Source organism: Shewanella sp. MTB7, assembly GCF_027571385.1.
Lineage (GTDB): Bacteria > Pseudomonadota > Gammaproteobacteria > Enterobacterales > Shewanellaceae > Shewanella.
On the sequence record NZ_CP085636.1, the window covers coordinates 3,946,028 to 4,176,713 of the forward strand.

The 230,686-nt window shown below is 43.3% G+C and carries 180 protein-coding genes, 3 tRNA genes, 1 other RNA gene and 1 pseudogene (2 of these 185 cut by a window edge); 87 read left to right on the top strand and 98 right to left on the bottom strand.

What is annotated here, in order from left to right; genetic code table 11:
* From HWQ47_RS17130 to phaZ7, 12 genes are all read right to left on the bottom strand, one after another.
* On the bottom strand, positions 1-2,095 hold the 5' portion of the coding sequence (locus HWQ47_RS17130) for a TonB-dependent receptor domain-containing protein (protein WP_269967276.1). It extends 746 nt beyond the left edge of the window; 2,095 of the gene's 2,841 nt are visible here — the first part of the coding sequence; the start codon lies at positions 2,093-2,095; its stop codon lies beyond the left edge, outside the window.
* 1,376 nt (positions 2,096-3,471) lie between these two features.
* Complete coding sequence (locus HWQ47_RS17135) at positions 3,472-6,252, bottom strand: TonB-dependent receptor (protein ID WP_269967277.1); 2,781 nt, start codon at positions 6,250-6,252, stop codon at positions 3,472-3,474.
* Between the two features lie 689 nt (positions 6,253-6,941).
* Positions 6,942-9,746, bottom strand: a complete 2,805-nt coding sequence (locus HWQ47_RS17140; protein ID WP_269967278.1) for a TonB-dependent receptor plug domain-containing protein — start codon at positions 9,744-9,746, stop codon at positions 6,942-6,944.
* A gap of 544 nt (positions 9,747-10,290) precedes the next feature.
* Positions 10,291-11,496 carry a porin gene (locus HWQ47_RS17145; RefSeq protein ID WP_269967279.1) on the bottom strand — a complete coding sequence of 402 codons (1,206 nt, stop codon included), beginning with the start codon at positions 11,494-11,496 and terminating at the stop codon, positions 10,291-10,293.
* A gap of 232 nt (positions 11,497-11,728) precedes the next feature.
* The gene (locus tag HWQ47_RS17150; protein ID WP_269967280.1) at positions 11,729-14,125 is read right to left on the bottom strand and encodes a DNA polymerase II; all 2,397 of its coding nucleotides are present in this window, start codon (positions 14,123-14,125) and stop codon (positions 11,729-11,731) included.
* 260 nt (positions 14,126-14,385) lie between these two features.
* The gene (locus HWQ47_RS17155) at positions 14,386-15,321 is read right to left on the bottom strand and encodes an alpha/beta hydrolase (RefSeq protein WP_269967281.1); all 936 of its coding nucleotides are present in this window, start codon (positions 15,319-15,321) and stop codon (positions 14,386-14,388) included.
* Positions 15,322-15,331: 10 nt separating this feature from the next.
* The gene (locus HWQ47_RS17160; RefSeq protein WP_269967282.1) at positions 15,332-16,537 is read right to left on the bottom strand and encodes an MFS transporter; all 1,206 of its coding nucleotides are present in this window, start codon (positions 16,535-16,537) and stop codon (positions 15,332-15,334) included.
* A 264-nt stretch (positions 16,538-16,801) separates the two neighbouring features.
* On the bottom strand, positions 16,802-18,001 hold the full coding sequence (gene fabV / locus HWQ47_RS17165; RefSeq protein WP_269967283.1) for an enoyl-ACP reductase FabV: 1,200 nt from the start codon (positions 17,999-18,001) through the stop codon (positions 16,802-16,804).
* Between the two features lie 22 nt (positions 18,002-18,023).
* A complete protein-coding gene (locus HWQ47_RS17170; protein WP_269967284.1) occupies positions 18,024-18,443 on the bottom strand; it encodes a MaoC family dehydratase in 420 nt (139 codons plus the stop codon).
* A gap of 27 nt (positions 18,444-18,470) precedes the next feature.
* Entirely contained in the window at positions 18,471-20,063 is a 1,593-nt protein-coding gene (locus HWQ47_RS17175; RefSeq protein WP_269967285.1) for an acyl CoA:acetate/3-ketoacid CoA transferase, read from the bottom strand.
* Between the two features lie 349 nt (positions 20,064-20,412).
* Complete coding sequence (locus HWQ47_RS17180) at positions 20,413-21,729, bottom strand: hypothetical protein (RefSeq protein ID WP_269967286.1); 1,317 nt, start codon at positions 21,727-21,729, stop codon at positions 20,413-20,415.
* Between the two features lie 59 nt (positions 21,730-21,788).
* Positions 21,789-22,895, bottom strand: a complete 1,107-nt coding sequence (phaZ7, locus tag HWQ47_RS17185; RefSeq protein ID WP_269967287.1) for an extracellular native short-chain-length polyhydroxyalkanoate depolymerase PhaZ7 — start codon at positions 22,893-22,895, stop codon at positions 21,789-21,791.
* Positions 22,896-23,071: 176 nt separating this feature from the next.
* Between phaZ7 and phaZ the strand changes: the two genes are divergently transcribed.
* On the top strand, positions 23,072-23,956 hold the full coding sequence (gene phaZ / locus HWQ47_RS17190) for an intracellular short-chain-length polyhydroxyalkanoate depolymerase (protein ID WP_269967288.1): 885 nt from the start codon (positions 23,072-23,074) through the stop codon (positions 23,954-23,956).
* A 17-nt stretch (positions 23,957-23,973) separates the two neighbouring features.
* Complete coding sequence (locus HWQ47_RS17195) at positions 23,974-25,530, top strand: alpha/beta hydrolase (protein WP_269967289.1); 1,557 nt, start codon at positions 23,974-23,976, stop codon at positions 25,528-25,530.
* Positions 25,531-25,630: 100 nt separating this feature from the next.
* Here the strand turns inward: HWQ47_RS17195 and HWQ47_RS17200 are convergent, their stop codons facing one another.
* Positions 25,631-26,548 (bottom strand): LysR family transcriptional regulator, encoded by a 918-nt coding sequence (locus HWQ47_RS17200; protein ID WP_269967290.1) that lies wholly within the window; start codon positions 26,546-26,548, stop codon positions 25,631-25,633.
* A 304-nt stretch (positions 26,549-26,852) separates the two neighbouring features.
* On the opposite strand from HWQ47_RS17200, the gene HWQ47_RS17205 reads away from it, so the two are divergent.
* The 7 genes from HWQ47_RS17205 (at position 26,853) to HWQ47_RS17235 (ending at position 33,832) form a co-directional block, all read left to right on the top strand.
* A complete protein-coding gene (locus HWQ47_RS17205) occupies positions 26,853-27,587 on the top strand; it encodes a beta-ketoacyl-ACP reductase (RefSeq protein WP_269967291.1) in 735 nt (244 codons plus the stop codon).
* Between the two features lie 85 nt (positions 27,588-27,672).
* A complete protein-coding gene (locus HWQ47_RS17210) occupies positions 27,673-28,899 on the top strand; it encodes an acetyl-CoA C-acetyltransferase (protein WP_269967292.1) in 1,227 nt (408 codons plus the stop codon).
* 158 nt (positions 28,900-29,057) lie between these two features.
* Positions 29,058-31,130 carry an ATP-dependent DNA helicase DinG gene (gene dinG / locus HWQ47_RS17215; RefSeq protein ID WP_269967293.1) on the top strand — a complete coding sequence of 691 codons (2,073 nt, stop codon included), beginning with the start codon at positions 29,058-29,060 and terminating at the stop codon, positions 31,128-31,130.
* A gap of 8 nt (positions 31,131-31,138) precedes the next feature.
* Positions 31,139-31,909 carry a sulfite exporter TauE/SafE family protein gene (locus HWQ47_RS17220; RefSeq protein ID WP_269967294.1) on the top strand — a complete coding sequence of 257 codons (771 nt, stop codon included), beginning with the start codon at positions 31,139-31,141 and terminating at the stop codon, positions 31,907-31,909.
* Positions 31,906-32,580, top strand: coding sequence for a primosomal replication protein (locus HWQ47_RS17225; protein WP_269967295.1), 675 nt, complete (start codon positions 31,906-31,908; stop codon positions 32,578-32,580). Before HWQ47_RS17220 ends, HWQ47_RS17225 begins: the two co-directional genes overlap by 4 nt.
* 9 nt (positions 32,581-32,589) lie before the next feature.
* Positions 32,590-33,273, top strand: a complete 684-nt coding sequence (locus HWQ47_RS17230) for a DUF2057 domain-containing protein (RefSeq protein ID WP_269967296.1) — start codon at positions 32,590-32,592, stop codon at positions 33,271-33,273.
* A 289-nt stretch (positions 33,274-33,562) separates the two neighbouring features.
* Positions 33,563-33,832, top strand: a complete 270-nt coding sequence (locus HWQ47_RS17235) for a late competence development ComFB family protein (protein WP_269967297.1) — start codon at positions 33,563-33,565, stop codon at positions 33,830-33,832.
* A 739-nt stretch (positions 33,833-34,571) separates the two neighbouring features.
* Here HWQ47_RS17235 and HWQ47_RS17240 read toward each other — a convergent pair.
* Positions 34,572-35,642, bottom strand: a pseudogene (locus HWQ47_RS17240) (transposase).
* Between the two features lie 555 nt (positions 35,643-36,197).
* Between HWQ47_RS17240 and HWQ47_RS17245 the strand changes: the two are divergent.
* On the top strand, positions 36,198-36,740 hold the full coding sequence (locus HWQ47_RS17245) for a hypothetical protein (protein WP_269967298.1): 543 nt from the start codon (positions 36,198-36,200) through the stop codon (positions 36,738-36,740).
* 952 nt (positions 36,741-37,692) lie between these two features.
* Here the strand turns inward: HWQ47_RS17245 and ffs are convergent.
* Together ffs and HWQ47_RS17255 are read right to left on the bottom strand one after the other, a co-directional pair.
* Positions 37,693-37,789: signal recognition particle sRNA small type (gene ffs / locus HWQ47_RS17250), an RNA gene on the bottom strand.
* Positions 37,790-37,955: 166 nt separating this feature from the next.
* A complete protein-coding gene (locus tag HWQ47_RS17255) occupies positions 37,956-38,276 on the bottom strand; it encodes a ComEA family DNA-binding protein (protein ID WP_269967299.1) in 321 nt (106 codons plus the stop codon).
* Between the two features lie 394 nt (positions 38,277-38,670).
* On the opposite strand from HWQ47_RS17255, the gene HWQ47_RS17260 reads away from it, so the two are divergent.
* Positions 38,671-40,065 (top strand): SLC13 family permease, encoded by a 1,395-nt coding sequence (locus tag HWQ47_RS17260; RefSeq protein ID WP_269967300.1) that lies wholly within the window; start codon positions 38,671-38,673, stop codon positions 40,063-40,065.
* Positions 40,066-40,121: 56 nt separating this feature from the next.
* Here HWQ47_RS17260 and HWQ47_RS17265 read toward each other — a convergent pair whose 3' ends face one another.
* From HWQ47_RS17265 to pspA, 6 genes are all read right to left on the bottom strand, one after another.
* Entirely contained in the window at positions 40,122-41,300 is a 1,179-nt protein-coding gene (locus tag HWQ47_RS17265; protein ID WP_269967301.1) for a trans-sulfuration enzyme family protein, read from the bottom strand.
* A gap of 107 nt (positions 41,301-41,407) precedes the next feature.
* Positions 41,408-42,505 carry a TIGR01620 family protein gene (locus HWQ47_RS17270; protein ID WP_269967302.1) on the bottom strand — a complete coding sequence of 366 codons (1,098 nt, stop codon included), beginning with the start codon at positions 42,503-42,505 and terminating at the stop codon, positions 41,408-41,410.
* A gap of 66 nt (positions 42,506-42,571) precedes the next feature.
* On the bottom strand, positions 42,572-44,026 hold the full coding sequence (locus tag HWQ47_RS17275) for a YcjX family protein (protein ID WP_269967303.1): 1,455 nt from the start codon (positions 44,024-44,026) through the stop codon (positions 42,572-42,574).
* 49 nt (positions 44,027-44,075) lie between these two features.
* Positions 44,076-44,474: an envelope stress response membrane protein PspC gene (pspC, locus tag HWQ47_RS17280; protein ID WP_269967304.1), complete on the bottom strand. Its 399-nt coding sequence runs from the start codon at positions 44,472-44,474 to the stop codon at positions 44,076-44,078.
* A 69-nt stretch (positions 44,475-44,543) separates the two neighbouring features.
* The gene (pspB, locus tag HWQ47_RS17285; protein ID WP_269967305.1) at positions 44,544-44,771 is read right to left on the bottom strand and encodes an envelope stress response membrane protein PspB; all 228 of its coding nucleotides are present in this window, start codon (positions 44,769-44,771) and stop codon (positions 44,544-44,546) included.
* A gap of 26 nt (positions 44,772-44,797) precedes the next feature.
* On the bottom strand, positions 44,798-45,493 hold the full coding sequence (pspA, locus tag HWQ47_RS17290; RefSeq protein WP_269967306.1) for a phage shock protein PspA: 696 nt from the start codon (positions 45,491-45,493) through the stop codon (positions 44,798-44,800).
* 178 nt (positions 45,494-45,671) lie between these two features.
* Between pspA and pspF the strand changes: the two genes are divergently transcribed.
* From pspF to HWQ47_RS17330, 8 genes are all read left to right on the top strand, one after another.
* Complete coding sequence (pspF, locus tag HWQ47_RS17295) at positions 45,672-46,748, top strand: phage shock protein operon transcriptional activator (protein ID WP_269967307.1); 1,077 nt, start codon at positions 45,672-45,674, stop codon at positions 46,746-46,748.
* 85 nt (positions 46,749-46,833) lie between these two features.
* Positions 46,834-48,477 carry an ABC transporter substrate-binding protein gene (locus HWQ47_RS17300; RefSeq protein ID WP_269967308.1) on the top strand — a complete coding sequence of 548 codons (1,644 nt, stop codon included), beginning with the start codon at positions 46,834-46,836 and terminating at the stop codon, positions 48,475-48,477.
* Complete coding sequence (locus tag HWQ47_RS17305; protein ID WP_269967309.1) at positions 48,477-49,508, top strand: ABC transporter permease; 1,032 nt, start codon at positions 48,477-48,479, stop codon at positions 49,506-49,508. The genes HWQ47_RS17300 and HWQ47_RS17305 overlap by 1 nt, the downstream gene beginning before the upstream one ends.
* On the top strand, positions 49,495-50,385 hold the full coding sequence (locus HWQ47_RS17310; RefSeq protein WP_269967310.1) for an ABC transporter permease subunit: 891 nt from the start codon (positions 49,495-49,497) through the stop codon (positions 50,383-50,385). The genes HWQ47_RS17305 and HWQ47_RS17310 overlap by 14 nt, the downstream gene beginning before the upstream one ends.
* 16 nt (positions 50,386-50,401) lie before the next feature.
* The gene (locus HWQ47_RS17315) at positions 50,402-51,415 is read left to right on the top strand and encodes a peptide ABC transporter ATP-binding protein (RefSeq protein ID WP_269967311.1); all 1,014 of its coding nucleotides are present in this window, start codon (positions 50,402-50,404) and stop codon (positions 51,413-51,415) included.
* Positions 51,390-52,178, top strand: coding sequence for a peptide ABC transporter ATP-binding protein (locus HWQ47_RS17320; RefSeq protein ID WP_269967312.1), 789 nt, complete (start codon positions 51,390-51,392; stop codon positions 52,176-52,178). The genes HWQ47_RS17315 and HWQ47_RS17320 overlap by 26 nt, the downstream gene beginning before the upstream one ends.
* Positions 52,179-52,280: 102 nt before the next feature.
* A complete protein-coding gene (gene fabV / locus HWQ47_RS17325; protein ID WP_269967313.1) occupies positions 52,281-53,483 on the top strand; it encodes an enoyl-ACP reductase FabV in 1,203 nt (400 codons plus the stop codon).
* 143 nt (positions 53,484-53,626) lie between these two features.
* Positions 53,627-53,836, top strand: a complete 210-nt coding sequence (locus tag HWQ47_RS17330) for a TOBE domain-containing protein (RefSeq protein WP_269967314.1) — start codon at positions 53,627-53,629, stop codon at positions 53,834-53,836.
* A 609-nt stretch (positions 53,837-54,445) separates the two neighbouring features.
* Here the strand turns inward: HWQ47_RS17330 and HWQ47_RS17335 are convergent.
* From HWQ47_RS17335 to HWQ47_RS17375, 9 genes are all read right to left on the bottom strand, one after another.
* Complete coding sequence (locus HWQ47_RS17335) at positions 54,446-56,305, bottom strand: SurA N-terminal domain-containing protein (RefSeq protein WP_269967315.1); 1,860 nt, start codon at positions 56,303-56,305, stop codon at positions 54,446-54,448.
* A 215-nt stretch (positions 56,306-56,520) separates the two neighbouring features.
* A complete protein-coding gene (locus HWQ47_RS17340) occupies positions 56,521-56,829 on the bottom strand; it encodes an HU family DNA-binding protein (protein WP_269967316.1) in 309 nt (102 codons plus the stop codon).
* A 221-nt stretch (positions 56,830-57,050) separates the two neighbouring features.
* The gene (gene lon, locus HWQ47_RS17345; protein ID WP_269967317.1) at positions 57,051-59,408 is read right to left on the bottom strand and encodes an endopeptidase La; all 2,358 of its coding nucleotides are present in this window, start codon (positions 59,406-59,408) and stop codon (positions 57,051-57,053) included.
* Positions 59,409-59,554: 146 nt separating this feature from the next.
* Complete coding sequence (clpX, locus tag HWQ47_RS17350) at positions 59,555-60,835, bottom strand: ATP-dependent protease ATP-binding subunit ClpX (protein WP_269967318.1); 1,281 nt, start codon at positions 60,833-60,835, stop codon at positions 59,555-59,557.
* Between the two features lie 81 nt (positions 60,836-60,916).
* Positions 60,917-61,528, bottom strand: coding sequence for an ATP-dependent Clp endopeptidase proteolytic subunit ClpP (clpP, locus tag HWQ47_RS17355; RefSeq protein WP_269967319.1), 612 nt, complete (start codon positions 61,526-61,528; stop codon positions 60,917-60,919).
* A gap of 90 nt (positions 61,529-61,618) precedes the next feature.
* Entirely contained in the window at positions 61,619-62,923 is a 1,305-nt protein-coding gene (gene tig / locus HWQ47_RS17360) for a trigger factor (protein WP_269967320.1), read from the bottom strand.
* 253 nt (positions 62,924-63,176) lie between these two features.
* Positions 63,177-63,252: transfer RNA gene (locus HWQ47_RS17365), tRNA-His, on the bottom strand.
* Positions 63,253-63,262: 10 nt separating this feature from the next.
* A tRNA-Arg gene (locus HWQ47_RS17370) sits at positions 63,263-63,339 on the bottom strand.
* A 93-nt stretch (positions 63,340-63,432) separates the two neighbouring features.
* Positions 63,433-63,509: transfer RNA gene (locus HWQ47_RS17375), tRNA-Pro, on the bottom strand.
* 451 nt (positions 63,510-63,960) lie between these two features.
* Here HWQ47_RS17375 and folD point away from each other — a divergent pair.
* Positions 63,961-64,815 (top strand): bifunctional methylenetetrahydrofolate dehydrogenase/methenyltetrahydrofolate cyclohydrolase FolD, encoded by an 855-nt coding sequence (gene folD, locus HWQ47_RS17380; protein ID WP_269967321.1) that lies wholly within the window; start codon positions 63,961-63,963, stop codon positions 64,813-64,815.
* Between the two features lie 90 nt (positions 64,816-64,905).
* Here folD and cysS read toward each other — a convergent pair whose 3' ends face one another.
* Positions 64,906-66,285 carry a cysteine--tRNA ligase gene (cysS, locus tag HWQ47_RS17385; RefSeq protein WP_269967322.1) on the bottom strand — a complete coding sequence of 460 codons (1,380 nt, stop codon included), beginning with the start codon at positions 66,283-66,285 and terminating at the stop codon, positions 64,906-64,908.
* Between the two features lie 254 nt (positions 66,286-66,539).
* On the opposite strand from cysS, the gene HWQ47_RS17390 reads away from it, so the two are divergent.
* Both HWQ47_RS17390 and HWQ47_RS17395 read left to right on the top strand, forming a co-directional pair.
* Positions 66,540-67,040, top strand: a complete 501-nt coding sequence (locus HWQ47_RS17390; protein WP_269967323.1) for a peptidylprolyl isomerase — start codon at positions 66,540-66,542, stop codon at positions 67,038-67,040.
* Between the two features lie 9 nt (positions 67,041-67,049).
* Positions 67,050-67,790: a UDP-2,3-diacylglucosamine diphosphatase gene (locus HWQ47_RS17395; protein ID WP_269967324.1), complete on the top strand. Its 741-nt coding sequence runs from the start codon at positions 67,050-67,052 to the stop codon at positions 67,788-67,790.
* Between the two features lie 53 nt (positions 67,791-67,843).
* On the opposite strand, the gene miaE is transcribed toward HWQ47_RS17395, so the two are convergent.
* Complete coding sequence (gene miaE / locus HWQ47_RS17400; RefSeq protein WP_269971777.1) at positions 67,844-68,608, bottom strand: tRNA isopentenyl-2-thiomethyl-A-37 hydroxylase MiaE; 765 nt, start codon at positions 68,606-68,608, stop codon at positions 67,844-67,846.
* A gap of 402 nt (positions 68,609-69,010) precedes the next feature.
* On the opposite strand from miaE, the gene HWQ47_RS17405 reads away from it, so the two are divergent.
* The gene (locus HWQ47_RS17405; RefSeq protein WP_269967325.1) at positions 69,011-69,607 is read left to right on the top strand and encodes a Yip1 family protein; all 597 of its coding nucleotides are present in this window, start codon (positions 69,011-69,013) and stop codon (positions 69,605-69,607) included.
* An 80-nt stretch (positions 69,608-69,687) separates the two neighbouring features.
* Here the strand turns inward: HWQ47_RS17405 and glnS are convergent, their stop codons facing one another.
* The 3 genes from glnS to HWQ47_RS17420 form a co-directional block, all read right to left on the bottom strand.
* Complete coding sequence (glnS, locus tag HWQ47_RS17410) at positions 69,688-71,358, bottom strand: glutamine--tRNA ligase (protein ID WP_269967326.1); 1,671 nt, start codon at positions 71,356-71,358, stop codon at positions 69,688-69,690.
* 212 nt (positions 71,359-71,570) lie between these two features.
* A complete protein-coding gene (gene feoB, locus HWQ47_RS17415) occupies positions 71,571-73,865 on the bottom strand; it encodes a Fe(2+) transporter permease subunit FeoB (RefSeq protein WP_269967327.1) in 2,295 nt (764 codons plus the stop codon).
* Positions 73,858-74,127, bottom strand: coding sequence for a FeoA family protein (locus tag HWQ47_RS17420; RefSeq protein WP_269967328.1), 270 nt, complete (start codon positions 74,125-74,127; stop codon positions 73,858-73,860). The genes feoB and HWQ47_RS17420 overlap by 8 nt, the downstream gene beginning before the upstream one ends.
* A 684-nt stretch (positions 74,128-74,811) precedes the next feature.
* Between HWQ47_RS17420 and HWQ47_RS17425 the strand changes: the two genes are divergently transcribed.
* The 8 genes from HWQ47_RS17425 (at position 74,812) to HWQ47_RS28120 (ending at position 85,867) form a co-directional block, all read left to right on the top strand.
* Entirely contained in the window at positions 74,812-77,037 is a 2,226-nt protein-coding gene (locus HWQ47_RS17425) for an OmcA/MtrC family decaheme c-type cytochrome (RefSeq protein WP_269967329.1), read from the top strand.
* A 391-nt stretch (positions 77,038-77,428) separates the two neighbouring features.
* Positions 77,429-79,462 (top strand): OmcA/MtrC family decaheme c-type cytochrome, encoded by a 2,034-nt coding sequence (locus tag HWQ47_RS17430; protein ID WP_269967330.1) that lies wholly within the window; start codon positions 77,429-77,431, stop codon positions 79,460-79,462.
* A gap of 93 nt (positions 79,463-79,555) precedes the next feature.
* Positions 79,556-80,545, top strand: coding sequence for a DmsE family decaheme c-type cytochrome (locus HWQ47_RS17435; RefSeq protein ID WP_269967331.1), 990 nt, complete (start codon positions 79,556-79,558; stop codon positions 80,543-80,545).
* A 14-nt stretch (positions 80,546-80,559) separates the two neighbouring features.
* Positions 80,560-82,656, top strand: coding sequence for an MtrB/PioB family decaheme-associated outer membrane protein (locus HWQ47_RS17440; protein WP_269967332.1), 2,097 nt, complete (start codon positions 80,560-80,562; stop codon positions 82,654-82,656).
* A 164-nt stretch (positions 82,657-82,820) separates the two neighbouring features.
* Positions 82,821-83,423 carry a hypothetical protein gene (locus HWQ47_RS17445; RefSeq protein ID WP_269967333.1) on the top strand — a complete coding sequence of 201 codons (603 nt, stop codon included), beginning with the start codon at positions 82,821-82,823 and terminating at the stop codon, positions 83,421-83,423.
* On the top strand, positions 83,423-84,040 hold the full coding sequence (locus HWQ47_RS17450) for a uracil-DNA glycosylase family protein (RefSeq protein ID WP_269967334.1): 618 nt from the start codon (positions 83,423-83,425) through the stop codon (positions 84,038-84,040). Before HWQ47_RS17445 ends, HWQ47_RS17450 begins: the two co-directional genes overlap by 1 nt.
* Before the next feature lie 134 nt (positions 84,041-84,174).
* Complete coding sequence (locus HWQ47_RS17455; RefSeq protein ID WP_269967335.1) at positions 84,175-85,332, top strand: sugar diacid recognition domain-containing protein; 1,158 nt, start codon at positions 84,175-84,177, stop codon at positions 85,330-85,332.
* A 166-nt stretch (positions 85,333-85,498) separates the two neighbouring features.
* Positions 85,499-85,867 (top strand): GAF domain-containing protein, encoded by a 369-nt coding sequence (locus HWQ47_RS28120; protein ID WP_442802100.1) that lies wholly within the window; start codon positions 85,499-85,501, stop codon positions 85,865-85,867.
* 86 nt (positions 85,868-85,953) lie between these two features.
* Here the strand turns inward: HWQ47_RS28120 and HWQ47_RS17465 are convergent.
* Positions 85,954-87,110, bottom strand: a protein-coding gene (locus HWQ47_RS17465; RefSeq protein ID WP_269967337.1) for an IS3 family transposase whose coding sequence is annotated in 2 segments (ribosomal slippage) — positions 85,954-86,864 and positions 86,864-87,110 — 1,158 coding nt in all. Because the reading frame shifts where the segments join, the coding sequence is not laid out codon by codon here.
* Between the two features lie 11 nt (positions 87,111-87,121).
* On the opposite strand from HWQ47_RS17465, the gene HWQ47_RS17470 reads away from it, so the two are divergent.
* The 5 genes from HWQ47_RS17470 to panP all read left to right on the top strand — a co-directional run bounded on the left by HWQ47_RS17470 (position 87,122) and on the right by panP (position 93,857).
* Complete coding sequence (locus HWQ47_RS17470; RefSeq protein ID WP_269967338.1) at positions 87,122-87,613, top strand: GGDEF domain-containing protein; 492 nt, start codon at positions 87,122-87,124, stop codon at positions 87,611-87,613.
* Between the two features lie 119 nt (positions 87,614-87,732).
* Positions 87,733-88,797 carry a murein transglycosylase domain-containing protein gene (locus HWQ47_RS17475; RefSeq protein WP_269967339.1) on the top strand — a complete coding sequence of 355 codons (1,065 nt, stop codon included), beginning with the start codon at positions 87,733-87,735 and terminating at the stop codon, positions 88,795-88,797.
* 554 nt (positions 88,798-89,351) lie between these two features.
* Positions 89,352-90,710 (top strand): GntP family permease, encoded by a 1,359-nt coding sequence (locus HWQ47_RS17480; protein ID WP_269967340.1) that lies wholly within the window; start codon positions 89,352-89,354, stop codon positions 90,708-90,710.
* 106 nt (positions 90,711-90,816) lie between these two features.
* Entirely contained in the window at positions 90,817-92,007 is a 1,191-nt protein-coding gene (locus HWQ47_RS17485; RefSeq protein ID WP_269967341.1) for a glycerate kinase, read from the top strand.
* Positions 92,008-92,210: 203 nt separating this feature from the next.
* Positions 92,211-93,857 carry a pyridoxal-dependent aspartate 1-decarboxylase PanP gene (panP, locus tag HWQ47_RS17490; RefSeq protein WP_269967342.1) on the top strand — a complete coding sequence of 549 codons (1,647 nt, stop codon included), beginning with the start codon at positions 92,211-92,213 and terminating at the stop codon, positions 93,855-93,857.
* A 79-nt stretch (positions 93,858-93,936) separates the two neighbouring features.
* Here the strand turns inward: panP and HWQ47_RS17495 are convergent, their stop codons facing one another.
* Positions 93,937-94,539, bottom strand: a complete 603-nt coding sequence (locus HWQ47_RS17495; protein ID WP_269967343.1) for a GNAT family N-acetyltransferase — start codon at positions 94,537-94,539, stop codon at positions 93,937-93,939.
* Between the two features lie 43 nt (positions 94,540-94,582).
* Complete coding sequence (locus HWQ47_RS17500) at positions 94,583-94,984, bottom strand: thiol-disulfide oxidoreductase DCC family protein (protein WP_269967344.1); 402 nt, start codon at positions 94,982-94,984, stop codon at positions 94,583-94,585.
* A gap of 227 nt (positions 94,985-95,211) precedes the next feature.
* Here HWQ47_RS17500 and HWQ47_RS17505 point away from each other — a divergent pair, with 227 nt between their 5' ends.
* From HWQ47_RS17505 to HWQ47_RS17515, 3 genes are read left to right on the top strand one after another with little or no spacing between them, the layout of a single operon-like run.
* On the top strand, positions 95,212-96,060 hold the full coding sequence (locus HWQ47_RS17505) for an AraC family transcriptional regulator (protein WP_442802116.1): 849 nt from the start codon (positions 95,212-95,214) through the stop codon (positions 96,058-96,060).
* Between the two features lie 47 nt (positions 96,061-96,107).
* The gene (locus HWQ47_RS17510) at positions 96,108-96,824 is read left to right on the top strand and encodes an AzlC family ABC transporter permease (protein WP_269967346.1); all 717 of its coding nucleotides are present in this window, start codon (positions 96,108-96,110) and stop codon (positions 96,822-96,824) included.
* Positions 96,821-97,123: an AzlD domain-containing protein gene (locus HWQ47_RS17515; protein ID WP_269967347.1), complete on the top strand. Its 303-nt coding sequence runs from the start codon at positions 96,821-96,823 to the stop codon at positions 97,121-97,123. Before HWQ47_RS17510 ends, HWQ47_RS17515 begins: the two co-directional genes overlap by 4 nt.
* 26 nt (positions 97,124-97,149) lie before the next feature.
* On the opposite strand, the gene HWQ47_RS17520 is transcribed toward HWQ47_RS17515, so the two are convergent.
* From HWQ47_RS17520 to HWQ47_RS17560, 9 genes are all read right to left on the bottom strand, one after another.
* The gene (locus HWQ47_RS17520; RefSeq protein ID WP_269967348.1) at positions 97,150-97,836 is read right to left on the bottom strand and encodes a helix-turn-helix transcriptional regulator; all 687 of its coding nucleotides are present in this window, start codon (positions 97,834-97,836) and stop codon (positions 97,150-97,152) included.
* A 102-nt stretch (positions 97,837-97,938) separates the two neighbouring features.
* On the bottom strand, positions 97,939-98,409 hold the full coding sequence (locus tag HWQ47_RS17525) for a GyrI-like domain-containing protein (RefSeq protein ID WP_269967349.1): 471 nt from the start codon (positions 98,407-98,409) through the stop codon (positions 97,939-97,941).
* A 27-nt stretch (positions 98,410-98,436) separates the two neighbouring features.
* Positions 98,437-98,820, bottom strand: coding sequence for a VOC family protein (locus HWQ47_RS17530; RefSeq protein WP_269967350.1), 384 nt, complete (start codon positions 98,818-98,820; stop codon positions 98,437-98,439).
* A gap of 261 nt (positions 98,821-99,081) precedes the next feature.
* Positions 99,082-99,357 (bottom strand): hypothetical protein, encoded by a 276-nt coding sequence (locus HWQ47_RS17535; RefSeq protein ID WP_269967351.1) that lies wholly within the window; start codon positions 99,355-99,357, stop codon positions 99,082-99,084.
* 277 nt (positions 99,358-99,634) lie between these two features.
* Positions 99,635-100,423: a DUF2927 domain-containing protein gene (locus HWQ47_RS17540; RefSeq protein WP_269967352.1), complete on the bottom strand. Its 789-nt coding sequence runs from the start codon at positions 100,421-100,423 to the stop codon at positions 99,635-99,637.
* Positions 100,424-100,435: 12 nt separating this feature from the next.
* Positions 100,436-107,749 (bottom strand): BspA family leucine-rich repeat surface protein, encoded by a 7,314-nt coding sequence (locus HWQ47_RS17545; RefSeq protein WP_269967353.1) that lies wholly within the window; start codon positions 107,747-107,749, stop codon positions 100,436-100,438.
* Positions 107,750-107,938: 189 nt separating this feature from the next.
* Positions 107,939-109,693, bottom strand: coding sequence for a phospho-sugar mutase (locus HWQ47_RS17550; protein WP_269967354.1), 1,755 nt, complete (start codon positions 109,691-109,693; stop codon positions 107,939-107,941).
* Positions 109,694-109,795: 102 nt separating this feature from the next.
* Positions 109,796-111,130, bottom strand: coding sequence for a GTPase HflX (gene hflX / locus HWQ47_RS17555; RefSeq protein WP_269967355.1), 1,335 nt, complete (start codon positions 111,128-111,130; stop codon positions 109,796-109,798).
* 139 nt (positions 111,131-111,269) lie between these two features.
* Complete coding sequence (locus tag HWQ47_RS17560) at positions 111,270-112,145, bottom strand: hypothetical protein (RefSeq protein ID WP_269967356.1); 876 nt, start codon at positions 112,143-112,145, stop codon at positions 111,270-111,272.
* Positions 112,146-112,373: 228 nt separating this feature from the next.
* Between HWQ47_RS17560 and HWQ47_RS17565 the strand changes: the two genes are divergently transcribed.
* Positions 112,374-112,811, top strand: a complete 438-nt coding sequence (locus tag HWQ47_RS17565; RefSeq protein WP_269967357.1) for a hypothetical protein — start codon at positions 112,374-112,376, stop codon at positions 112,809-112,811.
* A 108-nt stretch (positions 112,812-112,919) separates the two neighbouring features.
* Here the strand turns inward: HWQ47_RS17565 and gdhA are convergent, their stop codons facing one another.
* Positions 112,920-114,263: an NADP-specific glutamate dehydrogenase gene (gene gdhA, locus HWQ47_RS17570; protein WP_326515454.1), complete on the bottom strand. Its 1,344-nt coding sequence runs from the start codon at positions 114,261-114,263 to the stop codon at positions 112,920-112,922.
* 325 nt (positions 114,264-114,588) lie between these two features.
* Positions 114,589-114,942, bottom strand: coding sequence for a winged helix-turn-helix transcriptional regulator (locus HWQ47_RS17575; protein ID WP_269967358.1), 354 nt, complete (start codon positions 114,940-114,942; stop codon positions 114,589-114,591).
* Positions 114,943-115,078: 136 nt separating this feature from the next.
* Between HWQ47_RS17575 and HWQ47_RS17580 the strand changes: the two genes are divergently transcribed.
* Complete coding sequence (locus HWQ47_RS17580) at positions 115,079-115,852, top strand: SDR family NAD(P)-dependent oxidoreductase (RefSeq protein ID WP_269967359.1); 774 nt, start codon at positions 115,079-115,081, stop codon at positions 115,850-115,852.
* Positions 115,853-116,098: 246 nt separating this feature from the next.
* Positions 116,099-116,971, top strand: coding sequence for an RluA family pseudouridine synthase (locus HWQ47_RS17585; RefSeq protein WP_269967360.1), 873 nt, complete (start codon positions 116,099-116,101; stop codon positions 116,969-116,971).
* A gap of 83 nt (positions 116,972-117,054) precedes the next feature.
* Here HWQ47_RS17585 and HWQ47_RS17590 read toward each other — a convergent pair whose 3' ends face one another.
* Positions 117,055-117,864 carry an IclR family transcriptional regulator gene (locus tag HWQ47_RS17590; RefSeq protein ID WP_269967361.1) on the bottom strand — a complete coding sequence of 270 codons (810 nt, stop codon included), beginning with the start codon at positions 117,862-117,864 and terminating at the stop codon, positions 117,055-117,057.
* Between the two features lie 242 nt (positions 117,865-118,106).
* Here HWQ47_RS17590 and pta point away from each other — a divergent pair, with 242 nt between their 5' ends.
* Together pta and HWQ47_RS17600 are read left to right on the top strand one after the other, a co-directional pair.
* Positions 118,107-119,168 (top strand): phosphate acetyltransferase, encoded by a 1,062-nt coding sequence (gene pta / locus HWQ47_RS17595; RefSeq protein ID WP_269967362.1) that lies wholly within the window; start codon positions 118,107-118,109, stop codon positions 119,166-119,168.
* A gap of 15 nt (positions 119,169-119,183) precedes the next feature.
* Positions 119,184-119,945: a sulfite exporter TauE/SafE family protein gene (locus HWQ47_RS17600; protein WP_269967363.1), complete on the top strand. Its 762-nt coding sequence runs from the start codon at positions 119,184-119,186 to the stop codon at positions 119,943-119,945.
* A gap of 15 nt (positions 119,946-119,960) precedes the next feature.
* On the opposite strand, the gene HWQ47_RS17605 is transcribed toward HWQ47_RS17600, so the two are convergent.
* Positions 119,961-121,715 (bottom strand): cobaltochelatase CobT-related protein, encoded by a 1,755-nt coding sequence (locus tag HWQ47_RS17605; RefSeq protein ID WP_269967364.1) that lies wholly within the window; start codon positions 121,713-121,715, stop codon positions 119,961-119,963.
* Positions 121,716-121,747: 32 nt separating this feature from the next.
* Complete coding sequence (locus tag HWQ47_RS17610; protein WP_269967365.1) at positions 121,748-122,719, bottom strand: AAA family ATPase; 972 nt, start codon at positions 122,717-122,719, stop codon at positions 121,748-121,750.
* Between the two features lie 266 nt (positions 122,720-122,985).
* Here HWQ47_RS17610 and xsc point away from each other — a divergent pair, with 266 nt between their 5' ends.
* The 9 genes from xsc (at position 122,986) to HWQ47_RS17655 (ending at position 133,299) form a co-directional block, all read left to right on the top strand.
* A complete protein-coding gene (gene xsc, locus HWQ47_RS17615) occupies positions 122,986-124,797 on the top strand; it encodes a sulfoacetaldehyde acetyltransferase (RefSeq protein WP_269967366.1) in 1,812 nt (603 codons plus the stop codon).
* A 66-nt stretch (positions 124,798-124,863) separates the two neighbouring features.
* A complete protein-coding gene (locus tag HWQ47_RS17620) occupies positions 124,864-125,904 on the top strand; it encodes a YeiH family protein (RefSeq protein ID WP_269967367.1) in 1,041 nt (346 codons plus the stop codon).
* 221 nt (positions 125,905-126,125) lie between these two features.
* Positions 126,126-126,518: a nuclear transport factor 2 family protein gene (locus tag HWQ47_RS17625; RefSeq protein ID WP_269967368.1), complete on the top strand. Its 393-nt coding sequence runs from the start codon at positions 126,126-126,128 to the stop codon at positions 126,516-126,518.
* A gap of 39 nt (positions 126,519-126,557) precedes the next feature.
* Positions 126,558-127,997, top strand: coding sequence for an NAD(P)/FAD-dependent oxidoreductase (locus HWQ47_RS17630; protein WP_269967369.1), 1,440 nt, complete (start codon positions 126,558-126,560; stop codon positions 127,995-127,997).
* Positions 127,998-128,056: 59 nt separating this feature from the next.
* The gene (locus HWQ47_RS17635; protein WP_269967370.1) at positions 128,057-129,064 is read left to right on the top strand and encodes a TRAP transporter substrate-binding protein; all 1,008 of its coding nucleotides are present in this window, start codon (positions 128,057-128,059) and stop codon (positions 129,062-129,064) included.
* Between the two features lie 129 nt (positions 129,065-129,193).
* Positions 129,194-129,739 carry a TRAP transporter small permease gene (locus tag HWQ47_RS17640; protein WP_269967371.1) on the top strand — a complete coding sequence of 182 codons (546 nt, stop codon included), beginning with the start codon at positions 129,194-129,196 and terminating at the stop codon, positions 129,737-129,739.
* Positions 129,740-129,741: 2 nt separating this feature from the next.
* On the top strand, positions 129,742-131,082 hold the full coding sequence (locus HWQ47_RS17645; protein WP_269967372.1) for a TRAP transporter large permease: 1,341 nt from the start codon (positions 129,742-129,744) through the stop codon (positions 131,080-131,082).
* 55 nt (positions 131,083-131,137) lie between these two features.
* On the top strand, positions 131,138-132,019 hold the full coding sequence (locus HWQ47_RS17650) for a cache domain-containing protein (protein ID WP_269967373.1): 882 nt from the start codon (positions 131,138-131,140) through the stop codon (positions 132,017-132,019).
* A 194-nt stretch (positions 132,020-132,213) separates the two neighbouring features.
* On the top strand, positions 132,214-133,299 hold the full coding sequence (locus HWQ47_RS17655; RefSeq protein ID WP_326515453.1) for a porin: 1,086 nt from the start codon (positions 132,214-132,216) through the stop codon (positions 133,297-133,299).
* Between the two features lie 106 nt (positions 133,300-133,405).
* Here the strand turns inward: HWQ47_RS17655 and HWQ47_RS17660 are convergent, their stop codons facing one another.
* From HWQ47_RS17660 to HWQ47_RS17695, 8 genes are all read right to left on the bottom strand, one after another.
* A complete protein-coding gene (locus HWQ47_RS17660) occupies positions 133,406-133,768 on the bottom strand; it encodes a nuclear transport factor 2 family protein (RefSeq protein WP_269967374.1) in 363 nt (120 codons plus the stop codon).
* 79 nt (positions 133,769-133,847) lie between these two features.
* Entirely contained in the window at positions 133,848-134,423 is a 576-nt protein-coding gene (locus HWQ47_RS17665) for a hypothetical protein (RefSeq protein ID WP_269967375.1), read from the bottom strand.
* A 37-nt stretch (positions 134,424-134,460) separates the two neighbouring features.
* Positions 134,461-135,546 (bottom strand): 2-alkyl-3-oxoalkanoate reductase, encoded by a 1,086-nt coding sequence (gene oleD, locus HWQ47_RS17670; protein WP_269967376.1) that lies wholly within the window; start codon positions 135,544-135,546, stop codon positions 134,461-134,463.
* 6 nt (positions 135,547-135,552) lie between these two features.
* On the bottom strand, positions 135,553-137,313 hold the full coding sequence (gene oleC, locus HWQ47_RS17675; RefSeq protein WP_269967377.1) for an olefin beta-lactone synthetase: 1,761 nt from the start codon (positions 137,311-137,313) through the stop codon (positions 135,553-135,555).
* 77 nt (positions 137,314-137,390) lie between these two features.
* Positions 137,391-138,281, bottom strand: a complete 891-nt coding sequence (locus HWQ47_RS17680; RefSeq protein ID WP_269967378.1) for an alpha/beta fold hydrolase — start codon at positions 138,279-138,281, stop codon at positions 137,391-137,393.
* 261 nt (positions 138,282-138,542) lie between these two features.
* A complete protein-coding gene (locus tag HWQ47_RS17685) occupies positions 138,543-139,592 on the bottom strand; it encodes a 3-oxoacyl-ACP synthase III (RefSeq protein ID WP_269967379.1) in 1,050 nt (349 codons plus the stop codon).
* 257 nt (positions 139,593-139,849) lie between these two features.
* Positions 139,850-141,073, bottom strand: coding sequence for a methyltransferase (locus tag HWQ47_RS17690; protein WP_269967380.1), 1,224 nt, complete (start codon positions 141,071-141,073; stop codon positions 139,850-139,852).
* A complete protein-coding gene (locus HWQ47_RS17695) occupies positions 141,074-142,255 on the bottom strand; it encodes a chemotaxis protein (RefSeq protein WP_269967381.1) in 1,182 nt (393 codons plus the stop codon).
* A 255-nt stretch (positions 142,256-142,510) separates the two neighbouring features.
* Here HWQ47_RS17695 and HWQ47_RS17700 point away from each other — a divergent pair, with 255 nt between their 5' ends.
* Positions 142,511-142,777, top strand: coding sequence for a DUF1289 domain-containing protein (locus HWQ47_RS17700; RefSeq protein ID WP_269967382.1), 267 nt, complete (start codon positions 142,511-142,513; stop codon positions 142,775-142,777).
* A gap of 52 nt (positions 142,778-142,829) precedes the next feature.
* On the opposite strand, the gene HWQ47_RS17705 is transcribed toward HWQ47_RS17700, so the two are convergent.
* The 6 genes from HWQ47_RS17705 to HWQ47_RS17730 all read right to left on the bottom strand — a co-directional run bounded on the left by HWQ47_RS17705 (position 142,830) and on the right by HWQ47_RS17730 (position 151,656).
* Positions 142,830-143,192 carry a YajD family HNH nuclease gene (locus HWQ47_RS17705; protein ID WP_269967383.1) on the bottom strand — a complete coding sequence of 121 codons (363 nt, stop codon included), beginning with the start codon at positions 143,190-143,192 and terminating at the stop codon, positions 142,830-142,832.
* Between the two features lie 140 nt (positions 143,193-143,332).
* Positions 143,333-145,309, bottom strand: coding sequence for a BCCT family transporter (locus tag HWQ47_RS17710; RefSeq protein WP_269971780.1), 1,977 nt, complete (start codon positions 145,307-145,309; stop codon positions 143,333-143,335).
* A 497-nt stretch (positions 145,310-145,806) separates the two neighbouring features.
* Complete coding sequence (gene phoU, locus HWQ47_RS17715) at positions 145,807-146,517, bottom strand: phosphate signaling complex protein PhoU (protein WP_269967384.1); 711 nt, start codon at positions 146,515-146,517, stop codon at positions 145,807-145,809.
* Positions 146,518-146,576: 59 nt separating this feature from the next.
* Positions 146,577-147,395, bottom strand: coding sequence for a phosphate ABC transporter ATP-binding protein PstB (gene pstB, locus HWQ47_RS17720; protein ID WP_269967385.1), 819 nt, complete (start codon positions 147,393-147,395; stop codon positions 146,577-146,579).
* Between the two features lie 128 nt (positions 147,396-147,523).
* On the bottom strand, positions 147,524-149,176 hold the full coding sequence (gene pstA, locus HWQ47_RS17725) for a phosphate ABC transporter permease PstA (RefSeq protein WP_269967386.1): 1,653 nt from the start codon (positions 149,174-149,176) through the stop codon (positions 147,524-147,526).
* A gap of 221 nt (positions 149,177-149,397) precedes the next feature.
* Positions 149,398-151,656 (bottom strand): ABC transporter permease subunit, encoded by a 2,259-nt coding sequence (locus HWQ47_RS17730; protein WP_269967387.1) that lies wholly within the window; start codon positions 151,654-151,656, stop codon positions 149,398-149,400.
* A 175-nt stretch (positions 151,657-151,831) separates the two neighbouring features.
* Between HWQ47_RS17730 and HWQ47_RS17735 the strand changes: the two genes are divergently transcribed.
* The 3 genes from HWQ47_RS17735 to HWQ47_RS17745 all read left to right on the top strand — a co-directional run bounded on the left by HWQ47_RS17735 (position 151,832) and on the right by HWQ47_RS17745 (position 153,912).
* Complete coding sequence (locus HWQ47_RS17735) at positions 151,832-152,326, top strand: glycine cleavage system protein R (protein ID WP_269967388.1); 495 nt, start codon at positions 151,832-151,834, stop codon at positions 152,324-152,326.
* A gap of 249 nt (positions 152,327-152,575) precedes the next feature.
* Complete coding sequence (locus HWQ47_RS17740; RefSeq protein WP_269967389.1) at positions 152,576-153,391, top strand: DUF2797 domain-containing protein; 816 nt, start codon at positions 152,576-152,578, stop codon at positions 153,389-153,391.
* Between the two features lie 209 nt (positions 153,392-153,600).
* Positions 153,601-153,912 (top strand): DUF6916 family protein, encoded by a 312-nt coding sequence (locus HWQ47_RS17745; RefSeq protein WP_269967390.1) that lies wholly within the window; start codon positions 153,601-153,603, stop codon positions 153,910-153,912.
* Here HWQ47_RS17745 and HWQ47_RS17750 read toward each other — a convergent pair.
* Positions 153,902-154,426 carry a GNAT family N-acetyltransferase gene (locus HWQ47_RS17750; protein WP_269967391.1) on the bottom strand — a complete coding sequence of 175 codons (525 nt, stop codon included), beginning with the start codon at positions 154,424-154,426 and terminating at the stop codon, positions 153,902-153,904. The genes HWQ47_RS17745 and HWQ47_RS17750 overlap by 11 nt on opposite strands.
* Positions 154,427-154,506: 80 nt before the next feature.
* Between HWQ47_RS17750 and HWQ47_RS17755 the strand changes: the two genes are divergently transcribed.
* From HWQ47_RS17755 to HWQ47_RS17770, 4 genes are all read left to right on the top strand, one after another.
* Positions 154,507-155,115 carry a phage tail protein gene (locus HWQ47_RS17755; protein ID WP_269967392.1) on the top strand — a complete coding sequence of 203 codons (609 nt, stop codon included), beginning with the start codon at positions 154,507-154,509 and terminating at the stop codon, positions 155,113-155,115.
* Between the two features lie 70 nt (positions 155,116-155,185).
* Positions 155,186-163,924, top strand: coding sequence for a tandem-95 repeat protein (locus HWQ47_RS17760; RefSeq protein WP_269967393.1), 8,739 nt, complete (start codon positions 155,186-155,188; stop codon positions 163,922-163,924).
* 512 nt (positions 163,925-164,436) lie between these two features.
* On the top strand, positions 164,437-165,354 hold the full coding sequence (locus tag HWQ47_RS17765; protein WP_269967394.1) for an esterase/lipase family protein: 918 nt from the start codon (positions 164,437-164,439) through the stop codon (positions 165,352-165,354).
* Positions 165,354-166,316, top strand: a complete 963-nt coding sequence (locus HWQ47_RS17770; protein ID WP_269967395.1) for a lipase chaperone family protein — start codon at positions 165,354-165,356, stop codon at positions 166,314-166,316. Before HWQ47_RS17765 ends, HWQ47_RS17770 begins: the two co-directional genes overlap by 1 nt.
* 60 nt (positions 166,317-166,376) lie before the next feature.
* Here HWQ47_RS17770 and HWQ47_RS17775 read toward each other — a convergent pair whose 3' ends face one another.
* A complete protein-coding gene (locus tag HWQ47_RS17775) occupies positions 166,377-166,940 on the bottom strand; it encodes a DUF4136 domain-containing protein (RefSeq protein WP_269967396.1) in 564 nt (187 codons plus the stop codon).
* 188 nt (positions 166,941-167,128) lie between these two features.
* On the opposite strand from HWQ47_RS17775, the gene HWQ47_RS17780 reads away from it, so the two are divergent.
* Positions 167,129-167,704 carry a DUF1415 domain-containing protein gene (locus HWQ47_RS17780; RefSeq protein ID WP_269967397.1) on the top strand — a complete coding sequence of 192 codons (576 nt, stop codon included), beginning with the start codon at positions 167,129-167,131 and terminating at the stop codon, positions 167,702-167,704.
* A 50-nt stretch (positions 167,705-167,754) separates the two neighbouring features.
* Here HWQ47_RS17780 and HWQ47_RS17785 read toward each other — a convergent pair whose 3' ends face one another.
* Genes HWQ47_RS17785 through HWQ47_RS17795 form a run of 3 tightly spaced genes read right to left on the bottom strand, consistent with a single transcriptional unit; the run spans position 167,755 to position 171,687 of the window.
* On the bottom strand, positions 167,755-168,804 hold the full coding sequence (locus HWQ47_RS17785; RefSeq protein ID WP_269967398.1) for a 3-oxoacyl-ACP synthase III family protein: 1,050 nt from the start codon (positions 168,802-168,804) through the stop codon (positions 167,755-167,757).
* Positions 168,795-169,535: a hypothetical protein gene (locus HWQ47_RS17790; RefSeq protein ID WP_269967399.1), complete on the bottom strand. Its 741-nt coding sequence runs from the start codon at positions 169,533-169,535 to the stop codon at positions 168,795-168,797. The genes HWQ47_RS17785 and HWQ47_RS17790 overlap by 10 nt, the downstream gene beginning before the upstream one ends.
* Positions 169,528-171,687 carry an efflux RND transporter permease subunit gene (locus HWQ47_RS17795; protein WP_269967400.1) on the bottom strand — a complete coding sequence of 720 codons (2,160 nt, stop codon included), beginning with the start codon at positions 171,685-171,687 and terminating at the stop codon, positions 169,528-169,530. The genes HWQ47_RS17790 and HWQ47_RS17795 overlap by 8 nt, the downstream gene beginning before the upstream one ends.
* Before the next feature lie 314 nt (positions 171,688-172,001).
* Here HWQ47_RS17795 and HWQ47_RS17800 point away from each other — a divergent pair, with 314 nt between their 5' ends.
* The 5 genes from HWQ47_RS17800 (at position 172,002) to HWQ47_RS17820 (ending at position 177,565) form a co-directional block, all read left to right on the top strand.
* Positions 172,002-173,135, top strand: a complete 1,134-nt coding sequence (locus HWQ47_RS17800) for an FIST signal transduction protein (protein WP_269967401.1) — start codon at positions 172,002-172,004, stop codon at positions 173,133-173,135.
* A 3-nt stretch (positions 173,136-173,138) separates the two neighbouring features.
* Complete coding sequence (locus HWQ47_RS17805; protein WP_269967402.1) at positions 173,139-174,605, top strand: sensor domain-containing diguanylate cyclase; 1,467 nt, start codon at positions 173,139-173,141, stop codon at positions 174,603-174,605.
* Between the two features lie 129 nt (positions 174,606-174,734).
* Entirely contained in the window at positions 174,735-175,496 is a 762-nt protein-coding gene (locus HWQ47_RS17810; protein WP_269967403.1) for a ribonuclease H family protein, read from the top strand.
* A gap of 189 nt (positions 175,497-175,685) precedes the next feature.
* A complete protein-coding gene (locus HWQ47_RS17815; RefSeq protein ID WP_269967404.1) occupies positions 175,686-176,081 on the top strand; it encodes a hypothetical protein in 396 nt (131 codons plus the stop codon).
* 122 nt (positions 176,082-176,203) lie between these two features.
* Positions 176,204-177,565 (top strand): leucyl aminopeptidase family protein, encoded by a 1,362-nt coding sequence (locus tag HWQ47_RS17820; protein ID WP_269967405.1) that lies wholly within the window; start codon positions 176,204-176,206, stop codon positions 177,563-177,565.
* A gap of 93 nt (positions 177,566-177,658) precedes the next feature.
* Here the strand turns inward: HWQ47_RS17820 and HWQ47_RS17825 are convergent, their stop codons facing one another.
* Positions 177,659-179,254: an ABC-F family ATPase gene (locus tag HWQ47_RS17825; protein ID WP_269967406.1), complete on the bottom strand. Its 1,596-nt coding sequence runs from the start codon at positions 179,252-179,254 to the stop codon at positions 177,659-177,661.
* Positions 179,255-179,508: 254 nt separating this feature from the next.
* Complete coding sequence (locus tag HWQ47_RS17830) at positions 179,509-181,779, bottom strand: heavy metal translocating P-type ATPase (RefSeq protein WP_269967407.1); 2,271 nt, start codon at positions 181,777-181,779, stop codon at positions 179,509-179,511.
* A gap of 127 nt (positions 181,780-181,906) precedes the next feature.
* Between HWQ47_RS17830 and HWQ47_RS17835 the strand changes: the two genes are divergently transcribed.
* Positions 181,907-182,287, top strand: coding sequence for a MerR family DNA-binding protein (locus HWQ47_RS17835; protein ID WP_269967408.1), 381 nt, complete (start codon positions 181,907-181,909; stop codon positions 182,285-182,287).
* A gap of 19 nt (positions 182,288-182,306) precedes the next feature.
* Here the strand turns inward: HWQ47_RS17835 and HWQ47_RS17840 are convergent, their stop codons facing one another.
* The 10 genes from HWQ47_RS17840 to HWQ47_RS17885 all read right to left on the bottom strand — a co-directional run bounded on the left by HWQ47_RS17840 (position 182,307) and on the right by HWQ47_RS17885 (position 195,202).
* On the bottom strand, positions 182,307-184,346 hold the full coding sequence (locus HWQ47_RS17840; RefSeq protein ID WP_269967409.1) for a S9 family peptidase: 2,040 nt from the start codon (positions 184,344-184,346) through the stop codon (positions 182,307-182,309).
* A 48-nt stretch (positions 184,347-184,394) separates the two neighbouring features.
* Positions 184,395-184,625: a hypothetical protein gene (locus HWQ47_RS17845; protein ID WP_269967410.1), complete on the bottom strand. Its 231-nt coding sequence runs from the start codon at positions 184,623-184,625 to the stop codon at positions 184,395-184,397.
* Positions 184,626-184,778: 153 nt separating this feature from the next.
* Complete coding sequence (locus HWQ47_RS17850) at positions 184,779-185,537, bottom strand: SDR family oxidoreductase (RefSeq protein ID WP_269967411.1); 759 nt, start codon at positions 185,535-185,537, stop codon at positions 184,779-184,781.
* Positions 185,538-185,541: 4 nt separating this feature from the next.
* Positions 185,542-186,459, bottom strand: coding sequence for a 3-hydroxyisobutyrate dehydrogenase (mmsB, locus tag HWQ47_RS17855; RefSeq protein WP_269967412.1), 918 nt, complete (start codon positions 186,457-186,459; stop codon positions 185,542-185,544).
* A 56-nt stretch (positions 186,460-186,515) separates the two neighbouring features.
* Complete coding sequence (locus HWQ47_RS17860) at positions 186,516-187,661, bottom strand: enoyl-CoA hydratase/isomerase family protein (RefSeq protein WP_269967413.1); 1,146 nt, start codon at positions 187,659-187,661, stop codon at positions 186,516-186,518.
* 30 nt (positions 187,662-187,691) lie between these two features.
* Positions 187,692-188,465 carry an enoyl-CoA hydratase gene (locus tag HWQ47_RS17865; RefSeq protein ID WP_269967414.1) on the bottom strand — a complete coding sequence of 258 codons (774 nt, stop codon included), beginning with the start codon at positions 188,463-188,465 and terminating at the stop codon, positions 187,692-187,694.
* A 129-nt stretch (positions 188,466-188,594) separates the two neighbouring features.
* Entirely contained in the window at positions 188,595-189,752 is a 1,158-nt protein-coding gene (locus tag HWQ47_RS17870) for an acyl-CoA dehydrogenase family protein (protein ID WP_269967415.1), read from the bottom strand.
* 10 nt (positions 189,753-189,762) lie between these two features.
* Positions 189,763-191,268 carry a CoA-acylating methylmalonate-semialdehyde dehydrogenase gene (locus tag HWQ47_RS17875; protein ID WP_269967416.1) on the bottom strand — a complete coding sequence of 502 codons (1,506 nt, stop codon included), beginning with the start codon at positions 191,266-191,268 and terminating at the stop codon, positions 189,763-189,765.
* A 117-nt stretch (positions 191,269-191,385) separates the two neighbouring features.
* Positions 191,386-192,576, bottom strand: coding sequence for a thiolase family protein (locus HWQ47_RS17880; protein ID WP_269967417.1), 1,191 nt, complete (start codon positions 192,574-192,576; stop codon positions 191,386-191,388).
* Between the two features lie 295 nt (positions 192,577-192,871).
* Complete coding sequence (locus HWQ47_RS17885) at positions 192,872-195,202, bottom strand: immune inhibitor A domain-containing protein (RefSeq protein WP_269967418.1); 2,331 nt, start codon at positions 195,200-195,202, stop codon at positions 192,872-192,874.
* A 521-nt stretch (positions 195,203-195,723) separates the two neighbouring features.
* On the opposite strand from HWQ47_RS17885, the gene HWQ47_RS17890 reads away from it, so the two are divergent.
* Positions 195,724-196,041 (top strand): EF-hand domain-containing protein, encoded by a 318-nt coding sequence (locus tag HWQ47_RS17890; RefSeq protein ID WP_269967419.1) that lies wholly within the window; start codon positions 195,724-195,726, stop codon positions 196,039-196,041.
* Between the two features lie 221 nt (positions 196,042-196,262).
* Here the strand turns inward: HWQ47_RS17890 and metA are convergent, their stop codons facing one another.
* Both metA and HWQ47_RS17900 read right to left on the bottom strand, forming a co-directional pair.
* Positions 196,263-197,207 (bottom strand): homoserine O-acetyltransferase MetA, encoded by a 945-nt coding sequence (metA, locus tag HWQ47_RS17895; protein WP_269967420.1) that lies wholly within the window; start codon positions 197,205-197,207, stop codon positions 196,263-196,265.
* An 82-nt stretch (positions 197,208-197,289) separates the two neighbouring features.
* Entirely contained in the window at positions 197,290-197,706 is a 417-nt protein-coding gene (locus HWQ47_RS17900; protein WP_269967421.1) for a YbaY family lipoprotein, read from the bottom strand.
* Between the two features lie 187 nt (positions 197,707-197,893).
* Here HWQ47_RS17900 and HWQ47_RS17905 point away from each other — a divergent pair, with 187 nt between their 5' ends.
* The gene (locus tag HWQ47_RS17905; protein WP_269967422.1) at positions 197,894-198,661 is read left to right on the top strand and encodes an SDR family NAD(P)-dependent oxidoreductase; all 768 of its coding nucleotides are present in this window, start codon (positions 197,894-197,896) and stop codon (positions 198,659-198,661) included.
* A gap of 102 nt (positions 198,662-198,763) precedes the next feature.
* Here HWQ47_RS17905 and ompW read toward each other — a convergent pair whose 3' ends face one another.
* The 5 genes from ompW to HWQ47_RS17930 form a co-directional block, all read right to left on the bottom strand.
* On the bottom strand, positions 198,764-199,414 hold the full coding sequence (ompW, locus tag HWQ47_RS17910) for an outer membrane protein OmpW (protein WP_269967423.1): 651 nt from the start codon (positions 199,412-199,414) through the stop codon (positions 198,764-198,766).
* Positions 199,415-199,718: 304 nt separating this feature from the next.
* Entirely contained in the window at positions 199,719-200,321 is a 603-nt protein-coding gene (locus HWQ47_RS17915) for a nucleotidyltransferase family protein (protein WP_269967424.1), read from the bottom strand.
* A gap of 59 nt (positions 200,322-200,380) precedes the next feature.
* Positions 200,381-200,776, bottom strand: a complete 396-nt coding sequence (locus tag HWQ47_RS17920; protein WP_269967425.1) for a YbaY family lipoprotein — start codon at positions 200,774-200,776, stop codon at positions 200,381-200,383.
* A gap of 22 nt (positions 200,777-200,798) precedes the next feature.
* Positions 200,799-201,677, bottom strand: a complete 879-nt coding sequence (tesB, locus tag HWQ47_RS17925; protein WP_269967426.1) for an acyl-CoA thioesterase II — start codon at positions 201,675-201,677, stop codon at positions 200,799-200,801.
* A gap of 114 nt (positions 201,678-201,791) precedes the next feature.
* Positions 201,792-202,718, bottom strand: coding sequence for an SDR family NAD(P)-dependent oxidoreductase (locus HWQ47_RS17930; protein WP_269967427.1), 927 nt, complete (start codon positions 202,716-202,718; stop codon positions 201,792-201,794).
* A 323-nt stretch (positions 202,719-203,041) separates the two neighbouring features.
* On the opposite strand from HWQ47_RS17930, the gene HWQ47_RS17935 reads away from it, so the two are divergent.
* Both HWQ47_RS17935 and HWQ47_RS17940 read left to right on the top strand, forming a co-directional pair.
* Positions 203,042-203,914, top strand: a complete 873-nt coding sequence (locus HWQ47_RS17935; RefSeq protein ID WP_269967428.1) for a 1,4-dihydroxy-2-naphthoate polyprenyltransferase — start codon at positions 203,042-203,044, stop codon at positions 203,912-203,914.
* 78 nt (positions 203,915-203,992) lie between these two features.
* Positions 203,993-204,247 carry a DUF3624 domain-containing protein gene (locus HWQ47_RS17940; protein WP_269967429.1) on the top strand — a complete coding sequence of 85 codons (255 nt, stop codon included), beginning with the start codon at positions 203,993-203,995 and terminating at the stop codon, positions 204,245-204,247.
* 22 nt (positions 204,248-204,269) lie between these two features.
* On the opposite strand, the gene HWQ47_RS17945 is transcribed toward HWQ47_RS17940, so the two are convergent.
* The 3 genes from HWQ47_RS17945 to HWQ47_RS17955 form a co-directional block, all read right to left on the bottom strand.
* On the bottom strand, positions 204,270-204,674 hold the full coding sequence (locus HWQ47_RS17945) for a VOC family protein (RefSeq protein ID WP_269967430.1): 405 nt from the start codon (positions 204,672-204,674) through the stop codon (positions 204,270-204,272).
* 59 nt (positions 204,675-204,733) lie between these two features.
* Positions 204,734-205,564, bottom strand: a complete 831-nt coding sequence (locus tag HWQ47_RS17950) for a class I SAM-dependent methyltransferase (RefSeq protein ID WP_269967431.1) — start codon at positions 205,562-205,564, stop codon at positions 204,734-204,736.
* A gap of 81 nt (positions 205,565-205,645) precedes the next feature.
* On the bottom strand, positions 205,646-206,200 hold the full coding sequence (locus HWQ47_RS17955; RefSeq protein WP_269967432.1) for a type II secretion system protein: 555 nt from the start codon (positions 206,198-206,200) through the stop codon (positions 205,646-205,648).
* Between the two features lie 195 nt (positions 206,201-206,395).
* Here HWQ47_RS17955 and HWQ47_RS17960 point away from each other — a divergent pair, with 195 nt between their 5' ends.
* The gene (locus HWQ47_RS17960) at positions 206,396-208,672 is read left to right on the top strand and encodes a peptidase U32 family protein (protein ID WP_269967433.1); all 2,277 of its coding nucleotides are present in this window, start codon (positions 206,396-206,398) and stop codon (positions 208,670-208,672) included.
* A 75-nt stretch (positions 208,673-208,747) separates the two neighbouring features.
* Entirely contained in the window at positions 208,748-209,410 is a 663-nt protein-coding gene (locus HWQ47_RS17965; protein WP_269967434.1) for a glutathione S-transferase, read from the top strand.
* A 505-nt stretch (positions 209,411-209,915) separates the two neighbouring features.
* Here the strand turns inward: HWQ47_RS17965 and gndA are convergent.
* Entirely contained in the window at positions 209,916-211,469 is a 1,554-nt protein-coding gene (gene gndA, locus HWQ47_RS17970) for an NADP-dependent phosphogluconate dehydrogenase (protein ID WP_269967435.1), read from the bottom strand.
* 291 nt (positions 211,470-211,760) lie between these two features.
* Complete coding sequence (locus HWQ47_RS17975) at positions 211,761-213,689, bottom strand: propionyl-CoA synthetase (protein WP_269967436.1); 1,929 nt, start codon at positions 213,687-213,689, stop codon at positions 211,761-211,763.
* A 276-nt stretch (positions 213,690-213,965) separates the two neighbouring features.
* Here HWQ47_RS17975 and HWQ47_RS17980 point away from each other — a divergent pair, with 276 nt between their 5' ends.
* The 10 genes from HWQ47_RS17980 to HWQ47_RS18025 all read left to right on the top strand — a co-directional run bounded on the left by HWQ47_RS17980 (position 213,966) and on the right by HWQ47_RS18025 (position 223,425).
* Positions 213,966-214,364: a MerR family transcriptional regulator gene (locus HWQ47_RS17980; RefSeq protein WP_269967437.1), complete on the top strand. Its 399-nt coding sequence runs from the start codon at positions 213,966-213,968 to the stop codon at positions 214,362-214,364.
* A gap of 84 nt (positions 214,365-214,448) precedes the next feature.
* Positions 214,449-215,618 carry an isovaleryl-CoA dehydrogenase gene (locus HWQ47_RS17985; RefSeq protein ID WP_269967438.1) on the top strand — a complete coding sequence of 390 codons (1,170 nt, stop codon included), beginning with the start codon at positions 214,449-214,451 and terminating at the stop codon, positions 215,616-215,618.
* A 95-nt stretch (positions 215,619-215,713) separates the two neighbouring features.
* Positions 215,714-217,321, top strand: coding sequence for a carboxyl transferase domain-containing protein (locus HWQ47_RS17990; RefSeq protein ID WP_269967439.1), 1,608 nt, complete (start codon positions 215,714-215,716; stop codon positions 217,319-217,321).
* Between the two features lie 58 nt (positions 217,322-217,379).
* Positions 217,380-218,213, top strand: a complete 834-nt coding sequence (locus HWQ47_RS17995; protein ID WP_269967440.1) for an enoyl-CoA hydratase-related protein — start codon at positions 217,380-217,382, stop codon at positions 218,211-218,213.
* A gap of 1 nt (position 218,214) precedes the next feature.
* The gene (locus tag HWQ47_RS18000) at positions 218,215-220,344 is read left to right on the top strand and encodes an acetyl/propionyl/methylcrotonyl-CoA carboxylase subunit alpha (protein WP_269971781.1); all 2,130 of its coding nucleotides are present in this window, start codon (positions 218,215-218,217) and stop codon (positions 220,342-220,344) included.
* Complete coding sequence (locus tag HWQ47_RS18005) at positions 220,341-220,481, top strand: 3-methylcrotonyl-CoA carboxylase (protein WP_269967441.1); 141 nt, start codon at positions 220,341-220,343, stop codon at positions 220,479-220,481. Before HWQ47_RS18000 ends, HWQ47_RS18005 begins: the two co-directional genes overlap by 4 nt.
* A gap of 2 nt (positions 220,482-220,483) precedes the next feature.
* Positions 220,484-221,374 (top strand): hydroxymethylglutaryl-CoA lyase, encoded by an 891-nt coding sequence (locus HWQ47_RS18010; protein WP_269967442.1) that lies wholly within the window; start codon positions 220,484-220,486, stop codon positions 221,372-221,374.
* 49 nt (positions 221,375-221,423) lie between these two features.
* Positions 221,424-222,128 (top strand): CoA transferase subunit A, encoded by a 705-nt coding sequence (locus tag HWQ47_RS18015; RefSeq protein ID WP_269967443.1) that lies wholly within the window; start codon positions 221,424-221,426, stop codon positions 222,126-222,128.
* A gap of 14 nt (positions 222,129-222,142) precedes the next feature.
* Positions 222,143-222,799, top strand: a complete 657-nt coding sequence (locus tag HWQ47_RS18020; protein WP_269967444.1) for a CoA transferase subunit B — start codon at positions 222,143-222,145, stop codon at positions 222,797-222,799.
* A gap of 167 nt (positions 222,800-222,966) precedes the next feature.
* Positions 222,967-223,425 (top strand): hypothetical protein, encoded by a 459-nt coding sequence (locus HWQ47_RS18025; RefSeq protein WP_269967445.1) that lies wholly within the window; start codon positions 222,967-222,969, stop codon positions 223,423-223,425.
* On the opposite strand, the gene HWQ47_RS18030 is transcribed toward HWQ47_RS18025, so the two are convergent.
* Positions 223,422-226,523: a multidrug efflux RND transporter permease subunit gene (locus HWQ47_RS18030; RefSeq protein WP_269967446.1), complete on the bottom strand. Its 3,102-nt coding sequence runs from the start codon at positions 226,521-226,523 to the stop codon at positions 223,422-223,424. The genes HWQ47_RS18025 and HWQ47_RS18030 overlap by 4 nt on opposite strands.
* Positions 226,524-226,548: 25 nt before the next feature.
* On the bottom strand, positions 226,549-227,694 hold the full coding sequence (locus HWQ47_RS18035) for an efflux RND transporter periplasmic adaptor subunit (protein WP_269967447.1): 1,146 nt from the start codon (positions 227,692-227,694) through the stop codon (positions 226,549-226,551).
* Between the two features lie 259 nt (positions 227,695-227,953).
* Between HWQ47_RS18035 and HWQ47_RS18040 the strand changes: the two genes are divergently transcribed.
* The 3 genes from HWQ47_RS18040 to HWQ47_RS18050 all read left to right on the top strand — a co-directional run.
* Entirely contained in the window at positions 227,954-228,628 is a 675-nt protein-coding gene (locus HWQ47_RS18040; RefSeq protein WP_269967448.1) for a response regulator transcription factor, read from the top strand.
* On the top strand, positions 228,625-229,911 hold the full coding sequence (locus HWQ47_RS18045) for a sensor histidine kinase (RefSeq protein ID WP_269967449.1): 1,287 nt from the start codon (positions 228,625-228,627) through the stop codon (positions 229,909-229,911). Before HWQ47_RS18040 ends, HWQ47_RS18045 begins: the two co-directional genes overlap by 4 nt.
* 259 nt (positions 229,912-230,170) lie before the next feature.
* Positions 230,171-230,686 carry the 5' portion of a type II secretion system protein gene (locus HWQ47_RS18050; protein ID WP_269967450.1) on the top strand. The gene runs 57 nt beyond the window's last position, so only the first 516 of its 573 coding nucleotides appear in the window; the start codon lies at positions 230,171-230,173; the stop codon falls past the right edge of the window.

Sequence of the window (230,686 nt, forward strand, 5' to 3'; positions counted from 1 at the left end):
TCAACGTATCAGCTTCTTCAGGTGTTAAATTGGCATTACCACCTTTAGTCGATGATAACTGGTCTCCGATAGGCTCAAAACCACCAGCTGGCACGCCATCAGCAATACAGAATGGAGTCGGATTTGTGGCACATTTATCTACAACGGTAGGACTATTGTCAGAACTTCCAGCATACAACTCACTTGTAGAAGGTGCACGGAATGCTGTTGAAAGAGTACTTCTGATCATTACTTCTTCAATTGGTCTCCACTTTAATCCAATCTTATAGTTGGTCGTGTCACCAAAAGTATCATAATCAGAATAACGAACAGCGCCATCAAGTTCTAAACTTTCAGCACCAACAACACCACTTAGTAACGGAACGTTGATTTCAGTGAATAGTTCGTTGACAGAGTAATCACCCTCAGTTTTCGTTCTACTTGAACCAGATGTAATACCAAGCGCAATCAATGCATCGGGTAAATCACTACCTGATTCTGTTCGATGCTCAGCACCAAATACCATTCCTACAGTACCAGCAGGTAACTCAAAAACATCACCGAAGACACTAGCACTTAACACTGTTTGTTCATTTGAACCAAAATCATGAGCTTCAAAAGTGATGTAATCAAGCATCTCTTGAGTCACTTGAGTGTCTGTTCCTGGAATACCAAACGTATTTAATGACACACAGCCCTCAATGGGGTTCGCAGCAGTACCACAAACTACATTTCCTTGAGCATCCATGAAAGATGGACCTACAGCATTATTGACTTTTTCGAAATTAACGCCACCTTGAGCTGCTGTACCAGCCTCATTGGAGCCAAATACATAGGAAACTTCATATCCCCAGCTGTTATCAAACTCACCACTAAGACCAAAAACAGCTCTTACAGTATCAACTCTGAATGTCGTGTCTCGACCACCAGTTTCGACCATACGACGACGCCAATCAGCTATCTCAACAGTATTACCATCTTTATCTTTTGGACCAAACTGCTGGTTATAATAGTTATCTGCTGAATAGGGAGCATCACCCCAACCAAAGAAAGCTAAAGGTGCCAAAGGCAGTGGAGCCAACTTTGTTTTTGATGTACGTCTATTAAAAGACAGCTCTGAGAAGAAACGTAAAGAATCGGCTATTTCATACTCACCTGAAGCATAGAAGCCGTATCTTTCTTGTGGCGTTAAATGGTAGTTTGCAGGCGCATAGTTATAGGTATCTTTACCCCAATCCCAACATTCATAGCCCGTTGGATTAGTAAAATCAGAAGGATCTGATTGTCCAGGTCCATTAGCAGCACCATGAGTAAAAGAGCTACAACCTCCAGCTCCGTCGATACCATTGTAACGACCCCAAGGTGGCGCAGAAGATCCCCCTTTATTTAATTCACCAGTTTCAGGATCCAACGCATATTCAAATGCTGACCAATCTCTATCACCTGACATCTGTTCAGTTTGCTGAGTGTAATAAGCACTAACAACAGCATTACCTTTATCGTTGTTAAAGCCCATCGTTACATCGACAGTTTTAGTTTCTCCATCCCAATTCTCAGTAGAACCATCATATGAAACATTCGCTTCAAAACCTTCGAAATCATCTCGAGTGATAACGTTAATTACACCAGCTACCGCGTCTGAACCATAGACAGCAGACGCACCATCTTTAAGCACTTCTATCCGCTTAATAATTGCTACTGGAATAGTACTTAAATCAGCAGAAGAGTTAGCACCTGAACCTGAGTGAACCAATCTACGACCATTAATCAATACGAGTGTTCTTTGACTGCCTAAACCACGAAGTGAAACACGTACCGCTCCACCTCCGCCATTGTTAATAGCAGTATTAGTTGCTGCACCAGCTACTGCTGGGATTTCTTGTAGGATATCACCTATATTAGATATACCCGATTGAACAAGATCTTCGCGAGTAATAATTTGGACAGGGTTTGCACCTTCCATATCAACTCGCTTAATACGTGAGCCAGTGACTTCGATACGCTCAACTTTTTCTTCATCTGCTGCATATACGGCTGGAGCAGTAAATGCTGTAGCAGCCGCACCACCAATTAGTGCGAAACGCACTGAATTAGCTAGAAAACTATTTTTATACATAATGTTTCTCCCTGGACTTATATTTTTTATTTATATTATTTCAAGATGAGCGATAATATAGGCACAATACACCCACATGAGGCCATCTTGAAGCAGATAAAACCACAGTTGAAACATTTAATCAACAACACCAGTAAAAGCGCAACAGGGGGCGCACAGTCAAATCCCGAGAATTTTATTCAGTATTTTTTTAAACCTATGTTTAATCAACAACATAACGAATGTAAAAAAATATCTATTGTAAAGAGGACTATACAGTTACACCTCTGTGTTCACCAACCAGGCTATTTTTAATCTAAAAAGTTTATAGTAAGTAGTGTATTATGCTGAAATGAGTAACCTGACTTTGGTAAGCGAATCAAAGAGAGGTTTAAATTGATGAAGTTCAACTTCTGTAATTTCTGTATTCATGGATTTGTTCTTTAAAAAAAACTGTTAGCTGAACAACAAATGCCCAGCACCTAGAACAGACTTAGTGATAACAGTTCTTATTAAAGTGTTTTCAGCAGGGAAATACTGAGGAAATTTGACATCGAAGTGAATACATCCGCTCTCATTAGCGTAGCCGCCTTAAAAAATAAACCTTAGAGTCAGTATGAGTGGACATCGTTGTTTTGTTTCATAAAGCTGAACTAGAGATAATCAATTGAATTAAGCAGCCTTGGTTGTGATCAAAACTTTCAACCAAGGTTAATCAATCACCAGATGGCGTATGGATGTATTTTATTCTTCAAGGGAAAGCACAATATAAATCCAAGTAGAGGCCACCAATGACCAGTTAAAAACATCCCACAAAAAGAACACACAAGATATCTGAAAATATCAGTGAGTAATCGTCATTATCAAAACCATGCCGGTCACCACACAAATAAAGGTTAAGAATATTGATCAGCGTCTACCGGTCACCAATAGAGTAGAGTGGTATCAGAGCATCAATGACAGATGGATATGAATGTTACCAAATAGCACTGACAAACGCGTCAATGGAATTTTGAAGCATATCGAGTAGGGTGAGGCGACCCCAGTTATTACACCGACTCCCTGTAAGACTAACTTCTCAATTGTATCAGCCACCTCACTAAATAGGTCTGACTAACTTTCGTATCAAATAGAGTGGGCTTCGCGCTATTTCGGACACTTACCCACCTATACCGTAGAAACAGGTTACAGTTAGTTGTGTACACCTTACTTCCTATGGCTTCCTTCAGATCTCATCGTTAGCCAGCAACGCCCTTGCGATTGGATTATCTTCCCCTCTGTCAGGGTGATTCAGGTTTCTTGAAACTGACAGCTTCGCTGGGCAAACGACAAAAGGCCACGCGTTTGTACGCATGGCCTTATCAGTTGCTAAAATGTACTAACTAGCAGGGTTCCCCTTAGAAGGAGTAACCTGCCTGCAAGTAGAAGGTACGACCGTATGAATCAACGTAACGTGGATCGTAACCTACCTGGTGACCAGCACCACCACTACGCAATGACAAATCAGGCTTGGTGTCAGTGAAGTTAGTAATACCGAAGCTTACAGTCAATTCATCAGTCGCCATTAACGTTGTTTGGTAATCAAACGTTGTGTATGAAGAGATATTTAACTGAATACTCACTGGATCACCAAAGGCATCATTTTCGGTTACTGTCTGTAACTGATCTTTGTAGCCAGACTTGTAGTTTGCACGAACAGTATGCGCAAACTCACCAATTGGTGAAGAGTGGTCTAGAGTGGCTTGCAATTGAGAGATCACACGGAAGGTAACCGATTCGTTATCACCGAAGCGCCCCATGCTACTGATGTATTCGTCAGTGCCTGGCTTGGTGTACTCACTGTCAATCATGTAAGTACCCGTAAAGCCAGTAGTCAATGTACCAAATGACAATTCATTAACTACTTGTGCATTCCAGTCAATACCTGAATATTTCGCATTACCAACATTCACTGACCCCTGAATGATTGCCAGTTCCTCTTCGCCTGTACCACTGTTCAACTTCGTTGTGAACAACTCACGGTAAAGTTCAGCATCTTCGAAGATCTGAGACTGGGTCAGGCTTGCCACCTGATCCTTCATCTCTACATTCCAATAGTCCAAGGTCAAACTGAATTCTTGAGATGGCGCATATACAAGGCCGAACGAGTACTGTTCTGACTTTTCTGGCTCAAGCTCTTCGTTGCCTTTCAAGAAAACACTGTACTGTGACTTACCCGACAAACAATACTGTGCCAAGGGATCACCGCTTGGGAACGGACAATCGTAGCTGCCACCAGTTACGCCAAACTCACTTTGTGGACGGGCAATGCCTAGCATGCTTGGTGCTTTAAAACCTGTGCCGTAAGAACCACGCAGTAATAAGTCTTCAGTTACTTGGTAACGGGTGCTCAACTTGTAAGTAATGTCGTCCATTGAGTTACCTACGGTACCACCATTGAGTTTGTCATCGATCGCATCGATTTTATCATAACGAACAGATGCTGTGACATTCAGATCTTCAATTACTGGGATCTGGACTTCAGAGAATACTCCGTAGTTTTGACGCTCAAGTTCGTAAGCGGTATCGGTACCCAAGAACAGGATCACTGCATCTTGGTTTGCTTGAGAGATAGATACATCATAGCTTGTACTGCGCCAGTCAAAACCGGCTGCCATGTATACGTCACCGGCAGGTAGGCTAAACAAGCTAGTTGATGCCTTACCATCAAAACCATACATTTTAGTCTTGGTGTTAGACCAGTTGCCGCTGTAAATAGTTTTATCTAGTGCCGCCTGACTTGCGTCATCAAATCCGTCAGCAGGTGCAAATATATCGATTTGACCTGAGCTGACCGCAGCCTTGAATGGGTCTTCTAACAACCAGCCAGTTGGGTAGTTTTGGTCAGAATCATTGCTTGAATAGAAACCCGCAACTGAGTAATCCACATCACCAACTAAACCTTCTACACCAAATACGGTGTGGATAGTTCTAGTGTCGTATTCGGTAGTACGATTACCTGCAGGCAGAGCTCTCCAACGAGCCTGAGTGGTCAGATCACCTGCATCGTAAGCCGCTTTTTCTGCGTCGTTCAGGTAAGGAACGATGTACTCGTCAACTAATCCAGCATCAACTGGCAAGTTAAACCAACCAGTAGGATACGGAGCAATACGAGAAACCATTTTGGTATTAGCAAAGTTTGCTTCCAAAAAGAGGGTCGTATCGTCATTTATCGCTAACTGACCGTTAGCAAAAATAGTATCACGCTCTATTTCAGGCACAATTTCGATGGTAGAGGTGTAGTCAAACCAACACTCTTCTAAAATAGCAGACGTGTTTTCTGCACAACCACCGTTCTTTTGTGAGAATGGGTTAAATGCGCGGCGGACAGTGTCACCATTAGCATCTTTGTAACTTACACGTGCGTTCCCAGGGATCGCGTTACCAGAACCGTTAAAGAAGTACAGGTCGCGGCCTTCATTTTGGAAGGAGATAATACCAGTTTTAGCAAAATCTCGATCCTTAGAAGCCAATTGCTCTTGCGTATCGTGAGAGTATGACAGCAGGACATTAAAGCCATCGTTATCGATATCACCGAAACCACCGGTGATGCTGCCATTCCAGCTCTCACCACCTGTTTCCTGAGGTTTATCGTAACGACCAGTAACATTGAAGCCTTGGTAATTATCCTTCAAGATAAAGTTCAATACACCAGCGATAGCGTCAGAGCCATAAAGTGCTGATGCACCATCTGTCAGTATTTCGACACGCTCAATTGCCGCAAAAGGGATTGAGTTCAGATCGATGGTACTGCCAGACGTCGATGGCGCAAGGCGACGACCATTAAGCAACACCAGCGTGTAGGAAGCACCCAAATCGTGAATAGAAGCAGTTTGCAAACCACCGCCACCGCCACCAACTGAGTCTGGTGCAGTGGTAAAGCCCTGCATGGCTGGCAGTTGTTGAATCAATTCAGGAACGTTAGTTACGCCAGATCTGGCGATTTGTTCCGCGGTAATTACCTGAACAGGTAATGCCCCTTCCATGTCAGTCTGCTTAATAGCAGAACCTGTTACCGTTATACGTTCTACCTTTTCTTCATCTGCTGCATAAATGGCTGGTGCCGCGAAAGCTGCCGCTGCAGCACCGCTAATGAGTGCGAAACGCACTGAATTAGCTAAAAAACTATTCTTATACATGTTGTTTCTCCCTGGACTTATATTTTTATTTTTTCAGTACATCGACCCTGACACACGAGCCGTTACATATGCGCACTGATACAGCCAAATAAAACATAAGAGCAACACTTTAGCAACAGTTAGCGGTGATTTTTCACCTTTGCAATCAATATGACAACAAAAAAATAAAAACATAAAATGCGGTACAGGTGAAAAGTAACAACACACACACCCATCACAGGTGAAGTCTACAATCAAAAAAACCACGCAAGACCACACTGACAGAGCAAGCAACTAGCTTGCGCCGAAGGTATTTCGACCGAATCGAAACAGCGATAGCTCAAATAGCAATCAGGCGTTCCATCTAGAACTTTATATTCTCCTAGTTCAGATAAAAAATAGAAAGGAGCATACAACCAAGGTTTTACAGTTTAAAAACAGTACGTTAATAATTTTAAAGGGAATATTTTAGTTAAATATTGGATATGTAATTCGAGGTAAAGCATTGTGAAAAATTACAACTAGAGCCCTCAACTAAACATTATGTAAAGAAATCAAGACAGTATATGAACTAAATATGGAACCGAAGTGTGGTTAAGCCCGTAGTTTTTCTCCAATACAACCCTATCCGTAAAGAAATAGTAAGGAAAAACGCAGGTTGATTACTCAACCTGCGTTTTTCCTGTGAACGTCTTTCTTGTATTACTATGTTAGAACTTTACTTTAATCCCCCCGTAGTAATAACGACCGAATACGTCATACACATCCGATGCCGTATTCGTACCAGTAGCATCACCAGGTACGCCTTGACCTAAGAAAGGTGGCTTTTTATCGAACACGTTATTTGCACCAGCATAAAGCTCTAGATTATCGTTAAAATGATATCGAGCTTGCATATTATGATAGACATAAGTTGGTAGAGTGCCAAACGCCTCAACTGAGTCATTTTCTACGTTTACTCCCTCAATATACCTAACCGTCCACGCAAGCTTCAGATCTTCTAAAGAGTATATAATATTAAAGTTGGCCTTAAGATCGGGCGCTCCAATCTCACCTTGACTATCTACAACTTCACCACCTGTAAACGGCACAAAATCATTTGATAATGAATACGTACCTATCAGACCTAAATCTAAGTCACCAACAGGAAGTTCAAAACGATAATCAGCTGTAAAATCAATACCAGAAACTTCAAAATCGGCAACGTTAATGGCTAAAGCATTAATCCGATCTACCAGACCAGTGGTTGGATCACGTTTAATTAAGTCACAGAAAGGATTATTAGGGTAATCAGGTTGACGTACACACTGATCTACCGTGGTTTGTGCGCCAAAATCATTAATGGCATCTTCGATGTTAATTTTGAAATAATCAACGGTAAAACTTAACCCTTCAACTTGAGATGGGGAATATACAAACCCAACAGTTTTCGCTTTTGAAGTCTCCTCTTTTAAGTCAGGGTTACCTGCTGACAAACCACCAGCACTACGAATATTCAAAGCAAATGGATCTAATGTTGCTGAACCAGGGATTTGAGCACAATTAGCCTGCACTGCTGCTGATTGAACCTGATAAACTTCACCCGTTGCGCTCGTTCCTCCCTTACCGCCTAAAGCACACGGATCAACAAAGGAGCGGAATGTCTCACTGCCGGGATCAAAGAGCTCACCAATGTTTGGTGCCCTAACAGCTGTAGATACTCCACCTCGTATCTTCAAGTCATCAAACGGAGACCAATCTAAAGCAACTTTATAGGTTGATGCTCCCCCAATAGTGCTATAATCAGAATATCGATATGCCAGTTCTAAACCTACATATTGGGCTAAAGGTAAGTCTGACAGTATTGGAATATTTACTTCCATAAAGTATTCAGAAACATCATAGTCACCTTTCGTATTAGGCGTAGTGTTTCCTGATGTTAAACCAGACTGTGCCAACGCATCTGAATTAAATTTACTTTCTTCTGAACGCCATTCATAACCAAAAGCAACACCTAAATCACCCGCTGGTAGTTCAAATGCAACGCCAGTAATGCTAGCTCCGAAAACTTGTTGCTTCATTGTTGACGTTAACTGACTATCAACAGATACCCAATCAAGGGCATCACCACTTATCGCCCCAGCACCAAATACATCAACTGGCACACAACCTAAGTCTCGAGCAAAGGAATCAGCACATTGTACTTTGCCGTCTGCATCTAGCTCTGTTTGTAATGAATTATAAAAATTAAGTGTATTAAAAACGCCACCGTTAGTTTGGGATTGCGAAAAGCTACCGTATTGATAATAAGCATTGTAATCCCAATTATCATTTATAGCGCCTTCTACTCCAAATGCAGTTCTAAACACTTTTCTATCTACATCACTGCTACGAGGACCAAGCTCAACAAAACGGCGATACATATCAAAATCGGTCGCATCAGGATCACCTGCAAGTACTGCGTTTCTTAATTCAGTTGGAACAAAATAGTTATTAATAGGAATAGTTATATTAGGAATACTATTGCCCACACTGATAAATCTACCTACTATTGTAGGTTCCAACTGTGAGCTGGATGTGAGCTGACTATATGCACTTTCACTAAAGAAGTTAACATGTTCATTTAAGTCGTATTTAATGTTCGCGTTGAGTTGAACTCGCTCAGTAGGTACTCGAATTAAGCGAACTGCGTTTCGGTCAAACCCATCTTCTGCCGCAACAAAAGGTTTATCCCATAAACCTGTAGTGTCATCTTGAGTAATAATACCTTGGCCAGGAACAAAAAAGTTACCTTTTGGACCGAATGTACTATTAACTGCATCATGCGCTGAAATATCTCTATCACTTGATCTTAAAACGCTCTTGTCACTATAACCAACATGTACAACTGCATTACCTTTATCTTCAGCAAAATTACCACCAAGTGTAACGGTAAAATCTTTCTCTTCACCGCCTCCATCAGATGAATCACCGAAACGAGAATTGAACTCTATCCCTTCAAACTCATCTTTCATAATGAAGTTAATAACACCTGCAATTGCTTCCGACCCATAAACGGCAGAGGCGCCACCAGTAACAACCTCGACTCGCTTAACCAGATCAATTGGTATCATAGAAACATCAACCGTTGGACTTCCTGCAGAGCCGCCAATATGGCGACGACCATTAACTAAGATCAATGTCCTGTTACTGCCTAAATTACGCAAATCGACAGTACTTATCCCTGTTGTTGAAGTTCTGAAGTTAGAAGCGGTATCCGTTGTTCCCGGAATACCAGCAGACGGCAACTCGTTAATAAAGGTTGCGACGTTATTTGCCCCTGTTATCTCTATCTGAGCCTCACTGATCGTGATAATGGGGGACGTTGCTTCAATCTCAGTTCTCTTAATTCGAGAACCAGTAACTTCAATTCGTTCTACTTTGTCTGTCGCTTCTTCGTCAACAGCAAAAGCTGTGGACGAAGTAAAAGTTGCCGCCGTTATACCACCAATGATCGCAAGACGCACTGATTTGGCTATTAGATTATTATTAAACATATTTGAATCTCCCTGGATTTTAATTCCATCACTTTTGGGGTTGAAGTAATCAACTAAAAACTCACCCCTTCGCAACACAATAAACCACGAGGCGAACAAAAGATCAACGTAAATAACCACTAAGCCACAACTTAGACAAGCTAAATACTTTTTGCGGAGAAAATACAATATAAACTTACATATGTTTTGTAATAAAATTTAATTGAAATACAAAAGAGAGGCGATATGGAACATATAAAACTCTAGAGTTAATCCTTTGAACTAACTTAAAATAATAAACATCACTTGCTTTCAACAAACACAAAAACTTATTCTTCGACATGGTAAGAAACAAACCCTTACATATGGAAATTTTTTGTAGCATTGTTCAAAAGTGTATATTTAAGAGATTTATTAAGTGTAACTGTAGGTATGAGCTGAAGTTTAACTAAAAGAAATTGAATTAATTTCAAATTTGCTGTTTTAGTTTGTTTTACTAACACTAGAAAGAGACATAAAAAACGCCCATAAATGGGCGTTGGTCAACTTATGGTTTTAGCAGGTATTACATGTAATACCTGATTCCGATAGCAACACCGTCATCTTCATCTGCAGCTTGGTTACCTATACTAAACTCACTAAAGTCTTTACGGACTTCAATGTAAAGCATGGTCTGTAAATCCCATACATAATGTAGGCCTGCTACAATAAACTGACGTTTAAATTCACCACTATCAGCACTATTGCTATACAAGGCTTCATATTCATCGCCCGCTTTTAGGTAGTTATAGGCAAAGATAGGCTTAAGACCATTATCAAACTTGTAGGTAAACAATGACTCAAGACCGATAGCGTCTGGCATCATACGACCCATGTTATCTGTGTCATGGTATTTTTGCTCATTAACGTTAACTGCAGCGTAGAAACCTGGAGCTTCAAACCCACCCCAAGTTAAACCAGCACCATAGATAGAATCAGTTTTAGTAGAACGCTTACCTGTAGAAGTCGTCGCTTCAAACTCACCTAGGTTGAAACCTGCTGTCAGGGTTAACATATCGGTTGCATTATAAATAACTGCACCACCATAGGTGTAGTTATATTCAACCGTGGTGGTTACTGCTTGATTAGCATTATCAGCCATGCCTTTTGCAGACAAAAAAGCTGCAGTTGATGAAGTTGAAATTTCATCAATTTTAAATTCATCATTCTTTAACTGAGCCTGAAGACCGAAGCTAAAATCACCGAAGCTATTGCGGTACTGAACGGTTTTGTCACCACGGCCAGTGCCGTTTACAGAACCATCACCCTTGTTGTAAGTATAAGTTCCCGATGCGTTGCCATCCCAAGTGTTGACTAGGTTAGTGTTATTAACCACGTCATACCATACGCCCCACTGCTTACCTATGGTCAGATAACCATATTCCTCATGACCGAGCCCGACATAACCATGACGATTGTTAAGAAACTCATCGCTTTTAGACTGAAAACGACTTTCATTGCTGTAAACGATATCACTATTACCGAATGGGTTAACGCCCCACTCTAATTTAGTAAAGGTTTTCCAGCCATCACCCATATCACGGGTAAATTCAAAACTAATGCGTGATGCACCGTTAACGACTTCTGTCTCGCCTTGAGTATTGATGATACGAGCATCCATCCAACCACCGATCGCTACTGCGTTCTTGTCGTCTTTATAGATCTCAATAGCTGAAGCTGTTGGAACGAATATAACGGCTGCTAAAGCCGATGCAACTAACGTTTTTTTCATCTGTTATCTAACCTTAATGTTTCCAGTCTGCTTGGTTTTATTATTTTTACAATTCCGTTGTTTTATTTCTATCCTACTTCTTTGCAAGATTAACAAACGATCATCTTTCTCTCAAAGCAGAAAATCACAAAAACAAAGCATTTATCATAGGAATTAGCTAAACAAACCAATCGGTAGCAATAAGCCAACCAAGTGGCAACACAAGGCATTAGATTAATTAAGAAGCAACACTTTAAATTAACGGGAGCTGTTTCGATATCAGATTCGAGAAATTTTCTCCCAATATGGTAAGAATAGGATCAGCTATTGGTCCAAGCTGTTTCTCTATATAGTATTGATAATCTATTTTGGCTTGCCTATATTTTACTGGCTCAGCGCCATTAATGGTCATTAGGTAATCAATACGAGTCCCCTTCTTTGACAAGCTCTCCAAGCCCGATAACTGATATTGAATTTGCGCAGCTTTAACGTGAGGTGATGATTTAGCTGTGTAGTCACAAATGTCTCTGCGCAGCCTCTTAGAAAATATCAGTTCACTATCTAGTTTTCCCGCCAGAAGGTCATTAATAACATCCAGTAGAAAAACAGTTACATCTTGCTTAGTAAACAAGCGGTAATAAAGCGCTTCTTGAACCCGTCTTGCCAATGGACTCCAATCACTTCGTACCTGCTCCATTCCTTTAAAGGTTAACTTCAGTTCACCATCCGGTTTAGTATAGGCACCGACGTAACGCTTTTTAGATCCCTCTATTGAACCTCTTAAGGTCGGCATAAAAAACTGTTCATAATGGGATTCATATTCAAGCTCCAAAAAACATTCTATGTTCATTGTTGCCGCTAGTTTGTGCTGCCACTTGCTATTGACCTTTTCAACGAGTCCTTTAGCAACAACGTCAACATCAAAATCAAGGGGATCAGCGCCCAACCAAACAAACGTTGAATCGGTATCACCGTAGATCACCTGATAGCCACACTCCTCTATCCAGACCTTGGTCTGTTTCATGATCTCATGCCCTCTTAAAGTAATAGAACTCGCAAGCCTGGCATCATGAAACACGCACCCTCTCGAACCTAACACCCCATAGAGTGAGTTCATGATGATTTTAATCGCTTGAGAAAGAGGTGCATTCCTCTCCCGTTTTGCCTTTTCTCTGTGTTCCGATAATGTTTTGATAAGCTGAGGAAGAATAGGATCTTCTCGACTAAATCGTCCACCAAGAAAACCAGCAACAGTTTCTGACTCAGGCATAGTCAATCCTTGAACTAGACCTTTGGGGTCAATCATAAAAGTTCGGATAATTGAGGGGTACAGACTCTTAAAATCAAGTACTACGATGTTTTGATACAATCCAGGCAGAGAGTCCATCACATACCCACCCGGACTCTCTAGCCCTTGACTGGTCGCCATAGGGGGAGCAACAAATCCAGCTCTGTGTAGATGGGGCAAATAAAGATTATTAAATGCAGCAACTGAACCGCCAACTCGTCCCAATTCTAGCCCTGTCAATCTTGAACGCTCAATGGCAAACTCAAAAAGTTCTGTTTTTTCAAATATCTCCCAAACAAGGCGGCAATCGGTCAAGTTATAATGAGCCAGCGCTGTTTTATCATTTTTAAATAACTCTGTTATCTCTCCTCCTCGGTTATCTATCCCCTTTTCGCCACTGGGTAACGCTTTTCCTTCATCAAGTAGAGCTCGAGAGACATTCTCTAACGAAAAACTGTCAAATTGATAAAAAGCGGCTCTAAGCCAATCGATACCATCAAGTACCACGCGCCCAGGTAGTGATAGGGTTTCTGGACGATATTTATCCTGTACCTTCCAGGAAAGAGCCTCTCCACCTCTGCCAATTGCCAGTTTAATGCCATGATGATTTGCTCTTCTAAAAAGCAGGGCAAGATCAAAAGTCACCACTGCCCAGCCGATAATAATGTCCGGATCATAATCTTCAAACCAAGCAATGAGTTTATGGATCAGAGCCACTTCACTATCCACCCACTCGATATACTCAGGCCCCGCAGTTTTTCTGTGACTGTCACAGTCTGAGATCATAATAACTTTACTGTAGGGTACAGCGTTATGAACCCCATATAGTCCAACTGAGTACAACACACCTGACATGCTACATTCAAAGTCTAATGAGATAGCCTTAAGAGGAATATCGAGTGAACATTTACGGGCTCGTTTAGCTGAAAACTGGGGGAAACTTGAATCAATGTTGATAAAGTCGCCAGCAAATTCAACATCAAGCGCAATATAACGCTCAATAAGAAAACGATGCTCCGGTCGAATATCCGTTTCAAATAGGCAAATGTTAAGATCTGTGGCCGTACGGATCAGCATGCGAAAACGCTGCGATGAATGGCAATATATTGCCGAAACAGGCTCATGAGCAAAGCTTTTAAGCGGAAGGTGTTGAACTCTGAATTTTGCCGTTCCAAAATGCGATTCAAGCATCCCCACCTGCTCTGTTGAGCAAAAGCAGACATATTCCCCATGTGGCACGTTAACGAGAACAGGACCTGAGTGGGTCTTTATATAATAGTGAAAGCTAAGTTCGCCAGAACAAACTCTGAGGTGCCGCGTTAGAATGCGTCCAGTAACAGTCAAAGAGGAGGAGTTGGTCATATTAAGTTTTAATTAGTACTAAGTTTTCATCATTTACAGATTACTATACTAATACTCATCTCACTAATTAGATGATCTATTCATTGCTTGTCTGTGGTTTCAATTCAAAGAACATTGAGCATTACTTACCCATTTTAATCCCAAGTAATGCAGAGATAGAGGTCCGAAACTTGACCAATGAAAGCTTTCGAATCCTTCATAATAAAAAGGCTGAGTAGATATTGCTAATCAGCCTAGTCAATGGTTATTAAATTGTTCTTCTAACGATTCAAAAACTCACCTATTAAACGATAAACCTGCTCACACTCCTCTTTAACGAGATCTTCCATATTCATGAAGGTATGGATCATATCATCAAAATGAATAAGCTCAGCCTTACCACCAGCTTCATTAACCTTCTGACAGTAAGATTGACCTTCATCTCTTAATGGACAAAACTCTGCGGTAAACACCAAGGTTTCAGGTAGCGCTTTGGTGATGTCACCGTACAATGGTGAGGCTTTGACTCTATCATCTGTTGCACTAAAGTAATTATCGAAGTACCAGCCAATTTTACCTTTCTGTAATAAGTAACCTACCCCATTTTGCTCCATTGAAGGGCTATCCATAGTGTAATCTAGGCTTGGGTAGATCATAACCTGTTTTTTAATGGTTACAGACTCATCAAACTGAGCACGACTAGCCACACTGGCCACGAGTGCGCCGCCGCCAGAATCTCCGACAACCGATAACACTTTAAGGTAATTGATCTCACGCAAATCAAGTGTAGCCCAGATATTTTGCATCACCGCATAGCCATCATTAACACCTGCTGGATATCGACACTCTGGGGCTAGTCGATAATCTACCGACACGACGATATGCTGCGTTGCATTGGCAAGCTTACGGCAAATGGGATCGTAAACCGTGATACTTCCTGCCATATGCCCACCACCATGGAAGTACACAATTACAGGTAGCTTTTGTTCTGGGGCTGGATGATAAATTCGAACAGGAACATTGTACTGTTCGTTCATTACAAGATCATCTGCAACCCAAGCGATCTCAGGAATATCTGTCACTAGGCCTTTCGTCAGATTAGCCAGTCCTTCCCGTGCGTTGGTTGCTGTGGGCTTAAAGCCATTTTCAACTAATATAGCAACCTGTTGATTGAAATTTTCTAGCCAAGGCTTTAACTTTTCACTGACATTTCTCATATTGTTCCCCTTACGCTTTTTTAGCTGTAGCAGATGGTATCGCCAGTTTTTTCTTGCCGGTCTCAGGCAGGAAGAAACTGGCAAGGAAGAAGGTTGAAGAGCAAGCAACAGCAAAGGTTGCAGATATCGCGATGTTCCCAGTCACATCCGCTAAGACGCCAGCAATATACATTAGCCCTGTTTCAATCGCATAAGAGAGTGACCAGAACATACCGAAGACCACTGTAATACGTGCAGGCGTCATATTAGGTAACTCCTGTGGAAGGGTGATTAGCGCAGTCATGGGGACAAACATAAAGAAACCAGCCATAAATGCGGCGAAATAAGCAACATCGGCACTTGAGGTCGTGATCATAAGCGCAGCAAATGCGGTCATAGCTAAACCACAGTAACGGATAACAGGGACACGAAATGGATAGCGTTTAGCTGTGATAATACCAGCAATAGTTCCCACCATACCGGCACCAATCATAATCGATGATAGATATTTAGCCTCTGCTGCAAAGCTTGGAACCATAGGGAAAAGTGCAAATACTGAGATATAGCAAAACAACAAACCTGAGTAAGCGATAGGAAGCCAGAAATTAATAGGGTCTTTAAAACCATCTTTTAATGTATAAGTCTCCTTTACAGCTCCCCCCTTAGCGCCCCCATCAAGAGAGAAATCATCACTGACAAACCACCAGATAACTAATACAACAAAACTGGCTAACGAGATGACCAAAATAACATTCTGCCAAGTCTGAAAGTTAGCTATCAAGGTACCTGTTAGTAGAATAGCAAGAAGGTTACCTGTGTTAAACGCCGCGGCATTGATACCGTTGATCATCGGACGCTCTTCAGCAGAAAAATACTTCACTACGATAGGGTTGAAGTAAACAATAACGAATGCACCACCGAACCCCATCACTAATCGAGAGATAACGTACAGTGGATAACTTGATGCAAAAGCACCGAGTGCACCTAAAACAATCAAAATAGAAGCGAAAGTAAAGGCTTTCTTAGGGCCCATCTTCACCAATAGCCAAGCAGCCGCTAAATTACCAATGATCTTGGCAATGGTAATAGCATTGGTCATCCAAGTCGCTGCAGCAATCCCCTCAATTTCATAATAACTCATGATATCTGTTGTCATCATAGAGCCTGCTACCCAAGACATAGCGAAAAGCGCATATGTCATAAAAATTATCATCTCAATTAGATGTTTTCTTGTCATTTTAGACCCCAGTATATAAAGATATTATTTTTAACTGACTCCTATAGTACCCAATAATAATCATGACGATCTTCCCGATTTCGCAATATACAATTGCATTGGGGATCTCAGTTCACTCTCATTTTTTCACACCAACTTCCATCTTGCTCACAGTTTAACGTCTTTATATCATTGACTATTTAGATTGCCATATAAAAAAGCACCGAATGTCTCCATTCAGTGCTTTATGTGGTCAATAATGGTTTAGTCTATTGCATACTTTACTTAAGGCTGTAGTCGAGTGAGTGAATCAAAATCAACACGCGCCTGATAATCTACCTCTGGAAAACCAAAGCCATTTAGCTGCATAAACTCAGCCTTATATCCTTTATAGTCACCCATTTCAGCAAAATTATCTGGAGTGATCTTAGCCATCAACTTATCAACTTCTTGTTGCACCGAAACATCGAGTTCCCAGTCATCAACACGAATTAATCGATCTTTATCAACTGGAATGTCTGCAGTGCCATATACACGATCAGCAAAGAGCCTTTGCATCTGCTCAATACAGGTCTCATGAGTTCCCTTGCGCTTCATGACTCGATACAGCGCAAGGATATAAGGAGAAAATGCAGGAATGTAAACACTCGCCTTGGTGACTAACGCCTTACATACTGATACATGAGCACTGCCACCGATAGCACTCAGCTTGTCGTTGAGCTTATTCCCCGTGGCATGCAGATGTGTCTTAGCACGCCCTAAAGTACCTTGGTGGTAGATAGGATAAGTGCTCTTACCGCCGATATAGGAGTAGGCAAGTGTCTTACATCCCGTTGCCAGCACACCCGCTTCAGATAGAATGTCTATCCAGCTTTCCCAGTCTTCCCCCCCCATCACCTTCTCTGTATCAAAGATCTCCTGCTCTGTCGCAGTACCTACTGTCATCAGCTCCATAGTATCAGTTTCAATATTGATCGTTGGCCCTGTTACCGGCTCACCGACAGTTTTGATACTTGAACGCCACATACCACCGGTTTCAGGATTAGGTCTAATGCCCGTTGCTAAGCTATAAACAACAAGGTCAACCTTGCCACCAAACTCGGTGCGAATATACTCAATCACCTGAGCACGCATAGCGGGGGAAAACGCATCACCAACAAAGTTTTTAGCGATTAGGCTTGCCTGCTCCGCCTGCTCACGAAAATAGATGTTGTTATACCAACCTGCACTGCCGACACCTTTTTCACTGGGACCACGCTCAAATGACACTCCTATGGTGTCAGCGGATGCTCCGCCAAAAGCCAATGACACTCTTGATGCCAGTCCAAAACCTGAAGAAGCACCTAAAATCAATACTTTTCTAGCACCTGACTCGATGGCTTTCGCTGATTTAACATAGTTAATCTGGTTTAAGATGGATTGCTTACAACCTGCTGGATGTGAGTTACGTGCAACAACACCTTTAACAATGGGTTCGATAATCATAAAAGTTCCTAGATTTAGTCTGCTAAACGGCTTTGGGAGGCATTACAGTTGCTACACCTTCGATCACGACTACGCCGTTCTGATTAATACTTTGTGTTTTAAGCTTGACGATATTCTTGTCGCTAATGATCTCATCTACCGTCACTTCAGCTCTTATTGTATCGCCGATATACACAGGTGCTTTAAAGCGCAATTCTTGTCCTAAATAGATAGTTCCAGGACCAGGTAACTGCATTCCAAGTACTGCAGAGGTTAAACCTGACACTAATATTCCGTGGGCAACTCGTGCACCAAATACACTATCTTTACCCGCAAGATCACTGACATGCACAGGGTTAATATCACCACTCACACCACAAAAAAGCTGAACATCTGTCTCTGTGATGGTTTTCTCAAAACGAGCTTTCTGCCCAAGATGTAACTGTTCAATTGTGTAACTCATACTACTTACCTATTTGTGCTTTAATGCTTACGCTGCGGTGTCAATTTGGGAGCTGAAGTGCTTGTCACCCAATGTGAGTCCCATCGGAGCATCAATGAAGATACGTCTGTCCATCACTTTTAGATTGGCACTAATGCTTGGCATGAAATCCATTTTTTGCAAAATGTCTTTATCTAGATCAACACCGGGGGCTATTTCGATAAGCTCAATACCTTTTTCAGCCAGCTTGAATACGGCTCTCTCGGTAATGTAGAGGACTTTTTTGCCATTTTTTCTTGCGACATCGGCGGCAAAAGTGATCTGAGCCACTTTTGGAATAAGCTTGCAGATATGACCATCTTTAACGATCTCAAGCTCGCCACTCCCCGTCTCTATCTGCAGTTTTCCTGCGGTAAAGGTGCCACAGAAAAATACCTCCTTAGCATTTTGAGTGATATTGATAAAACCACCACAACCAGCGATTTTCGATCCAAATTTGGACACGTTAAGATCGCCATTTTCATCACATTCCGCTAACCCCAAAAACGCTTGGTCAATACCACCACCATCGTAAAAATCAAACATCTGATCTTGGGTAATGATAGCCTCAGGAAATGCCGATGCGCCGAAGCTCAAACCACCAGCAGGCGTACCACCAATGGCTCCGGGCTCAACAGTGGCAATCATCTGATCAGTTATGCCCTCTTCATCGGTCACACTAGCAATCACCTCTGGCGCACCAATACCGTAATTGAGAATGGCCCCTCTTTTTAACTCCATCGCAGCGCGGCGAGCAATAATTTTTTTAGCATCTAAAACCCTAGGTACCTGCTTATCATCACCTTGCTCCCCACGTCCACAATAGGCTGGATTCATGTCCTCAGCAAAGGTTTGCATATGGTGTTCTTCGTCGGTGTTCACCACGACTGCATTAACAAAAATACCTGGTATACGCACCTGCTGTGGATCTAACTCACCGACTTTTACAATACGTTTAACCTGCACAATTACTGTGCCGCCCATATTAGTCACTAACTGAGCTGCAGCTAAGTTTTCTAAGAAAAGGCACTCATCCTCCATGGTAATATTGCCATTTTCATCGGCTGTCGTACCTCTAAGCAGAGCAACATTGGCATCCATGCGCTTATAAAATAGATAATCATTGTTATCTATGTTCATTACAGACACGCGTTCCTCTTTGGTTACACTATTAATCTTGCCACCATCAATACGTGGGTCGATAAAAGTACCAAGCCCAACATGTGAAATAGTGCCAGGCTTGCCAGCTGCAGAATCACGCAACAGCTGTGCGATGACCCCCTGAGGAAAGTTGTAGGCTTGAATTAAATTTTCATTAACAAGCTTTTGTAAGCGAGGGATAAGTCCCCAGTGGCCACCCATAGCCATTTTGACCATCCCTTGGTGCGCCATATGGTTAGCGGCTTTAGTGGAACCGTCACCTTGGCCCGCGGTAAAGTAGAGTTCTAATGCTTTAGGGTGGCCAGAGCTTAGGAATCGCTCACCGATGGCTTTCTCTATTGCTTCGGGAACAACTGCACCGATAAAGCCGCCTAAAATCACTTTATCTTCATCCTTAATCAAAGATGCTGCCTGCGTTGCTGTCAGTACTTTCACTTTCATAATATTTTCCTTCAAAACCATTAATTCGACCGTCTAATAGCCTTTTGACAAAATAGCTCTTAGGTAATGACTAAAGTTTAAGCCCCATAGATTAATGAGGAAATAGACAAAAGATGAAAGGATAATTGCAAAAATGGGATAATGTGAGGTTGATTGTTTTACACACGTTTCAAGTAGATAGATAAATCGAAAATAGACATGACTAATTTAACAATAGTTAGATTACTTATTATTTAAGAGGACACTATTCATATTTTGATGAGTTGAATTGAGAAAAATATCGAAATAAAGAGCTGCTATATAATATCTCTATACCAGCTCTTTTGCTCAATTACTATATTAACCAATACTAGCCAAAGCTGACTCGTAGCGTTGTCATAACAGCGGTATCATCGATATCTTCATCTGCATGACCAGCCCTAAGTTCTATAGTGTTACCTTTGCTGAATTTGTACAGGGCTTTTACATCATAAAAAGTACCGTATGTATTATCTCGATAGTTTTCAGGCAACACACTATGTAGGTCGGCGTTGTATAAGTCTAACTCCATTCGCCCAACAGCAACCGTAAATTCAAGTTCATCAGAATGGTGCCAATTTGCTCTTAAACCATAGATGACTCCATCTTTACCCGCGTTGCCATTAAAATCACCTAAACCGCCAAAGAATTCAGTACGAGTCGGGTTTATCTCGTTTCTAGGTGAGTTGTTGATCAGCATTGAGTAACTGTCCCACCCTCTTCCCACTTGTCCACCATCACCGATCCCTGCAATTTGAGCCTGCAACTGAAATTCAGGTGTGATCTGATAGCCAGCCTCTAAGAATGCAGCCCAGCTATTGTTCCCCCAAAAATAGATGGCATCATCGTCATTGGCATCTGATAAATTAATGTTTGCAGCCGTTTTAAATGAAAATTTCCCAATCGTTTTACCTAGATATGGGGAGATATTATGGAAGTTTTTAATATAATAAGGATTTGATATTTCAGAAAAATCACTCGGTGCTGATTCACCATCAAAATATGACCATAACATCCCCCAGTCAAGACCATTTTGATTACCGATTGCTGCTAGGGCATACATATTAAGATCACCGGTCGAAAAATCTTCCAGGCTATTATCAGAAAAATCCTCGGAGAAGCGCAGATCATACAAACCAAGTAAACCAACATAACCACCATCGGTCATATAGGTTTTCATTGCGAGGATTCGATCCCTCCGATCATCGGCAATATTAAAGCCATAAGCCCAGCTAGCCTCTTGGCGACCAGCACGAAATAACCATCCATCTTCACCTTTATATTCGAGATAAGCGACATCTAATGACAAGGAGTCAAGATTATCGTCACTGGTATAGTCATTACCAGAGCCTCCACTATGACGACGATCCCCAGCCCAATCATAGAAGCCGAGCAAACGGGTATTAATCGACCAACCGGTTTCGTTTGTAACATTAAGAGTGAATCTTACTTGCGATTGAGCACCGTTTATACTGTCACCAGTATTAAAATTACCCTCACCGTTATCAACGTTGTAAGCTTTTATGAATGCGTCGGCTTTATATTCAATTTTACCCACGTTCTCAATTTCCACTGATGCCGCAATTAAAGCCGGAGATATCAATCCTAAAGAGCAAGCCAAAGCTATTTTTGTTAATTTAGTTCTCATATTATTCATTTCCAATTTTCCTGATTTTATTAGTATTTTTATATTTAACAGAGTGTAATTTAAAGCGCATTGCTGACCGGACCACTCAGATAGTTGATAGCGCAAGTAATACCTTCACAGTCACTTGTCAGCATCTCGACCAATATGGCACCGCTGTTTATTTTGCTATTAAAATGTCCAACGCCATCCAGATCCCCACCGGATAAGTTATAAGGACTTAAATCACTAAAATTGAAGTCAAGTGCACTTGCTGTCGTGCCCGCTCCCAGTTGTAGTTGTGCAATAACATTGCTGTCAGGTGTGAATAGTGCCCCATTAACACAAGTTCTCTGTCCCGACATTGTTGTACAGTGGATTTGGTCGTGTAGCCCCGCAGTCAAACTGTAGAATCGACTACCGAGTACCTGTGAAGGAAAATGGCGCATACTGAGGGAATCATTATTACCAGTCCAAGCATTCTTTCCCCATATTGGTGAAAAGCTGCCATTATCAGGATAGAGTCCAAAAGTGTTCGCCTCATATAGGTTTTGGCTACCACAAGTTGGAATGAGAGCATTCGCATATCCAATATAGAGACACGACTCTAACCCCCTAATTGCACCACCAATATTAATAAATCGGTCAACTTTGTTCCAAGCGTGATGTTTATGTAGACTTGAAATAGCTAATGAAACCCCTAGAGAATGAGCCACTATATTGACCTTATTCTGGCCCGTATATATCAGGACATCCTCAATAAATTGAGCAATAGTTTGTTGCGGAACTGCGTCATGGTAATTAAGCTGAGGAGATTGGCGCTGCTCGTTAGAAAGATAAGTTAACCCGAACAATTCACAGTCATTGTAGCCAGCTTGTTTAAATGACTCATAAACAGAAAATGGGACTTGCGGGTAGTTTTCAGGTTGAACACTTGGTGGCAAAGCCCAACCGATGGCATTGTCTCCATTACCATGGAGAAATATAATTGGTGTTTTACTTGCCTGACAGTTTCCGCCGCCAAATCCACCGTCAATATATTTATCTTGGTCTACGAAATTATCCGAAAATTGATAATTTGAATCTGAACAAACAAATCCATTGTGATTATTACATTCTACTGAATAAGCATTAGTTGATATAAGTGATATTGATAGCACCCAAAAAATAATGACGATTTTGTTACGCATTTTTAACACCTTAATACCGTTAACAACACACAACCATATTAACCAATTGCAAAACTTTCTTATCTAATAAATTCGGGATTCTTTTTTTCATTAACGGGATGTTAATAGGGTAACTAAGAAATGAAAACACAGATATTATTAGCGAACTTTCAGTTAATAATATTAGGAGCAAGTCTATGTGCCAACAAATAAATACTGAAAAAGTGATCTTAACGAATGGTGAACAGATTTATTATAGAGAATGTGGTACAGGGCCAGTTTTAGTTATATTACATGGTAATATGACCTCGTCTTTTCATCTTGAAGAGTTTATGAAATCTATCTCTTCAAAGTTAAGGGTTATTGCTCCTGATATGCGGGGATTTGGCCTGTCTAGCTATAAAAACCCCATTTCCAGCTTGAATGATCTCTCTGATGATATTGCAAATCTACTCAAACAACTCAATATAGAATCCTATGCCATCGCGGGTTGGTCTACCGGTGGAGGAGTTGCAATTCAACACTGTATCAATCATAGCGAAAAAATCAGTCAACTCGTACTCATTAGCAGCATAGGAATGGATGGCTATCCGATTAAGGCCAACGGGGGGCAAGGAGATTACCTTAAAAGTAAACAAGCAATATTAGATGATCCAATGTTTGCGCCTATTTTCACTGCATTCAAAAATAAAGATAAGGATTTTGTACGTGGCTTATGGGATATGGTGGTCTATAACCATAATAAACCAACCGCACAAGACTACGAATTACTAATTGATGATGTGTTAACACAAGTCAACTTAGCCGATATCTATTTTTCATTATCCATCTTCAATTTAACTCACGATTTTAACGGTGTTATTAATGGCACGGGCCAAATTCATCAATTTAAGACACCGACTTTAATTTTACACGGTGAGGATGACCTGATTATTTCGATAGATACCGCGCTACACACCCATAAAATGATAACGGATCTTGAGATCCCTATCACAATAAAAACATATCCTAATAGTGGACACTCATTGTTTATCGATCAACTTGACGACATCAGTCATCAAGTTCTAACTTTTATTAAATAATAACTAGGGTCTATAAAATGAATAGAAGTATCAAGTTTCACCTACTCTCATTATCACTGTTCACACTTTTAGCAGGCTGTACAACGACTCAATATCCAGTGAAGAATATGCAAGCTTTAAGCGTGACACAAGAATGTGACGGTAGCTATTGGCAAGACTGTGTTACTTATCCGTTTGCTGTGCAATATGCGCAGGTGAAAGATGACTCGGGGCTTGAATGGCAAGTTGCCTATATGGACGAATATGCCGGTGACCAGATCACACCTGAGACCGTCGTACTAATCCATGGTAAAGGTGTATATGGCGGTTATTTTGCAGATCTAATGAATGCCTTACTGACTGAGGGTTACCGTGTCATTGTGCCCGACCTACCCAATTATGGTAAATCCATCCCAGGGAACCTAGAGAACCCAGTGACACGTTCACTAGATGATACCCGTAGCGCCATTCATGATCTGTTAACACATAAATTAAATGTAAATAAAGCCAGCTTTCTCGGCCACTCAATGGGAGGCCAGTGGGTAATAGGTTATGCCTTAGCATATCCGGAGCAAGTAAATAAAATAATACTTGAAGCTTCCGGTGGTATGGAAGAGTTTCCAACAAACATTGCTGGACTGTCATTTTTTGGTGATGAACAACAAACATCATATGATAATTGGGAGAAAATCTGGGGCAGTACCCTGAAAAAGGAACAAGTTAAAACAGCAGAAGATATCGCATTGTTTAACTATTTTAAGGCAAGGAATCCTGACAGCGGCGAGATAATGGATTCTCCAGCTGGATATTTTATCAATAAAACTCCAATGACAGAGTATATAACCCAAAATCGTCAGTATATGATTAATAATTCAGCTGAAGAATATAAGTCATACACAGAAACCTATATCAGAGATATCTATTCAATGGGCGTTGAAGTCCGCATTGAAGACCCTACAAGCCTAGTTAAAAAGATTGATCAGATTAAAGCACCAATGCTTATCACTTATGGTGAGAAAGAACCTTTTATTCCAACAACCATTTTTAGTGGTCAGCAAAGTTTACGTTGGGACATCATTAAGCCCGTGTATGACAAATTAGCAAGTAATAATAACGAGCCTACAGTGATAATTTATCCAAATGTTGGCCATTTCATCCATACAGATATTCCTGAAAAATTTAATCAAGACGTCATTAAATTTCTTGCTGGCGATAGGATCTCCGGTGCTGAAAAAGTCTCAACTTATAAACCGCCAGTAATTGTGCCACCAGAAGAAGTAACCGCTTTTTTTAATAAGTTCAAGCATGCTTTAGTGAGTCAGCATAAGGCCAGCATAGCCACTTTCTATGCAGAAGACTTTGTTGAAAATGGCTATGATAAATCAGCCTTCTTAGCGATCTTATATAGCCAAATGGCCAATGTTAACGATTACAAGGTCTCGTTAATCAAGTTTGAGAAAGATCCCAACAAAACAGATGAGTATTTCGTTGAAGGAATGGTGAATTTAGGCAACATATCTGTTCCCTTTAGTAAAGGGAGCAAAGTACTTAAGACTTTAGATGGATGGAAGTGGTTGGGTAACAGAAAATCCTGATCCATTTATGCAAAAATAACTTTAAATAGCGTTAGCGTAGGTGCATAAGCGCCTATGCTATGGAATATATCACCCACCATTTTCTAACCGAGTGCAACGATCATCTGCTTTCTAACTCTGCAGCTATCTCGGTCACCCGCCGTATCAAAAAGTCTTTAAAATTCACACAACGAGTTGGCATTTGCTTTCTTGGCCTAAAATAGAGTCCAAATTCAAAATGGCTATTACTGTAATCATCTAGGATTGGCACCAGCGCTCCCTCATCTAACTCTTGCTGTATTAAACTGGTAGGAAGATAAGCAATCCCAGCTCCCGTTAACGCGACACTTTTTAAGAATTCACTGTCTTCAACCTCGACAGTTTGAGCGATCTCAACCGTTGTAAACTCACCATCTCGCTCAAAGACCCATTTATTCCCCCCAACCAATGTGGACGCATATAAGCAATTATGCTTTTTTAGCTCTTCGGGTGTATGAGGTACAGAAAAACGTTCGATGTAACTTGGAGAACAACACACTTTAAGGGGATATCTGAGCAATGATCGCTTGACCAACAAACTGTCCTTTTCTTGGTAGCCTTGATAAGTCGCGTTAGCACGAATAGCAAAATCAACCTCCCCGATATGATCCATCTCATAAGCGGTTTCAACAATCTTAAATGAGACATAGGGATATTCACACAGATACTCACCCACAACTTTACTGAGAAATTTATTGGCAAATAGAGGGGTACTGGCAATACGAATAACTCCTCTATCATCATTGCCTAAGTTCTGGATCTCAGTAAGAATGTCATCAATCTCGGTATTTACATGACAAAAGCGATCAAACAGACGCTCACCTGCTTGTGTCGGAACCACTTTACGAGTTGAGCGCTTTAGCAAGCTCACCCCCATATTATCCTCTAACTCAATAATCCAACGACTACCTGCTGAAGCAGAAATACCATACTGCTTGGCTGCATCACTAAAAGATCCTGTTCTAACTACATGCAAAAAATAGACAATTTTATCTAGCATAGAGACTTCACTGTTGATGAATGTTGGGGTCAATCACAAATTAACCGTTTGAAATACATGCTGAACAAGTGAAGCTTAATGCCGATAGCATCACTTATAAAGCCATATCGTAAGCATAACCCCACAATTACCAAACACTATCCCATATAAATTGTAGAGAAATGTTTTTTATCCCTATTTTGCAATAGTGTTTTGTTCCATTAACGCTAAACATTCAATGATCCTGCGCCTAAAATAGTTTCAAATCTAAGCAAATATCGCTTCTTAGTAGACATTTGCTCACTCTCAAAATGGTGGAATAATTATGCTAAATAACAAGATCTGTATTGTCACTGGTGGCGCACAAGGTATTGGCCGCTGTATCGTAGAAACTTTCGCTAAACAAGGTGCGCTTAAGGTTTACGCTTGTGACATGAACCTTGAAGCGATGCGTGACCTTGAAACTTTATACAGTAATGTATCAGCCAAGCAACTTAACGTCTGTGATCGCAACGGTATTCAAGCGCTAATCGAAACACTAAAAGCTGAACATGGCAAAATTGATGTATTGGTCAATAATGCAGGCATTACCCGTGACAACTTGCTCAACAAAATGAGTGAGGATGACTGGGATATGGTCATCAACGTTAACCTTAAAGGTGTGTTCAATATGACACAAGCTGTGGCGCCGTTAATGATTGAAAATGGTACTGGTTCAATCATTACTATGTCTTCTGTTGTTGGTACTGACGGTAATATCGGACAGACAAACTATGCAGCCACTAAAGGCGGTGTGATCACCATGACCAAAGGTTGGGCTAAAGAGTTTTCCCGTAAGGGCGCACAAGTACGCGCAAACTGTGTGGCTCCTGGATTTATCGAAACACCTATGACCATTGAGCTGCCAGAAAAAGTACTCAATTTTATGAAAAGTAAAACACCACTTGGACGTATGGGCAAGCCTGAAGATATTGCAAATGGTGTACTTTTCCTTGCGAGTGACAGTGCCAGTTTCATCACTGGTCAGACACTAAAAATTGATGGAGGTCTTGTAATATAACTGAATAACATTCAATAACGTGTTGCTCGAGCATCGATTATTAAGCGTTACTCTAGTGTCAAAATAACTCAGTTTAGGAAAAAGTATGAAAAAAGTATTTATTGTAGGTGCTAAGCGAACGGCGCTTGGTAGTTTTGGCGGAACACTTGCTTCAGTCCCTGCTCACCAACTTGGTGGGGAAGCCATTAAAGCAGCATTGGCACAGTCTCAAGTTTTACCAGAGTATCTTGATGAAGTGATTGTCGGTAACGTACTCAGTGCAGGTCAAGGAATGGGACCTGGTAGACAAGCGTCTCGCTATGCGGGAGTTCCTGATACAATTCCGGCTTATACCCTCAATATGATCTGCGGCAGCGGTATGAAAGTGGTTATCGAAGCTGCGACAAAGATTAAAGCTGGAGATGCTGATCTTATTGTTGCTGCGGGTATGGAGAACATGTCTAGTGCTCCCTATCTACTAAGTAGCAATAATCGCTTCGGTAGCAAGATGGGCAATCAAGAGCTTACCGACTCGATGATAAACGATGGTCTCACTGACGTCTTTAATCAGTATCACATGGGTGTTACTGCTGAAAATATCGCTAGCAAGTATGAGATCACTCGCGAGCAACAAGATGAATTTGCACTTCGCAGTCAGCAACGAGCATGTGCAGCAATTGAATCAGGCCGCTTCAAAGATGAGATAGTCCCAATTGAAGTGACACAGCGCAGAAAAACCTTCACCTTTGATACCGACGAATACCCAAGAGCAGATGCCACCATTGAGAGCTTAGCCAAGCTAAGACCCGCTTTCAAAAAAGAGGGCTCGGTGACAGCTGGCAATTCGTCAGGGATCAATGATGGTGGGGTAGCATTCGTTATTGCCTCAGAAGAAGCGGTTAAAAAATACAACTTGCAGCCACTGGCTGAAATTACTAGCTATGGTCAAGGTGGGTTAGATCCAGCCTTTATGGGACTCGGTCCAGTACCCGCGATAAAGCAGGCGCTATCACGCGCGGATATGAAACTTAATCAGATTGAGTTATTCGAACTAAACGAAGCCTTTGCAGCTCAAGCTATTGGAGTGATGCACGCTCTGAGTGAAGAGCATAACACTGAGCTATCTTGGTTTGATGATAAAACAAACCTCAATGGTGGAGCCATTGCACTTGGCCATCCTCTAGGCGCTTCTGGTGGTAGAGTATTGACAACCTTACTCTATGAACTTCAAAAGCAGGAGTTCACCTATGGACTGGCCTCTCTATGTATTGGCGGCGGCATGGGAACAGCAATCATTATTAAACGAGTCCTAAACAAGCTTGATAAATCATAATTTGCCCACACAAGTGCTATTAAAATGGAAAAAGGCTCAAGTTGAGCCTTTTTTATTATTTAGTATTTCATCACTATCGAACTTGATAAACACGATTACCTTTACCTCTACATATTAACTGTTATTATATACAGCATTATTTTCTTGCTTGTATATTCATGCTATCCGCAGACGTTAAAACACAGATCCGTTCAATATATAAAGATATTGCTGCAGCCTTACCAAACTTTCGTTCTAGACGTGAGCAAAACTATATCGTCGCCGAAATATCAAAAACACTGGCAGGCGAATACGACAAGCAAAGAAGAATCATCGTCGTAGAAGCTGGCACCGGAATTGGTAAGTCATTAGCCTATTTATTGGGCGCGATACCTTTAGCGCTTGCCAATAAGAAAAAGGTCTGCATAGCCACGGCAACGGTTGCGCTACAGGAACAGTTGCTGCACAAAGATCTGCCCTTTTTCCTTGCACAATCTGAGTTGAATTTTACTTTTGGTTTAGTCAAAGGTCGTCAAAGGTATGTCTGCCTTTCAAAGCTGCAGATGCTGATAGGCGCCGACGATGGCACCCAGATGGCGATGTGGCAAACAAAACCAGACACGAGTCAAATAGCACAATTACAAGCTTTGTTTAAGCAATACCATGAAGGTAAGTGGAACGGTGAACGTGACACCTTAACAGAACAACTCCCTGACCACATTTGGCAACAAATCGCCTGTGATAAGCACAGTTGTCATAAACAGCTCGCCAGTCATAGAAACTGTCCTTTCCATAAAGCCCGTGAAGATATCGACACCTGGGATGTGCTTATTGCCAACCACAGTTTGCTTTTTGCCGATCTTGAGTTGGGTGGAGGAGTGATACTGCCAGATCCTGAGGATCTCTATTATATCATCGATGAAGCCCATCACTTGCCCCAAGTCGCTAGGGACTTCTCCAGTGCTCAATCAACGTTGAGAGGGGCTATCGACTGGCTGGAAAAAATAGACAAGACCAGTAGCAAACTACAGTCTCAAATAAAGAGTAATCACATTATTGCGCCAGTACAGACGATGCATGATCACATCACTGATTTAACGGGTCAATTGAACCTTATCGCACACTACTGTGATACTCAAACTGCGCGATTCGATAATCCAGAAAACCGTTTCCGCTTTGAGCACGGCAAACTACCTGATGGGCTATTAAGCCAAGCTGAAAACCTCGCCACAACATCAAACAAAGCACTAAAACAGTTTAATAAGATGCAAACCTTATTGGCTGAAGCGATAAAAGATGGTGAAATTCCCAAGCACCAAGCTGAACAGCTTTTATCAGAAACAGGCTTTATGTTACAACGACTTGAAAACCTGCAAAAGCTGTGGAAGATGATGGCCAAGGTTGATAATGCTAAGGGTGCACCTATGGCCCGCTGGATAGAGTTACTCACAGGAAAACAACTAGATTACCTGTTCAATGCATCTCCTATTGAAGTTGGTTTTATGCTTGAAAAGCTGCTTTGGGAGAAAGCCGCTGGCGTCGTTTTGTGTAGCGCCACATTAAGATCGTTAAATAATTTTGATCACTTTACTCGACAAGTTGGCTTATCGGTAAACGATGGTAGTCGCTTTTTAGCGTTAGATTCTCCCTTCGATTTCGAACAAAATGCAACACTGTATCTGCCAAAAATGAAAACTGAACCAACTGATGATAAATATACTGAAGAGTTAGCTGAGCAGATCATTACCTTAGTCGATGGTGAACAAGCGACCTTAGTGCTATTTGCATCATATTGGCAGATGGAAAAAGTATTTGACCTCGTTGAAAATAAGATTAAAACAGGTCTGCAGATCCAAGGTACCGCTTCAAGACAAGATATACTCACTAAACATAAGCAGAGATGTGATAACAACGAACCAAGTATTATTTTTGGCACCGGCAGTTTCTCCGAGGGACTCGATCTCCCAGGAGATTACTTAACCAACTTGATTATTACTAAGCTTCCTTTTGCAGTACCAACCTCACCTGTTGAGCAAGCTCATGCAGAATATATAAAGATTAAAGGGGGTAACCCTTTTCTGCAACTGACAATTCCAGACGCATCACGTAAATTGATACAAAGCTGTGGTAGATTACTGCGTAAAGAGCAAGATTATGGCCGTATAACCATTTTAGATAGAAGACTTGTTAGTAAAAGATATGGGAAGTCATTACTCGATGCTCTCCCTCCTTTTCGCCGTGTGATAGAGTAGGAATACCTTTGGATCTACTGCTAGAGCCCACTACTTGGGCCATTCTTGCTGGCATAGGGTTAATTGCAGGATTTATTGATGCTGTTGCCGGTGGTGGTGGATTGCTCTCAATTCCGGCCTTACTCACATTAGGAATCTCTCCGCACTTAGCGTTAGGCACTAATAAGCTTGCCGCTTGTTTTGGCTCATCGATGGCCGCCTTAACCTACTATCAGCAAAATCTTTTCTCACCTAAGCTTTGGTACCACACTTTTATTGCCACATTTTTAGGCGCGATAACAGGGACATTTTTAGTCCATTACATAGACAAACAGTGGCTTGAAAAAGCACTACCCCTAATCATTATTGCCATTGCTCTCTATACCTTAGTCAAACCTAATGCGATGGGTTGTAAAGAGTATGCGCCTCTTAGAAAACCCGCAACCCGTTTGAAACAATGGTTACTGGCTTTCCCATTGGGCTTTTATGATGGCTTTGCAGGTCCTGGCACCGGCGCTTTCTGGACAATCACCAGCACAAATTATTATCATCAACCCCTCTTATATAGCTGCGGGTTAGCGCGTGCGATGACCTTTGTCAGTAACCTCACCTCATTAGTGATCTTTTTTGCACTAGGTCAAGTTAACGTGATTTTAGGCTTATCCATGGGAGTATGTATGATGTTAGGCTCATACATTGGCGCACGCTCAGCAATAAAATTCGGAGCCCAATTTATTCGGCCTGTATTTATTGTTATTGTCCTTCTTATTGCGATTAAATTAGCTTGGAGTGCCTGGTGACAACAAGTGAATTACTCAAACGATTACGAATCCAACATAAGCAGTTAGAGCAAGAAGTGCTTCAACATGATGCGAAACTTCCCAAAGGGCAGAGACGCTTAATGCAAGATACTGAACGCTTTAACGATAGCCTATTTATACAAACAGGCGCTGAGTTAACCCCTTGTATTGGCCAAATTGATAAGAGCATTCAGCAGTTAGAAAAACTGATTAAAGCTAATATGTCACTTAATACGATTCTATTAAGCTGTGAACGTATTCAAGATAGGTTTACCGCAGTAAAGCGTGCCCTAGCAACGACATCTTTAGATGTTAAATCCGCAGAGCAGCAGAAACAGATACGTATTGCTAAAGCCCAGCAGCGTCGGCGTCAGTCGCACAATAACAGTGGTTTTGACTGGATAGCGGCAGGCGTCATGCAAAACAGTCATCAGCTCTATGATGAGTTAAACAAGCACTTAAACTGGGTAACAGCATTTGAACAGAAAATTCAAAATTTACAATCTGAACTCGAATACTGTCATAGTAATGACAAAATTAAGATGCAAAATGAGATCCTTCTTGTCCATCGACGTTTAGGTAAATGTCGACAGGCTATTAGCTATATAGAAGAACGTATTCAGGCGTTTGAACGTCCTCAAACACATACGTTCAGAAGTTTTAATCGTTAAGGAGCTACAATGAAATCAGTTATGCCAGTCACCGCCATCATCGCTCTGCTTGGTTCCTCCACAGCGCTAGCTGCGAACCTGAATATCCCAATGGCATTCGAGTATCTAGCAGTGGATGGAACAGAAGTCGGGTCGAGTTTATTTAACCATAAAGCAGACATTGAGTTAGATAATGGTGTCCATAAAATAGCTATTCGTTACCATGACATGGTCCAGGATGACTTCAGTGACGGCGAAAGCTTTATCAAATCATCCCCTTTTATCGTTACGTTAACGGTAGATGGTGATCATGAGTACAGCCTAAAAGCGGCTGATGGTGTGATTAGAAACCCTAAGTCTTTTGCTAAATCACCTAAGGTTGTGATCACTCGTCATGATTCTGGCGTCGTCGATTACAGCGTTAAGCAAACTGATTTTACCGAAGACTCATTTGTAAAAAGTATATTCGGTGGTGGAAGCGGTCAAGATGTGGCAAGTTTGTCGAGTACTGCAACTGGAGCTGGGCTCGCTGTCACAACCACAACAACAGCTGCCGCTTCAATCACTGCCCCCATTAGTAAACCAGCACCAATAGATTCGATGACAGGTAAGCAAGATGCTGGTCACGCAGAACAGATGCTTCAATATTGGTGGTTACATGCCGATCATAAAACAAGAAAAGAATTTATGAGTTGGGCCATTCAACAACTTTAAAGTAAAAATACGATAAAATAACACCTCAAATGCCGGCAACTCTAGCCGGCATGTTACGCTTTATACAAGCTCATGAGCAGTACTCTCTCTTGCTGTACATTAAAAGTCCCCTGTAAAATAGTATTTAAGCTTAACTAGGGGAAATTATCCCTAACAGGCACTAGAATTAGGATAGACGTGTTATGCATATTTCTTATTGCCGAAAAGCAATTTTGGTAGCACACTAAATTCTGACATGATGTCACCCCATAGAAAGCAGCAATGGAACACCAATACCAGGGAGCATACTATGCAACTAGAGATTCGAAACTATTACGAAGTGTTGTTAATGGAACTCATTTCAGATGAAGGTTTATTCGATGAGCTACCCGAAGAATTTCTCTCAGATCTATGTTGTGTCACGCTCAACCAACTTCCCGTAAGGTATGTTCGTCACTTAGTCGACACCCACTTTTTTGAAGACTATGCCGAACTCGAACAGATGAAAACAGAGATCCAAGTCGCCCTAGAAAAATCCCGCGCATTCCTCAAGGCGAACCTTAAAAAAGACGAAGAATAAACAGACGAGCCCATCGATTGTCACTTTGATAGCAACAATGGGCTCTTTGTTATTTGTTTGCCCCAATGGCAACGTAAAGCGCCCACCTTTCCGCTTATCATCCGCAACTTCCCTCCTCATCGCTAACTTTTTTGTTTTGAGCTATTTTAAAGAAAAAGCAAAAGATACTCTCACCACGGAGTACACGGAGGTAAAGATGGAGGTAAATCTACTTTGAACAGGGTTACATTTTCTGGTTTGGCTTTAGGCTGAGCTGGTATTGGGTGGGGTGTTTGAAGGCCGAACTTTCATTGTTATCTATCGCTTACAGCGTGCTTATGTGCAGATACTTCTGTGACACGACACGAGTATATCCCTATAGTCTCGGCCGTGACATCCATGTCACGGACGGTCACAGCCGCACCTACACCCGCTTATCAATCTCTTCGATTTAGCCTTCTAGTAGTGCGTATCGATCCAGAATAGCGTAATTAGCTACAAGCCCTTTGTTTCTCTAGTCTCTCGCTCATAAACTCAGTTACCAGAAGTAACTATTCGCCTTGCATCTCCCCTTGCAACCCCGACGAAACTGTCTTCCTCGTATTCCATTTCAAATTCACTAACGCTTCCAATGATACATCCTGCACCTCGAAAGCTAAGCTCGCATCCATGCGAGCTTTACGCAATTTGAAACTCTATACTTCGGCAATTTCCAACGGGGAGTCTTGTAACCTGCTGCAGCATTTGGCTTCTCGTCATTTTAGGGTGATGGATGAATTGCTTTGCTAGATGCCTTGCCTTTGCACCATTTTCCGCTTTGGTTCTTCCTCTTAAATTCACACATTGCATCCCAACGACCGCTAATCCCACTGTATTGACGACGAAACTCTTGGGTTGAGGTTAACCAAGCATCAGATGAAATACCAAGCTCACAAAGTAGTTTGGGACGGCTTGAACCAATAAAGCCTTTCTTATCATGTCTAATAGCTCTACCTGTCCAATCAATGAGTTGTAGGTAATCAGAAAAGTGAAATGGAATACCGGATTGTGTTGCCTGGTGAGTTGCACCATCAAATTCAGCAAGGGGTTTTAATGGCATTACAGTGATGGATTCTGCTTTATCATCTGCTGTTGTTATAGATTTTGCTTGAGTATCTCGCACCACGCTAAACTCTACATTTAGCTCGCCAATACGCTCTTGAACCGAAGTAAAATCAGAGTCTTGCAGCGAGTCTGCAATACCCGCTCTGATAGGGTTTAAATCCACATACATCATACATGCAAGGACTGCTTGTTCATCGAGCAGAGCTTGTGACTTGAAACGTCCCTCCCAGAAAGCACCTTTACACTCATCTTCACGATTAGCTTTTCGTGCAACCTCCTCATTGAGACAGCACACCTCTTCATTAAATCAAGGGCAACTAATACTAGATAAGCGTTCCTGCCACTCTGCGATAAGTCCATCCAGCAGTATCAGCTCCCCCTCAATAAGTCCTTCACCTTTCATGTATTTAGAAGCCACTTCATTACCGTGGAATAACTGCTGCCAGCGACTAATCACACCTCGATGACTTAAGGCATTAGCTTCATTCAAGTCAATCTTGAGCACTAAATGATAGTGATTGCTCATCACCGCATAAGCACATATATCAATACAAAATATGGTAGAAAGCGCTTTGATTTTATCGACAATCCAACCACGTCGATGCTCAAAACTCTTTCCCGTCAGTTTATCTTCACCGCAGAGGTAAGCCATTCTAACACAACGATTAATTACATGATAAAATGGCGTTGTTTCTGCATCAATTAAGAGCCGGCGAGCTGAAGTCATAGAAGCTACCTCATAGGAAACTAAAGCAAGATAACTTAAAGCTTAGTTGAGATCACTGAATAGACAAAAGATGTGGCTGTCCTATCTTTTTCTCATCTTTTTCTCATAAGATTAATGGGAATGAGCAGGAAATCTGTAAACGCTGTTACACAAAAAGGTTTGGAAGATAATAAATCTCTGAGTAACGGATTTTCCAATTTCCCCCCCAATAAACTTCTGCCCCAAAACGTGTTTTGCAGCTCAAGAGGCAAGTTGGCCGAACAAAGCTTGGCTTTAGAAAAGCTAATGAGAAAGGGGTTCGCTTAGTCTATAAGTTATGCTTGTCCTATCTTTTCTAAAGTGTATGCATATTGATTTTGGTCATATTCCCAGTCAACATTTGATGAAATTGTGCGCGTTTATACTTGTGAGTTAATATAATACTAAGTAGCATCAGGTGCTTAGAAACATGTGAATGTAGATAATAGGTTTGGAAACCGCGCAACGCACAAATATTAAGACGTTAGCTTTTACACATTTTTAATCAACCGTTGGTCATAATCTAGGAAGTGGAATATGAAAATCAGAACATTAAATGCAGTTGTAGTTGCGTTAGTTATATCAGGGTGCTCAAGTGCACCTATCGTCCTTAACTACGCACCTAGTAGCACAATGACTGTGGAAGGAGAAGTTAAAGTCGGTGATTTTAAATACTTACCTGCAGAGAATAATAAAAAAATAAAACCTAATCAAATAAGAAATACTGCAATGGGTTCGGTTTTGTTGGAAAAAAATGTTGATGAGTATTTTGAAACAGCACTGTTTACCGAGTCTAGGTTTGTTGGGCTTAAGGTCAAAGAATCTGAGAACCAACTTACAGGAAATATAATCGAGTTTTTAATTGATGATCTTGGATTTAGCATCGACTGGACATTAGAAGTTAACTACGTCATGAAAAAATCGGATGGTAGTGATTGTTATAATGAAACACATAAAATCGAGAAAAACACCGCCAAATTTGCTAACCCTTTTGGCACTTTAAATGAAGTAATGAAGCTTAACATTGAAGAAGTACTTAAAGATGAAGTTTTTGTTGGTTGCGTAGCTAAAAAAAGCTAATCGGGTAGCTGGAGATGTCTAGCCTCCACTCCCCACCTTGCATGCGGCTCCGCACACGACTAAATGGATTTAGGAGGAAGAGTGAAGCAGGATGCCAGAGTCGAGGGCGGTTCATTTAGAACGCCTAACTAAGCTTTCTGGTTAGCTTTTTGTTTCGAGAGTGAACTGCTATCCATCCATCTCTTAGTGAACATAAACCCGCTTTCTTAAGATAGTCATTAGTAATGACTATCTTAAAGTTTAGAGCCTAAGCACTAAGCCGTTTATGTCCAAAACCTTCCTAGAATCACTCAATCTCTGATGTGATCACCAAGGGACTTTGTCGTACATAACCTAAATCGAAGAGATAAATAATAAGGTGTGAATGCGGCTATGACCTTTGACAGCATGGACGCTGTCGTAGAGGCTATAGGGATATACTTGCGCCGTGTCATAGAAGTATTTACACATAAGGCATGCTGCAAGCAATAGATACCAACGAAGCTATGCCTATCTGGCAATAACCAAATACGAATTTAGCTAAATGAGCCCAATTCAGAAAATATTTGAAACTTGCTATCAGGCAAGCCAGCAAACTTTTTCCAGAAATGAGCTACAACCAAAAACTTCAATCGAAGAGATAAACAATCAGGTGTGAATGCGGCTGTGGGCTTCGGTTTCAAGGATGAAACCGCAGAGCGGCCAAGGATGGCTTCACAGCGTCCCGCAGAGGTATTTACACATTAGGCATGCTGCAAGCAATTAATACATCTAAGGCTATGCTTCTTAGCAAGCTAACCAGATAACAAAGCTGCCTAATGGATCCAACTTAAAGAATCGTAAAATGAGTATATAAATTAGGGAATAAATCAGAAGGTATCTAGCTTATAACTGCGCCACAAAGTGTATCACTTGAGCTGATTTTGATTTAAATTGAGCTAAGAAATGGTGTACTAGGAGGATTTTGGAGGTTCCCCTAGAGCCACACCCCGGCACATGAGTCGCCTGCTGCGGTTGCTCCCTTCCGGGTCTGGCCGAGTTCACAAGTTATCATTGCGGGGGGACCCTAAGGTCACCATTGCTTTCGTTAGGATTTCTCCTCTCGAACGCCGAGCATTATCCACTAACCTCGCCCCGCAATCAAGCCCTTAAACGACACTTAGCGTAAGATAATGATCAACTGCTGATTCTATAATCAAAATCATCTAATTTCTGCCGTTTAACAGTTTGGCTAGACTACAAAACAATCACAGACTTGTTTTTCTCAACTAACTTAGCACCAATGCCTTTAACTAACTCGAGCTCATTAATGGCTTTAAATTCGCCATTCACTTCTCGGAATTCAACTATCGCTTTTGCTTTCGACTTACCAATCCCTTTTAAACGAACCAGATCTGACACACTGGCCGTATTGATATTAACACTGACTACTTGTTGATTAAGTTGCGTTGTTGAATTCTCAACAGTTTTTGTGACCTCTTCTTGCTTCTGACCCGCTTGTGCACTCATAGAGAAAAGTACTGTTAATAATAAACCGATAATGACATGATATTTCATAGTGTAACTCCTTTATTTAGTCCATTTGTATGTAACCGTTAATCCATTGTTCCTTGGCTCAGCTACAAATGTAGACCAGAGTCTCAAATCGCGCCAATATTTGAGCGGCGATACCAACTTACAATCAAAACATCGACATGGATCACGTTGCCACACTTTGAGACAATTTCATTTTTATCAACAAACAGGTCGAGTTGGTCAACTTTGAAGTTTAATAAGATCTTATTAGGATCAGATTTTTACGCTCTAGTCACGGAATGAGCATTTATTAGCACTCGATCACACTTCCACCTTAGATTTTAGTCATTTAGCGACTCTAATAAATATTTTGTTGATAGGGGGCATTCAGCTAATGTGACAAGGCTAATAATAAAAATGATTAAAGGACTGACAAATGTCGATAGAACAAACTGAAGGTACATTAGTAACCCCTACATCTGATAATACACATAGAAAAAAACAGCTTATTCTACTCTCTAATATCATACTCTTTTTTCTTCTCTATAATTTCCTCCCGTTCGATCAAGGTATCAATACCGGCTTTTCTGTGCTGATCTTTATCGCGATTCTTTGGCTCACAGAAGCCATACACATCAGTATTACCGCCATCTTAGTGCCTATTCTCGCCGTAACTTTAGGTGTTTTTGAAACTAAAACAGCAATGAGCAATTTTGCTAATCCAATTATCTATCTCTTTTTTGGTGGTTTTGTACTTGCTGCGGCGCTGAATCATCAAGGGATTGATAAATTAATCGCCCAAAAGGTGTTAACAGCCTCAAAGGGAAAACTCAGTCTTGCCTGTCTATTTTTGTTTGGCACTACCGCACTGCTTTCAATGTGGATAAGTAATACAGCTACGGCTGCGATGATGCTACCACTGGCTTTAGGCATACTGCACCAACTCGACTTTACAAAACATAAGAGCACCTATCTGTTTGTTTTGTTGGGCATCGCTTACTCAGCTAATATTGGCGGAATAGGCACACTTGTAGGCAGTCCACCCAATGCCATTGCTGCCGCACAAGTTGGCCTGAGCTTCAGTGACTGGTTAGTGTTTGGCATACCCACTGTCGCCGTTATGCTACCTAGCATGTTAATCGCGCTTTACCTGTATTTTAAACCTGATTTAAGTGTCGTGTGTGAGTTAACTCACACAGAAACAAAACTTAATTTTCAAGGAAAATTAACCTTGTTGATCTTCTTTGCTACCGTATGTTGTTGGATTTTCAGTAGACCACTTTCACAAGCTCTGGGGGGGATCGCGCAATTTGATACTATCGTAGCGTTAGGATCTGTCGTCTTGCTTGCTGGTCTAGGACTGGTAAAGTGGAAAAAAATTGAGAGCACAACGGATTGGGGAGTTTTGATCTTATTTGGCGGCGGCTTAACCTTAAGTGCTATCTTAAAAGAGACTGGCACCAGTGTCTTCTTAGCTCATTGGGTCACCGATATCTTTGGTAACTCTCATATGGCCTTGTTCACTTTTGCGGTTATTTGCTTTGTCGTCTTGTTAACTGAGTTCGCCAGTAATACCGCCAGCGCAGCCCTCTTAATTCCGGTTTTTGCTGCTATCGCCGAAGCCTTAGGTCTGTCACCTGTAATGCTATCTGTATTAATTGGTATCGCTGCATCCTGCGCTTTTATGCTTCCGGTTGCTACGCCACCGAATGCCATTGTTTATGGTTCTGGCTATATCAAACAGTCAGAGATGATGCGGGCTGGCGTGATCATTAACTTCATCAGCATGATTGTACTGTATATCATCGCCCATACATTCTGGACTTTTTAATCCTGAAAAAGAAACCGCGCCTTAGGGCGCGGCTTTAACTTCAAAATAATAGCTCGTTACACCAAGCTTAAGGCTTTGTCTAAATCAATAATCAGATCGTCGACAGCCTCTAACCCTACCGATATACGTAGCAGGTTCTCACTAATCCCCGCAAGCTCCCTCTCTTCCTCAGAGTAAGTTGAGTGCGTCATTGAAGCTGGATGTTGAATAAGGGATTCAGCATCACCCAGACTTACGGCAATCGAAAAAAGGGTTAAACTATTGATGAAAGCGAGTGACTGTGCCATTCCTCCCTCAAGTTCAAACGCGATCACTCCTCCTGCTCTTTTCATCTGTGTGCCGAGTAAACGGTAACCACTGTGTCCTTCTAAGCCCGGGTAGTAAACCTTAGTGATCTTTTCATGGTTCAAGAGAAACTGAGCCACACGCTCAGCATTATCACAATGACGTTCTAACCTGACATCTAAGGTTTTCAATCCACGTAAAATCAACCAGGCGTCATGGGGAGATAAAACACCACCTAAATCTTTAAGTGTTTCATATTTAATCTTTTCTATCTGCTCATTACTGCCGCAAATAACCCCTGCGATAACATCGCCATGACCATTGAGATATTTAGTGGCGCTGTGAACAACCAGATCGATTCCGTGTGTTAACGGCTGCTGAAGCAGCGGAGTCATAAAGGTATTATCAACAATACTGAACAAATTGTTTGCTTTCGCTATGGCTGCAATAGCATCTAAGTCGAACACATCAAGGTGGGGATTAACGGGAGTCTCACAGAACAGGACTTTGGTTGTTGGCTTAATCGCATCACATATCGCTGACAGATCATTAAAGTCGACTAATGTAACCTCGATACCAAAGCGTAAAAATTGTGACGTCATTAACGAAAAGGTGCAGCCATAAACTGCCTTTGAAGCCACTAAATGGTCGCCTTGCTGCAAATTAGCTAACAAGGCTGATGATACTGCTGCCATACCCGAACCGGTTGCTGCAGCGGCTTCAGCGCCCTCCAACTCGGCCATCTTACGTTCAAATTCAGCCGTCGTCGGATTACCTAGGCGGGTATATATATAACCAGGTTGCTCACCTGCAAACCTCTTTCCCCCTTGTTCGGCAGTATCAAATACAAATGTGGCGCTCTGGCACAGAGGAGATACCAGTGCACCAGAGTGACATCTGATATGCCCAGCATGGATAACTTTTGTAGCTAACTTCCATTTGTCTTGCATAAATCTCTCCGAGGTCAATCATTCGCGGTTAGTTATATAATTGATGTGAATGAATAACTAACCTTGAACCTTTATTGCCATCGGAGTAAACCAAACTGAAAAATTAATCAATCTCGGTTTGTAAAATCTTTGTTACGAACAGCCCCTTTAGTCATTATTGCTGATGAAAACTCCTTCAGTTCTAATAACAACTCATTATGGATACCACCAAGCTTAGGTTTTGTGCCCTCTTTAAATGAGATTGGCCGACAAAGTGCCATCGCTTGATAGCCTAACCTTGCCGTTAGCAGACCTCCACCGAGTCCCTGTCCCAACCTAGCTGACAACTTTCCTGTCATCTCAACTGAAAGTAGCTGAGTGCCAAGATCCGTTGCTACCTCACTGGCCCCAGCATAGATGATATTGACAATAACGCCTCGGATCAGCTTGATGCGGCTCCAATATCCTAGCTCAATGCCATAGCAATCGGCGATGTTATAAATCATACGTTGATTGCGCCATAAAATAATGGCCATATCCAGTACTGCCAGTGGACTTGCTGCTAACAGTAATGCAGATTCCATTGCAAAGCCACGCACCATTTTTTTAGCTTTTACGTCTCTTTCTGCCAAGACTAACTCATCAAACAAAATAAGCTTTTCAGCATCATTATGCTCATCCCTTATTGTGGATAAATAGGTCTCGAGTGAGATATCACGGGGTAACTTATCAATGATCTTATTGATAAATCTATCAGCTTCACCTGATTGCACACTTTGTGACAATCGGTCACCGATCTGCTGGCTCTCCTCCACAGACTTTAGCCTAACAAGTTTGCGCCACTCACTGACACCGATACCAGTAGCCCATAATGCCAGTACGATCATGACACTAGCGTACAAGCCAAATAGCCAAGGGCTTTCAATCCAAGCATTTTTAAGACCCAGAAAAGTCTCGGTAATCAACAATAAACCTAAGCCAAATAAAGAAAGTTTAGCGAGTAAAGACCAAGATTTCTTGCGTTTAGTTTTATGTTTCATCAAGCCTATTTGAGACTGAATAACATCCGCGATCTCATCATCACTGTCTTGGTGAACACTGCAGGTCTCTGGAATAAACCGCAATTCATCTTCTTCAAAATGCTGAGCACCACGCAATGGGATCTCTACCACGTCCGGAGTCGTTTCAAAACGCTGTGATTTTTTTAAACGGTTATGATCTTCCATTTGTACTCTCAAGATTACGTCAGCAGAACACGAGTTCAGCTGACTTTAGCGACTTACTTTAACTGCTTACGTTAGTTTATCGCCCAAAATATACTGTAGAAGGTGATCCAAGCGGATATGACTGAAGTCGGCCCCTTCTGTTTCAGTCTCGATAACAGGAGGAGCAAACTGTACAAAATCAAACCCTTGTGAATCCCAAAACTCACCTTTAGGCAGGTTTTTAGGCACTTCTCCTGGATAGACGGTCACAGACTGACCTGTTAACAATTCACGACCGTGCACCACTTCAATCTCAGCATTTCCCGACTTGACCATGGCATGTTGGGTCGCTTTAATGGCGCTTATAGCCATGACTTCAACGTCACACCCTTCAAACTTTGCTTGTTTCTGGCTCTGTTTTACCAATTGGGTCAACAATGAAAGTACATTGCCCTGTTGATCTCGGGTGACATGATCCACCTTACTGGCAGCAAATAAAAGCTTATCGATCCTTGGAGAAAACAAACGCTTTAACAGGTTCGACTGACCAAACTTAAAACTTTCCATGATCCCATTCAAGGCTTGAGTCATATCATCAAATTGCGCTTTACCTCGATTGAGTGGCGTAAAACAGTCGACTAATAAAATTTGACGATCAAATTTAGCAAAATATTCTTTATAAAAAGGGGTGATCACCTTAGATTTATATTCATTAAAGCGGGTTGTCAGCACATGGTATGCTGTACTCACATCACCTTGCTCATATGCGGCTAACACCTCATCCGTTTTTCCAAATAGCGGAAAAAATGCCAGCACAGGTGCATCAACTAGTTCACCAGGCAGTAGCATTCGTCCTGGTTGAGCATAATAAAATCCATGATTATTAACACTATCTAAAAGTACCTGCTGATATAGTCCTGCCAGTTGCTTTAATTCAGCTTCATCAGCTTTGGCACTGAGATCGAGTGCGGCTAAAGCCTCAGCAAAAGCGGGATAACAACTCGAACGTGTTAGTATTTGTTCGCGCTGGCTTTGTGTCATCGACCACTGCCGATAAGACTGTTTTAACATCGGCAGATCGAGTAACCATTCACCGGGGTAATCAACAATATCCAGATACAAGGTCGCGTTATCGGTGAATTTTGCCAATATTCCCTTTTGGGGTTGATAACGGATAGCGAGTCTAAGTTCACTAATACTACGGGTTGAGGCCGGCCATTGGGGCGGAGAAGATCGTAATGCCTTCATTGCTTGTTCGTAATCAAAACTGGCTACCGTTAAATCTGGTTGTAGATCCCGCTTAACACCGTATAAACGATCTTCACGACTCACCTGCCACAAAGGTAGTTTATTGTTTTCCCCTGTCAGACCTGAATTGAGTAGTTGATCCACAAGCCCGGTAATAAAAGCCGTTTTCCCTGCGCCAGAAAGCCCGGTGACAGCCAAACGAATATGTCTGTCCGAGGTTCTATGGGCAAGTGCTTTAGTGGTTTGAGAGACTTGTTTACTTAACTTAGAGAAAGAGCGGTTAATACGACTCATAGACTGCGCTTAAAAGTTATCTGGGCGGAGTGTCCGCCCATTGGAGTGATTAAAGATTATTTATCTCTTGTTTAAGATCGAAGTTATCAGATGTGACATGTCGTTCCAGCTTTTGCAGTCTTTCCTCAAGGCCGCTAAATTTTTCACTGACATCACGAAGCGCCATCTTAGCAGACTCTCCCGCTTGCCAAACTTTCTTCTTAATTTCGATATCTTTATGTGCTTTAGCATCCGACTTTTCAGTACCTGGCTTGGCATCCAATATAACCCACAATAAGATGTAGATAAATAGTACGGGTCCGCCACCGCCTAAAAGAAAGATAGATGCCGCAGCAACACGCACCAGCCAAGGTTCAAAATTAAAGTAATCGGCTATTCCTGCACAGACACCAGCAATTTTACCTGACTGGGGGATACGATATAAGGTACGGCCATTTGCTTTACTCATCTCAATTCCTCCAATTTAGCTTGCGTTTCAATGAATGGGACTTGTAATGATGTCATAACCAAGTAATGGTTACTCATCACGTGTCCTCCATTGCGGGGTTTCAGTGTCTAAAATCGCTTCCAATGTATCGATACGTTGCGCCATTTTATCGGCTCTGGTAATTAACTCATTTAGTTGTGTATACTCTTCTTCAGTAAGGCCCTGGCTCACTTGACGCTTACTGCGGTAGTGAAGTATCAGCCATATAGGGGCCACGATTATCAGAAAAATAATAATTGGGGCTATTAAAATTTCCATGTTCTTAGCTCACCTCTGAATGGTTACTATTTTGTTGTGGTTTTAGTTTTTGCCTTCGCTTTATCAGCATTCAGCTTTGCTTTCAATGCTTCAAGTTCAGCTGATATTGAATCTTCAGCTTCTAACGCTGCAAACTCATCCTTCAGAGTTTTCTGGTTACCCAAGTCATAGGCATCAACCTGAGATTCTAAACCTTCAACACGACGCTCATATTGCTCAAACTTGCTCATCGCATTATCAATTTTGCTCGAATCTAACTGCTTCTTTACTTCTAGACGTGAACTTGCAGTCTGCTTGCGCATAATGATGGTTTTTTGGCGAGCTTTAGCATCAGCCAACTTATCTTGTAACAGATTAACTTCCTCTTTAAGACGGGCTATCTGCTCCTCTACAACCACTAGCTCTTGCGATAATGTTGTAGCAAGCTCAGTGGCTTTTTGCTTTTCGATTAGCGCCGCTTTGGCCAAATCTTCACGATCTTTCGATAATGCTAACTCAGCTTTACTCTGCCAATCTTGAACTTGCTCCTGCACCTTAACGATACGACGAAGTAGTTCTTTTTTCTCAGCGAGTACTTTAGCTGAAGTCGAACGAACCTCGACCAAAGTATCTTCCATCTCTTGGATGATCAGACGTACCATTTTTTCAGGGTCTTCAGCCTTATCAAGTAATGAACTGATATTTGAATTAATGATATCTGCAAAGCGAGAGAAAATTCCCATAATACTATCCTCAAAATTAATGTTAGTGTCGTAGAGTTTAATCCACTTTCTATGCCAACTTTACATAACCAACACAATACAATGACTTAACCAATATATTAACTTTTTCTTTCTTTTATTAACAGAGGGGATTATTATAATTTTCACCAACTATTAGCGTTAAAGACTAAAACTTACTGTGCCAAATCAATTTCAGCAAGATAATCTTATCGGTCAATCCAATGCACTATTAGAAGTGCTAGAGCATGTTTCTCAAATTGCCCCTCTGTCTAAGCCAGTGCTTATTATAGGGGAGAGAGGAACAGGTAAAGAACTTATCGCAGAACGACTGCACTTCTTATCTAAACGTTGGGATCAGAGTTTTATTAAACTCAACTGTTCCTCGTTAAGTGAGAACTTACTCGAAAGTGAACTCTTTGGCCATGATGCAGGTGCATTTACTGGTGCGAGTAAGAAACATGAAGGCCGCTTCGAACGTGCTAATGGTGGTACACTTTTTCTCGATGAACTCGCCAACACCTCCGGCTTGATCCAAGAGAAGCTACTTAGAGTGATTGAGTACGGTGAATTTGAGCGTGTCGGTGGCAGTAAAACAGTACGGACAGATGTCAGACTCATCTGTGCAGCCAATGAAGATCTGCCTTCTTTAGCCGAAGCTGGTGAGTTCCGTGCCGACCTACTCGATCGTCTAGCCTTCGATGTGATCACCTTACCACCACTACGGCATCGCAAAGAGGATATAAAGCCACTGGCTGAATACTTTGCAATAGGCATGGCCAGACAGTTAAAAATGCAATTGTTTGAAGGCTTCAGTTATTCAGCAATGCAACAACTCATGGATTACCCTTGGCCGGGAAATATACGTGAACTAAAAAATGTCGTTGAACGAAGTGTCTATCGTAATGCTGAAACTGAAACGGCCATTGAAAACATTATTCTTGATCCATTCGCATCTCCATACCGTCCAACCACTAGAATTAAAACCATAGAGCGGCAACAATCACAGACCAAGATTGAAGCTAACAGTGTACAAACTGGAGCTAATACCGAACCTGCTCAAGCCTGCTCCTCTTCATTACCTCCTCAATTCCCCCTCGATTTTAAAGAACATTGTGAAGGGCTTGAGATCACCTTACTCAAGCAAGCGTTAGAGGCTGGTCAATATAATCAAAAGAAAACAGCTGAGCTGTTAGGCCTGAGTTATCACCAACTACGAGGAATATTAAAGAAATATAACCTGCTGGATAAGGCATGAGGTGTTTTTATACTATAAGCACATTGCTCATCTGTTGGCTGCACTGTTAAAATGGTTTCCTAAGTCCAGAATAAATGAATATTTAATGAGAATGCTGATAAAGCGTCTATCTCGATACGCCACGGTCACTTGCCTGGGTATCATCGCAATGGGATGTGGTCCCCAACGAGTGCCTCCTGGTTTGGTCTATTGCTCAGAAGGAAACCCGGAATCTTTTAACCCTCAGTTAGTAACCTCCGGAACCACAGTCGATGCGACATCACACCAGATTTACAATGGACTGGTCGACTACGATGCCAAATCAGGTCAGATTATCCCTTCCCTCGCCACTAAATGGCATATTAGTGAGGATGAACTTACCTATACATTTACTTTACGAAAAGGTGTGAGCTTTCACCAATCGAGAGATTTCACTCCAAGCAGAGCGTTTAATGCCGATGATGTACTTTTTTCTTTCAATCGAATCATTGATATAAACCACCCTTATCATTTCGTTTCAAAGACAGGTTATCCTTTCTTCCAAAGTATCGGTTTCGACAAGCAAGTCAATCTCATTGAAAAGATTTCAGACAATCAGGTCGCTTTCCATCTTAACAGCCGTGATGCCTCATTTCTCTCGAACTTAGCCTCTGGTTTTGGCGTTATTTTATCTGCGGAATATGCACAGGTACTAGCAAAGCGCGATGAAAAAGACAAAATTGATAGGCTACCGATTGGTACTGGTCCATTTCAACTCAGAAAATATGTGAAGAATGAATATATTCGTTACCACAGACATGAGCAATATTGGCGCACCTTGCCAAAATCAGAGATGCTGGTTTTTGATATCACCCCTAAAAGTACCTCTAGATTAGCAAAACTTATCACCGGAGACTGCAGCGTTTCAGCACTTCCCAAAGCGGGAGAGTTAGCCGTTGTCTTAGCCCATGATGAGTTAGTCATAGACTCGCAACCGGGCTTTAACGTCGCTTTTTGGGCCTTTAATACTCAAAAACCACCTTTTGATGATGTGAGAGTAAGAAGAGCCTTAGCTCATGCCATTGATAGAGAAAATATTTTACGTGTCGTCTACCAGAAAACAGCTGTCAAGGCGATGGGGTTACTGCCGCCAATGTCTTGGGCATACTCAGAAAATAAACCCATTATCAACTTTGATCCTCAAGAAGCTAAGCGTCTTCTTAAAGAAGCAAACGTGACCAATCTAACCATCGATATATGGGCGATGCCTGTCGCCCGAATTTACAACCCAAATGCTCTAAAAACCGCAGAATTAATTCAAGCCGATCTGGCTAATATTGGCGTAAAAGTTAATATTGTCAGCTATGACTGGAGTGTATTTAACCAAAAACTAAGCCAGCATAGTTATGATTCTGTGCTCATAGGCTGGACAGCAGATAATAGTGATCCCGATAATTTCTTTACCCCTATTTTAAGTTGCTCGTCGGTGACCTCTAGCAGCAATCGCTCTCGTTGGTGCCATCACGACTTGGATCTGATTTTAGCCCAAGCACGTTCTACAACAAACATAGAGGAGCGTAAGAAGTTCTATCAAGCAGCAGAAGCCATTTTTGCGTCACAACTTCCTATGCTCCCACTCGCTCATGCAACAAAGCTTGCGTTTAAACGTAAGGGGGTGACAGACATGAAGTTAACCCCCTTCGGTGGGATCTCATTCACAGGCGAGCAAACAGACGCGGTTCCAAATAGGCCGAAAGAGGATCTAAAATAATGTTAAGTTACCTGTTACGCAGACTTAATCTGTTTTTAGCTACTTCATTAGTATTATTTACTGTCTTGTTTATCGTTACTAACCAATTCCCGGTTGAACAAAGATTCGCACTGACAGGCATACAGTCACCTAATGCACAACAAATCGCCCAAATAGATAGCGAATATAATCTTGATAGCGGCGTATTTAATCAATTTATCGCCTATCTACAGCAAAGGCTCAGTGGCAACCTTGGTATTTCAACAACCTCCCAACGCCCTGTCGCCGACGAACTGGCATCAGTACTTCCAGCCACGTTTGAATTAGCTACCGTATCAGGGACTCTGGCGCTAATATTAGGCTTACCTCTGGGTATTATTGCATCGTTAAGTCGGCATAAGATCACCCAACATACCATAATGGCAATAACATTAACCGGTTACTCAATACCCGTATTTTGGCTAGGATTATCTTTATCACTATGGTTCGGGGTTGAACTGGGTTGGTTACCCATCTCCGGACGACTGAATCTTCTGTATGAAATAGAACCTGTCACAGGTTTTGTTTTGATAGACACCTTAATATCCACCTCCCCTTACAGTACTTCGGCATTTGTCGACGCTGTATTGCATATTATTCTTCCCGCTATCACGCTTGCAGTTTTACCTTTCACGGTTGTTGTTAGGATCACTCGCACTGCTATGATGACGATTATGGATAAGACCTATATTAAAGCAGCCGAGGCCAGAGGTTTGCATACTTCCCGAATCGTGTTGCGCCATGCGTTGCCAAACGCAGTGATCCCAGTGATAAAAAGTTTAGGCTTAATGTTAGGCGCTTTTGCCAGCTATGCCATGGTCGTCGAAGTCATTTTCGCTTGGCCTGGTGTGGGAGCCTGGCTCGTGTCGGGAATATATCAGCGTGACTATACGGTGATCCAAGGTGGTGTTCTCGCAGTGGCCTTGATCATCATCTTCCTCAGCATCATGATAGAAGTGTTACACACCAGCATTAATCCGCTCAGTAGGAAAGAACTCTATGCCTCAAATTAAGATCTATCAGGGAGATGAAATTCCATCGCCAATGCGCAAGATCTGGTACACCTTTGCTGACAACCCATTTGCTTTTGCTGGTTTATGGGCCGTAGTGGGCATTTTATTACTCGCTGTATTTGGTCCTTTTATTGCCCCATATTCAGCTGAACACCAAGACCCTCATGCGCTATTATTGGCACCATCTTGGGATGCCGCGGGGACAGTTGAACATTTTTTGGGTACAGATGATCTAGGAAGGGATATTTTTAGTCGGCTCCTTCATGGCGCGCACCTCACCTTTGGTGTGGCACTCGGGATAGTATTAACCTCTCTTGTGATCGGTTTTATAATCGGTTCAATTTCAGGCATGATGAAGGGGCTAAAATCGAGTATTTTGAGCCATCTTCTCGATGCCTTACTCTCTATTCCTTCTCTCCTAATGGCCATCTTAGTTGTCGCAGTGATGGGGCCAGGACTTGAGAATGTGTTTTGGGCCGTTGGTATAGCACTCACACCGCAATTTGTTCGTGCTATACATCAAGCCGTACATGAAGAACTTCAAAAAGAGTATGTCAAAGCCGCCAAGTTAGATGGAGCAAGTCCAATTCAAATATTTTGGTATGTCATCATGCCAAATGTCTGGGATACGGTTATCATTCAAACCACATTAGGGATCTCTGCCGCTATTTTGGATATTGCAGCATTGGGTTTCCTAAACTTAGGCGCCCAAGCACCGAGTCCAGAATGGGGCGCAATGGTTTCACAAGGGGTGGATAATATTTTAACCGCCCCGTGGACAGTGACAATTCCAGGTGCTGCTATTTTATGTAGTGTCCTTGCCATTAATTTAGTCGGTGACGGCTTGAGATCGGCACTATCGCCGATCAATAACTAAGTCTTAATACTCTATTATGCCTTTACTCGATATTCGTAATTTAACCATAGAACTCGACACTCCCCACGGCCGTGTAAAAGCGCTTGAACGAGTCAGTCTGACGATTAATGCCGCTGAAATCCATGGACTAGTAGGAGAGTCAGGCTCAGGCAGAAGTCTACTTGCACGTGCGATTTTGGGGATCCCAGGACATAACTGGAATATAACCGCAGATCGCATGATGTGGGATGGGCGCAACTTGCTTGAGATGAGTTCAAAGCAACGTCGTAATTTAATGGGTAGCGAAATATCCATGATATTTCAAGATCCTTCTAGTAGTTTAGACCCAGTGATCAGTGTTGGTTCGCAGTTAATTGAAGCGATGCCAGCACATAAAAAAACGCCATTTTGGCGCCGAACCAAAATGAGAAAACAGACTGCTGAGAAATGGCTTCACAAAGTCGGGATAAAAAACACCGAAAGAGTGATGTCGAGTTATGCTTGGGAGCTCTCGGAGGGGGAATGTCAAAAAGTCATGATAGCGATGGCAGTTGCCAATCAACCTCGTTTACTGATTGCTGACGAACCGACAAACTCCATGGAAGTGCAGACTCAGGCACAGATTTTCAGACTTTTGAGTAAGCTCAATCAACTTCAAGGGGTATCAATACTGCTTATCAGTCATGAATTAGAGACCTTATCCATGTGGTGCGATCAATTATCTGTCATGTATTGTGGCCAGATTATGGAATCAGGTCCAACATCTGAGATAGTCGCTCGGCCCTATCATCCTTACACCAAAGCCTTATTGGATAATATTCCCAACTATTCAGGCAAGATGACCCATAAGAGTATAATGCCCACCTTGCGGGGTTCTGCTCCAGCTTTACAGCATCTTCCCATAGGCTGTCGACTAGGTCCAAGATGCCCCGAAGCGCAAAAGAAATGTGTGAACAAGCCCAATCTTTGTCACCAAAAAAATCGCTATTTCGCATGCCATTTCCCGTACAATGAAGAGCAATGTAATGACGACTCCACTGCTTCAAGTTAATGAATTAAGTAAACGTTTTGATACGGGTTACAAGGGCTTCAAACGTACCTATAATCAAGCTTTGCATCCGGTATCATTTGTGTTAAACAGAGGCGAAACATTAGCAATAGTCGGTGAAGCTGGCTCAGGCAAAAGCACGCTTGCTCGTATTCTGGTGGGCGCAGAAACGAGAACAACTGGAGAGATCCTATTTGAAGGAGAAGCACTTGAGTTAAGAAACCTCAAGCAAAGATGCAAGTTAATTCGAATGATTTTTCAGGATCCAAATACCTCTTTGAATCCAAGGTTAACCATTGGAGAGCTCCTCGATGAGCCGTTAAAATTTAATACTGATCTCGACGTCAGAGCGCGAAAAGCGCAAGTCATAGACAGATTAAGAAAAGTGGGGTTATTACCTGAACATGCTGAGTTTTATCCCCATATGATCTCTGAAGGCATGAAACAGCGTGTCGCCGTTGCCCGCGCTTTAATGTTAGACCCTAAAATAATCATCGCAGATGAGGCCTTAACGGCACTCGATCTTTCGGTTCGTTCTCAAATTTTAAATTTATTACTCAAACTGCAAAAAGAGATGGGACTTTCCTACATATTTGTATCCCATAACCTCAGTATTATTAGACACTTCAGTGACAAAATAATGGTGTTACATAAAGGCGAAATGGTCGAAAAAGCCACCACAGAAAATCTGTTCAATTCGCCTCAACATGAATACACTAAAAGATTACTTCAGCAGCAAGATCTGCTAAACCATAAACGAGTGTAACTGCTCCAACCACTCACTATTTTTGGATTTTTAGTCAAAAAAAAGTGCCTTTTCCCCTTTGATTAATTATCCTATAAACACTTTTTAAAGAGAAGCAGAAAAATGATAATCAAACCTAAAACACGTGGCTTTATCTGTACCACCAGTCATCCTGCCGGTTGTGAAGCGAATGTACTCGAACAAATCAATATCACAAAAGCTAAAGGTGCTATCAAAAACGGCCCTAAAAAAGTATTAGTTATCGGTTCTTCTAGTGGGTATGGTCTATCTTCACGTATCGCTGCTGCATTTGGTAGTGGGGCTGCAACTCTAGGCGTCTTTTTTGAAAAGCCTGGAACTGAAAAAAAGCCTGGCACTGCTGGCTGGTATAATTCGGCGGCATTCGATAAATTTGCAAAAGCTGAAGGTCTTTATTCTAAAAGTATCAATGGTGATGCATTTAGTCATGAAGCTAAACAGAAAGTGATAGAGCTAATCAAAGCTGATCTTGGTCAGATAGATATGGTGGTCTACTCACTTGCATCTCCAGTACGTAAACTACCAGATTCAGGTGAGCTTATCCGCTCATCACTTAAGCCTATTGGTGAGATCTACACGGCAACAGCTGTCGACACCAATAAAGACTTAATCATCGCAACCAGCGTTGAGCCCGCTACAGAGCAAGAGATTCAAGATACTGTTACTGTGATGGGCGGAGAAGATTGGGAGCTATGGTTAGCGGCTCTTGCTGAAGCAGGTGTGCTTGCTGATGGTTGTAAGACAGTGGCATACAGCTACATAGGCACAGAGCTGACTTGGCCTATCTATTGGCATGGTGCTCTTGGCAAAGCCAAGATGGATTTAGACCGCGCGGCTAACGCGCTAAATGAAAAACTATCTGTCACAGGAGGCAGTGCCAATGTTGCCGTGCTTAAAAGCGTTGTGACACAAGCTAGCTCAGCCATCCCAGTTATGCCTTTATACATTGCTATGGTCTTTAAAAAGATGCGTGAAGCGGGTTTACACGAAGGCTGTATGGAGCAGATTAATCGTATGTTTGCTGAGCGTTTATATCGTGAAGATGGTCAAGCTCCTCAAGTCGATGATGCTAATCGCCTGCGTTTAGATGATTGGGAATTGCGTGAAGAGATTCAGCAACATTGCCGGGACTTGTGGCCATTAGTCACCACTGAAAACTTAAGTGAGTTAACTGATTACCGTCAATACAAAGATGAATTCTTGAAGCTCTTTGGTTTTGGTATTGAAGCTGTAGATTACGAAATCGATGTTAACCCAGAAGTTAATTTTGATGTAGAACAGTTTTAAAAACAAACAGATAACCAGCTCAAAATAACGACTAAAATGCGTCACTTCAAAAAGTGACGCATTTTTTTTAAAAGTTAATTCCGCATTTGCGAATATTGCCATACACTTCTGATCTTAGCATTATATTAAGGAAGGTCAGAAAAATGAGAATCAGTGCACGTAATTCATTGAATGGTAAAATTATTTCAATCGCTGAAGGTTCAGTAAACAATGAAGTGGTTATCGAACTTGCACCTGGTGTTGAAATAACCTCAGTGGTAACAAAAGCATCATGTGAAAGTTTAGGTCTTGAAGTGGGTGGTAACGCTTATGCTATCATCAAGGCAAGTAATGTGATGGTTGCTGTAGATTAATAGCGACAACATCATGTAATACTGTTCAATGCAATATATAGAAATATATTGCATTGTTTCCCCTTATCTAACAATACTCCTCCAATATTAGATTGGCAATTATTCGAAGCATCCTCCCCTGAAAACATCTTAATGGTCACTTCTTTAGTGATCTTAACGTAATTTTATAGCTGAAATATCGCTAAGCATATTGTCCCTTGCTTGTGAATATCCACCTAGACGTTCCTGAATTAGTACACCCCGATAGAACCAAGATCCCCTTCTCACTCTGGCCGTTATGGATGGTGGAAATGTACAACAGATGTCAGAAACATCTGGCACCCTGCGATCACGAATAAGCATATCTGACCTCCATGGATGGAGGAAATGCCGAGAAATGTCTGGAACATTTTCGGCCATGTGCAAATCCCCTCCATCGCTATCCCTGCGATCACGGATAAGCATATCTGACCTCCATGGATGGAGGAAATGCCGAGAAATGTCTGGAACATTTTCGGCCATGTGCAAATCCCCTCCATCGCTATCTCTGCGATCACGGATAAGCACATCCATGTGCAAAAAAGGTCAGCTAATGCTGACCTTTTTATATCGATAATGCTTACTTAGATTCTATTGTAGCGGTGAGTAAAGCACTTCACTATTCGCTTTTAACGTTGCTATTAGCGCTCGGTAGTTATCTTCGCTGTATTGAGCATTTAGTCTTTGTTTAAGTGCACTTAACATATTGTCATCAACACCTACGGCAGCATTTACTTTATCAAGCACAATAACGGCGTATCCAGAAGCAAGAGCAACGGTATCCACAATCGCGGTCTCAGCAGGCTGCGCCATCTGGAATGCCTTGTTGATGATTGCACCATCCACATCTTGTTCGAAACGGCCTACATTCGCTTTAGTGATAAACTCAACGTCTGTAGTTGGGAATGCTGTCATTAGCGCCTGAGCTTTATCTCTGGCAACCTCGTTAGCCTTTTCCTGTTGTAAGCGTTGAATAATACTCGATTTCACCTTAGCAAAGTCAAGCGTACCTGCTGCGACATGAGATTTAATACGAATAACCATCGCGTGATTAGCTTCAATATCAATCACATCACTGTTCATTCCATCGAGTAAAACACTATTTGAAAATGCTGCTTTTAATACATCAGGCTTATCAAACGGTGCTGGCGCATTGTTACGTGTAAAAACAGGAGTTGTTTTAACTTCAACACCTAGCTCTTTCGCCGCTTCGCTCAAGGTATCTGGTACTTCATAACTGACATCAGCCAAGGTTTGTTGAAGACCAAAGTAAGTATCGACTGCATGCTGCTCTTTTAACTTGGCCACAATTTTTGCTTTAACATCATCGAAAGGCACTTCTGCACCAGGCTGGACATCAAGTAGCTTAATGATGTGATAGCCAAAGCTGGTTTTAACAACTGTTGAGTATTCGCCATTTGAAAGTGAATATAACACTTCATCAAATGCTGGCTCCATTACACCCTGCTCAAACCAATCCAACTGTCCACCTTGCTCACCACTAAAGGTATCTTCAGATTCTGTTTTGGCAAGTTCAGCAAAATCTTCACCAGCTTGCAGCTTGGTATAGATTGCATCAGCTTTGGTTTTTGCAGCAGAATCGTCATCACCTAAATTAACTAAGATGTGCGCAGCTAAACGCTTCTCAGCCTTTAAATAGTGCTGCTTATTCTCATCATAGTAAGTCTGAGCATCTTCATCTGTGACAACAACATCAGTCGCCATCTCTTTAGCATTGAGTTCGATATACTCAAGGCTCAATGTTTCAGGACTCATAAATTGAGCTAAGTTTGCATCGTAAAATGCTTTAGCTTCCTCATCGGTGACCACGACTTCAGCGATAAATGGCGTTGCATCAACGATATGATAACGGATATCACGCGTCTGGCTCTGAATACCCGCAAGATAATCTGCTTCTCCAGCTAATACAAACTCAGATCCCACCAATGAAGCAACGAGTTGACGACGAGTCATATCGGTACGCATCATGTCTTTAAATGAGTTAGCTTGGTAACCTAGCTGACGCAAAATAGACTGGTATCTGTCATTATCAAATTGACCATCAGTTTGAAATGCGGGTTCAGTCATTATGGCTGTCTTGATCTGTTCATCAGAAACACGTAAGCCTAACTCACTTGCACTCTGATCTAATAATTTTTCAGCAACAAGACGCTCTAAAACACTTTGCTTAACGCTGGCTAAATAATTGTCATCAGCTGCCAGTGCTCCATACATCTCGCCTAGCTGTTGCTCTAAACGACCACGTTCACTTTGATAGGCCTGTTCCAAAGCTGATTCACTGATCTCTTCACCATTAACAGTGGCTGCAGCAACCTCTGTCGATGAACCTAAATAGCTACTCACGCCAGTAAATGCAAAGGAAAGTATCACTAGCACCAGAATGCTTTTTGCAATCACGCCCTGTGAGCCTTCGCGAATCTTCTCTAACATTGGATATCTCGCTTGTTGCGATAAAAAAATAAAAAGGCGCATCGCGGTTATCGAGATGCGCCTTTTCGTAAATATTAGGGGCAATAGAATTTTAAGTCTAAAGCGTCCTATCATACTTAACTATTTATAAAAGCACTGCGGTAGACAGTGCTTTTTGTTTCTATTTAGAAGCTTATTAAGAAAGTATGAAGCCTTACAAAAAGGCTAAAACTATTTTAGTTTACAGCGTCTTTAAGAGCTTTACCCGCTTTGAATGCAGGAATATTAGCTGCGGCGATCTTGATCTCAGCACCCGTTTGTGGGTTGCGACCAGTGCGCTCTGCACGTTGACGTACTTCAAAAGTACCAAAACCAACAAGAGAAATCTTATCGCCATCTTTTAAGCCTTCTGTTACAGCTTCAATGAAAGAATCCAATGCACGGCCAGCAGCGGCTTTAGAAATGTCAGCACCAGAAGCGATTTTCTCGATTAGTTCAGATTTGTTCATGTCATCCCCTTGAATGTAATTTTGTTGTGCATCCATTTCCTTCTCTGGAACGGTCTGCGGAGGCTTTTATAACAAGCTTAAAACTAAAGTTCAAGCTCTACAGGAAAAGCTAAGAAATATAATTGAAAATAGCTCAAAACCAGTTGCCCCAAGGGCTTGAGAGGTGTGAGCTAACCACTGACCTAGGCTACCACAGCTAGCGACTTTAAAAAGCCCCTTTTTGCATTTTTTTTGCTGCATTTCGCAATTTTCATGCGTTAGCCTAAGTTTTTAACGATTTCAAAGCCTTCAATTGGACGTTCTAACGCTAATTTCAGCACTTCGTCCACCCAACGTACCGGATAGATTTGCAGATCGGCAACAACATTTGCCGGGATCTCCTCCAAATCGCGCTCATTTTCTTTTGGGATCAACACAATTTTAGTCCCCCCACGATGAGCAGCTAAGAGTTTTTCCTTCAATCCACCAATAGGAAGCACTTCACCACGTAGGGTGATCTCGCCAGTCATGGCAACATCTGCTCGCACAGGATTACCTGTCAGGCTAGACACCAAAGCCGTACACATTGCCGCACCTGCTGATGGGCCATCTTTTGGCGTAGCGCCTTCTGGTACGTGTACATGAATATCACGCTTTTCATAAAAATCAGGATTTATGCCTAACTGCTCTGCACGGGCACGAACGACTGTCATTGCAGCTTGAATAGACTCCTGCATCACATCACCCAGTGAACCGGTATAGCTCAGCTTGCCTTTACCCGGCACTGATGTCGCTTCAATGGTCAACAGATCGCCACCCACTTCAGTCCAAGCAAGCCCAGTCACTTGACCAATTTGATTGTTTGACTCAGCTTTACCATAATCACATCGCTGAACGCCTAAGAATGACTTAAGATTTTCCTGCGTCACATCAATGTGCTTCACTGTCTTATCTAACAAGATCCTCTTCACCACTTTACGACAGATCTTAGAAAGTTCACGTTCAAGTGCACGTACACCCGCTTCACGAGTGTAATAACGAATAATGCCAATAATGGCACTATCGTGAACCGTCACTTCTTTCGGCTTGAGTCCATTACGTTCAATCTGCTTCTGCAGTAGATGCTGTTTCGCAATATTTAACTTCTCATCTTCCGTGTAGCCAGAAAGACGGATAACTTCCATACGATCCAGTAATGGACCAGGAATGTTCATCGAATTAGAGGTTGCCACAAACATCACATCAGACAGATCGTAATCCACCTCTAAGTAATGATCACTAAACGTTGAGTTCTGTTCTGGATCAAGGACTTCCAAAAGCGCAGATGCAGGGTCACCTCGCATATCCGAGCTCATCTTATCGATCTCATCGAGTAAGAAAAGTGGGTTTTTAACTCCGACTTTGGCCATCTTTTGGATAACTTTGCCCGGCATAGAGCCAATATATGTACGACGATGACCACGGATCTCCGCTTCATCACGTACGCCACCTAAAGCGACACGTACATATTTACGACCCGTTGCTTTAGCAATAGACTGACCTAGAGAGGTTTTACCCACACCCGGTGGTCCAACTAAACACAAGATAGGGCCTTTGAGCTGCTTAACACGGCTTTGGACTGCAAGATACTCTAAGATGCGCTCCTTGACTTTTTCAAGTCCAAAGTGATCGGTATCGAGTACATCTTGTGCTTTAGCTAAATCACGTTTTATTTTAGAACGCTGATACCAAGGTACTGAAACCATCCAATCGACATAACTGCGTACGACAGTAGCTTCTGCTGACATAGGCGACATCATTTTCAATTTGTTCAGCTCAGCAGTGGCTTTATCTTTGGCCTCTTCTGGCATCTTAGCGTCTTCAATCTTACGCGCTAAAGATTCGAATTCATCATGAGACTCGTCAATATCACCAAGCTCTTTTTGAATCGCCTTCATCTGCTCGTTAAGATAGTACTCGCGCTGGCTCTTCTCCATCTGTTTCTTAACGCGTGAACGGATCCGTTTCTCAACCTGAAGCAGGTCAATTTCAGACTCCATCATCGCCATCAAATATTCAAGACGCTCAGCAACATCAACCATCTCAAGTACAGCTTGTTTATCTTCAAGCTTAAGTGGCATATGAGCCGCCATAGTATCAGCTAAGCGAGGTGCTTCATCTATGCCAGATAGCGAGGTCAAGACTTCTGGAGGTATCTTCTTATTAAGCTTGATGTAACCTTCGAATTGGCCTACAGCAGAACGTACGAGTACCTCTTCCTCCTTCTCAGCCATAGGCTCAGATTCAAGGTAGTGCGCAGTCGCGACGAAAAAAGACTCTTCATCAGTATATTTTTCGATGCGCGCACGTTTGCCACCTTCAACCAATACCTTGACAGTGCCATCAGGCAGCTTCAATAGTTGTAAAATTGAGGCTACGGTACCGACCTCAAAAATGTCATCAGTACTTGGGTCGTCGAGCTCAGCATCTCGCTGGGCCACTAAAATAATTTGCTTATCTTGCTCCATCGCCGTTTCCAGGCAACGGATTGACTTTTCCCGTCCAACGAATAACGGAATTACCATATGGGGATATACGACCACATCTCTTAGTGGTAATACAGGTAGTTCGATTCGCGCTTCACTCTCTTGTGTCATAGCTCGATTCCGTTTGATGATAATACTAACCAGTATATTGGGATGAATTCATTAATTTCAATAGCTAATAGCTATTTAATAGGCTGAGAGCATAAAAAAAGGAGCCATATAGGCTCCTTTTTTCTACAGACTAAATTTTAGCTGGATTATTGTTCAGCGCCAGCAGCCTGAGACTCACTATTTTCATAAATGAGTATAGGCGTTGACTCGCCCTTAACGACTGATTCATCTATGACGACTTTCGCCACATTATCAGTAGAAGGTAAATCATACATAATATCGAGTAGGATACCTTCGACGATAGAACGTAAACCACGAGCACCTGTTTTACGTGTTTTAGCTTTTATCGCTATTGCTCTAAGTGCATCTTCACGGAATTCAAGCTCTACCTCTTCCATTTCAAACAAAGCGGCGAACTGCTTAGTCAGTGCGTTCTTAGGCTCAGATAAAATCTGTACTAAAGCATCATCATCAAGTTCAGTAAGCGTAGCAAGTACCGGGAGTCGTCCGATAAACTCTGGTATCAAACCATATTTTACCAAATCTTCAGGTTCAACTTGCATCAAGATTTCAGAAATCGTCGCCTTGTCATCTTCACCTTTGACTTGAGCGCTGAAACCAATACCTGTACCAGTGTGAGCACGCTGTTGAATCACTTTCTCTAATCCAGAGAATGCACCACCACATATAAAGAGGATCTTAGAGGTATCGACCTGTAAAAACTCTTGTTGTGGATGCTTACGTCCACCTTGTGGGGGCACTGCAGCAACGGTACCTTCTATCAACTTAAGCAAAGCTTGCTGTACACCTTCACCAGAGACATCTCGTGTAATGGATGGGTTGTCAGACTTACGGCTGATTTTATCGATCTCATCGATATAAACGATACCGCGCTGAGCCTTTTCTACGTCATAGTCACACTTTTGTAGTAGCTTTTGAATGATATTCTCAACATCTTCACCCACGTAACCCGCTTCAGTAAGCGTGGTAGCATCGGCCATAGTGAAAGGGACATTCAGGAATCGCGCAAGTGTTTCTGCCAGTAAGGTTTTACCGCTACCGGTTGGCCCAATAAGCAAGATGTTACTCTTACCAAGCTCAACACCATCTTTCGGACTCGCATTCTTTAAACGCTTATAGTGATTATATACTGCAACCGAAAGGACCTTCTTAGCCTTATCTTGTCCAATGACATAATCATCTAGATGCGCTCGCAGCTCATGTGGAGTCGGTAGTTTATCTTGATCTTGCTTAGGTAAAATCTCTTTAATCTCTTCCCTGATTATATCGTTGCAGAGCTCTACGCACTCATCGCAAACGTATACTGAAGGGCCAGCAATGAGTTTTCTAACCTCATGTTGGCTCTTTCCACAAAAAGAGCAGTAGAGTAGTTTCCCACTATCACCTGTACTTTTGTTATCACTCATTACTCTACCTCTTGAACAGTCTGCACTACTGTCTAAATCACCTACAACCTAAACTCATGATAGCTCAGCCGTAGATAAAAATCAGCCCCGTTGATTAAACACTGAGTCGACTAAGCCATATTCAGCAGCTTGAGTTGCACTCATGAAGTTATCGCGGTCTGTATCACGTTCGATAATTTCCAAAGGTTGACCCGTATGTTCAGCCAACATTTGGTTTAATTTGTTTTTAATACCAAGAATCTCTTGCGCATGAATAGCGATATCCGAAGCCTGACCTTGAAAACCACCTAGCGGCTGATGGATCATGACACGAGAGTTAGGTAAACAATGACGCTTACCTTTAGCGCCACCAGCAAGCAGGAATGCACCCATACTTGCGGCTTGACCGATACAAACAGTACTGACATCTGGCTTGATAAACTGCATCGTATCGTAAATTGCCATACCAGCAGTGACAGAACCACCTGGTGAATTGATATAAAGCGAGATCTCTTGATCTGGGTTCTCTGACTCCAAAAAAAGTAATTGAGCCACGATGAGGTTAGCCATATGCTCTTCGACTTGACCCACTAAGAAGATGACGCGCTCTTTAAGCAGACGAGAATAGATATCGTATGAACGTTCACCTTTAGCGGTTTGTTCAACCACCATAGGAACGAGTGCATTTAGTACTGATTCTGGTGCATTTTGCATTATTTATAATCCCTAAATAAAAACGGCTCGAATGAGAAACCTCATACGAGCCATTATAAATGGTGAACAACCATTTAAGTCAAGCGAAGCTTAACCTTGTTGAGTAGCCTTGTTCATAAATTCTTCAAAATTGACAGTTTTCTCAGTCACTTTTGCAGTTTTTAGCAATGCTTCAACGGCTTGTTCTTCAAGAGCAACATTACGCATGTTCTGCATCATCTCTTGATTGCCATTGTAATATTCAACAACTTCACTTGGGTCTTCGTATGCAGAAGCCATAGAAGCGATAAGTCCTTGAACTCGTTCGTCTTCAGCTTTCAGCTCATTAGTCTTGATGACTTCACCCAATAATAGACCAACTTTCACGCGACGTTCTGCTTGTTCAGTAAATAAATCAGCTGGTAGCTCAGGCATATTTGCAGCTTGGTCGCCGAAACGTTGCATAGCTTGCTTACGCAGCACTTCAACTTCGCCAGCAACGAGTGCAGCAGGAAGATCAAGTACATTCTGCTCTAGCAGACCATTAAGCACTTGCTCTTTCACATTGGCTTTAAGCGCCTGCTCAAGTTCACGGCTCATGTTCTTGCTAATTTCAGCTTTAAGCGCTTCTAAACCACCTTCAGCAACACCGAAAAGTGTCGCGAACTCATCATTCACTTCAGGTAAGTTAGCCGCTTGTACTTCATTCAAAGTAATAGCGAACTTGGCCACTTTACCTTTTAAGTTTTCAGCGTGGTAATCGTCAGGGAAAGTCACGTCGATATCGAACTCTTCACCTGCTTTATGACCTTCAACACCAGATTCAAAACCTGGGATCATACGGCCAGAACCAAGTTGAAGTTCGAAATCTTCAGCTTTTCCGCCTTCAAACTCTTCACCATCGATAGAACCAACAAAATTAATCTTGGCTTTATCACCATCGCCAGCAGCACGTTCAACAGCTGCATAAGTAGCATGTTGCTTACGTAGTGTTTCGATCATGGTGTCGACATCTGCATCGGTAACCACTGAAGTTGGTTGCTCAACAGCAATATCTTCAAGTCCTTTCAATTCTACTTCTGGGTAGATTTCGAAAGTTGCAACAAACTGGAAGTTTTCCGCATCCGATTCACCAGGAACAAATGTTGGTGCGCCAGCTGGGTTTAACTTCTCTGCGATGATCGCTTCAACGAAATTACGCTGCATGACTTCGCCAGTAATATCTTGACGAATTGCATTGCCATAACGCTTGTTGATGACACTTACAGGTACTTTTCCTGGACGAAAACCTGGGATACGAGCGCGCTTAGCTTCGCTTTTTAGACTATCGTTTACAGCTTTCTCAATCTGTTCAGCAGGAACAGAAATGGTCAAACGGCGCTCTAGGCCTTGTGTTGTTTCAACAGAAACTTGCATTTTTTTACCTCAAAATAAGTCTAACGTCCTTTGTAATAGTCGAATGTTCAACTATTAAAGTATTCGTTTCTTGATCTTAAAAGTTGACTAGACAGCCCATTATAACTCACTTGCTGTGCTAGCCATTCATAATTGATGTTTATCAAGACGCGACATTATAGCCACGCTTTTCAGCAGAGTCGACCACAAAACGTGAATTTCAGATGTAAAAAAAGCGACCTAAGGTCGCTTTTTTTACATTCTTACAAAGAAATGGGGTGACTGATGGGGTTCGAACCCACGACAACCGGAATCACAATCCGGGACTCTACCAACTGAGCTACAATCACCACTGATATTTGGTGCGCCCGGCAGGATTCGAACCTGCGGCCACCCGCTTAGAAGGCGGGTGCTCTATCCAACTGAGCTACGGGCGCTTCGATAATGAGTTAATCTTCAACTCACATCCTGAACTGGCGTGAAATATAAATCTTCACTTTACTCGCTGTTTCAAGCAAATAAATATCAAATGGTCGGTGATAGAGGATTCGAACCTCTGACCCTCTGGTCCCAAACCAGATGCGCTACCGGGCTGCGCTAATCACCGAATATTACTTTTTTGATATTTTGTTAATACCAGAGACTAACCCTGTTCTTCTTTCAATTCAAAAGCTGGATATGAAAGAAGTGTATTAATTATCAATGCCAAATTGTTAAGACTTTTATATGCAATTCAATATTGGGATAAATTACAAATCTCAGCTCAAGTGAAGCTAGTAAGCCTTCTCGTTGAGAACGGAGCGCATCTTATCCCCTCACCTTACATGCGTCAACGCTTTTTTTATAAAGAAAGTTCGCCTGCTCACTTTACAGACTAAACTGTTTTGAATAAGTTAGAAATCAATCAAACTGGGGGTTATCTATTCAATATAGCTTGATGTAAATTATCCGTATATGAGAACGGATTGTTACCTAGGTTATTAAATGACACCAAGTCTATCGCCTGTTAAAATGTCGTCGATTTTTTTATCGCGCCTTATTAAGGATATCTCCCCCAGATGACAGCTCAAATAATCGATGGTAAAGCCATTGCTCAATCCATTCGAACACAGCTCAAAGAAAAAGTAACTGCCCGCAAAGAGGCTGGTAAAAGAGCACCAGGTTTAGCGGTTATCTTGGTTGGCTCAGATCCAGCCTCACAAGTCTATGTAGGCAGTAAACGACGTGCCTGTGAAGAGGTGGGGTTTTTATCTCGCTCATACGATCTGGACACTAGCACAACTGAAGAACAACTACTTTCGCTCATCGATGAGTGCAATCAAGACCCTAGCATCGATGGCATTTTAATTCAGTTACCTTTGCCAGCTCATATTGAAGAATCTAACATTATCGAACGTATTCGTCCCGATAAAGATGTTGATGGCTTCCATCCTTATAATGTAGGGCGACTCGCACAACGTACACCCGTTCTACGTTCATGCACTCCTATGGGGATCATGACACTTATCAAATCAACTGGGGTTGATACATATGGCCTAGATGCCATCGTTGTTGGTGCATCAAACATCGTTGGCCGCCCAATGAGCTTAGAACTCTTACTTGCCGGTTGTACGACGACGATATGCCACAGGTTTACGCGTAACCTAGAGCAAAAAGTCAGACAAGCTGATTTGGTTGTTGTCGCGGTAGGCAAACCAGGCTTTATTCCTGGTGAATGGATTAAACCTGGCGCCTTGGTGATTGACGTAGGCATTAATCGTCTTGAAGATGGCACATTAGTGGGTGATGTTCAGTATGAAGTGGCAGCGCAAAATGCCAGCTTTATCACACCTGTACCTGGTGGAGTTGGCCCCATGACCATTGCCAGTCTCTTAGAAAATACCCTTTATGCAGCTGAACGGTTTCACGATTAACATAAGGTTCTAGGTTCTAGGTTCTAGTAAAAAAATACAAACATAAAAAAGCCTGCGTCAACAGGCTTTTTTATACAGTAAATTTTAATTTTACTTTTTACGCCAAGTCGTGCCATTAGGGCCGTCTTCGAGAATCACACCTAAGGTATTTAAGCCAGCACGTGCAACATCGGCAGCTGGCCAATTTTTCTCGGCTCTTGCGCGATTACGATCTGCAATCAGCGCTTCAACCTGAGCAACTTCATCGTCATTACTTTCGCCTTTAAAGAAAGTATCCACATCTTGCTCTAATAAACCAAGTACAGCGGCCAACTCTTTCAAGCGCACAGCCAGAGCTGATGCTTGAGCAAGATCGGTCACTTTCAGGCGGTTAACCTCACGCACCATGTCAAACAGAACCGAATAGGCTTCAGGTGTATTAAAGTCATCATCCATTGCAAGTGAAAACTTAGACACAAAGTTTTCAGCCACTGCAGGTTCAACGGTTAAATCCAGATCTTTAAGTGCCGTATACAGACGCTCTAATGCCGATTTAGCCTGCTTAAGGTTATCTTCTGAATAGTTAAGCTGACTGCGATAATGACCAGACAATAGAAAGTAGCGAATGGTTTCAGCATCATAGTGAACCAACACATCTCTGATAGTAAAAAAGTTATTAAGAGATTTAGACATCTTCTCTTTATCAACCATCACCATGCCGGTGTGCATCCAGTAGTTCACATAAGGGGTATTGTGGGCACAGCAAGATTGTGCAATTTCATTCTCATGATGGGGGAACTGAAGATCTGAACCACCACCATGTATATCGAAATGTTGACCAAGATGTTTACTGTTCATTGCTGAACACTCAATATGCCATCCCGGCCTACCAGATCCCCACGGTGATTCCCATGTTGGCTCACCCGGCTTAGACATTTTCCATAACACAAAATCCATAGGATCCCGTTTAGTGTCTTCCACTTCAACCCGGGCGCCAGCTTGGAGTTGCTCTATGTTCTGTCCGGATAAACGACCATATTCAGGAAATGATGACACGCTAAACAGTACGTCACCATTGCTCGATACATAAGCATGTTCTTTTTCGATAAGAGTTTCGACCATCTCGATAATTTCAGCCATGTGCAGCGTTGCTTTTGGCTCGAAATCAGGACGTTTCATATTTAACGAATCGAAATCTTTATGCATCTCACCAATCAGACGTTCTGTCAGTGAATCACAGCTTTCGTTATTTTCTGCGGCGCGTTTAATGATCTTGTCATCAACATCGGTAATATTACGCAGGAAATTCACGTCGTAACCAGAATAACGTAAATATCGCACGATCATGTCGAAAGCAACAAAAGTACGCCCATGACCAATATGACATAGGTCATAGATGGTTATCCCACACACATACATGCCCACTTTACCGGGGTGTATTGGTTTGAATTCCTCTTTTTGGCGGGTCAGGCTGTTGTATAGCTTCAACATGGACATTCTCTTCTACAAAAAACAAATAAAATAGTGGGTTTAGTCTATCATTGGCAATCAGGTGCTTCCATTAGTTTTAAGCGTTTGTGGGGCAATGGTAAACACATTTTAAACCTTTAACGGCATTTTTATTACCAAAGCAGATAAATGCGCTTCTTTACCCACGATTATAAGCACTAGCTCTTTATGCTCTAACGCATTTACGTTAGAATCTTGCCACTATTTCTATTGTTCAATTTAATGAGAATCAAATCATGATCACTCTTCATACCAATCACGGTGACATCGTTTTAGAACTAGACGCAGAAAAAGCGCCTATCACTGCCGAAAATTTCACCAGCTACGTTAAAGATGGTTTCTTTGACGGGACTATTTTCCACCGTGTTATTGACGGTTTTATGGTCCAAGGTGGTGGTTTTACTGAAGATATGGTTCAAAAAGATAATGGTGAGACCATCAAGAATGAAGCTAATAATGGTTTATCAAACCTTGTTGGCACCATTGCCATGGCAAGAACCTCAGATCCACATTCAGCAACGGCTCAGTTTTTTATCAACCTCAATGACAACACTTTCCTTGATTTCAAATCTGAGACTTCTCAGGGCTGGGGTTACTGTGTTTTTGGTAAAGTGTCTGCAGGTATGGATGTTGTCAATAAGATCAAAGCGGTTAACACTGGCAACCGTGGCATGCACCAAGACGTTCCTCTTGAAGCGGTTGTTATTGAAAAAGTCACCATTACTGACGCTGAGTAAGCCTGTTTAATGCGTACACTTTTTATTGGCGATCTGCACTTATGTGCTGATCGCCCTGATATCACGACTGCCTTTAATCTCTTCCTCGATAATGAACTCCATGATGTCGACGCCCTCTACATTCTGGGTGATCTATTTGAAGTATGGATAGGCGATGACATTGCAGAACCTTTTGCGCTTAAACTCGCTGCAAAATTGAAAGCTATTTCAACCCAGCTTCCTATCTACTACATCCATGGCAATCGAGACTTTCTGATCGGCAAGCAATTCGCTCAAATGTCTGGAATGATCTTATTACCCGAAGTGTACAAGCTTGACTTGTATGGAGTACCGACAGTTATTCTTCATGGTGATAGTCTATGCACGTTAGACAAGGCCTATCAAAGGTTTAGATGCTTTAGAAACCTGACACTCGTCAAATGGCTCTATGGGCACCTGCCAAAGAAAAACCGAGTGAAAATTGCCAACAACATTCGCAATAAGAGCGCTCAAAGCAACAAGAGCAAAAGTGTGATAATAATGGACGTAGAAACGGAAGCCGTTGATCTGCTAATGGAACAGACAAACAGTCTACAGATGATCCACGGCCATACTCATAGGCCCGACATCCATTATTTAGAAACCACATCAGGCATTTCAAAGAAACGAATTGTGGTCGGTGATTGGTACGACCAAACCAGTGTTCTGAGCATCAGCGCCAATAGCACTGAGCTTTCGAATAGCCCACTAAGTTCAGATCTCGATCTTTAATCCAATAGTAAAGAACCTTTATACCAATCCCCTACTCTCAATCCCAGTAACGCCTAAAGTTGTGCACCGCTATGAAAATTAAATTCAGGATCTATACTGCTAATAAGCTCAGCTTCTCGCTCTGAAAATGTAGCAACACGCTCACTAATATCTCCACCTGCAATATCCGCTGCCAACAGTAAATAATCTTGATAATGCCGAGCCTCAGAACGCAGTAACGAAACATAAAATTTATTAAGTACATCATCAAGCAAGGGAGCAAGCTTAGCGAAACGTTCGCAAGATCTCGCTTCGATAAAGGCACCAATGATAAGCTTATCGATCATCGCTGCAGGCTCGTGAGTCCGAACCAATTTCATCATACCTTTAGCATATCGTCCTGCTCGGCGATTTTCATAAGGAATACCTCTATCTTGCATAATTTCTAAAACCTGCTCGAAATGATGAAATTCCTCTTTGATAAGTCGAACCATCTTGTTTATCAAAGCCTCTGCATGTTCAAAATTTGGCTTAGCAATAAGCTTGATGGCGATCTCATTCTTTTTACTATTTCTCGCTAAGAAAGCATCAACGTCCCTATCTTTACGGTAAACAAACTCTTCATAAGGTTTAGCCCACTCCAGCAAAAGTAGGCCATTCTCCTTATCAATCGCGTATTTTCTTATCAGAAACATGGCAGTTTGCGCAGCCTTTAACTCACAATTGCAGTGATCGATCAACAGAGTGGGTAAATTTTCAGGCTTAACCGCTGCTTGAATCCAACTGTCGGGAGTTTCACATTTGAGGAAAGCGTGTATCGGGGCTAGCAAGTCTTGCATATTATCCTTAATCTCTTTAGTGAAAAAATAACGTTCATTTTGCAATATTGTATCAGTTACTTAAACTGAAATACTTAGCTAATACGCTCCTTTTTGATCAAAGTATTTTCCTCTCCTACCTGTTGAGTAAATCTAAATTGGTAATTTAAAAATCGAAAAATGGATAAAAATCAACAAACCAATAACAAAGTTAACTTGACTCCAACCCTTTTTTGTTCAATAAATAAATCTATAGTCTGCCTGCTTTTAGCTAGACTTAAGTAGGATAGGTATCGTGAGCCACTGATTTTTTGGGAACAAACCAATGGCTAGTTACTTAATATTTTCATTTAACGAATTGAGGTATAAAGGGTTCGTCTGCAGTTTGGCGAGCAAAAGTTAAGCTAAACAAGGATAACTATAATGATATTGAACCATTTAATGGGACTTTACACTCATCCAAAAGAAGAGTGGCACACAATTGAACAAAATCATGAAGCACTTAAAAGCAGTCTAAGTCATGTGATCTTAGTAGCACTCATTCCAGTGATCTGCACCTTTATTGCATCTACCCAAATTGGCTGGAACTTAGGAGTTGGAGAGCTACTGTTCCTCACTCAAGACAGTGCAATGTTAATGTCTGTCGGTATGTACTTTGGATTAATCGCTGGTGTTTTCGGATTAGCCTATCTGGCATTTTGGATGGCTAAGACCTTCGACGCAGATCCAAGCTATACCCAAGCGTTAGAACTCGCCTCTTATACTGCAACACCGTTATTTATGGTTGGTTTAGCGGCTTTATATCCTGCGGTATGGTTTGTTATGGTCATAGGCCTATTTGGTTTAGCTTACTCCGTTTATCTGCTCTACACTGGTGTACCTATTATTATGAATATTCCTGAAGAGAAAGGGTTTATTTACGCCAGTTCAGTGGTTACTGCAGGCTTAGTACTACTGGTCGCTTTAATGGCTGCAAGCGTGATTTTATGGAGTATGGGTTTTGGCCCAATGGCTCAATAAATTGAAGTAGAAAACCTAAGAAAACTAAAAAGGCTTTAGGGTTCCCCCTAAAGCCTTTTTAGTGCCGTAATAAGGATAAATTACTGAGATGAATCTCTTAACGCAACGGTCAAGTTAAACACTAACTTCTCTGGTGTTGAATCTTTACTGTCAGCACAGAAGTAACCTTCACGCTCAAACTGATACGCTTTTTCAGCTTCGGCGTTAACAAGATTGGCTTCAACTAAACCATGGGCTACGATCAGTGAATTAGGGTTAAGCACCTCATCTACTGTCTCTGCAGCGGCAGGATTAGCATCAGTAAACAAACGCTCATAAAGACGGAACTCAGCCGGTTTTGCAGTTGTTGCTTCAACCCAGTGAATAACCCCTTTAACTTTACGCCCATCAGCTGGGTTCTTACCTAAGGTTTCGTTATCATAGCTACAATAAATCGTGGTAATGTTACCCTCAGCATCTTTATCACAACGCTCAGCTTTGATCACATAAGCGTTACGTAAACGCACCTCTTTACCTTGAACTAAACGTTTGTACTTCTTATTCGCTTCTTCACGGAAATCATCAGCATCGATATAAATTTCACGACCAAACGTTAACTCTCGAGTTCCCATCGCTTCATTGCTCGGGTGTATAGGCGCATGCAAGGTCTCAAATTGACCTTCAGGGTAATTCTCGATAATTAATTTAACCGGATTGATAACAGCCATCGCACGAGGCGCTGTTTCATTCAGCTCTTCACGAATACACGCATCTAACATAGCCACTTCGACCATGTTATCTTGCTTAGTCACACCTATTCGCAAACAAAACTCACGGATTGAAGCAGCGGTATAACCACGACGACGCAAACCAGCAATTGTTGGCATACGAGCATCGTCCCACCCCTGAACAAGCCCACGTACAACAAGATCATTCAGCTTACGCTTAGACATCAAGGTGTATTCAAGATTTAGACGAGAAAACTCATACTGATGTGTACGGTTAGGAGCCTGAAAATCATCTAAGTGATCCAATACCCAATCATACAAACGTCGGTTATCCTGAAACTCTAATGTACATAGAGAGTGACTAATATTCTCAATCGCATCAGAGATACAATGAGTAAAGTCGTACATAGGATAGATACACCACTTATCACCCGTTTGGTGGTGATGAGCGAAACGGACACGGTAAATGATCGGATCACGCATGCACATAAATGACGATGTCATGTCGATTTTAGCTCGCAGCGAACATTCGCCCTCTTTAAATTCACCTTTGCGCATCTTTTCGAATAGCTCAAGGTTCTCTTTAACAGAGGTTTCACGGTAAGGGCTGTTCTTGCCAGGTGCAGTCAATGTTCCACGATATTCACGGGTCTGCTCACCATTAAGAAAACAGACATAAGCTAAACCTTTATTGATCAGCTCAATAGCATATTGATGCAACTGATCAAAATAGTTTGATGAATAGCGAATGTCACCATCCCACTCAAATCCAAGCCACTTAACATCGTCCTGAATCGAATGAACATAATCGATATCTTCTTTCTCAGGATTGGTGTCATCGAAGCGTAAGTTACATTGGCCTTTATAATCTTTCGCTATACCGAAATTGAGGCAGATAGATTTAGCGTGACCGATATGAAGAAAGCCATTAGGCTCAGGCGGAAAACGAGTATGCACGCTGGTGTGCTTACCGCTTTCAAGATCTTCATCTATGATACTACGAATGAAGTTACTAGGACGAACTTCGCTGTCCAGATGACTCATGATATTCCTCTTAAAGAACGCGGCCATCCACCCACTCGATGATAGTCAATCAAGAGAATAGTATTGGCATGTTTTGATGTAATTAAAAATATGATCCTATATCTCAGACAGAGATACAACGCTTGATGTAGAAATATTTAAAACTAAGCTTAATAAAACAAAAAAGCAGCGATAATCACTGCTTTTAAACACTAAATAAACTCTAACCAAGGTTACTCAGTAATAATCTTGATGCCTGGAATGATTGTCTGACTACGTTTTGCTTTGCGTTTTAACCAAAGGTAAAAGACGATTAGCGCAGTGACAAAGAAACCAATCCATAAACCTGATTGTAATGGGTGTGCACCGAACGTTGCCGCCTGATAAAACACAGTAGCTGTACCGTAGGCTAAAGCGAATGTCCAAGTTCCTGCAAATGCAGCCCAACGTCCACCAAACTCACCAACTAACGCGCCCATTGCCGCCACACATGGCGTATACAGTAATATAAAAAGTAGGTAAGCAAATGCCGCTGTTACACCCGAGAAACCTGCTTGAAGTGCAGTAAAAGTCGAGGTATCAACCTCTAGTTCTTCTGAGGCTGACTCAACCGACGAGATGTCACCAACAGAAAGAGAAAGTGGATCATCAAGCTTAATACCAAACAGATTCTCAGGAATCGTCGCGATGGCTTCATTTAACGTTTCAATAAAAGGCGTCAGCTCCTCTTCTCCATCTTTAGGCGTGCTATACAAGCTGTTTAAAGTGCCCACAACGGCTTCTTTAGCAAAAATACCTGTGATGATACCCACTGTCGCAGGCCAGTTATCCTGCTCGACTCCCATAGGGGCGAAGAACGGAGTTACTTTTTGACTGGCAACACTCAATACCGACTCTGAACTGTCTTCATGACCGAACGTACCATCGATACCAATCGCATTGACGAAGTTAAGCAAGGTCACCACAATCACGATGGTTTTGCCCGCACCAAGAATAAAGCTTTTTGTACGCTTAGCTGTACGGTTCAACACCGTTCTTAATTTAGGCTTCTCATAGCTTGGAAGCTCCATCACAACCGCGCTGCTAGAACCTGGTAATAACGTAGAACGCAGTAACAACCCCGTACCGATGGCTGCAAATACGCCAATGATATAGAGAAGAAAAACTAAATTCTGTCCCGACTCAGGAAAGAATGCTGCTGCAAAAAGTGCATATACAGGTAGACGAGCACCACATGACATAAACGGCGCCATCATGCCCGTAACAATACGCTCACGTTCGCTACCTAAAGTACGTGTTGCCATAATCGCAGGAACTGAACAGCCAAAACCAACGATCATGGGAACAAATGCCTTTCCTGGCAAACCAATTCGGCGCATTAATCCATCGACAACAAATGCAGCACGGGCCATATACCCAGACCCTTCTAATACAGAAAGAGCGAAGAACAAAGCGGCAATAACAGGAATAAACGTCGCCACTGTTTGAATACCTTGACCAATGCCACCAGCGATAATCGTCACTAGCCAAGCAGGAGAACCCATGCTCGTCATGAAGGCACCAAGATGATCGACAAAGATTGCGCCCGCAGTAATATCGAAGAAGTCGATAAACGCGCTACCGACATTGATGCTAAACATAAACATCAAGTACATGACAAACAGGAAAACGGGCACACCGGCAATGGGGTGTAAAATGATTTTGTCTAACTTATCACTGATGGTTTCAGCGCCATTGGCAGTCACCGAAGAGTCATACACATTTTGAACAAAATCAAAGCGCGTCGTCGCCACCATGATCTCGATATCTTTACCTTGACTAGACAAAGCATCTGAACATTGGCTCACTTCATCGAGTATCTGACCATTTTTACATTGCCCACAGCCTAAACCATTAGCCAGCATGGCTAGAGCACGTCCACGACTTAACGGTTCATCACTCAATAATAACGATTTAACACCCGCTTCAATCTGAGAGTCATACCCTAAAATTAAAGGCGCTTCTGACACTTTGCCTTCCAGTAGGTCAACTACCTGTGCCTTAACTTTTTCAATGTCACCTTGATCGCGAGAACATACACTGACGACTGGACAACCTAATGTTTCGCTCATTTCGGCCGTATTAATCTCGATACCATGCTTTTTTGCAACATCTATCTTATTCAACACGACAACCATAGGCACACCGAGTTCACGTAATTGAACCGTGAGATAAAGATGTCTTTCAATATTGGTCGCATCAACTAAGTTGATAATGCCGTCGACACGCTGATCAGCAAGGTATTGCTGTGCAATCTGTTCATCAAGAGAACAATCACAGCTACTGCCTGCTGGTAATAAGTCATAAATGCCAGGAAGATCGGTGAGATAGACATCAGTGCCACTAAGAGTAAACAGACCTGTTTTCTTCTCTACCGTTACACCTGACCAATTACCAACCTGTTGATTAGCGCCAGTTAACGCATTAAAAAGTGTCGATTTACCCGCATTAGGGTTACCCACTGTGACACAATGAAACTGCTTAGCCATTCGCTTCTTCCACCTCTAGTTCTACTACTTCAATCTTGACAACTTCGATAATGTCGGCCAAATCACGACGCATACAGAGTCTGCTACCACGGATGTCGAGTTCAAGCCCCGAGCCTAATGGCGCTTTACGAAGCAATCGGAAGCTCGTATTTGGGGTGATGCCCATTGATAGCAACTTGCGCTTTACCACTGCTGGCAGATCCAGTTGACCAACAATAGCTATAATGGCGTATTCGCCTGGATTTAAATCGCTTAATTTCATTATGCATTACACCTTTGAATAACAGGTCTCAATAATTCTTAAACTCGTACTAATTTTAACTAAGGTAAATAAGGAATAACTTTACCTAGATCAATTTTTACTGTTCGAAACGATAATAGTTTTCAATTGTATTCTCTATTATGTGACAAAAGTCACAACTAATAAATGATCCAATCGAATTAATTCCTATTCGCACCCTTAGTGTGAGAACGATTATCACTACGCTTAGATTATGGCTAACATCTCGCTTTCATGACGTGACGTTTATCACACTTTTGTTTTTACGCTTGCACATCAGTATGTTCTATCTATTTTTTGACTAAAAAGCACCTGCATTGCTTCATCAACTCACTTAAATACAAAAAGGCAACAAAAGTTATTTACCGCCATCGGAGACAGTAATTGAGCCTCTAATGAGAGCGGTAAAAATCAACTAAAAACAGCCCTTCGCTCTAGAAACTAACCTCAACAATCTACCTCTAAAGAAATAGTCAGATCTAACTCACATAAAGGGGCTAAAACACCTGCTAAAAAGTGCGCGCTTAGTTAGCCTATAGCTGGAAATTAATTCCACACACTAACTATTAATTAACAATTAGCCTAACGATAAGAATTCCTCTTATCTCAAGTTAAGAAAAATTAGCAAAAAGTTAGTGATGATTAAAACTATTGCAGGGAATAATCATGATGAAACAGTTCAATTTTAATACAGCAACTAAAGCTGTATTAGGTGCAGGACTTCTCTCTTTTGCTCTTATCGGTTGTGGCAGCGACGGGAAAGATGGCACTAACGGAGAAGATGGTATTATCGGTGTTAATATCGATTCAGCAAAAAGTGTCAATGTTGTTTTTACGAACGCGAAAGTAGACGCTGGTGTTGTCACCGTAGATTTCAAACTTGAAAATGACAACGGCGTCGCAGTGTTAGGTTTAACGAAAGATCACGACTTACGTTTTGGTATTGCTCAATTAACTCAAGAAACCCGTATTTTTGGTGAAGGGGATGAAGCCGTTGAGTTCGATCGAGGTTTCCAATGGCAAGCCTATATCAATACAGAAAAAACACCTAACCCAGACTGGATCCCTGAAGGTGAGTCACATATCGACCCTTCAAATCAATTCCAGGCAGAAGTTGAAAAAGCCTCTAACTGCGAAACCTGTTTTGTTGACAATAAAGACGGCACATACACTTACAGTTTCCAACAACATATTTCTAATGTAACGACACCTGTTGAAGTCATTTACAGCGCAGATAATACCCAACGCGCAACCCTAGAGTTAGAGCTGCCGAATTTTGCTGCCAATGCGCATTTCGATTGGCAACCGTCAACAGGACTAACTGCAGGAATTCAAACTCGTGACGTGGTCGCTATCGAAACATGCTATACCTGTCATCAGCCTGATAGCATAGCGTTTCACGGCGGACGTCGTATCGACCTTGAAAACTGCGCCTCATGCCATACTGGCACATCTGGCGATCCAGAAAGTGGTAACAGCGTCGACTTCACTTATATGATCCATGCGATCCATAAAGGTAATGCACGTACGACTTACGCACCTGAATCACCTGACGCCGATGCCAAAGGCAATATTCCAGCACCATACAAGGTTATCGGTTATGGTGGTGGCGTTCACGATTACGGTAAGGTGATGTACCCACAAAATCCTGCTGCTGATTGTACCGCTTGTCACGTGACAGGCGAGAATGCACCTGCCAATGCCGAGCTATTCCTAGCAAACCAAAGTAATACAGCGTGTATCGCCTGTCATACCACGATGCCAAAAGCATATCATGACCCAAGCGAAGAAAATTGTATCTCTTGTCATGTTGAAGAGGGTTATGCCAGAGGTGCTTCTGAAGCCCATGGCGATGCAACTAAGCGCTATAAGGTAAGCCAAGATTACTCTGCTAAGTTCGATAACATTGAGGTTGCAGAAGGTGTGCTTACCTTCAAGGTGCAGATCCTCAATGAAAAAGACGAGGCGATTGCTAAAGAGTTCATTGCAAACCCAAGCATGTACACTAAATCAAGCATCTACTTCTCTTGGGATACCGATAAGGATTTCCCTGCTTACACTGATGGCACTAAATACAGTGCACGAGGATTTGCACTGCTAGATCCTAGCGTGTCTACCTATGATGAAACAACAAAGACTTTCACCATCAACAGCGCTAACAGCGAACTTGTACTACCAGCTGAGCTAAATGGTAAAAGTGTTGAGTTATTTGCCGGTGTTGCAACTTGCTTCACAGCGGGTGGCTATGGTCGTCCATTAGTTGAGCCAACGGCATGTCAATATGACGAAGCTGATCCAACTAAATTACTCACCAACGCAGCCTATATCCAACATGAACCACTAAGTTTCACTTGGAACGGCACTGATACTACTGAAGATGCAAAAGCGCGTCGTGATATTATCGATACTACTAAGTGTATGGGTTGTCACAACCAAGAGATCGTTCACTACGACAACGGCGTAAACTGTCAAACTTGTCACACTCCTGACAAAGGGCTTAATAAGTGGGGCGGCAATGTACCAACTAGCTTCGCTTATAAAGCTCACCATGCAGAAGGCCACTACCTGAAGTATGCGGGTGTTGGTTCAGGAACAGTGGTAAAAACTGACTGCAAAACTTGTCATAGTGATAACGGTATCGAACTAGGCCGCTCTCCTGATCGTGCGTGGCGCTACGGCGATGCTGACGGCAAGGATATCTGGGTATCTTCTGATGCAGGTGCTTGTTTAAGTTGTCACCAGAAATACTTAAGCGACTCAGGTAAGGCGCACATCACCACTAATGGTGGTATTTTAGATGGTTTTGATGCTGCTGATGTACAAAACCGCGCTAAAGAGACCTGCTCTACTTGTCACTCTCCAGAGAAAGTGATTGAACTGCACGGCTACTAAAAAAAGAATAAAGATGGGGAGTATTAAGCTAACCCATTAATATTAGACTTTACCCAAAGGGAGGCATAGCCTCCCTTTTCTTTCCGCTCAAAACGACGATCATGTTGCATATAACTTCATTGGTTTATGATCCAAAAAATTTGATTGTTTTGTTAAGTTCCTGACTCTCCACCCACCCTAAAACTACCCCCTTATAAATAGACAGATCTGAGTCACACATTAGCACCCACTTTACAGATTTCATCGACTAATTACGTTAGCCTTTGATTGGGGATTTTTGTTTCCAGCATTGACTTAAGTAGCACATTTATAATGAAGAACATACAAATGATAATCAGTATCGTTTTTCGCCCAGTGCACACAAGTCAATGTCAAACCTATGCAGGGAAAAATGATGAACGTACAAAATAATAAATTTGCGCTGCTTCTTGCAGCAAGTGCTGTTTCAATAGCCTTAACTGGTTGTGGCGGCAGTGATGGCAATGAGGGAGAACCTGGCAACCCAGGTGGTCCAGCAGCCGATGTTGTTAACGTATTGAACCTCGATGTGACACAAGTAAGCTATCAAGACGGTAAGCCGACTATCACGGTTTTTGCGACCAATGAAGAGGACCTACCAGTAGTAGGTTTAAAAGCACTGGAAGTTAAAGCTGTGGCACAACTGATACCTCAAGGTGCTACTGGTGCAGGAAATAGCGCCCAGTGGCAAAAAATTGGCTCAGAAAAAGTCTTTACCGATCATAAGAATGGTCACTACACCTTCGACGTCACGCTTGATGGATATAACTCTGAGCTGACTCAAAGATACAATGTGATAGCCAGTGCCTCGACCCTACAAGATGACGTGACAACTGTGCCTCGCACTGAATTGTCACAAGACTTCTCCGGTGACGGTTACCAAGCTCTTTACAGCAAGAATATCGTTGCAACTGCAACATGTAACTCTTGTCATGCTGTTGGTGAGAAGATTTATCACGGTTATACTTCAGCTGAAACCTGTGCCTCTTGTCACACCCAAGAATGGGCAGAAGGTCGCGGTAAACCCGAAGTCGCTTTCACTCATATGGTCCACAATGTCCATAACTCAGCGAAAGGCTACAAGGCTGACAGAACCACAGGTGAATTCACTAAAGATGCAAAAAAAGCCCATGCTTTGCTGCAAGACAACTGTAAAACCTGTCACGTTGCACCAGAAGAAGACAGCGATGAGTTGAGTGAATGGGGCAACTGGTCTCGTATGCCAACCATGGAAACTTGTACTAGCTGTCACGTCGATATCAACTTTAAAGCAGGTCAAGGTCACTCTCAGCAAGCCGACAACTCAAACTGTATCGCATGTCACAACGCCAGTTGGACTGAAGAACTGCACACTGACGGTTTTGCTCAAAAGAAAGCGTTTGTTGACCAGTATGGAATGGAAGCAAGCTTAACAGCCATAGCAAAAGCTGCAGGTAGTGAAACAACACTAAGCATCACCATCACCAATGCACAGGGCGTAGCCATTGATGCGAACACATTGGTTGCAAGCATTCAGCAACTAGAAACGATCACAAACGTAGGGCCTAACTTCCCGATCATGGGTTATAACACTAACCCTGCAGAATTAAAGAAGGTGGCGATTGATTTCGTTAAAGTAGGCGTTGTAGACGCTAATGTAGACATTGTGGATGGTAAGTTTGTTACCGTCATCAAAAATCTACCTTATGGTGCTGGCGATACCGATACCGCCTTTAGCTTTGTAGGTTTAGCGCTATGTAACGACGGCACTGGCTTAGTTGCTTGTGCTGAGGGTGTTGAAATTACTGCGGTTAAAGCTGAACTTGCTCATGGTACTTTGTCTGGCGAAGCGCCAAGTGTACGTCACACAGACTCGGTGAACTTCACCTCTTGTGAAAACTGTCATGGCACTGAGTTTGAGATACACAAGGGTTACCACCCTGGATTTGTCATGTCAGAGCAAGTGGGCCGTGTAAACGAAGCGGGAGAAATGATTGTTGGTATCGATGGTTGTACATCTTGCCATACCCCTGACGGCACTTTTGGTTCAGGCGCTAACCTCGGTGCTATCGAGATGAAACTCCATAAAACTCACAGCCAAGGTGATTATGCAGCTATCCCAGGCATGAACTGTAGCCAGTGTCATTCAGACTTTAACCAAGCTGCATTTGCCAAAAAAGGGGCATTTGCAACCAGTGTAGATGAAGCTTCAACTGGCTCCGAAGCTGTTAGCTTATATACCACTCCTATCGCGGCAACCTGTTATTCATGTCACAACCACAGTGGTGATAAATTCATAAATCACGCCGAAAGCCAAGGCGCTAAAGTGAATGTTGACTATGGTGTAGCAAATGAAGCGGCTCAATTAGAGACCTGCTTTTTGTGCCATAACCCACTTATCAATGATCACACTTCGGTGAAGATGTAATTTGCCCAACTCTTATCGGTAAACAGAGAGTTTGTAAGAGGGGAGTTCTCTCCCCTGTCTTCAAGCTATTTTGCGCAGATTAGGAAAATCAATATGAAAATAATACATAATCTTAAAAAACATCTGTTAGCCATCATGGCAACAGCAGTGTTATCCCTTGGTATCACTCAAGGTGCTATGGCATCAAAATGGGATGCCACTATGACCCCCGATGAAGTAGAAGCCACACTGGACAAAAAGTTCGCTGAAGGTAAATACTCACCTAAAGGGGCAGACACTTGCTTAATGTGTCACCGTAAATCCGCAGATGTCATGGATATCTTTAAAGGGGTTCATGGTTCCATCGATTCAAGCAAGAGCCCGATGGCAGGCCTTCAATGTGAAGCATGTCACGGTCCTTTGGGTCAACATAACCGAGGAGGTAAAGAACCGATGATCGCCTTCGGTTCTGAGTCAACTCTTTCAGCCGAAAAGCAAAATAGTGTCTGCATGAGCTGTCACCAAGATGATAAGCGCATGGCTTGGAATGGTGGTCACCATGACAATGCCGATGTTGCCTGTGCCTCATGTCACTCCATTCACGTTGACAAAGATCCTGTCTTGTCTAAGAACACTGAAATGGAAGTGTGTACCAGTTGCCACACTAAGCAAAAAGCGGATATGAACAAACGTTCTAGTCATCCGATGAAATGGAATCAAATGGTATGTAGCGATTGCCACAATCCCCACGGTACCATGTCAGATTCTGACTTAGTTAAGCCTAGCATTAACGAGACCTGCTACTCATGTCACGCTGAGAAGCGTGGCCCAAAGCTGTGGGAGCATGCACCCGTCACTGAAGATTGTGTCACCTGTCACAACCCACATGGCAGTGTCAATGATGCAATGCTGAAAACGCGTGCTCCTCAGTTATGTCAACAATGTCATGCAAGCGATGGTCATGCCAGTAATGCTTATTTAGGTAATACAGATCAAGGATCAACCGTTGGCGGAAATGCTTTCACTGGTGGTCGTAGTTGTTTGAATTGTCACAATCAAATCCATGGTTCTAACCACCCATCTGGCAAGCTATTTCAGCGCTAACAGGAGTCGAGAAGATGAAATTCAAATTAAATTTAGTGACCCTCGCCCTCCTCGCAAATGCCGGGATAGCCACAACGGCAATGGCAGCTGGAGGCTATGATCTGCAAAACGCTAATACCGACAAAGTGAAGTTCGACAAATGGAATTGTAAACGTTGCGCTATTGCAACCAGCGCGAGCGGCACAGTTGGTGTCGGCGTAGGTTATAATGACAGTGATGATATTCGCTCAGCCAATGCCTTTGCCGCAGAAAATGAGTTTGCAGGCAAGATCGATGCTGATCTAGTTTATGCAGGTAAGAGTGGCTACCGCACCACAGTTGAAGCCGATAATTTAGGCATGGAAAATGGCCGCATAAATATTGATGCCGGTAAAGTGGGTCAATACAATTTGAACCTAAATTACCGTCAAATCGCAACCTACAAAACCGACAGCGCCATGACGCCTTATTTGGGTGTTGGTGGGGATGATCTTACCTTGCCAAGCAATTGGCAAACTGCTGGTTCAACTCAAGACATGAGTCAGCTTTATAACAGCTTAAATCCTATCGAGTTATCGTTAAAACGTAAGCGGACAGGTCTGGGGTTTGACTACCAAGGCGAAGAGTTATGGAGCACTTACGTTAGTTACCTGCGTGAAGATAAAACTGGACTAAAGCAAGCTTCCGGTAGTTTCTTCAACCAGTCAATGATGTTAGCTGAACCCGTAGACTACACCACTGACACCGTTGAGGCGGGCGTTAAGCTTAAGGGTGATAACTGGTTTACCGCAATACATTACAATGGATCTATATTTAAAAACGCCTATAGCCAACTGGGTTTCGATAACGCCTTTAACCCGACATTTGGCGCCGCGACACATGGTTATATGGCACTAGATCCTGATAACGAAGCGCATACCGTTTCATTAATGGGACAGATGAATATCGATAGAACCATCATGAGCGCACGTGTTCACTATGGTCAGATGACACAAGATCAAGCTTTTGTAACCTCAGGTTACGGCTATCAAGTGCCGACTGAGTCTCTCGATGGTAAAGTTGACATGACAGGGGTTAACTTGAAGTTAGTCTCGCGTATTAATCGCAGCGTACGTGTTAAAGCAAGCTACGATTATTCAGACCGTGACAACAAGACCAACATCGAAGAGTGGACGCAGATAAGCATCGACTCAACAACAGGTCAAGCAGCCTATAACACGCCATATGATATCACCACTCAGCGCGCTAAATTGAGTGTCGATTACCGTATAAATCGTGGTATGAAGCTCGAAACAGGTTACGATTACCGCACTGATGACCGTACATACCAAGACCGCGAAACCACCAACGAAAATACACTTTGGACTAAGTTCCGTCTAAGTACATTTGAAAACTGGGATATGTGGATTAAAGGGAGTTACGGCCAGCGGGATGGTTCTAAGTATCAAGCTTCTGAATGGACCTCATCTGAGTCAAACGATCTGCTGCGTAAATATAACTTAGCCGACCGTAAACGAACCATGATTGAGGCTCGTGTTACCCACAGTCCAATCGACACCTTGACTCTAGACTTTGGTACACGCTACGCCATCGATGACTACAATGACACCCAGATTGGCTTAACGGAATCTACTGACTTAAGTTATGACGCCAGTGCCAGTTATATGCTTAGCGATGACATAACCTTAACGGCTTTCTACAACCGTCAAATCATTGAATCAGATCAAGCCGGCAGCAGTACATTTAGTGCACCAACTTGGACTAGCAAGGTTGAAGACCAAGTCGATGTTATCGGCGCAAGTTTTAGTTACAACAATCTAATGGAGCAGAAACTTCGTCTAGGCGTTGATTACACTTATGCAGATTCCAACAGTAACACTCAGGTCACCCAAGGTATTGCCGGTGATTATGGGGATTACTTCGCTAAAGTTCACAACGTCAATATCTATGGTCAATATCAAGCCACCGAGCAGATGGCACTTCGCTTAGATTATAAGATGGAGAAATACCAAGATAATGATGCGGGTAACGATATCGCACCTGATGGGATCTGGAACGTACTTAGTTTTGGCAGCAATAGTCACGACTATAACGCGCACCTTATCATGCTAAGCATGAGCTACAGACTCTAAGCTATAAAACAGAAGCCAGTTTCACTATCGGAACTGGCTTTTTTATTGCTATAGAAGCACGTTAAAAAACCAATACACCTAGATCTCAAAATCATATTAACGATCTTGAATTAAATCCTACTTTAGGCGATGGTGACGCACAAAATCTTAATCTATGAATACACATGTCAGTATCTAAATCCCCATCATTTATTTCAGCTTTACTTGCAACACTCACGCTACTTTTGTCATTTTCCATTTTCCCAGCTCATGCCGTAGACGCTACAGGCTATACCGCCACCGCCTTTATCATCTTGTTGCTTGGTAGTGTTAGCGTAATGAACCTGATCTTAAATGGATTATTCTTCTTTGCGGGTAAATACCAAAGTAAACGATTTAGTCGTGGCCATACCTTTGTCAGCTTAATTTTACCTACAACAGCCCTTATTTGGACCTTAATCGATCATGTTGGGATCGCCAATCTTGCCTTAAATTGTGGATTAATTATGATTTCCGTTGGCCTATCCCTGCTCCCACTTCTATTGACGACTCACTCAAAAGCACAACATCAATATAGCTCCCTGATCTTAACTATGGGAGCCATAGGAATATTAGCATTGGCATATTTTTTACCGCCTTTAGCACTTTTCTCAATTGTTGTCTGTCATCTATCATTCAACGACTCGAGTCATAGGTTTCGCCCCCTAAGCTTGCTGACATTGGCGATTAGCTATTCAATGTTGATATACTGGATCTACCAAACTGTTGAGAGCGTCGCTGCAAAGTAATGAGTACAGATAATCTACCAGCTTTAATCACTCAAATTTCTGCTTGCCAACTTTGTCAGGCTGAGCTCCCCTTACCTGCTAAGCCCATTATTCAAATCTCGGCAGAATCTAAAATATTAATAGTAGGACAAGCACCTGGAATAAGAGCCCATAACCATGGACGCGCATTTAGCGATCCCAGTGGCGATAGACTAAGGCTGTGGCTAGGAGTCAGCGAGGCACAGTTTTACGACCCTAAACTCTTTGCTATTTTGCCTATGGGATTTTGTTTCCCTGGAACTATCATCACTAGTGGAAAAAAGAGTGGTGATAAACCCCCGCTTAAAAGGTGCGCTGCGACTTGGCGTCAAACACTACTCAATCAATTATCCCATGTAGAATTGACCATCATTCTCGGCCAATATGCCATTGACTATCATCTGGGTAAGTCGACTTCTGGTGGTAAGCTCACAGTGACGCAAGCGGTTTCCCAATGGCAAGAATATTGGCCGCAACATATGGTATTACCACACCCAAGTCCAAGAAATAACCTCTACTTGAAGAAACACCCTGAGTGCGAACAAATATTGTTACCAGCACTTAAAACACGAGTAGCACAGCTTATTGGCCCCCACTAAATAGCACTATCAACTCAGAATAGATTCATTCGGTACTATCAAGTAGACATAACCTCGTTGCAAAAGTCTGTGATGCCTCATAGTGATGGCTCCTAAAATCCATTAAGCTAAACAAAACCTTTAGGGAGATGACGGTGTATTTTCTTGATACCACTTTGGCACAACAAATTGTAGAGCGTACGATGAAAATCATCGTCCATAATATAAATGTAATGAATGCACAAGGTGTGATCTTAGGCTCCGGAGATCCTCATCGCGTAGGTTCCACTCACGAAGGAGCCCTACTTGCCATAAGCCAAAATAGAACCGTCGACATAAATGCTGCTAGCGCTAAAAACCTTCATGGCGTGAAAGCAGGCATTAATTTACCTCTACATTATAAGGGAGAGATCATAGGTGTTATCGGCATAACGGGTGATCCCGAAACGCTGAAAAGTTATGGTGAACTACTTAAGATGACCGCCGAGTTAATTGTCGAACAAGCTAACTCCCTTGAGCTTGCTCAATGGCAGTATCGTCAAAAAGAGGAGTTCATTCTTCAATTAATAAAATCCAGAGGCGAGTTTAACTCTCATCTCAGAGATTGGTCTTCACAATTAGGCATCAATATAGACGCCCCACGCGTGGCAGCAGTTGTTCAGGTTCAAGGGGATAAAGGGCTGATATCGGCCGACTCTATCTTAAAAATGGTACTAAACCTGCTTGAAACCCCTTCTAGAGGCAACTTAGTCGCCATGACTTCAATGACAGAGCTCGTCATTTTAAAGCCCGCTTTCCTTAATGGAAAACAGTGGGATCCTCACTTGGAAAGCCAACGTATAGATCAACTACTTGCTCGTTTACCAACAGAGATGAACGCTAGATTAAAAATATCTCTCGGGCATTTTTTTGTTAAACCAACCGACATAGCCCGTTCTTACCAGACAGCCAAAGAAACATTAGGTCTGGGGACGCTATTACACCCAGAACAGAACAAATATCTTTACGACGACTATTCCCTGCAAGTGCTTCTATCAACACTGAAAGATGATTGGCGTGGAATAGAGCTATCGGCCCCCTATCAGACATTATTAAATGCCGATAAGAAAGGTCAGCTCAACAAGACCTTAGCGGCTTACCTCACTCATTTTGGCGACCAACAGATGTGCGCTAGAACCCTATTTATTCATCGAAACACATTAAGGTATCGACTCGAGAAGATCCAAAAGATTACTGGTGTTAATATTCAACAACTCGATGGACTACTCATTCTCTATTTAGGACAAGTGCTGACAAAGCACGAAAACAAGTAACCAATTAATGCCTAAGCTAACCCATAAACAGAAATTTGGTCTCTTCTTTTAGCTATTCTAGATCTGGATCTAGGTAGAGTTTCTCTACCATCACCAAAGATAATGATCAAAAAAATGGCCTCTTAGCTAAACTTAACTAAATTGCCCAGTTGTAAAAGGTCAACGAGTGAAAAAAGGGTCATCATCCAATATTCAATCTGAGAGTCTCAATTTATCGATTTTAAATATTGAAGTTGAAGAGAGTGATTGGCAAAAGTGGCAAACTCAGTTTGCTTCAAATAGATTTAATATAGATAACAACCACTATTGCACTGATGTGATAACGACAGCTCAATATCTGTATATAAACGACCTAAGACAAGAATCCAGGTACCAAGAGAATGAGATGCCTTATCTCTCTTATCTAGGACTGCCGATAGTCTGGCCAGATGGGAGTACCTTTGGCTCTTGTAAGTGTATTAAATACTCAGATCACCGACTATCCACAAGACTATATCGATGCCCTAAATGTAATAAAAGAGGTGCTAGACAGTGATCTACGCCACCTTTACAAAGAAGAGCAACTATTGAAAATGAGTTATACCGACCCCTTAACTCAAATCTATAATCGCCGTATTCTGGTCAAGCCAAACCGGACACCTTACTTTGTAATTTTTCGTAGCTGATAGGTGTTAAATCACCAAGTGTTGTGTGAAGCCGCTCGTGGTTGTAATACCGAATATATTCTTCAACATTTTGCTTCATTGTTTCCCGCGTTAAATGCACCACATTTAACAACCACTCATGCTTCAAACTTCCAAAGAAACGCTCAACAACTGCATTGTCTAAACAGGCTCCTACGCTGCTCATCGAAGCAACTATCCCATGTCCATTCAACAGGTTTTGAAACTGCTTACTGGTGTATTGTGAGCCTCTGTCACTATGAAACATGATCCCTCTTTTGGGTTTTCGTAACGTTATTGCCATTCGCAATGCTCGCTCAACTAAATTAACAGTCATGCGCTTTGATATGGCCCAACCTACTATGCGTCTAGAGTGTAAGTCCATTACAATAGCTAGAAACATCCAGCCCTGACGCGTCCTTAAATAAGTCACATCACCAGCCCAAATCTGATTAACTTTCTCAGGATAGAATTGCTGATCCAGCAGATTATCTGCAACGCTATCACTGTGTTTACGCTTTGTAGTTACCTTGTAAGCTTGACGTTGAGTGACTACTAGACCGAGCTTTCGCATAATAGTTCGAGTGCGATAACGTCCAATACTGAAGCCTTCCAGGCGTAGTTTCTTGGCTAGTTGACGAGAGCCTAAACTTCCTCGGCTGCGCTTAAAAAGACGTTTAGCCGTTCGGTAGAGATTGAGCTCTTGCTCACTTATTATTTGAGCTGGTCTAGCTAGCCAATCATAAAATGTACTGCGACTTACACGCAGAACATAACAAAGCGTTTTTGTCGGGAATCGAGGCTTATGCTCTCGAATAAACCGAAACTTTACTTCATTTCTCTCGCGAAGAAGGCACTGGCCTTTTTTAGAATTTCTTTCTCCATTCTCAGCTGCTTAACCTCTTTTCGAAGCGCTAATAGCTCAGTCTTTTCATCTGAACTAACGGATGAGTTTTCGAGCTCCTCAGCCTTCTGTCTCCAGGTATATAGCAGGTTTGATGACACTCCTAGCGCATCGGCAGCTTGCGGGACGGTGTAGCCTTGTTCTGTGATTAAGCCGATGGCTTCTTCTTTAAATTCTTTGGTATAAGTTCGATACTGACGTTTTGTATTCATGATCACCTCGATTGATTATCGTATTATCCACAATCAAGGTGTCCGGACCGATTAGACCAGATTACCGAGGCTTAATTGACTTATTACAAAGCACTCAAGATCTAGCTAGGCGACTAAAAAGACAACTCATCTTGATCTACTTCGATCTGGATAAGTTTAAAACTGCCAACGACCGATATGGCCACGACATGGGGGATAAGTTACTTAATCAATTTGCCATGAATCTTAAGCAGAACAGTCGCAATTGTGATCTTGTCGCACGTTGGGGTGGCGATGAATTTATTGTCATTATTCATGCTGAAGATACCGAGTGTGTCGATGTTTACATTAACCGAATGAACCAACATCTCGCTGATCAAACTTATCTTCCGGACATCCACTTCTCCTACGGTTACACCCTGATAAAACCTGAAGACAAGTCGACATTGGCAGAGATCCTCACTACAGCAGATCAAAATATGTATAGTAATAAGAAGTTAAAGAAAACTGATCACCAAAAATAGCCTTGTTTTTATCGATAGCCAAACTACCTGAGAATGTTCTGCATTTCCAAGTAGCTTGGGTATGTATCTCTAGCGTATAATTTGGCAACTTGAGGTATATAGTGTCAAAGCAACTGAAAATGAAACCCACTTTTTTTACCTACTTTCTGATCCTCACTTTTTCGTTTGCAACTCACGCTATCGAACTCAACGACTATGATGCAGATGTAGCCGCCCTGTTACTCGAATACCAAGGGGATGAGGATGTGGCGGCTCTACTTCGTGAATATCAAGGGACTACACCTAACTCAGCCCTTGATAGACCCTCAGTACTGACCCTCACTAATGAGCATAAATCCAGCACTTATGTTGATTTCGAGCGCGGATTAATTTTAATCGAAACCTCGAATAGATCTCAGCTCAAACAAGCCATCATACAGGTGCTACTCACGCAGGTAGATCCTAAGTTGATCGATGCCAAGACGGCACAGGATTTTGGTCTGGTAAATAAGGGGAAACGGCCTTTCTTTTGGGGACAAATAGTTGATCATGAAAACAGGCCTATCGAATATCTTTGGCGTGCAGAGCGTTTCGCCGACTATCTTATTGCAAAGAAGTTGCCCCTAGAATCCCAAACTCGCATCGCCATTAAAATGGTCGCTGACCATACCAAAATAGCGGGTGGGAAATACATTCAATATGCTCAAGCTTCTGGCCGACATTATGGCATAGCTCCTGAGCTTATTATGGCCATTATGGAGACTGAGAGCGCCTTTAACCCGATGGCGAGATCCCGCTCCAATGCATTAGGTTTAATGCAGGTAAAAGCCAACACTGCAGGAAGAGACTACTTCTCTCTCATCAAGGGTTATAAACATACACCAACCTCCGCCTATCTTTACGATCCGCAAAAAAATATCGATTTAGCCACAGGCTACTTGCAGATATTATCTACGCGTTATTTAACAGGGATAACTCACCCCAAAAAGCTGGAGTACGCCATGATATCTAGCTACAACGGTGGTAGCGGTAATCTGTGGAAGAGTTTAGATCCCAAGGCTAATCGTACTAAAGCCACGGCTCGCATTAACAAGATGAGTGTCAGTGAATTCTATTGGTTTCTCACCAATAGACACATTAGAGGAGAAACACGACACTATTTAACCAAGGTAAGTAACAAACAGAAAAAGTATACCCATCTATAAGTTATCCATTCACTAACTGACGTTAACTCTAGGACTAAATTAGCTAACGTAATGTTTGATACCAGCAATTCAGCTTAATCCATTAGCATTAACCTTTATCCATGTATGATTTGTGCATTTGCACAAATCATACATGGATAAAGCCGACAAATTAGTCACTAACCACGATGCCTGATTGTACTTTGCACAGGATAATAGCCAAGCCTGAAATACCTTAGCCGTAAATTGTATACCAATCAATTTAAGAAAGTGATCTACTCAGAATGGTTTTGGCAAACTAATTCAAGGGGAATGGATGATGTAATGGTTATTCCCTTACAAGTTCATTCAACGCAGAAGTAGGCCGCCAAAAACACTCCTAAGGCGAGTTTTTGCGCCTCTGATACTGTGTTAACGAGCTTAAACGTAGAACAACTATGTTCTTCACTCGTTGCCTTGTCTCAGAAGCGCTAAACTCTCGCTGAGCGATAACATCTTTATATTGATTGGTATTAACGACTAACAACCCGGGTTAACCCAAAAAATAACGAATAATACCCAAACAGGGACCTCCTATGATCCAAGTACTTATCTTGTTGGCAGTGATATTCTTCATTGTTATTGCCACCTCAAAATTTAAACTCCATCCATTTCTAACCTTAATTCTTGCCTCGTTTATCACCGCATTTGCCTACGGTTTACCCAGCGCTGATGTCGCCGGCATTATCACGTCAGGCTTTGGCGGGATATTAGGCTACATAGGCTTAGTCATCGTCTTAGGTACTATTATCGGTACCATATTGGAAAAAAGTGGCGCAGCCATTACGATGGCAGATGTCGTCATCAAGGTACTTGGCAAACGTTTCCCTACACTCACTATGTCAATTATCGGTTACTTGGTCTCTATCCCGGTTTTTTGTGACTCAGGTTTTGTGATCTTAAACTCATTGAAACAATCGATGGCAAATCGCATGAAGGTCTCTAGTGTCTCGATGAGTGTGGCTTTAGCAACCGGTTTGTATGCGACCCACACTTTTGTACCGCCAACACCGGGGCCAATTGCCGCAGCGGGTAACTTAGGTCTGGGCTCAAACTTAGGTTTAGTTATTTTTGTCGGTATGTTTGTTGCCGCGGTTGCAGCCCTTGCAGGTACGCTTTGGGCAAATCGCTTTGCTGACGTAGAGCCTGATGGTGAAGGGGCTGAAGAGCTTAAAAACAACGTAGAAGATTTTGAAAAACTCAAAGAGACCTATGGCATTCTACCCAGTGCTTCTCGCGCTTTCGCGCCTATCTTCGTGCCTATATTACTCATCTGTTTTGGCTCTATCGCTAATTTCCCTTCGGCACCGCTAGGAAATGACTTTCTATTCGATCTACTGATCTTTCTCGGTCAACCTGTCAACGCGCTAATGATTGGCCTATTCCTCTCTATCTCATTATTGAAAGATAGTAATAAAATCAAAGAATTTAGCGAACGCATTAGTCAAGGTTTAGTGGTAGCTGCGCCTATCTTGTTGATCACTGGCGCTGGTGGTGCATTTGGTGCTGTCCTTAAAGCGACTGAGATTGGTACTTTTATTGGTACCTCACTGTCAGCGCTTGGGATCGGCATATTCATGCCCTTTATCGTTGCTGCTGCACTAAAATCAGCTCAAGGGTCATCGACGGTTGCCCTGGTTGCCACATCAGCACTCGTCGCCCCTATGCTAGGCGATATTGGTCTTGCTAGTGATATGGGACGCGTACTCACTGTGATGGCCATAGGTGCTGGCGCGATGACCGTCTCTCATGCAAACGACAGCTTCTTCTGGGTCGTGACTCAATTTAGCCGCATGAGTGTTAAGCAGGCTTATAAAGCACAAACCATGGCAACCTTAGTACAAGGGATCACCGCCATGACTTTGGTCTTCATCTTAAGTTTAGTGCTACTTTAAGCGCTAGAATTTCTAGTGGATTAATCTCAGTGGATTGAGTGTCTGAACACAACTAAAAAGGTTCAGACACTGTAATAGATATCGACACTCTCAGATAGGAACACCAATGAAAATAGTTATCGCCCCAGATTCATTTAAAGAGAGCCTAAGCGCGATGGAAGTCGCCAATGAGATTGAATCAGGTTTTAAAATGGTACTGCCAGATGCGGAGTATATTAAAGTCCCCGTGGCCGATGGTGGGGAAGGCACGGTTCAATCTATGGTTGATGCCACTCAAGGTTTTATCATCGAACTTGAAGTGATTGGTCCCTTGGGCAATCGCGTTGCTGCTCACTATGGCATATTAGGGGACCATGGCGAAACAGATGGCAATAACAAGGTAAAAACAGATGGCAATAACAAGGTAAAAACAGCCATCATAGAGATGGCTGCAGCCTCAGGACTACACCATGTACCGGCAAATAAACGAGATCCACAGATCACCACTAGCTATGGTACTGGAGAGTTAATTTGTGATGCACTCAACCGAGGCATTAAGCGCATTTTAATTGGACTTGGTGGCAGTGCTACAAACGACGGTGGTGCTGGAATGGCTCAGGCATTAGGCATTCAGCTGCTTGATAATGAAGGAAAATCACTATCTGTTGGTGGCAGTTCTCTCGCTAAACTCGCTAGAATAGAACTTCAAGATGCCCATCCCTTAATTGTCGAATGTGAATTTGAAATCGCATGTGATGTCGATAATCCCCTATGCGGTGACAAAGGGGCATCTGCCATATTTGGTCCTCAAAAAGGCGCAACACCTGAAATGGTGTCGATACTCAATAACGCCCTCTCCCATTATGCGGATGTAATTGCGCAAACCGGTATCCAAGATAGACGCCATCAGGCAGGTGCAGGTGCAGCTGGCGGTATGGGACTTGGAACGATGGCTTTTCTTAACGCCAAGCTCAGACCTGGTATTGATATAGTGATGGAAACGGTCAAACTCAGTGAGAAGTTAATTGGTGCAGATTTAGTTATCACAGGGGAAGGCAGATTAGACAGCCAAACCCTCCACGGTAAAACACCGATGGGGGTGACACGTTTAGCTAAAGCTCAACATATTGCTGTTATCGCCATTGCAGGTTGTGTCAGTGACGACGCCAACGTGCTGCTTGACCACGGCATCGACGCCATGTTCTCTATTACTCCTAGATCCCTTCCTCTGGAAGAGGTGCTGGCCAACGCGAAACATAACTTATTTACCACCTCGCAGAATATCGCCGCGCTCTATGCCATGAACCACAAGAAATAATCTTATTATATAGACCAGGTTCACTTCCCCCCTTCCCTCTGTGTTAACTGAATAATTAATAATGCAGAGGTTCAAACCTTTCGATTTAGTTTTTCTTCTTGATGCACCAAAGCGCATAAAGTAAAGTGACAATCCATTTTGGATATACTGCTTTCGATGGATAATGTCATCGATTGTGCAACTAGGTAAGAACGGACATTTCGATGACACCGAGACAAGCGACAGCTTCAGAAGAGGCGTTACTGCGGATTTTTACCGTACCAGAAGCCCCTGATTCCACCTTAAGCGTCATTGAGAAGAACATCTCGCAAAACCTAATGGGCTTCCTACAGGAAAGCGTGGTTGCGGTTGAGAAACCTTTATCAGAAATTGAGCGGGATTTTCAGCAACACCGGATCCCATCAGCGCCTCAGTTTGTCTCCGACTATGCCGATGAGATGATGAAAACCTTAGTGGCGCATTCAGTGCACACCTCAGCACCCAGCTTTATCGGTCATATGACCTCTGCGCTGCCTTACTTTGTGTTACCTCTGTCTAAGATGATGGTAGGTCTCAATCAAAATCTGGTCAAGATCGAAACCTCAAAAGCCTTCACACCATTAGAACGTCAAGTCCTCGGCATGATGCACCACCTTGTTTATGCTGAAGATGACAGTTTTTATCAAAGCTGGATGCACAGCGCAAACGTCTCCCTTGGGGCTTTTTGCTCAGGTGGCACCGTCGCCAATATCACCGCATTATGGACCGCCCGCAATCAGCTATTAAAAGCCAATGGGGATTTTAAAGGTGTTGCCGCACAAGGCTTGATAAAAGGGTTACGTCATTACGGTTATGACGACTTAGCGATCCTCGTCTCCGAACGAGGTCATTACTCGCTGACTAAAACCGCGGATCTCTTGGGCATAGGACGAGAGAATATCATTCAGATCTCCACTTCTAGTGATAATAAAGTCGATGTAGCAATGATGCGAGTCGCAGCTAAAAACCTTGCCCACAAAAATATCAAAGTACTTGCCATCGTCGGTGTAGCAGGCACCACTGAGACCGGTAATATTGATCCATTAGATGAGTTAGCAGATTTAGCAGCTGAGCTTAATTGCCATTTCCATGTTGATGCAGCTTGGGGCGGCGCTTCTTTGCTATCAAACAAATATCGACATCTGCTCAAAGGGATAGAAAGAGCGGATTCCGTCACTATCGATGCCCACAAACAGATGTACGTGCCTATGGGCGCTGGCATGGTTATCTTCAAAGATCCCACTTTTGCCAACGCTATTAAACATCACGCCGAATACATTCTACGTAAGGGGTCTAAAGATTTAGGCAGTCAAACTTTAGAGGGATCTCGTCCAGGCATGGCCATGTTAGTTCATGCTTGTCTTCAAGTCATTGGCCGTGATGGTTATGAGATCTTGATAAATAGCAGTATAGAGAAAGCCCGTTATTTTGCTCAATTGATCAAGGAACAAGAGAACTTTGAGCTCATCTCAGAACCAGAACTGTGTTTGTTGACCTACCGCTATGTGCCCAAACAGGTTCAAATCGCGATGGCGCAAGCCAGAACGTCAGGTGATCTTCAACGTCTGGCAGAATTTAATCATCTATTGGATGGTTTAACTAAGTTTGTACAGAAACGTCAACGTGAACGAGGCACCTCGTTTGTCTCCCGTACTCGGATCAATTCAGAAGTTGGCACTCTGGATATAAAATCGGTGGTATTTCGCGTAGTACTCGCCAACCCATTGACGACCCATGAAATATTAGCGCAGGTCTTATCTGAACAAATAAAGATAGCAGATCAAGAAACTGAATTTTTGCCACAACTGCTGAATTTGTCCAGTATCGCTTAAGGGAGTGTAAACAAGAGAAGAGAAATGGAGCGGAGAAAAGAGCGATATTCTCCGCATGATTAATACCTATGAACAGACGTTAATTAAACTTACTCCTGTTCAAATTTGGCGTATCTAGTTCTAACTGCATAAACAGTGTGTTACTCGTGCCTTCTGACTGGTGGAAGGTAAAACCGTTTTTCTCCATCACCATGATAGAAGCAGTATTGTCGATATCGACGCCACCAACAAATGACTTGATATCTCCCGATGCTTTTGCCCATTCGACTAATCCGGCAATAAGCTCACTGGCAAAACCTTTTCCCCAGTAATTTTCGGCTAACAGATAACCTAGATGCAGCTCACTTTTGACTCTAATGTCCTCTGAGCTTAGTGATATCTCCTCTAACTCTTGAACTAATTCATGCAGGAAAACAAATCCAATGACTTGATCTCCTGAACTCTCTTGTACTACCAAAAAACAGCTCTCCTTAGCTCTGTCATTCATCCAGTTTAGGGCATCCTCAATATGCTTAATATCTTGCCAGCCCACAGGGAGTGACGCTGTGACTTTCGGTGTCAATGTATCTAACACCGTTTGAGCCAGTTTGATCTCTGACTCACTGCTGCTGACCAAGTTCCACCAACTCGATACTGTTAATCTAGAAGTTGTGAAGCGACATAACTCTTCAAATTCATTCATATTCGGCCTCTTTATTCTACTGATAAAGTATTACTAAATGGCATTAATCGATAAAACGACTCAGCACCGCACTCGTTGGCAAGATACAGATGTCTCGCTGACCAAATAGTGCGTAACGGTTTCGCCCCAGCAATCGGTAGAAAAAATCTCTTATCCTCCTTGGTATGAACCTTAACATTGCCAATGCTGGCCAGATACCTGCGAGAGATTTGGTGATCTCTAAGGCCGCATCAGTTCTCATATAACATTGATCATCTTTGATAAGAAAAAAGGTTTCTGAGTATTCCCCTTCGACATCGTAACGAGCAATCAAAGATTTTGCGGTATCACTCTGCATCGACGTAAACACAAAATGACAATGAGGATCACGTTCAATAATGAAATTAACCGCACCATGACACAAGTTACATACGCCATCAAAGATGATGATATATTTATTTTTCATCTCACTCTCATTAAGCCAATAACAACAAGTTATACCTTTAATATAGCCCTAATACTGAGCAGGAAGCCAGTCATGAGATAAGCAATACTCTCTCCTTCCAATTATATTTATCAATTCAGGCGCAATATATACTCAAATAACTTGGGTATTAGCACAATTTTGTACAAAAGCATTGCCCCTTTATGCGCTATGATGCTTTGATGAAAAGCACTGACCTACAAAGCCAGATTAAACGAGAAGTCGCCGAATTCACCCATGCCAAAGAACTGGGGGGAATTGAGCTACTCAACGCTAGCTACCATAAACAGAACTTTTCCCGTCACAGTCATGAAGGTTATACCGTCGGGGTAATTGAATCTGGAGCTCAACGTTTTTACCGCACTGGTGGTAACCATATAGCTCCTCAAAACAGCATTATTTTGGTCAATGCCGATGAGGTCCATAACGGTTGTTCAGCTGCTGAAGGTGGTTGGTCCTACCGCGCTATGTATCCTCTTCCAGAACAGTTATCCCAATTAAATAAAGAGTTAGGTTTACCTGCAAATAGCCCGCCCTACTTTCCGGAACCCGTGGTACATGACAAACCTATGGCCGACATACTGCGCATGATGTTTCACACCTTAGATACCTCTGAAAACCGACTATTGCGTGAGAGTGTGCTCTACTCAACCATGATAAAACTCATGACTCGGCATAGTCGAAGTAAAATCGAGGTTCCACAGCAAGCTGCTGCCCTGATTCAGCTTGAGCTGGTAAAACAGTTTCTAGATGATCACCCAAGCGCTGATACTTCACTGGAGGAGTTGGCTAAATTGGCTGGCCTAAGTCCGTTTTATTTAATTAAACAGTTTCAGATAAAATGTGGTCTGCCGCCCCATGCATATCAAATACAATCTAGGGTTCGATTAGCAAAACAGAAAATTAAGCAAGGCTACAAACTGCTCGATGTGGCGCAAGAATGTGGCTTTCATGATCAAAGCCATCTTAATCGTCACTTTAAGCGCACAATGGGCGTGACACCTGGACAATATGCAAAAGAATTCAATAGCAAATTTGTACAAGCCAACGAAACCTAAATACGCTAGCTTATCACTATACTTTTATTATCTTGGTCTCCAGACGAATGGAAGCTCAATCAGAACATACAGTCACCAGCAGTAAACTAGATGCCTTTTTTAAAGGATCTTTAACGATACTGCCGCTCACTATCGCGGTGATCCCTTGGGGGATTCTCGCCGGCTCCTTTGCCCTTGATGCAGGATTATCACCGCTTGAAAGCCAAGCCATGTCGGTGTTAGTGTTTGCTGGTGCTGCTCAGCTCGTTGCGGTAGGTATGATTAAAGCGGGCATTGGCTTAACCAGTATTTTAATCACTACCTTGCTTATCACTTCAAGACACTTTCTCTATGGGATGGCCATGCGGGAGCAGATAAGTCCTATGCCACTCAAATGGCGATTAACATTAGGCTTCTTACTCACAGATGAGCTTTTTGCCATTGCCAATCAAGGTAAGCAACATAAGCTGGACCCTTGGTATGCCTTCGGCGGCGGGTTTAGTTTCTATTTAGGTTGGAATATCGCTACTGCGGCAGGCATTGTTGCTGGCCAGAATTTACCTAATTTAGACAGTTGGGGCTTAGATTTCGCTATCGCTGCCACTTTTATCGCCATCGTCATCCCATCAGTCAAAAAGCCATCAATTCTTCTCTGCGTTCTTGTCTCTCTTGTGAGTAGCTTAGTGTGTGAACTTATGGATATTCAGGGCGGATTATTAATCGCTGCACTGCTTGGCATGGCATGCGGTACCCTATATGGGAAACTCTCGGGGGAAAAAGCATGATTTGGTTAACCATCATCTCCATGGCAGCGTTAGTCTTTGCGAGCCGATATCTGTTCCTTGAACCTAAGCTTCCGGTGCAATTAAGTAAGAATACCTTAACCTTTCTCAGTTATTCGGCACCAGCTGTACTGACAGCAATTTTCGCGCCCATTGTCTTTATACAAGAAGGAGAGCTAGATTTAAGCTTGGGTAATAGCTACTTAATATGTGCGGTTGTCGCAACAATACTTGCTTACACCACGCGTAATGTCTTACTGACCACCTTGGTGAGCATGGGCTTATTTTTTGTCATTCATTAAAGAATGCCGAAGGGGATGATAACTTATCAACAATCACCATACTGAGCTTCCATCAATGCAATGTAATCTTGCATCTCTTCACCTGGCGATACCACAAAGTGTCGCCCTAAACTATTCAAGTCAATAATTCTATCGACGCGAAAATTACGAAAGTCATGTCTCAGCTCACACCAAGCCAATAAGGTCCAGGTGCCTTTCCAGAAATAGATGGCTAGAGGACGCACCTCTCTTTGACTACTGTCATCCTTTACATCTCGATAATCCATCAATAGGTATTCTCTCAATCTTGATGCTTTTCTTAACTGATCGAGAAACTTAAACTCATCGTTATCGATATAAAAATCTGGGGCGAACATCAAGGATTGATACTCTTTCAGTCGAGCAGGCAATACCGCCTCCACTTTTATCATCGCCTGTTTCGCAGCGCTTGACAACTCTTTGCCTCCCCATGCTTGCACCATGCGCATGCCCACCTGAATCGCTTCTAGTTCAACTTCATTGAACATCAAAGGTGGCACATTGACTTCTTGACGCAACAGATATCCAACGCCAGCTTCACCTTCAATCGGAATACCATTTAAACAGAGGTCTTGCACATCACGATAAACAGTACGCGTCGACACCTCTAACCTCTCGGCTAGCTCTTTAGCCGTGGTTAAACGGCGATGACGCAAGATCTGAACAAGTTGAAATAATCTATCAGCGCGGCGCATCTCAATCCTTAAAGTACTTGATGTAGCTGGCAAACATGACAGCCAAATTCAAGCTAACATTAAACTTGGCTGTCATTTTAGCGTTAACATTCTGAAACTAACCTAAGGGGCAACACCAATATAGATCTCAACTCGATTACTATCTAAATAGACTTCGTAATCAGTTAGATAGCAGCGTTGATGTTGGCGCTCGGGCGAAGTGAAATATCGCCACACTTCGGTCCAGAGAGCTATGACGCATTGAGGCATCTCACCACGACCACTGAACTTAAGATAATCCCCTGCGATCAATCTCACATCATATGGATCTGTTTGAGTCGCCAAACTGCCCGCTAATACAGAAAACTCACCGTCCATATCTGATTGATAATCATAATAGACACCATACATAAGCTGACCGTCAGCAAGCTTATGAGCTCGCTCGGCAAAGAACTCTTGCCAAAGTGGACCTATTTTCTGTGTATTGATATCCTGCTCAGCAAGATTACTCGTTTTTATTGTTAAACCAACAAGTTCAATAGCACCTTGCTTTACCAGTAAAGGCGACATAAGGTCCATCTGTATTTCACTCATTACATTCTCCATTGTATGCAGGTAGCCCTATTTCTTCATAGACCAGAGACCAACAGTATTACCTTCACTGTCTTGAAACAATGCGATAAACCCGCATTCTCCCTCTTTGATTGGCATAACTGGAAGTAGAATTTTCACACCAGCTTGGGCTATCTCCTCAACTAAAGGTGAGAGCTGCTCACTCAAATTCAGATAGAGCACACTACCATGAGCCGAAGGTTGCATCATCTCATGCTTAACTAATCCAATACTGGCCGCTTCCTTATCCTCTGTTTCCAGAATCGCCATCTCCATCTCATTCATGACTTCACGTTTGAAACTGACACCGAAATGTTTACCATAAAACGCAACTGCTCTATCCATATTTTCAACAGGGATTTCTCCCCAGACTAAGGGTGCTTTATGTAACATCTTTAACTCCTTTTTCATGACTAAGCTAACACCCAAGATGAATGTTTATTTCTTAGCGATGAAACAAGAATAAAACAGGACTACTGACAGCATAGTGTCAGTAGGAAATGGATCCGTTGCATTTTAATTTTGTAGCTCAATAAAACAGAGTACGTGACGACTAAAAATGAAGATAAAAGTACAAGAATAGATAGCAAATTTAGAGCACAAAAAAGAGCACAATTAAGGGTGCCCTTGAATTATGTCATTTTAATGTTAGAACTAATATGCCACTTTTTGTATATGTGTGATCACTGCATTACCATCTAATGGCTTATAGATATTTACCATAGCAGGGTAAACTGAGTTACCTAAGCCTGGGATCTGTGCATTACAAAAATAGGCATAATTCAGCCCAGCAACAACTTGCGTAGCAACAGCAACAGGTGAATAATCCACACCGACGAAATGCTCCATAGCTTCAGAGAAAGCTTCCTTTGCTTGAGTATCAATTTCTGAAGTGAATGGGCCGTAGGCGCCAAGATTTTGGTTTGACATGATATATTCCTTTATAAATGGTGATCCTATTAATAATGAACAACTCGTCACAAATTCAGTGGAAAATGACTAGCTGACCGCCCTAATCAAAATTAGGTCTTTAACTATAGTGACCAGTCTAATAATTTGCCAAAAATCCGATGAAAAATATTAGCACTATAAAACCACTCTCGTCTTTCACACGCCATTCGAGCATTAACCTTACATATCTCTTACTTATCATTGGAACCTTTAAGGCTGGCACATTCATCTTTCAGAGTGTTTATTGACAAGAAAGCTAGTAACCAAGCAGGGGATATAAACGTCCCTGCCGTATTATTTTATCTGCATCAGCTAAAGTGCCGTCTCTCGCCCAACGCTCAAGTAAGGGCGTCAAAACACCTTTAACCTTGTCTTCGCTCATTCCTGGAGTTACCTCTTTGTAATAGAGCATCTTTAATAAGAGTCCATCAAGTCCAGATAATAAGTTCTGGGGGGTTTTATCGTTAAAAATAGAAGGGAAAACTTTCTCTGAATCGTTGGGTAACCCCATTATCTGGGTCAACTCTTCAACCACACAAGCCACCAGCTTGCCATGCATCTGCGCTTGATCGACAGGGATCACAATCCAAGCATTAACGATCTCCCCCGCAGCATTAACCCTAACGCTGGCAATACACACAGCTGAGTGAAGATTTTTGACTGCACCAGACCCTAGCAACTCTGCAACCTCCTGAGTCCATCGGCTCTGTCTCGTAAAGACCAGATGCACATTAGATTGCTGCAAATTGGAGACAAGCTGCAATTCATGGCCTGTAATCGCTGCTAGATGCTCAATGTGCATGGTTGCAACTTGTGTGTGTTTTTGCTCATCACCTACACGGTGATCGAGCCAAATACGCAAAGGCTGCTGCCATTTACGTACTTGATGCTTTGCTGAGTCATATTCATTTCTCATTGCCACTTCGATAAACGCTTGTTGCAGGTATTCTGGCGTTTTCCAATCAGAAGCTAAGGTGCTAACTGATGCGAATAAACAGCAAATAGAGAGAGCGAGCTTTCGTCTACAATTCAAAATATGGCTCATTTAATGTCTTATTCATACCCATCTCCTGTCTCGATAAATACGCCAAATAAAGCAGTACAATAACAGAAAAGTGAGTAAATACATCACCCCACCTGAGCTGTTTTTCACCTTCACTTGTTGGCCCTCCATCACAGTTACTTTGACTTCCGCCATTGCCATAGCCCCTGAAGAATCGAGAATAAAGTAAGTGATGTTAACCTCTCCAATAAAATCTCTATTTGGAGTATAAGTAAGTCTTTTCTCACTCACTTCAACCTTACCTAAACCAGCACTAGCCTCATCTATCGACAAGAGATCGCCATCGGGATCACTGTCATTATTGAGCACATCTATGATGATTTGTGAATTCATTAACATCGTTAGTTGGTCGTTAACGGCTATTGGCAATGAATTTCCAGAGGTCACCACAACATCAGCCTTTGCTTTGGCGAAACCTCCAGATCCATCTGAAATAATGTAACTGACAAAGTCATGCCCTACAAACTCTTTAGAAACAGAGTGATACCAAAGATAACCATCTATAATGCTTACCGAACCAATATCAGCAACGGCCTCTATAACAACAAGATGATCACCATCACTATCACTGTCATTACCTAGCACATCAAGCCCCCCTTCCTCGACACCAATAAGTCGAATGAGATCATCTCTCGCTATTGGATCATGATTACCACTAAACGGAGCTGTTAGCCCACCGGGGTCAACTATCATCCCATTAGCCAAGCCATCGTCATCATTTGGTCCACCGTCATTAATGGTTAATCTTAGGCACCAATGCCCTGTAATGAGCCCTTTAACCCAGCCATGATCATTTGGCTCAGGACAACGGCCTTGATTCGACAAATGACTGGACAGATAATTTTCAGCGCTGATAACAAAATCAGACCATCTTCCCAGTTGTGCTGAATATTTAATATAAACGGCCTCATCAGGAATGGGTTTACGCTGTGGGAACACGATATGATAGGTACTCGCTGCTGGCTTACCAAAAACGATAAAATCAAACACTCCCCCCTGAAATGTTTGGCCACTATCAAGCGGAAGCATCAGCTCATCATCTAAAATTTGAGTACCTCCAGAACGGCTTTGTAAAGCAAGTTCCCCTCTCATTATGCATGCTTGAGGCTCAGTTTCTACTAAGAAAAATACTCCATCGTTCTTCTGTTCATGGATAACTGAACAGTTTTGTGAATTGGCTAAATCAATCGTATTTGTTGTGACGTATATATTGACTCTTGTCACCACACTGAGGCCAGTTGGAGAGTTTAACTCTAAGCTCACCATCTGATTACCAGATGAAACTTGTGTAGGATCAAATACAAACTGGGACTGTTCGTTTGACAAATTCACCACACCTTCGCTCGCTTGCCAAGTATAGGTGAAACCACTTACGCTTCCTGTATCGATAAGCAGATATACAGTGACTAAACCTTCAGTATCTAATACGGTGTAAGTTTCGATGCCTGCTTGAAAAGGTTTTAATCTGATACTTGGCTCAGATGGCTGCTCTGTAATCGTCAATGAGTGTGTAAACTTCCCTCCAAGATTAACTTTATCTGATAGCTGAATGGTTAACGTTTCATCCCCCTCCATAATTCCGTCATCAAACGTAGTAAAATGAATATTAGCTAACTGTCCTTTTTCTAATCTAATGCTCTCAGACACGAGATCATGATCATCTTCATCTGTGTTGCCACTTAATAAATAGTTAATATCAAGTGGATAAATTGGAGAGTCGCCATTTAGATAAACCGCTAAACTAACCCCCTCCCCCTCTTGCACCTGAGTATCGCTTTCTATAGAGATCAACGGATGCACCCAAACTTTCTGACTCTGGCTCGATTTCCGTCCCCTAGCATCCTCAGCCATCCAAATTACATGGTGCTCTCCAGGCTGAAAAAAACTGCCTGATGACTTACTTACGCTGATGGGATTATTGAGACTGTCCATGGCCGTTGCAAACCCAAGGGACACTTGAGTCAATAAGCCTGTAGCATTGACCTCCACATCTGCCGGCACTAGGAGACTAGGTGGCAGGCCTAACTCAGGATTGTATGTGATTGAAACCTCGACCTTGGCCTTTGTAGTCAAGCCCCCAGTATCGACTATGCGATAACTAATAAGATCTTTCCCAACAAAATCTATCGGTGCCAGATACTCAAGTTTATCATCTAAAATGTTAACCTCGCCTAGAACAGCGCTTACCTCTTCAATGGTTATGATATCGCCATCATCGGGATCTGTGTCATTAACGAGAACATCAATGACACCAGTCTCCCCTTCAATGAGAGTGAATATATCATGGGTCGCAATAGGGGCATCGTTGATATCGATAACCCTAAGTTCAAATACAGCACTTTTTGCCACTCTCTCTTCAGAATCCGAAACATGGAAAATAATGCCTGAATATTCTCCAACATCCTGATTTGTTGGCGTCCCATCTATCTGACCTGTTGAGATATCAAGATCCAGCCACTCGGGCAAATTTTCGGTCCAATATATAAATGGCGCCTTCCCTCCAATCCGAGACTGCATTATCAAGAGATGCTCATCTTGTAAGACTGTACCAGAGACTTGAGTATCTAAACTCAGTAGTAAAGTATCGACAACAAATGCACTAACGTTCAAAGGTTCAGACACATTTCCCGCGGCGTCCTTTACGCTTATACGACAATGGCTGTAACTGCCATTTTCCAACTCATTAAAGGTAATCACATTCGTGCCGCTCACTGCCATAGAGGTGACTGAGCTGCAGCTGCCAGTATAGCTAATGCTGCCCGCCTCGCTGCTACTAAAGCTGTAACTTGGAGTAGTGTCCATGGCGGGGGTGGAGACAGCAGAGGTCTCTGTCAGCGTCGGCCCACCAGTATCTATCTCAAATGGACTCACCGTCAGTAGATTGGAAAGATTACCCGCAGCATCGGTCACGCGAATTTGGCAATCGCTGTAGCTCCCCTCATTCAAAACATTAAAGACGATCCCATTGGTACCGCTTATCGCTGCTGAGGTGGTAGAGTTGCAACTGCCGGTATAGTTGATACTGCCCGCCTCGCTGCTGCTAAAACGGTAACTTGGGGTATTGTCGGCAGCTGGCGTGACTACCGCAGTGGTCTCGGTTAACGTCGATCCTGTACTGTCGATCTCAAATACGCTGATACTGAGCAAGTTAGAAAGATTACCCGCTGCATCTGCCACTGTGATTTTACAATCGCTGTAACTGCCGTCACTGAGTGCATTAAACGTAACTGTATTTGTACCGCTTGCAGCTACTGAACTGGCCGAACTGCAACTCCCTGAATAACTAATACTGCCCGCTTCACTGCTACTAAAACGGTAGCTTGGCGTATTGTCGGCAGCTGGTGTGACTACCGCAGTGGTTTCGGTTAACGTCGGCCCTGCGCTGTCGATCTCAAATACGCTGATACTGAGCAAGTTAGAAAGATTACCAGCAGCATCTGCCACTGTGATTTTACAATCGCTGTAACTGCCATCACTGAGAGCATTAAACGTAATGGTGTTCGTGCCGCTCACAGCAACAGACGTTGGCGAGCTACAACTGCCTGAATAGGCAATATTGCCCGCCTCTGTACTGCCAAAACGGTAACTTGGGCTGTTATCGGCAGCTGGTGTGACTACCGCAGTGGTTTCGGTTAACGTCGGCCCTGCGCTGTCTATCTCAAAAGCGCTGACGCTAAGCAAGTTGGATAGATTACCAGCAGCATCCGTCACTCTAATTTTACAATCGCTGTAACTACCATCACTGAGTGTATTAAACGTAATGGTGTTCGTGCCGCTCACAGCAACAGACGTTGGCGAGTTACAACTGCCTGAATAGGCAATATTGCCCGCCTCTGTACTGCTAAAACGGTAACTTGGGCTGTTATCGGCAGCTGGCGTGGCTACCACAGTGATCTCGGTTAACGTCGGCCCGGCACTGTCTATCTCAAAAGTACTAACGCTGAGCAGGTTAGATAGATTACCTGCTGTATCTGTCACTGTGATTTTACAATCGCTGTAACTGCCGTCACTGAGTGAATTAAACGTAACTGTATTTGTACCGCTTACCGTCACTGAACTAACCGAACTGCAACTCCCTGAATAACTGATGCTACCCGCTTCACTGCTGCTGAAACTGTAACTAGGCGTACTGTCCATCGCCGGTGTTGTTACTGCACTAGCCTCACTTAATGACGGAGCTATATTATCAACCACAAGCCCCGTGGTTTCTCCTGTATCACTATTACCAGCCAAATCTGTCACAGAAACAACATCGTTACTTATCGAAATATTCCCCCCCCCAGAACCAACAGTGCCACTGCATGACACTGTATTACTTGCTGTCACAGGCGCAGGTAAGCAATTCATATTTGTGACCGTCACAATCGAGCCTGTTTCAACTGCGCTGCAGGTCGTTGTTATACTTGTTGTATTTTGAGCTGGGTTTGGACTACTGGTGCACATAGGTGTTGGCGGAGATGAAGTATCAACTTGTACGAGTAAACTGGGGGAGTGGGTCGATTCATCACCTGAAAGAGTGTCTGTATAACTAATATTATGATCCCCATCAGCCAATACACTCGCGTTAAGGTTCTCAACTCCCGTAGCGGTACAGACTTGAGTAGCAATACTAGAATCAGTGGCAGGATTATCCGAATAGAGCGTAATGGTATTACCAATATTGCTACAAACCACATCGAAACTCGGGGTATTATCTGAAGTAATATTATCGGTCGTCACAGACCCAGTGTCTGAACTTAAACGAAGATCAGGGATAATCGACGGCGCCACTGGAGTGCAGTATTGTCCGCCGTCTGTAATAACCCAAGAGTCTGAGGCGACCATATTTGCCCTCGCCGTTCTCCCACTACAATATTGCGAGTTACCACCACTAAATAACACACCACTTTGTAAAACTTGAGCATCGAATCCTGTTAACAGGGCATCATAATTTCCCTTAGATAGCGTTACACCTGAAAACATAAGATTCATACTGGTTACCGCGGCAACCTCCCAACTTGCTAAATTTTGATCAAAGCTGGTGGCATCACGTAATATAGCTACCATTACAGTCACTTTATTGGTATCCCAAGTACTGATATCACGATTAAATGACGTAGCATCATCGAACATAAATGACATGTTAGTCACTTTGGCTGTATCCCAGCTACCAATGGGCTGATTAAAACTCGTCGCCCCCTGAAACATAGATAACATGCTGGTCGTAGCGCCTGTGTCCCAAGTAGAGATATTTTGATTGAAAGCAATCGCATTATTAAACATGGCCTGCATGGTAAATATTTTCGATGTGTCCCAACTGCTTATATCCTGATTAAATGCATTCGCGCCATTAAACATATCCAAGGTATTTGTTATGTTGGAAGTATTCCAATGCCCTATTGACTGATTCATCGAAGTGGCGCCGCGAAACATCGCCCTTAAACTGGTAACATTCGTCAACACGGGTGCGTCGGAGGCTGGAACCGTTAAATTGCTCGCGCCATAGAAGGCATCTTGCATGCTCATCCAGACACCACTTCCCCACTGGTCGACAGAGAGAACTTTCGCTTTGTCATCGACATTATTAAAATAGATACGCGGAAAACTTCCCCGAATGCGTATGGTATAAGTGCCTGCACTGCTAAAATCATGAGTGACAGCCCCTACCAACCCCAGTTCATCAAACTCACCGTCATTATCCCAGTCCACATCATAGGAGTACCCGATTCCTGATGTTGGGATCGTGATCGACGTACTGTTTGAGCTGCCACTATTATCAGTCTTCCATGTAGTAACGAAATGCATATCAGGACAACTCTTCCCCCCGTCTGTTATTGTCCAGCTGTCACTAGCAATCATATTGCTTCTTTGTGACTCGCCATTACAATACTTGGAGTTACCACCATCAAAACTGACCCCGCTCTGTAGACTTTGAGCGTTCCAACCAATAAGCAGGGCGTCGTAATTTGTCGTGGTGAGTGTGACGCCTGAAAACATATTGCCCATGCTCGTTACACTGGATACATTCCAACTACTGACATCTGGATTTGCTGAGGTGGCACCATGAAACATATCATCCATAATTATCACCGAGCTAGTATCCCAACTGCTCACACTTGGATTTGCGGAGGTCGCGTTAAAAAACATACTATCCATCGTGGTGACATTGGCTACATTCCAATTGCTGACATCTGGATTTGCGGATGTTGCACCTAAGAACATAAATGACATATCCCAAACAGCAGTAATATTCCAACCATTGACATCAGGATTTGCGGAAGTTGCCCCACTGAATATGGATCTCATTGTCGTCACCGAAGAGGTATCCCAACTACTGACATCAGGATTAGCAGATGTAGCAGCAAAAAACATGGCATACACGGTGGTGACGGCAGAGGTATCCCAACTACTGACATCAGGATCTGCAGATGTCGCGCCATTAAACATGGATCTCATATTGATAACCGCAGAGGTATCCCAACTACTGGTATCTGGGTTAGCAGATGTCGCATCCAAAAACATTGTCTTCATATTGGCAACCGCAGAGGTGTTCCAACTACTGGTATTCGGATTCGCAGCCGTTGCACCACTAAACATAGAGCGCATTGTCGTCACCGAAGAGGTATCCCAACTACTGGTGTCAGGATTGGCTGATGTTGCACCATGAAACATGCCATACATGTTGATAACAGCTGAGGTATCCCAACTACTCACACTTGGGGTCGCAGATGTCGCTCCATGAAACATCCACTTCAAGTTTGTCACCGCTGAGGTATTCCAAGCGCTAGTGTTAGGGTTGGCTAAACTGGCACTGTTCAACATCGAAGTCATAGACGTTGTAACTGAGAAATCCGGCGTATCGGTTGCAGGAAATGTGAGATTTACAGCACCGTAAAAGGCGCTATCCATACTTGTCCACTTCCCGGTTCCCCATTGTTGAACGGTAAGTAATTTATCTTTGTCGCCCCCGTTATTAAAATATATTCGAGGAAACCCTGTGCTGGCACCCGAGTTATCTTCAACCCTAACTGTATAAGTACCTACACCGCCTAAAGAAGTATAATCACAAGTATAATCAGCAGTTTGAGCCGTAGCTTCATCGGTGCCGTCGTTATCACAATCTATGTTGTAATTGTATCCGGTTCCTGTGGTAGGAAGAGTGAACTGAACATCTGTGGAGTTGCCGGTATTATCTGACTTTATCGTGATAACAAAATCATCCAGCGTAGCTGAAAGGATCGGTAAACTGAGTAAACATAAACTTAATGCCTCTACCGCTAAAACAAGGCGTAAGAGGAGTGTACCTAAAGAGATAAATCTAACTTTCATACCATCAAGCCTCATTAAAATTTACATGAGTCTTTATTAGTTTAGCTCTATATTGATAATGCCTATTTTATTTTCCTTCCGCGTCAACATCGCTTTTAGATTGACTAAAACGGAACCTGTTGTGACAAATCTGTCACAACAGGTTCTTAAAATATATGAATCTCTATGGCCAACATCCTTTGATCTAAACTATTTAGGCAGAGAGGCTTGGTGAGCCTGAATAAACTCATCCATCTGCATTTGAGCCCGCAGCTGAGCACTCGCTAAGGTGTCATCAACACCCATGGTTTCGACGACTTCGTAATAACACTTAATCTTAGGCTCTGTTCCTGAAGGTCTGACAATCACCCTAGCGTCTCCTTCGAGTCTGTAAATAAGCACATCACTACTCGGCAAATCGATACGCTCGACACTACCATCGGCGAAACGGCGTTCACCGCAGCTGATATCATCAACAGAGATAATATTACGGCCCGCTATTGTTACTGGCGGATGATCACGCAAATAAGCTCCTATATTGGGAGTTGCTGGCTGCAGAGCAATGCTCACCTGATCATTAAGATGGAAACCGTGCTCTTTATAGATATCGGCTAATCTATCCCAGATCGTTTCGCCCTTACTGGCAAGTTCACTGGTTAATTGGGCAAATGCGACCAGTGCTGATAAGCCATCTTTATCCCACACCATGTCACCACATGTATAACCAAGCGCCTCTTCGTAAGCAAACAGGAAACGACTGTCTGAGGTTTGTTCTGCCAAAGCCACATTCATTAGCCACTTAAAACCTGTCAAAGTGGTTATGCACCTAGCACTTAAGCTAGCGGCTACTTTCGATAATAAACTCGATGACACAATCGTGGTACAGGTTAACCGTTGCTCTTTAGACGCATGAGTTAATAGATAGTGACCGAATAACACCCCGACTTGATCGCCGGTCAACATCTGGTATTCAGCGCTAGATTGGCTACCATCAATATCAGGCTTACGCACAGCAACAGCAAATCGATCCGCATCGGGATCGTTAGCACACGCCAATATGGCATTATACTTTTTCGCTTCAGCGACCACTAAATCCATCGCCCCTTTCTCTTCGGGGTTAGGGAAACTCACCGTAGGAAAATCACCATCAGGCTCACGTTGAGCAGCAACCGAATAAACCTTAGTGAAACCTGCATCTTTTAGCACAGTTTCAGCCATATCAGCGCCGACACCATGCATCGCCGTATAGGCCAAGCTCACCAATTCTGGACTAGTGTGATTTTGTAATACTTCGGCATTTTTGATCCCTTGACGATAGGTCTGATAGAAATCATCTTCGAGCAAAATCAAAGTGCCCATAGCCTTTGCTTTTTGCAGATCCATTAACTCGATAGGTTTACTGAGTGACTCATCTGCTGCCTTATTCACACAGGCTGCGATACCTGAATCATGCGGCGGAATAATCTGTGCGCCGTTCCCCCAATAGACCTTATAACCATTATATTGTGGTGGGTTATGACTCGCTGTAACGACGACTCCTGCTGCAGCCCCGAAATGCAACACACCAAAAGCAACAAGAGGCGTAGCGGCTACCTTACTGGTCAAATAAACCTTAATTCCCATGGCAGTCAGTACGCCCGCGGCATCATAAGCAAATTGCTTGGAATCATGGCGACCATCGTAACCGATGATGACACCGCGAGAATCGAGATCACTCACCTGAGCTTTTAAGTAGCTTCCGAGGCCTAATGTGGTCTGCTGCACTACAAACCGATTCATCCCCATGGGGCCCGCGCCCACCTCGCCTCTTAACCCAGCGGTACCAAAAGCCAGCCTTCCAGCAAAACGCTTAGCAAGTTCAACGTCATCCTTGCTATCGATCAAGCTCAAAAGCTCCTGTTTTGTACGGGGATCGGGATCAGCCTTAATCCAATTATTCACTCTAAGCTGTAATTGTGTGTTCATGTTCTCACTCCAATGCGACCCAACAAAGTAAAAGAGGATGTTAGGCGAGTTGAAAATCATTAGTATTACTCCCAGATCCTCAATAGAACAAGTAAATTTGCACTATTTTTGCAGCATTTTATTTAATCGTTCAAGTGCAACAGCGCTGGCTTTGAGCGTTAATCTCATGCCGTGTTCATGATATTCCTCTTCTATGACCTGCATCTTACTGTGAATTTCACCCATGATACCGCTGGCCGTATAAGGGATATTAAAACATACTGTACACATCTGCTCCGAGATAAAATCTTGTATAGCTTGATGCACTAAAGTGATGTCATTAGGATCACGCGTGGAGATCTGCAATGCATTGGAAAACTCACTGCTTAACACTTGTTGCTCTGCTTGGGTTAAGCAGTCAACTTTATTAAGCAGCAATAAGCGATTATTAGCGTCAAGGTTTAACTGCTGTAATGCGCCATCAACAACGTTAAGCTGCGTTCTAAAATCTTTATCACTTGCATCCACAACATACAAAAGCAATGTCGCATCTTTCGCTTCCTCTAATGTGGAATGAAATGAAGCAATTAAATCGTGCGGGAGTTTGTTAATAAACCCAACCGTATCCGAGATTAAAATTCGAGGTTGAGTCAGCGGCGATAAAGCCCGCACTGTGGTATCTAAAGTGGCAAATAGCTTATCTTCAACCAATACATCTGAACCCGTCAAACCGCGCATTAAGGAAGATTTGCCAGCATTGGTGTACCCAACTAAAGCCACACAAGGTGTTTCAACACGACTACTACGTTGTTCCTGCATCACCTCTTGAGCTTTTTTTAGCTCACGCCTCAATTCCGCTTGCTTGTCTCGAATCTTGTGACGTTCAATGGCCAAGAGACTCTCACCCTCACCCCGACCGCTTTGACGTTCGCGATCACCACTATGTTCGCTGCGCAATCTAGGCGTTAGATAATTTAATCGTGCCAACTCAACCTGTAATCGTGCCGTTCGCGTACTGGCATGACGGCTAAAAATTTCAATGATGATGCCGGTTCGGTCGAACACTTCAACACCCAATATTTGCTCAACATTACGCAACTGCATTGGACTGAGCTCACAATCAAACACAACAACATTGGCATGAAGTTGAGTTTTAGATACCGTTAAAAATTCGTTCAATTCTTGTTCATCAATGTTCGCCAAGGAATCGGTTTGCTCAGCATCATCAAGTTCACCCGTCATTCTAGCCAACTCCTCGAGCTTACCAGCACCTAAAACTGACAAGCGCTTAATTGAATTCTGCTTCTGTGTTTGAGTGGCAAAAACAGTAAAACCCAGCGTACCGACTAAACGTCCCAATTCGGCTAATGAGCTATTAATATCATTTGTTTTTGCATTAGGTGTGCGAATTGAGATTAATAATGCACGAGTATCTGCTTGTTCAATGATCGTTGACATAGTGACTCAGTAGTTAAGAAAGTAGTATTCACTGTTTTAGATCCTACGCTTTTCTATACGAAAGAAAAGAAAACCAAGCTGCAAACGAACACAGAACAAGCAGTTCAGTGAACATAGGCTTAAAGAAAAGGCGTCATATTTACCTGAGAACAGGAAACTCATCAGTCATTTTTTGATATATTTTTAATGCTATGGTCTTAAAACCATCAGAAGTTGGGTGTATCTCATTTAACCATTCACTTTTTCCATTCAATGTTCCCTTTGAATCAACAACAATAAACTTATCTCTGTGACCACTGATACTTAATATCTCATCGCCTATTCTTTCCATAAATATTTTAATCACACCAACTTGCAACTCCTCCTTAATATTAACCTCGTCCATGAACCTTTTCATCCAGGCTTTTGTTTTAATCAATCCTCCTAAAAAATGCCCACCTACTAATGACGGAAAAGGATAATCGTAGGTATGAGTGATGACTATCGTGTCAGGACTATAGTGATCGCGAATATCTAAAAGCTCCTCATAAGCCAATCCTATTTGTTTTATTTTACGGTCTAATCTTGGGATATTTACACATTGCTCAGCTGTGGTATAAGAAGCACCATCACGGTTTATAAATCGTTCAAAATCATTCTGCCCAACAACATCGTTACCTCCACCACTAAACAATAATAGATCGATTGGTTTTCTATTACTCCTCCTTGTATGCCACCTAAGTAAATTAACCAATTGATGTTTCTGTTTGCCTGACACCATATCAACAGCTTCATCGCCATTAGAAGCCATAGAGTAAAAATTAGCTTTACCACGGGTCCATTGACTAATATGACTGATTAAATTTGATGGTTTACCAGCAATAAGCCACTTGGGCGGATAGGCAAACCAAGAGTCACCTTCACTGACGATATTAAGTCGTTCAGGAAACCTAATTCTCATCTGTGTAAACTCTTTGCTATTGAACGTCTTACTTTTTCTTCTTAAGCGAGCAATATTATTTCTAGATTTTGGCATAATTAGCTTCTCCTTACAGTGGCATCTACAACACATAGACAATGTTAATTTTACAAATCAACGTTACATATGGCGCGCTTTTAATCAACAAAACACGTAAGCTTGAGGCTCAGTTTTTTCAAAGAAACTGAAAATAGTAATGACGAAAAGATGATTTAGTACGACTTGGTTAAACTTAAAAGATCACAAAAAAAACTAGCAATAACTTCCAACAAAAAGGACAAAACCATGAGTTTAAAACGACTCTTAATACCTATTTTAACCCTGCTATCAGCCTGTACAGCATCGACATCATTTCAATCAACGGATCCTGACGTTACTTTGAAGGTTAATAAGACAAAAGCAATAGTATTGAGTGAGCCATCAGCGCAGACTTATAAAACCACCTCTTTTGGACAGTATGTATTTAAAGCAAGTAAAGAGGGGGAGGAGTCTATGTATGGTCTTATTCCACTGAAATTTAACGGTGGGTACCTTGCGGCAGATATATTGTTCTTTGCTCCAGCAATGTTCTTTAACTTACGTGAAGTCTACCCCTATTATGAGTTTGATATAAAGAATGGAGTTGTACGCTATAAAAAGAAAGACACTGACCCGTGGCACACATATACCGCAACCGAAGCTGAAGTTAAGCGAGCACAAATATATTTTGATAGTGAAAGTTAACTTCAAAAAATTTCATCATCCGAATTAACAATCTAATGTCAGACGTCAGAAGTGAAAAAGGGCCGAAAGGCCCTTTTAAATCAATCTGGGTATTATCCTGATTGGGGTTTAATATACGCCTTGTGCTTTCATTGCATCAGCAACTTTGACAAAACCGGCAACGTTAGCACCCAACTCATAGTTAATATGATTATCTTCACGGCCATATTGCTCACAAGTTGCATGGATAGAGTACATGATATCCCGTAAGCGTAGATCCACTTCATCACAACTCCAGCCCAAACGTTGTGCATTTTGACTCATTTCAAGGCCTGAAGTAGCAACACCGCCCGCGTTAGCCGCTTTACCCGGTGCAAACAGAACTTTTGCTTCGTGTAACACAGTAATCGCTTCTGCCGTGCTTGGCATATTGGCACCTTCAGCGACTAATTGTACGCCATTGGCTATCAACATCTGTGCATGTTCTGCGTGTAACTCATTCTGAGTAGCACAAGGCAGAGCAACATCAGCAGCAAACTGCCATGGGGTTCCGTCAGTCACATATTCCAGACCCATTTCATAGGCATAGTCTGCGACTCGTCCGCGACGCTGGTTTTTGATCTCCATCAACTTAACCAGTTTCTCGGTGGTGAAACCTGCGGGGTCCCACACCACACCGCTAGAGTCCGATGCCGTAATGACTCTAGCTCCCATTTCAATGGCTTTTTCGATGGCGTACTGAGCCACATTGCCAGAACCGGATACGGCAACCGTTTTTCCTGCCAATGTTTCACCTTTAGCCTTGAGCATCGCTTCAACAAAGTACAACAAACCATAACCGGTAGCCTCAGGACGGATCAAGCTACCACCAAAAGACAATCCCTTACCGGTAAATACGCATTCAGCACTGTTAGTCAACTTTTTCATCATACCGGTCATATAGCCCACTTCTCGAGCTCCAACACCGATATCACCAGCAGGTACATCGGTATTGGCGCCTAAGTGACGGTGTAGTTCAAACATTAACGCCTGACAGAAGCGCATGACTTCGCCTTCGCTCTTGCCCTTAGGATCAAAGTCACTCCCCCCTTTACCGCCGCCCATTGGCAGCGTAGTCAGGGCATTTTTAAAGGTCTGTTCAAAGGCCAAAAACTTGAGCACAGATTGATTAACAGAAGGATGGAAACGCATCCCCCCTTTGAAAGGACCAATGGCAGAGTTATGCTGGATCCGAAAAGCACGGTTGATCTGCACTTTTCCTTGGTCATCGACCCAAGAAACACGAAACTGAATCAGGCGTTCGGGCTCAACGAGACGTTCTAGAATGCCTGCATTTAAATATTCAGGATGTGCAGCCACAAAAGGCCAAATAGAGGTTAATACCTCTTTTACGGCTTGCAAGAATTCAGGTTGGTCAGGGTTACGAACGGCAACAGTGGAAAGAAAACTGTCGAGAGTCATCTCTGCGATCATTTGGTGCTCCAGGATATACAAGGTATTAAGATTTCAACTATTTGGAATGCACTAGGCAAACCCACAGTTATATTCTGGTGCTGTTTATATCAGGAGTGGTTACTTAATGAATATAAGAGTTTATTAAACCTGTGTGCTTCATCAACAAAACTGAACACTTTATCCTTAGTCTGTGATGATTTGACAATAACCCCCCCCTTTAAAATGAGGAATCACCAATTCATCATGGAATATACTCTATGAAAAATCCCCTTTCCAGAGAATTAAAAAATAAACATATGCCGCGGATAAACATTCAAATATTTACAAACAAACTAAGATTGTTTTATTTATCCCCTTGGATCTCTTTTTGTAGATCTTTAAGTGCGTCTAAAATCGTCATAAATTTCATTCCAAACGGGGTCACTTTGTACTCGACTCGCGGTGGGATCTCCGGGAAAGAGCATTTCTCTAAAATCCCAAACTCAAGGTTTCGCTTCAAGCATTGATTAAGTACTTTTGTGGTTAAGCCATCGACACTGCGCACCATCTCACCAGGTCGATTAATGTCGAGCGCGAGTAGTTCATATACGGTCAGAGACCATTTACAGCCCACTATTGTTTCTACCATACGCGCACTGTCACTGGGTCCGACTACTCGTTGTTGAAAATTAGCAATTTCTTTCTCTTTTAAAGTCATAAAGATGTACCAAAAAGTACCTAGTAAACCAAATAGTGCTTACTTTTATTGTCTATCGATGAGTCTTAAGGTTATCACATCAAACGGCAATTTATGTCGATGCCAGAGTATTCACATTATTAAGATAAGGTTAATTATGACTTTTACACATACAGGTTTAGCACTCATTATCGGTGGCTCTAGTGGAATGGGCTTAGCAACAGCCAAGCAATTGATCAACGCCAATATAGAGGTAGTGATTATCGGTAATAACACTACCAAACTTGAAAAAGCTGTCATTGAGTTGAACCAGTTAAATAGGGCGAAAGCATCCGGTATCCAAGCCGATCTATATCAATCAAGCCATGTGCAACGCATTCTTGAATTTATTGAACGAGATTCGACCCACATAAGCTACTTGGTTAATGCTGCTGGGTACTTCAAACCTAAACCATTTATTGAACACACTGAAAGTGATTATGAGATCTATATGGGATTAAATAAAGCCAGCTTTGTCATCTCTCAAGCCGCTGCCAAGAATATGATCAACAACGGTGGAGGCAATATCGTTAACATAGGCTCCATGTGGGCAAAACAAGCCATAAAAGCGACCCCCTCATCAGCATACTCGATGGCGAAGGCGGGACTTCATGCCTTGACCCAGCATATGGCCATGGAACTTGCTGATTTTAATATCAGAGTCAATGCTGTCTCACCGTCAGTAGTCAAAACGCCCATCTATGAGGCCTTTATCGACCCGGATCAGATGGATGATGCATTAGCCAGTTTCAACGGGTTTCATCCCATAGGCAGAATTGGCACTCCGACCGACATCGCCAACAGCATCAACTTCCTGCTCAGTGATGAAAGCAGTTGGATCACAGGGGTAATATTGGACATAGATGGCGGCGTCATGGCTGGACGCAATTAACTTTATTTATATGGAGATAATAGAACGCTAGAAAGAGTGTTAACCCCATCATATAAGTCAATACAGCAACTTCATTTAGTTGCTGTATTGACTTGCAAGGAAGTCCAAACAATTGCACCAATCCGCCGAGAATTGAGCTCGCACAAAGCCTTCTAAAAAAGCATCTTCACGTTGTTGAGGTATACAACAAGAAATAGTGTAAACTTGCCCCCCTATCAAATACCGCCAGAATATTTTAATCTGTCTATGAGCCAAACACTTTCTCACCATAAAATTGAATGCCACGTCACGGTTACCTCAAGTGAGGACAATGCCGCTTCGCTACTTTCCAATGAAAGTCAGTTATCTAAGCAACTGATCAAGCAGGCCATGACAAAAGGGGCTGTTTGGCACACTCGTGGGCAAAGTACATCACGTCTTAGGCGCGGCAAGAAATCGCTTAAAATTGGCGATGAATTACACCTCTATTACAATCAAGAAGTACTTGAACATCAAGTCGATGACGCTGAGTTGATCGCCGATTTGGATCAATACAGTTTGTGGTACAAACCTTATGGCATGCTATGTCAGGGCTCGAAATGGGGCGATCACACCACCATCAATCGCTATGCAGAAACCCGCCTCACTCCGGACAGACCCGCTTTTATCATTCACCGTTTAGACAGAGCTGCAACAGGACTTGTGCTGATCGGACACAGTAAAGGAATGACAGCAGCATTAGCGAAACTGTTCGAAGTCAGAGCATTAGATAAATATTATCAAGTGATTGTTGAAGGCAACTTTGCAACTCTAGCTCCTGATAACGAGTCTAATCAATCAGTGACTATCGCAACCGATGTAGATGGCAAGTCAGCGTATTCACATGCAAAGCTTATTCGCTATGACGCCGAGCAAAACCGCTCATTAGTGCAAGTGAAAATAGAGTCAGGCCGTAAGCACCAGATCCGTATCCATATGGCTTCTATCGGCTACCCGGTTGTCGGCGACAGGCTACATGGCACAGCGCAAGAGTCAGAGATAAATCTGCAGCTCACCTCCTGTTACCTTAAATTCCCTTGTCCGATAACGGGTGAAATTAAAGAGTTTGAACTGCCAGAGCAATTACGACCTAAATTGTGATTACTGGAGTAAACCTAAACGCTTCATACACAAACGCCTTCATCTGAAGGCGTTTGCAATCTCATCATAATATCGTCGAATCGTTAAACTGAAACTGGCCAACTCTCAGCTTCTATGGCTGCTAAAGCTCTAGCTGCACGTTGCAGTGCTGGTAAAAAATGCAGTGCACTTTCAGGCTTTAAACGCATAATGGGTGCTTGTATTGCTAAACCTAAATTAGAGCGGCCCGAAGGCGTCGGAACCAGTACAGCAACACATAATAACCCAGGTAAAAATTCTTCATTGTCGATGGCGTAACCTGCATGTTTTACGTTGTCAATCTCAGCTTCCAACGCATTGATATCGACAATGGTTTTCTCTGTGTATTGGGTCAATGTCGCGTGTGCCAATAATCTTTTTCGCTGAGAGGGACTCATCTCAGACAAAAACAGTTTGCCGCTCGCTGAGCAATGAACAGGCACTCTGGAACCTGAATGTAGATAGAACCTCAGTGGAGCAGCGGTTTCAATCCTGTCGAGGTAAACGATTTCACCACCAGACAGAGCGGTGATATTACAACTCTCGCCGACATCATCGACAAGCTGACGCAAAACAGCTCGTCTTGCACTGTGGGTGGTATTATTCAACAATAGTTGCTCTGCCAGTCGGCGAAGTCTGCCGCCAGTACTGTAATGACGTTCATCGCCATCACGTTGAATAATGCCAGCAGCTTCAAGTTGTTGCAGCATTCTATGTACAGTGGGTTTAGGCAATCCGGTCTCTTCGACTAACCCCTGTAACGAAAAAAACTCATCTCTTTGCGCAATAACTTCAAGCAATGAAAAAAGACGCAGCGTCGGCGTATCGCCATTGACTCGAACAGCGTTAGGTTGATCACTTTGAGAGTCTTTCATATATCCCCATTATTATTTGTCACAGATGAGAGCCTTAGATTATAACGATTTTTTTTAAGAATTCATTGACGTTAATGACATATAACGCATATTATCACAAATAAATTACAATTATTGGAACTTTACGTCTCGTTTATTTAAAGCGTCAATTGTATTTGATATCTTATGCAAAAACACTAAGTGCCTATTTTAAAATAAGTTCAGAGAAAGGATTGCCATCTCACCGCAACCACAAGAAGAAAATGAATATGAAAGTGATCAGCCGAATAATAGAGCAAGCACGTCAATCTCCACGCACCATCGTCCTATGCGAGAGTGATGATCTGCGCATTGTTCAAGCCGCCTTACGCGCCACTCAAGAAGGGATCGCTAACATTATCCTAGTGGGTCAACTCACTAAAATTATTGAGCTTATTAATGATGATAAGGCCATTAACGTACTCGATAAAATCGCCATCATCGATCCAGAATACTCTTCGCTTGTGGATGATTTTAGTCAGGTATTATGGGAAAAAAGAAAACATAAAGGCATGACTTTAGAGGCGGCAATACAGGAAGTTAACAAGCCCCTTTGTTTCGCAAATCTATTAGTGGATCTTGGCTATGCACATGGATCTGTTGCCGGTGCCGTCAATAACACCGCCGATGTGGTCCGCAGTGCGATTCAAGTGATTGGTGTCAGCCCTGAAGCTAAGCTGGTTTCGAGCTTTTTCCTGATGATCATGTGCCAGCCATTTCATCAACTCAAAGGTGGCATGATCTTTTCAGATTGTGGTTTGGTTATCGAGCCAAGCGCAGAGGAGTTGGCAAATATCGCCATTGCTGCAGCCCATAATGCTCAAGCCCTGCTTGGTGAAGAGCCCAAAGTAGCCATGCTTTCATTCTCGACCAATGGCAGTGCTAAACACTCGGCTGTCGACAAGGTGGTTCATGCCTCAAATTTAATCAAAGCCGCAATGCCTGACTTAGCCATCGATGCAGATGTTCAACTCGATGCGGCGATTGTCGCCGATATAGCTGAGAAAAAAGGACCTAACTCTAAAGTAAAAGGTCAATCCAATGTGCTTATTTTTCCTAACTTAGAGGCGGGAAATATCGGCTATAAACTGGCAGAAAGAATGGCTCAGGCCACGGCTATTGGCCCTTTACTTCAAGGGTTAGCAAAACCTGCCAATGATCTCTCTCGGGGTTGCAACGCCAACGACATCTTTTTAGTCATCGCTGTGACAGTGGTTCAATCTCAAGCATTGGACAATACAAGCCTAGAGCAAAACAATCAGCTCACTCCTATACCTGAGCGATGAATCACAGAGCGCACTATGACAAGCATCCTCATTTTACTGTTACTGATCATCGTGATCGGCACCTATTTTCAAACCTCGACAGGTTTTGGCCTCGGGATCATAGTCACTGGCGCGGCAACCGCATTAGGGCTTGCCGACCTTAGCTTTATCGCCGCGGTGGTCAGCTTGATAACATTAGTCAATTGCGCCTTCTCTCTGCCTGGCAGTATTAAGCAACTCGATTGGCGCGCAGTCTACGTGACAGGGATCGCCGTTATTCCAGGGGTCATTATCGGGGTGGTAATACTCACTTACTTAAGTGATTTCGCAACTCATGTTTTACAGCTACTTCTAGGGCTAATGATCATCATCAGTGGCATAAGTTCTATTCTCGGCACAAAAAATAGCGAGCTAAAAACACGCAGCAATGATGCCAGCTTCTTTATCAGTGGTCTTGCCTCTGGTTTTACCGGTGGTTTATTTGGTATGGCTGGCCCGCCACTGGTATTTCATTTTTATCGCCAACCCTTTCCAATGATGACAATTCGCAACATGCTACTGCTGTTGTTCGCCTGCACTTCTGCCACCCGTAGCGGTTTCCTCGCTTACCAAGGTCTGCTTACCTCAGAGGTATTAATGCTATCCGCATTGGCTCTGCCTTTAGTATCGGCAACCACCTTACTGGCTCGACGTTATCCTCCGCCATTAAGCGCCGATGCGATGCGTTATCTAGTATTTGCGCTTTTAATGTTACTTGGAGGGTACCTATCAATCTCAGCAGTATTCGATTTGCTATAACGAGCTCAATTACTGTCATCGCTTAGTTTTAGTGATCGCCTCTATCAGCCTATTAAACAATGCAACATCAAGTTCTTGCTCAAGATCGATAGCGAGGTTGTTTGGATAATAAGCGCTCAGATCAATACCCACCCCCAAACCTATCACCTCAACCCCTAACCCTTGTTGAGCCGATACGACATCCTTGAGGTGATTATCAAGATAAAAAGGAGTATTGGCCTGATTGGTTGCTGTATCCATAGGGCTACCATCAGAGATAACTACCAAAATTTTTCTACTTGCTTCTTGAGCCAAGAGCCGTTGACTTGCCCATTGCACCGCTTCGCCATCTATTCCTTCACGAAAGAGATCCAGTTTTAGCATGGACGCTAACCCAAGCCGCGCCCGTCGCCAGCTTTGATCACAATGTTTAAATATCAAATGCGACACCGGATTCAAGCGACCGGGATTGGGTGGGCAAGCCTGCCTGCGCCACTGTTTAAGCGCCTGTCCGCCATTCCAAGCCCCTGTTGTAAATCCCAGTACTTCGGTCGCAACACCAGCCATATCTAATGCGCGCACTAGAATATCCAGCATGAGTGCGATCTGATTGACATGGGTCTTCATGGAACCTGAACAATCGATTAGTAAATTGACATGACAATCAATAACAGGTGTGAGATGAGGCTGATAGAATAGATCGGTTTCACTCGGAGAACTGATTAATAGAGGTAAACGTCCTCCATCGATATAACCCTCATCTTTGGATGATTGCCAACCATTGATTTCAGGACGACTTAACTTTATCGAGAACTGACGTGCTAGCCGACTTAGATTAATCCTTTGCTGCAAAACAAGTTTATCTAAATGATGTCGATATTCTTGTAACAATTCAGCGCGAACCAAATTTGCAGGAAAGATAACTTTATCAAACTGTGTAGTGAAGACTTTATAGATCTGTTTCCCCTCAACAAGCCCAGCACTAAGCTTGGTAGCCGCCTTTGCCATCCCTCCTCCATCAGCACTTACCACATCGAGCAGTATGGTAAAACCTTTGACTGCTTCCCCTCTATTCGCGACTTGTTCATCGGGAGGTAAAACACTCTCTTCAGCAGCTATCATATCCTCGATAATGACGGCAAGTTGGAGCGCATAATCCCCATAGCGGCTTTGCGCTTGCCTGTGGCGACGCAGACCTGATAACAGAACTCCTATAACAGGTGCCAGAGCCGCTCGCGTGTGCTCAATTAGGCTTTCTGTTTCAGGTAACACCGCTGTTGCCATCAATCTTGCCCGTGTCACTTGAGCTAAGGTGTAGAGTAAAATCCCAACGGCTGTATCGGTTAGCCCTGAGTGATAAAAAGTCCGAGACCAGTGAGTAAATAAATCATCGATATTCATTCTCATCCCCGGCCACTGCTGTGGCAGCAAGCTTTCGACTCTCAGTTGCTCCAACACCTCAAACACCAATGCCGCTATTTGAGTGACGGGTTTTCGGCTTTGATGCAACTCGAGATCGGAATAGAGAAGTCGCAATGACAAGGCATCAATGCGGCCTCTATGATTGGAGTCGATTGCAGAGTATGCCGACCCCACTTGCTCCTTTTTTTGATCCGAATGTTGGCAATAAGCTTGCAGATGAGGGGCATAAAATGGCATGACTTGCGTGTCCTGATACAGCTTACCATCGCGATAAATGAAACGCTGTGCACCCCCAACTTGTTCAACAAGCTTACTGTTAAATGTATTTAGCAAAGAGGTGGCTACCCCATCTGATTTTTTATCTGGCATGTAAAATCACTCCATCAGCTTCATGATATTGCCTATTCAGTTAACATCAGTTCTTGTCCGAAACAGCGCTGAAAATATTCGGCAACCAGCTCTCTCTCCTGCTCGTCACATTTATTTAAAAATGAAAGCTTAAAAGCAAGACTGAGATCATCGAATATCAAGGTGTTTTCAGCCCAAGTGATCACGGTTCGAGGCGACATTAACGTCGAGAGTTCTCCCGCAACAAAGCCTTTTCGCGTCAAGCTGGCTAATGACACCATTGCATCCACTTTACTTCGATATTCACCCGTCAAATTAGTCACTTGATCTAACACCATACTGACCTCCTCTTCTTGAGGAAGGTAGTTGAGTGATGCCAAAATATTCCAGCGATCAATCTGGGCATGGTTCAGTACTTGAACGCCCCGATACATACCGGAAAAATCTCCCTGACCTATGGTATTCGCCGTGGCAAATAAGCGAAAATCAACATGGGGAGAGATCACTCTGTTCTTATCAAGTAAGGTCAGTTTTCCATCTCGCTCCAAAATACGTTGGATCACAAACATCACATCCGGCCGTCCTGCATCATATTCATCAAAAATAAGCGCAATGGGACGCTGAATAGACCAAGGTAAAATACCCTCTTGAAACTCCGTCACCTGCTTGCCCTCTTTGATGACGATGGTGTCTTTACCCACCAGATCTAATCGACTAATATTGCCGTCTAAATTAACTCGTAAACAGGGCCAGTTCAGCCTAGCTGCAACTTGCTCTATGTGAGTCGATTTACCCGTGCCGTGCATCCCTTGGAGCATCACACGCCGGTTATGTTCAAATCCAGCCAATATGGCCAGTGTCACCTCTTTGTTGAAGTGATACCCCTTATCGATCTCAGGCACATAAACACCGGGTTCCCGAAAACCTGTGACGATTAAGTCTGAATCGATATTAAACACCTCACGTACGTTCACTTCTACCTTATCCGCAGATTCAAAATGCTCGTTTACCCGTTCATTAGTCATATTTAGTCCACTCAACATTTTGTTTTAAAAACAGTTCCAATCCATATATTTAGAAAAGTCAGCTTAATAAACCAAGCTCAACCTCCCTTTGGTTTCCATGAAATTAACATGTAAATGCAGAAATCAGAACAAAAAGTACCATTTTTTATAATTAGTGTTTGACAGGATGTTTTATAGACAATAGTGTAGATAACGATCAATTAGTGGAACCTTTCATTCCATAAAACAATTTATTTGATAAGTATTCATTCAAGGAATTACTCGTTATGCGCAAACAAAATGACCGAGCAGTGGTTGAAGGTCCGACTAAGATGACACCATCAGAGGCCTTCGTAGAGACTATGGTTGCCAATGATGTGACAAATATATTCGGCATTATGGGATCTGCATTTATGGATGCCATGGATATATTTGCTCCAGCAGGTATCCGTCTAATTCCAGTAGTTCATGAGCAAGGTGCCGGCCATATGGCAGATGGTTTCTCTCGTGTATCGGGCACTCATGGTGTGGTAATAGGTCAAAATGGACCCGGGATCAGCAACTGTGTCACCGCCATCGCAGCCGCTTATTGGGCACATAGCCCGGTTGTCATTATCACTCCTGAAACAGGCACAATGACTCAAGGGTTAGGTGGATTTCAGGAATGTAACCAGTTACCTATGTTTCAAGAGTTCACTAAATATCAAGGTCACGTCACACATCCTCATCGCATGGCTGAATACACCGGCCGCTGTTTTGACCGTGCATTAAGTGAAATGGGACCAACCCAGCTTAATATTCCTCGTGATTATTTCTACGGTGAGAGCACCTATGATATCCCTAAGCCTTCACGTCTTGACCGAGGTCCAGGTGGCGAACAAAGCTTAAATAAAGCGGCAGATTTACTGGCGACAGCTAAATTCCCAGTGATTATTTCCGGTGGTGGTGTGGTCATGGGAAATGCCGTCGAAGAGTGTAAAGCATTGGCTGAACGCTTAGGTGCGCCAGTCGTAAACAGTTACCTGCACAATGACTCTTTTCCAGCAAGTCACGAACTTTGGTGTGGCCCATTAGGTTACCAAGGTTCAAAAGCGGCCATGAAGTTAATCGCACAAGCCGATGTAGTGATAGCACTTGGTTCACGCTTAGGCCCATTTGGCACCCTGCCGCAACACGGTATGGATTACTGGCCAAAAGAAGCCAAGATTATTCAGATCGATGCAGACAACAAGATGCTAGGTCTAGTGAAGAAAATATCTGTCGGTATTTGTGGCGATGCTAAAGCCGCCGCCATCGCACTCACTGAGCGTCTAGCAGGACGAACCTTAGATTGTGACGCCACGATTGCAGAGCGTAAAGACAAGATCTGCGCCGAGAAGATGGCTTGGGAAAAAGAGCTAGATGAATGGACTCATGAAACCGATGCATTCAGCTTAGACATGATCAAAGAAAATGCCGAAGAAACCCCCTTCTCAGGTGGTGAATACCTGCATCCTCGTCAGGTGCTTCGTGAACTTGAAAAAGCCATGCCTGAAGATGTCATGGTCTCTACCGACATTGGCAACATCAACTCCATCGCCAACAGTTATCTACGATTCGAAAAGCCACGAAGTTTTTTTGCTGCTATGAGCTTTGGTAACTGTGGTTACGCGTTCCCGACCATCATAGGCGCTAAAGTTGCTGCACCAGAGCGCCCAGCGGTTTCCTATGCCGGTGACGGTGCTTGGGGAATGAGCTTAATGGAAACCATGACCTGTGTACGTCATGACATTCCCGTTACGGCAGTTGTCTTCCATAACCGCCAATGGGGTGCAGAAAAGAAGAATCAGGTCGATTTCTATGACCGCCGCTTTGTTGCTGGTGAGCTGGACAACCAAAGTTTTGCCGAGATAGCGCGCGCTATGGGCGCTGAAGGTATCACTGTCGATCGTCTTGAAGATGTCGGCCCAGCACTTAAGAAAGCCATCGATATGCAAATGAATGAAGGTAAAACTACCATCATAGAGATCATGTGTACCCGTGAGCTGGGTGATCCGTTCCGCCGTGATGCCCTTTCAACCCCGGTACGCCACTTAGAAAAATATAAAGATTACGTCTAACGCTTGTCGAAGTAAGCCTGGCTCGTCTTTGAGTCAGGTACTTTTTTCAACTAGGACCATAAGATCATGAGCACTGAACAACTAACAAAGCCACTGAGTAGCTTCAGTAAGGTGCAAACGATTTTACCGGGATTCATGTTATGTGGAGTGATTGCCGCCGCAGCCTCATTTATCTCGGAGCACTATGGCGGACCTAAATTTCTCTATGCATTGTTGCTTGGGATCTCATTTCACTTCTTGGTGGATAACCCAAGATGCATTTTAGGCATTGAGACCTGTGCAAAAAAATTAGTGCGTGTGGGCGTTGCCTTACTCGGCGTTCGCATCGCCGTGAGTGACATCAGCGATCTGGGCGCTTTAGGGATTATCGCACTCGCAGCGGGAGTCGCCTTGACCATAGGTTTTAGCTTATTGCTAGCACGACTATTAAAGCTGCCTTACATGTTAGGCCTGCTTGCTGGCGGCGCAACGGGAATTTGTGGCATATCTGCCGCGATGGCAATCTCATCGACCTTGCCACAAAACGAAGAAAACGAACATTACACCTTATTGACTGCTATTGGCATTGCCACCTTCTCAACCGTTGCCATGGTGGTGTATCCGCTTATCGTGAGCTCTTTGGGTTTAACAACTGCAGAAGCAGGGCTATTTTTAGGTGGCTCGATACACGATGTCGCTCAGGTCGTTGGCGCTGGATACATGCTATCTCCTGAGATCGGTGACGCAGCGACGTTAGCCAAGATGTTTAGAGTCGCCATGTTAATGCCAGTGATCATGATACTTGTCTTTGCCCTCAGATCTGAACGAGAGAAATTCAATGGCAAAGAGGGAAAGAGACAACCTTTAGTGCCGCTATTTCTGTTGGTGTTTATCGCCCTGATTGTACTCAATCAATTTGGCTTGATATCTAAAGAGGTGAGCACACTGTTCTCAACAATATCAACCTGGTGCTTAGTGATATCAATCGCGGCACTAGGGGTAAAAACCTCCTTTGAGAAACTCATCGGATTGGGTTGGAAGCCCATTTTACTCCTGTTGAGCAACACGGTATTCATCGCACTCTATATACTCGCCATTATCTATTTAGGCCAGATCATATCGAGTTAGCGATAATGAATACAAACGCAGTTTTATCGACAAAAGCAAAAAACAGCACAAGATGAAAAAGTCGCCAACGACTAAACTTGTAGATGTTTACACTGCGCAAGCATGGCTTTGATTGATAAAAAATAGTAAATGCGATACAAAACATTTCATTATTTGGAATGACGATTAAAAAATTATGATGTGAGCAGTAAATAAATATAACTAATCAGGGATCCATTTAAATGAATAATCAAACAACCATGGCGTTTTTAGACTCTTTTTCTCAAGCATGGAATGACCATGATATTGATGCGTTGATGAACTGCATGACCCAGGACTGTGAGTTCCATGCTACTGCAGGACCGGAGCTTTTAGGCACCAGCTTTTATGGTTTTGATGAGGTAAAAGCGGCATTTCAACTCGCATGGAAGAACTTCCCTGACGCTCAGTGGTTAGATGCTGAACATTTTATCTGTGGTGACCGTGCTGTCACAGAGTCCACTTTTTGTGGCACTAAGGCTGACGGCAGCCGAATCGAAGCTCGAATGGTGGATATTTTTACCCTACGTAATGGCAAAATTCAGATTAAGAATGCCTTCCGTAAAGATCGTCCCTCTCTGGCAGTGTCCGCTTAATCGCGCACTATTATTCTGCACAACGCATTAAGGATGACCATGAGCAAAAACCTCGAAACCGCAGGCTTAACCCTAAAAGCTAGGATGAGTGCACAAAAGCCATATGATCCACAATATGATCCTTTAGTGCATGCCAATCCAGGACAGGGGCAAGATTATGCCCCAACCTATTGGATTGGCACTGCAGGAGAGGCACCTGAAGATGATGGCCCTATTATTGGCGATATCTCTGCCGATGTGGTGATTGTCGGCTCTGGTTACACAGGGTTGTGTGCAGCCATCTACCTTGCAGAACATTACGGCATTAAAGCCACAGTATTAGAGGCCAATCGGACAAGCTGGGGTTGCAGTACCCGTAATGGTGGGCAAGCTCAGTGTGCATCTGGACGCTTAAAACGCTCACAATGGATTGAACGTTGGGGCGTCGACACTGCACTGCGTATGCATCAAGAATGTCTTGATGGTATGCAAACCTTTAAGGATCTGATTAAAGATATTGATTGTGAGCCTCAAACTGGCGGGCACCTCTATATCGCTCATCGCGATAAGATAATGCCGACATTAGAGAAAGAGGCCTCATTACTGCGTAAAACCTTTAATTACGACGCACAAATCTTAGATGCGGCGACGCTCAAGAACCAGTTTGTCGGTGATAATGAAGCAGCGGGTGCCATGCATGAACCTAAAGGTATAGGTATTCATGCGGGGAAACTGGCTTTTGGTTATCTGAAAAAAGCCCGTGCATTAGGCGTAAAGGTTCACCCAGGCAGTCCTGTTATCGGCTGGGAAACCCGTAATGGCGAGCATTATCTAAGAACTCCTGGCGGTGTCGTCAGAGCGGGCGCTGTTGGTTTGGCAACGGGTGGCTACACCTCACAGGGATTGCACTCAAGTACCAAGAATCGCCTCTTGCCTATTTTATCTAATTCCATCGTCACCCGACCGTTAACCAAGGCTGAACTCGAGGCTTGCAACTTTAAGACTCATCAGGTGCTCACCGATACTCGAGTATTAAGACATTACTACCGTCTCTTGCCTGACAACCGTGTTCAAATTGGCAGCCGAAGTGCCATTAGTGGACACAATGCGCCTCAGCAAAAATATCAACAATTTCTGGAAAACGATTTAGCCAAAAAATTCCCCGCGCTCAAGGGAATACAAATAGATTACTCCTGGTGGGGATGGGTTGATGTCAGCCATGACATGATGCCGCGCATCTGCCGTCCAGATCCTAAAGAGACCATCTACTACGCCTTGGGCTACGGTGGCAACGGGGTCATGTATTCAGCTCAAGCAGGTAAACGACTCGCCCAGTGGATTGCCGGAGAGGAGACTCAGATAGATCTGCCTATATTTCAATCTCAGCTGCCCTTCCCCAATATCCGTGAAGCGATTGAATCTGAGGCATTTGCTCCCTTTAGAAGAATGGGTCAAAGGTTTTTGTACAACTGGTATCACCTTAAAGATGAAGTTCTTTAAGGTGATGCAAACCTAGTATTTTTAATTCGAATCTTATAACAATATAACAGGATAGAACTATGAAATTTGTTAAAGGCATCATTGTGCCACTCATCACCAGTGTTAGCATGCTCGCAGCAGTACCCATGGTTTCGGCCGACACCTTTAAGATGGCATTAGGGGATGCCGCTGGAGGAACTCAGTGGGAGTTGGGACAGAAGTTTCAAACCCTACTTAGTGAGAAGACTGGCGGAAAAACCACTGTCGATCTCTTTCCCAATGGCCAGTTAGGCAATGAGCAAGATACTGTTAATAATGCCTCCATGGGCATATTGGATTTCTCAGTCCTCGCCATTAACAACGTCACCCCTTTCTCACCGAGTGTCGGTTTGCTCACCATGCCTTATGTTATTTTAAGTGCAGAAGAGGCAAAGACCTTAACCCAAGGAAAGATAGGTCAGCAGCTGGTTCAAAACACCATTAATGATGCTGGAGTGCGCATTGTTGGTTGGGCATACTCAGGTTTTCGAGTGCTAACAAACTCTAAGCGTCCGATTGAGTCTCTGTCAGATCTTAAAGGTCTAGTGATCCGCGTTCCACGCAATGAAATCATGATGTCCACCTATCAAGCATGGGGCGTCAATCCAACACCGATGGCTTGGTCAGAGACCTTTACTGGCCTGCAATTAGGCGTCGTTGATGGACAAGACAACCCTTACATCACTATCGATGCGATGAAGTTTAATGAAGTTCAAAAATATGTCACCAACATTCGTTACATCTTCTCCATCGAGCCACTCATCATCAGTGAATCTGTGTTTCAGGCGCAAAAGCCTGCGATGCAAGCGATCATCTTAGAAGCCGGTAAAGAAGCCACTGAACACAGCTACGCCTTCTTATTAGAGTCAGAGGACAAGATTAAGACGTCTTTAGTGGCCAAAGGCATGGTTATCTCAAACCCAAGCAATGGTGAAAAAGAATGGATAGATGTTGCCACTAAAACGGTCTGGCCTAAGTTTTATGACAGCATAGGCGGCAAAGTTAAACTTGATGAAGCTTTAGCGACCTTAGGTCGCACCGTTAATTAATTCTAAGCGAGATGAGCATTATTAATTCTGAGGTTTATACACGTTCCAAGTAATAATCGAAATGGCGAGTGCGAATATTAACAATAGTGTTGTTCGCTTTAATCAGAGTTGTTTATTGAGGACAAGAATATGTCTGCTAAGCATTTTTTTATAAAACACATTAATAATATTGAAGAGTATTTATGTGCTTTATTATTAGCCGCTTTTGTTATGTTGTTGTTTGCACAAATTGTATTACGCCAACTGTTTCAATACTCCATCCCTTGGGGAGATGAAGTTGCCACTTATATGTTTGTTTGGTTTGCTTATCTTGGTGCAGTTGTCGCCGCGAAGATGTCTGCACATAACCGAGTGACATTTCACTTTAAATGGTTTCCGCCCATCATCAAAACTGTGAGTGAGACTGTAGCCGATCTTTTATGGGTCGCATTCAACGCCTTTTTTGTTTATTTAAGCTATGACTTTGTCTTCAATAAAATGAACCTATTTTGGAAGTCGCAAACGACGGGAATTCCAATGAAGTACTTTTATCTTATTTTACCCATAGCATTCACACTCATGTCGGTAAGAATACTGTGGAATCTGTATTTAAAACTGTTTAAAGGGGTTGAGGTTCTTGACCCTGAAGCTGAAGAGCTCAAGAAAATCAGTCAGTCTACTCAAGGCGAGGTATAAAGATGGAACAGTATCTCACGCTTATTCTGTTTGGTGGTTTCTTGATCATGCTCATTCTGGGCGCGCCTATCACCGTTTCTCTGGCTGGCGCTGCAATGGCCGCCTATCTGATACTGGATAAGAACCCCATCGCACTGGTTCAGATAGCCTTTACCTCTGTGGGGAACTTCCCGTTAATGGCCTTGCCCGCTTTCGTTCTTGCTGGCGCACTAATGGAGGCGGCAGGAATATCTAGACGACTGGTGGACATCGCCGAACATTTGGCAGGGCCTATTACCGGTGGCTTAGGGGCTGCAACCATTGTCGCCTGTGTTTTTTTTGGTTCGATATCAGGTTCTGGCCCAGCGACAACCGCAGCGGTTGGCATGCTGATGATCCCCGCGATGGTCAAACGTAACTATGATAGAAGCTACGCATCAGCAGTCACTGCGGCCTCAGGCGGATTGGGCATTATCATTCCTCCCTCAATTCCATTAGTCATTTTCGGGATATCTTCCATGGGGCTCAAGCCTCCAGCAGAAGCCGTTGCCCTGCATGGTCAATTTGCCAGCGTCTCTATCCCTAAGCTGTTTATTGCTGGAGTGATTCCAGGGCTAATTATCGCCAGTACCTTGATTGCGATGAACTACGTTATCTCCAAACGCAAAGACTATAAAGGGCTAACTGACACTTGGTCTGTTGCTGAAATAGCCGTGGTGTTCCGCCGTGGGATCTGGTCACTACTCGCTCCAGTGTTAATTCTTGGCGGCATATATTCCGGCATATTTACTCCGACAGAGTCGGCAATCATCGCTGTGGTTTATTCGCTTTTTGTGGGCTTCTTTATTCATAAAGAGATGAAGATTAGCAATGTGTTTAAGTCATTATCAACCACAACGTGGATCACCGGCAGAGTCCTATTAATCCTGTTTGCCGCCACGGTCTTTGGTCGTCTGTTAGTGGAACAAAGAATTCCAGCCATCATTGCTGAAAACTTACTTCACATGACTGACAACATGTACCTGATCTGGATATTAATGATTGGCTTCTTGCTGTTTGTAGGGATGTTTATGGAGACGCTGGCAGCCATTATGATCATAGTGCCTGTGATGCTACCCATCATGTACATGCTCGGGGCAGATCCCACCCATGTCGGCATCGTTGTGGTGTGTGTGCTCTCCATTGGATTTGCCACTCCCCCCTTAGGTGAAAACATCTTTGTGGCCTCGGGGATAGGCGGTTCTACCGTCGAGCAGATCACCACCCGCATTCACCCCTTTGTATTGGCATCAATCATTGGCGTCATGCTTATCGCCTTCTTCCCTCAATTAACACTTTGGCTTCCCTCCCTAGTGGGATACTGATTAATTCATTTATAAAATAAAATTTTGATTAATTTTACGCATTTAGGAATGTCCTATGAATATTAAATTAAAAAATGGCTTATTAGCTGCAAGCTTAGTGATTAGCAGTTCAGTATCTGCCGGCATGACAGCCGCAGATGGCGATATGACAGTCACTCACATAGAAACCAAAGAGGAAGTAAAAGCCAAGGTTCTACTAGCGAAAGCCATTGAGCATATACAAAAAAATGGCAGTGAAACTGTGACTGATTTCAACCAGAAAGCGGAGTTCTTCGATGGTAACTTATATGTTTTTGCACTTAGTATCGACGGTCAATTCTTAGCCAGTGGTGGCTCCTCCTCGGTACTAGTCGGCGATACCGTATTAAATACCTTCGATATGTATGGTAAGTATTTCTTTCGCGAAATGATCCAAAAAGCCAAAAAAGATGGCCATGGGGCCGTGGAGTATCACTGGAAAAACCCAACCGATAGATCTGCTTCACCTAAAAGAACCCTGTTTCAACGTGTGGGTGACACCATCATCGCCGTGGGTTACTACCCAGTCAGAGCCAATGCTTTTCAAGCCAAGGAACTATTGGGACTTGCCACCGTTGAAATTCATGAGAATTTAAAATCTGCACTGTATAAATTTAACAATTTAGATGGTCAGTATGTAAATGGCGATCTCTATATTTTTGTTATCGATACTAAGACTAAGCTGTTTCTGGCCCACGGTGTTAGTCGAGGATTTATAGGACAATCCATCGATACGGTATTGGATGACGTTGGCAAAGAAGCGACTAATAAGATGCTGGACTTGGTAAAAAATCAAGATTCCGGTGAAATAAGTTATATATGGACAAACCCCATCACTAACGAAAAAGAGATAAAACACACCTTTTTTCGATTAGTCGATGGAAATCTATTAGGTGTTGGTTTTTATACTCCTAATTAAATAATTTGTTTATTACAAATAATAATACATATATAAATTTAAATATGGAGTATCTATTCGTTATTAATGAAAAACATTAAAACTTAACAAAACAACCAATTAGAGGCACTTATTCTAATTCTATTCGATAGCATTATTAGAGTAGCTGTGTGTCTAAATTATAAAATCAAGATAAATAGGGATAGGATAGGATAATGATAAGAATAATGACGGCACTGCCATTAGGTTTATGTGCTTTAAGCATGAGTGTTAATGCAATAGAAACACCTACACTCGAACAGCAAGTTGATGAGCTAAACAAACGAATTGAACAGTTAGAGGGAAGCTCTGTGAGCCCCTCACAGTTTGAAAATAGCCAAGTCAGCCTCTATGGATCCTTCAGACCTACATTAGTTTATAACGCAGAGGAGAGTAACGACAAAGATAACTGGGATATTGGTGATGCGCTTTCAAGAATTGGTATCAAGGCCGGTACCGAATTTTCCGATGGTTGGAGCGCGATAGCTCAAGGCGAATGGAGTGTAGATATCGCTAACAACGGTAATTTAGGCAATGCACGCTTGGCGTATCTTGGCATTGCTTCCCCCTATGGCCAAGTGGCCTTTGGTAAGCAAAGGCCAGCTCAGTACACTTTAGTTGAAGAGTATCTCGACATCTTTAATCATGCATCCAGTCCTTTTGCCTTTGATAGTAATGGACCATTTTTTGTCAATAATTTTGCGACCTACAAACTCAACCTAAATCAGTTTACTTTTATGGCAGCAGCTCAAGTTAATGGTGACAAAGACACCCACCTATATAACTCGGGACTCGCTTTCGACAAAGATAACTTGCACATAGGCGTCGCCTATCTAGATCAAAACACAAGCGATGTGTTTGGTGGTACAGATGTCGATGGTGATAAGGACACATGGGCTGGTTCAGTTGCCTATAGCTTCAACAACGGCCTTTACTTAGCTGCTGCCTATGCAGATGTCGATTACCGTTATGATATTGCAGGGTTGAGTAAGAGTGGTAGCACATTAGACACTGCACTGGCATATCCCATCGCAGAACACTATAAAATTAAACTCGGTTACTTTGATTACGATGATGGAAAAAGCACATTGCTAAGCCAAAGTTATGACGGCTATAACACCACGTTAGAATGGAACCCTGTTGATAATATTCGTCTACATTTAGAATATTTAGTGCGAAACTATGATCAAAAAAATGACGATCAAAGCATCACTATCGGTTTCCGATATGACTTTAATCTTCTATGGGGTAATGGTCACTAAGCACTGCTTAAATCAGCTAATGAATCAGCTAATGAATCAGGTCGGAATAGGATGCAAAAATCTTATTCTGGCTTTTTAAAATCAATATAAAACTAAGTTTCGTAAACTAATGACGATGCTTCATAAATGAGCTTTTCACTTTTATTTTACCCTTATGAAAGGTGAAAAGATCACACCCTTCTAGCTCTATTTTTGTGCCATCAGGTTTAGTGGCTGTAAATATCCACTCTGAGCAACCACGATCATCTTTTATGAAATGTTTAGCATTGTCGAAACTGATGTCAGGCATGGTTTCCAATACTGAAATGAATCGTGATTTAACCGTTTCATATCCTGAATGACGGGTGCCATGTACCTCTGTCCCACCACCAGTCTCATAAATACAATCAATCGACATAAAAGACATAATTTTATCGATATCATGCTCATTCCATGCATCGACATAAGCTTGAAGGTCATCAATTTTCATAATGCTATCCGCTTAATAACAATTCTGCTTTTAGTATAGCAACCAGAAAGAGAGTGTAATTTTATCTATTCAGACAGCACTAATCTAACTTTTTCCACACTTCAACTTCTTTAAGTTTTCCCGCTTCAATCCGTTTAGTGTACAACTCAATGCCTTTAAGCTTGTACTCAAAACTAAATGAAGCTCCCTTGTCTGCGCCAAAAGAGTTAAACATGGGGTACTCAATATATTGAGAGTCAGTAAATTCATAACGGCCAGTACCAGCGGCCCAAAAATCATATTGACCTAGCCCCTGTTCGCCACTTTCTTTGACCGTGGTAAAGCTAAAATAAGAAGCTGAGATCACCTTAACCGCGCTAAGGTGCAAGCTTTCATATTTAACCCACGAGTCGTTCTCATCCAGATATCGACCCGATATCAACAGCCAGCTTCCGATAAATGGATTAGACACTTTATCTGAAACAGAAGAACTCACCTCATGCGAGGAGATGTTTTGAGACGAGCCTGTATTAACAAGATCAACATCGGCAAATAAAGCTAAATTCACAGGGCTAAAACTCGTCGCCATCAAGGCTGGTGATGCAGTGGCGATACAAAAGCTAAGTACTGATAAGAGATTAATACTCGATTTAATCTTAGTCACATTTTCATCCATGAAGTGGTTATCCTTAAGCGCTTTTTATTTTAAATACTTAATGGCTTCTATTTAGATACTTTTTCAATTTCACCATGCCTTGGTCAATGCTCACAACAGGTGAATAACCGAAATCTGTTTTCGCAGCAGTTATATTAAAATAGTGACTGGTTGATAGTTGCCTAGCAACAAAACGAGTCATCATGGGCTCCTCTTGCTTATTCATCAGAGAATATAATGTTTCAAGTACCACTCCCACGCAAAAAGCAAGAGATGCAGGCACCCGTTTAGTCACCTTAGGCATATCAACACAGGCCAAAATTCTGTTAAGCATATCAGCCATAGTGATAGGTTCATCATTGCTAAGATAATAGGCTTTACCAGCGGCAACTGAGCCCGGTTCAAATAGATTTAGCGCCGCAAGAATATGTGCAAAAGCCGCATTATCCACATAAATGGTGTCAACAAGCTTGTCCTCTTTTCCAACCAATTTTAACCTGCCAGCTTTAGCACGCTCTATCACTCTAGGCACAAGATGAGGATCTTCAGGCCCCCAGATCAGGTGGGGCCTTAAGGCGACAGTTTTCAATGAATCTGTGTTGGCCCCTAATACCATCTGCTCGGCAACCGCTTTAGATTCGCCGTAATAGTTCAGGTATTTAGCCGCATAAGGGGCAGTTTCATCGATACCAGACTCATCCTTTCCAGCAAACGTCACACTTGGCGTACTGGTGTAAACCAGATTTGTGATCGCTAACTGCCGACATGCCAAAATAATATTCGCAGCACCGGCCACATTGGGTGAGAAATAACTCATCTTACTGCCCCACACACCAGCTTTGGACGCCACATGAAACACAAGGTCACACCCTTTCATGGCTGCAGTGACGCAAGCTTGATCGGCAATATCCCCGCGGATCATATTGACCCCCATCGCACTGAGCTCAGGATAATTGCCTCGAGCAAAACCGGTCACCTTGATGCCTGCCGCCAGTAAACGTTTACAAATAGCCTTACCGAGAAAGCCACCTGCGCCAGTAACAAAAGCATGATTAGCCTTAGTTTTAAGTTTGGTTAACGCAGTTTGCTCTAAAGGATCAAGATGGGACAGTTGGGGTGTTGACTGCTTGAATGTTGCCGACATAGAACCCTATTCCTTGTGTTGATGTTGAGCCCACACCGCAAGCTTTTCACGGAATATTTTGGCGTTATGACGGATATCGACAGGAAATGCTGGGTGGATAAGAAAACGGCTAATCCCCTTGGTTTGAGCATGCTGGCCTGCTATCTCATTTAACTCCGCATAAAGGCTTGCGCCTCTAGAGCATGCCAAAGAGGAATCAAGTTCAATACACAAAAGCGGTACCGTCTCACCTCTGACTTTAATACCAACTAAGGCTGAACGTTTCACTTGTGAGTGGGTATTAAAAATTCGTTCACATGGGATGGAGAAATAACGTAGGGGGTGATGGGGTAATTGAGTGCTGGCATCAACTCGATGTGCTTTACGGCCACACATCCATAACAGTCCATCACTATCAAGATAGCCTAAATCCCCCATACGATGGCGCACTTCGTCACCATCGGCAATTTTTGCCTGCTCAGTGGCACTGTCACGTCGATAATAACCACGGCTGACCATCGCACCTTTAACCACTATTTCACCTATTTCTCCGACAGGTAAGCATAGAGATTCATCCCAGTTAATAATCGGTGCTTCACTTATCTTAATGATGGCAATATCAACGCCATCTATCGCGTGTCCAACACAGATCCCACCGCCATTATCAGTGACACTCGTGGTGTCGAACAATGCCTGACTGGCCATCTTACTCAGAGGTAGCGACTCAGTTGCGCCGTAGGAGTTAAGCACCTCAACTCCTTCACTCAGCATATGGCTAAAATGTTTAATTGAGGCAATCGTCGCTGGCGCACCCGCAGAGATAACCCGTTTAATACTCGGTAATTTATGACAATGACTCGCCGACACACCTGCCTGTCCTAGTCGCTCAATTAAGGCAGGATTGACGAACATATTGCTGCATTGATACTTATCAATGGCAGCAAAAAGATAATCAGGGGTGGCTGTAATAGGCTTGCTGGCATCCATCTCAGGGATGATAGAAGCCATGCCTAACGCTGGCCCAAAAAGAGAGAACAAGGGAAAAGTGGCTAAATCACGTTCACCGGGTTCGATACCATAATCATGTTTAAGTGCAGTGATCTGCGCTTCAAACATCTTATGGGAATACACCACACCTTTTGGTGTTCCGGTACTGCCGCTGGTAAAGAGAATCGCCGCCATTTCATCTTGATCAAGCCAAACCATTTCATAGGGTTCATTAGAAGTATGCTGTTGCAGTTCAGCTAATGTCACCCCACCCCAGCAACTTTTACCGTTAATGCTCGCTCCACCCACTGTTATGAGAGACTTAACACTCTCCTTGCCCCAACCAAACAGTTTTCGAGCCAAATGCGCTTTAGGGATACCAATAAACGCATCGGGCTGCGACTCAATAAAGCACTGCTTTAAGTTTTTCACTCCCATACCCGGATCGACCAAAATAGGCACAACACCCGCTTTAAACAGAGCAAACGTCAGGGTAAAAAAATCTAAACTCGGGGTCACCATCAATACCGCTTTCATGCCACGAGTGAGCCCGTAAGCATTCAAGCCATGGGCCAATTTATCACTTTGACGATTTAATTCTGCAAAGTTGAGTTCTTGATATGAAAGTGTTTTTTCCGAGAAAAATGAACCTGAGGCGCTTTGTACTGCAACAGCGAGTTGTTCTGGGAAGGCTTGTGATGCTGTGGTTAAATGGCGGCAAAGATTAGCGCCTCTCGCACTACTCTCTAGTGAATAGTCTTGTGAAAAGTCAGCTGAAGAGTTTTGTGAATAGAGAGTCATATTGTGTGACCTTACTCGTTTCTTTCAATGAGAAAGCGGATCATATTGATCCGCTAATACCTGTTCAAACGTTCAAGCTAGCTCGCGACAAGTGACTTATCTGACATAAAATCACTAATATGTCCCACAACTTCTTCACTTGCATCTTCAAGGATATAATGACCGCAGTCGGCAAATTCATGCACGCTTGCGTGTGGCATCTCGACTTTCCATTGCGCTAAGAAATGTTTGTCGAAAACGAAATCTTTAAGGCCCCAACAAATGAGTGTTGGCACATTGGCAAACTTAGGCAAACTAGCCGCTATCTCAGACACTAGTCCATAATTCCTATCGCTAGGCTTAAGTGGGATATCTTGCACAAATCGTAAGGTAGAGATGCGGTTCGCCCACGAGTTAAATGGCGCGACATAGGCATTTCTGATCTCAACAGACATAGGTTTGCGCTTAACACCAACATAAGAAGCAATGGATGAAAAAGCGTTAAAGCCGCGAACTAAAGCTGTACCCAACAAGGTATTACGGCAGATCCACAGTGGCCAAGGAAAAGGCTTAGACTCTGGAAGATGAAACGCACCAGTATTCAATATCACAAGGCGTTTAATACGTTCTGGATAACGGGCTGCGTAGCCCATGCCAATCATCCCACCCCAATCATGAACCACTAAGGTGATATTTTCTTTCACATCAAGGTGATCGAGCAGTGCTTCAAGATCATCAATACGATTTTTGAGCGTGTAATCATAACCGCTATCGTCTGGCTTATCAGACAAACCACAACCGATATGATCCGGCACGATACACTGGTGATCACCGCTAAGCGCTGTCACCACATTGCGATAATAGAATGACCAGCTCGGGTTACCATGAACCATAACCACTGGTTCACCTTGCCCTTCGTTGACGTACTGCAGCTTATGGCCATTTCTATCGAGATAATTACGCTTGAAGGGAAACAGAGTGTCTAACATGACGCTTCCTAATATTCTTATCCATAGTGCCTCCACAAAGAGACAATGTTTTTATCGACTTAATAGGAGGTAAGCTAAACAAAGCCCTCCTTCATAACCTAGATTAAGCCGTTTGGCACCGAACAAGAGTGCATCAATCTGATTTGATAGGCGTAATGAAAAAATGCGTAGTCACCTTATTGGTGATAAGTCTTTTTTCATATAGCATGCCGAATCTAGAGGATGCGCTACTGTCGGTGAGTCAACGGCTTAATTTAGGTTCTACCACTTAATCCCTAACATCATGCAGTTTAACCCACTGCCAATGCCGAGAAAGCTCACCTGATCGCCCTTTTTAAGGAAACCTTGGTCATGTGCCATAGCCGCCGTTACCGGCAAAGATACCGTGCCCATATTGCCCAGCAACTGGTATGTGGGGAACTCTTTCTCTTGAGGGATGTTCAAGGCATTAAGCACTAAACGGCGATTAGAAGAACCCACCTGATGGCAGATAACCTTATCGACCTGTTCAACCACCCAGTCACGTTGCTCAAGGAAATGACTCCAAGTATGACGAGCAAGCTCTACACCTTCTTTAAGTAAGGCAACACCATCGGTGCGCATAAACTCACGATAAAGATGTAAGCCCGCTTCTTGTAAACCCCACTGACAAAGATTGTGATGTTCAGGCGCTGAAAGGTGACTGGCTCCTAAGAGCTGATGTTGACGATCGCTTCTTAACGGTAAACTGCCATCAGTTAGTAATACCGCTACCGCACCAGAACCACCGGTTAAGGTCGCCAGTGACTGAGCATAATTCTGCATCGTTTGATCAGCCAACATATTATCGATTGTTATATCGACAATATGACGCGCTGATTCACATGAAACGACTAGGCCAGCTTTAATTTGACCTAACTCGATTCGGTTAGCGATGTCCAAAATACCAGATAAGACGCCTAAGCAGGCATTGCTGATATCATAGATAGCGGTATCTTTAGATACACCTAGCTCAGCGGCAATACGACATGCGGTGGCGGGTTCATGTTGATCTCGACAGACTCCTGTGTACACCACAGCACCAAGATCGCTGACTTTAATGCCTGTCTCATCAATCGCCTTATGTGCAGCCGCCAAAGCACCATCGGATAACCGATGGCCTTTTGGCCACCAACGGCGCTCCTGGATACCAGTCAATGCAGCAAGTTGCCCCATTGGAATGCGAAATTTCTTGTATAGTGGTGCCAATCTAGATTCTAAATCGGAAGTGGACACGACTTCAGGTGCCAGTTCATATGTCAGGCTATTAATAAATACTCGGGAATATTTCATGCAACAGTAATATTTCGCTCACTATATTGGTGAAAAAACAACCAATAAATATTGTTTTTAGTGTTAACTCGACATTTGAACAAGAAAAGACTAATGATTCAATAGAAAACCGTCATAGGTTCACTTTATTTGTTCATTTAAGCTTAATCTAAACAAAACCGTCGAGAATTTGAGTTCATAATTAAACACAGTAAGATACAAATTATTATTGTAAATAGCTACTTATGTACTAATTAATACTATAAAAGCAAACATGTCTACCTTTTAGCCTTAATCAGTGAATTTCTTGGTGTTATCTCGTTATCACAAAACGCTTCTAAACTGACTTGATATCCTTGCTCCTCTAAAAAACAGACCCTATCAAGCAGTAACCAATGCTCAAATACGGCACGGAACAGGTGAGCTACAAGATCTATCCTACGAGTCAGTTTTTGCCGCTCAATCCCTAAATGAAGAAAATGATCGAAATCGAGCCCTTCGGGGAGACTCACAGACTTTTGCTCAGCCGCCCAAACACAGAAAGTGGCAAAACCACCGCTTAACTGACTTTGCTTTATCGAAGGGATCGGTAAGTAATGACTTGCATCCCTTACTTCACGCTGCAGACAATCGAAACCTAAACGCCAGGCAATCTCTTTATGCCTTAAGCCCAACTGCTTCTCATTCGCTATCGTGCTTTGCTGTAAAGGCAGTTGGAGATCATGACGCGTTAACCTTAGCTGACTTTTAATCCCTATCTGCGACATGGCTTGATATTCATGAGACTGGATCAGATGGTAACAACAGGGCGATATGGCGATATTTCGTGTCCCCGCCTTGGCAGCTAAGCGCAATAAACGCACATGAAGATCACCACAGGCATGCAGTGCAACGGCTTGTTGCTCAACTTTCAGCTCACTTTGATGTGCATCAAACGCATCAGCACAGATAAACCGTTGCGGCAATTGCCACTGCTTAGCAAACCGTTCACCGGCTTCACACAGCCCTTGTTGCCACTCTAGGCTAACAACCTGTCTATCGTGTGCCTTGGCGATTAATCGCCCAAGGTGTCCTTTACCAGCGCACCATTCAAGCACTTCACTATGCCCACTGTCTATCTGCTGAGTAAATGCCGTTATCTGGGCCCATTTTCGCCCCTTAATCCCTGCGCTGAAATGGCCAACTTCCTGTTGATCCACGAGTTCAGATTGAGCCTCTGACGTTTTAGGCAGTTTGATATCAAGGAGCTCTAACTGCCATTCCCAACTCAAAGCAACTAAATCAGCCCTAAGAGCTGGCAATAAACAGCCAAGCAAATCCGCCTGTACCCTATCAATAATATCAAGCTCACTGTCAGCCAACGACCTAACACACAATGCAAGATGAGGAAACGTATGACTCCAAGGCAGATCATCACAATCAAATGCCTTAACTTGCCACAGTGCACGGCTTTGAACTAACAGGGTATCCAGCTGGGCTAATAACGCGCTGTGAGACAGCATTTATGCGCTTTTAGCCAGCTTGTTAGAACGCTTACTCTCCATGCGTTTACCCAGCCAAACCCCTAAGCCTAATGGTGCAAAGAAGACCACTACCAGAAAAAGGACAAAGTAGAGGATCAAACTTTTAAGTGTCTTGGTCAGCTCTTGAAACACCACTTCAACAGTATGTTTAGAGATCTCATCTAAGTTAGCTGCGGCGGCAATTCGTTCTCGAGTGATCATACTTTCTAAGGCAAGACGTTCATTCTTTACCATCAACTCTAATGCCTGACGCTCAACAGACAACTGAGCTAACTTATCATCGGTTGATTCACTCAGCTGTTGCAGAAGCGGGCTTAACTCTCGACGCATGTCCACCGCCAACGCTTCCATCATCTCAGGGCTTTGAGCCATCAATTCACGAAACCTAGCCGAGGTGTCGCTAATATTGGTTAACGTACTCTGGATCTCAGCGACATTGAGATTAGAATGAAGCGCATATAACTCCGCTTTCCAAGCGATCACTTTTGGCATCTGTTCGGCGATCATCGCCATGCGATCTGAAATATCACTCATCACTTCAGGCACTGAACCAAACGTCGTTACCGCTTCAAATTCATTGAGTCCTCTGAAAGCTAACCAGTCATTAAAGGCTGAATGACGGCTAAATGTCATCTCTGTCAATGGGTTCATCTCTACATACTGCTCGATAAACGCTTGGTTCTTAATAAAATCTGCCGGTTTAACGAAACCTTTAATGGTATTTTCAAATTGAAATTGCAGCGCTTTGCTTGTCTTAACCGCTAAAGCTTGCTGCGAGCCAAATAAGGCTTTGCCTGCTCCGGTGTCATAAAACGCTGTCATCTGCGCCGTCAATGCCCAAGTATCAAGCATCGCAGCTACAGGTGAGGCTTGAAAAATAGTGCGTTGCAGTGCTTGCTCAGAAAAAATCTTCCACATTAATGTATTGGATTTAATAGAAACCGAATCAGCCTCGTCTTGACTGAGAAAAGCAATTTGATCGGCAGTTTGCTCCACTTTACTGTAAAAAGAGCTACTAAAGTCACGGCTAAATACACGCATATTTAATTGCTCTTGCGGTAAAGGTTCGATACCACTTTCTAACTTTATCTCCAACAAAGAGCACGCCGAAGTTAACAACCCCAACAATGTCAGAAAACTTAAGCGTAACAACGCTTTCATAACGCCCCCAATCACTCTTCATCATTAACTAAAAAGTGGTTAAAAAAAGGAAAAATTCCGTCGAAGTTTACCAAATTTATGGTTTTTTACCTACAGTTGAATGAACTCACGACACTAATGCAATGACGTGTATCCCATCGACTCACATAAGGTTAATACCGTGACCTAACACTGGCCACACTTGAATTACGTGGAAAAGATCATTAAAATCCTCTCCATAAAATGATGATCTAAGCATTAAAAAGAGGGCATAGAATGATCCATTCCCCCTGTGTGGCAAAATGTGGATTAAATGATGAAGATATCTGCATGGGCTGTTACCGAACCATCGATGAAATCGTCGGTTGGGGCAACGCTGATGATGCCTTTAAAACTAAGGTTTTGGAATTAATACCAGCAAGAAAAATAGCCTTGGGTAAAGGCGAGAATTGCTTAAAACTCACCAGAGAAAAATGGCAAGAAGTAGAGGTTCGTCTACAGGAGAATATCACTGAACCCTGCATTTCCAAGTCGTTTAACTAGAGAATAAAAAAGAGAGATACGCACCGCATACCTCTTATCTTAAATCAAAATGTTATTTCTTCATCATACCTTTGAGGTTGGCAAACGGATTGTAAGTTGCCGCCTCAACGGCGACTTCCTTAGTCGCACCATATTGGATCAACTCTTCAAATTTAGAATGCTCATTATCATGGCAATATAAACACAAGAGCTCCCAGTTAGAGCCATCTGATGGATTGTTATCATGATTATGATCCACATGATGTACTGTCAGTTCACGTAAGTTGGAATTTACGAACTCTCGAGTACAGCGCCCACAGATCCATGGGTATAATTTTAACGCCTGTTCACGGTAACCCGTCTCACGTTTGGCTTTATATTCTCTGGCTTCAGCCAACACTTTATCTAATTTACTTTGCCCTTGGCTTGCTGACATAAAGTTCATCTCTACTTTTTATATAAAGTCATATTAAAACGAATAGTATAGGAATTTTACAGCATAACTAGGTTAATTGATAAAGAAACAGCCCTTAATGGGCTGTTTGAATATCATTTAATTAAGCCAAGATAATTAAACTAGCTCTCAGTACCTACATATTCTGAGTTAGTTAAATGTAAATAATGCAGATATTTTTCATACTGCGTCACGACATCCGCCAAGATCTGATCTTGAGTAAAACCCATCACATCGTAGTGCTGACCACCGTGTTCAAGGAAAACCTCAACACGGTAGTACTCTGTATCTCCACCATCTATCTCACTTTCGATAGGATTAATGATGGTAAAGGCACGAATACGTAAACCATAGGCAAAATCGTCATACTCTTCGTTAGCAATCACGAAACGAATACGATTATCAAAATGCAGTAACTCACCTGGGATCTCTTTGCTATTAAAGCTCTCACATACTCTAGTCAGTGCAGGAGTCGCCACATTATCGAGAAAATCCTGTGCATTTTGTTGACTGGGGTGAGAGACAAGCACATCAATATGATCTTCCCAATTCACATTGGTTTTGGTGAATTGTACGCTGGTATTATGCAGCTGCACACTGTTGATCTTAAGCCAATCATCTTTTAATGCCTTATATAAACCAATGCACATTAAGAACATAATTAACAAAAACGGTAGTGCACTGGCAATGGCAACTGTTTGCAGTGCCTGCAGACCACCAGCAAGCAAGAGTACTGATGCTACAACACCTTGTAGCAGTGCCCAGAAGACACGCTGCCAAACAGGCGCATTTTGATCGCCGCCTGAAGTCAGGTTATCGATAACCAGCGAACCAGAATCTGACGATGTCACAAAAAAAGTAATCACCAAACACAAAGCTATAGTCGATAACAAGGTGGAAAATGGCATATGCTCAAAGAATACAAACAAGGCGACAGACACATCTGATGATACTGCATCCGATAGATACGTTGCCCCATGATTCATAATCGCATCAATGGCCGTGTTGCCAAATACTGTCATCCACAAAAACGTAAATGCGGTCGGCACGAATAGCACACCTATAAGAAACTCTCTAATGGTTCGGCCACGCGATACGCGGGCAATAAAGGTACCGACAAAAGGAGACCATGAGATCCACCAACCCCAATAAAGTAATGTCCAACCACCTAACCAGTCATTTTTTTGTTCATAGGCATATAAGTTAAATGTTTTGCCTACAATATCACTAAGATAGCTTCCGGTGTTTTGCACAAATGCTTGCAATAGTTCAACCGTAGGACCAAAAAGTAACACAAAAACCATCAGTAACGCTGCTAAACCAAGGTTCAACTCACTGAGACGCTTCACTCCATTATCTAGACCGGAGAAAACTGACAAGGTAGCAATTAAAGAGATACCAATAATTAAGCCAACTTGCACATACGCATTGACCGGCACATCCAATAGGTAATTCAGACCGGAGTTGACCTGTAATACCCCAAAACCTAGGGATGTCGCGACACCAAACATGGTTCCGAGTACCGCAAAAGTATCGACAGCATGGCCGATAGGCCCATATATGCGCTCACCAATTAAAGGGTAAAGCGCACTTCGAGGCAGTAACGGTAACTTATGACGGTAGGAGAAATAAGCTAAACTTAGCGCAACTACTGCATAGATAGCCCACGCATGGATCCCCCAATGGAAGAAGGTGATCTTCATGGCATCTTTAGCGGCTTGAATCGACTCAGGAGTCGCATCAGGCGGCGCTAAATAATGCATAACTGGCTCTGCAACCCCGAAAAACATTAAACCAATTCCCATTCCGGCGGAAAAGAGCATGGCTATCCAGCTTTTATAGCTGTAATCGGGTTCTGCATGATCTGGGCCTAACTTGATATCACCAAAGCGGCTCATCATAACAAATATAATAAATATCAAAAAAACGGCAACACCTAAGATGTACAGCCATCCTGCTTTGAGTTCGAACCAGGATTGAACAGACTTAAATATGAGTTGTACTTCTGTCGGCCATATAGCCCCAACAAACACCATTAACGCTATTAAGAAAACCGAGGAGAAAAAAACAGGAGGATTTATACTTGATTTGATCAAAATATCACTCTCGCAAATTAACAAATAGTTGATATACCTAAACCTTTTGTTAGATGCACAATGGAGCATCTGAAGTTGGTTTAAATAAGGCTCACACAACTACAATAGACCCGGTCAACATTAGACGGTGAGACATCATACAGGGACCTTGCTTATTAGCCTGCATCTGTGCCGGAAATCATGATTTGTGAACGCCAATGAGGCTATATACTCAATTCTAGTCTGAGGCTTTACACTAGACGTTAAGTTATATTTTTATTTTTAAATTAATAACTTAACATCAAGAAACAACAGGCTACATTCAATTTATAACATGTATCTAAGTCTAAAAGTGATAGATATCACGCTATTGAATACAATCTGCTTACACACAAGATCTGATTACTATACAGGATCTTCATCGTCAATTCTGACCTAACGACCGCTTTATATCTCAATATATGGCAAAAACAGCTACATACCACTTATTAAGTAAGGCCACCGTGACATAAATCACTCATTTAAAATTTAAGGTCTTTCACCATCTCTTCGTAGGATACATGACGCACATCCTTACCTTTTACGTAATAGATGATATATTCACAGATGTTCTGACAACGATCCCCCACACGCTCAACCGCACGTGCAGCCCAAAGTACATCCAACACTTCAGGGATAGATCTAGGATCGGCCATCATATAGGTCATCAACTGACGAATGATCCCTTCATATTCTTTATCTATTTTAACATCTTCTTTATGCAGCTCTAATGCCTTTTCCGCATCCATACGCGCTAATGCATCTAAGGTATCATGCAATAAACGTGTCGCATGACGACCCATATTCTCGATACTGACCAAGAGTGGCTGTTGGTTTTTTGAACGCTTATCCATCGCTGCTTTCGCGATTTTCACGCAAGCATCACCGATACGCTCCAGATCTGTAATTGTTTTTGAAATAGCCAATACTAAACGCAGATCACTGGCCGCTGGCTGGCGTTTAGCGATAATGCGGGTACACTCCTCGTCGATGGACACTTCCATGCCATTAACCAGATGATCGCCTTCAATAACCTTCTGTGCCAAATCTGCATCTAAGGCACTTAAGGCATCAAGCGATTGTTCAAGTTGGCGTTCAACAAGCCCACCCATAGCGAGAACTCGATTGCGAATATCATCGAGCTCGGCATTAAACTGGCCCGAAATATGTTTACTTAAGTTCATATTTTCCATTGCGATTTAAACCTTTAAATTCTTTACAAAGCGGGCATTGAAAGCCACAACAAACTTATTTAGCCGTAACGTCCGGTAATGTAGTCTTCTGTTTTGCGTTTACTAGGCGTCGTAAATATAGTATTGGTATCGGCATACTCAACCAACTCGCCCATGTACATAAAGGCAGTTTGATCTGACACTCGTGCAGCCTGCTGCATATTATGTGTCACTATCACGACTGTGTACTTAGACTTTAACTCTGTGATTAACTCTTCAATCGTTAAAGTCGAAATTGGATCGAGCGCAGAAGTCGGCTCATCGAGCAACAGGACTTCAGGTTCAATCGCAATCGCTCGCGCAATAACCAGACGTTGTTGTTGACCACCGGAAAGACCGAACGCATTATCATGTAACCTGTCTTTCACTTCATCCCAGATAGCCGCCCCCCGCAGTGATAGCTCTGCCGCTTCATCAAGATCACGTCGATTATTTACCCCTTGGAGGCGCAAACCATACACCACATTCTCATAAATAGACTTAGGAAATGGATTAGGACGCTGAAACACCATACCCACATTACGTCTCAGTGCAGCAACATCGACCTTCTTATCATAGATGTTTTGCCCGTTCAGTAAAATTTCGCCGCTAATATGACAGTTATCCACTAAGTCATTCATACGGTTAATGCAGCGAAGCAAGGTCGACTTACCACAACCACTGGGACCAATAAAAGCAGTAACTTGCTTTTCGGGTATCTTCATCGACACATCAAATAGGGCCTGTTTATCTCCATACTTAAGATCTAAGTTACGGATCTCCAAAGCCGTGTCTTCTTGACTCAAGTTATTGAGGTCTATCTGATTTGTGCTCATGGCAGACTTATCTATCGAAATCATTCTATTTCCTATCACTTAATAGATCTGCTTCGCATCTCTATTGATACCACTGTCGTGGCGATGTTTTTGTCAACAACACTCCCAGAACTTCCACACTATGGGGAGCTTGAGAAAATTAATCTATGCCTTTAATGCTCTAACGACCGGTACTTCTCTCGTAGATGGTTTCGAACAGCAATCGCGGTCAGGTTTAATGACACGATAACGGAAACCAATAAGAAAGACGTTGCATAGACAAGAGGCCTTGCTGCCTCAACATTGGGACTCTGAAAGCCCACATCATATATATGGAAACCTAGGTGCATAAATTTTCGTTCCAGATGCACAAAGGGAAAATTCATGTCTATCGGCAAGTTAGGCGCAAGTTTTACCACACCCACCAGCATTAAGGGAGCCACTTCTCCAGCAGCTCGCGCTACCGCAAGAATAAGCCCCGTCATAATAGCTGGACTTGCCATAGGGATCACGATGCGCCATAAGGTCTCCGCCTTGGTAGCCCCTAATGCTAAGCTGCCTTGGCGAACGGCACTTGGAATACGACTCAGCCCCTCTTCAGTTGACACGATAACCACTGGCAAGGTTAATATTGCTAACGTCAACGCCGACCAGATAACACCTGGAGAGCCAAATGTGGGTGTTGGCAGAGCTTCTGGATAAAAAAGCTGATCCAGCGTACCACCAAACATATAAACAAAAAATCCTAAGCCAAATACACCGTAAACAATTGAGGGCACACCCGCTAAGTTGATCACCGCAATGCGGATCATCTTAGTTACCGGCCCCTTTTTTGCATACTCATGCAGATAGATAGCCGCAACGACACCAAATGGTGTCACAATAACCGCCATCAACATCACCATAAAGACGGTACCAAAAATCGCAGGAAACACTCCTCCTTCGGTATTGGCTTCACGTGGGTCATCACTGATAAAGCGGCCTATACCAACAAACCAATGCCCGACCTTACTCATCAAGCCCATACGATTGGCATAGGTGACATCAAGAATTGAGTTTAACTTTAACGTCACCTCTATACCGCGCATATCTTTAATAATGACAGAGTCACGTCCCGCCTCTTCCCTCAGAGAGAAAAACTGTGTCTCCAACACCTGATAGTCTGCCTCTAACTCAGCTCTTTGAGCTGCAAGCTCACTTTTTCGCAGTTCAGTTAGCTTGTCATCCAATTCATATCCACGCTCTTTTAACCTTAACTTTTCAAGAGCGTAATTAATTGAGCCTATCTCGCTCTTTTGAAGTTTGACCGCCTCATTATTTAACTCAACTGCACGCTCAATATGAGATTCAAACGAACTTTCTACATCATCAAGTACTAAACGTTGACCATTTTCGACGACGGCGATTGGATAACCATAAAAGTCACCGTTTTTACTGCGTTCTATTACGGCAATATTTTCAGGTTTACTGCGTGAAATAATATCCGTCGCTAAGATCCAGCGAAAATCTAAACCGACAAACTCACGGTTACCTGTCTTTACCAGATAACGTTTTACGGTATCGCCAGGCATTGGTTCGAATTGATGTCCCGCCTCGAGCAAACGCTCAGTCGGCACCTCTTCACTGTCATATATTTCACCAATTAAGGTGTATATCTGACCATTTGAATCATTCAGTTCCCATTGGTATATTTCAGCAGGCCAAAAATAACTTAGGCCTCGCCAAGCAATCATCAACAGCAAACCTAGAACGGCAATTAAACTGATGCTGACGGCACCGCCGGTCATCCAGATCCAAGGAGAGCCTGATTTAAACCACTTACCCATGCCCATGATCCAACCCCACAAGATTCAAATGCCCAGCAGTCATACCAAATGTCCAAGGAGAGCCTAACCTAAACCATTTACCCATGATTCAACTCTCTAAGCTTCAAATGCCTAGCAGTCATGTCAAACATCCAAGGAGAGCCAGACTTAAACCACTTACCCATATTCAAGTTCATATGCCTAATCATCATGTCTTTATACCCAAGCCACTTGGGTATAATTTAAAGTGAGCTATAACGTTCACGAAGACGCTGCCTGACCACTTCTGCAATCGTGTTAAAGAAAAAAGTAAAAATAAACAATACGAATGCAGCTAAGAAGAGCACTCGATAATGAGAACTGCCAATGGCTGACTCAGGCATTTCAACGGCAATATTAGCCGCCAATGTTCTCATGCCTTCAAACACGCTCCACTCCATGATGGCCGTGTTCCCCGTCGCCATTAACACAATCATGGTTTCACCCACAGCGCGGCCCAGTCCCATCATCACAGCAGAGAAAATCCCAGGACTGGCAGTGAGTAACACCACTCGAGTCAAGGTTTGCCAGTTTGTCGCACCCAATGCCAAACTGCCATTAGATAAGTGACGAGGCACGGAGAAAATCGCATCTTCAGCAATGGAGAATATCGTGGGTATCACAGCAAACCCCATGGCGATGCCAACAACCAATGCATTGCGTTGATCGAAGGTAATACCAAGTTCATTAGTGATAAACATACGAGAATCACCGTTAAATAATGCGACCTCAATCGCAGGACTAATGGCAAAAGAGAACCAACCGATAAAGAGGATCACGGGAATTAACATCAGCTCCTGATATGTTTCAGGTAATCTTTGCTTCCACCTGCCGGGCAAGTGATACCAGCCAAAAGCACTAGACAGGATTGAAACCGGCAGTAAGATCAACAAGACTAAGATCCCCGGCAGATTATCCTCGATTAAAGGAGCAAGCCAAAGCCCAGCCAAAAATCCCAAGATGACAGTGGGTAAGGCTTCCATAATTTCAATGGTGGGTTTGACGACAGCGCGGACTTTAGGAGACATGAAATATGCGGTGTACACAGCACCAGCCAGTGCTAAAGGCGTAGCGAATAGCATGGCATAGAATGCGGCTTTCATGGTACCGAACGCCAGCGGCATTAAGCTTAACTTAGCTTCAAAATCATCAGAACCTGAAGTTGATTGCCATACATATTTAGGCTCTGGGTACCCCTCATACCAGACCTTGTTCCACATGGCGTTCCATGACACTTCAGGGTGTTCATTTTTCACGCTAAATAGGTGTAATTGATCACCCGCTTCGACAACAAGTGCATTAGATCGCGGGCTAAAGCCCATTATCTTAGGGTCATTGAGATCAAATGTCTCAGAAAACAGCTTACGTTGACTGGTGGTATAGAGCAGTGAAAGCTCGCCTTGCTCACTGATTGTGATAAAGCTTTTTCGATAGAATTCACTGGCAATACTGGCAATAGGCCCAAGTTTATCGAAACTTCTTATCTCTTGATATTGACGACCCTTTTCACCATTAACTTGAAAATACTGAGCCACTAAACCTGAATCATAACTCACAAGCAGTGAACTGGCGCCTGCAAGTAAACTCACCTTTTTTACTTTGGCATTGGCTAATTCAAGCTCGATCACTTGCATTAATTGCAAATCTTCAACATCGCGAATATCGTAAACAAATAACTTATCAGCGCTTCTTAAAATGAGTTGGCGCTGATCTGGTGTCATCAATTGCTGCTGAACAGAAAAAGGTGTTTCTTGAATAATTCCCTTCGACGAGACCCATTCGACCTCTTCAGTCATCATGTTCTCTTCGCCCTCCTGACGCGCCAAACGCCAGACCTTAGCATCATCTTGATAGATAAAACTCATCATCTCACTGTTATAACCAAAGGCTAGGTTATGAAGTGCTGAACCATTTTCATCAATGGTTAACGCATCCTGACCCGCAGGAAACCGAATCTCAGGTGTAATAAGGCGATGATTATTCGGGTAGGTCACCCCAAAATTCACTTCAGCTAACAGGAGCTGACCATTATCTAAGCCGAGTGCAAATCGCTGTTCACTCGGTGCAGAGACCGCACCACTGGAAACGTGTACACCATCAGGTAAAACCAAGTGTTCCCGCTCGATAAGTTTCCCTGCTGTAGCGGTGTAAAAATCTACCTGACCGGTGTCCGATACACGGTAAATGATCTCATTTTGCTCATCGCTACCGACCATCAACGCGGGCGTTACATCACTGAACAGATCGACATTGATCACAGGCTTTACTTCAGCGCCGTCAAAGATAGGTTTAACTATGTATAGGAGATAAAAAAAGATCAATAACAGCGCCACAAAAACCATGGTTCCACCTATGGTCACTCCCACCTGAGTCAACTTGTCTGTTATAGCTCTGCGACGTGAACCTTTACCCATAAGTAGGTTTTTAACCTTAGGTTCAGATTTTATCGCTTGAGTATCCATTAAAACCTCGTTAATTAAGTCATCGGTTGACTTTTCACTGGGATTATTTCGATTGCTATGCTAAAAAGAGTCAAGCTCTTAATTCAGATAACTAGCATTATATGACGCAAAGATGACACTAGTGTTACAGCGGATTAGGCTAGAGAGAATAATTAATCATAGGAGAAATATCAACATGTTACGCTACTTAGTTACTCTTCAGGTACCGGATAAAAATGGATTGGTTGAACAGATTTCTCATGCTGTAAGTCGACATGGAGGAAACTGGTTAGATTCAGAACTGCGTCACATTGATGGTATTTTTGCCGCCATCCTATTATTAGAGGTTCCTGCATCAAATTGGGAGACCTTAGTCGAAAATCTAGAATGTATTGAAGGCTTAAGTTTAACCTTTGCAAAAACCAGCAAAGAACCTCTACTATCTACCCATAAAAGCTACTCTTTAGTCGCCTATGACAGGCCCGGTTTAGTGCATGATATATCAAATAAAATCAGTGCTCTTGGAATAAACATTGAACATTTTAGTACCCGTTATGAAAGTGCTGGTCATACCGGAGTCGCCCTCTTTAGAGCAAACTTTGATGTAGGCATGAACAGTGACGAACAAGAGGAACGACTAAGCCAAGCCCTTTACGCCATAGGTGATGATGTCGTGTTAGACGAAATCTAGCTAAACATCTGTATTTATAAGGGAGGAGCATCTCCCTTATAAATATCAATCAAGATCACCTTAAAGCACTCCACTGCAGATCCTATACTTCCATCCAAACAATCGAAAAAATCAATCAAGAATCATGTCAACAATCTGATAGACTACTCGAAAATAAACACTATTAAATACAAGAGTCAATGGGGACAGGATTAACTCTCCCTGCAGAGCAAAAACGCACTTGCCAACAATTCAGGCTAGGAATACCTCATGTTAGGACTTATAAGAAAAATGCGCGCCACGCTGGATGATAACCAACAGGTGCAATACCAACTGCCAATCGGTGATCAGTTACTCGACATGAACCCACTGATAGGCACGACAGTGACCTTGACCCATACGGGTAAAATTTGTTGCAGTAATTGCGGTAAGAAAACCAAGAAGAGTTACTCTCAAGGCCATTGCTTTGTCTGTATGAAGAAACTGGCCAGTTGTGATATGTGCATCATGAAACCTGAGACTTGCCATTTTGCACAAGGAACCTGTCGTGAGCCCCAGTGGGGAGAAGCGAACTGTTTCGTGCCGCACTATGTTTATCTTTCAAATACTTCAGGACTTAAAGTGGGCATTACCCGTCACACTCAGTTACCTACCCGCTGGATAGATCAGGGCGCGACTCAAGGCCTGCCTATTTTGAAAGTATCAAGCAGACAAATTTCAGGTCTTGTGGAAGTTGAACTGGCTAAAATGATTGCCGATAAAACTAACTGGCGCACTATGCTCAAGGGCAATGCAGAAGATATAGATCTCAAAGCTAAGGCCGCAGAACTACTGCCTGAAGTTGAACATAAAATATATGAGATCTGCATGACTAATGGAGAGTACGCCATTGAGAAGTTAGATGAAGAGATACAGGGCATTCACTTTCCTGTGACTGAATTCCCCACCAAAATCAGCTCACATAATTTCGATAAAGACCCCGTCGTTAGCGGGATATTACTCGGCATTAAGGGGCAATATTTAATCTTCGATACAGGGGTAATTAATCTTAGAAAGTTTACCTCTTATGAGATCAGTGTTAGCTAACACATTGTATTTATAGGGCTAGAAACTGGCCCTTTTAGACTTCCAATAAAACCACTGAACAGTCACCCCAAATATCACTGTAATTAATTCCCTTAGATTACACATGGACAAAACACTCACATTAATTTAACATTTAAATAACATGGAAGTTAGTCGACTCATTAGTATAATAATTTAACTACTAATAGAAAAACACAAGGGAGTGTATCGTGACAGATTTAACACCAGTTATTCCCCCCTATCAAACCTTCAAACAACTTATTGGTAGAGCAGTAAATGTTGAAGATACCCAAGGCAACTCTCTCGAGCTCATTTTAGATGAAGTCGTTCCCGGATCTGCCCATAGCCAAAATTATGAAAGCTTTACCACACGTCTAAAAGACACCTTACCCAACCGCGTTCCACAAGGTTGCTATACCTTCAGCCACCCAATGATTGGCAAGCAATGGCTATTTTGCTCAGCAATCTCAGCCACTCAATATGAAATTGTCATTAATAGGGAAGCAGAGACTAAGCTATGACGTTATTACTCGCTCGGTTCTCGGCTCGCCACTCCATTAACAGATACACCTCGTCGGTCACCGTCTTTAACTTAAAACCCAAACGTTCATATAAACCTCTGGCTGGATTATTTCGCTCAACGTGTATGGTCACAGCTAAACCTAAATCTCTAGCTTCAGCAAACAAGTTTTCAAACAACTTAGTTGAAATGCCTAAACCACGAAACTCAGGTAACAAAGAGATATCAACGATACGGATCTCTTGACGTTCATCGAGCCAGTAATCAACAAACAAGCGACCTACAGACTGATTCTGTAAATAGATAATATTAAACCTGTCAGCTGAGTAATGCTGACAATAGTAACGGTACTGGGCATTGAACTGCTCAGATAAAAAGGAATTTAATTGCGATTCAGGCCAGTTAGCAGCAGCAAATTCATCTCGGCGAACACTGGTATAGAGGCGTAATAGAAAGGGCAAATCGACTTCACTATGAGGTTTTAAAACCAGTGAAGAGAGTTGTAAATCGCTCATGTTTGGACATTTTTATGCAGTAAATGATGAGTACCCAACATACGCAAAGGAATGAAAATAACAAGCTTAGGAGAGTAACAATGTCAGAACCTTTTATAGGTGAAATCAAAATGGTGTCCTTTAATTATGCCCCTCGTAGCTACGCTAAATGCGATGGAGCCCTTCTTCCTATTTCACAAAATGATGCCATGTATGCACTGTTAGGTACGCAGTATGGTGGAGATGGTCGAACAAACTTTAAACTACCCGATCTACGAGGACGAACGCCTATGCATCAAGGAAATGGGCCAGGTCTTACTTCTCGCGCGATGGGACAAAGTTTTGGTAGCCAAACCAACAGATTAGATATATCACAGCTCCCTACTCACTCGCACTCACTTGCCGACATTGAAGCGCCTATTAATGCTGAATTGAATATTAGCATTCCCGCTTCAAGTGAAAATGCCACTCAAGACTCACCTATCGATGGTGTGATGGCAACAGCCATTTCAGCAGGGCGAGCAGTGCCCTCTTACGCCGCCGAGTCAAACGGGGATATGAAAGCCTTTAAAGCGGGGTTTAATACCACCGCACAGCTTAACGGTAACACTCAAAATACCGATAATAATACTGAAATTAACAATCTGCAGCCAGTGCAAGTCGTTAATTTTATTATCGCTCTGCTGGGAATCTTCCCTCCGAGAAGCTAATTATTATTTTTGAAAATCTTACAAGAGCAGCTCTGCTGCTCTATTTTAAAAAATAACCAGGATGACCACCATGAATAGGCTCTCACTCCACACAATGACACTTATTGCAGTGACTATTTTTTCCCCTTGGGTACACAGTGCTGCCGATGTGGACTTTATCGGTGTAGTAGCCAATGCCAACCTAGGTCAACCCTATATCCATGGTGATTTTACTTTTGATCAAGATGTTAGTGGAGGTGGAGCTGAATTTATTGGGATAATTGGTGGGGGAGCAATAGGAAACGTGGATGGGGGCTTAAACTCCAACATAGTGACCTTTAAAACAACAGACGGTAGTGAGTTTAGCCTTGTTTCTTTCCAACTGGAATCGGCAGCAGGCGATGATATTTACCTCGTTTCCGCTTATAAGGATGGTACAATACTCATTGGCGAAAGTTGGAATTTAACTGGCCAATATGGTTCTTACTTTACCTTTACCCCCACGAGTACACTTTTTAACGACACTGATGAGATACGGATAAGTAATAATGACAATTCAATCGGATTTATTGTTGTTAACCTCGACAATATCGACGTTGATGTTGCCGTTCCACCTAACTCAGCCCCAATCACAGCCAACTTCAATGGTGACAGCTTCAGCTACACCGAAGGCGATGGAACACAAACACTCGATCAGGGGACCAGCGCAACACTGACCGATGCTGACAGCGCCAACCTCAATGATGGTAATCTGACACTCACCATCACCTCAGGCAAAGATGCAACAGAAGACTTATTATCAATCGATACTAGCGGTTCAGTCACATTAGCGGGAATCACTGCAGGCAACAATGTATCAATAACAGGCCCTGGCGTCGTTGGCACCTTGGGCAATAATATCGCTGCAGGGAATGACTTTGTCATCAACTTAAACGCCACAGCAACCCCTGCACATCTGCAAACATTAGTACGCGCCCTCACCTACCAAAACAGCGATATTGATAATCCCACTACAGGGGCTCGAAATATACGTTTAACAGTCAATGATGGTGATGGCGGCACATCAGCTAATGCCGATATCACTGTGACGGTAGCTGGCAGCAATGATGCTCCAGTTCTCACCAATTTGAGTGGAGATAGCTTAAATTATAATGAGGGTGATGGTGCTAAACTGATCGACCAAGCCGCTAATGCCAGTCTAAACGACGTAGACTCATCTGATTTTAATACAGGTAACCTAAGCGTTTCTATTATTACCAATAAAGATGCTGCTGAAGATATTTTAGGTTTTGATAATAGCGTGACAACAAGCGGCGGTGCAGGAGATACTGTCACCATTAGTGCAACAAACGTAGGTACGCTAGCAAACTCCATCTCTGCTGGTAATGACTTAGTTGTTAACTTTACGAACAATGCCAACCCAGCGTTAATTCAAGCCCTTATCCGCAGCGTGACTTACACCAATAGTGATAACCTGATCCCGACGCAAAGTACACGAACGGTAAGATTTACCGTGTCTGATGGTGATGGTGGAACCAGTTCAAATAATGATACGAGTGTTATCGTCAGCCAAGTTAACGGTGCTCCCCTAGGGAGCAATAAGACGTTAACCCCCAACCAAGCGAGCATTCTCCCCCTTACCACCAGCGATTTTAGTTACAGCGATCCTGAAGGTGACACATTAAACCGTATCACTATCATCAATGCACCTGCCAGCGGTTCACTCTGGGTTGATCTAGATGCGAGTAACAGCATAAATAATGCTGAATCGGCGCTCACTTCCAGCGATACTGTCACTAAAGCAAACTTAGATGCGAGCTTATTAAAATACAGCCCCAGTGGGTCAACAAGTACTAATTTCACCTTTACCGTCAATGATGGCAGTGCTGACTCCGCAAGCAATTACACCATCACATTAACGGTTAATGCCCAGCCTACAGTGACCATTAATCAAGCTTCGGGACAGAGCGATCCCACCAATAATGCCACCGTGACGTTCGACGTGGTGTTTAATGAATCTATCTCAGGCTTTGATATAACAGATATCGACTTAAGTGGCGATGTGACTGCCAATGTGACCTCGGTTTCCGCTTCTTCTGGCACAGGTTTTACCGTCACAACCAATATCAATGCCAATGAGGGCGATATTATCGCTCAAATCATTGCGGGCGGAGTGACCGATGCCTCTGGGGCCACGAACCAACCCAGTACCAGCACTGACAACACAATAGAATACGATATTAGTGCACCAGCAAGCCCAAGTGGTTTAGACCTTGTCATCAGCTCAGATTCAGGCAACAGTGATAGCGATAATCTCACTTCTGATACAACACCTGAGATTTCAGGCAATGGTGAAACAGGAGCAAGCATTACGCTATTTAGTGATATTGATCACAGCGGCACTCTCAATGGTAGTGAAGCCTCAGTAACAACAAGTGTCAGCACGGGGACTTGGTCAGTGTCAATGCCGACTATAGCCAGTACAAGCCACTCTTTAAAAGCATTTCAAACCGATCCTGCCGGTAACGCGTCACCAGTGAGTGCTACTCTCACCATAGAGATAGATACCGTTGCTCCTAGCGGACATGGTGCAGTTATTGATCAAGACCCGATAAATAACGGTAATCAAGATTCGGTCAGTTTTACCTTTACTGCAGGCGAGGTAAGCAGCAATTACTCATACACATTAACCAGCTCTGGTGGCGGAACACCTTTGACAGGTACTGGCACGCTATCAACAGCAATCGATACCATAACCAATATTGATGTCAGTAGCTTAACTGATGGGACATTGACCCTTAGCACGATTTTAACTGATGCTGCAGGTAACAGTGCTGCGGCAGTAAACGATACCAGCGTTAAAGACAGCAGTGCGCCAAACGGGCACGATGTCAGCATAGATCAAGCACTTATTTTAACCTCCAACGATAATGCACTGAGTTTCACATTTTCAGGAGCTGAATCCGGTGCTAACTTCGTCTATACAATCAACTCCAGTGGTGGAGGAAGTATTAACGGAACGGGGTCTTTAACCACAGTAAATGACACCATCTCCAATATCGATATGACGTCTCTTAGCGATGGAGTCTTAACTCTATCAGTGGTTGTAACTGACATTAACGGTAATGCAGCAACGGCAGTAATCGATACCGTAAACAAAGATGCCTTAGGCCCTGTGATTCAATCTGTAGGATTAAACACTGGCAACATTAAGGCTGATGAGACCATCTTAGTCTCTGTGCAGTTTGATGATATCGTAATACTTTCAGGGTCTAACTCTACAGCCACGCTTTCAATTGGCGGCATCAGCCGAACCGCGGTTTATACCAGTGGGCACAACACATCCAGCTTAGACTTTAGTTATACTGTTATTAGTGGTGATAACGACAGTGATGGTGTCACGCTAACATCTGTTCAAGGGAATTCTGATACAGCGAAAGATGCCAATGGCAACGATGTCGACTTTAGCTTTACAGCTTTTACTGAAGCAAATTTACTCGTTGATACACAAACTCCGGTAGTGGCAACACCACTTCAGGCATCGCAAACAGTCAATGCAGATACGCTAACCTTATCTCAAAACAATTACCCAGAAGATGGGATCACTGTGATTGCACTCTCCGATTCAGATGGCAATGGTATCGCTGACAATAATACGCCATTAGCCAGTATCACATCAAACTCAGGCTCATGGTCTCTAACCCTTAATCTGTCTCAAAATGCGGATAACTACTTTATCTTGCGCACTACAGATCAAGCTGGAAACATGACAGATACAGCAATAGGCAACTATCTTGAAGATTCGATAGCTCCAGACGATGCTATCATCTTGAGTCCTATTGCCCACGTGTATCAATCTACTAACACAATTACAATTCAAGGCAGCCAGAGTGAGAATGGGGTATCGGTAAGTCTCTATTCAGATGCTGATAACAATGGTGTCGCCGACAGTAATACAGCTGTGGCATCAAGCGTAGTTGTGGCAAACAGCTGGAACATAGCGCTAACCTTGTCCGATAATACAAATGCTAACTATGTGGTTATAGCTCAAGATGATGCAGGAAACAGTGCCCAAGCTGTGGATCTCGTTACCCTCACCCATGACAATATCAACCCTATCGCTGACATAACTATAGTAACAAGTTTAGATAACACTCCGACTCTTAGGGGGTCAGTGACCGATGCAGGGGGAATAGCTAACCTATCTTTTACTTTGGAAGCCAGCGACAACACAATTTTTGGACCTTTCGATGCCGACAGCTTTAGCGATATAAATAGCGGTGAATGGCTCGACAGTGAACTGGCAAGTACGTTAATTGACGACAGCTATGACGCTCACCTCTCACCCATAGATCTAGCTGGCAATACACAAATCCTCACTATTTCAGATGCGATCAGAATCGATACGATTAGTCCCAACGGGTACAGCATAGAAATAGAACAAGATAGGATCGATACCAACAATGAGTCGGCACTTAGCTTTATCATTACAGGTGGAAATATTGGTGAAAGTTTTATCTATCAGATAAGTGACGGCAGTAGCTCTGTCACTGGTAGCGGCACCATTAATATTAGCAATAACAGTAATTCGCAAACCATCAGCAATATTGATGTCAGCAGTTTAAATGAAGGCACACTTACTTTAACACTTTCATTGACTGATATCGCTGGAAATCAAGGTCTGAATGTCACTGACAGTCTAAACAAGTTCTATAACCTTGCGCCAGTGATCACCCAAGGAAACACGATAACTGTCACCATGAGTGAAGATGCAACACCAACCCCCTTTAGTCTCAATTTAACCGCTTCAGATCAAGATGGTGATTCGCTCAACTGGCAAATAACCTCGGGGACGAATAAAGGAGCAGCTTTACTTCAGGTCTCTGGCTATAACACCACAGTCAGCTACCTTCCAACAGCGAACTTCAATGGCAATGACAGCTTAACAGTGCAAGTCAGTGATGGAAGCTTAACCTCACAGATCACGATCAACATTGTAATCACAGCGGTTAACGATGCTCCAAGGATCTCAGGTAATCCAATCACTTCAATTAGTGAAGATATCCCCTTTAATTTTGCACCTGTGGTTAGTGATATAGACAGCACCCTTCTTAGTTGCAGTATTAGCGGATTGCCAACATGGGCAAGTTTTAATACCGTAACAGGAGTGTTAAGTGGTACTCCGACTAACGCAAACGTGGGAACTCATGAGCATATCATTATCACTGTAAAAGACAATTTAGGTGCTATAAAGAGCCTGCCAAGTTTTAGCATCACAGTGACCAATGTTAATGATGCGCCTGTTATCAGTGGCTCACCTGCCAGCTCTGTTGATGAAGACAGTCTTTACAGTTTCACGCCAACCATGCTTGATGCCGACAGTGATGACACTCACCAGTTTTCAATCAGCAATAAACCTGACTGGGCAAACTTTAACAACAGCAACGGAACTCTGTCTGGCACTCCAGTCAATGAAAATATAGGCACAAGCAGTAATATCATTATCAGCGTCACCGACAGTGCCAACGCAACAGCAAGCCTGTCCGTCTTTAGCATTGAAGTTAATAATACGAATGACGTTCCTGTTCTCCATACTTCCGAGCTTGAAGCCAAAGAAGATTCTGAGCTATTGTTTAGCTTAAATATCAGTGATGATGACAATGATGAATTGACCCTTACTTTAGTCACTCAGCCTCAACACGGCTCTCTTAACACCAGCGGTTCACTGTGGCGCTATCAAGCTGATACCAATTACCATGGCGATGACAATTTCACCATTCTCATTAACGATGAGGAAACCAGCTCAGAACCTATTGAGGTGAGTATCAATGTACTTCCCGTCAATGATGCTCCTCAGGCGCACAATGACAGTTTCGAACTCGACTATACGCCCAACAGGAATTACAGTTTACCGGTTTTGGCTAACGATCAAGATGTCGACGAAGACACACTTACCTTAGTCAGTGCTCAGTCGAGTTTAGGCGAAGTGATAATAGAGAATGAAGCACTACTGCTTACTTTAAATTCAGGTGTCACTGGCGATATTAACTTAAGCTACCTCATCGTTGATCCAGATGGTGAGAGCAGCCAAGCAGAAGTTAGTCTGCAGATAAAACCGAACGATGAAGCACTGCCCATATTAACGGTTCCCGAAGCCGTTAGTGTCCAAGCCCAAGGTTTATTTACCCGAGTTGATCTAGGCGTAGCAATCGCATTCGACAGTAAAGGTGAAGCGCTGCCAGTTAGCCTTCGATACGGACAGCCTCTATTCCAACCAGGTCGTCATTTGGTCTATTGGGAAACCACTGACAGTAACGGCAATACTAAAGTTGCCAGTCAACAGGTCGATGTCTACCCCTTAGTCAACTTCCATAAAGATCAATTTGTTGTAGAGGGAACTTCAGCATCAGTTACTCTCTCCCTCAATGGCGATTCACCGCAATATCCCGTCGTTATCGACTTTACCCTTGAAGGCGATGCACGGGTAGATGAAGACTATCGTCTGTCCAGCCAGCAAGCTGTTATCACATCGGGACGGGATGTGACACTGATGATAGAGATCCTTGCTGACAATATCGATGAGCCTAAGGAGCAGTTAGAACTGGTTATCGATGAGTCGGTTAATCGTGGCTATAAACCAAACCATACTCTATATATCGTTAACCACAATGTCGCACCAGAAATAGCGTTTGAGATAAGCCAAGCATCAGATCAAAGACAGATGCTTGGCATTGATGGCGGAGAGATCATTATTACCGCCAAATACTCAGATATTAACAGCAGTGATCAACTTACGCTCAGTTGGAATTTGAACACAATGCAGGTCCAAGATTTAGATCCATCAACCGATGTAATACGTTTCGACCCTATAGAGTTAGAACCTGGCTACTATCCAATCAGAGCAGAGGTATCTGATGGGGTATTGGGCACCCAAGTTCAGGCCAACCTTCACTTAGTCGCCAGCTTGCCCACACTCGACAATACTGATACTGATGGTGATATGATCCCGGATAATTTTGAAGGTTTTGGTGATGATGATCTAGACGGAGTCCCAAATTTCCAAGATGCACTACCGAGTTGTAACGTTCAGCCTGAGAATGTGGATGAACAGGTTCAATACCTCACTGAAGGGGAAGCTGGCGTATGCATTAACGTAGGCAGTATTGCCACTGGCGGGCAACGAAACACTCTATTGCTTGATGAAGATGATGCATTACCAGAAGACAGTGAATTTCGCTTTAGCGGTGGAGTATTTGATTTTGTGGCTAGCGGCCTTCCAGTTCAAGGTAATCAATACCGTATTGTTCTACCCTTAACTAAGGCGATCCCCACCGATGCTATATACCGTAAATATAGTGAGACTCAAGGTTGGTACGACTTCGTTCAAGACGAATTTAATCAACTCCACAGTAGCCTGGGTGAACCCGGATACTGTCCATCTCCAGGGGATCTCAGTTGGCAAACAGGCTTAATAGAGGGAAGCTGGTGTATACAGTTAACAATCGTTGACGGTGGCCCTAATGATGACGATGGTGAAGCCAATTTTCACATCACAGATCCTGGCGGAGTTGCCACCATAAATACCAGCAACTTAGCGCCCCATGCTGAGGATGACATTGTGGTGCTTATTGAGTCCAGCTTGTTGCTGTTAGATCCAACACTGAATGATAGCGATCCTGAAGGCGGTAATATTCAGTTACTCAATGCTCAAGGCAGATTAGGTGCTGCTAGCATTAACCAAGCAGGCCTTTTGCAATATCAGGCACCTGCAGGTTACCTAGGAGAGGATGAAGTGCACTACACCATTATCGATAGAGAAGGCAATAGTGCCACCGCCCGCGTACTCATCACAGTTAAAGCAAATAAAATGCCAGTAACAGTAAACGATCACGCAACAACCGATGATAGAACCAGCATAGTGGTAGATGTGATCTCCAATGACATCGATGAGCAGGTGTTGCAGCTTATCTATGTCGATGCCGAAATAGGAAAAGTGGGTATCACGGCCAATGACCAGCTTCAATACACACCACAATTAGGTTATGAAGGAGAAGATCAGGTACTTTATCGCATTCAAGATCCACTAGGTGCACAAATGGAAGGAATACTCATTGTGACAGTAGATGCATACCAGATAATTGAAGTGAAAAATGAGAGTAGTGGCGGCTCAATGGGCTTATTTAGTGCCGCTCTGCTGCTATTATTGGGAGCCTTGAGGCGAAGTAAGGGCCTTATAAGCTTACTAAGTGTTAGTCTGATATTTTGTGGCGCAGCCCATGCACAATGGAGTGTTAATGCCCAAAGCGGCTATAGCCGGACATCAAGTGACGTTGACATATCACAACTTGAAAGCCTCGGCTTACTGGTTGATCAGTTCTCAAATAATAATAGAGATTGGAGTTGGAGCCTAGGCATAGACTATGAGGTAGTTCCAAACTGGCAAGTAAACTTAGGCTATCAAAATCTGGGTAACTATGAATTTAGCGTTCAAGGAGAGGCATTGAGCCTAGCTCCCATTATTGGGTTGGCCTCCACTTTGGGTCCACGTTCAGCAACGGGAATCGACCTCGGACTCAGTTATCGCTGGGAGGTGAGTGATTCTATCGGTTTAATGCTAGGTGGTGGTTTCTGGTTCTGGGAGAGTGATTTTACTAGCCTAATAAACCAGACACGGGTAAGTATTGATGAAAATGGCAGTGACTGGTTTAGTGATATATCAGTTTACTGGAGAATTGCTCCCCAATGGCAGATAGATCTAGGATGGCAACGCTTCATTATTGATAAGAATCATATCGACAACGGCTTTGCGCGTATCAGCTTTATGTTTTAACCGCTCTAGGTTATGGCCCTATCGCGCACACTAAAATAAATATAACGTCGGTGTCCTATCATTTTTCTGGCCACCGCCTATCTTCATATAGCAAGTTAATATTAGCTTGCAGCCCATCCTTCCTATCAATTCTGCCAAAAGCTTGATCAGTTCAAAACACTTATAAACTCGATATTAAGGGGGATGGCAAACATAATGACTAAAAAACCAGAGTGGAATAAATTATTTTATTAACACAATATTAACCTAATAATTTCCTATTCATGTCTTAAACAACAGTTAAAGTAACCGATATTACTGAGTTTTTTTATAAACACTAATTTAAAACAAGCTTGAAAGTCGCTTGATTACTGGCTTTGTGAAAAAAATAACTATTGCCTCCTCTGGTCTAATCAGTTAACAATAATGAAACATGGTTACTTTTCATACAAGATTGACTTAAATCAACAAGAGAGATAACCACTAACAAGATGATTGATGATCATTTTAACAAGACAAAACTGGGGAACTTTATGAAAACATGGCTCACTGTTATTTCACTCCTTTTAATCAGCTTATTTTACCCTGCTCAATCCGACGCTGCCGCGACTAAATACCCTGTTGTACTGGTTCATGGCTTCATGGGCTTTGATGATGCATTAGGAATAGATTATTTTTATGGTATTCCTCGTGCTTTGAGAAACCAAGGCGTACAGGTTTTTGTTGCAAGAGTATCACCGGTTAACTCATCTGAAGTCAGAGGTGAGCAACTCAGACGTTACGTACAATCGGTACTTGCTTATACTGGCGCTCAAAAGGTGAACTTAATAGGCCACAGTCATGGCGGACCAACTGCACGCTATGTGGCCAGTGTAAGTCCCCAAATGGTCGCAACGGTAACCTCTGTTGGTGGAGTGAATTGGGGCAGTAGCTTCGCTGATTTTCTTAGGGGAGCTATTCCTGTCAACTCTTGGGTAGAGTGGTCAGTCAACATTGCATTTAATACGTTATCTCGACTCGTTACAGGTGTATCTGGTGGTGGAAACTACCCTGCTGATACATTAGCCTCTACAGAGTCTCTCACCACCCGCGGTTCTATCAAGTTTAACCAGAAATATCCCGAAGGCATACCAAACCAGTATTGTGGTTATGGATCTGCAAGAGCTAATAATGGGGTAAATTACTACTCTTGGTCAGGAACAAGTCATAGAACCAACTTTTGGGATGCCAGTGATGCGGCATTAAACGTGACAAGTTGGGTATTTAACGAACCTAATGATGGTCTAGTATCACGATGTAGTTCTCACTTAGGAAAAGTGATCCGCGACAACTATAATATGAACCACTTAGATGAAATAAATCAGTTATTTGGTTTAGTAAGCTGGCGTGAAACTAATCCAAAAACCTTATACAAAGCACATATTAACCGTCTTGCAAATAGTGGATTTTAATGCAAAATAAAAGCAGCAATAACAGCCCTCTCCCTACAGCACGTATTTTGCTTTTAAGCTTAATATTGATCTTAATGGGGGGGGGGCTTATCTACTTCAATGGTCCACACGACGTCTTCGAAGGCCATACTCTACACAGCGGAAATGAGATACCTCAAACTCAACCGGAGTTGGTTGCAGAAGGTATAACAACTCCCATCTCTACAGGATTATCACAGCTCATTCTGAATCAACAGCTGAGATGGGATTTTGATGATCTCATTCTGACGCACCAAGAAACCGGTCAAACGATAACTTCCCTGTTATTCGCACTTTCGAAGCAACGTAATTTAACCCCTGACGCCCATCATTATTTAATGGATCTATTTAATCGATATCGAGACTACAAAATAGCCTTGGTTGAGGTAAAGAAGATGGGGCCAAACATGCTTAATGAACTCGATATTGAAGATACACTCGATTTTATAGAACGAGCTCATCAAAGTCAATTTGATTACTTTACTCAAATAGAGATAGATGCGTTTTTTAGTGATGAGAATGCCTATGATATTCAGGCTATTGAGAGAATGGCTATCCTACAAGATAGTTCGCTTTCCAGTGAACAGAAACAGATGTTAATTGCCCATCAAATAAGCCAGATGGATGCCGAAGAGAGAGAGGTTTATGAACCTAGTCTACAGGTTTTTAATATTGTCGATAATCTTGAAGGCAAAAGCAGCCAACTCAACGAATTCACACCTGAGGTGATCGAACGCATTGAACAACTAAAAAAGGATGAGCAAGTTTGGAAAACAAAAATTACCGATTTTCTGGCTTTTCAAGTTCAAAGTAGAAATGAACAAACTGATGACACTCTCGCGCAAGAAACTATAGATAATTATCAAAATAGAAACTTTAGTGCCAACGAACTTAAACGGCTTCAAGTGTATATCGACAACCCCGAGTTATTAAATACCCATTAGCCGAATAAGTTCTGCATAAACAATCAACATATATTCTCTCTTAGAAGTGACTTTACGAGACTAAATAGCCGGGACTGATATCAGCATGATTGAGACAAAATCATTGACCCCTTGTTGACGCTCAGCCCCATCTTTTTCAAAATCAGTAAACCCCTGACCCAATGCACGCCAAACAGGTTCAGGGAATTTAGGATTAAACAGTGCGACTAGCACTGATCCTTTCTCATATTTTTCCATATCCACACCGAAGGTAGATAACCCAGGTACCAACCCCGCTTTGTTTAGGATCTCGCTATCACTCATATCAGAGCTTAATGCTACACCAAAGCCTACCAGTAATGCCGGAGAATATTGATTTGACACAAGTCGATAACCTTTCGCCTCCATCACTTTCTTTAAAGAAAACTGCATATTTTTGATCACTGTATCATTATCGACCCTATCATCAGCAATCACTTTAGCAAGTGTCGGATGCCAAGCAAAATCTCGAGTCTGGGGGGATAAAAAACCAAGGTCACCAGTGGCAACCATTGTCGTACGATGTGAAGTAGGCACCATGACTTCAGAGACAGTACAGGCACTTAACGTAGAGATAAGCAATAAAGCGCAAATTTGTTTTATCATATGATTACCATTTAACTTCCATGTTATTGATATTAATTAAAACAAGATTAACCTAAGCTGACCCATTAGTCATTCATCCTGTAAATCCATAAAGCACTCTTGCTTGTTGTATCTATCATCCCTATGATCACCCTCTAAATAAGGGATACTCAGCCTTATCGGTAAAAGTAAAATTGAAAGAGGCAAGCATGACACAGCAAGAACACGACACTGAACTTCAATTATTCACCGATCATACGCAAAACTGGGTCGAGCGTATGATAATGAAGTACAACATCTGTCCCTTTGCACGACGTGAAGTCGAGCGTCGCAGTATTCGCTATGCCGTCATTGATGAATCTAAAATGCACAATGTTCTCGAAGCATTAATTAAAGAGTGCCAGTATTTAGATGCAAATCCTGAGATTGAAACCACACTCTTTATTGTTCCGCGAGGATTTGAAGGGTTTTATCCATATTTGGATCTTGTGGACATAGCAAACGATCTACTTGTGGAGCAGGGTTATGAAGGTGCCTATCAACTTGCCAGTTTCCACCCTGATTACTGTTTCGATGGCGAACCTATGGACGATCCATCTAACTACACTAACCGCTCACCCTACCCAACACTTCACATCATTCGCGAAGTCAGTATGGAATTAGCCTTAGAAAATTATAATGACCCTGAATCTATTCCTGAGCGTAATATCGCTTTTGCACAGAAAAAAGGCAGTGATTTTTTTGCAAGAGTATTAGCTGGCTGCATGGGCAAAACATCACACTAATGTTACCACCATCTTAAGGCTGCAGCCTCTCAAATAGGGCTGCAAACCACTTAATGACAGTAGACAAAGCCACCATAAAGGTATTTTGTTGCCTCCGCTCCCAACACTAATACCTTATCTCCCTTTAAGAGTCGACCACTGTTGACTAGTTTGGCAAAACTTACCCATATTGCCGCTGAACCCTGATTTCCAAAGTGCTTGGCATCATTTATAATACGTTCAGGCTCAATACCTAGCGCTTCTGCTAGCATAATATCAATATGTCCATTTGCCTGATGAGGTAAAATATAGGTAAAGTCGTCTAATTGATAACCTCTGGACAATACAGCTTGCAGGCCTAATTCAAATAACTGACTGCCATTGGCACGCACAGCTTCGGTGTTATGATGAAAACGAGTCATCTCCCCGTTACCTACATCCATTGAACCAGAGTCCAGATAAAACCCCGGTTCCTTACCCTCACCAATTTGCCCCAAATAAATATCGGTTAACCGTCCCTCTTCCCCTTTAGCTGGACCTAATATCACAGCCCCTGCACCGTCTCCCATCTGCACATAATTCACCAACTGTTCAGTGGTTAAAAATGACTTAGCAATCTCAAAATATACTGAACCAGTTTCAATACCTACTATAGCTACTGGTGCCTCATCGATGGAGCAAAACGCCGATGCGATCTGCAGCGCATTGGCAAAGCCAGTACAGGCTTGTCGGAGCTCTAAGTAAGGTCCTTGGAAACTAAGCCTGTCAGCCAACCAAGCCGCATTGGGAGGAACCTGAGTATGAGGAGTACAAGTATGACTAAGTAGATACTCTAACTCATTTATATCAAGGTTAGCCTTACCTAATACTTGAGTAAGTACTTCAACTCCCAGATCGATACTACTGGGAGAGGGTTGGCTCTTTGCCTCTGCTAAATCTCGAACCAAATAACGACTTTCAACCCCTAAACGCTTAGCAATAGTTCTGGCCTTACGTTTAGCCAAGGCGCCACAATGTTCACCTAAAGCCGTTAATAGCGTCTCATTTGAAACCCGTTTATTAGGCAATACAAAGGCTGATGACAACAGAGTCAACTCATTTTTTGCAAACTTTACACCCATTTATCCTCCAGTTTGGTAAAGATCTTTGTCAACTCTACCCCCAATGTTTCAAAGTGCTCAGACTGAGAAGAAAGGAGAGTGTAAAGCCTTGGTAAAACCATTTCATGTTCGGTGACAAACATAGCCTTAGTTGCTCCTAAATATTGGGCATGGTGCTTAGCTACATACACATGTTTTGCTTCATCTTTCTTAATCAACCCACATAAGCGAGCAAAAGGATGACCTCGTCCAAGCCCCGAATGTTCAAATTCGTGCATGATCTGAGTGACACAAGTATCTAATATTGCAATTCGAACAAAATGCTCACAGTAAGAATTTACTCTGCCAAGATGGAGGTAGAAACGTTTTGCTTGCCGTTGTATATCAACAAGTTGCTCCACTGTAGGTAGCTCTGACTGCACTTGCTGCAGAGCAACATCATGTACAAGTTCTTCAGCCTCCACCTCTTTTAAACTGAGTATCAATGAGGAGACCGCCACCTCATTGGATGCTGACAGTCGATGAATTTCAGTGTTAAACACCAATTGTGCCGACTGTTCGCCGCAAAGTAGAAGCGGGATCAAATGGGCCAAACTAACTCTCTCTTCCTCACTATAATAGATGGGACTGTTATACCTGTTAGCCATCCATTTTCTGATCCTTACGCTATTGACGCCTGAACAATCAATGAGAGTATTCACACTCGGCTTAAGTGGGCTGGGGAAGCAACGGTTTAAAATATGCTCATTCATACCAGCCACCAATGATCAATTTATAGAGAATAGGAAGCCACAGAAGATCGAACATAAATGCCAAAGCCACTATCAACATAGAGAGGAAGCTTAATTCAACGATGGGGAAAAAATCTGAACTCAGGCCTAAGGCAAAGCCAAAAAACAGTAACAAACTAGTAAAAGCAACCGCTGGCATGACAGAAGTTAACGTTCTCGAGATAACATTAAGTTTATCAGAGGCTTTATCATTCACCTTTAACAGCAGATGAAGTGAATCATCAATAATAATCCCAAGCATCATGCCCATCACCACTGCACTGCCTAAACTAAGACTTCCCCCTAACCATTGCCATAAACCAAAGACCCAAATAAGTGGCAATAGGTTCATGGCAAGTGCCAGTAAACCTAACTTAAATGATGTTTTAAGTAGACTGACTATTAGCAATAAAAACAACAAAGCCGCGGCAAATGAGGCGAGCATGGTCCGGGCATTAGACAAACTTAAATGGGCAAAAATAAGGCCCTGGCTCAAACCTTGCTCTATTGATACCTCACTGACATTCTGACGGTTCCAATCGGCAACTTTTGCCTCAAATGCAATAAGTTCAGCTGCCGTCATAGGAATGAGGTCCACAGTGACGACTGAAGCGTTACCATCTTGATTTATCAGATGCTTTACCTTTGAGTCCATCACACTAGCATCATTAAGTAGCAGATTTAAACGACTAGGACCTATACCGTAAAGTCTAATCCAGTCGACAATAGAGCTCACCTTTAATACCTCATCCTGCAGCCTTAAAAAACGACTAAACAAATTGATTTTACTGACATAATCTCGCTGCGCCACTCCCTGTTCACCCAGTGAATTCGCGGCACTGTCAACGACATAATAGAGCTGATTTACACCATTAAAATGTTGCTCCATCTTCAACTTAGATTGATTAAACAGATTAAACTCAGGAAAATAATTCAAAGCATCATCATCAAACTTAAGCCCAGAAACACTATAAATAGCCAGTAAAGAGATCAGTAAACCGCCCCCTAACACACTGCGTTTATAACGCCAACATATCTGATCAATTGCAGCGAAAAACCGCGTCTGTACCTTAAGACTTACAGTCACGACACTCGCTCGTTTAGCAAAGGGGAGCAACACCGTTAAGTTGACCAAAAAATTAACCATGACGGCAAATGCCACCAACTTACCAAAGTCTTGGATCGGTGGAGAGGGACTCAATGCCAATAGAGAAAACCCCATTGCGGTTGTCAGTGCCCCCCAAAACAATGGTTGTATATTAACTCTTAATGAATACGCTAATGCCTCTGGTTCACTCTCCCCTTGGTCTATGGCGTTACGCCAACCGAAATAAAGATGCACAGCATAAGCAACACTCAAACTAACCACGACAACAGGGATAAAACCACTAATCGCGGCTAAAGTGAACCCGCCCCAGCCAGCAAGACCGACAGTCAAAACTAAAGTAATCAAGGATGAAACACCTATCCCAAAGAGCCACATTCGCTCCCTAATCACGAGCAAAAGCATTAAGCTGAACGTCAATGCTAAACTAGGAATGAACCAAGACAGATCATGTTTTAGCACTGCAGCATATTGCCAATTGAGCGCTAGAGGACCTGAGTAATAAACATGAAAGGGTTGAGTCCTATTGATATCTAGTTCATCGATATAATCTTTAACAGACAAAACACTGGCTAATAGTGCCTTGGTCCCTTTTATTGCATTGGGCTTAAATGACACAGCTACAAGCACAGCTTGAGCATCGGATGAGAGAAAACCCATATGGCTAGGTTTAGTTTTATAGGAAAGCGGTAATCTTGATGAGGAAGCATCTGGGCTATAGCCATTAACCTCCTCTATCGCCGATAGTTTAAGTAAACCCGACTTCAACTGAGAAAACGTGTTATCCCCCAAAGGAAAAGTTATCCCAGGAGCAGCCTCCAATAACAAGATAAGCTCATCTTGCTTAAAAAATTCACTTTGATATTGTTTAAACGCATTATAAAGGGGGTCACCTTTAGAAAAATATGCACTATAGTCAGCATCTAATCTCAACTTGCTAAATCCAAACAAAGCGATCAAACACAAAAAGAGCCAAAAAATGGCACTAATCTGTTCAGCTTTTCTCGTTAGCAAGCAAGATTTTAGCAATGTTCCGCTCCTCCTTAAAATCACAATTTTAGGTTACTAAAGAATAATAGACCTCATAAGTGACCATTTGTATTCAAACATTGGGTTTAATCCACTCATTGAAGCCACATATGAGACTGTTTGAGTTAACTTAATACAGCTAGGTTTTATTTGTTTATTTTCCTACCACACAAAGAAAACAAAAAATAAATTAAAATCAATGCATTACCATTTACCTCTATATTATTCTAACTCTACTTTTTATCTTTGCTTTCTTGAATAAACATGTTTTTCACACTAATTTTAATGGAGAGTCATTACTTAATGGGCTAACCATGAAAACTTTTCAAACTCAATGGCATAATGATGATTGGACTCAAAGTGAGACCATTCCTGAGCTAGACGGCGAGCAGACACTTATCTTACTGTTCGGCGAAATAGATAAATTCCCTGAAGCCATTGAAAACATGCGTAGTTTAGCGCCTAATGCCAATATCACAGGTTGCTCAACTGCAGGAGAGATCCAAGGTCAGCAGGTACATGAAAACGGCTTGATTGCCACTATTATCGCGTTCGAAAAAACACAAATTAAACTAATACGCGGAGTAGGAGAAGCTGATACAGATTTTCGAGAACTAGGTTTATCCTTAGCTAAACAACTCAATGAAACCGCAGAACTTTGCCATGTATTCATTCTCAGTGATGGATTAGAGTTCAATACCTGCCATCTAGTAGAAGGAATGACAAGTGAGCTGGGACTGGACATTCAAGTGACTGGAGGGCTCGCGGGTGATAGCCAGAACTTTATCAAAACTCATGTTTTATTCGAAAATGAAGTCTGTTCATCAGAAGTAGTCGCCATCGGTTTCTATGGTAACCAACTTGAGGTAAGCAGTGGAACACGAGGCGGGTGGTGTTCATTCGGCATCGAGCGAAGAGTCACTAAAGCGGACAATAACACCTTACTTGAACTTGACAATGAAAATGCATTAGATATCTACAAGAGCTATCTAGGAGAGCTTGCTGAACAGCTCCCCGCCAGCGGACTTAGGTTTCCGTTAGAGATCAGCGAGCCTAATAAAGTCACTAAAGTAGTCCGCACCTTACTCGCCATAGATGAAGATACTGGGGGTATCACATTTGCCGGAAATATCCCTAATGGCGCAACCGCCCAATTGATGCGATCAAATGTAGAATCACTTATCGACGGTTCCTTGGAAGCAGGTAAAATCTGCCGCCATAATATCTCCCACAATCCTCAAGTCGCAATATTGGTTAGCTGCGTAGGCAGAAAGCTAGTGCTAAAACAGCTTGTTGAAGATGAAATTGAGGTGATTAATGAAGAGTTTGGTGAACAAACCTTACTCTGCGGGTTTTACTCCTATGGTGAAATAGCTCCCTATGACAGACACAGCCTAGCAGAACTGCATAATCAGACCATGACCATCACTGTCTTTGCGGAAATCTAACCTATGCATAGAATGCTAAAACGGCAACTGAAAAAGGCTTATCCTAATGGATTGCCTGACAGCGTTGAGTTTAGTCATTTTATCGAGTTAATAGAGCAAGCTTACACCTCTATGAGTGAAGAGTTGAGTATCTCGGAGCGATCACTGGATTTAAGTTGTGAAGAGTTACAACAGCGCCATGATACCTTAAGTAAAATACTCGATGCCTTACCCGATATGAGTATGTGGATAGACCAAAATGGCGTGATCCGTGACATTAGGGTTGGCTGCTTTAATCCACCTCTCGTTTCTAAAGAGGATGAATACGCCTCAATAACGTCATTAAAATTTTATAATAACTCAATCCCTTTACAACACTTTTTAACTGGATATAAGAAGATTGGTAGCAAGCGGGGTGAACTCGAGCTAAATTGTGATACTTTCACCTATTACGTAGAAGCAAGATTAACTTCGGTCAGCAAACAACGCTGGTTACTGGTCATTAGGGATATTTCTCTCAGACGAAAATTGATTGAGATGCAGGCCCAAAGGTTAGAGCAGATAAAGCGAACTCAGAAGCAACTTCAGGGGCTAATCAATGCAGCACCAACGGGGATTTTAATCACAGATGAAAGTAAAAAACTGGTCATGGTCAATGATTATATCTGCCAGAAACTGTCTCTGTCTTCCGATGAATTATTAGGCAGAAACCCATTAAGTTTTATCGCAAAAAAATACCGTCTAGAGTATCTGTCCGAAATACAGAAACATATTAATGATGATAACTCTATTTTAAACTCTCGACTGGACCTGACTATGGAGTTACCTCACAATGAGGCCATGAATGTCGAAATGGCCTTTAGCACTTTGCTGTTTGAAGATAAGAAACTAGTCATCACCGCTATCACAGATATCAGTGAACGAAAGCGATTGGAAGCTCAATTAAGGGTGCTGGCTTCTACCGATCCATTGACTGGAGCTTATAACAGACGCAGTTTTAATGAGATGAGTCATAAAGCTATCTCGACCTGCTTCCGTCAACAACAAGCCTTCTCCATTTTACTGCTCGATTTAGATTTCTTTAAGCGTATCAATGATAATTATGGGCACACGGCTGGAGATGAGGTCTTGATCGCCACAGTAAAAGCCATAAATTCTTGTATCCGGGAAGCCGATATTCTCGGTCGATATGGCGGGGAAGAGTTTGTTATCGCGTTGCCAAATGCCAATAACGATAAGGCTAAAGAAGTCGCCAACAGGATCCGCCTTCATATTGAGAACATGCAACTCAATACCCTAGGCCAGATCATAAAAATCACTGCGAGCATTGGCATAGTAACGACAAGTGATAACAACAAACTTGAAAAACTCATCAACCAAGCTGACAACTACCTTTATTATGCAAAGAATAATGGCCGTAACCTGGTTGTCAATGAAGAGATCTACCACTCACAAAATCAAAGCATTCCTCAAAAAAACAAAGCCAAATAGCTCATAAAACTCTGGTATTAGCCCACAGAACCACCATTTAACCCGGCCTGATGACAAACCATTTGTGTAATGCCCCTCATTAAGTGATGATGGATGATTAGTGTAAGGGCAAGTGGATAACAGATAAAAATGGCGAGTAAATATTATGTGATTTGGGTGGGACGCAAGCCCGGGATCTATACCTCTTGGGATGAAGCGAAGCAACAGGTAGATAAATACCCTAAAGCAAAATACAAATCATTTAAGACTAGGGCCGAAGCTGAAACCGCATTTTCCAAAAGAATCAGTACAGCCCCATACAGTAAAAGCCCTGCTAGTATCTCTAAATCCAAGTCTGTTACGACTCATACAGAACTGGTATCTGATAGTCAGTATGACGTCGAAATTTACACAGATGGTGGCTGTGAGCCCAATCCAGGTAAAGCGGGATCCGGTGTCGCCGTGTATAAAAAAGGGATACTAACAGAGCTTTGGTATGGCCTTTACAACAGTTATGGTACCAATAACTCGGCTGAATTAAATGCACTGCATCAAGCCCTGTTAATTGCCAAACAGGCCTTAGCGGATAAACAAAGTGCACATATTCGCAGTGATTCCCAATACTCCATCAACTGCATCACTAACTGGGCTTATAGTTGGAAGCAAAAAGGCTGGAAGCGTAAAGTTGCTGGGGATATTAAAAACCTAGAAGTCATTCAAGCCTCACATGCTCTGTATGAAGATCTTAAAGATGAACTCAGCATCTCCCATGTAGCGGCACACATTGGCATCGAGGGAAATGAACTTGCCGACAGAATGTCTATCTATGCTATCGATAAGAAAGACACGGCATTTTGCCGTTACCCAGAGCCGATCGACTTAGCATCAATATTAAGCCTAAGAGCAGGTTAATAATGCGCTAATCTAAGGCGCTAATAAAGATTTAGTGCCTTATAAATAATATCTCACCGCACTTTTTCTCTCTTTTCTACTAAAATTTGAAGAACTGAAACTCAACTCCCAGAACAACAGCTGCAAAGAAAGCTAATTAAGTTAAAGCTTAACTGTGCTAAAGCCACTCGCTATGAGACAATTCGTGTCATGAAAGTATTCGCCCATGTCCATAAAGCTCCAATTCGAGTCTTCCGCATCAGTAAGCGACGTTTTTGGTTACGTTTAAAACGTGATCTTCTGCTATTGAAAGAAGCTTTAGCCCAAGAGAAACTAGAGACCAAAGAGATGTTGGTCACCTATAAGCGTTACACCAAGAAACAGGCGAATCGTGAAGAACTAAAAGAGGCCAATAAACAGTTTGCTGATCTGCTAAAAGGATTAGGGCTGGGAATGTTTGCCGTGCTGCCTTTTGCCCCTCTGACCATTCCACTGATCGTTAAACTCGGTAAAGTTGTCGGTGTCGACGTCCTCCCCAGTTCATTTAATAATATGGGCGAGAAACGACAGCGTCAAGCGGCTCGCTACCCGGATAACGAAAAATAGTACTGACCAAACACAACTCTTCTCAAGCAAATGTTCTAACCACTTTCACCTAGGTAAAATCCTTGTTACCCTAGTGTTTTACCTCTCTAATAATGATAACTAGCAGCGAGATTTAGCCCCATATGACTGACTTATTGATTTCAGGTGTTTCAGGTACCCCACTCTCTATTCTCCACGCCGATGCTTTCGATGCCTGGTTAGCAGAGCAAGCGCCACAAACCAAAAACTGGCTTACCTCCACACAATTTAGCGGCAAGGGAATGAGCCTTATCCCAAGTGCAAACGGTGAGCTATCTCAGGCCATTTTTGTGACCAGCGAGCCTGAGTCCTATTGGGTATGTGGCGATCTCGTCAATCTGCTCCCTGCAGGTCAATATCAGATAAAAGCGACAGAAGAGCAGATCAAAGTTGCCGCCTTCAGTTGGGGGCTCGGTACGTATAAATTTGACCGCTATAAAAAAAATGACAAACAATACCCGACGCTTGTTATCGATAACCCAAAGATTGTTGAACAAGCAAAAAAACTGATTCGCTCAATCTCTATGGTGCGCGATTTGGTCAATACACCCGCAGCCGATATGATGCCACAGCACTTAGGTGACACCATGGAAGCCCTCGCTGATGAGTTTGGTGCAAAGATCACCCAGATTATCGGTGACGAGCTACTTGAACAAAACTACCCAACTATCCATATGGTAGGACGTGCCAGTGAAAATCTACCTCGCCTTATCGACCTGACTTGGGGTGATGAATCAGCACCTAAAGTGACGTTAGTCGGTAAAGGGGTTTGTTTCGACTCTGGCGGACTCGATCTTAAACCTGGCGCTGGAATGCGTTTTATGAAGAAAGACATGGGCGGCGCTGCTCATGTTATCGGTCTTGCTCACCAGATAATGGCCAGTAACCTACCTATTCGTTTACGTGTATTGGTGCCAGCGGTAGAAAATGCCGTTTCAGCCAATGCATTCCGTCCAGGAGATGTGATTAAAACCCGTAAAGGGATCACCGTTGAGATAGATAATACCGATGCTGAAGGCCGTTTAGTATTGTGTGACGCTCTTGCTGAAGCTAACAATGATAAGCCTGACTTGATGATAGATTTCGCCACCTTGACTGGCGCGATGCGTATTGCTTTAGGCACAGAGCTTCCGGGTTTCTTCAGTAATGATGATCAAGTTGCTGCAGATATGACTCAATCAGGCCTTAATGTTCAAGACCCAATTTGGCGCATGCCATTGCATAAACCCTACTTTGATCTAACCACCAGTGATATTGCTGATTTAGCAAACTGTGGCCGTGTTCCTCAAGGCGGCGCAATTACAGCGGCACTCTACCTTGAAGCTTTTGTCGATAAAGATATCAGCTGGAGTCACTTCGATGTTATGGCCTGGAACACCCGCAAGCTGCCAGGTCGTCCTATAGGCGGTGAAGCCTTTGGTATTCGCGCGGTATTTGACTACCTGCAGACGCGTTTCGAAAAGTAACCTCAAAGCCAGGTACAAAAAAGCGAGCTAAATAGCTCGCTTTTTTATGACTCTATCTGAGATTTGTCTCAGAGAAAAATCTATAAAAAGAGGTTAAGCATCAACGCCTTTGCTTCTTAGGTACTCATCGTAAGTACCTTTGAAATCATTAATCCCATCAGGCGTGATCTCTAAGATACGAGTCGCGATAGAGGATACGAATGCACGGTCATGACTGACGAACATCAAGGTACCTTCATATTTTTCAAGCGCGTTATTCAATGACTCAATTGATTCCATATCCATGTGGTTGGTTGGCTCATCGAGTAGCAAGATGTTTGGCTTTTGCATGATTAACTTACCGAAAAGCATACGACCCTTCTCACCACCAGAAAGCACTTTCACTGACTTCTTAATATCATCAGAACCAAACAGCATGCGGCCTAAATAACCACGAACTGACTGGTCATCATCTTCAGGTTTACGCCATTGACTCATCCACTCAAACAAAGTCATATCATTCTCGAAATCTGACTCATGATCCTGCGCATAATAACCAATAGCAGAGTTTTCAGACCATTGAATAGTACCGCTGTCTTGTGGGATGTCATGCACTAAGGTACGCAGTAAAGTCGTTTTACCCACGCCGTTTTGACCAAGAATGGCAATACGCTCACCGACTTCAGCCATGAGGTTGATGTCTTTGAATAACGGAGTACCATCGAAACCTTTGGTTAAGTTTTCAACAATTAAAGCATTACGGAACAGTTTCTTCTCTTGCTCGAATCGAATGAACGGGTTCACACGGCTAGAAGCTTTGATATCATCAAGCTTAATCTTGTCGATAAGCTTAGCACGCGAAGTCGCTTGCTTAGCTTTAGATGCGTTAGCAGAGAAACGTGCCACGAAGCCCTGAAGCTCAGCGATCTGCGCCTTTTTCTTCACATTATCTGACATCAAGCGTTCACGAGATTGCTGAGCAGCCATCATGTATTCGTCATAGTTACCAGGGAATACACGTAACTCACCGTAATCCAAGTCAGCCATATGAGTACACACTGAGTTTAAGAAATATCTATCGTGCGAGATAATGATCATGGTGCTGTTACGTTGGTTCAGCATCTCTTGCAACCAACGAATCGTGTCGATGTCCAAGTTGTTGGTAGGCTCATCGAGAAGCAGTACATCAGGATCAGAAAATAGTGCCTGTGCCAACAGAACACGCAGCTTGAAACCTGGTGCGATTTCACCCATTAAGCCAAAATGTTGTTCAACACCAATCCCTACCCCCATGAGCAGCTCACCTGCACGAGACTCGGCGGTATAACCGTCCATCTCAGCAAATTCCATCTCTAAGTCGGCAACTTTAATGCCGTCTTCTTCTGTCATCTCAGGCAGAGAATAGATACGGTCACGTTCCTGCTTAACTTTCCAAAGTTCAGCGTGGCCCATGATAACAGTATCTACAACGTTGAACTCTTCGTAACCAAACTGGTTTTGACTCAGTTTACCAAGACGCTCATTGACGTCTAAAGAAACATTACCACCACTAGGCTCAAGATCGCCGGCAAGTATCTTCATAAAGGTTGACTTACCACAGCCGTTTGCGCCGATAAGACCGTAACGGTTACCGCCGCCAAATTTAACTGAGATGTTTTCAAACAGTGGCTTAGCGCCAAACTGCATGGTGATGTTAGCTGTAGTAATCAAGTATAAAATTCCGAATTTAGTTATGTGATACGCGGCGACTTCAAAGGCCGATCCTAAATCAGACTTGTATAAAAACAAGCCCACGATACGAGTATGAATAGCCCACGTTAGATTAGGCAAAATCAAGCGCGAAATTATAGAGGAACAGGACTAAATTATCAACTAATCTAGTCCTGTTATCCGGCAAGGTTTATTTTCACTATTCACACTAAATGTTTCATGAAGTTGGCAAATAGTAATACGAACTCATCATCCTAAACCTGTTCGGAACTCAACTTCACATACCTTAACCGATTGGCGTTGGTTACCACAGTGAGTGAAGACAGCGCCATTGCTGCACCTGCAATCACTGGACTTAATAACAAGCCCGTAAATGGAAACAACACACCCGCGGCAATCGGAATGCCTAAACTGTTATAGATAAAGGCACCAAAAAGATTCTGTTTAATATTGCGCATACTGGCATTTGCCAGAGTAAAAGTGTCGGCTAACACAGACAAACGGCCCGATAAAAAAGTAAGATCGGCGCTCTCTATCGCCACTTCTGTGCCATCGCCCATGGCAATGCCAACATCGGCACTCACTAAAGCGGGTGCATCATTGATCCCATCACCCACCATGGCCACTATTTCACCTTCTGCTTGCAACGCAAAAATATGTTGCTGCTTCTGCTCTGGTAACACCCCAGCAATCACCTCTTTTATGCCAACCTGATTTGCTACTGCGCTTGCAGTATGGATATTATCACCACTGAGCAGTACAACGCGTTTGCCCGATTTAATTAACGCTGACATCGCCGTCTTTGCATCGGCTTTAATAGGATCGGTTATCGCAATAATCATGCTTAACTGACCATCTTGGGCAACATAGACAGGCGTTTTGCCTTGCTCTGCAAACTCACCAACTTCGGTTTCGCGTTTATCTAAGCCGGAGATCCCCTGACTCTTCATTAACTCTCGATTCCCTACCGCCAATGAAGCACCATCGACGATGCCAAATATTCCTCTTCCTTGAACATTGGTAAAAGAATCTGGTTCAAAGAGGGTAAGCAATCTGATCTTAGCCTCTTCCAATACGGCACTCGCCAGTGGATGTTCAGAGTGAAGCTCTAAACTGGCGACTCGAGTAAGCAGTTGCTCAAGGGCTTGGTCTGTATTATTCCCCTCAATATCTGTTGGTGAAATCAGTAATATATCGGTCACCGAAGGCCGACCTAATGTGATGGTTCCCGTTTTATCGAGTACCACACAGGTGATTTTACTGGCCATTTGCAACGCTTCACCATTTTTAATCAACACCCCCATCTGCGCCGCTCGCCCCACTGACACCATAATCGACATAGGTGTGGCCAAGCCTAACGCACAGGGACAAGCAATAATGAGCACACTGGTCAGCACAATCAACGCATGTGACAATTGCGGAGCTGGACCTGACAAGTACCAGATGACCGAAGCCGTGATCGCGATAAGCACCACTACCGGCACAAAATACGCTGATATCTTATCGGTCAAACGTCCGATAGGAAGCTTAGAGGTTTGTGCTTGTTGAACTAAATCAATAATTTTAGCGAGTCGAGTATCACTTAATCCCGCAGTTACTTTATAAATAATACTGCCATTACCGTTAACTGTTCCGGCGCTGAGTCGGTCACCCGCTGCTTTAATGACAGGAAGAGGTTCACCGGTCAACATAGACTCATTGATACTGGAACTGCCCTCTATCACCTCACCATCAAGGGCTACACGTCCTCCAGGCTTTAATCTGAGTTTGTCGCCTAACTTAATCTCAGCTATCTCGACCTCTTGATCGCCAGAATCTGTGATCTTAGTGGCCGTCATTGACTGTAAGCCAACCAACCTTTGCACAGCTTCACTGGTTTTTCCTTTCGCTCTAAGCTCTAAAGCATGGCCCAAATTGATTAAACCTAAGATCATCACGCTAGCCTCAAAATAGACATGACGAGCCTCGGGTGGGAAAGCTTGTGGCATCAATACCACCACCATAGAATAAAGCCAAGCTGAGGTCGTTCCCAGCACGATTAAGGTATCCATATTGGCGCTGCCGACCTTAAGGGCACGCCACATTCCTTTATAAAAGTGCCCGCCTGTCGTAGCAAGCAATAACAGGGTGATCACGCCCATTCCCCCCCAAGCTAACTGTTGGGCGGAATTATTCACCATCATATCTCCACCTAATAGCCCCCAGATCATCATGGGGATACCCAGACCTAAGCCAAATAGTGATTGGATAATGCGAGTGCGATACTCTTTTGCCTCTTCTTCAGCTTTTGTTTGTGCTGCGCGCTTAACGTCATGAATTTGCGAGCTAGCATAGCCAACACTGGCAACGGTTTTTATGGCTAAATCGATTGAGATCTCTCCCTGAATCAGCACTTGTTTATCGGCTAGATTCACTCTGGCAGAAATCGACGTTTGTCCCTGATTTAGCGCAGCAAACGCACCTTCTATTTTTGCGACACAACTTGCACAATTCATCTGGGGAACATATAAAGTTAGGCTGTTCATAAATTTGACTCCACATCTTCAGAAAGTTGTTACATTGGTATACTCTGTTAAAGCGATAATAATGTCTCCCCTTATGGGAGAGTCAATGGTGTTTGTGCGACACCCATGCTAAAAAGGAAAATAGGCGATGAAAATCGGTGAAGTTGCAAAACTAACAGGCTTATCAGTCAAGAGTATTCGTTACTATCATGACATTAACCTTGTGCCGGCCATTCGTGGTGAAAACGGCTACCGAGAATATGATTTGCCTCAGGTGGACTCACTTAAATTTATCCACCACTGTCGGGAACTGGGTTTCCCACTTGACGATTGCCGTTCCCTGCTAGACCTAAAGCTAGACAAATTAAGAGATGCTGAAGAGGTCAAAGCCTTAGCAAGAGAACATCTACAACAAATAAGTCAGCGAATAATCAAACTACAAGCCTTAGAAACTCAATTATCTCAACTTGTCAAAGACTGCCGTGGAGGCGCTCAACCTGACTGCGCGATCTTAACCGGCCTAAGTTAACCCTTGAGACCCATTGGCATCACTCTTTAGCCATTTTCAGGTGTTCAGCATTCTCCAGTTTAAGCTTAGGGATATCCCCAGCAGGAGTGAAACCGAACACCGAGCCATAAAATGAAAGTTCAGCTTCCAGTGCTCGAGCCAAATTTTTCGAATCCCTAAGTTTATAATCCTCACCATCAAAAGACAGATAAGCGGTAGGTACCCCCCTATCTTTAAGCGCAGTAAAAATACCTTTAGATTGCTTATCTGATATAACGGGGTCATCGCTTCCAAGGATCAATAGTAGAGGCTCTGTGAGCCCGGACAAGTTATGGATCGGCGAACGTTCTCTTAGTTCATCTTCATCATTCTCTCCGATAAGCAACTCTACATAATGAGACTCAAATTTGTGAAGTTCCTTATTGAGCATCTCAATATCGCTAATGGCGGAATAACTCACGCCGGCTTTAAAGGTGTTGTAAAAAGCCAATGCTGACAATACTGTAAACCCTCCAGCACTGTAACCTCTAATCGCCAACTGAGTACCATTGACCCAGCCTCTGTTAGCCAAAAAACCTGCTGTTCTTACGGCATCTTCAACATCTGATTGCCCCCAGTGACCATAAATACTGCGGCGGTATTCACGGCCGAATCCTGAACTGCCACGATAATTAAGATCGATCACAGCAAAACCTCGACTAGTCCAATACTGAATGTCCCGTCTAAAGGCTAAACTGGCCTTAGAGGTTGGTCCGCTGTGTAACATGACCAACAAGGGAGGCCGAGTATCATTAGGGGCGATAAATGCTGGGTTTTTAGGACCATAGAAATATCCATAGACCAATTCACCATCACCTGAATCTAAACTAATGCTCTCCGCCCTCGAGATATAATGAGGATTAAATGCCGGTAATTTAGGTGAATAGATAAGCTCTGTACCCCGACCTTTAACATGATATATGCCCTTCTCAGGCGTCATCTTATCACCGACAAAATAGATCCCCCCCTCACCTGCGACTAACTGAGATATCTCACCAAAATCAACTGCAATGGGCTCTGTCATTCCGGTATCGAGGTAAATTCGGATCAAAGACACATCACCGTTACGCAGATAACTGGCGATGATTGTATTGTCTGACTCGAAAGCATAATTATGATTACCGAGAGTCCAGTCCGGCACTGCAAACTCTGCATCTATATCTAATACATGCTCAATCTTGCCATTTTCACCAATTCGATATAGGTTCCACCAATTAGTAAAATCGGCCACAAAATAGAGCTGTCCACTGGGACTGAACAATGGCTGGGTAATTGCGCCTTCAAGCTCAGTAACAATTCGTTTAGGATTGTGAAGACCGCCTTTAGGATCCAGTGACCCGATCCAAAGTTCAGTATTGTCCCAAGGCATATTCGGATGTTGCCAGCTAATCCAAGCCAATTGCGAATGATCCGCAGACACACGAGGTGAGGAGTAGAAATCATCACCAGAAATTAAGACCTCTCCTTCTCCTGCAATGTTCATATTCAAAGCAACTAAACTGGAGACGGCTTCCCCATCACCACGATGGTCTTCTCTAATGCAGATAATTCGGGATCCTTTGGGGTAAGCGACACAATCTGCATGACGAGTATTTGGAGAGGTGAGCGGCACCGGATCCTGATTTGGCGCAAATCGATAGAGAAGTTGATCATCCCCCTTAGAGACAAACAAACTCTGGCCAATGCCGAGAAAAGGAGAACCGCCGTATTCATTAACTTTAGATCTCACATCAAACTCGGCCTTAACTACATCAGTGACCTTACGATCACCATCAAGACGTTTAATGCCGACCTTACCACCAAGCTCAGCCTGAGATTGAATAAAATAGATCCCACCGTTAACACTTTGCAATTCACCAAAGTCGTTAGCAAGGGCGGATACGTCTGCGGCTGTTATAGGCGATTCCCAACTACCATAAACCGCTATCTGGCGGCCACTTTTCTTGTCTACTTCCTGTTTAGGTACTGATTGTTCGCACCCGGTCAAAAGCAATGATATAACCCCGCAAATGAGGTAATTCATAAACAAAGGAATTTTCATAACACGCCTCACACACTTAACGTAAACATGATGACACTAGCGAATTCGTTACTTTTTTCTATAGAATTTAGATTTAAACCAAACAACTACGGACTTTTGTTTATACGTAGGTAGACCAAAAAAAATGCATATCCAAGGTGAGAGTATGCCATACCAGGGGATAGCTAGTGTACTACGGCCACTCAGTAAAAGATAAAAGAAGCCACCATAAATCACGACAACGCCCAATATTCCAACAGATAACAACACGTACTTAATCACTCTTTCTAACCAAAGCATCGAATTCTTGGATCCTTATATCTATGCAAATATGTGATCATTATCACCTAGCTTAGGGCTAATACCTATTTTCCCACAAAATCGTTTTGAGCAGATATTAAAAAACGAGCCTAGGCCCGTTTTCTAATTATGTACTCAGAAGCGTAACTTTCTTTAAATACGAATGCCGCCATCAATCTCAAACACACGACCATTTACATAGTCGTTTTCAATGATGAACTTCACCGTAGATGAGATCTCACTAGGCTGACCCAGCCTGCCAACAGGTACCATTTTTTCCATACGCTCAAGCGCTTCAGGCTTCATGGCAGCTGTCATCTCAGTTTCAATAATCCCTGGCGCCACAGCTGCACTGCGGATATTGTAACGAGCCAACTCTTTTGCCCAGCCAACAGACATGGCTGCCACACCCGCTTTTGAGGCTGAATAGTTTGTCTGACCAATATTGCCAGCTTTGGCTAAGCTAGAGATGTTAATGATCACCCCTTCTTGGCCTGATTCAATCATGGCAGCCGCCGCTTCACGACCACAAAGGAATGTGCCGGTTAAGTTCACATTAATCACAGCCTGAAACTGTTCATATGACATACGCCCTGTCACTTTGCCCTCTTTGGCTTTAACTAGCATGCCATCAAACAAGATCCCAGCGTTGTTAATCAAGACATTGATCTTACCAAAGTCTTCCATTATGAAACCAAAACCAGCCATCACGTCTTCTTCGTCGGTAATGTCGAAAGCGTAACCTTGAACTTCAGTTCTATCACCAATATCGGCACAAGCGCGCTCAAGCTTCTCTTGATCCACATCGATAAGTGCCAACTTAGCCCCCGCTTCGGCCAAGTCCAGCGCCATAGCTAAACCCAGTCCGCCCGCACCACCAGTGATGACAACAACCTTATCTTTTAAATCCATCGAATTACCCTTTGTTTTTAATCTGTTGAGAATTAGTAAACTGTTCAAAAATACTGGAAAAATCTCGTGCACCATTACCTTGCTTGGCATGGTTCACATATAAACTGCGCGCTAACGCCCCCATTGGAGTACTTGAATTTGACACTAATGCCGCCTCTTGAGAGAGACCGAGATCTTTCACCATCAAATCCACCATAAACCCGCCTTGATAGTCATTGGACGAGGGCACATTTGGCATCACATCCGGACAGGGATTGTATTTATCTAATGTCCAGTTGCTGCCACTGCTCACCTTCATGATTTCAGATAACACGTTAGGATCTAACCCGTGGTCGATCCCCATCTGCAATGACTCACTGGTTGCAACCATCAGGACCGACAGCAACATATTATTACATATTTTAGCCACTTGACCTGCACCCGCTGCGCCAGCATGCAAAATATTCGCCCCCATGTGACCCAAAACCGGTTTTGCCAACTCAAAGGCGCTGTCTTCGCCGCCGCAAATAAAGGTCAAAGTCCCCGCTGCCGCACCGGCAGTACCGCCAGATACCGGCGCATCAACAAAACCTAGCCCTTTCTCAACCGCTGATTTAGCCACTGCTTGCGCACTCATAGCATCAATGGTTGAGCAATCTATCAATAAAGTACCTGCAGCAACCACATCAATCAGACCTTTATTGTCATCATCGCCAAGATAGAGCGAACGAACATGCTTGCCTGCCGGCAGCATAGTGATCACCACATCAGCCCCAGCTGCAGCGCCGCAAGCACTGCTTGATGAGAACGCACCTAAGTCTGTCAGTGACTTCATTGCTTGGGGTACGAGATCGAAAACGCGTACCGTTAATCCAGCTTTAACCAAATTGGCAGCCATGGGGGCTCCCATATGTCCTAACCCGATAAATGCGACACTTGTCATCTCATACTCCTCATTCTGTACTGTTAACTACATCTGTTACTCAACCAACCCTTTATTTACATATTTTTTAGAGGATGCTGTTCTTGCTCCCAAGGCGATTTGAGTATCTGCTCAATCAAGTTTTCTGGCACTTGTTCAACGCTTTCATAACGCCAATGCGGCGTTCTATCCTTATCAATTAGCAGCGCCCGAACGCCTTCAGAAAAATCACCGATGGCACAACAATTCACGCTCAAACCTAGCTCAAATTTAAACACATCGGCCAGACTTAACTCTGTTCCCATCTGAGCTTGTCGATAGATAAGATGCCAGCTAATAGGACTTCCAGATAAAAAAGTCTTCATAGGACGAGCTAACCAGCTCTCACTGAAATCACTCTGTTGCACTCGTTCAACGATCTCATTTAAGCTACCAACCATTAGTGCTGAGATCTCCGCCTGCTGCAGTGCTAATTGAGAGTCAGGCATATCAATCATCACTTTTAGCTCTAGCTGATCAAGTTCATGTGAGAGCAGTCCATGATTAGTATTCGCATCATCGCTCCATGGCAAGGTCGCCAAATGATCTAACATAGGCTCCTTATCATCACTATTAAGATAATGATTACCAATCCCAACAAATCTCGCATCACCCGCGTTCATGTTGTAGGCCGTTAAGCCAAGAAACAAGCCAGTACCACCAGGCATACGATTTAAAAAATAGCTACCGCCAACATCAGGATAAAGCCCAATAGTGACCTCAGGCATCGCAATACGAGAATACTCTGTTAATATCCTATGGCTCGCGCCAGCCATCAAGCCAAGACCACCGCCCATCACAATGCCGTCACCCCATACCATTATTGGTTTACCGAAACTGTGCAGCAGATAATCCAGCTGATACTCATTTGCAAAAAACTCAACGGATCCTTGGGTTAACTCACCAGGAGTATTAACCGAGGCGTGATATATCGCGCGCACATCACCACCCGCACAGAAGCTTTTTTCACCGGCGCCATCGAGCATCACCAGCGCAATATCATCATCTTTCTGCCACGCAGTTAGCTGCGCAGTCATGGCGTGCACCATCTCAAGATTAAGCGAATTAAGTGCCTTCTCAACATTGAGTGTAATCACACCAATCTGCTTGCCTGAGGCCGTCCCTAACGTTTGAAATACGACACTATTGCTATTCACAACTTGCTTATCTGTTTGAATCGTCATTGAATATCCATCCTGTTAACAATCAGCTGCTTATGCATTTTTCCAATTGGCACTGCGCTTATCCAGAAAAGCATTAACCCCTTCAGTTTGATCTTCGGTATCAAACAGATCGACAAACATCTCACGCTCTAGAGGTAAAGCCTTCGCTCTTGGCATGATTCGTCCGGCCTGAATAAGCTGCTTACACACAGCGACACTGCTTGGACTTTGCTTGGCCACTTTTGCAGCCAACGCAATAGCGGCAGTCAGTGACTGGCCCGTCTCAACGACCTCTTCCACTAATCCCAATGATTCAGCCTTTTCAGCTTTGAGGCGCTCACCACATAAGATCATCCGTTTTGCCCAGCCTTCTCCCACCAATGCCGTCAGGTTTTGTGTGCCGCCAGCGCAAGGTAGCAAACCGACCGAAGCTTCAGGCAGTGCCATCACAGCTTGCGTTTCTGCAATGCGAATATCACACGCCAATGCGACCTCTAAACCGCCTCCCATGGCATAACCATTAATTGCCGCTATCGAAACGCCGCGAAATTGACTCAATGCCTCGAACGCTTCGCCGAAACACTTCGCCATTGAGGCCGCCACCCCTTTATCACCATCAGCAAAGAGCTTAAGATCGGCGCCAGCTGAGAAAAACTTATCACCTTCGCCGGTGATCACCAAAGCGTAGATATCTTTATTATCATTAAGCTCAAGCACTTTAAGTTTCAGTGCTCTTAAGCTTTCATCTGTCCAGGTATTCGCTGGCGGATTACTCATGGTCAATATTGCGGTGTTACCCTCAATAAGTTCAATTATTCCAGTCATCAATTCACTCCTTCAACGAGTACATTTCTTATGTTGTAACGATTAACCTTCTCTACTTTCACAAAATCAATTAGTCTGATTTTTGAAAAGTCCACCTAATGGTATAAATAGAAATGCGCAGCAGATCGATTAAAGGATTGCACCCGCATCTTCATTCAATAAACGGCGGGCAATGATCAAGCGCATAATCTCATTGGTGCCCTCTAAAATCTGGTGCACTCGCACATCTCGCACATGGCGCTCTAGCGGGTACTCACGAATATAGCCATAACCACCATGAAGCTGTAATGCTGCATCACATACCTGAAAACCAACATCGGTAGCGAAGCGTTTTGCCATGGCACAATAGGCCGTCGCCTCCGGATCTTGCTCGTCAAGTTTAAAGGCCGCCAAGCGCACCATCTGCCTTGCAGCCACGAGTTCTGTAGCCATATCGGCCAACTTAAACTGCAGCGCTTGAAACGCGGCAATTGGTTTACCAAACTGCTTACGTTCTGTCATATATTGAGTGGCTCGTTCAAGAGCAGCTTGGGCTGTACCGATAGAGCAAGTGGCGATGTTAACGCGACCACCATCGAGTCCCTTCATGGCGAATGTAAAACCTTGGCCCTCTTCACCTAACAGATTAGCCACTGGCACACGCACTTGAGTAAAGGTTATTTCACGTGTTGGCTGGGCATTCCAGCCCATCTTATCTTCCGCCTTGCCATAGGTAACGCCATCGGCATCAGCTGGGACGACGATAGCAGAGATCCCTTTAGGCCCCTCTTCGCCTGTACGGCACATAACCACCAATAACTCAGTGGCACCCGCACCAGAGATAAACATCTTGGCGCCAGAGATAACATATTCATCCCCCTCTCTGACCGCTTTAGTCTTCAGTGACGCCGCATCACTGCCCGCGCCCGCTTCGGTTAAACAGTAAGAAGCCAGCTTCTGACCTGTCGTTAGCGGCTCAGACCATTCACTTCTGACGGCTTCTGAGCCAAAGCTGGTGACCATCCAAGTGGCCATATTATGGATCGTCAACATCGCTGTTGTGGCTGTACACCCCATGGAAAGCTGCTCAAAGATAATCGATGAATCGAGACGACTCAGTCCCATGCCACCTTCGCTTTCTGGCGAATAGAGGGAGCAAAAGCCTAACTCACCAGCGCGCTGAATAACATCTTTAGGGAAGTGATGTTCCTCATCCCATTTCGCCGCGAATGGGGCTAACTCTTCACGAGAAAACTGCTGAGCTAAGTCAGCAAACTGACGTTGGTCGTCATTCAGATTAAAATCCATCTGATATCTCCTATTTTAAATCTATAGTCATATTAGGTGCAGCGTGCTCAACATCGGATATTTGAGATTCAAACCAACGAGCTGTGATGGTCTTCGTTTCCGTATAAAAACGCACCGCTTGCTTACCGTAGGCGTGTTGATCGCCATAGAAACTCCCTTTCCAACCAGTGAAGGAGAAAAATGGCAAGGGCACAGGAATAGGCACATTGATCCCCACCTGACCCACTTCAATTTCATGTTGATATTTACGAGCAACGGCGCCACTGGCAGTAAAAATCGAGGTACCATTTCCGTAAGGACTGTTATTGACCACTTCAATTGCCTCTTCCAAGGTGTCGGCTTCCATGCAGCAAAGTACGGGACCAAAAATCTCCTCTTTATAGATGCTCATCTCAGTTGTAACCTTCGTAAACATGGTCGGTCCAACCCAGTTCCCTGACTCATAGCCTGGTACGGTAAAACCTGATCCATCGAGTACACACTCAGCGCCTTCCGCTTTACCTTGCTCAATGAGTGACAGGACTCGCGCTTTAGCCGCAGGGCTTATCACCGGGCCATAGCCTGCCTCTCTATCATCCCAAAGGCCTGGCTTAACCTTAGCAATCACATCTCTAAGCTCAGGGATCCACTCTTTAGCCGCACCAACAAAAATTGCCACCGACAGCGCCATACAGCGCTGACCCGCAGCGCCAACTGAAGCACCAACCAGATTATTAATAACTTGCTGTTTATTTGAATCAGGCATAATGACACAGTGATTTTTAGCACCGGCAAACGCCTGCACTCGCTTTAAATTATCGGTACCTGTTTTATAGATATATTGACCCACACCCACAGAGCCAACAAAAGAGATTGCCTTGATATCTTTATGGTTAAGCAGCACATCCACTGCCACTTTGTCACCATGGACAAGCTGTAGAACCCCCTTAGGTGCGCCAGCTTCTTCAAACAACTCCACCAGACGTTGTGGCGTCATAGGATCTTGCTCTGAAGGTTTAAGCACAAAGGTGTTACCACAAGCAATAGAGAGCGGGAACATCCACAATGGGATCATGGCAGGAAAATTAAACGGAGTGATGCCCGCACACACGCCAAGAGGCTGAGTGTAACTGTAGGTATCGATACTGCGTGCCACGTTTTCAACGGTTTCACCCATCATCAAGGTCGCAATATTACAAGCATGCTCAGCCACTTCGATACCGCGCCAGACATCGCCTTTTGCATCATCGAACGTCTTGCCTGTCTCTTGCGCCAGAATCGTTGCAAGCTCATCGTGATGCGCCTTAAGCAGATGTTGATAGTTAAACATCACACGGGCACGTTCAGATACTGGCACCTCTTTCCAACTTTTAAACGCCTGCTTAGCACTGGCAACGGCAGTTTCAACCTCTGAAACTGTTGCGGCATTTATCACTGCAATGGCTTGGTTATTGGCCGGATTGGTCACCGAAATTTTCTGTTGTCCTTGGCCTTCAATAAACTGACCATCAATATAGTGCTTCACCTGAGTTGTCATATTGCTTCCCATTAAAACTTATTGGTACTGAGTAAGGTACAATTTAATTATTATGATATTGTTTACTTATCTCAGTTATCTTGTTGATTACTTTACCTGTACTCGTTTGTAGCTGACTTAAATCTCTATCGCCATCGCAGTGGCTTCACCGCCACCGATACACAATGATGCGACGCCTCGCTTTAAACCACGGGCATGGAGTGCATGGATCAAGGTCACTAAAACTCGCGCCCCAGAACAACCAATAGGATGACCTAGGGCACAAGCACCACCGTTAACATTCACTTTTTCAGCATCAATAGAGAGCTCAGAAATCGCCAGCATAGTCACCATTGCAAAGGCTTCATTGATCTCAAACAGATCCACATCATCGACACTCCAATTCACTTTATCGAGCAGCTTATTCATCGCTCCGACAGGGGCCGTGGTAAACATAGCGGGTTCCTGTGCATGTGTCGTATGGCCTTTAATTGTGGCCAAGATAGGCAGACCAAGCACATTTGCTTGCTGAGCTGTCATCAACATTAAGGCCGCTGCACCATCAGAGATAGAACTTGAGTTTGCCGCTGTGATAGTGCCATCTTTAGTGAAGGCAGGTCGCAGTGTAGGAATTTTATCTGGGCGGGCATTACCAGGTTGCTCATCAGTATCAACAAAGGTGTCACCACGACGACTTTCTACCGTCACTGGTGATATCTCATCTTTAAATGCACCAGTTTCAATCGCTTTATTGGCTTTTTCAAGCGAACTCAAAGAGAAAGCGTCCATCTGCTCACGGGTCAATTTAAAGTCATCGGCGGTCTTTTGAGCGAACGTTCCCATAGCACCACCAGTGTAGGCATCTTCTAGGCCATCGAGGAACATATGGTCCATCACTTTGCCGTGACCCATACGCATTCCGCCGCGGGCTTTATCTAATAGATAGGGCGCCTGACTCATGCTCTCCATTCCACCAGCAATAACAATGTCGGCGCTACCCGCTTTAATCAGATCATGGGCTAACATAACGGTTTTCATGCCTGAACCACAGACCTTATTCACGGTGGTGGCACCAACAGATAAAGGTAAACCAGCGCCTAGTGTCGCTTGACGAGCCGGGGCCTGACCAAGACCTGCTGGTAGCACACACCCCATTAAGACTTCATCGACAGCATCTGCTGACACGCCGGTTTGTACCATCAAACCTTTAATGGCAGTTGCAGCTAATTTAGGAGATGGAACAGTCGATAAGACACCCTGAAAGCCTCCCATAGGCGTTCGCTTAGCGGCTACAATCACGATCTCTTGACTTAATTGCTCTGTACTCATTGTCCACTCCGTCTTTGTTATCCTATCCCAACCAGATAAGCTTAAACTCTGCTTAAGTTATTTAAGCCAGAATATTATTGTTTCGTTTAATAATATCACTGTGACGTTTACGCGAACGTAAAGCAAGTACAGTCACTTAAACATCTACCAAAGTATTAGCTTGGAGATGTCACTCAACATTTACAGTTTTAGGATAAGCACAGGGTGAAATAGATAAAAAAAGCGCCAAGATAGGCGCTTTGAGGTATAACTTATGTCGCGTTAACGGCTATGATCATGCTGCAGCCAAATGCCGCTAGCGATAAATTTTAATCGCTCCCACGCTTCTGTCTCTACTCTGGTTAATAACACGTATCTTCAAGCCATAATTTGTTACGTTTCGACCAGCATCGGGGATGTCACTGTCAATATAACGTTTGCGGTCGTAGAACATACGTTGCCCTTTGATATGGTTATCTCGTAAAGAGACACCATATTGCTCTTCGAGATCTAAGAACATCCTCTCGTGCCTGTCGATGCTAAAGGCGGCGTCATGGATCTGATATCGGGTAGAAGCCGCTGCACCATCGCTCCATTTAAGTACTCGCTGATCCGCATCAACCACGCCTAAGAATCCATCTCCTGGGTGTATTCCCACCCAGTTGTCTGAATACTGATCATCGACATACCAAATAAGCATACCTTCTTCATAGACCATGGTTTCTCCACCCGCATTGATGTGCGCTAAGCCACTATCAATACCATGGTGTGTACGCCACTCAAGTAGGTAGTAATGATCGGTATAGTTAACCCCTGAATTAGCCGTAAAACCTGTAAAGCTAAAGGGTTCATTGTTGGGTTCATCGGCGTTAGCTGCCAGAATTTCAGCGCCATCAGCCTCAACACTAAAATTATCAATATAGATGCCTGGATTAGCCACACCACCATCGGTTTCATACATAAGCACAAGGTTAACCGCTTGACCTGCAAATGCGCTCAAATCAAACTCAGCATCGACCCAACCATCTGAACTCCCTGTAATACCATTGCCTCTATTGATCCCTTCAGGATCATCATTGGTGGTAATATTACCTTCAACAAAAACATTGCTATCATCGGTAGCCACGATCAAATAGGCATAGTCATAATCAGACTCTATATCATACCAGGTTTTAAACTTAGCAATAGCAGAGTTCGCTCCAGTCAAATCTACCGGAGTCACCATCTGATTAGTCAAATTATCAACGGAGCCACTGAAATAGGCATATTCACCACTGACAGGGGTTGTGACCCTTTTCTCTTTTTGTGGCAGATTAACGCGAATGGCATCATGATTGGTGCCCTTACTTGATGCCTGATCCAGCAGACCTAGCACACCTGCGCGAGTGATCTCATCAAACTCAACGGTCGCACCATGTAACCAATTACCTCCCATGGACGCTTGTAGCTGCTCTTTCGCCCAAGCACTGAAACCAGTAGGCTCTGTACCGCCTAATCTTCCAGCCCAGCTCCCTGATGACATAAGTGACCACATAGACACTGGCTCGCCTCGTCCCGTATAGCGAGTATCGTATTCATCCGGTAAGCCAAGATCATGGCCATATTCATGGCTTATCACACCAACCGCACTGTCAATTGGCGCAATAGTGTAGTCATACGCCACCATAGCGCCCCCCCAATAGGGCACATCTGAAACAGCCCCTGGAATGGCAAAAATACTGCCTAAGTTCCAACGATGAGCCCAAATAGCATCTTCACCAAGTTGGCCACCACCAGCCTCTTCGCCAACGCTTGAATGGAAAATCATCACATGATCAACTAAACCATCAGCCTCCCAATAATCACCATCGCCATCAAGATCATATCTGTCTTCGATGTCGAACTGCGAGAGATCCACATCAGCATCGGCCGACGCTGCGGTTAGAGCCTCACGCACTAAACTCCTCGCATCACCATCCACATTATTACCATAAAATGCTGCAGGTTGACTCGCCATATACCAGCCAGCAACATCACCGATAACAGAATAACTGCCACCGGATTGAGCTTCATAATTTTGCTTAAATGAATCAGCATGGTGGCCATTTGGGGCTAACCAGCCATCATCACCAAATAAAATTTGGCGATAGTGATCTTGGTTATAATCTTCGTAATACATACCAGTATCTTCTGGCAGTATTGAATTATGAGGGAAATCGGGAAACTCCATCAAGATGGCTAATACACGGCCTTCGCGTGACGTACCATCATATTGCTCTAACTCTATGTTAGCCGGACGATGACCTCGACCACGGCCTAAGGTTTTATTTTTCTCACCTTTTACTCTCTTGATCTTCTTACTGTTGGCCTTTAATTCGCTGCTCATAGCGAATTCACTACTGATTTGCTCGTCGGCCTCAGTCGCCCTTAGTGATTCCTGTTTTTGACGGTTTCTTAAGTAACCTCGCAACGCCACTTCCGCCTCTTTAATCGAAGCTCCCTGAGAGATTTTGCCCGATGCTTTTAACATCTGTATTAGTTTCTGCTCATCGGCAATCACCATATCAAATGCACCAGCATCGACATTAGCAACAGGCTCAGCAGAAATCGCGGTGATCGGCAATCCTGCCAGCACAAAGGCCAAAGGTATAACTTTTTTATTAAACACGTGAATCCCCTATCAATTTCAATTGTTATAAGAGTTATTTCAATCATTTATAAGAATTATTACGTGTCTAGCAATACGGCTATTTTGCTAGGCAAGAGGATCAGCTTAACTGACCCCAAAATACCAAACTACAAACCAGCCTAATTTCAGACCAAAGGCGTAAGCCTTAAGTCTAAAGCAGAGTGATTAGTGATGTAGATTTCAATAAACAGCAGAAAAGTCACTATTGAGATATCCACAAAGATAGGGATTAGGCCGACCATCAGAGCTGTGGCTACAAAATGGGCATCTGCACATTACAGTTAGAAATGGGTCGGGAAAGGTTAACGGAGAGATGACATAAAAAAGCGATTAACAAAGATAGACACCATAAGCCAAGGTAAATTCTCTTTTGAATATGACTATTTAGGTCAAATACTCCTTGTATGTAAATAGCGTGAAATTTACACAAACTTACTAATTACTGACACTGGACTACAACTAAAGGAGTATAGTCAAGTGAACAATAACGGAGAGGTGACATGATGAAGACCAATAAACTAAACATAATGACAATTGTTGCTCTAGGCCTGTTATCAACAATAAGTGTAGCCGAGGCGCGGTGGCACAACGAGAGACCTCAATTCACCCAAATCGATTTTAACGTAGATGGAACGATTGACTCAGCAGAATTTGAGCAATTTCATCAACAAAGAATGGATGAACGCAAGGCTCATGGGCATATGATGAGACATAATAAACAAGGAGGTATGTTCGATATTATTGATCAGAACCAAGACGGTTTACTCAGCGCCGAAGAGTTTAGTCAGCACCAAACCCAAGGGTGTAAAAATTGGTAACCTTGATACTTAACACCAATTTTTTATTACTGTTTCCCTCTGGTACTTGCTAACATTCAGCAATAAACAAAAACCGCCATAAGTCGCGGTTTTTTATTTTCTATCAATTAGATATGATTAATACCAAGTCAACGAATTTATCCCTATTTGTTATAGCAAAAATTTTTGCTTAACATTAGTAATTTTTCAATGACTTAATATATAAATATGAGCATGGTTAGTTAACTTTCACTGTCACAAGAAGCAATTCCGATCATATCATCTAGATTATAAGGTGTTAGCTGATAAACATAGTAATTCAACCAATTGCTGACCAGCAAACTACCATGTCCATGCCAACGCGCTACCGCCTCACCTTCTGGGTTATCATCTCTGAAGTAATTCTGTGGCACCTCTGGCTCAAGACCTTGTGCCAGATCTCGGAAATATTCATCTTTAAGCGTCGACTTTTGATACTCTGGATGCCCCATCACGAACAAGTTACGATTATTAGTACTCAATACCATATAGGCACCGGCCGAATCAGATTCAGTGAGCACTTGTAAAGCCGGATGAGCCTTCAGTTGATCAACGTCCATTTCAGCAAAGCGTGAGTGAGGGGCAAGAAACTCATCATCAAAACCTCTTAGCAGAGGGAAATGTTGGCTGGTACGGCTGTGAACAAAAACACCTGTACGTTTCTGCTTTAGTAGTTTTCGGTTCAAACCATAGAGATGAAAAAGTGCAGCGTGAGCAGCCCAACATAAAAATAATACTGAGGTGACATGTTGTTGAGACCAGTCAATAATGTCCCGAATATCATCCCAGTAGCTTACGTCTTCAAATTCAACTTGCCCAAGCGGAGCGCCAGTTATAATCAGACCATCATAATTTTTTTGCCGTATCGCCTCAAAATCACGATAGAAATTATTCATATGATCGATGGAAGTATGTTTTGACTCCTTATCATGGATCCGAAGTAGATCCACATCCACCTGCAGTGGTGTATTTCCCAGTAGTCTGAGTAACTGGGTTTCCGTTTCAATTTTATTCGGCATCAAATTCAAGATAAGCACTTTCATCGGACGAATATCTTGATTGGCTGCCCGAGTTTCGGACATCACAAAAATATTTTCAGATTCTAAAATCTCTGCAGCTGGCAGATCATCGGGAATTTTTACCGGCATACCGCGCCTCTTCCTTTTAAATTGATTAACGCTTAACGAATTAATTTAAGGAGCCCGGCGCGTCTTAACATTGATGCGTTAATTAACGACCGACCTTCTGTACCAAAACCGACATAGGCTCACTCGACTCTAAATCTATCTTGTAAGCTTGAGTGTTGATAAACATCAGTTTGCCATTTAGGCTGATGCTAGCACCGACAGAATAAGTGTGCCCTTTTTCAAATTGATCACGATTGATGATAAATTGAAACGGTGCAGGCGTAGTCACATCTCCCCTCTCTATCTCAGCTATAACAACCGCAGGAGCATCCATTAAAGACACGTCTTTCACCTGCACAGTCAACATCGCTTCAGGTGGCAGCGCCATTCGCTCCTTAAACCAAATATCTCCGTGGATCTCTACCCCAGCATTGGGCGTTGCACATCCAAAAAGCAAACTGCCCGAAATAAGACCGACTGTCATCACTAGAGGTGAAGCTGACTTTAACCACTTTTTCATACACTATTGCTCCCAATCATACATTAAGACTTCTGGATGTCCATATGTCTACGTTTAAAATTCAATATAAATGTTAGAGCTGATATTTTTATATCAGCTAGTTTACTCCGCACTTAAGGCGCTTGCACCTTGTCCTTACTAAGATATCTCCCTATCATAAGCTACCTTTTCCAAGTCGAATAGCCTAATGACACAAGCTACAGCCATTATCGTGGGTGCAAACTCACTCCTGAGTCGTGAGATAGCAAAACAACTCTCAGAACAAGGTGTTGAACTTGCACTACTTGCACAAGATCCTGACTCGCTAAAGGACTTCTGTGAAAATTTGCCAAGCCCTGTGCACCTATTCCCGCTGAATATTTCAGCGCCTTCAGCAATCATCTCAACCCTTGAAAGTGTTTGGCAGTCTATCGGCGGTGCTCACCTAGTCTTAGTCAATACAGGGCTAAACAGCTATAATTCAGAACTTCCTTGGATCCCTGAACAAGATATCATCACGGTCAATGTCCAAGGCTTCGCTGCTATCTGCAATACCAGTTTCCGCTTGTTCAAAGAACAAGGTTATGGCCAACTTGCCGCCATCAACTCTATTGCAGGTCTACGTGGTGGTCCAAGTGTGGCCTATCACGCTTCTAAAGCCTTTGCCACCAACTACCTCGAAGGGTTGAGCATGCATGCTCAGCGGTTGAAACTGCCTATCACTATCACGGATCTTCAGTTAGGTTTACTCGATAAAGCTGCCATGCAAAAAAGCAGAATTTGGCTATCTCCACCAAGTGAAGTTGCCCGCCAAATTATTAAAGCGATGAAGGCTGGAAAACGTCAGGTCTATGTGACTAAGCGTTGGCGTTTAGTGGCTTGGTTAACTAAGTTGCTGCCAGAATTCGTCTATAACACCCGTCATTGGCGAACTAAGGCCGAACGTTTGGCTGCCAAGGCTGAAGGGAAGAAATAGTTTCGAGTTTCGAGTTTCGAGTTTCGAGTTTCGAGTTTCGAGTTTCGAGTTTCGTAAAAATTAAAACACAAGAGGAGCCTAAGGCTCCTCTTTAACTCACATTTAAAAAGTGTAACCAATACTCACCATATATACCCATGGATCAATATCTGTTTCAACTTTTAGTGCATCATCACCTAGATTAAACTTAACGTCAGTGCTTATCTGTGCATACCAAATTGACGCATTAACTAACCAGTTTTGATTCACTTGGTAATCGATTCCGACCTGAGCCGCAACACCCCAAGAGTTTGAAAGACTCAAATCTGACAGACCTGCATCTTTAGCATCTTGATTGAATTCATTATCGAAAAAATTAGTAAAATTAACACCCGCACCAATATAAGGACGAAGCTTAGAATCAGATGAACCAAAATAGTACTGAGCCACTAAAGTGGGTGGCAGCTGTTTAGTTTCAGCTATCTTTCCAAGCACACCTAATGAGATGTCGTGACTGAAAGGCGTCGCAGCTAATAACTCAATCCCTATGTTGTCAGTCAGCATATAACCAAAGTTCAAACCAAGTTGAGTATTATTGCCCACTTCAAACTCAGCGATATTGGCAACAACAGGGCTAGATTCGTTTGATGCAACCACAATCGCACCAGCACGAACAATAATATCACCCGCTTGGTGAGCAGATATAGAGGCGGTAAAACCAGCAGAAAGTAGGGCGGTAGCAACTAAACCAGACACGATATTTTTTTTCATCATACTACTCCATCAATACAACACGAAATGCCGTTATTATTATCAAGTTCCTTACATTTGCACGCATCCTGCCAGAAATTGAGCGGTAGTTTGTTGATCCACATCAATTAAAGTGACTGACATCCATTTGCAAACCAACAGTATGGATCTAACTCACACTTCCAAAAGGAACATGATAAATGCCACTTCAACTTTAGTGAGCTAGCTCATGAATATAAAAACTTAACGCGAAGAATAAAATGAGGGGGATAAAACGCTAACCACAATATTGCAACAAACCTTCGATTAAAAAGGGTTGAACTCGTAATCAATTAATGATCAATTTAGGATAATAAACTGCCCATTTTTTGTCCGCTAGTCGAGCTTCAAACAGAGCGAGGGATCGTTTGTTATTGGGGGTCAGTTTTAGATTAAACAAGGACTCAAAACCAAATGCAGACACCAGTTTAATTCCATCATCACACTTACCCTTCTCTGCGATGGCTCCTGTATGCAGCATCACTCCGACAGCCGTCTCCTGCTCAGGCCAATAACTCATGGCATCCAGAGATGACAGATAAGGAGCATCATCATTGCGAATATGCATTCTGGCTTGATTTTTAACCGACCAAGGTAACTCTGGAGCAAGCTCTCTTAACTCAAGTTCATAGGCTTTGTCTGCAGCGGCTGAAATATCACTAGGGTTAAAATAGATAACATCAATATCAGCAAGTAGCCTGTTACATTCAACCCCATGCAATCTGTCCCACACGAGATTTCTGACAAAGCCAGCCGCAATAAAACCTTGGGGAAGATGGAGTACTTGAACTAACTGTAGCGCTCGCATTCTTAGCGGGTCCTGACGTATCCAAGCTGTCAGTTGTACCTCATGAGAAATTAAGCTTTTGCTGTCGCTTTCATCTTGATTCAAAACCTAGGCTCCTCTTTAAACAAAAAAGGAGCCGAAGCTCCTTTATAACTAACCTAATCTTACTTACCCGGAACTGCTTTCATTATGACTTCGGTGGTAAATTTATCATTACCAATCACAGGGTAGCGGTCATAAGTCTGAAAAATGACTTGCCCCTGATACAAGATCATAGCCACAACGCCATAGTTGACATCATCTTTAACTGTATCTGCCGGAAGAATAAATTTAAACGGCACCGGAGCACGGGCGATATCAAAACTCTTCTGCGCCATAATCACACCAGGAGTATCAAGATCGATGATTGCAATGGTAATAGAGCATCCCTGAGGAAGAGTGATCTTTTCTAGATACCCAGCGGCACCATTGACGATCACAGGTTGTGTCTCTTGTACAGTGACACATGCCGTCAGAAGTAGGCAAAGAAGCAATACTGAATTTTTTACTAATTTAATCATGTTATAATCCCTTTTACTCATTTCACTTTACGCTCTGCTTGTCATGCTTCATTCTGATCAAGCCTTCCTGAGTTGCCGAAGCAAGCAGTTTACCTTGCTGATTAAAGAACTGCCCCTTAACAAAACCTCTGCCGCCACAGGCATTAGGACTATCATTGCTATACAGTATCCAGTTATTCAGATCGATTGGGCGATGAAACCACATTGCATGATCAATGGTAGCCAGACGCATTCCAGGCGTTAAAAATGAAACCCCGTGTGGCTGAACAGCCGTCACTAGAAAGTTGAAATCCGATGCATAAGCTAACAGGTATTCATTAACTGAATGCTCTTTTGGCACACTACCATTGGCACGGATCCAAATATGCTGCTTAGCTTCTCTAGGCTTAGGATTCAAGAGACTTTGAGGGTCGACTAACCGCATCTCGATAGGCGAATCAGCCATAAATTTTTCAAGCATCTGAGACGGAACCTTATCTCTTAAGGTCATCGCGAGATCTTGTTGGTTCAACAAACCATCAGGCCCTGGTACATCAGGTATCATGGCTTGATGTTCAAACCCCTCTTCATGCTCTTGAAATGAACAGGTCATATAGAAGATAGGACAGCCTTTCTGAATAGCCTTTACTCGCCTTGCACTGAAACTGCCACCATCGCGCATGATCTCGACATCATAGACTATGGGCAACTTATCATCACCAGCTCGTAAAAAATAGGAATGAAAAGAATGTACTTTCCGTGTTGGTGCAACCGTCTGTTTAGCTGCACTGAGTGCTTGACCCATAACCTGACCGCCAAACACATGACCTAAGCCTATGTCCTGGCTTTGTCCTCGAAATAAACCAACCTCTATCTGCTCAAGTGAAAGCAAAGATAATAGATCATCCAATACCTGACTCATTCGACCTCTAAATTCCCAAATAATCGATCTAATAGCTTAACTCAGATAACGGGTTATAGGCTAGGGCTTTAGGATCCCCATGACTTGCTGGTCCAAAAAAGTCAAAGTAAATAGCTACTCAATTCTTATATGGTGTTCAGAAGCACCACGACGCGCCCAAGCGAGCACTTGATCTTCACCACTATTGTGCAGCGTTATCGGTGTGGCATGATGAAGTTTCTGCCAACCAGAGAGTAAAGCTTCAGGTTTACAGGATTCAGACTGGAAATACATAGGTTTAAACTCGGCAAATTGCCCATGACTAACACTGCCTGCAGCGGTAAGAAGGTGTTGACCTGAAGGCGCTTCAGAGCTACAAAGAAACAGCATAGCCGCTGTAATAGATGAGACTGAAAATAATGGTTTAACTGACGAAGCCAGCTTATCTCTCGTCATAGAGGTTAGTGCGTGAGGGGTTAAGCTGTTAACTTTAATATTATGTTCATCACCCTCCATATGCAAGCTGTTAACTAAGCCAATCAAGGCCATCTTGCTCGCACTATAGGAGGTCTCATACATATCTCCATATAATGCACTGACACTGCAACTCATCATAATTCTGCCATAACCACGATGCTTCATCAGGCTCCAAACTGCTTTTGTCATGTAGAAGCTGCCGTTGAGATCCACATCAAGCTGTTCCTGCCACATATCTATTGTTAAATGCTCAAAAGTACAGGAACGATGCACTCCCGCATTGTTAACTAAGATATCGATATGACCCCATAAATCAGCTATCTCATTGACCACACGAGTCACCCCAGCACTATCCCTTACATCAAGCTGAAACATTGCAGCGCTAACACCCAACTCTTCAACAGCTTGATAGCATGACAAAAGATTTTCAGCATTTTCTTTGCCATTATGTGCATCACATCCAGCTGATGAGCAGGTATCAATGAGGGCAACGTTGGCTCCCCGCTCGGCTAAAGCTAACGAATAGGCTCTTCCTAATCCTGTGCCCGCGCCGGTAATAACTGCAACCTGATTATCAAAACGCATTGATACTTTTCCTCATTGAATAGTTCAAATGACAATATTTACCTAATCCATACTCACGGATTTTAACGGTCTTTGAATACAAGGTATTCCCACCCAAAATCATGTGCTGGTATTATTGCTAGTGCGATTATAAAACCATATCCGGAAAATATTTACTTTGAGCGAGGTAACAAAATCACATACAATTTCAACAAGAAGCGACTTAACACCTCTTCATATAGCACCACATGACTTAACCCTAATGAATAGGTATAATACCCAGTCTAAAATTGTGTAAACGGCATTAAGCCCCTGCTCACCCTATTAATAAATCGATTATTTAAATGAATCCTTGGATACTGGCCATAAGGCCTCGCACTTTACCTGCGGCTATCGGGCCACTTTTGGTTGGCAACATATTGGCACTTCAGTTAGAGCAATTTAGCTTAGTTATCGCCTGCATCTCTATGCTATGTGCGCTTCTATTGCAAATTGCGGTTAACTTAGCGAATGACTATTTTGACTTTAAAAGTGGCGTCGATACCGAAGAACGGCTAGGCCCACTTCGTGTTACTCAAAGCGGACTCTTATCACCAACAAAAGTTCGTAACGCCATGATTTTCAGTCTATTCCTCGCATTTCTGGTGGGTTCATATTTAATTTGGCACGGTGGCTGGCCTATCGCAATACTCGCAGCAGCAGTCATACTCGGCGCGCTAGGTTACAGTGGTGGACCTTATCCCCTCGCCTCTCATGGGCTTGGCGAAGTCGCAGCTTTTGTTTTCTTTGGCTTAGTTGCTGTGGTTGGCAGTTACTATCTTCAAGCGGGAAGTACCAATATCTCAGCCTGGTTATTAGGCTGTGCTATCGGTTTCCTCAATGCTGCGATTATGTTGGTGAATAATACTCGGGACATGGTAACGGACATTAAAGCAGGTAAACAGACACTGGCGATCCGCATTGGACTCGGCCAAGCGAGATTGCTATATCAAGCTTTTGTCTTCCTGCCTTTCGCTGTGATCATAGGAGGTTTTTTGCTTGGATTCTTACCTGGCCTACCCGTTTTACTGGCGGGTTTATCATTAATATTAGCGCGTAAGCTCAACAGTGATTTCAGCAATACCTCTGGTGCAGATCTGAATCCTTTGTTGGGACGAACGGCTAAACTAACAATGATATTCAGTGGTTTATTTAGTATCGGCTTGGCATTTGTTTAAGACCAAGAGATGTGAGTTCAGGATTGAATCATCATAAGGCCAAAATCATGATGATGTATCTTAATAGGCGAAGGGTATATGACCTGCAAAGGCTGTGACAGCTCGATTTTCCGACAAAAGATTGGCCGTTGTAAAGCCTGTATGTGGCAGCTAACTGTGCTGTCACTTATCGGCTGGCCTCTGTGGTGGCAGCTCTATGCCGACAGCCCTAAACAGATAAATTCAATCGCGTTACTGTTTTTTTGTACTGCTTTTACCGGTCTTCTCGCCTTGCATTTAATCGTATTGGGTTATCGCACGCTTATTGTTCGACTCAACAAGCAGAACAAATAATCGCTCTGCCCATTATTATTTATTATCCATTTTTGGCTGGCTGATGAAACTCAACCACGTTACTGTCAGGATCTCTGATAAAGATAAACATAGCGCCGCTCGGTACAGTGATCGGACCTTCAGTAATCGCAAAACCTAATTCGGCTAAGCGTTGCTGGACCGCATCAATATCGGTTATCTCAAGCGCAATATGCGTAAACCCTGTGTGTTTCTCAGGCAAGTCCATCAACACATTTTGCACTTCTGTGTCTGAACCATTAAGGATAAAGTTAATGTTTATCCCACACGGATGCTCCATCACCGCAACCGGCTCAGGCCCAATAGGGCCGACAATAAACTCAAAACCCAACTGTTCATAAAAAGCACGGGAGACCGCTAAACTTTTAACTCTCAAACCGACATGATTAATCCGAACTATCTCTTTCATTCCATTCCCTTAATATTTTCTTATTATTGATGCCTTACTCACGACTCTCATTTCGAAATCTATTTTTTATAGGCAATTAACTCAACAGGCGCAATATAACCAGCGCGAATGTTGTTCAGCATATTGCCAATCTTGTCCACCGTGTTACGGCCCATCAACGTATGTAAACCCAGTGGAGGTAGCCCACCATTAGTTTGGTTACGCGCTTTCATTTGGCTAAAAAACTCAAGCGCAAATACACCTCGATTATCCACATGATGAACCTCAAATCCAGCCTGTGTCAGGGCTAACTGATAATGTTCAAGTGTGCTGACATGACTGCAATCAACATCGGTAGCCCAAGGAACAGGATAAAGTAACTCTCCACTGCCCATACGCATGATATCATAAATGACAAAGGTGCTAATGGGCTTGAGAACTCGATAAACTTCACGGAATAATCCGACTTTATCTTGGATATTCATGCCAACATGAAACATACTGGCCCCGTCAAAGGCCTCATCGTCAAAGGCCATAGAGAGCGCATTACCACAGCAAAGACTTACCTGTTTATCTAAACCTACCCATTGAGATAGGCATCTACCGGTTTCAATATACTCGGCGGTAAGATCGATTCCAGTGACCCGATTATTAAACTGACTCGCTATGTATCTTGCAGTGCCACCTAAGCCGCAACCCACATCTAGAATATGCTGCTCAGCTGTAAAGTTAATTTGAGCAAAGAGATGTTCTGTGGCTAATCTGCCCCCGATGTGAAACTCATCAACGGGAGCGATATCATCTGAAGTGAGCTTATCGATGGAGTGACCCTGCTGGAGCAAAGCTCCTTGAATAGCTTCAAGAAGCTTACCATGAGTATAATGCTGTGATATTAGATTGTCAGTCGCCATAACGTTTGCCTTAATCAAACCAAGGGAATTATAAGACTAGATTTACTAAGCTAGTTAGGTCAAGAAAAGCTAACTTTCTCACTAAGGTTGAACCGAACCATCCGCATTATAAAAAGCAGAGGTAACCACCACCTCTCCAGTGTTAAAATAGTAATCCATCACCTGCGTCGACCCACCACGCTGTATGAAGTACAGATCACGATAAACACATCTATCTCCTGCGTAGGTGTATGCTATATCCACATCTGAGGTCATTAAATCCCCATCTGTCACATGGGCGATGGTAAAGTCTGTGTTGGTAATACCATGCCACAACTGTTCGCAGGCATGAAATACCGTCGTATCAACAAGAATACCCGATGTTGAGAAGGGATAACCTGCAGGACTTGATGCAACATTTCCCTCTCCGAAACCAGCAAGTTTATCAATAGCATCAGTATTTCCCTGAGTTAACCAGCCACTGTGGTAGAGTTTGACCGCACTTTTGAACGCGGCAAACTGAGCATCCATAGTGGACCTTCTGGCATCGTCTTGCAGATTGATAAACTTAGGCAGTGCCACTACAGCCAAGAGACCCAGTATGATAATCACGACCACTAACTCAATTAAGGTAAATCCTCTTACACTCGCTTTCATCACAACTCTCTATTTCTTAGGTTCTTAGGTTCTTAACTAATAAAAACAGCATCTAGTCGCAAAATTCGACCTGCAGTTTACTCTCCTGAGTTCAGGGCTAATTTGATCTGTACCTAAAAAATGGCAATGAGTTATAGATGCAGGTAAAATCGCCCCTCAAAAATATGAATGAACAAAAGAGTGAGTTAACCAGAGATGAGTAGAAAAATTGAGTTGTTAGCACCGGGCGGTGATGTTGAAGCGATCAAAGCAGCGATTGTTGCTGGTGCGAACGCCGTCTATTGTGGGCTGGATAATTTTAATGCCCGTAACCGCGCCGCTAACCTCTCCTTTGATGATCTTTGTGGTATACTCAGGCTCGCCCACCAATATGATTGTGAAGTGTTTCTGACCATCAATGTGGTGATTTTGGAGCAGGAACTTTCCGCCCTATTCAAACTACTGAACCAGCTAGTGAATACCAGCTTAGATGGCATTATCGTTCAAGATTTAGGCTTATTTAATCTGGTAAAAAAACACTTCCCGACACTTGATATTCACGCCTCAACTCAGCTAACGACCCACAACGAAGGTCAGATCCATTTTCTGAGTAAGATTGGTGCCTCACGCATAAACTTGTCACGTGAACTCAACTTAGGTGAGATAACATCATTAACCGCCCTTGCCCACCAACACGGCATGCTAACTGAGGTATTCGTGCACGGCTCTTTGTGTATCGCTTTCTCGGGGCAGTGCTATTCAAGCTCTGTCAGTGTCGGTAACTCAGGTAATCGAGGACGCTGCAGCCAAGCGTGTCGTGATGAATATGAGGAGACAGCTGCAGGCAACAAGTACCCACTCAACTTAAAAGATAACTCAGCCTATTTCGACCTCCCAGAGCTAGTTGAAGCTAAGGTAGACTCCCTTAAGATAGAGGGACGCATTAAAGGAGCGCATTACGTCTACACAGTGGTTGATAGCTGGCGTAAACAGATCAACCAATTTGTCGACACTGGTAAACTACTCAATGATGACTCAAACCTCTATAAGGTGTTCAATCGAGACTTTACCAACTCGTTCCTCAAGGGGGATCTGACCAAAAACATGTTTATCGATAACCCACGCGATAACAGTGTTAACCATGCCGTTGAGCAAAAAAATGCCATCTCAGTGGTGCAGATCCAAGAGGTAAGACAGAACCTTAGGGCTGATAAAAATGAGCTAGGTTTAACACTAGAGCAAAAAATACAGTTCCTCAATATTGATAAAATGCCACTTACCCTTACTTTCTCAGGACAAGCGGGGTTGCCGTTCACCATCAAAGCCAAGGTCGAAGCGGTGTCAAATCAGCCAGAGCAGGACTCACAGTTCCATGAGTTTACCCTAGCGTCGGATTCTGCGTTACAGCTTTCAGATAAATCAGCCCTCGATCCCACAGTGCTTGAAAAACGCTTCAGAAGCTTTAATGATGCAGACTATATTATTCAAGATTATGATTTTAGTCAGCTATCAGCAGGGCTCAGTATTCCATTTAAGGAGTTAACCGCCCTTAAAAACAGGCTAGCTTACTTACTCAATGACTCAGTGGAAGTGATAGCGCCCGTCGAACTTCCGGTACTGATACAGGCTGACAAAATTGATGAACAGCCTAAGCTGTCTCTGCTTATCTGTGACGAAAAAGATGCCCACCTGTGCGATATCACAGCAGCTGACATTTACTTTAAACTGCCAGAGAGTTTTAAGAAGGGCTGCAATAAGTTTATCGAACTATTGCAGCGCAACCCTAGATTCATCCCTTGGTTTCCAACAGTATTGATTGGCAAAGACTATCTCGAAGCGGTAAGAATACTCGAACAAGTCAAGCCTAAACGCATCGTAACCAATAACACCGGCGTGGCTTACAAGGCGTTCGAGATGGGTATCGACTGGATAGCCGGGCCATTATTAAATACCACCAACTCCTATGCTCTGCGCACCATGCAGGAGGAGCTCAACTGTTCTGGCGCGTTTATCTCCAACGAGATTAACCGGATGCAAATTCGTAATATCAAACGTCCAGCCGGATTCAAGTTGCTCTACAGCATCTACCACCCCATCTTGATGATGACCAGTAGACAGTGCTTCTTTCAACAGACCGTTGGCTGTAACAAACCCAGTATTGAAGATGGCTGCATGCTCAAGTGTGAAAAAGCCACCACGATCACTAACGTCAAAGGGATCTCTTTTGCAGTCGATAAGCAAAAAGGTGGCTACCCGAGTATCTATAACGATGAGCAATTCTTAAATCTGGATGTAATTAAGGATTTCTCTAGCCTATTTGATGAGTTCTTTATCGACTTAACCGATATCGGCTCAGGATCTAAAGCTAAGCTTGATAAAGTTAAGCTGGTTACACATTTTGAAAACCTGCTTAACGGCGAAGCTGATGCGATTTCACAGCTTAATACTATGGTTGCGGTATCAACCAATGCCCAGTATCAACAAGGGCTTTAAGTTAAGCCGTTAACTCAATAGAAACAAAGTATCTTGATGCTTTGTTTCTATTAGCACCTGCTTATGGAGAGCACTATGCCTTTGCCAATACTCTATTCACTGCAACACTGCCCCTATGCCATGCGAGCTCGAATGGCAATATTATTGGCAGAGCAAAGCGTGATGTTGCGGGCGATAGTGATGAAAAACAAACCCGAAGCCATGTTGCAAATCTCACCCAAAGGCACTGTTCCAGTGTTAATCATTGAAGATCGCGACGCTACTAAAATAATTGATGAAAGTCTGGATATTATGCTGTGGGCACTTAACAAAAATGATCCACTAGGTCTGCTCTATCCTCAAATACCTGAAGTGTTGCCTCAAATGCTCAAACTGATTGAGTACAACGACAAGGTATTTAAGCCTTTATTAGAGCAGTACAAGAGTGCAACACGTTATCATAAAGACTCAGAAATCCATGACAGAACCCAATGCGAGTCCTTCATTGCTCAGTTAGAAATAAAGCTAAACCAACATACATTCATCATGGGCGACAGCCTGAGTCTGGCTGACTACGCACTACTTCCTTTTGTGCGTCAATTTGCCAGAGCCGATCGCCACAAGTACCTAACTGCTCCCTACCCTAAGCTGCAACACTGGCTAAAGGCCCATCTAGACAGCCCATTTTTCTCGAAAGCCATGGCCAAATACTCCCTCTGGCTAGACAGTGGCGAAGAGCACCTGTTTGGGGATAAGTAAACTTATTGAATCACCCACAATTAAAAAACAATAGACTTTATCCACTAACTTCAAAATACTGGGTGCTTTAAACTCAAGTAAGATATTAATTTTTATTAAATTAAAATTACCTCATATTTTATTCAATTACAGTAAGTAAACAAGATGAGGCAAAACCGTAAGAAGATTAAATTCTTTGCCTAATTTCAACAGTCAAACAGATCTATTAGCCACAGAGAAAGACAATAGCTAAAAGATTGTTTAAATCTTCAGCTCTTCTGCATGAACTCTGTGTAAGCGAAGCGTAACAACGTCAATGTTTAAGTGCCAGTTCGTATCTGCCAGACAGGAAGTCTCAATGTCGTAAAGGACAGGAGTCCGAGAACGACCCTAGCTCTCGTTCATTAGCACATAGCTTCGCTACATTCACCGTGGTGAGAATATTTTTTGCTTTACCTACTTATGAAACCAAGGCATAAAACAAAAGAGTCACAGCTAAATACTCTCAATCCCAAAAAGCCTTACATTAAACTCTATCTAACTCTCGCTTAGCACTGCTCCAGTTCAGGTGATACTTCTCACCTGCGGGCTTATCGGTGCGCTCAAATGTATGGGCGCCAAAGTAGTCACGCTGACCTTGGAGTAAATTTGCCGGCAAGGTCTCACTGCGGTAGCTGTCGTAGTAGGCCAAAGCCGAGCTAATACAGGGTGCCGGTATTCCTTTGAGAACTGCCGTTGATACAGCTTGACGCCAATCGAGTTGCTTAGCGGAGAGTGCTTGGCTGAATACATCCGCCATCAGTAAGTTCTCCAGCTCGATACCTGTCGTCGCTGCGGCTTGATAGGCTTGAGTTATTGACTGTAGGAAAGTGGCGCGGATGATACAACCCGCACGCCAAATCTTTGCTATTTCGGCAAAATCCAGTGTCCAGTTGCGCTCTTTAGCATTCATAGCCATCAATTGAAAACCTTGGGCATAGCTGGCAACTTTGGCACAATAAAGGGCACTTTCCAGCTGGGTAATAAAAGCATCACGCTCCTCATCGCTAGGTTTGACGGCAACAGGGCCAGTCAAAAGTTGGCTCAACTTTACTCTTTGATCTTTTTGGGTACTCACGGCGCGAGCATAAACGGCCTCAGCAATGGTTGGTGCAGGACAGCCTATCTGCAAACTGCTCACCGCAGTCCAAAGTCCAGTGCCCTTTTGGCCCGCCTTGTCCAAGATCATCTCGACCAAAGGCTTACCTGAAATAGGATCCGCTTGCTTTAGCACCTCTGCGCTGATCTCCATCAAATAGCTGTTTAAGCTACCTCGATTCCAACGTTCAAACAGATTGGCTATCTCATCGGCAGACATATTGAAGCCGTCGCTCAGTAGCTGATAGGCTTCGCAGATAAGTTGCATATCAGCATATTCGATGCCGTTATGTACCATTTTGACATAATGTCCAGCGCCCGCAGGGCCAATATACGTAGTACAGGGCTCACCTTCTGTCACTGGATTACCCGGCTCTTGACGCTCAATAGGCAAGCCCGTTTCAGGGTTAACTTTAGCCGCTATTGCCTCCCAGATAGGTTTAATCCTGTTCCAAGCCTTGATATTGCCGCTTGGCATCAATGAAGGCCCAAAACGCGCGCCCATTTCTCCGCCAGAAACAGCTGAACTAAAGAAGATAAATTTATCGGCGTAGCGCGCTTCACGTTCGACCGTATCAGTCCATAAACTGTTACCCGTATCGATGACAATATCATCTTGCGCGATACCTGCGTCAATTAAGGTATTGCATACCCCATCGACAGGAGCACCAGCAGGAACTGACAGCACAATAATTCGAGGTTTCTCGAGACTGGATAACATTTCAGAAAGATTATTACAGCCACTAACACGCAGTGGGACATGGAGCTGTTTGCTGGAGATTCGGTCCGCTTTCTCTTGCTGAACCACGCCTTCAACTTTCTTAGCATCTAAGTCGAAAGCGACAACGCGATACTGATTATCAGCAATATTTAAGGAAAGATTTTTTCCCATGACGCCAAGGCCTATAACGCCGACATCATATAAATTGGTGTGATTTTCCATTGATATATTTTCCGCAGGTAACAGAAGATAATATACCCAGTCTATTATTGGTAAGTTAACTCACAGAGTTAGCCTTCTCTTTTATACTAGAGAGCCCTGCATTGGGGCATAGACGAGAGGTATTATTTGCTCAGGATTATACATACTATGGTAAGTAAATTACTAGGATCCGTAGATTTGTTTACAAAAAAAAGCCTATCTCAGTTCAAAAGATAACAACACAGCCTATCCAGGGGTGATGATAAAGTCCTCTGGATAAGCCGATTATTTCATATCACTCCTGCTAACGGATTATTGTTGACGGGTCGTCAACGCATCGGCGTAACCCATACGCGTCAGCGCGTTACGCACCAGCTCTAATGTTTGCGGATCTTCGATGGTGGCAGGTACTTTATAATCTTGATTATCAGCAATTTTTCGCATTGTGCCGCGCAAAATTTTGCCTGAGCGAGTCTTGGGTAACTTTTGCACCACACTGACCAATCGAAATGAAGCCACGGGGCCAATATTCTTGCGTACTAAGCTTATCAACTCTTTATACAGTGTTTCATCACTCAAGCTTACCCCTTTTTTAAGCACCACTAAGCCTAATGGAACTTGACCTTTAAGCTTATCATCAACCCCTATCACGGCCACTTCCGCCACGGCTTCATGTTGACACAACACCTCTTCAAAACGTCCAGTAGAAAGTCGATGCCCAGCAACATTGATGATGTCATCGATACGACTCATGATATACAGGTAACCCTCCTCATCCATATAACCAGCATCACCCGAGAGGTAGTAGCCCGGATACATAGATAAGTAACTGTCTAAATATCTCTGTTCATTTTGCCACAGGGTGGTCAAGGTTCCCGGCGGCAAAGGCAGCTTAATCACCACATTACCTGAGGTATTCGCCTCCACCTTATTCCCCATCTCATCGACAACCTCAACTTGATAACCCGGCACAGGTAGCGCAGGCGATCCAGGCTTTACTTCAACAGGAGCTGTACCCATCAAATTAGCAGCGACAGGCCAACCAGTTTCAGTTTGCCACCAATGATCGATGACGGGCTTTGCTAAACGCTCCTCCGCCCAACGCAGGGTGTCGGGATCGCAGCGTTCTCCGGCTAAAAACAGTGTATGCAGACAAGATAGATCGACATCTTTAATAAAGTCACCATCGGGATCGTCTCGCTTTATCGCCCGTATCGCTGTAGGGGCAGTAAAGAAACTCTTAACCTGATACTTAGCAATTGTGCGCCAAAATATCCCCGGATCGGGTGTGCCAACCGGCTTACCTTCAAACATAAGCGTGGTCGCCCCTACCAACAAAGGTCCGTAGACAATATAGGAGTGTCCAACCACCCAGCCCACATCCGATGCAGCCCAGAAAGTATCCCCCGCTTCGATGTTGTAGATATGCTTCATCGACCAGGCAAGTGCCACGCCATGGCCGCCATTATCACGTACCACGCCTTTAGGTTGCCCCGTGGTCCCAGAGGTATAAAGGATATAAAGGGGATCTGTCGCGGCAATACTCAAGCAGCCAATATCTGGGGCACTGGCAACTGCGCTCTGCCAGTCGACATCACGTCCCGGCACTAGCTCTGCTTGATGTTGGCTTCGATTGAGGATAATACACTGCTCAACTTTATGACTCGATTGGGCAATAGCATCGTCCAACAAAGGCTTATAAGCCACAGCACCTGAGGGTTCAATGCCACAAGAAGCCGACAAAATAAGCTTAGGTTTAGCGTCGTCAATCCGGCTCGCCAATTCATTACCAGCAAAACCGCCAAAAACCACAGAGTGAATTGCGCCAATGCGTGCACACGCCAGCATGGCATAGGCCGTTTCTGGCACCATCGGCATATAGATGATAACGCGATCGCCCTTTTTCACGCCAACTGAATCCATGTAACCCGCCAGTCGGCTGACTTGGGCTTGCAGTTCTGTATAGGTAATGCCGTATTCAGTGTCGGTCACCGGACTGACATATTGAATAGCAATCTGCTCGCCCCGCCCACTATCTACATGTCTGTCCACCGCGTTATAACAGGTATTAAGTTCACCACCAGCAAACCAAGTATAGAGTGGCATATTGCTGTCATCGAGGACGCGATCCCAAGGTTTATCCCAACTTAACGCCGTAGCTGCATCAGCCCAAAATTGCTCAGATTGCGCTATAGAGGCTGTATGCATCTGTTGATGTAGCTTATGATTCTCGCTCTTCATTACCCTCTCCCCAGAACATAAAATTGAATAATTCGGCTTACAGCTAAAGACTATAAGCCTAGGCTAGACACATTATGCTCACAGACTGAGCATTCCCATTAGACCTTATGATTAGGTTGGATATTGAGCGGTTCACATATCTAATAAACTGGCAAATTTACTTTCCATAAACAACCAATCAAAAATCAAAAAAATAAGTGAACACCGAACCACCATCTTTACGTTAACGTAAACTTCATGTAAGGTAATTAAAAGTTAAATATTATGGTGTTTTTAATGAGTGATAAACAGATCACACAAACAACTTACTCAATTAGCGATCTGTCTAAAGAGTTTGATATTACCACCCGAAGCATTCGTTTTTACGAAGATCAAGGCCTACTGAAACCTAAGCGTCGTGGGCAAACTCGAATCTATAACCTCAAAGATAGGGTTCGTCTAAAACTGATCCTGCGCGGTAAGCGTCTCGGATTTTCACTCGCTGAAACCCGTCGCTTATTTGAACTTTATGATGCGGACAAAAACAGCGTATCACAACTGCACACTATGCTTGAGCTCGTCGAAGATAAGAAGGTTTCACTGCAACAGCAAATGGATGACATCAAAGTGGTATTAATGGAGCTTAACTCGGCTGAACAGCAGTGCCGAGCTGCACTTGAGAACAATACAGACTAAAGCACTTGTTAAGTTAAAAATAAAAACACCGTAAAACATAATTATAATAATAAGTATTTGAATTAAATTGATAGGACACTAGCCATGACTCAACTCTACTCATCACTCAATTTTGGCCTGGGCGAAGATGTCGATATGCTCCGCGATGCAGTTCAAAATTTCGCTGCTAATGAAATTGCACCAATAGCAGCAAAAACCGATCTCGACAATGCTTTCCCCAATGAACTTTGGCCAGTGTTAGGTGACATGGGTCTGTTAGGCGTCACGGTAGCTGAGGAGTATGGCGGTGCTGACATGGGGTATTTAGCCCATGTTGTGGCGATGGAAGAGATCTCACGAGCATCAGCTTCAATCGGCTTAAGTTACGGCGCTCACTCTAACTTATGCGTTAACCAGATTAACCGTAACGGCAATGCCGCACAAAAAGCCAAATACCTGCCAAAACTGGTCAGTGGTGAACACATTGGTGCCTTGGCCATGAGCGAGCCAAATGCGGGTTCCGATGTGGTTTCCATGAAGCTTCACGCCCGTAAAGAGGGCGATCGCTATATCCTTAACGGCAATAAGATGTGGATCACCAACGGTCCCGACGCACACACATACGTCATCTACGCCAAAACCGATCTGGATAAAGGCGCCCATGGCATCACGGCCTTCATCGTCGAACGTGACTCGAAAGGTTTTAGTACCGCACAAAAACTCGACAAACTCGGCATGCGTGGCTCCAACACTTGTGAGTTAGTATTCGAAGATTGTGAAGTGCCAGAAGAGAACATTCTTGGCGGCCTCAATAACGGTGTGAAAGTCTTAATGAGTGGGCTAGATTACGAACGTGTTGTTCTTTCAGGTGGACCACTGGGGATCATGACTGCCTGCATGGACATCGTCATTCCTTATATCCATGAGCGTGAGCAGTTTGGTAAATCCATCGGTCAGTTTCAGCTGGTTCAAGGCAAGCTTGCCGATATGTATACCGGCATGAATGCCGCAAAATCCTACGTTTACAATGTTGCTAAATCTTGCGATCGCGGCGAAGCCACCCGTAAAGATGCAGCCGGAGCCATTCTCTATTCCGCTGAGCTGGCCACTAAAATGGCCCTCGATGCCATTCAGTTATTAGGCGGTAACGGTTACGTCAATGAGTACGCAACAGGTCGACTTTTACGTGATGCCAAACTCTATGAAATCGGTGCTGGCACCTCAGAGATCCGCCGTATGTTGATTGGTCGTGAGCTGTTTAACGAATCTAAGTGATCCTAAATTAAACAGTTGATTCACTCTTTTCCACGCTCAACTGCCTAATCTAGAATAATGAATCAGTATTTAATAGCATCAAAAGGATTGAAATCGTGACTCAACTTAGCAGCCGTATTAACACTCGCAGTGATGAATTCAAGGCTAAACATGACGACATGGTCAACCTTGTTCATGATCTAAAATGCAAAATTAACATCATTGAGCAAGGCGGCGGTGACGTTGCCCGTGAACGTCATCTTTCCCGTGGGAAACTCTTGCCTCGCCAGCGCGTTGAAAAGCTACTTGATCCAGGCTCACCTTTCTTAGAACTCTCTCAATTTGCAGCCTATGAACTCTATGAAGACTTAGTCCCCGCAGCTGGCATCATTGCTGGTATCGGTCGCGTGAGTGGCGTTGAGTGCATGATTATCGCCAATGATGCCACGGTTAAAGGCGGCACTTACTATCCTGTTACAGTAAAAAAACACCTACGGGCACAAGATATCGCCAGTCGCTGTCACCTTCCCTGTATCTACTTAGTCGATTCAGGCGGTGCTAACCTACCTCGCCAAGATGAAGTGTTTCCAGATCGTGACCATTTCGGGCGTATCTTCTATAACCAAGCGCAGATGTCAGCCAAAGGCATTCCACAAATCGCTGTGGTGATGGGGCTTTGTACCGCAGGGGGCGCATACGTTCCCGCCATGGCCGATGAGTCGATTATCGTCAAAGAACAAGGCACTATTTTCCTCGCAGGCCCGCCATTAGTTAAAGCTGCTACCGGTGAAGAGGTGACAGCAGAAGAGCTTGGCGGCGCTGAGGTTCACACTAAAATATCCGGTGTTGCCGATCATCTCGCCCAAAGCGATGATCATGCCCTCGAGCTTGCCCGTAAAGCCGTCACTCGACTCAATCATCAAAAAAACATTACCACTCTACTGAGTCCAGTTAAGGTGCCTAAGTTCGATATCAACGAACTTTACGGCATTGTAGGGACCGATCTTAAAAAACCATACGATGTTAAAGAGGTCATTGCACGAGTGGTCGATGACTCAGACTTTGATGAGTTCAAGGCAGGTTATGGTCCAACCTTAGTCTGCGGCTTTGCCCGTATTCATGGCTATCCGGTAGGCATCGTTGCTAATAATGGCATCCTTTTCTCTGAGTCAGCCCAAAAAGGCGCTCATTTTATCGAGCTATGTTGCCAACGAAAAATCCCACTGCTTTTCTTGCAAAATATCACCGGCTTTATGGTGGGTAAGAAATATGAGCATGAAGGGATTGCGAAACATGGCGCCAAGATGGTTACCGCTGTTTCTTGCGCAAATGTCCCTAAATTTACTGTCATCATCGGTGGCAGTTATGGCGCTGGTAACTATGGCATGTGTGGCCGCGCATTTGAGCCAACCATGATGTGGATGTGGCCAAATGCGCGTATTTCCGTCATGGGGGGTGAACAAGCTGCAGGCGTATTAGCCACCGTTCGCCGTGATGGACTCGCCCGTAAAGGGGTCAAATGGTCCGATGATGAGGAGCAAAAGTTCCGTGCCCCTATTGTCGAACAATACGACAAAGAAGGTCACCCATATCACGCCAGTGCACGCTTGTGGGATGACGGTATTATTGACCCCGCCCAAACTCGCGATGTGGTTGGATTAGCCCTATCGGCTGCACTTAATGCACCGATAGAAGAGACCAAGTTCGGTGTATTCCGCATGTAAGGGCTCGCCCTTTACCTGCACACCAGACCTTAACAGATATTTTCTGGGCTAATAGATAATGGATAACCTAGCCATGACAAGTGAATTTTCGAACACGCTACATTTTGTGAATTGCACCCTTAATAAGGGAGTCGGAGAGCTGATCCTCGACCGAGCCGATAAACACAATGCTTTCGATGAAGTGATGATAAGCGAAATGCTGCAATCCCTCGCCCACTTTGCCGACAATGATGAATGCCAAGTATTAGTCCTTAGGGCCAATGGCAAAAATTTCAGTGCTGGCGCCGATCTTAACTGGATGCGTAATCAAGCTAAGATGGATTTCGAGCAGAATCTTGCCGATGCCAATGAACTGGCTAAGTTGATGTCAAACCTAGACAAGTTCCCTAAACCGACGATTGCACTTGTTCAAGGGGCTGCCTTTGGTGGTGCATTGGGCCTTATCTGCTGCTGCGATATCGCCATTGCTAACACTCGTGCCAGCTTCTGTTTAAGTGAAGTCAAACTTGGCCTTATTCCGGCGGTGATTAGTCCCTATGTCACTCGAGCTATGGGCCAGCGAGCAGCTCGCCGTTATATGCTCACCGCCGAGCGTTTTAAGGTTGAGATAGCTCAGTCACTCAATGTAATTCATGAGATAGATGATGATCTTGACGCTCAAGCTGCACCGATTATCGATGCTTTACTTGCTAATAGCCCCCAAGGCATGGCTTGGGTAAAGACTTTACTATCGACCCTAGAGAACGGGGTCATAGATCAAAACACATTAGATTATACCAGCGAGCGTATCGCTCGCATTCGCGTGTCAGCCGAAGGCCAAGAGGGTTTGAATGCCTTCTTTGAAAAACGTAGCCCCAACTGGAAAACAGACTCGCCGCAAGGAGCTCAATAACATGGTCGCATCATCAAAAAGTAACGCCTTAAGTAACACTTTCCTCATTAAGAAATTGTTGATTGCCAACCGAGGTGAAATCGCTTGTCGTATCATAAAAACAGCCAAAGCAATGGGAATACGCACCGTCGCCTTGTACTCTGACGCCGATATCGATGCCCGCCATGTGGCCATGGCTGATGAATCCTTCTATCTTGGCGGCAGTGCACCGGCAGACTCCTACCTTAAGGGCGAGTTAATTGTCGATATTGCTAAACAAGCGGGTGCACAAGCTATTCACCCAGGTTACGGTTTCTTGTCAGAAAACGCCGATTTTGCACGTCTGTGTGAACAAGCTGGCATTGCTTTTGTTGGGCCCACTGCTGATGCCATCGATTCCATGGGCAGTAAAAGTGCCGCCAAAGAGATCATGGGCGCAGCAAAAGTACCACTGGTTCCTGGTTACCATGGCGACGAGCAAGACGATGAACTCTTAGTTAACGAAGCCAAAAAGATGGGTTTCCCACTCCTTATCAAAGCTGCTTATGGCGGTGGTGGGAAAGGGATGCGTATCGTTGAAAATCAAGGTGAAGTGCTCGACGCTATCCACTCAGCTCGTCGTGAAGCTACCTCCTCTTTTGGTAACGACAAACTCTTGATGGAGCGCTACCTACGTCAACCTCGTCACGTAGAAGTGCAAGTTTTTGCCGATAATTACGGCCACTGTATCTACCTTTCTGACAGAGATTGCTCTATTCAACGACGCCATCAAAAAGTGGTTGAAGAAGCCCCTGCGCCAGGATTAAGTGATGAATTAAGAGTGCAGATGGGTGAAGCGGCAGTGGCTGCGGCAAAAGCCATCGACTATCAAGGTGCTGGCACTGTCGAATTTTTGCTCGACACCGACAACAGTTTCTACTTTATGGAGATGAACACCCGTCTTCAAGTTGAGCACCCGGTGACTGAAATGGTCACAGGACAAGATTTAGTCAAATGGCAGTTAATGGTCGCCAGTGGTCACCAACTACCACTGACGCAAAGTGAAGTGCGGATACACGGTCACGCCTTTGAAGTACGTATCTACGCCGAAGATCCACAAAATGAGTTTCTGCCTGCCAGTGGTAAACTTAACTTCCTGCGTGAGCCTGAGCAAAATAGCCATGTAAGAATCGATTCTGGCATTCGTGAAAACGATGTGATCAGTAACTTCTACGATCCGATGATCTCTAAACTGATTGTCTGGGATGAGTCACGCCCAAGAGCCCTGCAACGTCTAGTGCATTCACTTGAGTCTTATCAGATCAGTGGACTCAAACACAATATTGAATTTCTGGCTAATATTGCCGAACATCAGGCGTTTCGCGAGGCAAACTTCAGTACCGACTTTATCGAACGCTATGGCGATGCCCTCATTGGTCGAGGGCTGAGTGGCAGTGTTGCCAAAGAGCAACAAACCGCACTGGCTCTCGCTGCTCTGTATCAAATCTGCGCCCGTAAAGAGGCTGCAAAAGCCTGCGCTATTAACAGTAATGACCCATATTCCCCTTGGGGGTCTGTCAGTGGGTTTAGGCTCAACAGTGCCAGTCAACATCAAGTGGCGTTGCTCGATGATAACCATGAGCTACAACACTTAGATCTGATTGAAACATCCGTTGGCGGTAAATCTATTTTCCAACTGCAGATTAACGATAACTTTTACACGCTCAGCGGTGAGCTTATGGGTGAAGTGTTGCATGCCGAGATATCACTCAGCCAGGCAGACAAGAATGACAAGGCGCTTACCCATAAGAGCCAAGCCCATAAATTTAAGATCCCAGTAAGCCATGTCGGTGATGACTTTACATTGTTTATCAGCTCCACCAGCTACCATTTCCGTGCAATTCAAACAGAATTGGCAGAGGAGGAAGAATGTTTAGCCGACAAACTTAAAGCGCCGATGAATGGCACTGTGGTGACTCACTTAGTGAATGTGGGCGACAGTGTTATCGCAGGCCAAGGCTTGATGGTGATGGAAGCCATGAAGATGGAATACACCATAGAATCTCCCTTTGATGGTACTGTCAGCGCGTTCTACTTCGACATAGGTGAACTGGTCAACGACGGCGCACTGTTAGTCGATGTTGCCCCCTCAGAAGTTGAGGAAGAGGGATGAAAATGACTAATGTAATAAACGCAATAGAATCTCCTTTTGATGGTACTGTCAGCGCATTTTTCTTCAACGTCGGTGAGTTAGTATCTGACGGTGCTCAGCTCGTCGATGTTAAGCCTACTGATGAGAAAAAGGCATGAAGATGACGCCTAAATCGGTGAGTATTTTTGAGGTTGGCGCCCGCGATGGGCTGCAAAACGAAAAGCCCGTCACCACCCAAGATAAGATTATCTTAATTGAAGCATTAGCCAAAGCAGGCATCAAACGCATTGAGGCTGCTAGCTTTGTGTCGCCTAAATGGGTGCCACAGATGGCAGACTCTGGTGATGTACTGCGTAACATTACCCGTCAGAGCGATGTCACCTACAGTGCCCTAACGCCAAATTTAAAGGGACTGGAACTCGCACTTGACGCAGGAGCGGAAGAGGTTGCCATCTTTGGCGCCGCATCCCAGAGCTTTAGTCAGCGTAATATAAACTGCTCAATAGAGGAGTCCATTGAACGCTTCGCCCCAGTGATGCAGCGAGCTATAGCTGCCAACATTCCCGTCCGAGGCTATGTGTCCTGCGTACTGGGTTGCCCTTATGAGGGCGAAATTGCGATTAGCGAAGTGGCTCGCGTGTCTGAAATTCTTTACAAAATGGGTTGCTATGAAATATCCCTCGGCGACACCATAGGTGTTGGCACCCCAGATAATGCCCGTAGAATGGTTGAAGCCGTCAGCAAAAAAGTCCCTGTCGATAAACTCGCTCTGCACTTTCATGACACCTATGGACAAGCTCTAGCCAATATCTTAGCTTGCTTAGAAACTGGCGTCAGCGTGATCGATTCATCCGTTGCGGGACTCGGTGGTTGTCCTTATGCCAAAGGCGCATCGGGGAATTTAGCGACCGAAGATCTCGTCTATATGCTGCACGGGTTGGGAATAGAGACAGGCATAGATCTGTCACTACTTGCTCAGGCAGGTAACAGAATAAGCCAAGCCTTAGGCAGAACTACAGGCTCAAAGGTTGCTAGAGCGATAAACGAATAAAAAGAAGGTTCTAGGTTCTAGCAACGAACATAATAAGGAGTTAAGAATAATGGCAGGACTCAATAAAGTCGTTGGAAGTTATGAAGAGGCGCTCGCAGGCCTAAGCAATGATATGACCGTGATGGTAGGCGGATTTGGCCTTTGTGGTATTCCTGAAGGTCTTATCTCTCAGATGGTCAAAACCGGCGTCACAGGACTGACCGCTATCTCTAATAACGCAGGCGTCGATGACTTTGGTCTCGGTCTACTGTTAAAAACCCGTCAAATAGATACCATGATAGCCTCTTATGTGGGTGAGAATGCCACGTTCGAGCAGCAGATGCTCTCTGGCGTGTTAAATGTCATCTTGACGCCTCAAGGCACACTCGCTGAGAAAATTCGCGCTGGTGGCGCTGGTATTCCGGCATTTTACACCGCAACGGGCTACGGCACTCCCGTTGCTGACGGTAAAGAAACCCGTGAAATAGACGGACGTCACTATGTACTAGAGTCAGCCTTAACGGCAGACTTTGCTTTAGTCCGCGCTTGGAAAGCTGATACCATGGGCAACTTGGTTTTCCGTAAAACCGCCGCTAACTTTAACCCTATGATGGCGACCGCCGGTAAGATTACAGTAGTGGAAGCTGAGCATATTGTAGAACCCGGTGAGTTAGACCCAGATCATATCCACACACCTGGGATCTACGTCAACCGCGTGATCCAAGCAACGTTCGAAAAACGTATCGAACAACGCACAGCCAAAGCATCTTCATAAGGGAGGCAAACACCATGGCATTATCAAGAGAACAACTCGCACAACGTGTCGCCCAAGAACTTAAAGATGGCTACTACGTCAACCTTGGCATCGGCATCCCAACGCTCGTGGCAAACTATATCCCCCAAGGGATTGAGGTCATGCTGCAATCTGAAAATGGTTTATTAGGCATGGGAGAGTTTCCCACTGAAGAGACCATAGATGCGGATCTGATTAACGCAGGTAAGCAAACCGTCACTGCAGTACCCGGTGCATCATTTTTCTCATCAGCAGAGAGTTTTGCCATGATCCGTGGTGGGCATGTAGATCTAACCGTACTTGGTGCTTTTGAAGTGGATGAACAAGGCTCTATCGCGTCTTGGATGATCCCCGGCAAACTGATTAAAGGCATGGGCGGAGCAATGGATTTGGTCGCTGGTGCTGATAATATTATCGTCACCATGATGCATGCAGATAAAAAAGGTAACTCTAAGTTGCTGTCTAAGTGCGAGCTACCGTTAACGGGCTTTGGTTGTATCAAGCGCGTACTGACCGACTTGGCTTTTATGGAGATTAAAGATGGCGCGTTTCATCTGCTAGAGCGTGCACCCGGTGTATCCGTCGAGGAGATTGTATCTAAGACAGCCGGTACATTGATTGTCCCTGACTATGTACCTGAGATGACTTTCTAACACCTCTTTGTGGTATGCAAATAACAAAAATGCAGCTTACATCAAGCTGCATTTTACACTTATAATTATGCTAAAATCGCACTTTTTGAATTAGCTATCTTTGTCAAAACACATAATCAATAGTATCCATTAACAACATTCAGCATTGATTAAATTAAGGATCATCCATGGAACAAGATATCCATAATGCCTATAGAGGCGAGATCTACGGCATTGCATTTTTCACTTATTTCGCCAATCACTATCAGAATAAATCGTTAGCGTCTTTATGGGCCCCTCTCATTGAGATTGAGCATATAACCGCTGCACGACTGGAGAACAAGCTCATAAAGCTTGAGGTACCTTACCTCGCCAATGACGTTTTTATGCAAAATAAAGGCGTTGAAGATGCAAGTTTATGGATACAACTCCCCCCTACTCTATTGATCGATACCCTGTTAAATTGGATAAAACCATATGAACATAAATACCGACTTTGGTTTGAACAGGAGCAGGACAACAGCACCTTAGAATTTATCGCCGAACATGAGACTGCAATATTTCAATGCTGGAAAGCTGAAAAGAACAACCAACCAGGCATCGAATTTTTACACGCATTTATTAATAAATATGCCACTGAGACTTAAGTCACTTTTTTAGACACTCTTTCAATCCATTGGCAAATGAACACAAAAAACACAGGTACAAATAATACGGCTAAGACTGTACCGCTGAACATCCCACCTAATACGCCGGCGCCAATGGAGTTCTGTATTTCAGAGCTTGGACCTGTGGCGAAGTACAGTGGGATAATGCCGCAAGTAAAGGCTAATGATGTCATCAATATCGGCCTTAAACGCTGTTGAGTCGCCAATAATACCGAATCCACAAGACTGGCGCCCTCCACTCTTGCCTGCTTAGCAAACTCAACGATTAAGATGGCATTCTTAGCTGATAAACCAATAATCGTGACGAGACCGACCTTAAAGAATACATCATTGGCCATGCCATCAAGTAACATAAAACCAACGGCCCCAAGAATGCCTAAGGGCACAACTAAGATCACCGCCAATGGAATTGACCAGCTTTCGTATAATGCGGCTAAGACGAGAAAGATAATCAGCATAGAAAACAACAACATAGTTAACGTTTGCGATTCTGTTTGTTGCTCTTGTAATGACAGCCCCGTCCATTCAAGACCCGCTGAGTTAGGCAACGAAGCAACGATGCGCTCAACTTCTTGCATCGCCTCACCGGAAGAGTAACCCGGCGCTGGTGAAGCTGACACAGCGACTGCCAATACCCCATTAAAACGCGTTAACTGCTGTGGCGTCATCCCCCAAACCGGGGTCACAAACTCAGAGAGATAAACCGTACCGCCTTGATTATTACGGATCGCCAGTTTTAAAATATCGTCAATTTGCATTCTCGATTCGGCTTGCACCTGCACGATGACCTGCTGTAAACGACCATTATTAGGGAAGTCGTTGACGTAACTTGAGCCCATCGCTGTTGATATCGTTTCGCTTATGGCATTAAACGGCACCCCAAGCACCCGCGCTTTAGCACGATCGATTTGTAAATGTACGCCGTTAGTTTCCGGCAGAGCCTCAAAGTACACTGACGAGAGTTTGTCACTGGTATAAGCCTGTTGCAGAAAGCGAGCTTGGGTATCTTGAAAATGCTGATAACCTGCATTGCCACGATCTTGTAACTGAAAAGAGAGGTTTGACGAGCTACCGAGCCCATCAATTGCAGCAGGTAACACACTAAACACTTGTCCCTCGGTTAAATCACTTAAGTGTTCATCGAGTGCTTGTATCTCTAGCTGTGTCGAACTGCCATTACGCTCCTGCCAATCTTTAAGTGTGGTAATACCAAAAGCGGATCCCGAGCCAGTACCACTAAAACTAAACCCAAGGATACTCATACTGGCATCCACAGCCTCTCTTGCATGGGTAAAATGCTCAATTTTAGTGACCACATCCATGGTTCGTTCGACCGTCGCATCGGGCGGCAACTGGATAGACGTAAAGAAGTAACCTTGATCTTCTTCCGGTAAAAATGTGCTTGGCACTAACGAAAAGCTGTAGAGGCAAGCCACAACCAATACCACGTAGAACAACATCATCCGACCGGTACGCTTAACTAAATAGGCCACACCCGACGTGACGCCCTGAGTAAATTGTTTAAAATTACGGTTGAACCAGCCAAAAAAACCACCGCGATGATGATCATGCTCAGATAGAGGCTTCAGCAAAGTTGCACATAATGCAGGGGTAAGCGTTAACGCCAAAAATGCCGAAAACAGAATAGACACTGCCATCGCTAACGAAAACTGTTGAAAAATAGTTCCCACTGAACCTGATGCAAACGCCATCGGAATAAACACCGCCGATAATACCGCTGTCACGCCAATCACGGCGCTGTAGATCCCTTGCATCGCTTGCTCGGTGGCCGCTTTAGGGGGTAAACCGGTTTCGCTCATCACTCGTTCGACATTTTCAACCACCACAATGGCGTCATCAACGATGATGCCAATCGCTAATACCATGCCGAACATGGTAAATACGTTAATCGAAAATCCCATCAACCACATCACCGCAAACGTACCTAGCAAGGCAATAGGTGCAACAATTGCAGGAATAATGGTGTAACGCAGGTTTTGTAAAAACAGATACATCACCAAGAATACCAATACCATGGCTTCAAGCAGTGTCACCACCACTTTTTGAATCGATATTTTAGCAAACGTTGCTGAGTCCGATGTGATGGAGTAATCCATGTTCGCTGGCATCGTCTGTCGCAATAGATCCATGAGGGTGCGGATCTTATCGGAGGTTTCAATAGCGTTAGCCCCCGGTGACAATTGAACTGCAGCAGAGGTCGACTGCTGTCCATTTTCTCGGTTACTAAACAGATAGTTTTGCGCCCCAAGTTCTACTTTCGCAACATCCCCCAATAACACCATGCCCCCTTGCGTTGTGGAGCGTAAAACAATATTTCGAAACTCTTGTGGCGTTGATAACTGGCCTTGTGCGGTCAGCGGAAAGACCGCCATTTGCCCTTCAACCGTTGGAGAGTCACCCACCTTGCCTGGAGAGATTTGAATATTCTGCTCTGCAATGGCCTGTGTCACATCCTCCATGGTGAGGTTGTAGCCAGTGAGCACAGTCGGGTCGACCCAAATACGCATAGCAAATTCAGAGCCATACATCTGTACTCGACCAACACCTGGAACTCGCTTTATCTCCTCAATGATATTTCTGGCCATATAGTCACTGAGCTGTTGCTCTGAAAAGTGACCATTAGGAGAGACCAAGCCAAGGTACATCAGATTATTTGATGACGTGGTTTCTACAGTGATACCAATTTGACGCACTGCGAGTGGCAGCCGAGGTTCAATGGCTCTGATCTTATTTTGGATCTCAACTTGAGCCATTTCAGGATCGGTACCATTTTCAAACGTGACCGTAATGGATGCACTGCCACTGGCATCAGAAGATGAACTAAAATATAGCAGGCCTTTGATACCAGATATTTCACGTTCAATCAGTGCCACGACACTGTCATTGATGGTTTGTGGACTTGCTCCAGGATAAGACAAATACAAGCCAATACTCGGTGGCGCCACACTTGGAAATCGTTCAACGGCTAACTTTGGAATGGCTACGATGCCAGCAACACAAATTAAAATGGCGATAACCCAAGCAAAAATAGGGCGAGAAATAAAAAAATGCGACACGATAGAACCCTCTTACAAATGTTGCTTAATACTTAGTTTGTTGCCAATCTGACAGGGTTAACGCAACGCCCGACTGCAAATTATCTTGGCCAGTCACAACCACGAGATCACCTTGGTTAAGCCCTTTAGAGATGATGTATTGTCGGTGTTGGATCCCTTCAAGCTCAACCTGCTTTTTCTCAAAGGTGTCGCCCTTTACTACATATACAAACGGATCGCCGGTACTGGAACGTTGCACTGCATGCTCTGGCACTTTAAACGCGTGTAATTGACCTCTTGGAATTTGAGTTCTCACATACATTCCCGGCAAAAGCGCTCTTTGTGGGTTGTTCGCCAAAATACGCACAATCAGATCACCGGTATTTTCATCGACACTGATACCAGAGAACAAAATTTTACCGTCAATATCCTCATCTCTATTTGAGGAGTACTGCACAATAACGGCCAGTGCGCTATCACTACCTTGGGGTTGTTTATCAAGTAAGCCACGCAATTGGCTCAACTTTGAAGCGGGCTGACGCACATCGATATAGACTTGATCAATCTGTTGAATAATCGCTAATGGCTTGGCATCAGTTCGACTGACTAACGCCCCTTCTGTCACCATAGCTTCACCAATAAATCCAGCTATCGGCGCAGTCACTTTGGCATATTCAAGTTGTAGTTGACTGAAGGCTAATTGAGCCCGATTTTGCTGTACTGTTGCCACGGCAATCTGTTGGTTAAAGCTCGCTTCTTCGAAATCTTGTTGGCTGACAGCATCAGTACGTTCCAGTTGGGTCATTCTGTCGAGTTGGCTCTGTATTAATCCTAAATTCGCTTGCGATTGTGCTAAAGAAGCTTGTTTAATTTCAAGATCTATCTTAAAAGCATCTTGTTCAATCTGAAATAACGCCTCACCTTTCTCAAGGCTGTCACCTTGCTTAAATAGCCTAGCGCTAATAATACCACTGACTTGTGGGCGGATCTCGGCCGTACGCAAAGGGCGTACGCGACCTTGTAACTCGTCATAAAGCGTCACCTCAGTAAGGTGTGCATTGATGGTCGCAACATTGGCGCTTTTTACATACGGCGCGATTTCACTACTCGTGTTGTCGCCACAGCCGGTAAAGAGCAAAGGGGCACAAATACAGAGCCCAACTAACATCATATTATTGCGTTTACCCAGCATATCTTTACCTTTCCTAACACCACAAAATTACTCACTTGAAATCATTAATAACACAAAAACTAAAAAATTCAACAAGTTGAGTCTAACGAACATACAGAAGAACAAAATAGTAAATCAAACAAGGTAAATATCGGGTAAAACAGACTCGATTTGCCACCATGAAAAGAGTAGATTGACTCAAAATTTACCCTAGACAACCTAGACTGCAGCTTAGCCGTAGTTTAAAGGGCGACATAAGCTCACATGATTGGAAAAAGATATGATCCGTGTTTTGCTCATTGAAGATGATCGCGATCTCGCTGAAACCCTTCTGCAATTAATGGAGCTTGCTCATATGCAACCCGATCATGCTAGTCATGGTTTGTCGGGATTAGCCCTAGCCCGCACCAACCACTACGATGTCCTCGTTGTCGATGTCGGCCTGCCTAAACTTGATGGCTATTCACTTTGTAGACAGCTTAGAACCTTAGGCAACGATACTCCGGTATTATTCTTAACTGCATTTGGGCTAATCGACGATAAGTTGGCAGGTTTTGCATCTGGCGGTGACGATTACCTCACTAAACCATTTGATAACCGAGAGTTAATAGCACGAATACAGGCATTGGCAGGAAGACGCAGTAGCCTGTCTAAACGGCTAAATGTGGCAAGTTTAATCATGGATTGCGAGCAACAAACCGTTGCCTATCAAGAACAAACGTTAGTGTTAACGCCAGCTTGTTACACCTTGTTAGAAGTCTTGATGCGTGCAAGCCCTGAAGTAGTATCAAAACACACATTAGAAAATGCCTTGTGGGGTGATGAACTGCCTAGTAGCAATGTACTTAAAGCACACTTGTATTATTTACGACGTGCGCTGACAAAAGTACAAGCAGCAGAGCTGCTTCATACCATCGCAGGTAAAGGTTGGGCTTTACGCCCCCAAACAATATGATGAAGTCACGCAATAGTTTAACGACCTTGCTATTAGGAGGTAGCGGATTCATCTTGCTACTACTCGTTCTCTGCTATACCCTTTGGGCAAGAGAAAACTACTTTCGTGCACTCGATACCTCATTCAGTATCAATATGTATAAAGCCCAAGAGCTCATCAATAGAAATGGCTATGAGGCCGTAGAGCCAGGCTTAGAAATCATCGACACGCGGCTTATACACGATTATGAGGATCTCCCAAAAAGTATACGCTTAGCGTATCCAGAATCAGCAATGATCGCGGGGAAGCATTTTTATGCTACTGACATCGATGTTGATACGAGCATTCAAAATGATTATTTTGTTTATGCGGCGAGATACCTCAATAATAAATCCTATTACCTGCTGCAAGAGTACAAAGAATCCGAGACACCTAGCTATTGGGATATCGCTGATTCACAGCTGCAACAAATTTGGATCGTGTCCATTATTGTCACATTTGTGTTGATCATCTTCATCATTCTCGGCTTTCGCTATTTGACGAAACCGGTATATAAACTCAATACATGGTCCAAGCAATTAAGCAGTGACGACCTCAATAAGCCCATCCCCTCTTTTGCCTATCGAGAGCTCGATATGCTGGCAACACAAATTCTTGAGCGTTTACGCGAAATCGATGCGATCTCTCAACGTGAGTCACAATTTTTACAATATGCTAGCCATGAACTAAGAACACCCATTGCGGTAATAAAAAGTAATGCCGAGTTACTAGAGCAACTGATCCCAGCTAAAAACTTGCCAGCACTAGAACGTATCGCGCGCGCGAGTAATACCATGCAGCACCTAACTGAGACACTGTTATGGTTGACTCGTAAAGAGATAGAGCAACCCGCATCAAGCGTATTTCAACTCGACACGCTGATCAACGAGCTCATTGAAGAACACAGCTACTTGCTTAAAGGTAAAAATGTTGAGCTGCGCGTAGTGTTGCGGCCCATTGCGGTTTCACTGCCCCACACCTTAGTACGTATCCTCATTGCAAACCTCATTCGCAATGCCATGCAGCATATTGATGAAGGGCTGATTTTAATCCATCTGCAACAGCAAGAATTAGTCATTACGAATCAAGGCATTATTTTAGAGGACACGACGGCAAAGCAAAGTGGCCGTGATGGTTTTGGTTTGGGTCTAAGGCTGGTACAACAGATTAGTCAGCAATGCCATTGGGACTTTACCGTTGCAGTTAAACCGGAATGCTATATGGCCAATATAAACTTTGCACCATCGCCATTAGATAAAGCGTAAACCCATCGATAACGCACATCTATATGACTTAGTCATCACTTGACTACTCGAACAATTAACGCTCACAAGATTAATCTTGCTGAGTGTTAATTGATGACAACCCCACCAATCAAATCACAACACAACACATTGACAATTGCACACAAAAAAGAGGCATGTGAAAATCTAATCACAGCTCTCATTTTATAAAAGCCAGCTTGTTTAGCCATCAAGCCAACTGTACCGTGCGCGCATCATTTGTAAGCAAGACTGTCAAATTGTGAAATTAAACAGAAGTCAGCTAGGTTTTACCTTAATTGAATTGGTCGTCGTCATTATCATTTTGGGGATATTAAGTGTCATAGCTGCACCCAAGCTCCTGTCACTCTCCAGTGAAGCTCAGACTGCTAGCTTGAAAGCTATCGCAGCCTCTATCGAATCGATGAATAAAATAGTACACAGTAAGACTCAACTAGATGGCATTGATGATAGAAATGACTGTGATGGCATCTGTAACAACAACCCCAACTGGGATAGTAATATAGGTTACTTTTTTATTGAGGTTTCAGGCTCGCGCCTGTATGTAACCAATGGCTATCCAAAAGCAACTGGCACCTCAAACTCAAATACGATAGTAGAAGATAATTATAAAACAGTCATGGGGCTGTCTGACAATGATTTCGTGTTCGGGACTGACTCAAATGGCTCTTTTGCCATCGTGCCTAAGAAATATGAAAGTAAACTAGTACAAATACGCAATGGAGAGTTTCAATGCCATATTCAATACCATGTTCAA

Bases quoted from the DNA above. Each gene is read 5' to 3' on its own strand.
- HWQ47_RS17135 (WP_269967277.1), bottom strand. From the start codon at position 6,252: ATGTATAAGAATAGTTTTTTAGCTAATTCAGTGCGTTTCGCACTCATT.
- HWQ47_RS17140 (WP_269967278.1), bottom strand. From the start codon at position 9,746: ATGTTTAATAATAATCTAATAGCCAAATCAGTGCGTCTTGCGATCATT.
- HWQ47_RS17145 (WP_269967279.1), bottom strand. From the start codon at position 11,496: ATGAAAAAAACGTTAGTTGCATCGGCTTTAGCAGCCGTTATATTCGTT.
- HWQ47_RS17150 (WP_269967280.1), bottom strand. From the start codon at position 14,125: ATGACCAACTCCTCCTCTTTGACTGTTACTGGACGCATTCTAACGCGG.
- HWQ47_RS17155 (WP_269967281.1), bottom strand. From the start codon at position 15,321: ATGAGAAATGTCAGTGAAAAGTTAAAGCCTTGGCTAGAAAATTTCAAT.
- HWQ47_RS17160 (WP_269967282.1), bottom strand. From the start codon at position 16,537: ATGACAAGAAAACATCTAATTGAGATGATAATTTTTATGACATATGCG.
- fabV (WP_269967283.1), bottom strand. From the start codon at position 18,001: ATGATTATCGAACCCATTGTTAAAGGTGTTGTTGCACGTAACTCACAT.
- HWQ47_RS17170 (WP_269967284.1), bottom strand. From the start codon at position 18,443: ATGAGTTACACAATTGAACAGTTACATCTTGGGCAGAAAGCTCGTTTT.
- HWQ47_RS17175 (WP_269967285.1), bottom strand. From the start codon at position 20,063: ATGAAAGTGAAAGTACTGACAGCAACGCAGGCAGCATCTTTGATTAAG.
- HWQ47_RS17180 (WP_269967286.1), bottom strand. From the start codon at position 21,729: ATGAGAACTAAATTAACAAAAATAGCTTTGGCTTGCTCTTTAGGATTG.
- phaZ7 (WP_269967287.1), bottom strand. From the start codon at position 22,895: ATGCGTAACAAAATCGTCATTATTTTTTGGGTGCTATCAATATCACTT.
- phaZ (WP_269967288.1), top strand. From the start codon at position 23,072: ATGTGCCAACAAATAAATACTGAAAAAGTGATCTTAACGAATGGTGAA.
- HWQ47_RS17195 (WP_269967289.1), top strand. From the start codon at position 23,974: ATGAATAGAAGTATCAAGTTTCACCTACTCTCATTATCACTGTTCACA.
- HWQ47_RS17200 (WP_269967290.1), bottom strand. From the start codon at position 26,548: ATGCTAGATAAAATTGTCTATTTTTTGCATGTAGTTAGAACAGGATCT.
- HWQ47_RS17205 (WP_269967291.1), top strand. From the start codon at position 26,853: ATGCTAAATAACAAGATCTGTATTGTCACTGGTGGCGCACAAGGTATT.
- HWQ47_RS17210 (WP_269967292.1), top strand. From the start codon at position 27,673: ATGAAAAAAGTATTTATTGTAGGTGCTAAGCGAACGGCGCTTGGTAGT.
- dinG (WP_269967293.1), top strand. From the start codon at position 29,058: ATGCTATCCGCAGACGTTAAAACACAGATCCGTTCAATATATAAAGAT.
- HWQ47_RS17230 (WP_269967296.1), top strand. From the start codon at position 32,590: ATGAAATCAGTTATGCCAGTCACCGCCATCATCGCTCTGCTTGGTTCC.
- HWQ47_RS17235 (WP_269967297.1), top strand. From the start codon at position 33,563: ATGCAACTAGAGATTCGAAACTATTACGAAGTGTTGTTAATGGAACTC.
- HWQ47_RS17245 (WP_269967298.1), top strand. From the start codon at position 36,198: ATGAAAATCAGAACATTAAATGCAGTTGTAGTTGCGTTAGTTATATCA.
- HWQ47_RS17255 (WP_269967299.1), bottom strand. From the start codon at position 38,276: ATGAAATATCATGTCATTATCGGTTTATTATTAACAGTACTTTTCTCT.
- HWQ47_RS17260 (WP_269967300.1), top strand. From the start codon at position 38,671: ATGTCGATAGAACAAACTGAAGGTACATTAGTAACCCCTACATCTGAT.
- HWQ47_RS17265 (WP_269967301.1), bottom strand. From the start codon at position 41,300: ATGCAAGACAAATGGAAGTTAGCTACAAAAGTTATCCATGCTGGGCAT.
- HWQ47_RS17270 (WP_269967302.1), bottom strand. From the start codon at position 42,505: ATGGAAGATCATAACCGTTTAAAAAAATCACAGCGTTTTGAAACGACT.
- HWQ47_RS17275 (WP_269967303.1), bottom strand. From the start codon at position 44,026: ATGAGTCGTATTAACCGCTCTTTCTCTAAGTTAAGTAAACAAGTCTCT.
- pspC (WP_269967304.1), bottom strand. From the start codon at position 44,474: ATGAGTAAAGCAAATGGCCGTACCTTATATCGTATCCCCCAGTCAGGT.
- pspB (WP_269967305.1), bottom strand. From the start codon at position 44,771: ATGGAAATTTTAATAGCCCCAATTATTATTTTTCTGATAATCGTGGCC.
- pspA (WP_269967306.1), bottom strand. From the start codon at position 45,493: ATGGGAATTTTCTCTCGCTTTGCAGATATCATTAATTCAAATATCAGT.
- HWQ47_RS17300 (WP_269967308.1), top strand. From the start codon at position 46,834: ATGAGAATGCTGATAAAGCGTCTATCTCGATACGCCACGGTCACTTGC.
- HWQ47_RS17305 (WP_269967309.1), top strand. From the start codon at position 48,477: ATGTTAAGTTACCTGTTACGCAGACTTAATCTGTTTTTAGCTACTTCA.
- HWQ47_RS17310 (WP_269967310.1), top strand. From the start codon at position 49,495: ATGCCTCAAATTAAGATCTATCAGGGAGATGAAATTCCATCGCCAATG.
- HWQ47_RS17315 (WP_269967311.1), top strand. From the start codon at position 50,402: ATGCCTTTACTCGATATTCGTAATTTAACCATAGAACTCGACACTCCC.
- HWQ47_RS17320 (WP_269967312.1), top strand. From the start codon at position 51,390: ATGACGACTCCACTGCTTCAAGTTAATGAATTAAGTAAACGTTTTGAT.
- fabV (WP_269967313.1), top strand. From the start codon at position 52,281: ATGATAATCAAACCTAAAACACGTGGCTTTATCTGTACCACCAGTCAT.
- HWQ47_RS17330 (WP_269967314.1), top strand. From the start codon at position 53,627: ATGAGAATCAGTGCACGTAATTCATTGAATGGTAAAATTATTTCAATC.
- HWQ47_RS17335 (WP_269967315.1), bottom strand. From the start codon at position 56,305: ATGTTAGAGAAGATTCGCGAAGGCTCACAGGGCGTGATTGCAAAAAGC.
- HWQ47_RS17340 (WP_269967316.1), bottom strand. From the start codon at position 56,829: ATGGATGCACAACAAAATTACATTCAAGGGGATGACATGAACAAATCT.
- lon (WP_269967317.1), bottom strand. From the start codon at position 59,408: ATGACACAAGAGAGTGAAGCGCGAATCGAACTACCTGTATTACCACTA.
- clpX (WP_269967318.1), bottom strand. From the start codon at position 60,835: ATGAGTGATAACAAAAGTACAGGTGATAGTGGGAAACTACTCTACTGC.
- clpP (WP_269967319.1), bottom strand. From the start codon at position 61,528: ATGCAAAATGCACCAGAATCAGTACTAAATGCACTCGTTCCTATGGTG.
- tig (WP_269967320.1), bottom strand. From the start codon at position 62,923: ATGCAAGTTTCTGTTGAAACAACACAAGGCCTAGAGCGCCGTTTGACC.
- folD (WP_269967321.1), top strand. From the start codon at position 63,961: ATGACAGCTCAAATAATCGATGGTAAAGCCATTGCTCAATCCATTCGA.
- cysS (WP_269967322.1), bottom strand. From the start codon at position 66,285: ATGTTGAAGCTATACAACAGCCTGACCCGCCAAAAAGAGGAATTCAAA.
- HWQ47_RS17390 (WP_269967323.1), top strand. From the start codon at position 66,540: ATGATCACTCTTCATACCAATCACGGTGACATCGTTTTAGAACTAGAC.
- HWQ47_RS17395 (WP_269967324.1), top strand. From the start codon at position 67,050: ATGCGTACACTTTTTATTGGCGATCTGCACTTATGTGCTGATCGCCCT.
- miaE (WP_269971777.1), bottom strand. From the start codon at position 68,608: ATGCAAGACTTGCTAGCCCCGATACACGCTTTCCTCAAATGTGAAACT.
- HWQ47_RS17405 (WP_269967325.1), top strand. From the start codon at position 69,011: ATGATATTGAACCATTTAATGGGACTTTACACTCATCCAAAAGAAGAG.
- glnS (WP_269967326.1), bottom strand. From the start codon at position 71,358: ATGAGTCATCTGGACAGCGAAGTTCGTCCTAGTAACTTCATTCGTAGT.
- feoB (WP_269967327.1), bottom strand. From the start codon at position 73,865: ATGGCTAAGCAGTTTCATTGTGTCACAGTGGGTAACCCTAATGCGGGT.
- HWQ47_RS17420 (WP_269967328.1), bottom strand. From the start codon at position 74,127: ATGAAATTAAGCGATTTAAATCCAGGCGAATACGCCATTATAGCTATT.
- HWQ47_RS17425 (WP_269967329.1), top strand. From the start codon at position 74,812: ATGATGAAACAGTTCAATTTTAATACAGCAACTAAAGCTGTATTAGGT.
- HWQ47_RS17430 (WP_269967330.1), top strand. From the start codon at position 77,429: ATGATGAACGTACAAAATAATAAATTTGCGCTGCTTCTTGCAGCAAGT.
- HWQ47_RS17435 (WP_269967331.1), top strand. From the start codon at position 79,556: ATGAAAATAATACATAATCTTAAAAAACATCTGTTAGCCATCATGGCA.
- HWQ47_RS17440 (WP_269967332.1), top strand. From the start codon at position 80,560: ATGAAATTCAAATTAAATTTAGTGACCCTCGCCCTCCTCGCAAATGCC.
- HWQ47_RS17445 (WP_269967333.1), top strand. From the start codon at position 82,821: ATGTCAGTATCTAAATCCCCATCATTTATTTCAGCTTTACTTGCAACA.
- HWQ47_RS17450 (WP_269967334.1), top strand. From the start codon at position 83,423: ATGAGTACAGATAATCTACCAGCTTTAATCACTCAAATTTCTGCTTGC.
- HWQ47_RS17475 (WP_269967339.1), top strand. From the start codon at position 87,733: ATGAAACCCACTTTTTTTACCTACTTTCTGATCCTCACTTTTTCGTTT.
- HWQ47_RS17480 (WP_269967340.1), top strand. From the start codon at position 89,352: ATGATCCAAGTACTTATCTTGTTGGCAGTGATATTCTTCATTGTTATT.
- HWQ47_RS17485 (WP_269967341.1), top strand. From the start codon at position 90,817: ATGAAAATAGTTATCGCCCCAGATTCATTTAAAGAGAGCCTAAGCGCG.
- panP (WP_269967342.1), top strand. From the start codon at position 92,211: ATGACACCGAGACAAGCGACAGCTTCAGAAGAGGCGTTACTGCGGATT.
- HWQ47_RS17495 (WP_269967343.1), bottom strand. From the start codon at position 94,539: ATGAATGAATTTGAAGAGTTATGTCGCTTCACAACTTCTAGATTAACA.
- HWQ47_RS17500 (WP_269967344.1), bottom strand. From the start codon at position 94,984: ATGAAAAATAAATATATCATCATCTTTGATGGCGTATGTAACTTGTGT.
- HWQ47_RS17510 (WP_269967346.1), top strand. From the start codon at position 96,108: ATGGAAGCTCAATCAGAACATACAGTCACCAGCAGTAAACTAGATGCC.
- HWQ47_RS17515 (WP_269967347.1), top strand. From the start codon at position 96,821: ATGATTTGGTTAACCATCATCTCCATGGCAGCGTTAGTCTTTGCGAGC.
- HWQ47_RS17520 (WP_269967348.1), bottom strand. From the start codon at position 97,836: ATGCGCCGCGCTGATAGATTATTTCAACTTGTTCAGATCTTGCGTCAT.
- HWQ47_RS17525 (WP_269967349.1), bottom strand. From the start codon at position 98,409: ATGAGTGAAATACAGATGGACCTTATGTCGCCTTTACTGGTAAAGCAA.
- HWQ47_RS17530 (WP_269967350.1), bottom strand. From the start codon at position 98,820: ATGTTACATAAAGCACCCTTAGTCTGGGGAGAAATCCCTGTTGAAAAT.
- HWQ47_RS17535 (WP_269967351.1), bottom strand. From the start codon at position 99,357: ATGTCAAACCAAAATCTTGGCGCCTACGGCCCATTCACTTCAGAAATT.
- HWQ47_RS17540 (WP_269967352.1), bottom strand. From the start codon at position 100,423: ATGAGCCATATTTTGAATTGTAGACGAAAGCTCGCTCTCTCTATTTGC.
- HWQ47_RS17545 (WP_269967353.1), bottom strand. From the start codon at position 107,749: ATGAAAGTTAGATTTATCTCTTTAGGTACACTCCTCTTACGCCTTGTT.
- HWQ47_RS17550 (WP_269967354.1), bottom strand. From the start codon at position 109,693: ATGAACACACAATTACAGCTTAGAGTGAATAATTGGATTAAGGCTGAT.
- hflX (WP_269967355.1), bottom strand. From the start codon at position 111,130: ATGTCAACGATCATTGAACAAGCAGATACTCGTGCATTATTAATCTCA.
- HWQ47_RS17560 (WP_269967356.1), bottom strand. From the start codon at position 112,145: ATGCCAAAATCTAGAAATAATATTGCTCGCTTAAGAAGAAAAAGTAAG.
- HWQ47_RS17565 (WP_269967357.1), top strand. From the start codon at position 112,374: ATGAGTTTAAAACGACTCTTAATACCTATTTTAACCCTGCTATCAGCC.
- gdhA (WP_326515454.1), bottom strand. From the start codon at position 114,263: ATGATCGCAGAGATGACTCTCGACAGTTTTCTTTCCACTGTTGCCGTT.
- HWQ47_RS17575 (WP_269967358.1), bottom strand. From the start codon at position 114,942: ATGACTTTAAAAGAGAAAGAAATTGCTAATTTTCAACAACGAGTAGTC.
- HWQ47_RS17580 (WP_269967359.1), top strand. From the start codon at position 115,079: ATGACTTTTACACATACAGGTTTAGCACTCATTATCGGTGGCTCTAGT.
- HWQ47_RS17585 (WP_269967360.1), top strand. From the start codon at position 116,099: ATGAGCCAAACACTTTCTCACCATAAAATTGAATGCCACGTCACGGTT.
- HWQ47_RS17590 (WP_269967361.1), bottom strand. From the start codon at position 117,864: ATGAAAGACTCTCAAAGTGATCAACCTAACGCTGTTCGAGTCAATGGC.
- pta (WP_269967362.1), top strand. From the start codon at position 118,107: ATGAATATGAAAGTGATCAGCCGAATAATAGAGCAAGCACGTCAATCT.
- HWQ47_RS17600 (WP_269967363.1), top strand. From the start codon at position 119,184: ATGACAAGCATCCTCATTTTACTGTTACTGATCATCGTGATCGGCACC.
- HWQ47_RS17605 (WP_269967364.1), bottom strand. From the start codon at position 121,715: ATGCCAGATAAAAAATCAGATGGGGTAGCCACCTCTTTGCTAAATACA.
- HWQ47_RS17610 (WP_269967365.1), bottom strand. From the start codon at position 122,719: ATGACTAATGAACGGGTAAACGAGCATTTTGAATCTGCGGATAAGGTA.
- xsc (WP_269967366.1), top strand. From the start codon at position 122,986: ATGCGCAAACAAAATGACCGAGCAGTGGTTGAAGGTCCGACTAAGATG.
- HWQ47_RS17620 (WP_269967367.1), top strand. From the start codon at position 124,864: ATGAGCACTGAACAACTAACAAAGCCACTGAGTAGCTTCAGTAAGGTG.
- HWQ47_RS17625 (WP_269967368.1), top strand. From the start codon at position 126,126: ATGAATAATCAAACAACCATGGCGTTTTTAGACTCTTTTTCTCAAGCA.
- HWQ47_RS17630 (WP_269967369.1), top strand. From the start codon at position 126,558: ATGAGCAAAAACCTCGAAACCGCAGGCTTAACCCTAAAAGCTAGGATG.
- HWQ47_RS17635 (WP_269967370.1), top strand. From the start codon at position 128,057: ATGAAATTTGTTAAAGGCATCATTGTGCCACTCATCACCAGTGTTAGC.
- HWQ47_RS17640 (WP_269967371.1), top strand. From the start codon at position 129,194: ATGTCTGCTAAGCATTTTTTTATAAAACACATTAATAATATTGAAGAG.
- HWQ47_RS17645 (WP_269967372.1), top strand. From the start codon at position 129,742: ATGGAACAGTATCTCACGCTTATTCTGTTTGGTGGTTTCTTGATCATG.
- HWQ47_RS17650 (WP_269967373.1), top strand. From the start codon at position 131,138: ATGAATATTAAATTAAAAAATGGCTTATTAGCTGCAAGCTTAGTGATT.
- HWQ47_RS17655 (WP_326515453.1), top strand. From the start codon at position 132,214: ATGATAAGAATAATGACGGCACTGCCATTAGGTTTATGTGCTTTAAGC.
- HWQ47_RS17660 (WP_269967374.1), bottom strand. From the start codon at position 133,768: ATGAAAATTGATGACCTTCAAGCTTATGTCGATGCATGGAATGAGCAT.
- HWQ47_RS17665 (WP_269967375.1), bottom strand. From the start codon at position 134,423: ATGGATGAAAATGTGACTAAGATTAAATCGAGTATTAATCTCTTATCA.
- oleD (WP_269967376.1), bottom strand. From the start codon at position 135,546: ATGTCGGCAACATTCAAGCAGTCAACACCCCAACTGTCCCATCTTGAT.
- oleC (WP_269967377.1), bottom strand. From the start codon at position 137,313: ATGACTCTCTATTCACAAAACTCTTCAGCTGACTTTTCACAAGACTAT.
- HWQ47_RS17680 (WP_269967378.1), bottom strand. From the start codon at position 138,281: ATGTTAGACACTCTGTTTCCCTTCAAGCGTAATTATCTCGATAGAAAT.
- HWQ47_RS17685 (WP_269967379.1), bottom strand. From the start codon at position 139,592: ATGAAATATTCCCGAGTATTTATTAATAGCCTGACATATGAACTGGCA.
- HWQ47_RS17690 (WP_269967380.1), bottom strand. From the start codon at position 141,073: ATGCTGTCTCACAGCGCGTTATTAGCCCAGCTGGATACCCTGTTAGTT.
- HWQ47_RS17695 (WP_269967381.1), bottom strand. From the start codon at position 142,255: ATGAAAGCGTTGTTACGCTTAAGTTTTCTGACATTGTTGGGGTTGTTA.
- HWQ47_RS17700 (WP_269967382.1), top strand. From the start codon at position 142,511: ATGATCCATTCCCCCTGTGTGGCAAAATGTGGATTAAATGATGAAGAT.
- HWQ47_RS17705 (WP_269967383.1), bottom strand. From the start codon at position 143,192: ATGTCAGCAAGCCAAGGGCAAAGTAAATTAGATAAAGTGTTGGCTGAA.
- phoU (WP_269967384.1), bottom strand. From the start codon at position 146,517: ATGGAAAATATGAACTTAAGTAAACATATTTCGGGCCAGTTTAATGCC.
- pstB (WP_269967385.1), bottom strand. From the start codon at position 147,395: ATGATTTCGATAGATAAGTCTGCCATGAGCACAAATCAGATAGACCTC.
- pstA (WP_269967386.1), bottom strand. From the start codon at position 149,176: ATGGGTAAGTGGTTTAAATCAGGCTCTCCTTGGATCTGGATGACCGGC.
- HWQ47_RS17730 (WP_269967387.1), bottom strand. From the start codon at position 151,656: ATGGATACTCAAGCGATAAAATCTGAACCTAAGGTTAAAAACCTACTT.
- HWQ47_RS17735 (WP_269967388.1), top strand. From the start codon at position 151,832: ATGTTACGCTACTTAGTTACTCTTCAGGTACCGGATAAAAATGGATTG.
- HWQ47_RS17740 (WP_269967389.1), top strand. From the start codon at position 152,576: ATGTTAGGACTTATAAGAAAAATGCGCGCCACGCTGGATGATAACCAA.
- HWQ47_RS17750 (WP_269967391.1), bottom strand. From the start codon at position 154,426: ATGAGCGATTTACAACTCTCTTCACTGGTTTTAAAACCTCATAGTGAA.
- HWQ47_RS17755 (WP_269967392.1), top strand. From the start codon at position 154,507: ATGTCAGAACCTTTTATAGGTGAAATCAAAATGGTGTCCTTTAATTAT.
- HWQ47_RS17760 (WP_269967393.1), top strand. From the start codon at position 155,186: ATGAATAGGCTCTCACTCCACACAATGACACTTATTGCAGTGACTATT.
- HWQ47_RS17765 (WP_269967394.1), top strand. From the start codon at position 164,437: ATGAAAACATGGCTCACTGTTATTTCACTCCTTTTAATCAGCTTATTT.
- HWQ47_RS17770 (WP_269967395.1), top strand. From the start codon at position 165,354: ATGCAAAATAAAAGCAGCAATAACAGCCCTCTCCCTACAGCACGTATT.
- HWQ47_RS17775 (WP_269967396.1), bottom strand. From the start codon at position 166,940: ATGATAAAACAAATTTGCGCTTTATTGCTTATCTCTACGTTAAGTGCC.
- HWQ47_RS17780 (WP_269967397.1), top strand. From the start codon at position 167,129: ATGACACAGCAAGAACACGACACTGAACTTCAATTATTCACCGATCAT.
- HWQ47_RS17785 (WP_269967398.1), bottom strand. From the start codon at position 168,804: ATGGGTGTAAAGTTTGCAAAAAATGAGTTGACTCTGTTGTCATCAGCC.
- HWQ47_RS17790 (WP_269967399.1), bottom strand. From the start codon at position 169,535: ATGAATGAGCATATTTTAAACCGTTGCTTCCCCAGCCCACTTAAGCCG.
- HWQ47_RS17800 (WP_269967401.1), top strand. From the start codon at position 172,002: ATGAAAACTTTTCAAACTCAATGGCATAATGATGATTGGACTCAAAGT.
- HWQ47_RS17805 (WP_269967402.1), top strand. From the start codon at position 173,139: ATGCATAGAATGCTAAAACGGCAACTGAAAAAGGCTTATCCTAATGGA.
- HWQ47_RS17810 (WP_269967403.1), top strand. From the start codon at position 174,735: ATGGCGAGTAAATATTATGTGATTTGGGTGGGACGCAAGCCCGGGATC.
- HWQ47_RS17815 (WP_269967404.1), top strand. From the start codon at position 175,686: ATGAAAGTATTCGCCCATGTCCATAAAGCTCCAATTCGAGTCTTCCGC.
- HWQ47_RS17820 (WP_269967405.1), top strand. From the start codon at position 176,204: ATGACTGACTTATTGATTTCAGGTGTTTCAGGTACCCCACTCTCTATT.
- HWQ47_RS17830 (WP_269967407.1), bottom strand. From the start codon at position 181,779: ATGAACAGCCTAACTTTATATGTTCCCCAGATGAATTGTGCAAGTTGT.
- HWQ47_RS17835 (WP_269967408.1), top strand. From the start codon at position 181,907: ATGAAAATCGGTGAAGTTGCAAAACTAACAGGCTTATCAGTCAAGAGT.
- HWQ47_RS17840 (WP_269967409.1), bottom strand. From the start codon at position 184,346: ATGAAAATTCCTTTGTTTATGAATTACCTCATTTGCGGGGTTATATCA.
- HWQ47_RS17845 (WP_269967410.1), bottom strand. From the start codon at position 184,625: ATGCTTTGGTTAGAAAGAGTGATTAAGTACGTGTTGTTATCTGTTGGA.
- HWQ47_RS17850 (WP_269967411.1), bottom strand. From the start codon at position 185,537: ATGGATTTAAAAGATAAGGTTGTTGTCATCACTGGTGGTGCGGGCGGA.
- mmsB (WP_269967412.1), bottom strand. From the start codon at position 186,459: ATGACAAGTGTCGCATTTATCGGGTTAGGACATATGGGAGCCCCCATG.
- HWQ47_RS17860 (WP_269967413.1), bottom strand. From the start codon at position 187,661: ATGACGATTCAAACAGATAAGCAAGTTGTGAATAGCAATAGTGTCGTA.
- HWQ47_RS17865 (WP_269967414.1), bottom strand. From the start codon at position 188,465: ATGACTGGAATAATTGAACTTATTGAGGGTAACACCGCAATATTGACC.
- HWQ47_RS17870 (WP_269967415.1), bottom strand. From the start codon at position 189,752: ATGGATTTTAATCTGAATGACGACCAACGTCAGTTTGCTGACTTAGCT.
- HWQ47_RS17875 (WP_269967416.1), bottom strand. From the start codon at position 191,268: ATGACAACTCAGGTGAAGCACTATATTGATGGTCAGTTTATTGAAGGC.
- HWQ47_RS17880 (WP_269967417.1), bottom strand. From the start codon at position 192,576: ATGAGTACAGAGCAATTAAGTCAAGAGATCGTGATTGTAGCCGCTAAG.
- HWQ47_RS17890 (WP_269967419.1), top strand. From the start codon at position 195,724: ATGATGAAGACCAATAAACTAAACATAATGACAATTGTTGCTCTAGGC.
- metA (WP_269967420.1), bottom strand. From the start codon at position 197,207: ATGCCGGTAAAAATTCCCGATGATCTGCCAGCTGCAGAGATTTTAGAA.
- HWQ47_RS17900 (WP_269967421.1), bottom strand. From the start codon at position 197,706: ATGAAAAAGTGGTTAAAGTCAGCTTCACCTCTAGTGATGACAGTCGGT.
- HWQ47_RS17905 (WP_269967422.1), top strand. From the start codon at position 197,894: ATGACACAAGCTACAGCCATTATCGTGGGTGCAAACTCACTCCTGAGT.
- ompW (WP_269967423.1), bottom strand. From the start codon at position 199,414: ATGATGAAAAAAAATATCGTGTCTGGTTTAGTTGCTACCGCCCTACTT.
- HWQ47_RS17920 (WP_269967425.1), bottom strand. From the start codon at position 200,776: ATGATTAAATTAGTAAAAAATTCAGTATTGCTTCTTTGCCTACTTCTG.
- tesB (WP_269967426.1), bottom strand. From the start codon at position 201,677: ATGAGTCAGGTATTGGATGATCTATTATCTTTGCTTTCACTTGAGCAG.
- HWQ47_RS17930 (WP_269967427.1), bottom strand. From the start codon at position 202,718: ATGCGTTTTGATAATCAGGTTGCAGTTATTACCGGCGCGGGCACAGGA.
- HWQ47_RS17935 (WP_269967428.1), top strand. From the start codon at position 203,042: ATGAATCCTTGGATACTGGCCATAAGGCCTCGCACTTTACCTGCGGCT.
- HWQ47_RS17940 (WP_269967429.1), top strand. From the start codon at position 203,993: ATGACCTGCAAAGGCTGTGACAGCTCGATTTTCCGACAAAAGATTGGC.
- HWQ47_RS17945 (WP_269967430.1), bottom strand. From the start codon at position 204,674: ATGAAAGAGATAGTTCGGATTAATCATGTCGGTTTGAGAGTTAAAAGT.
- HWQ47_RS17950 (WP_269967431.1), bottom strand. From the start codon at position 205,564: ATGGCGACTGACAATCTAATATCACAGCATTATACTCATGGTAAGCTT.
- HWQ47_RS17955 (WP_269967432.1), bottom strand. From the start codon at position 206,200: ATGAAAGCGAGTGTAAGAGGATTTACCTTAATTGAGTTAGTGGTCGTG.
- HWQ47_RS17960 (WP_269967433.1), top strand. From the start codon at position 206,396: ATGAGTAGAAAAATTGAGTTGTTAGCACCGGGCGGTGATGTTGAAGCG.
- HWQ47_RS17965 (WP_269967434.1), top strand. From the start codon at position 208,748: ATGCCTTTGCCAATACTCTATTCACTGCAACACTGCCCCTATGCCATG.
- gndA (WP_269967435.1), bottom strand. From the start codon at position 211,469: ATGGAAAATCACACCAATTTATATGATGTCGGCGTTATAGGCCTTGGC.
- HWQ47_RS17975 (WP_269967436.1), bottom strand. From the start codon at position 213,689: ATGAAGAGCGAGAATCATAAGCTACATCAACAGATGCATACAGCCTCT.
- HWQ47_RS17980 (WP_269967437.1), top strand. From the start codon at position 213,966: ATGAGTGATAAACAGATCACACAAACAACTTACTCAATTAGCGATCTG.
- HWQ47_RS17985 (WP_269967438.1), top strand. From the start codon at position 214,449: ATGACTCAACTCTACTCATCACTCAATTTTGGCCTGGGCGAAGATGTC.
- HWQ47_RS17995 (WP_269967440.1), top strand. From the start codon at position 217,380: ATGGATAACCTAGCCATGACAAGTGAATTTTCGAACACGCTACATTTT.
- HWQ47_RS18000 (WP_269971781.1), top strand. From the start codon at position 218,215: ATGGTCGCATCATCAAAAAGTAACGCCTTAAGTAACACTTTCCTCATT.
- HWQ47_RS18005 (WP_269967441.1), top strand. From the start codon at position 220,341: ATGAAAATGACTAATGTAATAAACGCAATAGAATCTCCTTTTGATGGT.
- HWQ47_RS18010 (WP_269967442.1), top strand. From the start codon at position 220,484: ATGACGCCTAAATCGGTGAGTATTTTTGAGGTTGGCGCCCGCGATGGG.
- HWQ47_RS18015 (WP_269967443.1), top strand. From the start codon at position 221,424: ATGGCAGGACTCAATAAAGTCGTTGGAAGTTATGAAGAGGCGCTCGCA.
- HWQ47_RS18020 (WP_269967444.1), top strand. From the start codon at position 222,143: ATGGCATTATCAAGAGAACAACTCGCACAACGTGTCGCCCAAGAACTT.
- HWQ47_RS18025 (WP_269967445.1), top strand. From the start codon at position 222,967: ATGGAACAAGATATCCATAATGCCTATAGAGGCGAGATCTACGGCATT.
- HWQ47_RS18035 (WP_269967447.1), bottom strand. From the start codon at position 227,694: ATGCTGGGTAAACGCAATAATATGATGTTAGTTGGGCTCTGTATTTGT.
- HWQ47_RS18040 (WP_269967448.1), top strand. From the start codon at position 227,954: ATGATCCGTGTTTTGCTCATTGAAGATGATCGCGATCTCGCTGAAACC.
- HWQ47_RS18045 (WP_269967449.1), top strand. From the start codon at position 228,625: ATGATGAAGTCACGCAATAGTTTAACGACCTTGCTATTAGGAGGTAGC.